Here is a 230686-nt window from a genome sequence, read left to right on the forward strand (position 1 = left end):
TGAGCAGGATCCCCAGCCGGCGATAGCCGAACCGGCGACGTTCGTTCGCGATCTCGCGCATCCGCTCGCGGACAGCATCGTCCTTCCCGCGAAGCAACTCATATTGCCATGCCGACCGGTTGACCCCGACCAGCCTGCAAGCGCGACGCCCGCAGAAGCCGTGGTCGGCCATCAGCTTCTCCACCGCAGCGTAGCGATCCACAGACCGGGTCAGTTTTTCCCAGCAGATCCTTCAGCGCCGACACGTCCAGCATCGACTCCGCCAGCAGCTTCTTCAGCCGCCGGTTCTCATCCACCAGCGTCCGCAACCGCGCCGCTTCCGACACGGTCATCCCGCCGTATTTCGACTTCCAGTTGTAGAATGTCGTATCGCTGATGCCGTACTTACGGCACAGCTCGGCGGTCTTCACGCCAGCCTCGTGCTCACGCAGCACGCCTATGATCTGATCCTCGGTAAACGGCCTCGCCGCATCGCTCCTCTCCATCTGACGAGCTAACTTACCAATGGCATGATTTCCGGGGAGCACGTCACGACCAGGTCCCAATTACCCTGCTTGGTGTAGAACTTGACCGCGAAGCCGTGAACGTCGCGCGGGGTGTCGACCGAACCCGATCCACCGGCGACGGTTGAGAAGCGAGTGAAAACCGGGGTGCGGACGCCGACCTTCTGGAACAGATCGGCCAAGGTCACGTCCGCCAGCGATTCGGTTTAACTCGAAATAGCCGTGCGCGGCCGAGCCGCGCGCGTGGACGATCCGCTCCGGGATGCGCTCGTGATCGAAGTGATTAATCTTCCCGCGGTAGACCTCGTCTTCGAGCAGAGCTGGGCCGCGCGCGCCTACCTTGAGCTGATTTTGATTGTCGCTGATTGGTATGCCGTGGTTGGTCGTCAGTACCGGGTGATCAGCGCCCGCTACCTGGTGGAGCTCGCCGCCGTCGCCGGTGCGACACTGCTCGGGTTCGTAATCAGCCTGTCGGATCCTCAAACGTTGCGTGACTGCAACGCTTGCGCTCTCAACGTCCGGCAGGAGGTGATGGCCCATCGAGATCGTAGGAAAAGCAAGAATGGGTCGATCCTAGCGATTGGCGGCTCCGCTATGCCTCACGCTTCCCGTCAGGGGCTCTCGATTTCTCATCCAGGTTGAAGGTGAGTTGCCGGCGTTCGTTAGACCGTGATCTCGATGGCGGCCGAAGAATATTCGACTGACGTCAACCAGCCGAGCGATGTGTGAGGACGGCTCTCGTTGTCGCTCACGATCATCGTCAGCCCGCTATACGCGGCGATCCGATCGGTGAGGTCGCGAACGACCCGCCGACCCGAGATCGACGTATGACCATCGCCCGGAGGCATCGGCGCCCGTACCCTCGCGGTCGCGGGCGCTGCGATCAATCGTGGTCGATGTCGCGCATGGCTCCTCGGCTGCATGGCAACACTCGATCGGCCCCCTTTGCGGTCTAGCGTCCGGCAGTCTTGGCGAAATCCATCTCCGCCATTAACGTTGTCACAGTAGACCGCGTCGCTTCGTCTCGTTGCCACGGCGCCGCTATTTCTGTCGGTCGAGCCAGCCATGGGCGCGCAGCCAGCCAAGCAATGCGGCGTTCCAGCCCGTGCTGGTCGTTCCCGGCTTGCCGTCGAAGCCGAAGCCGTGGCCGCCATGTTCGTAAACGTGGAGCTCGACCGGCCGACCATGGCGGCGCCAGCTGTCGGGAAGGCCATAGCCTTGCTTGCCGAACAGCTCGTCGTCGCTCGCCACGGCGACGAACAACGGCGGGGCGGCGGCTGGCACCGTCGCGGGTGCCATCGACGGATAGATGGCGGCGAGCAGGTCGGGCAGGGTGCCGGGCGCAGCGGTCTTCACCAGATCGATGCCCATGATCGCGCCGGCCGAAAAGCCCATATAGGCGATCCGGTGCGGGTCGATGCCCCATTGTGCCGCACGGTCGCGCACCAGTCGCATCGCCGTTTGTGCATCCGCCAGCGCCGGTGCGGGCGCGGCAATGTCGGCGCCGCCCTTCGCCTCGGCCGCGGCGGCAGCGGCGAAGCGGGCGAGTGCCGCCTGCTTGAACGCGTCCATCGGCGCCGGGGTGGCATCCAGCCGGTACTTGAGCACGAAGGCGGCGATGCCGTGATCGGCAAGCCAGCGCGCCGGCTTCATTGCCTCCGCTTCCATCGATTCCATCACGAAGCCGCCGCCCGGCGCGATGACCACCGCCGCGCCCGTCGCCTTTGCCTTGTCGGGCAGAACGGGAAGCAGCGTCGCAGTCGACACGTTACGCACGGTCGGGCGTCCGGCGAGGGTAAACCAGCTTTCCGCCGGCATGCCGGGAACGCCGCCAGTACCGAGTGGGATCGCCCCAACCTGAGGCGGCGTCGCCATCGGTGCGACCGGGATCGACTGGGCGGCGGCGATGCATGGCGTTGCCAGCGACAAGGCGATGCAGGCGATACGGATGGCGATCATGTCTGTGCCCTTTCCAACGTCGGTATCAGCGCCACTGGCGCGCCGGCAGGGTGATCGTGACGACCGGCCCCAGGTCGGTGGCGGATCGACCCAAGGCGAAGCCGTATCGGCCGGCGGCCATCGACCATTTGCCGCCGCGGCTTTCCGCCAAAAGCTTGGGATCGATCGGGATCATCACGGTCGTGGTCGCGCCGGCCGCAATCGCCACCTTGGCGAAGCCGGCGAGCCGACGCGTCGGGCCGGCCGGCGTCGACACGAGATAGAGCTGTGCCACCTCGCTGCCGCCACGTTGGCCGACATTGCGGATCGCGGCGCTCGCCCGTGGGCTGGCACCGCCGACGACCTTCAGGGGCCCATGGTCGAACCGCGTGTAGCTCAGTCCAAACCCGAACGGGAACAGCGGCGCCAGCCCCTTGCGCGCGAACCAGCGGTAGCCGACGTCAGCTCCCTCGATGTCATAGTCGATCGGATAGCTCTTGCCCGCCGCCAGCCCGGCGGCGAAGTCACGGTCGACCATGCCGGCATAGGGCAGCGCGGGGCGCGGCAGCTGATCGAGCGAGGCGGGGAACGTCACCGGCAGGCGCCCCGACGGATTGACGTCGCCGAACAAGGTCGCCGCGATCGCATCGCCACCGCGCGCTCCGCCGTACCATGCTTCGAGCACCGCGCCGCTTCGGTCCAGCCACGGCATCAGGACGGGGCCGCCCGTCTCCAGCACGACGACCGTCTTCGGATTGGCGGCGGCGACGGCGGCGATCAGCGCGTCCTGCCCGCCGGGAAGCGACAGGTCGGGCACGTCCATGCCCTCCGCCATCCATTGCGTCGCGAAGACGATCGCCACGTCCGCCGCCCTTGCCGCCGCGGCAGCTTCTGCGGGATAGCGGCCGTCGACGAATTTGACGCTCGCCTTGGACGCCAGCGCGCGGATCGCGGCGAGCGGTGCGGTGCCGTGATAGGTCTGGTTGTTGTACTTGGCGAGCGGTCCCTCGCCGCCCATCGGCAGCGACACGGCGGGCCCACCCTCCGGCTGGACTTGCGTCGATCCGCCACCCGACAGCACGCCGGCATCGGCATAGCCGCCGATCACCGCGATCGATCGCACCGCCTTGGACAGCGGCAACAGTGCGTTCCGGTTGCGCAGCAGCACGATGCCTTCGTCCTCGACCGCCCGCGCGAGGGCGGCGTTGCCGGCGACATCGATCGGGCCCTTGGCCGGCGGGTTCGCATCCAGACCAACCGCGTAGATCGATCGGAGGATCCGCCGGTTCATGTCCTGCAATCGCGTGGCGTAGGCCGGATCGCGTGCCGCCGCCTCGGCCAAGGGCTTGGCGAAGAACATCTGCTTGTCGATCTGCGCACCCGATTGCTGGTCGAGCCCTGCGATCGCGAAGTCGAGCGCGCCCACCGCGCCCCAATCGGACATGACGAAGCCCGGATAGCGCCAATCCTGCTTGAGCACGCGGTTGAGTAGGTAGTCGCTGCCGCATGCCGGCGCGCCGTTGACGCGATTGTACGCGCACATCACCGAACCCGGTCGCCCCTGCTCGATGGCGAGTTCGAACGCGAGCAGGTCGCTCATCCGGAAGGCATCGTCGGCGATCCGTCCATCGACGGCGTGCCGCCCCGTCTCCTGCGCGTTCAGCGCGAAATGCTTCACCGTCGACATGACGTGCTGCGACTGGGTGCCGTCGATCGCCGCGCCGCCGAGCACGCCCGAGTGCAGCGGATCCTCACCGAAATACTCAAAGGTGCGCCCGTTGCGCGGATCGCGCATCAGGTTGATGCCGCCGCCCAGCAGCACGTTGAAGCCCTTGGCCTTCGCCTCCCGCGCGATCATCGCGCCACCGCGGCGGATCAGATCGGGGTTCCATGTCGCCCCCATCGCGGTTGCCGACGGCAGTGCGGTCGCGCCGTCCTTGCGCAGATTTGCGATGTAGGAGACGCCGAGGCTGGCATCGGTTTCGAGCAGCGCCGGGACGCCGAGGCGAGGGAGCCCGGTGATATAGCCGGCCCCCAGCACCGCCTCCGCAGGAATCTTGACGTTGGGGATCAGCGGGATCGCCCACAGGCCGTGGGTGAGCGTCGTTCGCTCGTCGGGTCGCATCCGGCGTTCGGTGTCGGCGGCACGAGCCTCCGCCTGTCGATCCCCCGACACGGGCGTGGCCGATGTCGGTTGCCGCTGCGCCGACGCCATCGCCGCACATCCGGCGATCACGCCGGCCAAGATGATCGTTCGACCCGCCATTCCATCTACCCTCCCGCGCACCTTGTCACATACGTGCTTGACAGTATGTTTCTGACGCACGATGCTTGTTGTCAAGCGGCATCGACCGCATCACGGGTGAGGGGAACATGCCATGCGCACCGTCGCGATTCTTTTAAGTGCAAGCACGCTGGCGCTGTCGAACGCCGCCGCGGCTCAGACCACGCCGACTACGACCTCGAGCGGGACCGAAACGCAGGCGACCGACCCGGCGACCACGCCCGACGGCGACATCGTCGTCACCGCGCAGCGCCGCGCCGAAAACCTGCGCGACGTGCCGATCGCCATCACCGTCGTGAACGGCCAGTCGATCCGCGAAACCGGCGCCACTCAGCTCGCCGACATCACCCAGCGCGCACCGAGTCTCAACTTCACCGCCACGCCCGGCGTGCCCAATTTCGCGATCCGCGGCGTCGGCACGAACTCCTTCGACTATGGCATCGAGTCGGCGGTCGGCATCGCGGTCGACGACGTCAACATCACGCTCCCGCGCTATGTACCGCTCAACTCGCTCGCCGATGTCGAGCGGATCGAAGTGCTGCGCGGCCCCCAGGGCCTGTTGTTCGGCAAGAACACCACCGCCGGGCTGATCTTGATCGCCACCACCAAGCCGAAACTCGGCGTGTTCGGCAGCAGCGGGCGGGTCCAGGCCGGCAGCCGCGACCAGGTGCAGGCGCAGGCGGTCGTCAACCTGCCGATCGGCGACACCATCGCGTTGCGCGTCAGCGGCGGCTATCAGTATCAGAAGCCTTCGACCCAGCTCGTCGGCCCCGGACGCCTCAATCCCGTGCGTCGCTACTTCGGCACTGCCAAGCTGCTGTGGGAGCCGACCGATCGACTGTCGCTCTATGCGATCGCCGATTATCAGAACAACACGGGAGTCGAGGCCTATTCGACGATCCGCAAGTTCGGCGGCAACGATCCGACGCCGATCCCCGCAGCGTTCCGTCCGTTCGCGCCGGCCAATTTCGTGTTCCAGCAAAACACCGCGCTGGGCGTCGTCGCATCACCGACCAACAACAAGACCGCGATCGGCAGCACCAACGTGGTGCGTGACGAGCGCAGCTTCGGTGCCCAGCTGTCGGCGAGCTACGATGCCGGGCCGCTCACCGTCACCTCGGTCACCGCCTATCGCGACCTGAACGCGCGCGCCAACAACGACGTCGATCAGACGCCGGTGGCCTTCTTCGACACCAATATCGCCAACTCCCAATCCCACCAGCTGTCGGAGGAACTGCGCGTCACCAACAACGGTCGCGGCTTCGTCGACTATACCGCCGGGCTCTATTATTTCGAGCAGCACATCGATGCCCAGATCCTGCAGGCGGGGACGTTCGGGGTGTTCCCGGCAAGCTCGGCGATCCGGCTGTCGCCGGTCAACGGCCGTCGAACTTCGACTATCGCACCAAGAGCTATGCCGGCTTCGCGCAGCTGACGTTCAACCTCACCCAATCGCTGCGCCTGATCGCCGGCGGCCGCTACACCCGCGACGAGATCAACTCGACGACGACCGTCACCGCGGTGCCGGGCGTCTGCAACCTCGTCACCTTCCTGCTGAGCGGCGGGCAACGCTGCGTCGGTACGCTGGCGGCGCCGCTGGTCGCCGATCGCAACGCCGACGGCTTCTCGGCACGCGCCGGCATCGAATATGCGATCGCGCCCACCGCCAACCTCTATGCAACCTACACGCGCGGCTACAAGGGACCGGCGGTCAGCTCGGCAGCAGGCGTCGCGTTCGGCGTCGATCCCGAAAAGGTCGACGCCTATGAGATCGGCGCCAAGCTCGACCTCGCCGATCGCCGCGTCAGCCTGAACGTCGCCGGCTTCATCAACGACTTCCGCGATTTCCAGGCGCAGGTGTTCGATCCGACGCTCAACGGCGGCCTCGGCACCTTCCGCACCGGCAACGCGAGCACGCTCAAGACCCGCGGCGTCGAGGCGGAGGCGGTGGTGCGCCCGTTCGCCGGGGTCAGCCTGTCGGGCGGCGTCACCTATCTCGACACGCGCTACGGCAACTACAACGTCAGCTGCTACACCGGGCAGACCGCGGCGCAGGGCTGCACCTTGCCTGGCCCCAGCTTCAATGCCGCGGGATCGCCACTGATCGGGGCATCGAAGTGGACGACGAGCCTGGCCGCCAATGTCGACCAGCCGATCGGCAACGACCTGAAGGTGTTCGTCAACGCCGACTGGCGCTATCGCAGCCGCTTCTATTACGCGATCAACGATCCCAATACGATCCAGGCCGGCTATTCGCTCGTCAACGCCACGATCGGCATCGGCGATATCGGCGACCACGCGCGGTTCAGCGTCTTCGTCCGCAACCTGTTCGACAAGCGCTATGCCGCGGCGATCTTCCCCGGCAATTTCTCGGCGGGCCAGTACGTCCAGACGCTGCCCGACGCCGCCTTCCGCCGCATCGGCGGCGCCTTCGAGTGGCGCTTTTGACGGTACACCCTGGCCCCGACTTGTTCGGGGGCAGGCAATCCGTCATCAAGACGCCGGGAGCGAAAATGGGCGAGACGAAAACGCGGCGACGCACGCAGGAACAGCGCACCGCAGAGACGCGCACCGCCTTGTTCGAGGCGGCCGTCCGCGCGATCAGCCGCCTCGGCTACAGCCGCGCCAGCAACGCCGAGATCGCCGACGAGGCGGGCGTCAGCCGCGGCGCGATTACCCACCACTTCGCCACCCGCGCCGCCTTCATCGCGGAGGTGGTCCGCTGGGTGTTCGAGCAGGAAGTTCTCGCTTATCAGGAACTCCAGCGCGAGTGGAATACTGGCTCGCGCGTGTCGGACTGGCCGCGCATTTCGTGGGAGGTGCTGTCGCGCCCATCCGGCATCGCGGTGCTCGAGATCTTCGTCGCCTCGCGCAGCGACCCCGAGCTCGCCGCGCTGATCAAGCCGGTTCAGGCGGCGATTGAACAGCTGGCGGCCACCGCCTTCCTTGAACGGCTAGGAGCCAAGACGCGCGACACCGCTGCGATCCGGCTCGTCGTCTGGGCGATGCGCGGGCTGTCGCTCGGGCGCGAATTCGTCGACGACCCCGACCAGATCACCGACGCCGTCGACCTGCTTGCCAGGCTGCTCGAACGTGCCGCGCCGAACGGGACCGTCCAGGAATTGATCGAGCTCCGGTCGCCCAGTCGCTGAACGGGCCAGGGCAATGCCCGCTGCCCGAACCGGCTCACTTCGCCACGACATCACGGTGCATCGGCGCGAGCTTCGCGAGCAGGCGGTTTTGCGCCGGGAAGGGGACGCGGGCGTGGCGCATGGCGGCCTGAAGGTTCTCCACGAGCGCGGCCGTGTCGGCCTGCTGGATGCCCATGTCCTTGTGTGCGGTCGCCATCGTCTGGCCCGAGTAATCGCAGCCACCGTTGAGCAGATAGCAGAATTGCTCGTACAGAGTGCGGCGCAGTCGGACCAAATCGCGGCTCTTGAAGATGTCGGCGATCCGGGGATCGGCGACGTTCCGTGCGACGAGATCGTCGACGATCGCGCGGACGCCGGGCTCGCCGCCAAAGGCACGCCACATTGCTTGGCCCTCGAACGGCGTCGCACCGGCGTTGGCATTGGCGTGGGCATAGGGGGCGACCGGCTCCTCTCCGGCGGGAACGGGCTGGGCCGATTGGAGCGCTAGGGCCAAAGCGAACGGGAACATCTCAGAAAGACCCCTGGAGCGAGAGGAAGGCGCCGCGCTGACGGCGTATGGTGGCGATGTCGCCGAGATCGACGAACGCCGCCGTGATCGAGGCATGGCGGCCGATCGCCCAGGCCGCGAACACGTCCGCGGCCTTTTGTTCGCGGGCGAAGCGCAGGTTGTCGGGCTTGGTCCTCAGCTCGGCTCCGACCAGCAGCGATGGCGACAGAAGGATGCCCGCCGACCCCTCGACCTGCGCCGAATAGCCGCGCCGGCGGTCGCCGCCGAAGCCCAATAGCCCGAACTGGTTGGCCTTGGTTGCGCGGAGCGTCGTCGCGAGGACCACGCTGCGCGCCAGCACCACCTTGGTGGCGGAAAGGTAGAAATCCGTGCCGCGGGACGATCGACCGCCGACAGCGCTGATGACGGCGCCCTGGTCGGCGATCTTGTGCTGAACGCCGATCGAGAACTGGGGCAGCCAGCGATCCTGATCCCACACCGCGTCGCCGGCGATGCGCAGCTTGGCGCCGACGATATGCTGCGCGAAGGTGAAGCCGCGACCAAGCCCCAGCGCCGCTCCCGCGGCGCGCGTGTCGAAGCGCTGATAGGCGTAGGACAGCTCGACCCGGTCGTTGATGCCGATCGCGACGCCCGCGCTCTCAAGGTCGAAGTCGGGAAGCGCCACCAACGTCGCGTGCGCGCTGCCGCCGATGCCGTCTCGCGTCTCGTTGCCGGCAATCAGCGCCCAGCTGGCGAGGCCACCGCCGGCCGCGCCTTCGACGCTGCTGACGCCGTTGGTGAGCAACAATTTGCCCCCGGCTCGTCGATCGCCCGCCACGGCGGGAGTGGCGAGGGAGAGGCAGAGGCAACCGAGGGCAAGATGGTGACGCTTCATCGCCGCCGCTTTGCCATTCCATGGTCAATTTCGAGTTAAATCATCCGTTTACGTCGCGGCAACTTGCGTCGGGTAAGGGAGGGGCATGTTCATCGCCCGTACGGCCCTCGCAAGTCTTGCCCTTTTCTCCGCAGCTCCGGCCTGGGCAGGGCCGGTCGGCATCCAGGTGCTCAGCGCCGACGGCCAGCCACTGCCAGGCGCGGTGGTGACGCTGACGCTGCCGGGTACGCCGATGCCCGCCGCGCACGGGCCCTATCGCGTCGCCCAGCGCAATATCGCCTTCGATCCCCGAGTACTGATCGTGCCCGTCGGGGCCGCGGTCAGCTTTCCCAATCTCGATCGCGTCCGGCACCACGTCTATTCCTTTTCATCGGCGCGCAGGTTCGATCTGAAGCTGTACGGCCGCGATGAAAGCCGCAGTGTGACGTTCGACAAGCCGGGCGCAGTGGCGCTCGGCTGCAACATCCACGACAGCATGAGCGGCGTCATCTACGTCACCGCGACGCCCTATGCGGCGGTGACCGATGGCCAGGGACGGGTGTCGTTCGCGGGCGTCGGCGCGGGGCGCGGGACGCTGCTGGTGTGGCATCCGTCGATCCGGGCAAAGGGCAATGCGGTGTCGCAACCTGCGGCGCTCACCGGAGGCGGCCTTTCCACCGTCGTTCGGCTGCGCCCGTGATGGGGCGTTCCCGCTTCCGCAGCCTTCGCGCGCGGCTGACCGTCCTTTATGCTGGCCTGTTTACCGCCGGTCTCGTTGCGCTGACGATCTTCGCGCAGGTGATGATCGAGCGGAGCGCCCGGCGGACTGCTGCCGACGAGTTGGCAGCGAGCGGCAGCGTCTACGACCGCCTCTGGCAGGAACGGGCGCGGTCGCTGGCCGGGGCGGCGGACGTGGTCGCGCGCGATTTCGGTTTTCGCTCGGCGGTGGCGAGTGGCGACGAGGCGACGATCGTGTCGGCGCTGGCCAGTCTGAGCGCGCGGGCGGACGTACCGCAGGCGGTGCTGATCGATCAGGGCGGCCAGGTGATCGGCGATGCCGGTGCCGCGCAGGGCAGGCTGGCGGCGCTGTCCGCGGCGATGAGCGACGCCCGCCGTGATGCCGTCATCGCGATTGGCGGCAAGGCCAGCCGAATCGTCACCGCGCCGGTGATGGCGCCGATCGAGATCGGGCGGATCGCCCTGATCGTGCCGCTCGACGCGCAGGAGATGCGCGGATTGGAGCGGCTGTCATCGATTCCGCTGCGGGCGAGCGTGCTGACGCGCGACGCGGACGGGTGGGGAGGCGGGGATGGGCATGTCGCGGCGACGCTGCCCGTCGACACCGTCGTGACCCTGCCCGGCGCGTCGGGCCAGAGCTTCGCGATGCTGAAGCTGCTGCCCGGCGTCGCCAGCCGGCCGGACGCCGCGCTGCTGCTGGCCTATCCGATGGATCGGGCGATGGCGCCCTATCGCTCGATCCAGTTTGGGCTGGTGCTGGCGGGGCTGGCGTGGCTGGTACTGATCGGCATCGGATCGGGGCGGCTCGCGCGCGGCATCGCGCGGCCAATCGCGGCGCTCGACCATGCGGCCCGCCGGTTGGCGGCGGGCGAGCGGACCGAAGTGGCGGTGGAGACCGACGACGAGGTCGGGCGGCTGTCGGCGACGTTCAACGCGATGTCGCAGGGGATCGTCGAGCGCGAGGAGCGAATCACGCACCTCGCCTTCCACGATATCCTGACCGACCTGCCCAACCGGGCGTTCTTTCGCCAGTCGCTCGACCAGGAGATGGCACGCGCCGCGCGAAGCGGCGAGCGGCTGGCGCTGCTCTATCTCGATCTCGACGGGTTCAAGGCGGTCAACGACTCGCTCGGCCACCCCGCAGGCGACGCGCTGCTGCGCAGGGTCGGCGAGCAGTTGCTCGAGCTGTCGGGTCATGCGGTGGTCGCGCGGCTGGGCGGCGACGAATTCGCGATCGTGGTGCAGGAGAGCGTCGACCGTAGCCGTGCCCGGCGGCTGGCGCACGATATCCTCGACAGCTTCGCACGCCCGATCGACGTCGAAGGCCAGACGATCCCAAGCGGCACCAGCATCGGCATCTCGCTGTTCCCCGACGATGCCGCGACCGGCGAGGCGCTGGTAAAAAACGCCGATCTTGCGCTGTACCGGGCGAAGCAGGACGGGCGCGGGGTCTATCGCTTCTTCGAACAATCGCTCGACGAAGCGGCGCGTAGGCGGCGCCAGATCGAGGCGGACCTGCGCGCCGCGATCCGTACCGGCGGGCTCGAGCTCCGCTTCCAGCCGATCGTCGGGACGGGCGACGCCGTCATCCGCGGGTTCGAGGCGCTGCTGCGCTGGCCGCATCCGATCGAGGGCTATATCCCTCCGACCGAATTCATTCCGATCGCCGAGGAAACCGGGCTGATCGTCGCGCTGGGCGAATGGGTGCTGCACGAGGCGTGCCGGGTCGCGGCGGACTGGCCACCGCATATCCGGGTCGCGGTCAACGTCTCGCCGCTGCAATTCCGTGCGCCCGGCTTCCAGGCGGTGGTGCTCCAGGCACTGGCGCGCAGCGGCATCGCGCCGACCCGGCTGGAAATCGAGATCACCGAGTCGGTGTTCCTCGACGGCGTCGATGCGGTCACGGACATCCTGCACAAGCTGCGCGCGATGGGGGTCCGCATCGCGCTCGACGACTTCGGCACCGGCTATTCGTCGCTGAGCTATCTGCGCTCCTTCCCGTTCGACAAGCTGAAGATCGATCGATCCTTCATCACCAACATAGCCAGCGACGAGAGCGCTGGCGCGATCGTCAAGGCGATCCTCGACCTGGCCGGCGCGCTCAGGATGGAGACGACCGCGGAGGGGGTCGAAAACATCGAGCAGCAGAGCGAACTGGTATCGCGCGGGTGCGACACGCTGCAGGGCTATCTGTTCAGCCGACCGATCGACGCAGACGCGGCGATGGCGCTGCTCGCGCTGAAGGATGTCGCTCTGGAGCGCAGGGTCGCCTGAGCCTAGCGAAGCATAGGCCTGGTATCGACCAGACGGACGTCGTGCATCTGGTTGAGATAGGCCTCGTAATAGCCCTTGTGCGAGGCACCGACGATCGCAAGCATCCGCATGCCGGGGTAGCGGCCGAGCACCTCGCGGATATTGGCCACCATCCTCAGGTTGCGCGTTTCCCAATAGCCGACGTAGTTGCGACCGAACTGCTGCGGCGACGGCTCCACCAGTGCGGCGCCGAAATCGCCGCGATAGGCGAGGTCGGCCTCGCGTGGTGCGTTGACGGCTCGATAGAGGGCGAGGACGCCGCCCGGCTGCCCCAGTCCCTTGGTCAGCCGATCGCTTTCCGTGTGGCGGGCGGCGCTCCAGGGGTTTCGCCACGCCGCCATGATCGCCTGGCCCGCTGCCTTGTTGACGGCAGGATCGGGATCGTCGGGGGTGTCGGCGCTATGATCGTCGACGCTCCACAGTCGCTCGAGCCCGAGCCGTGCAGCGAGCGCCGCGGCGATCTGCGCGGTTTCGTTGCGGCGGGCGGCATATTGGCCGAGATGGGCGACGAGCGCCTCGTCGAGTCCGTCGCCGGCACGGCGCTCGGTGGCGGGTAGGCGAAGCCACTGGACATAGGCGGACCCGCGTTCCCCCGCGGCCAGGAAGACGGCGGCGAGGCGGCGGCGTTGCGCCGCGCTGGGCGATGCCGGCCAAGTGGCGAGCACCCGCTCCGCCTCCGTCGTGGCGGCGGGCACGTCTAGGCCGGTGGCGCGGGCGGCCGGGGCAGGGTCCCAGCAATAACTCTTGACCGTGTCGGCATAGCGCGCGGGGTAACGGCGCAGGGTGTCGCACTGGATTTCCGACAGATCCTCGGTCGCGATGCCGGTCGGCTTCCACGCGGCCAGCCGGTCGAGCAGCGGCGCCAGCAGCGCCAGGTCGACATCCTTGGGCAGCCCGGAGAGGTGCGGCGTGCCGAGCACCATCACCTCGTTGGGCTTGCCGGGGGGCGGACCCTTCAGCGCGTCGGGATGGAAACTTGGCCGATACGACTGGGCATAGCCCGCACTGGCGGCAAGGGCGGCGACGGCCGCGATCATCCTGGTGTATTGCATCCGCACGACACTATGATCCGGCTCGAAACGACGCAAGCCGAGACTGGCGATTAACCGATGAGCGCCTATGTCGGTCGTCCCGATACCCAGCGAGTCACCGATCCGATGAATGTTGCCGAGCTTCTGCTGCCGACCCAGCTGCCGCCGTTCGAGGCGTTGACGCCCGAGGCGATCCTGCCCGCGCTAGACCGGGCGCTGGCCGATCAGGATGCGGTGGTCGAGGCGCTGGTGGCGGCGAAGCCGACGACGTTCGAGGAGGCGTGGATGCCGCTGGAGCGCGCCGGCAACGCGATCGACGCCTTGTGGTCGGCGGTATCGCATCTGCATGGTGTCGCCGACACGCCGGAGCTGCGTGCCGCCTATGCCAGCGGTCTGGAGCGGCTGGTCGAGGCCGGTACGCGGCTGCGTCAGAACCGCGATGTCTACGACATGCTGGTCGCTCTGTCGGTCACGCCTGCCTTCGCCGACCTGCCGCGCAGCGACCGCGTCGCCGTGGAGCAGGCGCTGCGCGACTTCCGCCTGTCGGGCGTCGCGCTCGATGAGGAAGAGCGGGGGCGTTACATGGCGATCTCGCTCGAACTGTCGCAGCTTCAGACCGATTTCGGCAGCGCGGTGCTCGACGCGACCGATGCGTGGTCGGAGCATGTGACCGATGCCGCGATGCTGGCGGGCGTGTCCGACACCGACCGTGCCATGTTCGCGGCGGCGGCCGAGGCGAAGGGGCTCGATGGCTGGCTGGTCACGCTGCACCAGCCGAGCGTCAGTGCGATCCTGACCTTTGCGGATGACCGCGAGCTGCGGGCCCGGGTCTACCGCGCCAACGCCACGCGTGCGTCCGACCAGGGGCCGCAGGCGGGGCAGTTCGACAACGGCCCGCGGATCGCGCGGATCATGGCGCTTCGCCACGAGCTGGCGCATCTGCTGGGCTTCACCGATCCGGTGGCCTATTCGCTGGCGACGAAGATGGCGCCCGATGCCGCCGAGGTGCTGGCATTCCTGCGCGACCTGGCGAAGCGTGCCAAGCCGCTGGCCGAGCGCGACGTCGAGGCGCTGCGCGCCTTTGCCGCGGCCGAGCTGGGCATCGACGATCTGCAGCCGTGGGACGTCGGCTATGTCGCCGAGAAGCTGCGCGCCGAGCGCTTTGCGGTCGACGAGCAGGCGGTGCGCGCGCACTTCCCGGTCGAGCGGGTGATCGAAGGGTGGCAGGCGCTGCTGGGGCGGCTGTTCGGCATCCGGCTGGCCAAGCGCCACGACGTCCAGCTGTGGCACGAGGACGCGGCCTATTACGACGTCGCCGACGAGGATGGCGCGATCTTCGCGGGGCTGTACCTCGATCTCCATGCCCGGCCGGGCAAGCGGCCGGGGGCGTGGATGTCGGACGCGCGGCCGCGGCTGCGCGACGGCAACACCGTCGGGCTGCCGGTCGCGTATCTGACGTGCAACTTCACGCCCAAGGGCGACGAGACGCCGTCGCTGTTGAGCCACAACGACGTCGTCACGCTGCTGCACGAGACGGGGCATTGCCTCCACCACCTGTTCACCCGCGTCGACCGGCCGAGCATCGCCGGCACCAACGGCGTCGAATGGGACGCGATCGAGCTGCCGAGCCAGCTGATGGAGGATTTCGCCTGGGATCGCGAGGTGCTGACCAGCATGTCGCGTCACCATGCGACCGGCGCGCCGCTGCCGCCCGAATTGTTCGAGAAGCTGGTCGCCGCGCGCCAGTTCCTGTCAGGGATGATGGTGGTGCGGCAGATCGAATTTTCGCTGTTCGACCTGCTGCTTCACCTCGGCACGATGGGCTCCGACCCGATGGAGGTGATCGAGGCGGTGCGCGACGAGGTGGCGACGATCCGTCCGCCCGAGTGGCACCGCTTCCCACATGCGTTCAGCCATATCTTCGCCGGCTCCTATGCGGCGGGCTATTACAGCTATCTGTGGGCGGAGGTGCTGTCGGCGGACGGCTTCGGTCGCTTCGCCGAGGCGGGGCTGGTCGATCGCGCGACAGGCGACGCGTTCCGCGACGAGGTGCTGGCGAAGGGCGCGAGCCGGCCGGCGGCGGAGAGCTTCCGCGCCTTTCGCGGGCGGGATGCCGATCCGCAGGCGCTGTTGGTGAGACGGGGGCTGGCGTGACGGCAATCCTCACCCTGGCGGAGGAGGATTGGACTGGGGCATAGCAGTTCGATGACCGACACCCCCTTCGACCCCGCCGGCGACGGCGCCGAGATGTCGTTTCGCGGGCGTATGTCCTATGGCGACTATCTGTCGCTCGACGCGATCCTCGATGCGCAGCACCCGTTGTCCTCGGCGCACGACGAGCTGCTGTTCATCGTCCAGCACCAGACCAGCGAGCTATGGCTGAAGCTGGCGCTGCACGAGATGGAGGCGGCGACCGCAGCGCTCGCGGGCGACCGGCTCGACATCGCGTTCAAGATGCTGAGCCGGGTCGCGCGTATCCTGGAGCAGCTGAACGGCGCGTGGGACGTGCTGCGGACGATGACGCCGAGCGAATATTCGCAGTTCCGCGACTCGCTTGGGCAATCGTCGGGATTCCAGTCGTACCAGTATCGCGCGATCGAGTTCCTGGCGGGCAACCGCAACCCGGCAATGCTGAAGCCGCATGCCCATCGCCCGGCGCTGGACGAGCGACTGCGCGCGATCCTGGCGCGGCCCAGCCTGTACGACGAGGCGATCCGGCTGCTCGCGCGGCGTGGCTATGACGTGGGCGAGGAGCGGGCCGACCTGTCGCAGCAGCGCGACGAGAACGAGGCGTTGATCGGCGCTTGGGCGCGGGTCTATGCCGATCCCGCCGGGCAGTGGGACCTCTACGAGCTGGCCGAGAAGCTGGTCGATTTCGAGGACTATTTCCGCCGCTGGCGCTTCAATCACGTCACCACGGTCGAGCGCATCATCGGTCTGAAGCGGGGGACCGGAGGGACGTCCGGCGTCGCCTATCTGCGCAAGATGCTCGACGTCGTGCTCTTTCCCGAACTCTGGCGGGTGCGGACGATATTGTGAGGGAGAAGACATTGGCGCGACGGGCGTGGCTGGACGAGGCGGTGCGGCGGATCGAGGCGGACTATAACCGGTCGGCGGACACCCATCTGATCCACCTGCCGCTGCCGCATCATCCGGGCATCGACCTGTACCTGAAGGACGAGAGCAGTCATCCGACCGGCAGCCTGAAGCATCGGCTGGCACGGTCGCTGTTCCTGTATGCGCTGTGCAACGAGTGGATCGGCCCCGACACCTGCGTGATCGAATCCTCGTCGGGATCGACCGCGGTCAGCGAAGCCTATTTCGCGCGCATGCTGGGCCTCCGCTTCATCGCGGTCGTGCCGGCGTCGACCGCGGCGCCCAAGCTCGACGCGATCCGCTTCCACGGCGGCGAGATCCACATGGTCGACGATCCGCGCACGGTCTATGCAGTGTCGCATCGGCTCGCGGCGGAAACCGGCGGCCATTATCTCGACCAGTTCACTTATGCCGAACGGGCGACCGACTGGCGCGGCAACAACAATATCGCCGAGAGCATCTTCGCGCAGATGGCCGAAGAGCGGTTCGCGGTGCCGTCGTGGATCGTCTGCGGCGCGGGCACGGGGGGCACGTCGGCGACGATCGGGCGCTTCCTGCGCTATCGCCGCTATCCGACGCGGTTGTGCGTCGCCGATCCCGAACATTCGGTCTTCCACCGCCATTTCGCCGATCGTGGCCAGACGATGCTGCCCGAAGGTTGTGCCAGCCTGATCGAGGGCATCGGCCGGCCGCGCGTCGAGCCGAGCTTCGTGCCGTCGATCATCGACCGGATGGAGGCGGTGACCGATGCGGACAGCATTGGTGCGATGCGGGCGCTGTCGACGCGGTTGGGCCGGCATGTCGGCGGGTCGACCGGGACCAACCTGCACGCCTGCCTGACGATCGCCGACGAGATGGCGGCGGCGGGGGAGGAGGGTAGCATCGTGACGCTGCTGTGCGACGGCGGCGATCGCTATGCCTGTACCTATTATCGGGACGACTGGCTTGCGGAGCGGGGCGTCGACTGGCAGCGATCGGCCGACCGAATTGCGGCGGTCCTGGACTGATCCGATCCGGTATCAATTGGTACGATGGCGTGCCGCGAGAACATGCTAGCACTCTTGTGGATCGCCCGTTGATGCGGCAATCCACATGAAATGATACGGAGAAGGCGTGGAGCCTGAGCTTCCCCATACGTTGGTCGATTACCTAGAGAAGTCGCGGGTCGCGCTGGCGATCGCGTCGGCGGTCGGCGACCTGCCGCTGCTGATGGTGAACGACTCCTTTTCGACGCTGACCGGCTATGCACCGCAGGACGTGGTCGGGCAAAATTGTCGCCTGCTCCAGCGCGAGGCGCCGAATATCGAACCGCGCGCCCGGCTGCGCGAGTTCCTGACCAACGACCGCCAGCCGAACGTGCGCACGCCCATCGTCAACTTCCGCAAGGACGGCACGCCGTTCGTCAACCTGCTCTACATGTCGCGGCTACGCTCGGGCGATGGCCGGACCAACCTGTTCTTCGCATCGCAGTTCGACGTCAGCCGCTCGCAGCCCGAGATGTTGGCCGGCTATGAAGGCGAATTGTCGGCGACGCTCGGCCGGCTCGCCCCGATCGCGAGCGAGGCGGGGATCGTCGTCGAGGGCACGCTGCTGACGATCGCCAACAGCGCGTCGCTCGTGGCGCAGGCCAAGATGATCCTCGCCGAGCTCGAAGCGACCACCGATGCATAACGTCGCGGATGCCGTGGCATCGCCGCACGCCATCGATCCCGGCACGACGGTGCCCGTCGTCGGCATCGGCGCCTCGGCCGGCGGGCTGGAGGCGCTTCGCGAAATGCTGGCGCCCGCCCGGCTGCCGACCGGGCTCGCCTTCGTCGTCGTCCAGCATCTCGATCCCAATCACGAAAGCATGCTGGCGCAGCTGCTCGACCGCAACACGGTGCTCGAGGTGCTGCAATGCGCGGGCGGCGAGCGGCTGGAGCCCGACAAGGTCTATATCATCCCGCCGGGACGTGGCCTGGCGATCCGCGACGGCGTTCTCGAGCTGACCGATTTCCAGCAGCCGCGCGGCATGCGGCGGCCGATCGACGATTTCTTCATCTCGCTGGCGGGCGACCAGCAGGCGAACGCGGCCTGCGTCATCCTGTCGGGGACCGGGGCCGACGGCACCACCGGGCTTCGTGCCATCAAGGAGAACGGCGGCGTCTGCGTCGTCCAGCAGCCCGAGAGTGCGCGCTACGACGGGATGCCGCTGTCGGCGGTCGGCACCGGGCTGATCGACTACATCAAGCCGGCCGGCGAGATCCTGGAATGCATTCGTGCCTTCTTCCAGCGGCGTTCGGGCGATGGCGCGAACGAGGCGGAAGCGGACGTCGTCGCCGATCACGTCGACGACATGTGCCGGGTGCTGCGCGCGACGATCGGGCATGATTTTTCGGGCTACAAGCGCTCGACGCTGGTGCGTCGCGTCGAGCGGCGGATGCATGTGCTGGGGATCGACACGGGCCACGCCTATCTGGCGCGGATCCGCAGCGATGCCGACGAGTGCGAGGCGCTGTTCCGCGACCTGCTGATCAACGTCACCCGCTTCTTCCGCGACGCCGACGCCTTCGCGACGCTGCGTGCACAGGCGATCGAGCCGCTCTTGCGCGATCACGAGCCGGGCGAGGATATCCGCGTCTGGGTTCCCGGCTGCTCGAGCGGCGAAGAGGCCTATACGATCGCGATGCTGTTCGCCGATGCCGCGGCGCAACTGGGCCAGCCGGTGGCGGTGCAGATCTTCGCGACCGACATCGACGAGCAGGTGCTGGCGATCGCGCGCGAGGGCCAGTACCCCGCCTCGGCGCTGGCCGACCTGCCGTCGTCGTTCCGCGAACGCTACACGGTGCCGCATGCGGAGCGGTTCACGATCGCGGCGTCGATCCGCGACATGATCCGCTTTTCCAGCCACAGCCTGGTAAAGGATCCGCCGTTCTCGCGCATCGATCTGGTGTCGTGCCGCAACCTGCTCATCTATTTCGACGATCGCCTCCAGCAATCGGTGATGCCGCTGCTCCATTATGCGGTGAAGCCGGGCGGATATCTGTTCCTGGGGCCGTCGGAGAGCGTCGGGCGGTTCGAGCATCTGTTCCAGCCGATCGACCAGCAGGCACGGTTGTTCGAGCGCACTCCGGGCGCGCCGCAATATCCGATCGAGTTGCCGGGCAGCCGGCGCCTGGCGCCGCCGCGGCGTGACCGTGACCTGCGCGACGGATCGCCGTCGCTGGTCAGCGAGACGGTCGCGATCCGGCGGCTCGTCGAACGCTATGCGCCGCCGACGCTGATCGTCGATCAGGACGGCGCGATCGTCTCCGCCTATGGCCGGTTGAGCCGCTATTTCGAATTTCCGGTGACGCGCACTGGCGGCAGCAGTGCGGTAAACCTGGCGCGGCCGGGCCTGCGTACCGTCATCGGCCCGCTGTTACGCCAAGCTCGCGACGAGCGCCGCCGCGTGATCGCGCGCAACGTGTTGGTCGAAACCGATTTCGGCACCCAGCCGGTCGAGGTGATCTGCGATCCCCTCGGCGACGGCACGCTGTTGTTCGTCTTCCGCGACACCGGGCCATTCCAGGCTGCGGACCAGAATGAGCTGCGCGACCTCGAGTCGAGCGGCGATCATCTTGAGGTGCTGGAGGACGAGCTGCGGCTGACGCGGCATCGGCTGCGCTCGGCGATCGAGGAACTGGAGACGGCGAACGAGGAGCTGAAAAGCTCCAACGAAGAAATGATGTCGATGAACGAGGAGCTCCAGTCGACCAACGAGGAGCTGTCCACGGTCAACGACGAGCTGAAGAGCAAGGTCGATCAGCTGACGATCGCCATCTCCGACCTGCGCAACTTCCATGAATCGACGAACCTGGCGGTCGTGGTGCTCGACGCGCAGCTTCACGTCAGGAGCTATACCGAGGCGGCGACGGCGATCTTCCCGCTGAAGCCCGCCGATCGCGGCCGCCCGCTGACCGAGGTCGCGAGCCGGCTGAAGGGCACGGGGCACCTCGACGACGCGATCGCGGTGGCGGGCGGCGCGCCGGCGGTGCAGCGCCGGGTGACGACCGTCGATGGCGATCACGTCTATTCGTTGCGGGTGCTGCCGTATCGCACGCAGAACGGGAACGTCGACGGCACCAGCCTGGTCCTGACCGATATCACCGAGGCGTTGGCGCTGGAGCGCCAGCTCGCGTCGGAGCGCGAGCGGCTCGATCTGGCGATCAAGGCCGCGGGGATCGGCGTGTGGGAATATTGCCCGGAAACCGGCGAAACCGTCCTCGACGGGGTCGAGCAGCGATTGTTCGACGTCGCGACCGACGACGCCGGCCATGTCGAGCCGCTTTTCGATCGGATCGATCCGGGCGATATCGACGCGGTGAAGGCGGCGCTGACCCGGGCGGTCACCGACAATCAGGATTACGAGGCGACGTTCCGGGTCCGCCGCGACGACGGGCAGATGCGCTGGGTAAAGGGCTTCGGCCGGATCGTCGCCGGCAGCAATCCCAAGCGGCTGGTGGGCGTGTCGATCGACGTGACGCCCGAATATTCGCTGGCGGAAACGCGCGAGCTGATGCTGCGCGAGATGAACCACCGCGTGAAGAATTTGTTCGCGGTGATCGCCGGCATGGTGACGATCGCCGCGCGCAGCGAGAAGGACGTCCGCGCCTTTGCCGAGGATATCCGCCAGCGCATCGCATCGCTCGGCCGCGCCCATTCGCTGGCGTCGCCGGCGGGACGGCCGCAGGCGATCGGGCTCGGCGAGCTCGTCGACCTGACGCTGGCGCCTTATCGCGATCAGGCACGGATCCAGATCGATGGCCCGGATGTTGCGCTAGACAGGAGTAGCCTGTCGCCGATCGCGCTCATGCTTCACGAGTGGGCAACCAATTCCGTGAAATATGGTGCTCTCGGCAGCTCGGGCGAGCGGCGATTGTCGATCAGCTGGCGTGTAGAGAAGGACGGCGTACACATGTTGTGGGACGAGGAGCGCGGCGGCGATGCGCCGATGCCGGCCAATGAGGCAGGCTTCGGCTCGATCCTCGTCGACACGAGCATCCGTCAGCTGCGCGGCGAGGTGACGCGAAGCGTCGACAGCGGCAACTACCGCCTCGCCGTGACGCTGCCCCGCACGGTCTTCGCTCATGAGTGAAACGGTATTGCTGGTCGAGGACGAGCTGTTCATCGCGCTCGACCTGCAGGAAACGATTGAAGATGCGGGCTTCTGCGTCGTCGGGCCCTGCACCACGCTGGTCGAGGCGCAGGGAGCGATCGATCGGGTAGGGGCCAAGGCGCTCGCCGCGGCGCTGCTCGACGTGCGGCTGGCGGACGGCGCGGTGTTTCCGGCGGCCGACCGGCTTTATGCCGATGGCGTGCCGCTGATCTTCCATTCGGGCCATGCCGACGACATGGAACTGCGCCAGCGCTATCCGCGCGCGACGATCTGTCCCAAGCCCAGCGCGCCGGCGGAGCTGACCGCGGCGCTGCACGGGGCGGCGCACGGGGGGTGATGCGGCGCCCGGCGGTGGCCGGCGCGCCCGTCGATCAGATTTCGTATTCCAGTTGCCACGCGGGCTGCGCGAAAGCGGGCGTCTGGCTCGCGAAGGCGGGCTGGCGCGACATCAGGCGGGCATAGAGCCGCTTGATGACATTGCTGCCGGTACGGGTATGCCAGGCGGGCACGACCGCGTGGACGAGGCAGGCGAGACCGCCGCCGATCATCGCGAAGCCGATGCCCGACGCCACGCGGGCGTGCTCGGTGTAGCTTTCGCCGACACTGCGCGGGTGGGCGAGCAGCAGGTGGTCGATCATGGCGGCGCGCTCCTTCGTTGATGCCGCGGCGACTGTAACGCAGGTTCGACCGGCGGCCAACGGACAAGCGCGGGTTGGTCGCGCGACACGAACGCTTGCTCGCACTGGATGGCTGGCGCGCTATCTGGGTGGGCATGATACGCGCGGTACGTTTGCCCTTCTCGGCCCAGGTGTTCGTCGGCATGGCGATCGGTCTGCTGCTCGGCTTTCTCGCCCGGTCACTCGATCCGGCCAGCGGTGGCGAGGCCATTGCGCGGGGACTGCGGATCGTCGGCGACGCGTTCGTCGGGCTGTTGAAGACGCTGGTCGTCCCGCTGGTCTTCACCGCGATCGTGGCCTCGATCGCGGCACTGCGCGATGTCGCCAATGCGGCGCGGCTGGTGGTGAGCACGCTCGTCTGGTTCGCGATCACGGCGGCGATCGCGGTGGCGATCGGACTGCTGCTCGGCACGGTCCTGGCGCCAGGGGCGCATGCCGGCGTCGATATCGCGACCGCGGTGCGCCCGGCGACGACGGGATCGTGGCTCGATTTCCTGCGCGGGCTGATCCCCGCCAACATCCTGGGGCTCGGCGCATCGACCAAGCTGGCCGAGGGCGGGGCGACGACGACGCTGTCGTTCAACGTCCTCCAGATCATCGTCGTCGCCGTCGCGATCGGCGCCGCCGCGGTGAGGGTGGGGGAGGCGGGTGCGCCGTTCCTGGCCTTCAACGCGTCGGCGCTCGCCATCTTTCGCCGCATCCTGCGCTGGATCATCGCGCTGACCCCGATCGGTAGCGCGGCGCTGATAGGGCGCGCGGTGGCGGACTACGGCTGGACGTCGCTGTCGGCGCTGGGGGCCTTCGCGGCGGCGGTCTATATCGGCCTGGGGCTGGTGATCGGCGTCGTCTATCCGGCGCTGCTGGCGATCAACGGCCTGTCGGTACGGCGCTTCTTCGCGACAGCCTGGCCGGCGATCCAGCTCGGCTTCGTGTCGCGCTCGTCGATCGCGACGCTGCCCGTCACCGAAGCGGCGGCGGAGAAGCTGGGTATCGATCGCAGCTATGCCGCCTTCGCGGTGCCGTTCGCGGCAACGACAAAGATGGATGGCTGTGCGGCGATCTATCCCGCGATATCGGCGCTGTTCGTCGCGCAATATTTCGGGCTGGCCCTGCATCCGACCGACTATTTGCTAATCGCCGCGGTGTCTGTGCTCGGATCGGCGGCGACTGCGGGGCTGACCGGCGCGGTCGTGATGCTGACGCTCACGCTGACGACGTTGGGCCTGCCGCTGGAAGGGGCGGGGCTGTTGCTGGCGATCGACCCGATCCTGGACATGGGGCGGACCGCGGTGAACGTCGCTGGGCAGCTTCTGGTCCCCACCGTGGTGGCGAAGCGGCAAGGCCTATTTGCGCCGCCCGTGGCGGACGATCCGCAGGTCGTTCCCGCGTGACTTAATCGCCCGCGAGCTTGTGCAACTCGCGCGCGACGATGGTCCGCAGCGCCTGGTTGGCGGCACAATCCGAGGGCGTGGGGCGCGCGACCGTGCGGTGGCAGGTGCCGACGATCAGCGTCAGCACGATCTCGGCAGCGATCTCGCGGGCGTGGCGGCGGTCAACGCCGGGAGCAAGCACTTCCAGAGCCTCCAGCAGTTCGCCCTTGCAGCGCGTGTCGAGGTCGCGGATCGTCGCCGCGACGGCGGGGTTCCGCGAAGCTTCGGCGATGATTTCGGGCATCAGGCGCTTGCCGTCGACGCGCGTAAACATCTGATCGATCGCGGCGATGACGCCCGCCTTGTTCCGCGACGCGATCGCGGTGCGAAAGCCCGAAGCGTCGGAAAACGCGGCAAAATCCGCCTCGACGATCGCAGCGACGATCTCTTCCTTGCTGGCGAAGTCGCGGTAGATCTGGCCGACCTTGACGCCCGACAGGGTGGCGATCTCGGCGATCCCCGTCGAGTGGAAGCCCTTGTCTTCGAACAGTTTTCGCGCCGCCGCGATGACGCGGTCACGCCGCAGCGCAGCACGATCGGGTGGGCAGACGAGGGACAACGCACTGGCCAACGCGTAATTCTCCTTGACCGCACCGCAGCATGAGGTCTAGCGGCGCGGTTATGTGAGCGGTCGTTCACATCAATCGTGAACGGCCCTAGCCTTTAATTGATCCGGGATGAAGCCGCGATGAAGCCAAACTACGGCCAGACTGCCGTCCTGCTCGCCAGCGCGCTGTTCGTCGCAGGCTGCGGCAACAAGCAGGAGCAGCAAGCCGCGCCGCCGCCCCCGGCGGTCGGCTTCGTCGCCGTGCAGCAGCAGTCGGTGACGCTGACCACCGATCTGCCCGGTCGCACCAACGCCTATGAGACGTCCGAGGTCCGTCCCCAGGTGAACGGGATCGTCACGGCGCGTCTGTTCCAGGAAGGCGACCAGGTGACGAAGGGCCAGGCGCTCTATCGCATCGATCCGGCGCCCTATCAGGCGGCGGTAGCGAACGCGCGCGCGGCGCTGGCCCGGTCGCGTGCCGCCATCGCGTCGACCCGGGCGCTGGCCCGGCGATATGGCGAGCTGGTCAAGATCAATGCGATCGCGCGCCAGGATTACGAGAATGCGATCACCAGCGCCCAGCAGGCGGAGGCGGATGTCGCCGCCCAGCAGGCAGCGCTGCGGACCGCGCAGATCGATTTGGCGCGGACCACGATCCGCGCGCCGATCAGCGGCCGTATCGGTGCGTCGGTGGTGACCACCGGCGCGCTGGTGACGGCGGGGCAGACCAATGCGCTGGCGACGATCCAGCGCCTCGACCCGATCTATGTCGACATCAACCAGTCGAGCGCCGACCTGCTGCGCCTGCGCCAGCAGATCCTGGCGGGGCAGCTGGCGCGCGGCGACGGGTCGGCGCAGGTCAAGCTGCTGCTCGAGGACGGCTCGACCTATCCCATCCAGGGCACGCTGAAGTTCGCCGACGTCACCGTCGATCCCAGCACCGGATCGCAGATGATCCGCGCATCCTTCGCCAACCCCAACCGCCTGCTGCTGCCCGGCATGTTCGTGCGCGCGCAGCTGGTCGAGGGCGTCCAGGCCAATGCGCTGCTCGTGCCGCAGCGCGCCGTGACGCGCGACGAGCGCGGCCGACCGACTGTGCTGGTGGTGACCCCCGATAACAAGGCGGCACAGCGCGTGCTGACCGCGCCGCGGACGATCGGCGACAACTGGCTGGTCATCGCCGGGCTGAAGCCGGGCGAGAAGGTGATCGTCGAGGGCGCGCAGATGCTCCGCCCTGGTGCGCCGGTCACGCCCAGCCCGTGGTCGCCCAACGCCAAGCCCGCCGCCCCGCAGGGCGGCCAGGGCCAGCAGAAGTAACGGTCGAGGACCACAGCCATGTCGCGCTTTTTCATCGACCGGCCGATCTTTGCCTGGGTGATCGCGATCATCCTGATGCTGGCGGGCGTGCTCGCGCTGCGCAGCCTGCCGATCGCGCAGTTCCCCACGATCGCGCCGCCCGCGGTCGCGATCAACGTCACCTATCCCGGCGCCGACGCCGAGACGCTGGAGCGGACCACCACCCAGATCATCGAGCAGCAGCTGAAGGGCATCGACAACCTTCGCTATTTCTCGTCCTCGTCGACGTCGGCGGGCGCGGCGACGATCACGCTCACCTTCGAGCAGGGCACCGACCCCGACATCGCGCAGGTGCAGGTGCAGAATAAGGTGGCGGCGGCGACCCCGCTGCTGCCGCAGGAGGTGCAGCGCCAGGGCGTCCAGGTGCTGAAATCGTCGAACAACTTCCTGATGTTCGTCGGAATCTACTCCGAGAATGGCTCGCACGACGGCAACGACCTGGCCGACATCCTGGTGTCGAAGCTGCAGGATCCGATCAGCCGCGTGAACGGCGTCGGCGAGACGCAGGTGTTCGGGTCGCAATATGCGATGCGCATCTGGGTCGATCCGGTGAAGCTGTCGAGCTTCCAGCTGACGATGTCCGACGTCACCACCGCCGTCCAGGCGCAGAACGCGCAGGTATCGGCGGGCCAGATCGGCGCGTTGCCGGCGCCCAAAGAGCAGATGCTGAACGCCACGGTGTCGGTGCAGTCGCGACTGCAGACGCCCGAGGAATTCGGCATGATCCGGCTGAAGACCAGCCCGTCGGGCGCGGTGGTGCGGCTGCGCGACGTCGCGCGGGTCGAACTGGGCGCGGAGGTCTATGGCTTCAACCTGGCGTACAACGGCCATCCGGCGTCGGGCTTCGGCGTGAAGCTGGCGCCTGGTGCCAACGCGCTGAACACGGTCGACGCGGTCAAGCAACGCACCGCCGAGATCGCCAAGACCTTCCCGCCCGACGTGAAGGTCGTCTATCCATATGACACCACGCCGTTCGTGCGGCTGTCGATCAAGCAGGTCGTCGAGACGCTGCTTGAGGCGGTGGTGCTCGTCTTCCTCGTCATGTTCCTGTTCCTGCAGAACTTCCGTGCGACGCTGATCCCGACGATCGCGGTGCCGGTGGTGCTGCTGGGCACCTTCGCGGTGCTGGCGATCGCCGGCTATTCGATCAACACGCTGACCTTGTTCGGCATGGTGCTGGCGATCGGCCTGTTGGTCGACGACGCGATCGTCGTCGTCGAGAACGTCGAACGCCTGATCCAGGAAGAGCATCTGTCGCCCAAGGAGGCGGCGCGGCGATCGATGGACGAGATCACCAGCGCCTTGGTCGGCATCGCGCTGGTGCTGTCGGCGGTGTTCCTGCCGATGGCATTCTTCGGCGGTTCGACGGGCGTGATCTATCGCCAATTCTCGATCACCATCGTCACCGCGATGATCCTGTCGGTCGGCGTCGCGCTGATCCTGACGCCGGCCCTGTGCGCGACGATCCTGAAACCGCACGATCCCAAGCGGCTGGAAAAGGGCACCGGCCCGGTCTCGCGCTTCTTCCAGTGGTTCAACGAGACGTTCGACAAGGGCCGCCACAAATATGAAAACGGCGTCCGCAGCACGGCCACGCATTGGAAGCGATCGCTGCTGCTGTATGCGCTGATCGTCGCGATCATGAGCTTCATGTTCGTGCGGATGCCGACCGGCTTCCTGCCGGAAGAAGACCAGGGCTATCTGATCGCGCTGGTCCAGGGGCCGCCGGGCGCGACGATGGCGCGGACCGACAAGGGCCTCGACCTAGTCCGCGACCATTTCCTCAAGCAGGAAGGCGCGAGCGTCGCCGGCGTGTTCACGATCAGCGGCTTCTCGTTCGCCGGACAGGGCCAGAACGCCGGCATGGCGTTCATCAACCTGAAGCCGTGGGAGGAGCGCTCGGGCGCCGAGAACCGCGCCGGCGCGCTGGCGGGTCGGGCGATGGGTGCCTTCTCGCAGTTCCACGACGCGATGATCTTCGCGGTGGTGCCGCCTGCGGTATCCGAGCTGGGCAATGCGACGGGCTTCGACCTGTGGCTGACCGACACCGTCGGCATGGGGCACGAGAAGCTGACCGGTCTTCGCAACATGATGCTCGGCATGTCGATGCAGGACAAGCAGGTCGCGCAGATGCGGCCGATGAGCCTGGACGATGCGCCGCAGCTGAAGGTCAACGTCGACCAGGACAAGGCCCGCGCGCTCGGCCTCGATCTGGGTGAGGTCAATTCGACGATCGCGGCGGCCTGGGGCGGCAGCTACGTCAACGACTTCATCGATCGCGGCCGCGTCAAGCGCGTCTATATCCAGGCGGATGCGCCCTATCGCATGAGCCCCGAATCGATCGGCGACTTCTTCGTGCGCAGCAGCACCGGGGCGATGGCGCCGTTCGACGCCTTTTCGACCCAGAGTTGGGCCAACGCGCCGGTGCAGCTGACGCGCTACAACGGCCAGCCGGCGCTCGAACTGCAGGGCGGGGCGGCGCCGGGCGTCAGCTCGGGCGCGGCGATGGAGGCGATGGAGGCGATCCACGCCAAGCTGCCGCCGGGCACCGACCTCGACTGGACCGGGCTCAGCTATGAAGAGCGGCTGTCGGGCAGCCAGGCGCCCGCGCTCTATGCGCTGTCGCTGCTGATCGTGTTCCTGTGCCTGGCCGCGCTCTACGAAAGCTGGTCGGTGCCGATCTCGGTCATGCTGGTCGTGCCGCTCGGCGTGATCGGCGCGCTGCTGGCGGCGACGCTGACGGGCCTCAGCAACGACATCTACCTTCAGGTCGGCCTTATCACGACGATCGGCGTTTCGGCGAAGAACGCGATTTTGATCGTCGAGTTCGCCGAAGAGAAGATGCGCGAGGGCATGAATGCGTTCGATGCGGCGGTGGAGGCGGCGAAGCTTCGTCTGCGGCCGATCCTGATGACGAGCTTCGCCTTCATCTTCGGCGTGTTCCCGCTCGCGATCACTACCGGCGCCGGTGCTGGCGGCCAGAACGCGATCGGCCGCGCGGTGGTGGGCGGCATGCTGTCGGCGACCATCCTCGCGATCTTCTTCGTGCCGATGTTCTTCGTCGTCGTGCTTCGCCTGTTCAACCAGCACGACGGCAAGAAGACCGACCAGGATCGCCACACCGACGTGCCGCCCGCGATGCCGGCGGCGGAAGGGGCCTGAGGCCATGACCAAGACCTATACCCGTGCCGCCGCCGTGCTGGCCGCGGCGACCATGCTGGCGGGCTGCAATCTGGCGCCCAAATACGTCCGCCCGGCGGGCGCGGTGCCCGCGACGCTGCCGCAGGGCGGCATCTATCCGGCGGCGAGCACCGATGCCCCCGACGTGACCAAGATCGGCTGGCGTGACTTCTTCACCGACGACCGCCTCCGCCGCGTCATCGCGCTGGGCCTGGAGAACAACCGCGACCTCCAGATCGCGGCGGGTAACGTGTTGCAGGCGCGTGCCCAGTATCGAGTTCAGCGGGCGGACCTGGTGCCGTCGACGACGATCAGCGGCTCGGCGACTTACACGAACAACATCTTTGGCGCGGCGGGGGCCGCATCCGGCGGCAGCGCCACCGGCGGGTCGACCGGCGGCACCGGGTCGGGCGCGGTCGGCGGGACCGGCGGCGGCACCGGGGTCGGCGCCGGGGCGGGTGTCGGCACGACGTCGTCGAACATCGAATTCTATTCGGTCAACGCGGGCTTCTCGGCATTCGAGCTCGATCTGTTCGGCCGCGTACGCAACCTGACGAAGGCGGCGCTCGAGCAGTATTTCGCGACCACCGAGGCGCAGCGCACCACGCGCATCGCGATGATCGCGGAGATCGCGACGGCTTGGCTGACGCTGGCGTCGGACCAGGACCAGCTGCGGTTGTCGCAACAGACGCTGAAGGCGTTCGAGGAGACGTGGCGGCTGACGAGCGCGCAGTTCCGCATCGGCGTCGCCAGCGAGCTCGAGGCGCGACAGGCCGAAACCAACTACCAGGCGGCGCGCAACGACATCGCCAGCCTGCGCACGCGAATCGCGCAGGACCAGAATGCGCTGAACCTGCTGGTCGGCACGACCGTGCCCGCCGAGCTGCTCCCGACGGAGCTGGGCGATGGCCGCGCGACGATCGCCAGCCTGCCCGACGACGTCTCGTCAGAGGTGCTGTTGCGGCGCCCCGACGTGTTGCAGGCGGAGCATCAGCTGATCGCGCAGAATGCCAACATCGGCGCGGCGCGGGCGGCGTTCTTTCCGCGCATCTCGCTGACGGCGACGCTGGGCACGATCTCGACCGCGCTGTCGGGGCTCTTCGGCGGCGGCAGCTTCACCTACACCGGCGCGCCCTCGATCGGGCTGCCGCTGTTCGACGGCGGCCGCAACGCCGGCAACCTCGACTATGCCCGCGCGTCGCAGAAGGTGGCGGTCGCGACCTATGAAAAGACGGTGCAGACCGCGTTCCGCGAAGTCGCCGACGCGCTGGCGCAGCGCGGGACGATCGACGAACAGGTGTCGGCGCAGAGCCAGCGCGCCGAGGCGGCGAGCGTTGCCGCGCGGCTGGCCGATGCGCGCTATCGGGCGGGCGTCGATTCGTTCCTGACCTCGCTTGATGCGCAGCGGACCAGCTATGCCGCGCAGCAGCAGCTGGTGACGACGCGGCTGGCGCGGGGCGCCAACCTGATCGAGCTCTACCGGTCGCTGGGCGGCGGGCTGGAGTAAGCTCTGCCCATACCGTTCGTGGTGAGGAGGCGCTGAGCGAAGTCGAAGCGCCGTCTCGAACCACATGCCCTTCGAGACGAGGCTTCGACTTCTCTCAGCCTCTCCTCAGGGCGAACGGGAAGGGAGGGCGGAGTGCTCTGGCTCAGCCCGGCTTGCCAACGGCGCGCATCAGGCGCAGCATCGCTCCAACGACAAGAAGGAGAGGTGCCATGGAGCTGCGCGAGCATGTGCGCGACGAGGGCGACGAAACCAGTCTCGTCATCCTCCAGAGCCTGATCTGCCTGCTGCGCGAGAAGAACCTGCTGAGCCGCGCCGATATCGAGGAACTGCACGACAACGTGCGCGAGCGGGCGGCCGGGGCAAGCGATCCCTTCGCCTGTTGCGCCGAGCGCCGCGCCGCCGCCGCGCGCGAGATGGCGGGGATCGATCAGTATTTGGGTGCGCGATACGGTGGCAAGCATCGGCGGATGTCGTAGGCTTTCGTCGCCCTCACCCTTTACACTGCCTGCGGCAGCGGGCTCCTTCCCCCTACCAGCGGGAGAGGGAGGGAGGCGCGTAGCGCCGGAGGGGTGAGGATGTATCGTCCAAGGACGGATGGCCGGCAAATACCCCGCCAGAGTCTTCAAAGCGTCATAGAACAGGTTAATGGCGAAGCATCCTCGATAAGGACTGCTGATGGCCACGCGCACGCTCGACGTCGCTGAACCCTGGCTCGAACCGGCATCGCCGCCGGCTCGCCATCTTCTCGATCACCGTGTCCACCCCGCCGCTACGATCGGCTTCTTCGTCGTGCTGTTCGGCGGGCTGGCCTATGCCGGCATCAGCGTGTTCCTCGACACGCAACAGGTCGGCGAGCCGCTGGCGATGGGGGCATTCCTGTTCCTCGGCCTGGCGCTGCTGATCGCGCTCGGCTTCGAATTCGTGAACGGCTTTCACGACACCGCCAATGCGGTGGCGACGGTCATCTACACCCATTCGCTCAAGCCCATCGCCGCGGTCGTGTGGTCGGGCGTCTGGAATTTCATCGGCGTCGTCGTGTCGACGGGGGCGGTGGCTTATTCGATCATCACGCTGCTGCCGGTCGACCTGATCCTGGGGGTCGGCAGCGCGGCGGGCTATGCGATGATCTTCGCGCTGCTGCTGGCGGCGGTGATCTGGAACCTGGGCACGTGGTTCCTGGGGCTGCCCAATTCGTCGAGCCACGCGCTGATCGGATCGATCCTGGGCGTCGGCCTCGCCAACCAAATGATGAGCAGCGGCGGCACCGCTGGCGTCGACTGGGGCCAGGCGGAAAAGGTGCTGCTGGCGCTGCTGGTCAGCCCGGTGATCGGCTTCGTCGCGGCGCTGCTGCTGATCCGCGTGATGAAGCGTGCGCTGCCTGATCCACAGCTGTATCGCGAGCCCCAGGCGGGAAAGCCCCCGCCGCTTCACATCCGCATCCTCCTGATCTTCACCTGCACCGCCGTTTCCTATGCCCATGGCAGCAACGATGGGCAGAAGGGCATGGGGCTCATCATGCTGATCCTGATCGGGGTGGCGCCGACCGCCTATGCGCTCAACCGCACGATGCCCGACAGCTCGACCCCCGCGTTCGTCGCGGCGGGGCAGGCGGCGCGGAGCGTCTTCGACGAGCGCGCGGGCGGGATATTAATGACCCCCGACACGGCGCACGAGACGTTGCGCCAGGCGCTGAAGACCGAGAGCGTCGATCGCGCGCCCGTCTACGCGGCACTGTCGGCGGTGTCGCGCGACATCGACCGCGACCTGCAAAGCTATGGTTCGCTGCGCAAGGTGCCGGCGGCGCAGACGCCCAACCTGCGCAACGAGATGTATCTGGTCGCCGACACGCTCCACCAACTGACCAAGGACGAGGATGCACGGCGCGTCGACGCTGGCGAGAAGCAGCGGCTCGATGGCTATGCCGAGCTGCTGAGCAAGGGCACGCGCTTCATCCCGACCTGGGTGAAGATCGCTGTGGCACTGGCGCTGGGCCTCGGCACGATGATCGGCTGGCGCCGGATCGTGATGACGGTGGGCGAGCGGATCGGGAAGAGCCACCTGACCTATGGCATGGGCGCGGCGGCGGAGCTGGTCGCGGCCAGCACGATCCTGCTGGCGCAGGTAAAGGGCATGCCGGTGTCGACCACCCACATCCTGTCAAGCGGCGTCGCGGGCACGATGGTGGGCAGCGGCGAGGGGGTGCAGCGGCGGACGGTGCGCAATATCGCGCTCGCCTGGGTGCTGACGCTTCCCGCGGCGATGGCGCTGGCGGGCATGCTGTACGTGCTGTTGTTGGGTGTCGTCCGGCTGATGGGCTGAGCGGTGGGCGCCAGCCCGACGGCGGGCGCGGCTTCGTTCAGCCCTTGAAGCCGTCCTTGCCGCGACGCAGCTCGCCCAGCTTCTCGGCGGAGGGCGCGCGCAGGAAGGGATTGGTGGCGCGCTCTTCGCTGATGGTGGTGGGAATCGTGGCTTCGCCGCGGGTACGCAGGTCGTCGACGACGCGCATCCGCTCGACGATCGCCTGATTGTCAGGCTCGGCGGTGAGGGCGAAGCGGCCGTTCGATTGAGTGTACTCGTGGCCGCAGTAGACGAGCGTGGAATCGGGCATCGCGGCATAGCGGAGCATGTTGGCGTACATGTCGTCGGGCGTGCCTTCGAACAATCGGCCGCAGCCCATCGCGAACAGCGTGTCGCCGGTGAAGACGATCCCGTCGTCGGCGAGGTGGAAGGCGATGTGTCCCTGGGTGTGGCCGGGAACGGCCATGACCCGAGCGACGTGATCGCCGATGCGGACGGTGTCACCCTCGCCGACCTCGACGTCGAGCGTCGGGATCTTGGCGCGCTCGGCGCCAGGGCCGGTGATGCGAGCGCCCGCTTCTCGCATCGCCTCGTTGCCGCCGGTGTGGTCGGGATGCCAGTGGGTCGTCCAGACCTGGCCGATCGACCAGCCGCGCGCCGCCGCCGCATCGAGCAGCGGCTGCGCCTCGCCCGGATCGACCGCGACGGTCTCGTTCGAGGCGGGGTCGTGGATCAGCCAGGCATAGTTGTCCGACAGGACCGGGATCCGCACAACCTCCAGCGGTGACATCACCAGCTGCCGGTGTTCGGCATCGAGGCCCACGGCTCCTGCGGCGGCAGCGTGCCGTCCTGCAGCAGTTCGATCGAGATGCCGTCGGGCGTCTTGACGAAGGCCATGTGGCCGTCGCGCGGAGGGCGATGGACGATGTGGCCGGCGTCCATGATCCGCTGGCAGGTCGCGTAGATGTCGTCGACGCGATAGGCGAGATGGCCGAAGTTGCGGCCGCCGGTATAGACCTCCGGCTCCTTGCCGTCCGCGGGCCAGTTGTAGGTCAGCTCGACCTCGGCATTGGCGCGCTCGCCGGGTGCGTTCATGTCGTCGGGTGTGGCGAGAAAGATGAGCGTGAAACGCCCGGCCTCGTTCTCCATCCGACGGACTTCCTCCAGCCCAAGCAGGCGGAAGAAGGCGATGGTCGCGTCGGGATCGGCGACGCGGATCATGGTGTGAAGATACTTCATGGTGCGACAACCGGTGCCCGTCGATGGGGTTCCGTGCAAGCCAGTCCCGCCCTGCAAGGGGAGGGGGACCATTCAGAGGCTGGTGGAGGGGTAAGCCACGGGATGCGTCGCATGAGGAGAATACCCCTCCACCACGGCTTCGCTGCGATCCCCCTCCCCCCCCCCCTCCGGGGCAGGATTTATTTGCTCGGTGTATCGAACTGGCGAAGGGCGGCCTTTGCGCTGAGGCCGGCGGGGGTGTCGGGGGCGATGCGGGCCGCCTGGCCCCAATGGTCGCGGGCACCCGGCTCGTCGCCCGACAGCGCGGCGATGTTGCCCGCTTCGAGCTGGACCGATGCGTCGTCGGGCGAGCGGCGAAGCGCCTCGGCGATGTCCTTCCTGGCGCGGGGTGCGTCGTTCATGCGGCGGGCGAGCGTTGCCGACAACAGCCAGGCGAGCGGATCGTCGGCGGCGTTGAGCAGCGCTTGGTCTAGGTCGCTGCGTGCGCCCTCCATCTCGCCGGCGGCGACGTTCGCGCGGGCATGGTCGAGCCAGGCCTCGCCCAGCGGCAGGCCGGCGAGCGTGCCAGCGACCAGCGCCGTATCGAGTGCGGTGCGCGCCTTCGTCGGCTGACCCGCGGCCAGCCAGGCGTTGCCGGCCTGCGACCAGTAGATCGCGGCCTGGCCGTCGCGCGCAGTTTCGGACGTCCGCGCCGCCGCCTCGAACTCGGCTGCGGCGGCGGGCCATTTGGCGTCCTTGGCCAGCGCGAGCCCGGCGCATTGGCGCTGCGCGGCGCGGGCGTCGGCGCTGGTCGGGACGGTGCAGCGGGCGGCGGCAGGCGCCGGCGCGGCGGCCTGGAGGAGGAAGGCGAGCAGGATCATAGCGCGGCGAGTACATCCTCCACCGCCCGCACGATCAACGCCACATCGGCGTCGCGCGACAGTCGGTGGTCACCGTCCTTGACCAGCCACGTCTGCACATCGGCTGAACGCAGCAGCTCGGCCAAGCGAGCGGCGCGGATCCACGGCACGTCGGGATCGCACTGGCCCTGCACCAGCCTCACCGGCCCGTCATAGCCGATCTCGCCGAACATCAACCGGTTGGCCTCGCCCGATTGGAAGAAGCGCGCGGTGTAGACCGTCGGTTCGGCGCCGTAGGGATTGGCGCGCAGCAGCTTCCCCTCGTTGAGCATCTTCATCTTCTCGTCGAGCGTGAAGCCCCAGTCGGTGAAGTCGGGTGCGGGGGCGATGCCGACGAGGCCCCTGACCCGATCGGGCCGGGCGAGCGCGGCGAGGAGCATCAGCCACCCGCCCATCGACGAGCCGACGAGGACGACGGGTCCCGCCGCGACCTGGTCGATCATCGCCAGCACGTCGTCGCGCCAGCCCGCCAGCGTCTGGTCGGCGAAGTCGCCCTGGCTCTCGCCGCAGCCGGCATAGTCGAACCGCAAGAAGGCGTGACCACGGCGCTGCGCCCAGGCTTCGAGCGCAAGCGCCTTGGTGCCGTTCATGTCGGACGCATAGCCCGGCAGGAACATGATGGTGGGGCCGGTGCCGGCGGTGTGGCGATAGGCGAGGGGAGGTCGTTCCGTCATCGCATCGCCTTATCGCGTCGCGTCGCGATAAGACAGGCGGGCGATCGCCATCCAAACGCATGATCCCGGATGTTGGGAAAGTTTTCCACCTAGTTGCATGATCTTAGTTGGCGTTTAGGAATGTGCGCGTGACCCATTTCCGCGAACCGTCGACCCGTATCCGCAACATCACCGAACTGGCCCGCATCGCCGGCGTGTCGCCGGGCACGGTGTCGCGCGCGCTCGCTGGCAAGGCGCTGGTCAGCCGCGAGACTCGCGAGCGGATCCAGCGGATCGCCGACGAGCATGGTTTTCGCCCCAACCAGATGGCAAGCCGCCTGCGGTCGCAGAAGACCGGCGTCATCGGCGTCGTCGTGCCACTGGGGCATGAGCGGCGGCAGCATCTGTCCGATCCGTTCTTCACCGCGATGCTGGGCCAGTTGGCCGAGCAGGTGACGGAGCGCGATTACGACCTGATGCTGTCGCGGGTCATCCCGGACGCCGACGACTGGCTGGAACGGATCGTCGATTCGGGGATGCTCGATGGCGTGCTGCTGATCGGCCAGTCGACGGAATATGATGCGATCGAGCGGGTCGCAGGCTGGTATCGACCGCTGGTGGCGTGGGGCAGCACGATGCCGGGGCAGGTGCATTGCGCGGTCGGCGTCGACAACCGGCTGGGCGGGCAACTGGCCGGCGAGCGGCTGATCGCGCGGGGGTGCCGGCGGCTGGCGTTTCTGGGCGAGGTGCGCACGACGGAACTGGCGGAGCGTTTCCGCGGGTTGAGCGACGCGGCGGCGGCGGCCGGGCTGGAGGCGCCGGTGCAGTTCGACACGCATCTTGCCAGCGACATCATGGCGGGCGAGATCGCCGCGCATCTTGATGCGGCGGTAGAACGGATCGACGGCATCGCCGCGGCGTCGGACATGATCGCGATGAACGCCATGCGCGCGCTCGCCGACCGTGGCCTTCGCGTGCCGGACGACATGCCGGTCACCGGCTTCGACGACCTGCCGCTCGCCGAGCAGATCGTGCCGCGGCTGACGACGGTCCGCCAGGACATCGCCGCTGGGGCGGCGGCGATGGTCGATGCGCTGCTGAAGCGGATCGGGGGGCAGGAGGCAGCAGGCGTCGTGATGATCCCGGAGCTGGTGGTCAGGGACACGGCGTAATCCTTATCCGCCCCCGCCAGGGGGAGGTCGCAGCGCGCAGCGCTGACGGAGGGGGAGGTGGGCGAGCCGCTCACGATCGCGCGGTGCTTCCGCCCCCTCCGTCACGCCTTCGGCGCGCCACCGCCCCCTGGCGGGGGAGGATTGTTGGTCAGGCAGCCTCTTCGACGCGCTCCATCGCGGCGATGAAGCGGTCGCACCACCAGTGGACGTCCTCGCGCCGGACGTTGTCGATCAGCGCCTCCCACCGGCGGATGCGTTCCTCGCGCGGCATGGTCAGGGCGGTGACGATCGCATCCGACAATTCCTCGGCACTATAGGGATTGACCAGCACCGCGTCCTTCAGCTGGCGCGCGGCGCCGGCGAAGGTGGAGAGGATCAGCACGCCGGGATCGGTCGGGTTCTGCGCCGCGACATATTCCTTGGCGACGAGGTTCATGCCGTCGCGTAGCGGTGTGACCAGGCCGATCCGCGCCGCGCGGAAGATGCCGGCGAGCTCGGCGCGGGGATAGCCCTTGTTGACGTAGCGGATCGGCACCCAGTCGATGTCGGCATATTCGCCGTTGATCCGCCCCGAATGCGCGTCGAGGGTGGCGCGGATTTCCTGATAGGTATCGACCTTTTCGCGGCTCGGCGGCGCGATCTGGAGGATGTAGACCAGGCCGCGTCGATCGGGGTGCTGCGACAGGAAGCGTTCATAGCCGAGGAAGCGTTCTTCGAGCCCCTTGGAATAGTCGAGCCGGTCGACCCCGACGATCAGGCTGCGCCCGGTCGCCGACATATACATGCGGTCGCGGGCGAAGGCGGCCTCGCGGCTGACGGCTGCCGCCTCGAACTCGGCGGTGTCGATGCCGATCGGCGCGACCATCGCACAGATGCTGCGCTCGCCGACGGTCAGCTTGCCGTTCTCGCCTTCGATGCCGCCGAGCCGGGTGACGACATAGTCGCGGAAGCTGTCGAGCCAGTCGTCGCTCTGGAAGCCGACGACGTCGTAGGCGAACAGCGATTCCACCAGCCGCCGATGGCTGGGGAGCGACGTCAGCAGCTCCGATGGCGGCCAGGGGATGTGGAGGAAGAAGCCCATGCGGTTGGCGACGCCGCGATGGCGCAGCTCCTCGCCGAGCGGGATCAGGTGATAATCGTGGACCCAGACGAGATCGTCGTGATCGATCAATGGCTTGACCGTATCGGCGAAGCGGCGGTTCACGCGCGCGTAGCCGCCGGCGAAATCGCGCTCGAATTCGGTCAGGTCGATGCGGAAGTGGAACAGCGGCCACAGCGTGCGGTTGGCGAAGCCGTTGTAATACTCGTCGATATCCTGCGGCTCGAGGTCGATCGTCGCCGTGCTGACGTTGCCCTCGCTCTCGTCGCGGATCTCGCCAGTGAATTGGGGCGTGGTGTTGCCCGACCAGCCGAACCACACGCCGCCCCGCTCGCGCAACGCCGCGAGCAGCGCGACGGCGAGGCCGCCCTGGTTGCCGCCCGGGCCCTGGTTGAGCTGCTGGACGCGGTTGGAGATGACGACGAGGCGGCTCATCGCACGCTGTTCCACGGGCGCGAGAGGAGGACGGCGCAGTTGATGAGGCCGACGAGCGAATAGGTCTGCGGATAATTGCCCCACAGCTCGCCGCTGGCGGGGTCGATATCCTCCGACAGCAACCCGGCGGGCGTGCGCCGCGCCACCATCTCCTCGAACAGGACGCGCGCATCGGCACTGCGGCCGGTGACGTGGAGCGCCTCGATCAGCCAGAAGGTGCAGACGTTGAACGCGGTGTGGGGCAGGCCGAAATCATCCTCGGTGGCGTAGCGGAGCATGTGGCTGCCGCGGCGGAGGCCTTCCTCGACGGCGCGCAGCGTGCCCTGGAAGCGCGGGTCATCGGGGGTAAAGAAGCGCAGGTCCAGCAACTGGATCAAGCTGGCATCGAGATCGTCGCCGCCAAAGGTCGCGGAAATGCGCTGGGTGTCGGGACGCCAGGCGGCGTCTTCGATCCGGGTGCGCATCGTCGCGGCGCGCTCAGCCCAGAAGTCGCGGCGATCGTCGAGGCCGAGTGCCTCGGCTGCGTTGGCGAGACGGTCGCACGCCGCCCAGCACATCGCGGCGGAATAGGTGTGGACATGCGCCTTGGTGCGCAGCTCCCACAGGCCCGCGTCGGGCTTGTCGTACACCGCCCAGGCATGTTCGCCGACGCGTTCGAGCGCGCGGAAGTCCTCGAGCCCCGCCATGCGGAAGAGACGCTGATCGAAGAACGCCTGGACGTTGGACAGGACGATCTGGCCATAGGCGTCGTGCTGGACCTGTTCATAGGCCTGGTTGCCGACGCGGACCGGGCCCATGCCGCGATAGCCGGGCAGCCCTTCGGCGACGCGTTCGGTCAGCAACGTCTCGCCGGCGACGCCGTAGAGCGGCTGGATGATACCGCCGCGGGCGTCGTCGACGATGTTGCGGAGATATTCCAGATATCCCTCCAGCACGTCGAGCGCGCCGAGGCGATTGAGCGCCTGGACGGTGTAATAGGCGTCGCGGACCCAGCAGTAGCGATAGTCCCAGTTGCGTTCGCTGTCGGCGTGTTCGGGCAGCGAGGTGGTGAGCGCGGCGACGATCGCGCCGGTCTCTTCGTGCTGGCACAGCTTCAGCGTGATCGCGGCGCGGATGACGACATCCTGCCATTCGAGCGGGGTCGCTAGACCGCGGACCCAATGACGCCACTCCTCGGTCGTGCGGGCAAGCATCTCGGCCAGCGTGTTGCCGAGCATGCCCGTGAAGCTTTCGTCGGGACCGAGGAAGAAGTGGAGCGGCTGTTCGAGGCGGAAGAAGTTTTCGGCCCGCAGGCGATCGATCGACGCGTCGGTGGTGAGCCGCAGCGTCTGGTCGCTCATCATGTAGCGGATGTGGTTCGACCCCTGGGTGATGCTGGTCGGACGGCCACAGTCGGTGGCGACGCGCAGCACAACGCGGATGCGCGGCGAGCCCGCGACCGGGCGCACCATGCGGACGAAGGCGGTGGGGCGATAGAGGCGTCCGCTGTTCGAGAAGCGTGGGCAGAAATCGGTGATCTCGACGGCGTTGCCCGCCGCGTCCTCGTGACGGGTGACGAGGATCGGCGTGCCGCGTAGATAGTGCTGCGTCGTGGTGACCCGGCCCTCCAGGTCGATCCGCCAATAGCCGGTGTCGGGCTCGTCGCCCGCCAGCAGGGCGCAGAAGGCGGGGTCGCCGTCGACGCGGGGCACGCAGCCCCAGACGAAGCTGCCTTCGTGATCGACCAGGGCGGAAACCTGGCAATTGCCGATCGGCCAGAGATTCATGTCGGCAGTCACGATAATTCCTCGATGGCCCGGTCGATCCAGCCGCGGACGGCGGCGACGTCGGGCAGGCGGTAGTGAGCGGCGGTGGCACGCGGCGGTCCGACGAGGACGCCGTCGCCGCCGGCATCGGTGCAGGCGACGAAGCCGTCCTCATCGGTGACGTCGTCGCCGAAGAAGAGCGGGCTGGTGCCGGCCATGGCGGGCGTCTCCAGCAGTGCGGCGATGGCGCGGCCTTTGTCGCCGGGCGCCCGCAGCTCGACGAGCATCTTGCCGTGTTGGAGCGTGAGGCCGTGCGCCGCGGCGAGGCGGGCGCCCTCCACCTCCGCCTCGTCGGCCATTGCCGGCACCTGGCGATAATGGAGCGCGGTGCCCATCGTCTTGCGTTCGACGAGGAGGCCGCGAGGCTGCGCAAAGGCGTCGAGCGCGCGGCTGGCGACGTCGAGCGCGGCGGGTCGGTCGCCAGCGGGATGGTCGGCGCCGGGGATGCGTAGCTCGGCGCCGTGGCTGCCCGCCAGGGTCAATCGGCCGGTCGTGCCGACACCGAGCAGCTGGTCCAGCTGTGCCAGCGACCGGCCGCTGACGAGCGCGACGCGGCCCGGCAGGCGATCGGCCAGCTTGCCCAGCGCGGCGAGCAGCGCCGGCTCGACGACGACGCCGTCGGGCGTCTCGGCGATCTCGATCAGCGTGCCGTCGAGGTCGAAGAACAGGCTGAACCCCGCCACGCCCGGAGGGGGCGGGGGCAGGGCAGTGCTGGGGTTGGTGCGAAGCGGTACGGTCGCCATCATCGGTGTGAACCGCTTTCGTCCTCGGTCGTTCCCCTCCAGCAACAATCTGGAGCGACGAACGCGGCATGGCGCAGGATGGCGCGTTGAAGATCGGCACCGCGGTTGCGCTGGCGATGCTGGCGGGGTGCGGGCGTCAGGAGGAGCCCGCGCCCAAGCGGGTGACGACGCCGCCCGACATCCCACACACTGCCTCCACCATCGTCGTGCCGATCGAGGCGAAGCTGACCGACGTCGCGCGCGGGCTGAACCAGGCGGTGCCGGTGCGGCTGTGGTCGATCGACGAGCATCGCGACAAATGCGTTCCCGCGCAGAAGGTCCGGCTGTTCGGGCGCGAGCGCAAGGTGACGCCAGCGCTGGGGTGCCGGCTGGTCGGCGAGGTGACGCGCGGGCCGATGACGCTGCGCGGATCGGGCGACCGGCTGGTCGTGACGCTGCCGGTGCGGGCGCGGTTGAGCGCGCGCGACGTCGGCGGGGTGGCGAGCGAGACGGCGACGGGAACGGCGATCGTGCGCGCGGTGGTGCGGCTCGACATGCAGCGCGACTGGACGCCCAAGGCGCGGCTGCAGATCAGCTACGACTGGCGCGAGCCGCCCGGCGTCGACCTGTTGGGGCAGCGCGTCACCTTCACCGACCAGGCCGATCGCAAGCTGGCGGGGGTGGTCGCCAAGCTGGAGCGGACGCTGCCGGGCGAGCTGAAGCGGCTGGAGGTGCGGCGGCAGGTGGAGAACGCGTGGGCCAGGGCCTTCACGTCGATCCAGCTCAACGGCGACGACCCGCCGGTGTGGATGCGGGTAACGCCGCAGCAGGTGGGCTATGACGGCTATCGCGTGTCGGGCGGCAAGCTTCGCCTGGTGGCGACGGCGCAGGTGCTGACCGAGACGTTCGTCGGCCAGCGCCCGGCGGATCCCGCACCGACGCCGCTACCGCCCCTGGCGCGCCAGCCGGCGGCGCCGGGATTCAGCTTCGCGACGCCCGTGCTGGCCGACTATGCGCAGATCGAGCCGGTGCTGCTGAAAGCGCTGGTCAAGCTGAACGCGCGCGGGATCGTAGCGCCAAAGATCGGGCGGATCGACGCGCAGTTCGGCAAGGTCACGATGTTCGCGACAGAGGGCGGAAGGATCGCGGTCGGCGTCGATGTCGATGCAAAGGCGCCCGATTCGCCGATCGAAAGCGCCAAGGGGCGCGTCTGGCTGACCGCGGTGCCGTACAACGAGCCCAATTCGGAAGTCGTCGAATTCCGCGAGCTGAGCGCGGTGACCCACACCGACAAGCCGCAGGTGGACCTGCTCGCGGGACTGTTTGCAACGCCCGCCGTGCTGGCGACGATCAGCGGGTCGTTGACCCAGAATTTCGCCAAGGATTACGCGCGCGTACTGACGTCGGCGAAGCAAGCCATTGCGGCGAAGCGGCTGGGCGACATCATCCTTGCCGCCAGGATCGATCGCGTGACGCATGGCCGGATCGTGCCGACGGGCGCTGGCCTCTACCTGCCGGTCGAGGCCAGCGGAACGGCGACGATCAGCTACCGCCCTCGCTGACGATCCGTACCGGCACCCCCTTCGACGCGGGGGTCTTCGACGCCTTGTCGTGATACCATAGCGGGACCAGCGGGTTGGTTTCGGGATAATAGCCGCCGACGCAGCCGTCGGGCAGGTCGAAGGGGGTGACTTTCAGCCCACGGACCTCGCGATGGGTGTCGTCGCCGGCGTCGCCGACCAGACTCACCATCTCGCCGGCCCTAAGGTTACGGCGCGCCATTTCGCGCGGGTTGATGAGCAGAATCATGCGGCTGCCCTCGAGCCCGCGCAGGCGGTCGTCGTGGCCGTAGATGGTGGTGTTGAACTGGTCGTTCGAGCGCATGGTGATAAGCGTGATCCTCCCCTCCGCCTCGCCGACGCCGAGCGCGGAGAGGGTGGTGGGCGTCTTGAATTCCGCCTTGCCGCTTTCGGTCAGCCAGATCCGCTCGCGCGCCTTGTTGCCGCGATAAAAGCCGCCCGGCTCCCACATCCGCTCGTTGAAGTCGTGGAACTGCTCGGCATAGGTTTCCGCGATGGCATCGCGGATCAGCGCATAGTTGCCGGTCCAATCGCGCCAGCGCAGCTTGGGATTGGGCGGCAGCAGCGCCTCGGCGATGCCCGCGACGATCGCGGTTTCGGACAGGAGCTTGTCGCTGGCGGGGGTGCGCTTTCCCCAGCTGCCGTGGATGTGGCTGAAGCTGTCCTCGATCGACACCGACTGCGGCCCCGACGCCTGGATGTCTTCCTCGGGCCGGGCGAGGCAGGGGAGCAGATACGACGCCTTGCCGTGGACGAGGTGGCTGCGGTTGAGCTTCGTCGCGATGTAGACGGTCAGCGCCTGCTGCTGCCACAGCGGTTCGATGATGCCGTGATCGGGAATGGCGCGCACGAAGTTGCCGCCCAAATTGATGAAGGCGCGGACGGAGCCGTCCTTGAGGCCCTCGCAGGCGGTGACGGTGGTGTGGCCTTCGTCGCGCGGCGGCTCGAAGCCGAACTGCTCGGCGATCTTGTCGAGCGGCACCAGTTCGGGCTTTTCGCTGATGCCGACGGTGCGCTGGCCCTGGACGTTGGAATGGCCACGCACCGGGCTCATACCCGCACCCTGGCGACCGATGTTGCCGCGCATCAGCATCAGGTTGACGAGCGTCTGGATATTCTGCGAGCCGTGGACGTGTTGGGTCAGTCCCATGCCGTAGACCGCGATGGTCTTCTCGGCGGCGACATAGACGTCGGCGGCGGCCTCTAGGTCAGCGCGCTTGAGGCCGCTGTGATGCTCGATCTCGTCCCAGCCGGTCGCCTCGACCCTGGCCTTGAAGTCATCGAAGCCGGTGGTGTGCTGATCGATGAAGCCGTGGTCGAGCACGCTCGGCTCGCCCGCCGCAGCCCGCTTGGCATCGACGGCGAGGACGTGCTTGGCGAGGCCCATGATCGCGGCGATGTCGCCGCCGGGACGCACCTGCAGATACATATGGGCAAGGTCGGTCGGCTTCTGCGTCGCCATCTGCAGCGGGTTCTGCGGATCGACGAAGCGCAGCAGGCCGGTTTCGCGGACAGGATTGAAGACGATGATCTTGCATCCGCGCTTCACCGCATCCTGGAGCGGATGGAGGAAGCGCGGGCTGTTGGTGCCGGGATTCTGGCCGAAATAGAGCATCGCGTCGCAATGCTCGAAATCGTCGAGCTTGCAGGTGCCGACGGGCGAGCCGATCGATTCCTTCAGCGCCACCGACGTCGTCTCGTGGCACATGTTCGAGCTGTCGGGCAGGTTGTTGTTGCCATAGGCGCGGGCGAGCAGCGCGTAGAGGTAGCTGGTTTCCAGTGACGCCTTGCCCGACGCGTAGAAGATCACCGATTTCGGATCGAGCTGCTTCAGTTCCGCGGCGATGCCCTGGAACGCGTCGGCCCAGGAGCATTCGACGTAGCGATCGGTCGCGGCGTCGTAGCGCATCGGCGCGGTGAGGCGGCCCTGCATCTCGAGATCGTAATCTTCCCAGCCGCGCAGCTCGGTGACACTGTGCTGCTTGAAGAAATCGGGCGAGCAGCGATCACGGGTCAGGTCCCAGATCGTCGCCTTCGCACCGTTCTCGCAGAATTCGAAGGTGTGCGGCTCGGCCGGTTTGCCCCAGGCGCACGAGTTGCACATATAGCCGCCGGCCTTGTTCTGACGGGCCAGCGTATCGAGCGTCCCGGGCGAAGAGCGCTCGCGCAGCAGCACCTTCGTCATGCCTTTCACCGAACCCCAACCGCCTGCAGAGCCGTCGTAGCGGACCGTGTCGTCGTCACTCTGTGCCATTCATGCCTCCTCGCCGCTCGTCCCAAACGCTTGTGGCTGCGCATGGAGCCAAGCAAAAGCGCATTCGCGCGAGGAACTTGGATCAATGCTGCGGATTAGGGGCGGGCACACCAGCAATATTTTGATACAATCGAGCGGAGCAGACGGACGATGGCGACGATTCCGGCAGACGCTGCGGCTCCCCCGTCGCGCCCCGACGATCGCAAGCGGGCGACGCGCTCGCTCCAGGCGCTCAATTTCTTCATGGCCGACATGCAGGCGGGCATCGGGCCATTCCTGGGCGTCTTCCTGCAACAGCGCGGCTGGCAGACGGGGCCGATCGGCACGGTGATGACCGCGGGCGGCGTCGCCGGCATGCTGATGACGGCGCCCGCCGGGGCCCTCATCGACCATACCGACAAGAAGCGCTGGGTCGTCGTCGTCACCGGCATCTGCACGGTGCTCGCCTCGTTCCTGATCCTGTGGTCGCAATCATGGGCGGTGGTGACGGTCAGCCAGGTCGCGACCGCGATCGCCGGCGCCGCGATCGGGCCGGCGGTGGCGGGAATGACGCTGGGCGTGGTTCGCCAGAAGGGATTCAACGCGCAGAACGGGCGCAACCAGGCGTGGAACCACGCCGGCAACATGGTCGGCGCCGGGCTGTCGGGCTGGCTGGGCTGGAAGTTCGGCATGCCGGCGATCTTCTTCCTGGCGGCGGCGTTCGGGGTGCTCGCGATCATTTCGGTGTTGTCGATCCCCGAGCGGGCGATCAACCATCGCGCCGCGCGTGGGCTGGAAGGCGACGGCAAGGATGGCGAAGAGGAAGAAGGCGGCAAGGCGGAGGGGTTTCGCACCCTGCTGTCGAACAAGCCGATGCTGATCCTGGCCGCGGCGCTGGCCTGTTTCCACCTGGGCAACGGCGCGATGCTGCCGCTGTACGGGCTCGCCGTGGTGGGCGCGGGCAAGGGCAATGCGGCGATGTTCACCGCGACGACGGTGATGGTGGCGCAGGCGGTGATGATCGTCGCCAGCCTGATCGCGATGAAGGTGGCGGCGGGGCGCGGCTATTGGCTGGTGCTGCTGATCTCGTTCGCGGCACTGCCGCTGCGCGGGGCGCTGGCGGGCAGCTTTATCGAGCATTGGGGCGTGTGGCCTGTGCAGGCGCTCGACGGCATCGGAGCGGGCTTGCAGAGCGTGGCGGTGCCGGGGTTGGTCGCCTGCCTGCTGCGCGGCACGGGGCGCGTCAACGTGGGGCAGGGCGCGGTGATGACGGTGCAGGGCGTGGGTGCAAGCCTGTCGCCGGCGATCGGCGGCTGGCTGGCGCAGGCGATCGGCTATCAGGCGGCGTTCTACATCCTCGGCAGCTTCGCGGTCGTCAGCCTGCTGCTGTGGATCGGTTTTGCGGGCACGCTGCGTCCCGCCTGTGCGGGGACGCCGGAGGCGGCAGCGTGAGCGCAGCGCTGTGCTGGGTCCATGTCGGCGACCTGCATCTGGAGGCGGCCGACGGGTGGCAGTCACTCGACCGGCTGCGCGCCATCGTGGCGGAGGTAAACGCGCATGTCGGCGCGTCGGCAGACTTCGTGTTCCTCCCCGGCGATAATGCGAACCATGGCGAGCCCGAGCAATATGCGCGGATGATCGACACGCTACGGCCGCTGACGCGGCCGTGGCGGATCATTCCGGGCGACCACGACTTCGAGCCGGGTGATCTCGACGCCTATGAGGCGGCGGTGCCCGAGGCCAATCGGCCCGAGACCGAGGTGATCGGTGGCTATCGTTGCCTGTATCTCGACGTCGTGTCGGCGGGCGCAGGCGGGCCCGATTTTCGCCTGACGCAGCATGATCGCCGGCGGATCGCGGAGGAGCTGGCGCGGGCCGAGGCGGCGGGGCAGGTGCCGGCGGTGTTCATGCACGCCTATCCCGGCGATCTGACGGCCGACGTCGACGAGATCGCGAGCGGCTTCGCGCAGGGCGGCGTCGCCTTCGTCGATACCGGGCATACCCATTACAACGAGCTGCTGAACGACGGCCGCGTGCTGTATGGCGCGACCCGATCGACCGGGCAGATCGAGGAGGACGGCGGACGGCCGGGCTATGCGATCGTCTGCCTCCACGGGCGCGTGGCGAGCTGGCGCTTCCGGCGGATCGGCGAGGCCTGGCCGCATGTCCAGATCGTCGCGCCGAGCGATATCCGGCTGGTGACGCGACCGGCGGATGCCGCGCAGGTCCCGCGGCCCGATGCGGTGACGATCCTCGCCACGGTGATGGGATCGGACGATGTGCCGATGCTGGCGGTGGACGGCCGCGGAATCGGGCCGATGGTGCGCGACGCCGAAGGCTTATGGCGGCGCGCCGTGTCGGCTATCGAGGCGGGCGTGCATCGGGTCGAGGTGACGTGCGCCGGCCAGCGCGACGCGATCGACGTGCTGGTGCGCGGCGCCGATGCGATCCCCAAGCGCTGGCCGCCAGTCGCGCCGGGACGCGAATGCCATGCGATCGGGGCGTGGCTGGAAGCGGGGATCGAGGGGACGCAATTGGGACCGAACAAGAATGGCTGCGGCTGGTGAGCGCGGCGACGCTGGCGACCTGGGGGATCGCGGGACTTGCCACTGCGGGCGTGATCGGACGGCCGATGCGCTGGCCCGAATGGATCTGGGCGGTCGCGGGCGCGGTGCTGCTCGTCGTGCTGGGGCTGGTGCCGCTCGGCGCCGCCGGCCATGCGGTGGGCGAGGGGCTCGACGTCTATCTGTTCCTGATCGGCATGATGCTGCTAAGCGAGGTGGCGCGGCTCCATGGCGTGTTTGACTGGATCGCGGCGGTGGCGGTGGGCCATGCGAGGGGATCGGCACCGTGGCTGTTCGCGCTGGTCTATGCCGCGGGCGTGCTGGTGACGACGTTCATGTCGAACGATGCCACCGCGGTGGTGCTGACCCCGGCGGTGTTCGCGGTCGCGCGGCGGGCGAAGGTCGATCCTCTGCCGCTGCTGTTCGCGTGCGCGCTGGTCGCCAATGCGGCTAGCTTCGTCCTGCCGATCTCGAACCCGGCGAACCTGGTGCTGTACGGCGGACACACGCCGCCGCTGGGCCAGTGGCTGGCCTCGTTCGCGCTGCCGTCGGTGGCGTCGATCGTGGTGACCTTCCTGGCACTGCGCTGGGTCGAGCGGTCGCGCATCGTCGGCGAGTGCGCGGCGGTGGAGGAGCGGGTCGCGCTGACGCGTACCGGCAAGCTGGCGGTGGCGGCGGTAGCGGCGACGGTGGTGGTGCTGCTGGTTGCGTCCGCCCTCGACGTATCGCTCGGCTTGCCGACCGCGGTGCTGGGGATCGCGAGTGCGCTGCTGATTTCGGCGGTGGCGCGGCAATCGCCGGTCGAGCTGGCGAAGGCGGTGTCGTGGGGCGTGCTGCTGCTGGTCGCCGGGCTGTTCGTGCTGGTCGAGGCGCTGGTGCGGACCGGCGTGGTGGCGATGATCGCCGGCCAGCTGCGCGACGCGGCGGGAAGCGACCCCAAGGCGGCGGCGGCATGGGCTGGCGGCCTGCTGGCGGTGGGGTCGAACCTGGTCAACAACCTGCCCGCCGGGCTGGTCGCGAGCAGCGCGGTCGCGCAGGCGCAGCCGCCGCGGGAAGTGGTCGATGCGCTGCTGATCGGTGTCGACCTGGGGCCGAACCTGTCGGTGACGGGGTCGCTGGCGACGATCCTGTGGTTGCAGGTGATCCGGCGCGAGGGCGAGGACGTCGGCTTCTGGCGCTTCCTGAAGGTGGGCGCGGTGGCGATGCCGGTGGCGCTGGTCGCGGCGCTGGGTGTGCGGTTGCTGGTGTGACGAAGGATTTGGATGGGACAGATAGGCTGCAACCGCTTACGCTTCCCCGATGATCGGGCGGCTTCGGCGATGGCTGGCGGAAGAGGAATGGGCGTTCGCCGAGCATGAACGTCCGGCGTTGCCCGGTTCGCCCGGTGCGCCCGACCACCCGCATGCGCGACGGATCGCCTATGCGGTGATCGGCATCATCGTCGGGCTGACCGGCGGGTTCGGCAACGCGCTGATCGCCGCCAATACCGTGACGCTACAGGGTGCGCTGGGGCTCGATCCCGTCCAGATCGCCTGGTTGCCGACCGTCTATGTGATGACGAACGTGTCGATCAACCTGCTGATGATCAAGTTCCGCCAGCAATATGGGTTGCGGCCGTTCGCGCTGATTTTTCTGGGTATCTATGTCGCGCTGACCGCGGCGCATCTGTTCGTTCACGGCTTCGCCTCGGCGATTCTGGTGCGCGCGGCGAGCGGGATGGCGGGGGCGCCGCTGTCGAGCCTGTGCCTCTATTACATGATGCAGTCGCTGCCGGCGAAATGGCGGTTGAAGGGCGTCGTACTGGGCATCGGCGTGCCGCAATGCGCAACGCCGCTGGCGCGGCTGTTCTCGCCCGAGCTGCTGGCAATGTCGCAGTGGCGGACGCTGTATCTGTTCGAGCTGGGCATGGTGCTGGTCAGCTTCGCCGGCGTCGCCTGGCTGCGGCTGCCGCCGACGGTGCGGCAGAAGGCGTTCGAGCCGCTCGACTTCCTCACGTTCGCGTTGTTCGCGAGCAGCACCGCGCTGTTCGCGGCGGTGCTGGGGGTCGGGCGCTACGTGTGGTGGACCAATGCGGCGTGGATCGGCTGGGCGCTGGCGGCGGCGATCCCGCTGTTCCTAGCGGCGCTGGCGGTCGAGCATAACCGCGCCAACCCGCTGCTCAACGTCAAGTGGCTGGCCAGCGCGGATATCTTGCGCTTCACCATCGTCACGATCATGGCGCGTATCGTGCTGTCCGAACAGACCTATGCCGCCGTCGGGCTGTTGACGCTGCTGGGCGAGAACAACGATCAGCTGGTGCCGTTCTTCACGATCATCTTCGTCGCCTCCGCGATCGGCGTCGCGGTCAGCGCGATCACGCTCGACGTCACGCGGCTGACGCACCCGGTGATGATGGCGATCGCGCTGGTGGCGATCGCGGCCTACGTCGACAGCCACGCGACCAGCCTGACGCGCGCCCCGCAGCTGTACGTCACGCAGGGCACGATCGCCTTCGCCGCGACGCTGTTCCTGGGGCCGGCGCTGCTATTCGGCATGACCCGCGCGCTGCAACAGGGGGCGGGGCATATCATCAGCTTCATCGCGCTGTTCGGCATCGTCAATTCGATCGGCAGCCTGGCGGGCACGGCGATGCTGGGCAGCTATCAGCAGATCCGCGAAAAGGCGAACAGTGCCGCGCTGGTCCAGAACCTCGATCCCACCGATCCGATCGTGACTCAGCGGATCGCTAGCGGCGGCGCAGCAGTGGGGCGCGTCGTCGGCGATCCGGCGCTGGCGCGGGCGGAGGGATCGGCGCTGCTGGCGCAGGCGACGACACGGGAGGCGAATGTCTTGGCATATGGCGATGTGTTCCGGCTGATCGCGATGCTGGCGGGGATTACGTCGGGCTATCTGTGGTTCCTGCTGATGCGGCGGAGCTGGCGCGAGCGGCGCGCGGCGAGGCAGGGAGCGGCGGCATGAGCGATGCGCGTTCCCCCGTCGCAGTAGAGCCGGTTACCGAAGAGCGGGCCGCCGAGGCGCAGGCCGCACCGGCGGCACCGGTCGGATCGGGCTGGCGCCCGCCGAGCAACAGTCCGCTGGTGCTGGCAATCCTAGCGCTGGTTGCGGTCGCGGGAGTCCTGGCCGTGCTGGCGGCGTGGCGGCTGCCGCCGTTTTCGAGCGCCTATCAGTCGACCGATAACGCCTATGTCCGCGGCCGGGTGACGATCATCAGCCCGCAGGTGTCGGGCTATGTCACGCAGGTGTTCGTCCGCGACTTCGCCGATGTCGCCGCAGGTCAGCCGCTGGTGCGGATTGACGACCGCATCTATCGCCAGCGGGTCGATCAGGCGCAGGCGCAGGTCGAGGCACAGCAGGCGACGCTCGCCAACGCCCAGCAGGCGGCGCGCAGCCGGCAGGCGAGTTTCACCGCGCAGGATGCGGCGGTCGCCAATGCCCAGGCGCAGCTGATGCGCGCCAAGGCGGACATGGCGCGCGTCGACGACCTGGTCACCGATGGTTCGGTGTCGCAGCGCGAGCGCGACCAGACGCTGGCGGCGCTTCGCCAGGCGCAGGCACAGGTGCAGCAGGCGACCGCCGCGCGCGAGATCGCCCGCCAGGACATCCGCACCGTCGAGGTGGGGCGCGGCGGCCAGGCGGCGGGCGTATCGGGGGCGGAGGCGGCGCTGCGGCTGGCGCAGATCGACCTTGCCAACACGATCATTCGCGCGCCCGAGAAGGGCCGGTTGAGCGAGGTCGGCGTGCGGGTCGGCCAGTATGTGACCGCGGGATCGCAGCTGATGTTCCTGGTGCCGCCCGAGGTGTGGGTGATCGCCAACTACAAGGAGGCGCAGACCGCGCGGATCATGGTGGGGCAGCCGGCGTCGTTCAGCGTCGACGGGCTCGCCGATGCCCGGCTGACCGGGCGGGTCGAGCAAATCTCGCCCGCGGCGGGATCCGAGTTCGCGGTGCTCAAGTCGGATAATGCGACGGGCAATTTCACCAAGGTGCCGCAGCGGATCGCGGTGCGTATCCGCATCGATCCGGGCCAGCCGCTCTATGCGCGATTGCGGCCGGGCATGTCGGTTCAGGTGCGCGTCGACACCGCCGGGGCGCCGACGATCCGGTGAGGCGGGTCGTAGCTCTTGCCGCTGTGCTGGCGCTGGCCGGATGTGTCGGGCCGCGGCCGGTGCCGCCGGCGACGACGGCCGTCGTGCCGCCGCCGGCGTGGCGGACGCAGCTGGGCAGCGGCGCGCCGGTCACGACGGGGTGGTGGCAGGCGTTCGGCGATCCGGTACTACCCGGGCTGATCGAGCGGGCGCTGGCGGGCAACCCCGACCTCGGCGCCGCCATCGCGCGGGTCGAGGAGGCGCGCGCCGCTGAGCGGCTGGCGCGGGCCAACCGAGCGCCGCTGATCAGCGTCGGGGTGCCGACAACGGAGGGGCAGACGGTCAGCCCGTTCGGTACGCCGAGCACGGCGCTGGGCGTCCAGCCGCTGTTCCAGGCGAGCTACGACCTCGACCTGTTCGGGCGGCTGCGGGCGCTGAACCGGGCGACGCGGGCGCAGGCGCTGGCGAGCGAGGGTGCGCGCGACACGGTTCGGCTCGCCATCGCCGCGCAGGTGGCGACGGGTTATATCAGCCTGCGCGCGCTCGACCAGCGGCTGGCGATCGCGCGGGAAACGCTGGCGGCGCGGGCCGAGGCGCTGCGCATCGCGCGGCGGCGGGCCGAGACGGGTTATACCTCGAACCTGGAACTGCGCCAGGCGGAGGGCGAGTATCGCGCGACCGAGCAGCTGGTGCCGGCCGCCGAGCTGGCGGTGGCACGGCAGGAGAACGCGCTGAGCCTGTTGATGGGCGACAATCCCGGCCCGATCCCGCGCGGATTGCCGCTCGACCGCTTCGTGGTGCCCGTGGTGCCAAATGGTCTGCCCGCCGATCTGCTGCGCAGGCGGCCCGACCTGTACCAGGCCGAGCAGACTTTGGTCGCCGCCGATCGCAGCCTCGACAGCGCGCGCGCGGCGCTGCTGCCGGGATTGTCGCTGACCGGATCGGCGGGCGTGGTGCTGTCGACCGCGCTGGCAAATCCGATCGGGGTGTTCTCGATCGGCGGCAGCATCCTGTCGCCGCTGTTCGACGGCGGGCGGCTGCGGGCACAGGCGAGCGCGGCGACGGCACGACGCGACCAGGCGGCGTTCGCCTATCGCCGTGCGGCGCTGACCGCGTTTCGCGAGGTCGACGATAACCTGGCGGGGGTGCTGCGGTCGGGCCAGCAGGCCGCCGCGCTGGAGGCGCAGCGGCAGGCGCTCGCCGGGGCGCTGCGTAACGCCAGCAATCGCTATCGCGCCGGCTATTCGTCGTACATCGACCAGCTCGATGCGCAACGCGGTCTGCTGACCGCCGAGCTGACGTTGGTCCAGGCACGGGCGGATCGGCTGAACGCCTTCGTCCAGCTGTACCAGGCGCTGGGCGGCGGCTGGTCGCCCGCCGACGTGGCCGCGGTCACGCGCTAGCGGACGAGAACCCGTTCCTGCAGATCCTTGAGCGCGTTCCGGATCAGCGTGGTCATCGCCACCGTGGCCGCGGCGCTGTCGCCATCGGCGATGGCGTCGTACACCGAGCGGTGATCGGGGATCGAATCGCGCGGCATCGTCAACTCGCGCTGGCGCAATCGCGTCGTCAGCCTGATCGACGCCGAGATGCTCGGCGCGAGCGCGATGAGCGCATCGTTCTGCGAGGCATGGAGGATCGACACGTGGAATTCGCGGTCGGCCTGCTGGCCCGCCTCGGTCCCGATGGTCAGGCGGGTCATCGTGGCCAGCGCCTCGCGCATCGTGCGCAGTTCCGGCTTCGTGCGGCGCTCCGCCGCCAGCCTGGCGGCGACCGGCTCGATCGCTTCGCGTAACTCGAACAGGCTGCGGACGAGGCGTTGATCGGGGATGGCGGCAAAGGCCCAGTCGAGCACGTCGGGATCGAGCAGGTTCCAGCGGTGCCTGGGCTGGACGCGGGTTCCCGCCTTTGGTTTGCTCTCGACCAGTCCCTTGGCGATCAGCGTCTGGATCGCCTCGCGATAGGCGCCGCGCGACACCGCCAGCGCCTCGGCATGCGCGACCTCTCCGGGCATGATGTCGCCCGGCTGGAAGATGCCGGTGACGATGGCCCGACCCAGATGCTGGGCCACGGCGCCGCGCAGTCGCCGCCCCGATTTGCGGGCATCGGCATCGACGCGATGGTCCGATACCTCTTCATAGGGATTCAGCATCGGATCGACTTAAAGCCCTGAAACGCGGGGGGAAAGCGCCTTCCACATCGAACCGCCACCTTGGGGCTTTGTGACTCCTTCGCATTACTCCTACATGACTGTCTTGCAAGCTAGGGGCAATATGACCTGATCACGGTATCGTACGCTTTGCCTATAGGCACACTTGGGAGCAAAAAAGGTAATATTGAGTCCATAACTCCAACATTTTATCCGATCAAACTATTCACATACGGTATAAAATGTCCTACGGACGGTCGCAGGTCGTGCCGCTGGCGATTGGACGCCGTTATCGGGAGAGCGAGCCACCATGGGTCGAGCGATCGAATTAGATGAAATGTCGGCAGCCGCACTGTTGGCCGACCGAAGTGGAGCAGGCGAGAAGGGCACTGTGCCGGCGCGACGGCTGTCGAGGGTCAAGGATGCCATCCAGACCGGAACGGTCTATCCGCTTTGCGATATGAACGGTCGGCAGGCGGCTGCTGTATTGTATGTCGCACGCGACCTGCGCCTGGCGGTCGTCGTCAGCCTCCATCTGGGCGACGAGATGCGCTGCGAACCGCTGATGGTGGCGCCGTGCGGGCTTGATCCGATGCTGCGCTATTCCGTGCGGTGCGAAGGGGGCGGCCCGTTGCCGCCTGGCCTGCCCGCGAGCGCGCCGGGTTCCTATTTCATGGCCCGACGGATTTCGCTGCCGATGGTCGGCGATGTCCGCGGCGTGACGTTGCTGCTCGACGCCGGCACCAGCCTCGGCCATCGCAGCCCTCGACCCGACGGCTGACCCGCGAGGCGTCGACGCCGATCAGAACACTGCCCCTGGCGATCCCGCGTCGTCCGTTTTTTCACGTCGCAAGATCTCTGAAAAGGAACCACAACTCAGGTTAACCTGATCTTCAATAGTGGAACATAGGTTTCAGTGGTTCGCAGTCCTTCGGGTTCGGCCACGTTGCCGCCCCCCGGAGCCTGGAGAGGCATAGACCAAAGAGGGTTTGGCAATGTTCCGCTGGTTCGAAAAAGACGCCCCGATCAAGTTGAAGTTCAAGGTCCTGCTGATCGTGCAGGCGCTGATGTCGGCCGGCGGCATGGCGTGTACCTTCGCCGCCGGCCTCGCCGAGCCCGCTCAGGGCATCTATTTCGTCGCCGCGGCCGCGGTCGTGTCGACCATCGCCATCGCGATCCTCGGGCTCGCCGGCAAAGTGATCAGCGATCCCTATGTCGCAACAGTCGTTCGCATGGAGGGACTGGCCGCAGGCGACCTGACCACGCCGATCCATAATACCGAATTCAAGGACTGCATCGGCCGCATCTCGCGGGCGATGGAGGTCTTTCGGACCAACGCGGAGCAGATCCGGCAGGCACGCGTCTCCCAGAATCAGGTGGTGGGCGCACTGGCCGAAGGGCTGGGCAAGCTGGTCGCGGGCGACCTGTCGTTCCGCGCCGAAACGCCGTTCCCGGGCGAGTATGAGCGGCTGCGCATCGACTTCAACCGGGCCATGGATGAAGTCGCCAGCGTGATCGGCGCGGTGACGGAAGCCGCGAGCGGGATCAACAGCGGCGCGGGCGACATTCGCCAGGCGTCGGATGATCTGTCGCAGCGCACCGAGCAGCAGGCGGCCAGCCTGGAGCAGACCGCGGCGGCGATGGACCAGATCACCTCCACCGTCCGCGAGACGGCTGTCGGGGCGAGCCGTGCCAACAGCGTCGTCGCCGAGGCGCGCGTCGAGGCCGAGCAGTCGGGTGACGTCGTCCGTCGCGCGGTCGATGCGATGAGCGGGATCGAGCGGGGATCGAGCGAGATTTCCGAGATCATCACGGTGATCGACGGCATCGCCTTTCAGACCAACCTGCTGGCGCTCAACGCCGGTGTCGAGGCGGCACGCGCCGGCGACGCGGGCAAGGGCTTTGCGGTCGTCGCCTCCGAGGTGCGAGCGCTCGCGCAGCGATCGGCGGAAGCGGCGAAGGACGTGAAGACGCGCATCCTCGCCAGCTCCGAGCAGGTTGACGCCGGCGTCGAACTGGTCAGCGAGACGGGCAAGGCCCTGCAGCGGATCATTGGCCGGATCGCCGAGATCAGCGAGCTGGTGTCGACGATCGCGTCGTCGGCCGAGCAGCAGGCGATGGGCCTCCAGCAGATCAACACCGCGGTGTCCGAGATGGACGGCGTGACCCAGCAGAACGCCGCGATGGTCGAGCAGGCGACCGCGGCGGCGCGCAGCCTGTCGGCCGAGGCGGACGAGCTGGCGCGCCAGGTCGCGCGCTTCAAGGTCGGCAAGCAGGACAGCGTGTCGGCACCGTCCAACGCCGTCCACCAGTTGCAGGACCGGGCAGCCGCAGCGGCGCGCCGGGCCGCGCGCAACGTCGGCGGCGGACGCCGCTCGGGTAGCGCCGCCGTGGCGGTCGCGGCGGCCGAGGACGACTGGTCGGCCTTCTGACGGCCGACCGCCATCCACGCCTCCAATCGGAAGACCGCTGCCATGACCGCCCTTCAGCTCGGCGCCTCGCTCGACACCGCCGCCGCCACCAAGCTGCGCCATGATCTGCTCGCCCGCCTCGACACGCGCCAGCCGCTGACGATCGATGGCGCCGAAGTGGTCCGCGTCGGCCAGGCCTGCCTTCAGCTGCTCGCCAGCGCGAGGGCGGCGGCCGAGGCCCAGCAGCTGACGTTCGCGATCGTCGATCCCAGCCAGCCGCTCGTCGACATGGCGACGCTGGCGGGGCTTGGCGCGATCCTCGAGCCGGTCGGCTGAGGGAGGGATCGATGAACCTCGACGAAATCCAGCAGATCTTCTTCCAGGAGTGCGAGGAAGGCCTCGCGACGCTGGAAGGTTGCTTCGCCGCGATCCGTGGCGGTGCCGACGATCCCGAGACGATCAACACGGTGTTCCGCGCGGTCCACTCGATCAAGGGCGGCGCCGGCGCGTTCGGCCACGAGCGGCTCCAGGCCTATACCCATAGCTACGAGACGCTGCTCGACCTGGTGCGCAACGGCACGCTGGCCTTGTCGGACGACCTGGTCGGCACGATCATCGCGGCGTTCGACGTGCTGTCGGATCACATCGCCGCGGCGCGCGACCATGAGGAGCCGCCCGCCGACGCCGCGATGCTGGAGCGGCTGAGCGCCGCCGCCACCGGTGGTCCTGCGCCCGTCGCGGAGGTCGCGGCACCAGAGCCCGAGCCAGACCCCGCGCCGGTCGCGGCAGCGGGAGACGGCTTCGACGATCTGTTCGCGATGTTCGACGACGAGTCGACGGCGGCCGACGAACCGCCTGCCTGGCAGGTCGTCGTCCGCCCGTCGGCCAGCGCGCTCGACCACGGCGGCGAGCCGCTGCTGCTGATCCGCGAGCTGGTGGCGATGGGCGCGACGGTGATGTCGGTCGATACCAGCGCGCTGCCGATGCCGGCCGAAGTAGAGCCCGAGCGTTCGTACTTCGGCTGGACGCTGAGCGTGCCGGGGACGAACGACGAGGCGGCGATCCGCGGCGTGTTCGACTTCCTCGACGGCGATGTCGAGGTGACGCGGCTGGTGGACGAGGCCGCGGCGCAGGCAGCCGCGGCGGCCGCCGAAGCCGCCGCGATCGACGCGTTGCTCGACGGTATCGTCTCGGCGCCGGTCGCCGAGGTCGTCGCGGCACCGCCCCCGGCCCCCGCGCCGACGCCGGTGGTCGAGGCGCCCGTCGCAGCGCCTGCTCCCGCTTCCGCGCCCAATCCGGCACCGGTCGCTGCCGCCAAGCCGGCCGCCGCGCCGATTCCGCCGACGCAGCAGACGATCCGCGTCGAACTCGACCGGCTCGATCGCCTGGTCAACCTCGTCGGCGAGCTGGTCATCACCCAGGCGATGCTGGCGCAGCGGCTGTCCGAGAACGGCTGCCCGCCGATCGACGAGCTGACCGACCTCGACCACCTGACGCGCGAGTTGCAGGAATCGACGATGGCGATCCGCGCCCAGCCGATGAAGACGGTATTCAGCCGCGTGCCCCGGATCATCCGCGAACTGGAGCAGGAGACGGGCAAGCGCGTCCGCCTCGACGTCGAGGGCGAGATGACCGAGGTCGACAAGACCGTCGTCGAGCGCATCGGCGAGCCGCTGACCCACCTGATCCGCAACGCCGTCGACCACGGCCTGGAATCGACCGACGACCGGCTGGCGGCTGGCAAGGGCGCCGAGGGCGTCGTGCGCCTGTCGGCCGCGCATCAGTCGGGCCGGATCGTCATCACCGTCGCCGACGACGGCCGCGGTATCGACCGCGTCCGGGTGCGCGCCAAGGCGGTCGAGCGCGGCATCGTGTCGGCCGACGCGCAGCTGAGCGACGAGGATATCGACAATCTGATCTTCGCCCCCGGCTTCTCGACCGCCGCGACGGTGTCGAACATCTCGGGCCGCGGCGTCGGCATGGACGTGGTGCGCAAGAACATCCAGGCGCTGGGCGGCCGCATCGGCATCCAGTCGCGGCTGGGCCATGGCTCCAGCTTCTCGATGAGCCTGCCGCTGACGCTGGCGGTGCTCGACGGCATGATCGTGACGGTCGGCGAGCAGACGTTCGTCGTACCGCTGAGCCACATCGTCGAAAGCGTGCGGCCCGGCCAGGGCTGCGTGAAGCGGATGAGCAACAACGCCGCGGTGTTCGACGTGCGCGGGACCTATCTGCCGGTCCACCGCGTCGCCGACCAGCTGGGAATCGTCGGCGCCGCCACCGAGCCTGCCGAAGCCGTACTGCTCGTCGTCGAATCGGACGGCGGCCAGGGCGTGCTGATGGTCGATACCATCCAGGACCAGCGACAGGTCGTGGTGAAGAGCCTGGAGGCCAATTACCAGGCGATCCACGGTCTCGCCGGGGCGACGATTCTGGGCGACGGGCGCGTGGCGCTGATCCTCGACGTCGATGCGCTGATCTCGCGCTGGCGGCGCGACAATGTCCGGCGGGATCTGGCGGCGTGAACCTGGCCTATTCCCATCGCGAATTCTCGTTCGAGCCGGAGGATCATACGGCGATCGCGCGCCTCGCCTACGAGGAAGCGGGCATCGTCCTGCAACCGACGAAGGCGCAGCTGGTCTATGGCCGGCTGGCGCGGCGCATCCGTGCCTGCGGGCTGACCGGCTTCGCCGACTATATCGCGCTGATCCAAGAGGATAGTGAGGAGCGGACGCACGCGATCGATGCGCTGACGACGAACCATACCAGCTTCTTCCGCGAGAACCATCATTTCGAGCATTTCATGGAGACCTGCTGGCCGCCGCTGAAGAAGCGGCTCGCCACCGGGGGTCGCGTTCGGCTGTGGTCGGCGGCCTGTTCCAGCGGGGAAGAACCCTATTCGCTGCTGATGGTATTGCTGGGGACGGATCGACAGAGCGCGGGAGCGCTTGCCAAGCAGGACTTCAGGCTGCTCGGCACCGACCTGTCGACCGAGATACTGAGTTCGGCCCGCAACGCGCGCTATCACGCCGATACGGTCAAGACGATCCCGCCGGCCCTGCGCGAGGTGTGGGTCGGCAAGGGCGAGGCCGGCGGCGCGCAGCTTCACCCGCTGCTGCGCCAGCTGGCGACGTTCCGCTACCTCAACCTGCTCGGCAGCTGGCCGATGCGCAACAGGTTCGACGCGATCTTCTGTCGTAACGTCATGATCTATTTCGACGACGAGACGAAGGCGCGGCTGCAGTCGCGGCTTGCCGACCAGCTCGTCGTCGGCGGCTTCCTCTACATCGGTCATTCCGAACGGCTCGCCCCGGAAGTGGCGGGACGCTTCTCATGGATCGGCCGAACCACTTTCCAGAAGGTGTCCTGATGACCGTTCGGACTGTCGTCGTCGACGATTCCGCCTCGATGCGGGCCATGGTGTCGCACCTGCTCAACGCCGATCCGATGATCGAGGTGGTGGGCGAGGCCGACTGCCCCGCGACCGCGCGGACGATGATCAAGGAGCTGAATCCCGACGTCATCACCCTCGATGTCGAGATGCCCGGAATGAACGGGCTGGAATTCCTCGACAAGATCATGCGGCTGCGGCCGATGCCCGTGGTCATGCTGTCGACGCTGACCCAGGCGGGCGCCGACGCGACGCTGAAGGCGCTGGAGCTGGGAGCGTTCGACTGCTTCGGCAAACCGAGCCACAGCGCCTTCAGCCTGAAGGACTATGGCGACGAGCTGACCAGCGTCGTCAAGGCGGCGGCGCGGTCGCGTCGTGGGGCGCGGCCGATGGAAGCGGCGCCGGTGACGCCCAGCAACTATCGCCCGCGGCCCGACGCGCTGATCGCGATCGGATCGTCGACGGGCGGCGTCGAGACGCTGATCCGGCTGCTCTCCAGCTTCCCGGAGAATTGCCCGCCGACGGTGATCGTCCAGCACATGCCCGCCAACTATACGAGCACGTTCGCGGCGCGGCTCGACCGACTGTCGAAGCCGCGCGTCGTCGAGGCGGCGGGCGGGATGGTGCTGGAGCCGGGGCTGGTCTGCGTCGCGCCGGGCGGCGTGAATCATCTGACGATCTCTGGCCGAGAGGTACGCCGATGCCGCCTGATCGAGGGCGAACGCTATAACGGCCACCGTCCCTCGGTCGACAAGCTGTTCCTGTCGGTGGCGCAGACCGCGGGCGCCTCGGCGGTCGGGGCGATCCTGACCGGCATGGGCTCCGATGGCGCCGCGGGCCTGCTCGCGATGCGCGACGAGGGCTCGGTGACGGTCGGGCAGGACGAGGCGACATCGGTGGTCTACGGCATGCCCGCCGCGGCGAAGGCGATGGGCGCGGTTCAGATCCAGCTGCCGCTCGACCGCATCGCGCACCGCCTGCTCCAGGAGTGCCGCGCATGATGGCATCCGCGGCCCGCGCCGACGGATTGCGCCGGCTCAACATCTACCAGGGCGAAACCCGCATCTCCGACGAGGCCGACGTGGTGCTGACCACCGTGCTGGGAAGCTGCATCGCGGCATGCCTCTACGATCCGGTGGTGAAGGTTGGCGGGATCAACCATTTCCTGCTCGCCGAGCCGGGTCGCGATACCGACGCGGCGTCGATGCAGCGCTACGGCGTCTATGCGATGGAGGTGTTGATCAACGCGATGCTGTCGCGCGGCGCCACCCGCAACGCGTTGAAGGCGCGCATCTATGGCGGCGCCTCGATGCGCGACGGCTATCGCGACATCGGCGGTGCCAATGCAGCGTTCGCGCGCCGTTTCCTGGCCGACGAGCGGATCGCGCTGGTCGGTGAGGACGTCGGCGGGGTGGGGGCGCGGCGGGTGGAATTCCGCCCGGCGCTCGGCTTGGCGCGATGCCGAACCATCTCCGCGGCGGCGCCGCCGATCGTGGCGCCCAAACCGGTCCCCGTCGCGTCGTCCACCGGCGACGTCGAGTTCTTCTGATGACCAGCCAATCAATGCACAAGGAAACGCGCGTGGCGATCACGATCCTTACCGTCGACGACAGTCCCAGCATGCGGATGCTGCTGAAGGCGGCGCTCGTCGATCTCGGCTACGACGTCGTCCAAGCTGAGGACGGCGTCGATGCGCTGGAGACGATCGACGGGGCCGCCCCCGACCTCGTCATCACCGACATCAACATGCCGCGGCTCGACGGCTTCGGCCTGATCGAGCAGCTGCGCGTCCAGGACCATTACCGGACGATGCCGATCCTGGTCCTGACCACCGAAAGCTCCGACGAAAAGAAGCAGCGCGCCCGCGCCGCCGGCGCCACGGGCTGGATCGTCAAGCCGTTCGACCCCGAAAAGCTGGCGGCCGCGATCCGCCGCGTCCTCCACTGATCGCCCGCCCAGGAGAGTAGTCCGTCATGACCCGCCAGTTCATCACCTTCCAGCTCGGCGACCAGATCTTGGGCGTCGACATCATGGCGATCCGCGAGATCCGCGCCTGGTCGCCCGCCACGCCGCTGCCCAACGTGCCCGCGCATGTCCGCGGCGTCGTCAACCTGCGCGGCGTCGTGCTGCCCGTGCTCGACCTGCGCCATCGGCTGGGCTGGGGGCTGACCGATCCCAGCGCGCGCCATGTCATCATCGTCGTGCGCATCGGCGAGCAGCTGCAGGGGCTGATCGTCGACGCGGTCAACGACATCGTCGAGGTGCCGATGGAGACGATGCAGCCGGTGCCCGACATGGGCGACGTGCCCGCGGCGAGCTTCCTCGACGGGCTCGCCAACATCGACGATCGCCTGATCCTGATCCTGGCGCTCGACCGGCTCGCCGATGCCGGCCCGTCGCTCGCCGAAGCCGCCTGACACCCCTCCGCCTCCCACGAAGAAAGATACATTCCCCATGGCCGCCACCAAGGTTCTGGTCGTCGATGACTCGCTCACGATGCGCGCGCTGATCTCCGGTGCGCTCGAGCGTATTCCCAATGTCGAGGTCGTCGGTCTCGCCGACGGCGCGGACGAAGCGCGGGCGATGACCGAGCAGTTCCGCCCCGACGTGATCACGCTCGACGTCGAGATGCCGGGGATGAGCGGGCTCGAATATCTGGCCGAGGTGATGGAAAAGCGCCCGATGCCGGTCATCATGTTCTCGACCCGGACCGAGGCGGGGGCGGAGGCGTCGGTCGAGGCGCTGCGGCTGGGCGCGATCGACTGCTTCCCCAAGCCCAAGGTCGCGACCCCGGCGGAACTCGACAAGATCATCGGCAAGCTGGGCAAGCGGATCAAGGCGGCGAAATCGGCCGACGTGCGCGCAGCGGTGGCGGCGAAGGCGGCCCCGGCGGCGGCGCTGGAGTGGAACGGCCGCCCGCTGGCGATCGGGGCGGATGCGGGCAACACCAAGAACCTGTTCGAGCTGTTCGGCACCTTCCCGGCGAACTGCCCGCCGACGCTGGTCGTCCAGCACATCGGCGCGGGCCTTGCCGAAACCATGGTCGCCAAGCTGAACGACGAGATCGCCCCCAAGGTCGTGCTGGCGACCGACGGCATGGCGGTGGAGCAGGGCACCATCTATCTGGCACCCCCGGGCGAGACGCATCTCGTCATCGACAGCTGGCCTAACGGGAAGCTGCGCCTGCTGCCGCGCGATCCCGTCGCGGGCGAGCGGCCGTCGATCTCGGTGCTGTTCGCATCGGTCGCCAAGGCGGCGGGGGCGGATGCCGTCGCGCTGCTGATGAGCGAACCCAGCGAAGACGGCGCTGCCGGCATGAATGCGCTGAGCGCGGTCGGCGGCTATGGCATCCAGCAGGCGCCGGAGGGAACCAACGGCTTCACCCTGGCGCGCAAGATGGCGCAGCAGCCGGTCGCGCTCGACCAGCTTCCCGCGACTCTGGTCAAGCTGTGCAGCAAATGAAGATGGGCCATGATGTCACGCCAGATCCGTCGGTGATCGACGGCGTGCTGGCGGCGGTCCTCGCCGAGGAACTGGTCGCGTTGACCGGGCAATTGTCCGATCTCGCCTACGACCTCGGCTCTAACCCCGAGACGTTGCGCGCGCACATGAGCAGTATTCAGCTGGTCGACGTCATCACTCAGGCGCAGATCGCGATCGCCGACATCCTGCGGTCGGATGCACCGATCGAGGATCGCATCGCCTCGATCACGCTGGAGGCGTTGGGCCAGCGGATCGGCGACGGCTATCGCAAGCGGCTGGACGTGCGGAACTGACGGATCATGGGCTGGCGGGGCGGCGATAGCCGTCGTCGTCGTTCTTGGCGGCGAGGTAGATACCACCGCCAACGGCGACGGCGGCCAGCGCGATGATGACGACGCCCGCACCGGACCCGCCACCAAGACGCGATGTCTTGCCGCGCGTCGTCCCGGCGCGCGCGGCGGAGGCCAGCGACAGCGACGAAGCGCTCGGCGTCGACGATGCGGATCGCGGTGCCGCCTGGGCGGCCGGCACGGACGCCAGCGCAAGCGCGACGACACTAGTGGATATGGCTCGGATCATGACGGGCTCCCTTATCAGCCGATAAGCCAACCGGCGTCGCGGCCAAGGGTTCCGGTCGTCACCACCCGCCATCTCGCCCGCGGGGCCGCCCGGGGCGGAACCGCGGTAAAGCGGGTGGGAAAGCCTCTCAGCCCTGGGTCTTGCGCGTCTTGGCCGCGCCGATGCTGTCCGCCATCGCTTCATACTGAGCAGTGGTGAAGCCGGCTGCGATGAAGCGGCGCACCTCGGCCGGGGGGATCGCGTAGCCGTGATGCCAGGTCAGGACGGCGACGCGGCGCAGCGCCTCGAGCCGCTCGTCGGCAAGCATCGGGTTGGGCTGGACGAAGACGGCGCGCAGCGCGGTCGACAAGCGGCCGGGGCGACGCAGCGACGACATCCGGTCGCGGCGGGCGACCGCGACGACCGACCATTCGAGCGGTGACAACCGACCCCGGTCGGTCTGCACCTCAACCTCGGCGATGGGCCGGACGGCTGGCTGGGCGATGTGGCGGACGGCGGCGGCGCTACCAATCTCGTTGAAGGCGATGAAGGCCATGGGCGTTCTCCCTGCGGCTGTTGTTCTATACTGATCGGTATAGAAGAGCCGGCGGGGACCGTCAACGACTTTTTGTACCGCCCGGTAAATTACCTGCTGGGGAACACCGCCAAGCTGGTATCGACGACGCGTTCCAGTTCCTCGCGCGTCGCACCGGCACCCGCCTGGACGGCGAGGCCCTGAAGGATGGTGTAGAGGAATTGCGCCAGCGCCTCGGGCTCGACGTGAGGCTGGAGGTCGCCGTCGTCGCGCGCCTGGCGAAACCGATCGATGATCGCGGCGGATGAGGATTCGCGGCGCTTGATGACCTCGGCACGGATCGACTCCGCCTCCGCACCGCACGCGGTGGCGCCGATCACGCCGAGGCAGCCCTTCGGCCCGCAGTCGCTGGTCTGCGCCTTCACCGCGCCGCGCATCAGATGCTCGGCGACACCGCGTGCGGTCGGCTGAGCGAGCGCCTCACGAACATAGGCGAGCTTTTCGGTCTCATAGAGGTCGAGCGCCTTGTGGAACAGCTGTTCCTTGTTGCCGAAGGCGGCGTAGAGACTGGGCTTGGTGATCCCCATCGCCTCGGTCAGGTCGGCCATCGACGCGCCCTCATAGCCTTTCGACCAGAAGACGCCGAGCGCCGCCGCCAGTGCCGCCTCGGTACAGAAGCCGCGGGGGCGGCCTCGGGTCGGAGCGGTGAGAAGGTCTTCCATAACGGACGGTATATAATGGCTCGGCGGCGACAGTCGAGGGGCTATCGGTTGAGTGCCGTCATCGTCTGTGCGGGATAGCGCGTGCCGGTGGCGGCGCCCGGCGGCAGGATCCGGTCGATCCGGGCAAGGTCGTCGTCGCTCAGGATGACGTCGAGCGCGCCGAGATTGTCCTCGAGATAGTAGCGGCGCTTGGTGCCGGGGATGGGAACGAGGTCGTCGCCCTGCGCCAGCACCCAGGCGAGCGCGAGCTGCGCCGGGGTGAAGCCCTTGTCGGCGGCCATCGCCTTGATCGCGGCGACGAGATCGAGATTGGCCTGGAACGCTTCGCCCTGAAAGCGCGGGTGGTTGCGACGCGCGTCGTCGGGGGCGAACTGGTCGGGAGAGGTAATCTCGCCGGTCAGGAAGCCGCGGCCAAGCGGGCTGTAGGGGACGAAGCCGATGCCAAGCTCGCGCAGCGTCGGCAGGATCTCGGTTTCGGGATCGCGGGTCCACAGCGAATATTCGGTCTGGAGCGCGGTGAGCGGGTGGACCGCATGGGCGCGCCGGATGGTATCGGGCGCGGCCTCCGACAGGCCGAGATACTTGACCTTGCCGGCGGTCACGAGCTCGGCCATCGCGCCGACGGTTTCCTCGATCGGCACCTGCGGATCGACGCGATGCTGGTAGTAGAGATCGATATAGTCGAGCCCGGTGCGCTTCAGGCTGGCGTCGCAGGCGGCACGGACATAGTCGGGGCGGCCGTTGACGCCGAGCTGAGCGCCGTCGGGCCCGCGCATGATGCCGAACTTGGTGGCGACGACGATCCATTCGCGACGCTGGCGGACGGCGCGGCCGACCAGCTCTTCGTTGGCGCCGACGCCGTACATGTCGGCGGTGTCGAGGAAGGTGATGCCGCGATCGATGGCAAGGTCGATGGTGGCGATGGATTCGACCTCGTTGCGGCTGCCGTAGAAGTCGCTCATCCCCATGCAGCCGAGGCCGAGCGCGGATACCTCAAGGCCTTGCGAGCCGAGTTTGCGGGTTTGCATGGGGATACGTCCTAACTTTGGGTGAGGCGGGGTAAATGGTTGGGGTACTAACAGGTTTCATCATCCGTTCGCCCTGAGGAGAGGCTGAGCGCAGTCGAAGCCTCGTCTCGAAGGGCAGGTGGTTCGAGACGGCGCTTCGACTTCGCTCAGCGCCTCCTCACCACGAACGGGCGGGGGGATGGTCTGCGGGGCGGATCATGCGCTCGCCACGTACCGGTCGACGATGCCTGGTAGCAGCGTCAACGGGACATTGCCGCCGAGCACGATGGCATCGTCGAAGCGCTTGAGATCGAAGCGGTCGCCAAGCGCCGCCCTGGCGCGGTCGCGTTGGCGGTTGATCTCGTTGTGACCCATCTTGTACCCGCACGCCTGTCCCGGCCACGCGCAATAGCGGTTGAGTTCTGAGCGGAGCTGTTCGCGCGGCTGGCCGGTGCCGTTGGCGAACCAGTCGAGCGCCTGGTCGAAGCTCCAGCGCTTATAGTGGACGCCGGTGTCGACGACCAGGCGGCAGGCGCGGAAGCTGATCGACTGAAGATAGCCGATCCGGCCCAGCGGATCGTCGGCGTAGATGCCGAGCTCGTCGGCGAGCTGTTCGGCATAGAGTGCCCAGCCTTCCGAATAGGCGTTGAACGCCAGCAGCGAACGGATCAGCGGCAGCTTGTAGCTGTATTCGCCCTGCCAGACGTGGCCGGGAATGCCCTCGTGGAAGCTCAGCGTCGGCAGCGAATAGCGCGGCCAGATCGAAGTATCCTTGAGGTTGATGTAATAGGTGCCGGGGATCGAACCGTCCATCGAGCCGGGGCCGGCATAGCCGTTGGGCATGCCGTCCTGGATCGCGGGCGGCACGCGCTTGATCTGGAGGTTGCCCTTGACGAGCGTACCGAACGCCTGGGGCAGGCGCGTGCGCACCGCGGCGATGCGGCCGTTGACATAGGCGAGCAGCTTCGCCCGCCCGGCGTCATCGTTGGCGAAGACGAGGTCGGGGCGCTTCGACAGCGCAGTCAGTCGCTCGCCGACGCTGCCCTGCGTGAGGCCCTGTGCCTTCAGGAGCCGATCAATCTCGGCGTTGAGCTGCGCATTTTGTTCGATGCCGAGGCGGTGGAGATCGTCGGGCGTGTAGTTGGTCGTGGTCGCCGCCTTAACCAGCCAAGCGTAATAGGCATCACCATCGGGGCGGGCCCAGACGCCGGGCACGTCGCTGGCCTTCGCGCGCAGCGCGGCCAGCGCCGCGGCCTGGCGGCGGAGCGCGGGGGCGACCTTGCCCGAGGCCAGCGCGGCGGCGCGGGTGGCGTAGCTGGCGGGGAGGCCGGCCTTCGCGCATTTGGCGGCGAAGCTGTCGACGATGCTCCACTGGCCGGCGGGGCGATCGGCCATGCCGGTGATCTGCTTGACGGCGATGTCGTTGAGGAAGCCGGGGAGGATCGCGCCCTTTGCCCCATCAGCCGCGACACGGGCGCTTTCGGCGTCGATCTGCTGCGCGAACCCCTCGATGCGGGCAAGATAGGCGTCGGCGTCCGCCGCGGTCGCGACCGCGTGGCGTTCCTCCAGCGTCGAGGGCAGGGTGACGTAGCTGCCGCTGTTCTGCGCGACAACATAGGGGCTGCTGGCGTAATTGTGATCGGCGTTGAGGATGGCGACCTCGCCCACCGGCATCGTGCGCCAGCCATCGGCGGCGAGCCGGAAGGCGCTGTGCGCGACATCGCAGTCGAGCGCCACGGCGGGGGACAGCGAGCGGCGGTCGAGCTTCGCATAATCGCCGAGGAAGCGGGCGGTGTCGGCGGCACGGCGCTGCTCGGCGGTGGCGGAGCGGTCGGACAGTCGTGGGCGCAGCGCGGCGCGGGCGTCCTTGTCGATCCCGAGCGACATGGCGACCTCGGGGTATTCGCCGAGCAACCAGTCGCAGGTGCGGTCGAGCAATGCCTTGGCGCCGGCGTCACCGGGCGCGGCTATACCCTGGGCGGGCAGGTAGGCGGACAGCCCGGTGGCGCCCACGCCGGCCAGCATCATGCGACGGTTCAGTTCCACGGCCATTCCCTCTCGATCGTTCGGGAGGGGATAGGCGGCCTGGCGCTCCTCTGTCGAGGCGATCAGGCCGGTAGCACGCGCATCGCCGCAATCAGCGGCGGCAGACAGGTGACGTCGGCGATGGGAATGGCGTCGGACATCAGCCAAGCTTCCGCTGCGGCCAGCGTCGAGAAGTACATCGCCGGACGCCCGGCGGCGGCACGCTGGATCTGCGCGCGGGCGAGGCCAGGTTCGACGATGAAGGCGATCCGGCGGGAGACCAGCGCGGGATCGTTGAGGACGTTCTGGAATCCCTCGACGCTGCCCTGCGGTTGAATCTTCATGTCGCGGATGTCGACGAGCGTGACGTGCTGGTTCTTCCTGCATCGCAACTTGGTGTGCTCGATGCGCAGCATCGACACGAAGCGCTTGATATCGGGTAGCTCAAAAAATCCCGACATCGTGATGCGGAGCATCGACGCGGGAACATCGGCGTTGATCGAAAACCGTGCGAACATGCGGCGAATGTCTTCGGGGTCGCCTAATAAAATCCTATCAAACCGAAGTGAGTTATTGAGCGGTAACAACGTGCTGCGGCCTGCTCGTGATGCAACGCGAACAGCGTGGTCTACCCGCAAGATAAGTCATATAAAACCACAACGGGCCGATCGGCCACGTCGATCGCGATGGCGAATCGGCGATTACAGGCGCGCCATTGCGCGACGGCGGATCGCCGCGCTAACCCGCCATCGCGGTAACGGTGAGCGATCATGAACCCTCTGTCCCTGTTGATCGTCGAGGATGACGCCGTGCTGCGCGGGCAGCTGTCGACGCAGCTGACCGGGTTCGGCCATGCGGTGACCGCGGTCGGCGATGCCAGCCGTGCGATGGCGGCGATCGGTACCGACAGCTTCGACGCGGTGGTGCTCGACCGGATGCTGCCGGGGGTCGATGGCGTGACGCTCGTCGAGCGGCTGCGCGAGGGCGCGATCCGGGTGCCGGTGCTGATGCTGACCGCGCTCGGTCAGTCGCGCGAGAAGGTGGAGGGGCTGTCGGCCGGTGCCGATGACTATGTCGTCAAGCCGGTCGATCCCGAGGAGCTGAACGCGCGTCTGATCGCGTTGACCCGCGCGCGCCGCTGGGCACCCGAGGCGAACGATACGATCAGCGTCGGTGCGTTCACGATCAGCCCGACGCGGCACCGGCTGTGGCGCGACGGCGTGTCGATCGAGCTGCCGCGTACCGAATTCAGGCTGCTTACCGAACTGGCGCGTCACGCCGGCACGGTGATGACGCGGGCGATGCTGATCGAGCGGGTGTGGGATTACGATATCGAGCCGACGACCAACATCGTCGACGCCTATATCCGGCGGCTGCGCGTCCACCTGACCGCCGATGGCGCCGAGGATCCGATCGTGACGGTGCGCGGGGTCGGATACATGATGCGCGGCGATGATTGAGCTGCGCTCGCTGCGAGCGCTGACCGGGGCGTTCGTCGGGGTCCTGCTGATCGTCACGACCGGTGCGGCGATCGCAATCCACCAGAGTTCGCGGGCGACGATCCGCCAGCTGGTCGATGCGCGGCTGGCGGCGGAGAGCAGGGCGCTGGCGCCCGACGGCGTGGCGGTGCCGCTGCCGGCGCTGAGCGCACGGATCGACGCGCTGGCGCGGGCTCGCGAGACGGGCGATCTGGGCTTCGAGCTGATCGATGGCGAGGGGCGGCGGCGCGCGGGCAATATTCGGCTGCGCCGCTCGCTGCCCGAGGGGTTTTCGACATTGGCGCGAGACGACGCCATCGCCGGGCTGACGCACGGCCGCGCGCTGGTGCGGCGGCTGGCGGGTGGGGCGAGGCTGGTGACGGTCGGCGAAACGGAGCCGATCGATCATTACGATCGGGCGCGGGTGCGCATCTATCTGATCGGGTTCGGCGCGATCGTGGTGCTGGTCGTCGGTGCGGCGGTGGTGCTGATGCGCGCGATCCGGCGACGCATGCGCGACATCGACGATGCGGCGCGCGCGATCATGGCCGGCGACCTGGCGCGGCGGGTGCCGGTCGACGGATCGGGCAGCGAGTTCGAGCGGACGGCGGTGACGGTCAACGCGATGCTCGATCGGATCGAGGCGTTGATGGCGGCCACCGCGCAGACGTCGAGCGCGATCGCGCACGAGCTGCGCACGCCGCTGACCCGACTGCGCAATCGGCTGGCGGTGCTGCCGCCCGATCCGACGGGCGAGGCGGCGACGGCGCTGGCCGACGTCGACGAGGCGCTGGCGACCTTCAGCGCGTTGCTGCGAATTGCGGAGATCGAGAACGGCGCACAGCGAGCGGGGTTCACGCAGGTCTGGCTGGCCCGGATCGCGCGCGAGGCGGTGGAGCTGATGATGCCGCTCGCCGAGGAAGCCGGGCGGACCATCGCGGTGCTAGGCGACCCGCTGGTGTCGGCGACGGGCGACGCCAGACTGCTGATGCAGGTGATGCTGAACCTGATCGACAATGCGCTGAAGCATGGCGCGGGCGCGGTGACGCTGACGGTGCTGCACGACGGCAGCGAGGCGGTGTTGGTGGTCGAGGATCAGGGCCCCGGCATCGCCGCTGAGGCACGGGCGACGGCACTGCGCCGGTTCGGGCGGCTCGACCGGACCAAGCCGGGACATGGCATGGGGCTGGCGCTGGTCGATGCGGTGGTGCGGCTGCACTATGGCCGGGTGACGTTGGATGACGCGGAACCGGGGCTCCGCGTCATCCTGGTCATTCCCGCCTTACCAGCCGGCGGGAAAGTCTAGAAGCGGAACAGACCCTCGAGGCCGAAGGTGCGCGGCGCGTTGAAGTTGCCGTAGTCGCCGAGCACATTGTTGATGCTGCCGGTCGTCACGCTGCTGGTCGGCGCGCCGGGCAGGCTGTTCGACGGATCGCGGCGATAGACATAGGCCGCGTCGAACAGGTTGCGCGCCCAGACGGCAACCTCGAGCTTCTGGCCGCCCGCACCCATCGGGATACCGGCAAGCGCGAGGCGGCCGTTGACCAGGAACGAGGCGTCGGCCTTGGTCGCGAACTGGTCGAACGCCTGCGTCGCCTGGGCATAGTTGGCGTCGAGGTGGAGGCGAACGGTGGTGTCGCCGCCGGCGACCGGCCGCTGATAATCGAGCGCCGCACTCGCCGCGTTGCGGGGCGTGAAGACGATGTAGAAGTTCTGTAGCACGCTGCTCGTGACGCCGCCCGCGGTGTAGTTGATCAGCACCGGCGGGATGCGGGTGTAGGTATAGGCGTAGGAGCCGGTGAGCTGGAGCCCGTCGAGAGGGTTCACCGTCACGTCCGCCTCGATGCCGCGGATGCGGGTCTTGCCGGGAGCGTTGATGGTGACGAGGTTGTTGAAGCTCGACCCGTTGAACGGCTGGATCGAGCTGATATCGACCTGGCTGTTCTTGCGGTCCATGATGTAGCCCGCCAGGTTGAAGCGGACGCGGCGGTCGAACAGGTCGGACTTGAGGCCGATCTCGTACGACTTGATATCCTCCGGCCCGAACGCCTGGTAGTTCGCGGTGCGTGAGCTGGCGCCGCCGGCGCGGTAGCCCGTCGCGTACTTCGCATAGGTGTGGACGCCGTCGCTGACGTCGTAGGCGAGCGTCACGGTGGGATTGAAGCGGTTCCAGGTCCGGTCGAGCGGCTGGTAGCCCGCCGCGGTCGCCGCCGCGGTGTTCACGTCGTAATTCACGTTGCGCGAATAGTGCAGCACGCCGCGCTTCTTGTCGTGGGTGTAGCGGCCGCCGGCGGTCAGGTGAAGCGCGTCGGTCATGTTCCAGGTCAGCTGGCCATAGGCGGCGTAGCTCTTCGACCAGACCTCAGATGCGCGATCGATCGAGCGGCAGCCCGGCTGCGAGCCGAAGCCCGCCGAGCCCTTGCACGGATCGAGGATGACGTAGTTGTAGCCGATGACCTGGCCGAGGCCATTGGTCGTGGCGACGAGGCCGTTCGAGTTGGGCGTCGCGGCGTCGTCGGACACATGCTCGTTGAAGTAATAGAGGCCGGCGACATAATCGAAGCGATCGGCCGAACCCACGGCCTGGAATTCCTGGCTGAACTGGTTCTGGCGCAGGTCGGCGAGGCTGTAGCGGCTGAACGCGCAGGGCGCGGCGGCCGAGCACGCGGTCGAGACGGTGCCGAGCGCGGTGTAGGTGACGACCGGCACGCGGTGGGCCCCGCCCGAATTGTCCCACTGCGTCGCGGTAACGCCGCGCCAGGCGGTGATCGAGCGCAGCTCGACGTCGGCCGATGCCTTGTACTTCAAAATGTTGGTGATGCCGTGCGTCTTGTCGACGCTGGGCTGCTGCGGAACGCCGATATCGGCGACCTTCATCCGGCTGTCGCCGTTGACGACCACGTTCGGCAGTAGCGGCTTCACGGTGCCGGTCAGCGTGGTGTAGTTGGTGCCCGGCAGACGGCAGTTGGGCGCGGCCGCCTGGGTGCCGGCGACGCAGCCGTTGGGATTGTAGTTGAGCAGCTGGCTGTAGAACGGCGAGTTCTTGTCGAGCCCGGCGTCGTAGGACAGGTCGTCGGTTAACCCGTCGACCGGGCGCCAGCGCGCGGCGATGCGGCCGCCGCGCCGGTCGTAGTAATTCCAGCCGGTCTGGCCGGCGAGCGGGTTCTTTGTGGTCGGGCCCTGGTACTGGACGATGCCGTCCACCTTGACCGAGACGTCGTGATATTCGGGCAGGTCGAGGTGAAGCTCGCCGTTGTATCCGCCATAGTTGGCGATGCCGGCGCGCACGCTGCCGCCGAACTCGCCCGACGGGCCCTTGGTGACGATATTGAGTGCGCCGCCCTCGGTATTGCGGCCGAACAGCGTGCCCTGCGGACCCTTCAGCACCTCGATGCGCTCGACGTCGAACAGCGCGGCGTTGAGACCGTGCTGGCGACCGAGATAGACGCCGTCGACATAGATGCCGACACCCTGCTCGCGCGCGGGCTGGTTGGCGTCGAGCGGGACGATGCCGCGGATGCCGACGGTGAGAGCGCTCTGCCGTGCCTCGAACGTCGCGACACGCAGCGAAGGAACGCCGCCGTCGGCGAGGTCGTAAAGGCTCTGGATGTGGCGGTCGCGGATCGCCTGGTCGTTGACGACCGAGATCGCGATCGGCGTCTTCTGCAGGTTGGTTTCCTTGCGCAGCGCGGTGACGACGATGTCGGCGATGCCGGTCTGGTCGTCCTGGGTCGCGGCGGGCGGCGTGGTGGGATCGGTCGCGGCGGGAGCGGCAGCGACCTTGTCGGCGGCAGGCTTCAGCGCGTCGGCGTGGGCGATGCCCGGCGCGACGGCGACGAGCATGGCGGAACCGGCCATGAACCCCCGGCGGAGGCTGGCGAACTTGGTCATGGATAACCCCTAGTGAACTTCCCTGGTGAGCCGGGCGCCTAAGGGCAATTCATGTCATGCCGGTGACGATGAACGACATGCAAATGATGTCGTCCGTTCATCTTCCTTTCATGATACAACACGTCAAAAGTATTCGTGAAGATAGCTTAATATTTACCAACACATATACCGGTCTAATTTTCGGATATTAATCGAATAACATGGAGATAACGCGGGCCATGGGCGCCGCGTACATAGGTTCCCTCGATATCGGTGGTGCCGGATACGCCGGTGATCCAGTAATAGCCGCGCGGCATCGGCTCGGTCGGCAGCGCGTCCTCCAGATAGGCGACCAGCCGCGGCACCACGACGACGTGGTGCAGCGCGAGGAAGTTGGGGAGCATCGGCGCGGTCGGCGCGGTGCGCATCACCAGCGATCCGGTTTCGGCGACGCCGCACTCCGCGACCGCCAACGCGAGCGGCTCGTCGGGAGCCGGATCGAGGTGGCGATCGATGCCCGACCAGTCGGCGGCGTCGAGGCGCGGGTCCGGCGGGGCGCAGAGATGCCGGGGCAGGCCGTGCTCGGCGCAATAGGCGGCGATGGCGGCGGGGACGTCGGCAAAGCCTGCTACCGCGGCGTAGCTGGCCGCCACGCTGGGAAGAAGCAGCCGTGCGGCGAAGGTTTCCTCCAGCTGCGTCGGATCGACGGGCGGGCGCTCCGGATCGATCAGCAGCGCGGCGGCGGCGCGGTCGAGGTCGTCGCCCGAAGCGGGACCGAGCGCGGCGAGGATGGCGTCGCGCGCGCTCACCGGCGGCGGCCCTGGCGATACTGGTCCATGAAGCTTTTGGGCGCGGGGGCGGGCATGTCGCGGTGGCGGGTCCAGCCGCCGGCGAGCGGCAGGCGCGACAGCCAGCCGCCGCCCATCAGGCGCGCACTCTTGAGCGCGGTGGCCGTCGCAGCGCGATAGAGCCGGGGGCGGCGCGCGAACCAGGCCCAGAGCGCAAGGCCCGATCGGACGCTGGCAGGCTCCAGCCCCTCGCGCCAGCTCTTCTCGCGCCAGCCGCGCAAAAGGGTGGGGAGGGGGATACGGACGGGGCAGACCTCCTGGCACTTGCCGTTGAGGGTGCAGGCGTTGGGCAGGTCTCGGCTGGCGGCGAGGCCGTCGATCGCCGGGGTCAGGACGGCGCCCATCGGGCCGGGATAGGTGCCGCCATAGGCATGGCCGCCGATCTGGCGGAAGACGACACAGTGGTTCATGCACGCGCCGCAGCGGATGCAGCGCAGCATCTCGGCCAGTCCCTCGCGGCGCATCCGGGTGCGGCCGTTGTCGACGAGGACGATGTGCATCTCCGCCGGCCCGTCGCGATCGCCGGGGCGGCGGGGGCCGGTGTAGAAGGTGGTGTACTGGCTGAGCGGCGCGCCGGTGGCCGAACGCGACAGCATCCGCAGCAGATGGACGGCGTGCGGCATCGAGGGGACGATCTTCTCGATCCCCGCCGTCACGATGTGCATGCGCGGCGGGACCAGCGACAGTTCGGCATTGCCCTCGTTGGTGACGGTGCAGACCGCACCGGTGTCGGCGACGAGGAAGTTGGCGCCCGAGATGCCGACGTCGGCGCCGAGCATCGCATCGCGCAGGTGGCGGCGCGCGCTTTCCGCCATCGCGGCGATCGTCTCCTCCTCGTGCGGGGCGTGGTGGCTCGCCTTGAACAGCGCCGATACCTGCTCGCGCGTCTTGTGCATCGCGGGCCAGATGATGTGCGAGGGGCGCTCGCCGGCGAGCTGGATGATGTGTTCGGCGAGGTCGGTCTCGATCCGCTCGATCCCCGCCTCGGCGAGGGCATGGGGCAGGCCGATCTCCTCGCCGAGCATCGACTTGGAGCGGGCGACGCTCTTCGCCTTCGCCTGGCGGCAGAGGGCGAGGACGATGTCGCAGGCTTCCTGCGCGGTGCTCGCCCAGTGGACGGTGGCGCCTGCGGCGGTGGCATTGGCTTCGAAGCGTTCGAGATAGGCGCCGAGATTGGCGACGACATGATCCTTGATCGCGGCGGCTCGGGTGCGGGCAGCCTCGAAATCGGGGAAGGCGTCGACGGCGAGCGTGCGCTTCGCCTCGGCAGTGCCGGCGGTGCGCTCGACGGCGATCTTCAGCACCGGGTCGGCGAGCGCGGCGTCGACGCGGGCGGCGAAGGCGGCGGTCATGCGGTCTCTCCGATCGCCGGGCCATCGCCCATGCCGGCAAGTATCTCCACGGCGTGGAAGGCGCGAACGGGTGAGCCGTCGCGGTGAAGCTTGCCCGCCATGTTCATCAGGCAGCCGAGGTCGCCCGCCAGCAGCAGCTGCGCGCCGGTGGCATCGATCGCGGCTGCCTTTTCGCCGACGATGGCGTTGGAGATGGCGGGATATTTGACGCAGAAGGTCCCGCCGAAGCCGCAGCAGGTTTCCGCGCCCGCCAACGGCGTCAGACCGAGGCCGCCCACAGCGGCGAGAAGCCGGCGCGGCTGGTGCTTGATGCCGAGTTCGCGCAGGCCCGAGCAGCTGTCGTGGTAGGTGGCGGTCGCGGGCAGATCGACGTTCGTCGGGCGCCAGCCGCGGACCTCGTCGAGATAGGCCATGACTTCCCATGTCTTCGCCGCCAATGCCTGCGCGCGCGGGAACCAGGCCGGATCGTCCTCGAGGATTTCAGGATAATGGACGCGGATCGTCGCGGCGCACGATCCTGACGGTACGACCACTGCGTCATGCCCCTCAAGCGCGGCAATGGTGCGGCGGGCGATGTCGGCGGCGGTGCTGCGGTCGCCCGAATTGAGCGCGGGCTGGCCGCAACAGGTCTGCGCCTCGGGCACGATCACCTCGCACCCCGCGTCCTCCAGCGCCGCGATCGAGGCGAAGCCGATCGACGGGCGCATCAGGTCGACGAGGCAGGTCACGAACAGCGCGACGCGGGGGCGATCGGGGGCGGGCATCGGTGATGATCCTCTCTCCTGCGCCGCCGTTTGTCGATTGGCGTTTGACGCGGGATATTCCATCAAGTAACGCTGTATTCCATAAAGTGAAACAGGCAATGTGCCGTTTCGCATCTTCGGCACAGGGCCGTAGAGAGGGGAGCTGCCGCGTGGCGATCGTGTCGTTGCCGAAAATCAAGCATGTCCGCGCCTTTACTGTCCGTGGCGGCGGCGCCGATTATCACGACCAGGGCGCCGGCCACTGGATCGACGATCACATCGCGACGCCGATGAGCCGCTATCCCGAATATCGCCAGTCGCGGCAGAGCTTCGGCATCAACGTGCTCGGTACGCTGGTGGTGGAGATCGAGGCCGAGGACGGCACGATCGGCTTCGCGGTGACGACCGGCGGCGAGCCCGCCTGCTATATCGTCGAGAAGCATCTTGCACGCTTTCTCGAAGGGCGGTCTCCGACCGACTATGAGAAGATCTGGGACCAGATGTACTTCTCGACCCAGTATTACGGGCGCAAGGGACTGGTCATCAACGCGATCTCGGGCGTCGACCTGGCGTTGTGGGACCTGCTTGGCAAGCTGCGGCAGGAGCCGGTGTACCATATGCTCGGCGGTGCGGTGCGCGACGAGCTGCAATTCTATGCCACCGGCGCGCGGCCCGATGTGGCCAAGGAGCTTGGCTTCATCGGCGGCAAGATGCCGCTGCACCATGGCCCCGCCGAGGGGATCGAGGGACTCAAGAAGAACATCGTTGAGTTGGCGGACATGCGGGCGAAAGTCGGGCCCGATTTCTGGCTGATGTGGGATTGCTGGATGGCGCTTGACGTCGACTATGCGACCCGTCTCGCGATCGCCGCGCACGAGCATGGCCTGAAGTGGATCGAGGAGGCGATCAGCCCCGACGACTATTGGGGCTATCAACAGCTGAAGCGCAACGTGCCCACCGGGATGCTGGTGACCACCGGCGAGCATGAAGCGACCCGCTGGGGCTTTCGCATGCTGATGGAAATGGACTGCTGCGACATCATCCAGCCCGACGTGGGCTGGTGCGGCGGCGTGACCGAGCTGTTGAAGATCAGCGCGCTCGCCGATGCGGCGGGCAAGATGGTCGTGCCGCACGGATCGAGCGTCTACAGCTATCACTTCGTGGTGACGCGCCATAACTCGCCGTTCGCCGAGTTTCTGATGATGCACCCCGGCCCGACCGAGGTGGTGCCGATGTTCGCGCCACAGCTGTTGGGCGAGCCGGTTCCTGAGAACGGCAAGATCCGTGCGTCGGCGCTGGACGCACCAGGCTTCGGCGTCGAGCTCAATCGCGAGATCGCGATGCATCGCCCCTACACTCACTGATAGCAGCAGAAAGATCCGATCCCATGAAGCTTTGCCGTTTCGGCGCGCCGGGTAGCGAGAAGCCCGGTCTGATCGACGCCCAGGATCGCATCCGCGACCTGTCGGCGCACCTCGCCGACATCACCCCTGCCGATCTGTCGGCCGAGGGCCTGGCGCGGATCGCCGCAGTCGACGTGACGTCGCTGCCGGTGGTGGACGGCGAGCCGCGTTACGGTGTCCCGTTCAGCGGAACGCGCCAGTTCGTCGCGATCGGGCTGAACTATGCCGATCACGCCGCGGAATCGAACCTGCCGATCCCAAGCGAGCCGGTGGTGTTCAACAAGTGGATCAGCTGCCTTCAGGGGCCGAACGATCCGGTGACGATCCCCAAGGATTCGCTGAAGACCGACTGGGAAGTCGAGCTGGGCATCGTGATCGGCACCGCGGCGAACAACGTGTCGGAGGCCGACGCGCTTGGCCATGTCGCCGGCTATGTCGTGGTCAACGACGTGTCCGAGCGCCACTGGCAGACCGAGCGCGGGCCGACGTGGGACAAGGGCAAGGGCTTCCCGACCTTCGGGCCGGTCGGCCCCTGGCTGGTCACCGCCGACGAGGTGGGTGACCCGCAGGCGCTGTCGATGTGGCTCGACGTCAACGGCAAGCGGATGCAGGACGGATCGACCAAGACGATGATCTTCACCGTCGCCGAGATCGTCGCCTATTGCTCGAAGCTGATGACGCTGCTGCCGGGCGACATCATCACCACCGGTACGCCGCCGGGCGTCGGCCTGGGCCAGAAGCCCGAGCCCTGGTATCTGAAGGCGGGCGACATCGTCGAACTCGGCATCGAGAAGCTGGGCCGCCAGCGCCAGGAATTCGTCGCCTGGACCGGAGCCACGGCGTGACCTTCGCGGGTCGCTTCGCTGGCCGTGCGGCGGTCGTCACCGGTGGTGCGTCGGGGTTGGGCAAGGACGTCGCCACGCGCATCGTCGCCGAGGGTGGCACGGTCGTGCTGTGGGACATGAACGCCGACGCGCTGGCGGCGGCGCAGGCCGAGGTCGGCGCAGCGGGCGTGACCGCGGTCGACGTGTCCGACGCCGATGCCGTCGCCAAGGCCGCCGAGGCGGCGCTGGCGACGCTGGGCAAGATCGACGTGCTGGTCTGCTCGGCCGGGATCACCGGAGCGACGGTGCCGGTGCATGAATTTCCGATCGACAGCTGGCTGCAGGTGGTCGGCGTCAACCTCAATGGCCTGTTCTATTGCAACCGCGCGATCGTGCCGCACCTGCTGGCGAACGGCTATGGCCGGATCGTCAATGTCGCGTCGGTGGCAGGCAAGGAGGGCAATCCCAACGCATCCGCCTATTCGGCGACGAAGGCGGGGGTGATCGGCTTCACCAAGAGCCTGGGCAAGGAACTGGCGGGCAAGGGCGTGATCGCCAATGCGCTGACCCCGGCGACGTTCGAAAGCCCGATCCTGGCGCAGCTGCCGCAGAGCCAGGTCGACTACATGCGCTCCAAGATCCCGATGGGACGGCTGGGCGAAGTGCATGAATCGACCGCGATGGTGTGCTTCATGGCGAGCGAGGAATGCAGCTTCACGACGGCGTCGACCTTCGACACCTCCGGGGGGCGGACGACGTATTGAAGCATCTCTCCCCTCCCGTTCGTGGTGAGGAAGCGCTGAGCTTGTCGAAGCGCCGTCTCGAACCACAGCTTATGTGGCTTGCCCCCTTCGACTGCCAGCAAGGCAGGCGCTCAGGACAGGCTTCGAGACGGGGCTTCGGCTGCGCTGAGCCTCTTCTCAGGTCGAACGGTGGGGGGTAGTCAGGTATTCCTATGACCCGGCCATTCGTCGACGCGCACATCCATCTCTGGGACTTGTCCCGGCTGCGCTATCCGTGGCTGTCGCCGCCGTTCGCCGATGACGGCCCCAACGGCAGCGTCGAGCCGATCGCGCGGGATTTCGGCGTGGCGGACTATCGCGCGGCGCTCGCCCGCTGGAACGTGGCCGGCGCGGTGCATGTCGATGCCGGCGTGCATCCCGACGATGCGCTGGCCGAGACCGAATGGCTCGAGGCGCAGGGTGACCTGCCCACCGGTATCGTCGCCTTTGCTGCACTGAATGCTGCGGACATCGAGGCGCAACTGGCCGCGCAGGCGGCGCATCCGCGGGTGCGCGGCATCCGGCATATCGTCAACTGGCATCCCGACCCACGGCGCAGCTACACGCCCCGCGACCTGACGGTCGATCCCCAGTGGCAGGAGGGTTTTGCTGCGCTGGCGCGGCATGGGCTGTCGTTCGACCTGCAATGCTATCCGGGGCAGATGCCGGGCCTGGTGCCGACGCTGGCGATCAACCCGGGGGTGCCGGTGATCATCAACCACCTGGGGATGCCGGTGTTGAGCGATGCCGATGGCGTCGCCGATTGGCGTCGCGGCATGCGCACGCTGGCGGCGCTGCCGCAGGTCGCGGTCAAGATCAGCGGATTGGGTTTTATCAAGCGCGATTGGCAGCGGGACGACGTCGCGCCGTTCGTGCATGAGGCGATCGAGATGTTCGGGCCCAGGCGCTGTCTGATGGCGAGCGACGTACCGACCGACCTGCTGTTCGCCCCGATCGACCGGTATATGGAGACGCTGCACGCGCTGGCCGGGCGGTATGACGAGGCGGAGCAGGACGCGATGTTCGCCGGGAATGCGAACCGGGTCTATCGGTTGGGGCTTTAGACCCCTTCCCGTTCGTGCTGAGCGAAGTCGAAGCACCTGCGGCGGGCCGTTTCGCCTGTGACACGTCCTTCGACTTCGCTCAGGACGAACGGGGGGAGGGGCGGGCAACGGGCCCTGTGCTTCTACCGTGCCACCGGGTTGCGGCCCCAGAGCTGGTCGTAGCGCCAGCCCGATAGATCCTCGACAACCTCCGCATGGGCGCGATCCGATGGCGTACGCTCGCCGGCGCGGAAGCGTTCGATCTCGTCGAGCAGGATCGCGTGGGTCGCGGGGGTCAGGCGGAAGCGGGTCGAGACGAGGACACCGAAGACCAGCATCGCGAGCGTGCCGGCGCCCAGTACGATGACGATCGCGGCGATGGCGGTCGGGCTCTGCACGGTCGCCTTGGACACGAAGCCCGACGCCTGCATGACCTGGCCGACGAGGATGATGGCGAGCGCCTGACTCATCTTGCGCACGAAGGTCATGACGCCGGCGAATGCGCCCTCGCGGCGACGGCCGGTGACGATCTCGTCGACGTCGGCCATGTAATTGTAGGTCGCCCAGGGAATGTAATTGAGCGCGCCGCGGCCAAGGCCGGCGAATACCACCGGCAGCCAGAACAGCGCCGAGGTCGCGGTATAGCCCGCGGCGTACATGGCGAGGAAGACGATGACGCCGATCCCGAAGCTCAAGGCGGCGAAGCGATAGGCGGCGGCGGGCGAGAGGCGCAGCGCGAAATTGATCGCCAGCACCACCGCGATCAGCTGGACGATGTACGTCACGCCGACCAGGTTCGCGACGATCCCGGTGGTGCCGGCGAGCGCGAAGATCACAAAATAGGTGAAGGCGGCGTTGTAGATATCCTGGCTGATATAGCCGCCCAAATACATGCCGAGATGCAGGCGGAAGGCGCGGATGCCCAGCGTCGAGAACAGGTTGCGATAGAGCGCCTTGAACGCCGCGCCGAGCGTCGGACGGTCGCGCGCTGCCTCCTCGTCGTCGAGGCCGGGGGGACGCTGGCGTTCCCAGCTGAAGGCGTAGAGCAGGCCGGCGGCGCCCATGAACATCACCGAGAAGATGATGCCCATGTAGAGGTAGGTGTCGGGCGAATCCGGGCCGAGGCGCGCGATCAGCCAGCCCGGCAGGAAGGCGGCGGCGATGGCGGAAAGCTGGCCGCACAGGATGCGCGCGCCGGCGAACTTCGCCTTGGTGCGGTAATCGGTCGCCATCTCGCTGGCGAGCGTCTCATAGGGGATGATCTCCATCGCGTAGACCATCTCGAACAGGACGTAGGTGACGAGATAATACCAGAAGCTCTGCCCCGCGACCCACATGATCGCGAAGCTTGGCAGCAGCGGGATCGCCGCCAGGATGAAGACGCGGCGGCGGCCGAAGCGCCGACCGATCGCGCTGCGCCCGATACTGTCGGAGAGGTGGCCGATGATCGGGCTGGTAAAGGCGTCGAGGACGCGCGCGACGCCGAAGATGATCGTCGCCTGCGCGGCGGAGAGGCCGCAGAAGCTGGTGTAGAAGATCAGGATCCAGGTCGAGATGACCGCCATCGATCCGGCGCCCAGGACGTCGTTCGAGCCATAGGCGATGAGGTTGTACCAGCGCACCGGGCGGGTGGGGTGGACGGGCATGGCCGGGTTGGCGGCGATGGGGTCGGTGGCCATTTCAGTCTCTCTCCTAGCCCCTCCCCTTCAGGGGAGGGGTTGGGGTGGGGGAGGGCGGGCGATGTGCTCTGCGAGGCTCCGCCCCCACCCCCACCCCCTCCCCTGAAGGGGAGGGGCTTATGTGTGGTCAGATATAGGTGCGCAGGAACTCGGCGAGGGCGACCATCGCCAGGCTCTGGCCATAGGGCATCGAGGTGAGAGCGATGTCCTTGTAGAATTGCTGGGTGTCGCCCATCGCGGTGCCGAAGCTGACCTGCTGAAGCTCGCCATGCTCGTCGATGTTGGCCAGGACGCCCTTCACCGCCTTGATCCCGACCGCCTCGTACTGGCGCGGCAGATAGCCCTTTCGCACCGCCTTCAGGATGCCATAGGCGAAGCCCGCGGTGGCCGACGCCTCAAGATAGCTCGACGGGTCCATGACCAGCGTATGCCACAGGCCGGTCTCGGCATCCTGCGTCTCGCTAAGCGTCTTCACCTGCGCCGCGAGCGTATCGATCAGGAACATCCTGAGCGCATCACCCTGCGGCAGGTCGAGGATCTCGATGATCTCGGGGATGGCGATCGTCACCCAGCAGTTGCCGCGCGCCCACAGCGCCTCGGCGAAATTGTGCCGGCCGTTGAAGTCCCAGCCGTGGAACCACAGCCCGGTCTTCTTGTCGAACAGATACTTGATGTGGACGAGGAACTGGCGCTTCGCCTCCTCGATGTAATGCGGGCGGTTCAGCAGCAGGCCGATCTTGGCGAGCGGCAGCACGCTCATCATCAACGTGTCGTCCCACATCTCGCCGGGGTTCTCGTCGTTGTAGACGATGTGCTGGAAGCCACCCTCCTCGGTCTTGGGTAGGCCGTCGGGCGCCATCAGCCATTCGGCCCAGGCGTCGAGATAGGGAATGTAGCGCGGATCGGGCTCGTGCTCATAAAGGTAGGCGAGCGTGATGAAGGGCGCGACGGTGTTGATGTTCTTGGTCGGCGTGCCCTCGGCGAAGCGGTCCTCGAACCACTGCTTGATGATGGCGAGCGCAGTCTTGTCGCCGGTCTGCTCGTAATAGCGCCACATGCCGAACAGGCCGACGCCGTGGGTCCATTCCCACCCGGCCCAGCCCTTGGTGTCGATGATACGGCCATCCTCGAGGTGGAGCAGGAACTCGCCGGTCTCGTCCTTGATGTTGACGAGATTGTCCATCAGCTTGGCGATGGCCTGGGTGACCTCCTGCCGGGGGACGTCGTGAGTGAGGGCGGCCACGTTATTTCTCCTGGATGAGTTGGTCGGGGCGAGTCGGTGCCGCGACCGGGGATACGGGGATGCCGCCGCGCATGTTGCGCAGCGTGACGAGCTTGACGGCCTCCAGCGCATCGCCGGGCGCGCCGTCGCTGGTGACGGCGAGCGCGATGCTGTTGGGGCCGCGGTGGTTCAGGATGCCTTCGGGAATCGGAAAGACGCGCTGCGGGCCGATGTGGGCTATGAACTGGCCCATGTTCCAGCCGTTGACGAACAGCAGCGCGCGATACTTGGCGACCGAACGTGGCGTGGTGGTGTCGCCGAACGCGACCGCGATCGTTGCGTCCTGGCCCTTGGGTACGGCCAGGGTAAAGCTGGTGCGATACCAGCTGGTGCCGGGCTTTGCGCTGGTCGCGGGCAGCGTCGTGGTGGCCCAGCGGCGGTCATCGAAGCCGGGGAGATGCCAGCCCATCCGCTCGCCATATTGGCCGCCGCTGTTGGCGGGGCCGCGGGCGGGGTCGGCCAGCGCTTCGCCGCCGGTGCGACCCTGGATCTTCCACGCGATCGGCACCGCGAAGCTGCGGCCGCCGGGCGCCTCGATCGAGGCGGAGATCAGGCCGCGCGCTTCCTTGTGGAAGTCGTCGACGTCGAGATCCCAATTATGGCCGTTGTTGCGCAGCATGACCGTGACGACATGCTCGCCGGGGGCTTGCGCCGCGGCGGGCAGGTCGAAGCGGGCCAGGCCGGTGGTGATCGGGCGGGGCAGGCCGCTGGGTAGTTCATGCTGGCCGACGAAGGCGCCGTCGACCCAGACCTGCAGCATCCCAGAGCCACCCGCGCCATAGTAGAGCGCGATCTGTTTCGCGTCGGGGCTGCCGCTGAAGCGGCCGCGGTAGAGAATATCGCCGTCGTGGAAGCCATAGGCGTCGGCGAGCAGGTTGGGCTGGCCGTCGGGTCGGGCGGTGATGCTGGCATAGGGCGCGCCGGCGGCGACCTGCCAGCGGCTGTCGTCGAAGCGCGGGTCGGCCTCGGGCGTGCCGTCTGCGGTTCGCCAGACGGTGAGCGCGGGCAGAGTGATCGGCGCGGGGCCGGGCAGGGTGGCGGTGCGGCTGCCGATCGCAGTCGGGCTGGTGGCGAGCGGCTTGCCGTTCCAGCTGGCTTTGCCGGCGGGCGCCCAGATTTCGATCGGGGTCTGATCGCTGGTGTCGCCGGTGAGGGCGAGGGTGCCGCGGGTCAGGGCGGCGTGGCGGACGAGCGCGGGGCCGCGGACCAGGGCGGGGCCCTGGCGCCAGTAGCGAACCGCTTCGGCCTCGTCGGCCAAGATCAGCGTCAGCGGCGGGCGACCGCCGCCCTCGATGCGAACGACGGTGCGGCCCTGGTGGGTGTAGTCGAGGATCAGGTCGCCGCGAGCTGCGTCGAAGCGGCTCGTGGCCTGGCCTTCGAGGATATGAACGCTGGGGGCGGAGGCATAGCGCAGTGCGGTTTCGCCGGGCTCGCCGGCGCGGCCGTAGAGCAGCATCAGCGACGAACCGGCGAGGGGCAGCGTCGCTTGCAGCTCGCTGGTCGAATAGACGAGGCGCTGGCCGAGCAGGGTGACGCCGGCAACCAGCCATTTGGCGTCGAAGCCGGTGAGCCGCATCGGCTGCGCCTGCGGGAAGGTGTAGCGGCCGTCGGGCAGGTCGGCGGTGATGGTGAAGGCGTCGTCGGTCGCGCCGTTCGACGGCTTGTGCGTCACCATCAGGAAACGCGCGTCGGTTTCGAGGCTGCGGTTGTGATAGGCCTGGACGTTGGCCGACGAGACCGTCGCGGGCGCTGCGGCGATCATGCCCGCGAGGTCGGGGACGCTCGCGATCAGGCCGCCGAGCTGCTTCATCTCGAGCGCCTTGTCGCGAAGACCGCGGCCCTCGGAAATGGCCGAGCCATAGTCGTAGCTGGTGAACACCACCGGCGCGGGCAGCCAGCCCCAGCTGGTGCCGCCATAGCCCATGTAGACCGAGTGGATGTCGATGCCGTTGGCGAGGTTGGTACCGTAGAACACGCGCTGGAAGCGCTTGCCGCGCTGGATCGCGTTGCAGGCGTAGCCGCCGTTCGAGCCCCAGTAATCGAACCAGCCACCGCCGAATTCGGCGAGGAAGGCGGGGGTGTCGGGCGAGGCGCTGGCCCCGCCCTTCGCGCCGCCAGGGCCGTAGAAACCCCAGTCGGGCGCCGCCGAACCGCGGGTCGGCTTGCCGGCAACGGTGCAGGTGCCGCCGGGATAGCCGTCGAAGGCGTAGAGGTCGTTGGGGCCCTTCACCACCTGGGCGACGGTCGAGCTCTCCGGCACCCAATCGCCGTTGCGGCCCTGGTCGTTGTGGAAGATCGGCACGGTGATGCCGTCGGCGCGCGCCTTGGCATAGAGGTGATCCATGTAGCGGCGCTGCGCCGGCGTGGTCAGTGCCAGCTCGTTCTCGATCTGGTGGAGGATGACGCTGCCACCGCTGTTGATCTGGTGGCGGGCGATGATCGCGTCGATGCGGGTCAGCCACTCGTCGGCGGCGGCCATGTACGCCGGATCGTCGGTGCGCGCCTTCCCGCGCTGGTTGACCAGCCAGCCGGGGAAGCCGCCGCGCGACAATTCCGCGTTCACGTACGGGCCGGCGCGGGTGATGACGTAGAGCCCTTCCTCCTTCGCCATCGTCAGTACGCGCTCGACATCGCGGATGCCGGTGAAGTCGTACACGCCCTGCTTCGGGCTGTGGTAGCCCCAGTCGAAATAGATGGCGACGGTGTTGAAACCGCTCGCCTTCATCTTCTGCAGGATGTCGCGCCACAGGTCGGGGCTGGGCAGGCGGAAGGGATGGAACTCGCTCGACCAGATCACCTGGCGCTTGCCGTCGATCATCAAGGAGCGTGCGTCGTAGCTGACGCGGCCGAAGGTCTTGACCGGCGCGGCGAGGTTTTCGGTGGGGCTGGCAGTCTGGGCGAGCGCGGGGGTCGCCGCGGCCACCATGAGCGTGGCGAGGAGCGCACTACGCATGGTGGAAGATCATCGGTAGCGGCGTTTCGACGGGGCGGTTGTCGGCCTGCACCTCCATCAGCGGCGCCATGTAATCCCACCAGCGCTTCATCACCGGATGGTCGGGCAGCGCGTCGCGGGCATTGACGTCGGCGAGCTTGAGCACTGCGAACAGCGTCAGCGTCTCTTCGTCGAGGAAAATCGAATAATCATGGATGCCGCTGTCGGTCAGCAGTGCCGTCAGCTCGGGCCAGATCTCGTCATGGCGGCGCCGGTATTCGTCGATCACGCCGGGCTTCAGCTGCATCCGGAAGGCATGGATCGACGGCATCAAAATCCCCTAACGGCCCATTATGTGGTATTGGCCTATAGAATTTGGTAATGCCGAATGTGGCCTAGGTCAATGGCGGGGTGACGGTGAAACGCGGCGCATCGTCAGTGACGACGGGCGGCCGAGCGTCGATCGCGACGGTCGCCAGGCGCAGGTTCTTGGCGATCACATCAGCGGCGTGGCGGAGCCACAGGCCCCAGGCCGGGGTGACGCCGAACATGCTCGGTTCGGGATAGGCATCGGCGAGGTCGCCGGGGCGGCGCGCGGCGTCGGCGGCGGTGCCGCCGCCGGCATAGGTGAGGTCGATATCGGCGAGGCGGACGCGCTCGATGCGGTGACCGGGGAGGCCGGCGATAGTGGCGGCGAAGCGATGGTCGATGCCGGTCGCGGTGACCCGCTCGATCGCCACGTCGCGGATCGCGCCGATGCCGGTGCCGGCAGGACCGCGGCGGCGGTCGCCGAGGCGCAGGAAGAGCGGCGCGGTCGTGACGCCGGTCATGGTCAGGCGGCGGGCGACGACGCGCTCCATGACGCCGCCGTCGACCGTCTCCAGCGCAAGCCCGCGGCAGTGGGTAAAGCGGCAATCCTCGATCGTGATGTCGTGATAGCCGCCGTTGCTTTCGGTGCCGAGCTTGATCCGGCCGGTGGGGCGATCGCGATCGGGGGCGAGCGCTTGCGTGGTTTGGCGAGTGCCGTCGAGCATCGTGCCGAGATCGAAGCCCGACACGTCGCAGTCGCGGATCGTCACGCGTTCGGCGGGAACGAGGCGGCCGAGCGCGAGGCTGCTCTTCACGACGATGGCATCGTCGTTCGGCGTGTTGACGCGGCAGCGCTCGACCACCGTGTCGGAGACGCAGTCGAGGTCGATGCCGTCGCGGTCCGTGTCGATCGTCAGGCGGTCGATGCGCAGGTCGCGGGTGCCGGTGGCGAGGATGGCGAAGTGGCCGCACTTCAGCATCGAAAAGCTCGACAGGCGGATGTTGCGGCCGCCCCGCAACGCGATCGCCTTGTTGCCGAGGCCGCGCATCCTGGCGGCGGTGGGTTCGAGCCGGGCGATCTCGGCCGCAGTCATCCCGCGCATCGAGAGCGGACGCTCGCCGGCCTGACTGCGCCAGCGGGCGCCGGGACCGTCGCGGGTGAGGCCGAGGCCGTGAATCAGGCCGGGGCCGGTGATCGCGACGTCCTCGACGTCGTCGCCCCAGATCAGACTGTTGTGCCAGTGGCTGTGGCCGAAGTCCTGATAGAGCTGATCGCCGCGATCCTCGGGCAGGTCGTAGGCGCCGGCATGGCGGGCGGGGTCGGCGGCTCCGATTACCGCGCCCTTCGCCAGGGCAATGGTGACGCGGCTGCGCAGGCGGATCGAGAAGCAGAGATAGCGGCCGGCGGGCACGACGACGGTGCCGCCGGTGCGCGAGGCGGCGAGGATGGCGGCGTTGAACGCAGGCGTATCGAGCGTCCGACCGTCGCCGCGCGCGCCGACATGGCGGACGTCGATCAGCGTGCGCGCATGCGCGGCGAAGGGAAGGGCGAGCCCGCCAAGCGCGACGTCGCGGCGGGTCATCATCGTGACTCTCGCGGCGCTTACTGGAGGTTCACGTAAGCGCCGCCATCGACCAGCAGCGAGGCGCCGGTGACATAGGCGGACAGGTCCGACGCGAGGAAGACGGTAGGACCGACGAGATCGTCGGGCTGGCCGAGCCGGCCGAGCGGCACGCGGCTTTCCATGTACCTGCGCTTCTCGACGTCGGCGAGATCGTCCTTGTTGATGTCGGTCAGGATCGTGCCGGGGAACAGCGAGTTGCAGCGGATATTGTGCTTGCCTAGCGCGATCGCGACCGACTGCATCAGCGAATGCAGCCCAGCCTTGGTGGGCGTGTAATGCGTCTGGTATTCGCCGCCGACCAGCGCCGAGATCGACGACATGGCGATGATCGAGCCGCCGTCGCCCTGCTTCACCATCTGGTTGGCCGCCGCCTGGACCATGAAATAGGCGCCGTGCAGGTTGACGCGCATCGTCCGCTCGAACGTCTCGACGGGCATGTCGAGGAAGGCGTGGAAGGGGCAGATGCCGGCATTGTTGACGAAGACGTCGATGCAGCCCAGCGCTGCGGTCGCCTGGGCGACGAAGGCCTTGGCGGTCTCCGGATCTGCGACGTCGCCCTGGATGGCGATGCCCTTGCGGCCCAGCGCCTCGATCTCCGCAACGGCGGCGTCGGCACCCGCCTGGTCGCGGCTGAAGTTCAGCGCGACGTCGGCACCATGGCGGGCACAGCCGACGGCGACGGCACGGCCGATCCCGGCGGACGCGCCGGTGACGAGCACGGTCTTGCCTGCGAGCAACATATCGGTCTCCTGGTGAAGGAAGGGGTCAGGCCGCAAGCGGCTCGAAGCCGAGTTCGCGGCTGATCGAGCCGGCGACGCCGCGCACGTCGTCGGTCAATTCGGTCATGCGCTCGTCGCTCATATATTGCGCCGCGCTCGACACGCTGATCGCGCCGACGATGACGCCGCGGGCATCGCGGATCGGCGCGGCAACGCAGCGGATCTGGTCTTCGTTCTCCTCAAGGTCGAACGCGCGACCGGCAGCGGCATAGCCGGCCATCCGCTCTTCCCAGACGGCCTGATCGGCCTTGGGCGCGCCCTCCGCCTGGTCGGCAACGAAGCGCTCGCGCCAATAGGCGGGGCTGTGATCGACCATCAGCGCCTTGCCGAGGCCGGTCGAGGTCAGCGGCTGGCGATCGCCGACGCGGCTGGAAATGTTGATGCGGCGGCGGCCGGGCACCTTGTCGAGATAGAGCGCATGGTCGCCGTCGAGAACGCCGAGGTGGACGGTGTCCTCGGTCGCGGCGGCGAGCTCCTCCAGCCAGGGCCGTGCGACCTGGACGAGATCGGCCTGCGCCTGCGCCAGCGTGCCGAGCAGCAGCAGCTTGGGGCCGAGCCGATAACCGGCGCGCGGCGTGAAGGCGAGGTAACCGCGATCGACCAGCGCGCTGAGCAGGCGGTGGGTGGTGCTCTTGGTCAGGTCGAGCCGCTTGGCGAGTTCGCTGAGCGTCAGCATCTCGTGGCTGACCGCCTCGATCAGGTCGAGGCCGCGCATCAGCGTCTGGCTGCCCGCGCCGACAGGGCCGCCGCCCGCTTCCGCCTTCTCCAGGCTCGCCACCGAGGTTTTCATGTCCATCGTTTAGGACGCTTTCTCGCAATCTGGCAATTGCCGTGGATGACCCCGCTTAAAAAGCCGCCGGCCACCCGTGGGAGCGACCGGCGAGGGGAAGGAACGGTGATCGCCCGGAGGGTCAGAACTTCAGCTGGAAGCCGGCGAAGAAGCGCTGGCCGGGGTAGTAGGTTTCGAAGCTGCCAATGTTCTTGATGTAACTCTGCGAGTATTCCTTGTTGATGTTCTGCATTTCCATAAATAGGCTGTAGTGCCATTGCGGGAAGCGGAAGGTGATCTTACCGTCCAGGTAGCCTTCGCCCTTGCGATAGATCGGGTTGTTGCTGTTGACGCTGTTCACCGCCTCGACCAGCCAATCGGACCGATAATTGTAGCTCAGGCGAGCGTTGAGCCAACCCTTGTCGTAGAAGACGCTGGCGTTGTAGGTCCACTTCGACAAGCCGGGATATTCGTCGAGCGGCAGGCCCGTGGCGCTGTTCGTAAGGTTGGTACGGATCGCGCGAGCGAAGGTCACGTTGCCGCTCGCGCCGAAGCCGTCGAACGGCTGCGGCAGGAAGGTGAAGGCCGTCTGGGCACTCGCCTCGATGCCATCGAGCAGTGCGCCGAAACCGTTGATTGGCTGACGCACCGTGTAGGTCACTCCGTCACCAAACAGGTCGACACCGCTGCGCGTCACATTGGGGACGACGAAGCTCTTCTCGTACTTCTTGTAATAGCCAAGGCTGACCAGCGTATCGCGGTTCGGATACCAGGCGAGGTTCGCTTCCCACTGATCGGCGCGATAGGGCTTGAGCGCCGGATTACCCGCGGTGCAGATGTCGTCGGCCGCCGAAATGGTAGCGTCGTCGAGGCAGTTGATGTTCGGCACAAGGTCGGTCGGCCGGGGACGTGCGAGATTCTTCGCCCAGTTGGCGCGCAGGACGAGGTTGGGCGTGATTTCCAGCGCCGCATTGAAGGCTGGCAGAACATCGAAATAATCGTTGGTCAGTGACAGCTGCTGCGCGCGCAGGAAGACGGTTTCGGTGCCCCCGGTCGCCGTGAAGCGGGTGACGCGAGCGATGTTGGTGCCCGTGCCCTGGTCGCGCGTGTAGGTATAGCGGACACCGGCATTGCCGCTGAGGCGCAGCCCGAACACCCGCGTGTCGACGTTCGCCTGGACATAGCCGGAGGCAATCTTTTCACTGATCTTCGCCGACGGGATCTGCGGCAGCCCGTTGGATTCAAAGACGAGGTCCTGGTCGAAGCCGGACAGGTCGTAGAATTGACCGATCGCCTTGGGATCGAAATTGGCGAACGCGATCCGGCTGGGGATGTTGCCGGGAGCGCCCTGCAGCCCGCTGAACAACGGTGCCCCGCCGCTGGTGGTGCCGAGCGACGTCAACAGCGCGGCATATTCAGCCTGCGTCAGCTGGACGTTGTAGCCGCCTGCGCCGATCGTGCCGGTCGGGGTGATGCGCTGGGTGACCGTCGGCACGATGGTGGTCGTGTACGATACGTTGGCGGAGGTTTGATAAACCGGAGCGCTCGTGCCGCCGCCTGACAGGATCCGCGAGCCACCGCCGGTGTACACGACATAGTCCTGGCTGCGGAATTGACCGCCGTACTGGATGTTCTTGAGCGGCCCGGCTTCGATTAGCCAATCGACATCGAGCTTCAACTGATCCTCGGTGTTCTTGTTGTAGCCGGGCCGGTACTGAACCGTCGGGCCAAGAACCGTCGATGTCGTACCAAGGCCGTTCCCGGGGCGCGTAAAGTTGGTGTAGATGCTGGGATCGGCAGGGTTGATCGCACTGGGATAGGTGAAGACCGGAATCCCAAGATCGTTGCGCGTGTCGATGTTAACGCTTGCGATGCCCGTGGACAGCGAGATCAGGTTCGTTTCACTGGTGGTGTTGGCCGTGGCATGCGACGCCATCGCCTTGATCTTGATACGATCGAAATTCCAGTCGAAGCCACCAAGATAATAGCGGGACTGCTGATTATACTGGAAGTCGCGGCGTTGGACGCCAAGGATGTTACTCGATCCGCTGTATGTTGGGGCCGTCGCGGTGCCAATATTTACCGGGTTCGCCGCCGTCGTGAAGCTGGTGACAACGTGATTTGCGTTGACCGTGGCGCTGCTCTGCTGGACCTGTGGGCGCGACGTGCCGCCGTTGAGGCCGGCGGGCAGCTGCGCATCCAGCGGGAAGCGCTGGAAGCGGCTGAGATCGAGCGCATAGTTGGTGTCGAAGAGGCGCTGGTCGCGATTGTTGAGAACGGCCTCGCCATAGACGCGGAAATTGGGCGCCACCTCATACTGGACGGTCAGGTCGGCGGACAGGCGCTTGTCGCGGCGGACGAGGTTGCGATAGCGCGGGCCGTTGGGTGCCCAGTCGAAGAACTGGGTTTCGCACGCCAGGCGGCGGGCAGTGGCGTTGGACGCGTTCTGGCCGCCGACGCCGGCGCAGCTCGCATAGGTATTGAAGTTGGAATAGAGCGGGTCGGCGACCGTCTTCTGATCGGAGTGGTCGAAGTCGGCGAGGCGGGTCCAGCCGGTGTTGGCGGCATAGTCCTGGCGGGTCGACTTGTCGTCGTAGGTGGCATTGAGTAGGACGCCGAGGCCGTCGATCAGGAACCTGGGCGTGCCGACGATCACCGTCGCGCGGGGGCGCCAGTCCTGAGTCAGGTCGAGGTGCTGTTCGGAGAAGACGACCGTCGCCAGCCCCTTCTTCAACTCGAGCGGCTTGCGCGTCTCGATCGACACCGTGCCGCCGAGGCCACCTTCGGTCAGGCTCGCCTGATAGCCCTTGTAGACGTCGATCGACTTGACGAGCTCGGTCGCGAGTTCGCGGAAGTCACCGGCACGGGTGCCGAGCGCCGACACCTGGCTGACGCCGTTGACCTCGACACGGTTCAGATCGGGCTCGACACCGCGGATCGACACCTGGACGCCCTCGCCGAAATCGCGGCTGAGCTGGACGCCGGTGACGCGCGACAGCGAGTCGCCGACGTTCTTGTCGGGGAAGCTGGCGATGTCGTCGGCGACGATCGAGTCGACGACGGTGCCGGCGTTGCGCTTGCGCGCGATCGCCGACTGGAGCGAGGCGCGGGTGCCGACCACGACGACGTCGCCGGGGGCAGGCGCGGCCTGCGGATCGTTGCCGTCGTCCTGGCTGATGTCCTGACCGGCAGCGGGAGCGGGATTGCCGGCGGGCGTTTCCGCGGGCGTCTTGGGCTCGACCGCCGCCGACGACGGCGCGACGTTGCGATCACCGGGGACGGGGGTGGTCTGCGCGATGGCAGGAGTGGCGAAGGCACCGATCGTCAGCGCCAGCGCGGACGTGGTGGCGAGCACGCGCGCGGCAGGTGCAGTGCGACGGATGACGGACGAATCGAGCTGCGGCAACGTACCAACCCTCCCCAGAAACGGCGCGGCTTTTGCCGTCGCGGTGATGTGGATCATCCACATGATGAACCTTTGTTCCGCTTTCTATGTTGCCAAAATCTGAAATGCAATCATGATTATTGGAACTTTCGGCGTGAGCGCGAAAGCGATGGAGGGATTCAGGATGCACGGCAATGGCTTGGCGCTGGCGTTCGCAGCGACGTCGATGATCGCTGCCGCACAGGCGGCAACGACGCCGCGCGTGGTCGAGCGGCTCGATCGCGGCGTGGTCGCGACACCGGCGAAGGATGGCGGCTGGCTGATCTCGTGGCGACTGCTGGCCAGCGACGCCGCGGGGCTGGGGTTCGACGTGTATCGCGACGGGCGCAAGATCAACGCCGCGCCGATCACGACCGCGACCGCTTTCGTCGACCCGCGTGGCGACGGGATAGGACGCTACACGGTGCGGGTGGCGGGCAAGGGCGGCGACAGCGCTCCGGCGCTGATGGCGCCCAAGGGCTATCTGTCGATCCCGCTCGATCCGCCGGCGCCTGGCGTCACCCCGTCGGGCGAGGCGTATAGCTATAATGCCAATGATGCGAGCGTCGGCGATCTCGACGGTGACGGGCGGTACGAGCTGATCCTGAAATGGGATCCGACGAACAGCCACGACAACAGCCAGGCCGGCTATACGGGCAATGTCTACATCGATGCCTATACGCTCGACGGCAAGCGGCGGTGGCGGATCGACCTGGGGCGCAACATCCGCGCCGGCGCGCACTATACCCAGTTCCAGGTCGCCGACTATGACGGCGACGGGCGTGCCGAGGTGGCGATGAAGACCGCTGACGGCACCGTCGACGGCGTCGGGACGGTGATCGGCAATGCCAGGGCCGACTGGCGCGGGCATGACGGCGAGGTGCCGCAGCCCGATCGCACGGGCGCCAAGACGCTGGCCGACGGCACCAGGGTCGCGCCGCTGCAGGGACGCATCCTGAAGGGGCCGGAATATCTGACGGTGTTCGATGGACGCACCGGCCGGGCGCTGGCGACGGCGCCCTATGATCCGCCGCGCTATCCGGGCGGCAACCCGACCTTCGAGCAGCTGCGTGACACGTGGGGCGACGGCTATGCCAATCGATCGGACCGGTTCCTTGCGGGCACGGCCTATTTCGACGGCAAGCAGCCGAGCATGGTGTTCGGGCGCGGCTATTATGCGCGCACCGTCGTCGCCGCCTGGGACTATCGCGGCGGAAAGCTGACCAGGCGCTGGACCTTCGATAGCGCCGCGCCGGGGAATGGCGACTATGCGGGGCGCGGCAATCATCAGCTGAGCATCGCCGACGTCGACGGCGATGGCCGCGACGAGGTGATCTATGGATCGATGGCGATCGACAACGACGGCAAGGGGCTGTGGACCGACCCGCTCTATCACGGTGATGCGATGCACGTCGCCGACCTCGATCCGCTGCGGCCCGGACTGGAGAAATGGGGCGTCCACGAGGAGGTGAAGCGCAACGGCGGCATCGGATCGGCGCTGCTCGATGCGCGCACCGGCGCGATATTGTGGACCAAGCCGGCGGCAACCGACACCGGGCGCGGGCTCGCCGCCGATATCGACCCGCGATACGTCGGCGCCGAGATGTGGGGATCGAACAGCCGCGAGCTGTTCGACGTCCATGGCCGGGCGATCGGGCCGGCGCCGCGCGCCACCAACTTCGCGCTCTATTGGGACGGCGACCTGTTGCAGGAGCTGCTCGACGGGACGACGATCAGCAAGTGGAACTGGACGGCGGGCACGGCGGCGGCGCTGCTGCATCCCGCCGACGTCGCGTCAAACAACGGGACGAAGGCGAACCCGGCGTTGCAGGCGGATATCCTCGGTGACTGGCGCGAGGAGGTGGTGTGGCGTTCGGCGGACAACCGCGAGCTGCGCCTCTATGTCACGCCCTATCCGACGACGCACCGGTTGGTGACGCTGATGCAGGACCCAATCTATCGCGCCGGCGTGGCGTGGCAGAACACGGCGTATAACCAGCCCCCGCACCTGGGGTATTTTCCGGGGAGCACGGTGGCGAGCGACACGGCGGAGTGAGCCGTCAGGAAGCGCGCGTCACCTCGACCGCGTAGATCGCCGGGTCTCCCTGAATGTTGGCGCGGAAGATCAGCCACTTGCCGTCCGGTGTGAAGCGGGCATTGGGTTCGAGGCGATAGTCCTGGCGGCCCATGTCGACGAGCTTTTCCGCCTCGAGAACGCCCGGCTGGATCAGGCTGGCGGCATCGGTGGCGTGGATGCCGGCGACGTCGGGGATGGCGCGGGGGCGGAAGAGGTAGAGCCATTTGCCGTCGGGGGCATGGGCGACCATCTCGCTGTCGCCGCCGTCGCCCGAGAAGAGGCGGCCGTCCTGCGATACGTTGTAATGCACCGACCATTGGTTGCGATCGAGGTGATACCAGCGCCGCTTGCCGTCGGCGACTGTGTAGCCGGCGAGCCAGAAATCCTCGCCGCGCGGGGTTTGCAGGTCGTACCAGATGGTGCGGCCGTCGGGCGACCAGAATTCGTGGCCGGCGATTTCCATGTTCATGGTGCGCGCATGGATCTTGGTGTTCTGGGTGCCATCGGTGCGGACCGTCCAGATGCGATCGACCTTATGCCAGGGGCCTTCGTGGCAATACATCAGCAAGCCGGAGTCGGTCGGCGAAAATTGCAAGTGGTTGAGCCAGTCGGTCGAGCGGATCACCGATCGGCGCGCGCCGGTGCGGGTATCGATGGTGAAGATCTCCATCGGGATGCGTGCCTCGAGACGGTCGTTGAGGCGCACCTCCTTGGCTTCGGCATAGGGCAATGGCCTGCCGTCGGGGCCGAGCGCAGCATAGGCGGCCTGGTCGGTCTTCGCATCGCGGCCGCGCGTGCCGGGTTGCAGCTCCATGGCTCGTTCGGCGACTTGGCCGGCCAGCAGCGTTTCGTTGGCGTTGATCGTGTCGATCTGGCTGCCCTTTGGCACCTCGCCGATGCGGCGGACGGCGCCAGTGGGGATCGCGGCGGCGTAGATGGTGGTGACGTCGCCTTTGGTTTCAGCGAAATAGGCGGTACGGGTCTTGTGGCCGGCGAAGAGCAGGCGGATGCCGGGCCGCTTCAGGATGGATCGCGTCTGCCAGCTCTTCAGGTCGAGCACCGAGATGCCGTCGGCGGTCTGGAAGATCATCAGATCGCCCTGCGGCGTATAGGCGTTGTAGTTGAAATACAGCGCATAATTGCCCGGCGCGTCCGAGATGCGATGGATGCGGTGGCCGGTCTTGGCATCCGTCCAGTCGGCGGGACCGGTGACCGCTGCGCCGGCGGGCGCCGCGAGGAGGAATAGCGGAAGCAGCAGGCGGCGCATGGCGGAAGCTTTCGTCACGAGGGGAGGCGCAGCGGCCAACCGTGGTCGCCGGCAAAGGCGACGAATTGGTCGACCCAGGGCACCGGCGTGCCGTCACGATGCGCGGCGGGCGGACCGTGGCCGCCCTTTTCATAGATGGTGAGCGCGGCGGTCACCTTGGCGGCGTGCAGCGCCTCGTACATCAGCAGGCTGTTCTTGGCGGGCACGACGGGATCGTCGCCGTTGCAGGCGACCCAGGTGGGCGGCATGTCGGCGGGCAGGTTCTGCTCGATCGAATAGCGGCGCTGCCAAGCGGGATCGGCGGCGCGGGTACCCAGCAACTCGCGGCGCGACTGGGCGTGGACGCCCGCGTCGCTCATGGTGATGACGGGGAAGAACAGGCCGGCGACATCGGGGCGCGCCGGCAAGCGATCGGCGGCGTCGATCGGCGAGTAGAGGGGCAGGCTCGATCGGATCGCGAGGCTGGCGGCGACGTGGCCACCGGCGGAGAAGCCGGTGACGGCGACGCGGGACGGGTCGATGCCCCAGCGGGTCGTGCCGGCGCGGATCAGGCGCATCGCGCGCTGAGCGTCCTGGAGCGCCACGTCGGAGCCGGCGGCCCAATTGTCGTGGGGCAGTCGATAGAGCAGCTCGAACGCGGTGATGCCGCGGCTCGCGAAGTCGCGGGCGATGCCGCCGCCGAGCCGCCCGACCGCGACACGGGCATAGCCGCCGCCGGGGCAAATCAGCACCGCGGCACCGTTGGGCGTGGCGGGGCGGACGACGGTGAGCATGGGTACACCGACGTGCGGCCAGGCGATATCGTCGGCGCCGCCAGTCGGCGAGCGCTTCACCCACTGGTCGGCGACGCTGCCAGCGGGGGCCCCGGGCGGGGTGCCGGGCCAGAGCGGGAAGCGTTCCACCGTGGGCTCGGCGGCGAAGGCGGGCAGCGGGAGCATCGTCGCGAGGCTGCCGGCGAGGAGGGTGCGGCGGGTGGTCATCAATTGCCGTCCGGTGTGGTGGCGTCGCGCGCGCTGCTGGCGGCGAGGCGGAAGCTTTCGGGGGCGGGGGGATGCGCGGGATCGAACTGCCGGTCCTGGGCGCGGACATGGGCGCCGATCGGTAGCTTCGCCAAGCCGGCGGCGATGACGCGGGCTAGCACCCAGGCGCCATAATTGTCGTGGTGGGTCGCGTCCTTGCCGCCGTCGTTGAAGGCGAGCGGCGCGCGGGCGGGGCCGAGCGCTTCGTAGAACCGAACCGAGGCGGCGTTGAGGTCGATCACGGGCGCCTGCTCGGCCGCAGCGACCGCGCGGACGGCGGCGGCATAGTCGGCGAGCGTCGGCCTGATCCGGTCGCCGTTCCACATCCGCCGTTCGGGCGAGGTGACGAGGATCGGCGTCACGCCGCGGCGTCGCAGCTCGGCGATGTAGGTGCGCAGGTAATCGCGATAGGTGGTGTCGGCGGCGGCATAGGTCTGCGGCCAGTTCGCCTTCTGGTCGTTGTGGCCGAATTGGATCAGCGCGACGTCGCCGGGACGGACGCTTTCGAGCACCTTGTCGAACCGCAGCTCGGTGAGGAAGGACTTCAGCGTCTCGCCCGATTCCGCATGGTTGGCGACGGCGATGTCGGGGGTGAGGAAGGCGGGGAGCATCTGCCCCCAGCTGGCGGCGGGTTCGGCGGGCTGGTCGGTGACGGTAGAGTCGCCGAGGAGGAAGATCGTCGGCACGTTGGCGGGCTCGACCGTCACGCTGTCGGGCAGGTCGCCCAGGAATTCGAGGGTCAGCTTGTCGTCCCAGCTGAAGCTGCCCTGCTCACGCGGCTTCAGGCGCACGGCGCTGCCGCCGGGCGCGTTGGCGGGTGGGGCGGCGAGGGTGGCGACACGGGTGTTGACGATGAAGGTCGCGGTTTGGGTGCGGCCCCTGGGGACGGTGAGGGCGTCGAGCATGAGGCGGCGGGATTCGGCCTTCACCGTCGTCGTCGTCGCTCGATCGCGGCGGCCGAGGGTCAGGGTGATGCGGTAGTTGCCGGGTTCGACGGCGATCGAGAACAGCTTGCCGGGGCCAGGTTCGAAGCCCGATCTGCCGTCATAGGGGTGGGGGTGGGAGAGGTCGTATTCCATCGCGCCTCCCCGGCGTAGGCCGGGGCCCAGTTGCAGGCTGCTCGACGCATCACGACTGCCCCGCACCTCGGCCCCGGCCTTCGCCGGGGTGGGGAGGAGGGCTAGCGCCAGCGCACCGATCAACGGCGCCGGCGTCATCCGCACGTCGGGCCGCCCGCCGGTGTTGCGCGGGTCAGGGCAGGGGTACGGACGCGCACGTACTTCGCCACCGGCAGCCGCGTGTCCTTCAGCCCGATCGCGACGAGATCGGCGATGCGGCGCGCGCCCAGTTCGCTGAAATGGGTGTCGTCGGCGACGCCCTTGGGAAAGCCGGGGGCGTTCGCCGATGCGTCGAGGTGAAGATAATAGGCCTTGGCGCTGTCCGGCCCCGCGGCCTGGACCAGCGCCTGCGAGCTGGCGCCGAGGTCGATCAGCGGGGTGTGCGTCGCGCGCGCGACGCGGCGGGCCGCGTCGGCATAGGTGGGGAAGCTGGGCTGTTCGACGCCGTCCCTGAAATCGCGGCGGGCGACGGGGGTGATGATGACGGGCTTGGCGCCGGCCTTCTTCGCAACGTCGAGGAAGCGGCGCAGGTTCGCCTCATATTGCGGGATCGTCGTGTAGCGTTCGGGCTTGTCGATGCTGGCGTCGTTGTGGCCGAACTGGATCAGGAGCGTGTCGCCCTTCTTCAGGTCGGCGGCGATCTTGTCGAGCCGGCCTTCGCGGATGAAGCTGTTGGTGCTGCGCCCGCCGATCGCGCGATTGTCGATGGTGACGTTGTCCGCGACCGCACACCGCAGCATCGTGCCCCAGCCCGATTGGGGATAGCGATCGGCCTTATAGTCCTGCGCAGTGGAATCGCCGGCGACGACGATGCGCATCGGTGGCGGGGTCGATGCGGCCTGGACGGTGGACGTCAGCGCGAGCGCTACGGCGAGGCTGTACCTCATACGCTTCTCCTCTCCCCGGATGACCATCAACTCCCAACTATTGGGATCAATGTCAATATATCGGGATCGGCTTGGCAAGAGGTGCGGCAGCGCCTATGCCCTTTGCCAGCCCCGCCAAGAGGGCGGGAGGGCGTTGGATGGCCTGGATCGGGTTCACGACGATGGTGCTGGCGGCGGCGACGCCGGGGCTGGCGCATTGGCGGATCGAGGCGGAGTCGCCCGATACGCGGGTGACCGAGACTCGCGGCACGATCGACATCGACAGCCCCAAGGGCGTGACGCTGTGGTGGCGCAAGCCGCTGCCCGCCAGGGTGACGATCAGCTTCGAAGCGATGGCGGTCGCGGATGGCGGCGTGAACGACAAGGTCAGCGATCTCAACGCCTTCTGGATGGCACGCAATGCCGACGGATCGTCGGTGTTGGCGAGTCCCCGATCTGGGGCGTTCGCGGCCTATGACGATCTGAAGACCTATTATGTCGGGATCGGCGGCAATCGGAACACCACGACCCGCTTTCGTCGCTACGTCGGTACGCCGGGCGTGCGGCCATTGCTGCCCGAGCATGACCTGTCGGCGCAGGGCGCGATGCTGGTGCCGAACCGCTGGACGACGATACGCCTGATCGCCGACGGGCCGCTGGTCACGGTCGAGCGTGACGGGGCGCGGCTGTTCACGCTCAACGATGCGGCACCTTATGTCGGCGGGCATTTCGGACTGCGCACGACGTGGAGCCACCTGCGTATCCGCCACCTTTCCATCACCCCGCGCTGAAGGACCAGCCGATGCATGTGAATCGACGCGACGCGATCCGCCATGGACTGATGGGAGGCGCGGCGACGCTGATGCCGATGGCGGCGCGGGCGGCACCGACGCGCGTGACCGCGGCGCCGGTGCGATGGATCGACGGTGCGGCGCCCACGATGCACGGCGGTCAGACGTTCGGCGTCGCCTGGCCGCGGGGGACGGTGAGGAAAGGAACGCGGCTGACGGTGCGTACGGCCGACGGCGGTGCGGTGCCCTCGCAAGGATGGGTGACCGCGACCTGGCCCGACGGGTCGGTGAAATGGACGGCGCATGCTTTACCGGCCGATGTCGCGCCCGAGCGGCTGGTGGTGGACGAGGGGCGCGAGACGTCGCCGAGCGCGCCGGTGAGGGTGAGCGAGACGGCGGATGCGGTGACGATCCGCTCGGGCGCACTGGTCTGGACGATCGGCAGGAGCGGCGCGGCGCTGGTGCGCGGGGCAAGCCAAGACGGGCGCCAGGTGCTGGGCGCAGTGACGCTGGTCGGCGCGGTGAAGGGTGATCCCGAAGCGGGTACGGCGGTGCCGTTCGAGGGGGTGATCGAACGGGTCACGATCGAGCAGCGCGGCCCGGTGCGTGCGGTGGTGAAGATCGAGGGGCGGCATGCGGCGGGCGAGCGGCGGTGGCTGCCGTTCGTGGTGCGGCTCTATGCCTATGCCGGGTCCGCGGCGCTGCGCCTCGTTCATAGCTTCGTCCATGACGGGGACGTGGCGAAGGACTTCGTGTCCGCCCTGGGCGTCTGCGCGTCGGTGCCGATGACGGGTGCGCTGCACGACCGGCACGTGCGGATCGCGACCGACGGGGCGATGTTCGTCGAAGGCGTGCGGCCGCTGACGGGGCTTCGGCGCGATCCGGGCGCGGCGTTCCGTGCGGCGCAGGTGGCGGGCAAGGCGACGCCGCCGATCGCGGATATGGCCAAATCGGTGGCGGCGGTGCTGGAGCGGATACCGGCGTGGGACTCGTTCCGGCTGGAGCAGCCCAACGCCAACGGCTTCGCGATTACCAAGCGCACGGCGGCCGGGCAGGGCTGGGTCGACGCGCGCGAGGGCAAGCGGGCGCCGGGGCTCGCCTATGTCGGCGGGCCGCAGGGCGGGGCGGCGCTGGCGTCGCGTTATTTCTGGCAGCGGCATCCCACTGCGCTGCATATCGATGGCGCTACGGGCGATGCGGCGACGCTGACCGCTTGGCTATGGTCGCCGGAGGCGCCGGCGATGGACCTTCGCCCCTATCACGGCACGATGGGGATGGAGGGCTATGACGCTCAGAACGAAGGGCTGTCGGTCACCTACGAGGATTACGAGCCGGGCTGGGACGATGCCAAGGGCATCGCGCGGACGAGCGAGCTGATGCTGTGGGCGCTGCCCGCGACGCCCGAGACCAGCGTGCTGGCGCGGATGGCGGCGATGCAGGCCGAGCCGCCGCAGCTGATGGCGGCGCCGGCGCACCTCCATGCCGCGGGGGTGTTCGCCGACTACGGCCTGCCCGATCGCTCGACGCCGAACCGAACGGCGATCGAGAACCAGCTGGTCAACCTGATCGACTTCTACATCGGCGAGGTCGATCGGCGATCGTGGTACGGGTTCTGGAACCACGGCGACATCATGCACACCTACGACAGCGACCGGCATGTCTGGCGCTACGACATCGGTGGTTTCGCGTGGGACAACAGCGAGCTCTCGCCCGACCTGTGGCTCTGGTACCAGGCGCTGCGGACGGGCGATGCGCGGACATGGCGTTTTGCCGAGGCGATGACGCGGCACACCGGCGAGGTCGACGTCTATCGCCTGGGCCGGTTCAAGGGGATGGGGACGCGCCACGGCGTCCAGCATTTCAGCGACAGTTCGAAACAGCCGCGGGTGAGCAACGCGAGCTATCGGCGGATCTTCTATTACCTGACCGCCGACGAACGCGTCGGCGACCTGCTGCGCAACCTGACCACGTCGGACCAGACGCTGACGAGCGTCGAGATCGGGCGCAAGGTGCCGGGCAACAAGCGGCCGGTGCTGCCCGCCGGCACGATCGAGATGACGTTCGGCACGACCTGGTGCCCGCTCGCTGCCGCCTGGCTGACCGAGTGGGAGCGGACGGGGGATACGCGCTGGCGCGACCGGATCGTCGCCGGGCTCGACAGCATCGGGCGGCTGCCGCACGGCTGGATGACGGGGAGCGCGCCGTTCGATCTGGCCAGCGGCCGGTTCATCGACCAGAACCGGCCGATCAGCTTCTCGCACCTCAATGCAGTATTTGGTGCGGTCGAGGTGAGCGCGGAGCTGATCCGGCTGCTCGACGTGCCGCGATACCGGGCGGCATGGCTCGAATACTGCCGGTGGTACAATGCGCCGCAGGCCGAGTATCTGGCGAAGTTCGGGCCGCCGTTCGGGCCGCGCAACCTGCGCGAGGGGCATTCGCGGCTGACCGCCTATGCGGCTTTCCAGGAAAAGGATTCCGCGCTGGCGTCCCGCGCGGCGGCCGAGTTCCTGTCGGGCGATGCCGGACTGGGGACCTGGCCGAGCGATCCGCGGCATGCGGTGGACGGCGTCGTCGAATGGCCGTTCGTATCGACCAACGCCTCGGCGCAATGGGGCTTGGCGGCGATCCAGAATCTGGCTCTTATCCCCGAAGCGCTCGACCGCGGCACGATCGTGGCGCCGCGCCCGCGCAAGGGAGGGGACGCATGATCGATCGCCGCAGCCTGATCGCAGGCGCGCTGGCCGCCTGGCCCGCGAGCCGCCTCGCCGCGCTGGCGCCCGATCGCTTCGCGGCGGTCGATCCCGAGATGGTCGAGGAATTGCGGCGCCGGCCCGAGATGGTGGTGACGGCGGAGAACCTCGAACGCTTTCGCCATCGGCCGGGGGTCGGCCCGCTGCGCCCGCCGCCGTCGTCGCCGCTGAAGGAGCGGCCGCCGGTCGAGCGAATCGTGCCTGGGCTGGGCGGTGAGCCGGCGGTGCGGACGCTGGTGTTCGACGGCGCGCCGGGCCGGCAGGGTCGGGGTGCGATCGTGTGGATCCATGGCGGCGGCTATGTGTCGGGCGGCGCGGGGGTGCCGGGGGCGCTGGCCACGGCGGCGGTCGAGCATGGCTGGCTGGTGGTGTCGGTTGACTATCGCCTGGCGCCCGAGGCGCGGATCGCGCAGTCGCTGGCGGACAATTATGCGGCGCTGCGCTGGGTCCACGACCAGGCCGACGCGCTCGGCGTCGACCGGCGGCGAATCGCGATCGGCGGCGGCAGCGCGGGCGGTGGCCATGCGGCGATGCTGGCATTCCATGCCCGCGACGAGGGCAAGGTGCCGGTCGCCTATCAGCTGCTGATCTATCCCATGCTCGACGACCGTACCGGCAGCAGCCGCGCGGCGCGGCCGGGCACGGGCGAGTTCGTCTGGACGCCCGGGGCGAATCGCTTCGGCTGGTCGTCGCTGCTCGGCGTGCCGGCGGGGTCGAGCCGGGTGCCCGCCACGATCGTGCCGGCGCGACGGACGGACGTGAAGGGATTGCCGCCCGCCTTCATCGGTGTCGGTACGCTCGATCTGTTCCTGGACGAGGACATCGACTTCGCCGGTCGATTGGCGGCGGCGGGGGTGCCGGTCGATTTGGCGGTGGTGCCGGGCGCCTATCACGCGTTCGACGGCGTCGCGCCCTGGGCACGGGCGTCGCAGGCGTTCACGCGGCGGTGGAGTGACGACCTCGCCGCAGCGCTTTCCGATTAATGTCGGGCGATCTGATCGGCTTGACTCAGGAACATCGCCCTTCCCCGGCGGTTGGCGAAGGCATGGACCAGGATCGCATCGTCGCCGTCGGCTTGCTCACGAGGCATGACCTGGAGGTCCTGGGCCAGGGATTCCGCCGCAGCTATCGCGTGCGCGACGTCGAGGGGTTCGAGGATCTGCTCGCCAAGCTGGAGCATGTCGAAGCGGTGCCCGGCAAACGTACGGACGACGGCGGGTCGCACTGACGCGCGGCTTGCGCCGGGACGCAGGCTGGTGAGAATGTCGCCCGGGCGCGGGGTGCGCCGAGGGGACGTCAATGCGATATATCCGACAGGTGGCGGCGATGCTGCTGGTGGCCACGGCGATGCCGGCGATCGGCCAGCAGGCGGCGCCGCTGCGGATCGACCAGATCGTCGGCAAGGATGCGATCCGGTCGGAAGACGTCGCCGGTGGCGAGTGGAGCCGCGACGGCAGCGGCTTCCTGGCGATCGAGCCATCGACCGCGGTGCCCGGCGGCACCGACCTCGTTCGCTACGACGTGGCGGGTAACGGACGCAGCGTTGTAGTGCCGGCGACGATGCTGGTGGCGGAGAAGGGCGCGAAGCCGATCGCGATCGAACGCTATGCGTTTTCGCCCGACCAGCGCAAATTGCTGATCCTGACCGAGGGGCAGCCGTTCCGGCGAACCCGCGCGCTGGGCGATTACTGGCTGCTCGACCTCGATACCAAGGCGCTGCGGCGGATCGGTGGCGACGCGCCGGCGCATAGCCTGATGTATGCCGAGTTTGCGCCCGACGGCGGCAGCATCGCCTATGTCCGCGCCAACAACCTGTACGTCGAGCCTGTCGCGGGCGGCGCACCACGCCAGCTGACCCGCGATGGCGACGCGCTGATCGTCAACGGGCTGGGCGACTGGGTGTACGAGGAGGAGTTCTTCCTGACCAAGGCCTGGTCGTGGAGCCCCGATTCGAAGCGCATCGCCTTCTGGCGGTTCGACACGTCGGGGGTCGGCACGTTCAACCTGATCACCAACACGCAAGGGCAATATTCGAAGGTCATCCCGCTGCAATATCCCAAGGCAGGGACGGTCAATTCCGCGGTCAGGGTCGGCAGCGTCGACGTTGCGACGGGCGCGACGAGCTGGGTCAAGCTGGAGGGCGATCCGCGGCAATTTTACGTGCCGCAGATGAGCTGGACGCCGGACAGCGCGGCGCTGTTCCTGCAGCAGGCGAACCGGTTGCAGAACAGCTATGCGGTGATGCTGGCCGATCCGGCAACCGGATCGACGCGCACGCTGTTCACCGAGCGTGACAAGGCGTGGGTCGAGGCGAACCGCGATCCGACCTGGTTGAAGGAGGGCGCGGCGTTCACTTGGATGAGCGAGCGTGACGGCTGGCGGCACCTCTATGCCGCATCGCGCGACGGCAAGCGGCTGGACCTGCGCACGCCGGGCGACTTCGACGTGATCGATGTGTTGCAGGTCGATCCCGCCAACAACCGGGTGTGGTTCACCGCGGCGCCGGGCGATCCGACGCGGCGCTATCTGTACCGCGCGACGTTGACCGGCCGAAAGCTGGTCGAGCGGGTGACGCCGGCGGGACAGGCCGGCACGCACAGCTACGACATCGCGCCGGGCGGGCGCTATGCGCGGCACAGCTTCTCGACGTTCGACACCGCGCCGACGACCGAGATGATCGACCTGGGCACCAACCGGGCGATCCGCGTGTTGGCGCGCAATGCGCCGATCAACGCGATGCTGGCGCAGGAAGGGTTGGGCAAGACCGAGTTCCTGCGGCTCACTATCGGCGGTGGGACGGTGCTCGACGCGTGGCTCATCAAGCCCAAGGGGTTCGACCCCGCCAAGCGCTATCCGATCCTGTTCCAGGTCTATGGCGAACCCTGGGGCCAGACGGTCGCCGACAGTTTCGGCGGTCGCACCGCATTGTGGCACCGGATGCTGGCGGAGCGCGGCTATCTGGTCGCAAGCATCGATCCGCGCGGCACCAATTCACCGCGCGGGCGGGCATGGCGCAAGAGTATCTATCGCCAGGTCGGCATCCTAGCCTCCGCCGATCTTGCGGCGGGAGTGCGCAAGATGCTGAGCGAGCGGCGCTATATCGATCCCGACCGGGTCGGCATCTGGGGCTGGAGCGGCGGCGGATCGATGACGCTGAACGCGATGTTTCGCTATCCCGAGCTGTACAAGACCGGCATCGCGGTGGCGGCAGTCGCGGACATGAGGCTGTACGACACCATCTATCAGGAGCGGTACATGGGCGTGCCCTCGGGCAACCCCGACGGTTATCGCGACGGATCGCCGATCACCTTCGCCGACCGGCTGACGGGCAATCTGCTGATGATCCACGGCACCGGCGACGACAATGTCCATTACCAGAACCTGGAGGTGCTGACCGACAAGCTGGTCGCGGCGAACAAGCCGTTTCAGATGATGGCCTACCCGGATCGCACCCACGGCATCTACGAAAAGCCCGGTACGAGCGTTCACCTCTATTCGCTGATGACGCGGTATTTGGAGGAGAAACTGCCGCCGGGACCGCGGTGAAGCGTCAGCGCACCAGCACGTCGGCGATGGCGGCGTAGATGGTGTCGAGGTCGGTGTCGTCGATGCAATAGGGGGGCATGACGTAGAGCGTGTTGCCGAGCGGGCGGAGCAGGATGTCGCGGTCGCGGAAATGGGCGAGCAGCCGGGGTGCCCGGGTCGACAGATAGCCCTCCGTACTGCCGATCTCGAACGCGGTGATCGTGCCGAGCTGGCGGGGGTTGGTGGCGCCCGCGAGGGCGGCGAGGCGCTTGGCATGGCGGTGCGCCAGGTCGGCGATGCGGGCGAGGACCGGTTCGTCGCGCCAGATCGCGAGGTTGGCATTGGCGGCGGCACAGGCGATCGGGTTGGCGGTGTAGCTCGACGAGTGGAAGAACATCCGCTCGCGCTCCGGCCCGTAGTGCGCAGCGTAGACGGGTTCGCTGGCCATGGTGACGGCAAGCGGAACGGCGCCGCCGGTCAGCCCCTTCGACAGGCAGAGCAGGTCGGGCACGACGCCGGCCTGCTCGCACGCCAGCAGCGTGCCGGTACGGCCCCATCCGGTCATCACCTCGTCGGCGATGAAGAGCGTGCCGTGGCGGCGGCAGATGCGCGCCATCTCGGCCAGCGTCGCGGGCGAATAGATCAGCATGCCGCCCGCGCCGAGCAGCAATGGTTCGACGATGAAGGCGGCGGCACCGGCGCGGCATTCCGCCTCCAGCGCGTCGAGCGTCGCCTGTTCGTGGGGCGCGGCGGGGAAGGGCAGCGTCGCGACGTCGAACAGCAATGGCGCATAGGCACGATTGAAGACGCCGCGCGCGCCGACCGACATCGCGCCGATGGTGTCGCCGTGATAGCTGTGCTCAAGCACGACGATGCGGTGGCGCGGCTCGCCGCGGTGGAGCCAATAGCCGAGCGCCATCTTCAGCGCGACCTCGACGCTGGTCGATCCGCTGTCGGAGAAGAAAACGCGGGTCAGCTCCGCTGGCATCATCGCGGTAAGGCCGGCGGCGAGCGTTTCGGCCGGCTCGTGTGTCCAGCCGGCGAAGATGATCTGGTCGAGCTGCTGCGCCTGGTCGGCGATCGCGGCGGCGATGCGCGGATGGGCGTGGCCGTGCGTCGTCACCCACCAGGACGAGATGGCGTCGATGATCCGCCGGCCGTCCTGCGTGTACAGCGCGGCGCCCTGCGCATGAGTGACGAGCGGGATCGGCTCGCGGAGGCCGTGCTGGGTGAAGGGGTGCCAGATCGGCGAGGCGGTCATGCGAAATCCTGTAGGCGGAAATGCGCGGCAAACGCCTGCGCCAGCGAGGCCGGGTCGAGCGGATCGAGGCGCGGCAGGCGGCCGAGGCGGCGGACGTTGCCGAGCGCCGCAATGGTCGCCTCGCTGTCCTCGTTGGCGTCGCCGTTGAAGGCGATTCCGAGGATCGGAACGCCGCGGTGGCGGAGTGCCTCGATCGTCAGCAGGCTGTGGTTGATCGTGCCAAGCGCGGTGCGCGCGACGATCACCACGGGATGCCCCCAGCGCGCGAACAGATCGGCGTAGAGCAGGCTGCGGGTGACGGGGACCAGCGCACCGCCGGCGCCCTCGACGACCAGCGGGCCGTCGACCATGGGCGGGACCAGGCGGTCGGGATCGATCGCGATGCCGTCGATCTCGGCGGCGAGGTGGGGGGAGCAGGGAATGAGGAGGCGATAGGCCTCGGGCAGGACGCGGGCGGCGGGCACGCCGAGCGCGGCGACGGTGCCGGCGTCGCTGCCGGGATCGAGCCCGGCCTGCACCGGCTTCCAGTATTGCGCGCCGAGCGCCTGCGCGAGAGCGGCGGCGAAGACGGTCTTGCCGACGTCGGTGTCGGTGCCGGTGACGACGATCGTCGGGCTCACAGATGGGGCGCCAGGACGGCGGCGAGATCGGACACGGCGGCCTCGTCGATGTTGAGGGTCAGGGTGATCCGCAGCCGGGCGGTGCCGGCGGGGACGGTGGGCGGACGGATGCCACGGACGTCGAAACCTTGCGCCTGGAGCGCGGCGGCGATGGCCATGGTGCGCGCATCCTCGCCGATGACGATCGGCTGGATCGCCGAGCCGGACAGCGACACGCCCAGCGGGCCGAGGACGGCGCCGGCATGGGCGACGAGCACGTCGAGCCGGGTGCGGCGCTGCGGCTCGTCGGCGAGGGCGCGGATCGCCTCGCGCACGACGGCGGCGATCAGCGGCGAGGGTGCGGTCGAGAAGATGAAGCCGCGGCCGCGGTTGACCAGGACGTCGCGGACGATTCCCGGGCCGAGGATCAGCGCGCCCTCGGCGCCCATCGCCTTGCCGCAGGTGTGCAGGGTCACGACGTTCTCGCGCCCCTGCCATGCCGCCGCCAGCCCGCGGCCGTCGGCGCCGTAGAGGCCGGTCGCATGCGCCTCGTCAATCAGCAGCATCGCCTGGGTCCGCTCGGCAAGCGCGGCGAAATCGGCGAGCGGGGCGCGGTCGCCGTCCATGCTGTAGAGGCTTTCGACCGCGATCCAGGGCGTGCCGGTGCCGCCGCCGCGGCGCCAGGCGGCGATCGCGTCGGCGGCGGCATTGACGTCGTTGTGGTCGAAGGCGGCGGTGTCGGCGCGGCCCAGGCGCATGCCCTCATGCGCGCTGGCATGGACGAGCGCGTCGTGGACCACCAGGTCGCCGCGCTGGGGCAGCGTTGCGAAGAGCATCGCGTTGGCGGCATAGCCGCTCGCCATGAACAGCGCGGCGGCGGCATTGAAGAAGGCGGCGGCCTCCGCCTCCAGCGCCTCATGCTCGTCGGTATTGCCGCGTAGTAGCCGTGAGCCGCCCGACCCGATCGCGACCCCGCGCCCGATCGCGGTCAGCGCCGCGTCGCGCAGCCGCGCGGAGGCGGCAAGCGCGAGATAGTCGTTCGAGGTGAAATCGATGCCTCGCCTGGGGGCGAGAGAGCGCCGCCGGCCGATCGCCCCCAGCCCGTCCAGATCACGGCGCATCGCCGACAATGCCTGCATCCGCGCGCTGCTAGCGGCGGAGCGGGGGTTAGTCGATCGGTTCGCGCGGCCGCTTTCGAGATTGCCTAGCCAAACGGCCCCAACTAGCGTTCGCTGGTGTCGGACGCCGTGCCCATAAGAGTTTTTGTTATACATCGGGTTGGCTGCCGTCGCCTTCGCTCCTGGCAAATATCTGATTGATCACCTGAGAATATCTCAGTCGCGGAAGGACCTCTTCCGTCCCGCCCAAACGGATAGCCGTTTTTCACGGTTACTCTTGGTGCAGAGCATCACGGCACTAGTCTGTATCGCGGTCCTGGCCGTCTTCATTGCGACTCCCAACGCTGAGCGGTTCGCCGGTTCTCCAGAATTTTGGCCGCTCGTGATGGCAGCGATCGTAGGCGGGCAGACCGCTGCACCGGCTGGTTCGCGTCGATGGCGACGGCTCATCCCGATTGCGCTAGGCGACTCCATCTGTAGGATGCCCCAAACCCACTGACGTTGACGTCAGGGGAAAGGAGAGGCGCCATGATCGAGTCTGCCGGACGCAGCGTGTTCGACGACGAGCTTCAGATGTTCCGCGAGCAGGTGCGCAAGTTTTTCGCCGCCAAGCTGGAGCCGAACATCGAGCGATGGGAACGCGAGGGTGTGGTCGATCGGCAGTTCTGGCGCGAGTGCGGCGAGGCAGGGCTGCTGTGCCCGACGATGCCCGAGGAATATGGCGGCCTCGGCCTCGACTTCCGCTATAACGCGGTGATCGACGAGGAGCTGTCCTATGCGGGCTGCTCGGCAGGGATCACGCTGCAATCGGATATCACCGCCGATTACATCCTGGCTTATGGCTCAGAGGAGCAGAAGCGCGAGTGGATCCCCAAGATGGTGTCGGGCGAGGCGATCACCGCGATCGCGATGACCGAGCCGGGGACGGGCAGCGACCTTCAGGCGATCCGCACCACTGCACTGCGCGACGGTAACCATTATGTCGTCAACGGCAGCAAGACGTACATCACCAACGGCCAGAACGCCGATCTGGTGATCGTCGTCGCCAAGACCGATCCCAAGGAGCGCGCGCGGGGCGTGTCGCTGATCCTGGTCGAGGCGGATCGCGACGGATTCAAGCGCGGGCGCAATCTCGACAAGATCGGCCAGCATTCGGCGGATACGTCGGAGCTGTTCTTCGAGGACGTGCGCGTGCCCGTCACCAACTGCCTGGGTGAGGAGGGGCGCGGCTTCGCGTACCTGATGAACCAGCTGCCGCAGGAGCGGCTGTCGATCGCGATCTGCGGCCAGGGCACGGCGCAGCGCGCCTATGACGAGGCGGTCAAGTTTACCAAGGAGCGCGAGGCGTTCGGCGGCAAGGTGTTCGATTTCCAGAACACCCGCTTCACGCTGGCGACGATCGCGACCGAGCTTCAGGTCGGCTGGGCGCACATCGACTGGGCGCTGGCGCGGCATGTCCGCGGCGAGCTGACCACGGCGGAGGCGTCGGCGGCGAAGCTGTGGCATACCGAATTGCAGAACCGGGTGTGCGACGAGGCGCTGCAGCTGCACGGCGGCGCCGGCTATATGAACGAATACACGATCGCGCGGCTGTGGCGCGACAGCCGGGTGACGCGCATCTTCGGCGGCACCAACGAGATCATGAAGGAAGTGATCGGGCGGTCGATCTGACCGCAGCCGATGGAGAGCGGCCGATGGGCGACGCGTATATCATCGATGCGGTGCGGACGCCGCGCGGCATCGGCAAGGCGGGGAAGGGCGCGCTGGCGCATCTTCATCCGCAGGAGCTGGCGGCGACGGTGCTGCGCGCCATCGCCGAACGTAACCGGCTCGACACCGCCGACGTCGACGACATCATCTGGTCGACGTCGATGCAGCGCGGCAAGCAGGGCGGCGACCTGGGGCGGATGGCTGCGCTGTCGGCGGGGTACGACACCAGCGCCTCGGGGGTGACGCTCGACCGTTTCTGCGGCGGCGGGATCACCGCGGTCAGCCTGGCGGCGGCGCAGGTGATGAGCGGGATGGAGGACCTCGTCATCGCCGGCGGCACCGGGATGATGAGCTATACGGCTGAGCAGATGGCGCAGGACCAGCAACTGGGTCTGCCGCCGATGCTCATGGGATCGCATAACGAGGTGCTCGATGCCGCGCATCCGCAATCGCACCAGGGCGTCTGCGCCGACGCGATCGCGGCGATCGAGGGCATCGGCCGCGAGGATCTCGACGCGTTCGGCCATGAGAGCCAGCGGCGCGCCAGGCGAGCGATCGACGAGGGGCGGTTCGATCGGTCGGTGGTACCTGTGACCAACGCCGACGGCTCGGTGGCGCTGGCGCGCGACGAATATCCGCGGCCCGAGACGACGCGCGAGAGCCTGGCGGGGCTGAAGCCCGCCTTCACCGCGCTGGCGGACTGGCCGATCGACGAGAAGGGGACGACGTTCCGCGGCCTGATTGCGCGACGGTATCCCGATGTCGACATCGTGCCGCTCCATCATGCCGGATCGAGCAGCGGCGTGGTCGACGGCGCGGCGGCGGTGCTGATCGCGAGCGAGGGCTATGCGGCGGCGCACGGCATGACGCCGCGCGCGCGGATCGTCGCGACCGCCAATGTCGGCGACGACCCGACGCTGATGCTCAACGCGCCGGTCCCGGCAGCGAAGAAGGCGCTGGCGAAGGCGAGGCTGACCAAGGACGACATCGACCTGTGGGAGATCAACGAGGCGTTCGCGGTGGTGGCCGAGAAGTTCGTCCGCGACCTCGACCTCGATCGCGCCAAGGTGAACGTCAACGGCGGATCGATCGCGCTCGGCCATCCGATCGGCGCCACGGGATCGATCCTGATCGGTACGGTGCTGGACGAGCTGGAGCGGACCGGCGGGCGCTACGGCCTGGTCACCATGTGCGCGGCCGGCGGGATGGCGCCGGCGATCATCATCGAACGGATGTGACGGAAGGATAATGCGATGAAGCTCGACAATATGGTAGCCGCGGTGGTGACCGGCGGCGCCTCCGGCCTGGGCGAGGCGACGGTACGCGCGCTGGCGGCGAAGGGCGTGAAGGTCGCGATCTTCGACCTGAACGCGGAAAAGGGCGAGGCGGTCGCGGCTGAGGTCGGCGGCATCTTCGCCAAGGTCGACGTGACCAGCGACGAGAGCGTCGACGCGGGCTTCGCGAAGGCGCGCGAGGCCCATGGCCAGGAGCGTATCCTGGTGAATTGCGCCGGTATCGGCAACGCGATCAAGACCGCGTCGCGCAGCAAGGAGGACGGGTCGATCAAGCATTTCCCGATCGACGCCTTCAATCAGGTCATCCAGATCAACCTGGTCGGCACCTTTCGCTGCATCGCCAAGTCGGCGGCTGGGATGCTGACGCTGGAGCCGCAGACCGATGGCGAGCGTGGGGCGATCGTCAACACCGCGAGCGTCGCGGCCGAGGACGGGCAGATGGGGCAGGCGGCCTATTCCGCGTCGAAGGGCGGCGTCGTCAGCCTGACGCTGCCGATCGCGCGCGACCTGATGAGCGAGGGAATTCGCGTCAACACGATCCTGCCCGGCATCTTCCGAACGCCGCTGCTGATGGGGCTGCCCGAAAAGGCGGTCGAGGCGCTCAACGCATCGGTGCCCTTCCCCAAGCGGATGGGCGACCCCGCGGAATATGCGCAGCTGGCGCTGACGATGATCGAATGCGGCTATTTCAACGGCGAGGACGTGCGCCTGGACGGCGCGATCCGCATGGCGCCGCGCTGATGGAGGCTGCCGCCGGGCCGCTCGCCGGGATCCGCATTGTCGAGATCGCGGGGATCGGCCCGGGGCCGTTCGCGTGCATGATGCTGGCCGATCATGGCGCTGAGGTGATCCGCGTCGAGCGGCCGGGCGGGGCCGGCGGCGACCTGCCGCTCGACCCGCGCAAGGATATCCTGGCGCGCAACCGGCGGCGGGTGGCGATCGACCTCAAATCGGCGGAAGGCGCCGCGGTGGTGCGCGACCTGGTCGCGACTGCCGACGGGCTGGTCGAGGGGTTCAGGCCCGGCGTCATGGAGCGGCTGGGGCTGGGGCCGGACGAGCTGATCGGCGCCAATCCGCGGCTGGTCTATGGGCGGATGACCGGGTGGGGCCAGACGGGCCCCTATGCGGCGGTGGCGGGGCATGACATCAACTATATCGCGCTGTCGGGCGCGCTCCACGCCTGCGGTCGCGCCGACGACAAGCCGGTGCCGCCGCTCAATTTGATCGGCGATTTCGGCGGCGGCGCGATGATGCTGGCATTCGGGATGCTGGCAGCGATCCTGTCCGCGAAGGCGACCGGAACTGGTCAGGTGGTCGACTGCGCGATGACCGACGGCTCGGCGTTGTTGATGGGCATGATCTATTCGTTCCGCGCGCAGGGTTTTTGGGCGGACCGGCGCGGCGTCAACCTGCTCGATGGCGGTGCGCCGTTCTACGACACCTATCAGACCGCGGACGGCGGCTATGTCGCGATCGGGGCGATCGAGCCGCATTTCTATGCGCTGCTGAAGGAGAAGGCGGGGCTCGGCTCCGAGTTCGCCGTGCAGATGGACGCGCGGCGCTGGCCCGAGCAGCGTGCGGTGCTGGCGGGGGTGTTCGCCGGCAAGACGCGCGACGAATGGTGCGCGATCATGGAGGGAAGCGACGTGTGCTTCGCGCCCGTGCTGTCGCTCGACGAGGCGCCGGAGCATCCGCACAATGTCGCGCGCGATACCTTCGTCGAGGCGGGCGGGGTGGTGCAGCCCGCACCGGCGCCGCGCTATTCCGCGACCCCGACGCGGCAACCGGCGATGCCGACCGCCGACAGCGATACCGCGGCGGTGCTGGCCGAGCTGGGCTATTCGACGGCGCGGATCGACGCGTTGCGCGATGCGGAGGTGGTTGGCGTTGGAAGAACTATCGGACTAATAGGAGAGGATAGCCGCTAATGAGGGGCACTACCTACGCTCCGACGTAGGACCGGACATAAACAACCGTTTTCGATTATGTTTTCCACTCTTCATCAGACGTCGTGTTGCGCTCGACCACGTCTTGGCCCCAAGACGTAGTGGGGGAGCATGCATGATAAGTCGTATATCGATCAGAAACTTTCGCTCGATCGCCAGCGCGGATGTCGACGCCAATTGGATCACCACGCTCGTTGGCGCGAACGATGCGGGAAAGTCGAACGTGCTACGAGCGCTCAACCTGTTTTTCAACGGGCGCACGACAGCTGACGAACCGTTCGAGTTCGCACGCGACTATAATCAGTTCGCGGCTGTCCGACAGCGCAAGGCGCCCCAGATCGAAGTAACGATCATCTTCGATCTGCCCGAGGGCTATCATCGCGACGATTTGCCGACGCAGGTCGAGTGGCGGAAAGTCTGGCGGCGTGGCGGCGAAGTTCGCGACTTGGAGCAGAGGCGCTTCGTGGGCGGGGCTGAATTCCCTCCGCGCAGCAGAATTCCAGCTTTGCTCGATCGCGTTCAGTTCACCTATATCCCGGCTATCAAGGACAAGGCGTTCTTCGCCGATCTACAGGGGCGGCTCTATGACGTGCTGTCTTCGGTGGCGGAGCAGCCGCTGAAGGATTCTGCCGGCGCTTTCCAGGCGCAGCTTGGCGAGCAATTGCAGGAGTTGCTGGACACGCTGCAGGGTACGTTTGGGGCGGAGGCGACGATGCGGCTGCCCGAAAACCTGCGCGAGATATTCGAGAATCTCGAAATTAACTCTGGAGAGGTGCCGCTGCCGCGTCGCGGCGACGGCATCAAGATTCGACACATTCCAATGATGCTGCGATTCATCGCCGAGAAGCGTGATACGTTGATGTCTCAGGGCGGCGTCCGCTACACGCATCTGTGGGGTTTCGAGGAGCCTGAAAACAACGTCGAGATGTCGGCAGCGTTCAAGATGGGGAACGGCTTCGTCGATCTCATTGCCGATAGCGACCGGTTCCAGCTGTTCGTGACGACGCATTCGCCTATCTTCTATCGGCTCGACCGCCAACGGCCCGAGGCGGCGGGATGGATCACCTCGCATTTCGTTTCCAAGGACGGGCACGAAACCGTCATTCAGACACGCGCACACGACGACGTGGACGAAAGCATGGGGCTGATGCCGATCGTGGCGCCCTATGTCGCGGAGGCGAAGAAACGCTTTGACGACATGGAGGCGCAGCTCGCCGCCGTTCGCGACATTGCCGCCCAACGGCGACCGACGATCTTTATCGAAGGCGAGAGCGACCGGGTGGTCTTGACGCGCGCATGGGAGGTGTTTGCGGACGTGCAGCTCGAACGCGTGAATATCTGCGCAGGCGATGGTGCGTATGGCGGAGCGTCGGCGCTGGGCAGTCGGGCGCTGGCCTGGATGCTGACACTGCGTCATCGCCCGACGGCGGACCGGGTGAGAGCGGCGGCGCTGTTCGACGCCGATGCCAGCGGCATCGCCGCGCGTCGATCGCTGGGGGATGAGATGACCCGGCTGGACCTTGGACACCTTGGCTTGCGCGTGTTCCAACTCGACATGCCGGTGAGGTTGCGTCATCTGGCCCGGATGGGGTTCAATATCCCGGTCGATCTGGAGGCAATGTATACCGACGTGGTGTGGGATCGCGCCGGGCAGCGTGAATGGCTCGAGGATCGTGGCAACCTCGGCCAGCCTCTCACGCAGCGCCTGATCGAAAGGATGGCGGCCGGCGCGCCTAATCCTTTCGCTGCGCTGATCCCGGAAGATGCCCGTAGGCTGCAGCGAACATTCAACGACCGCGGTAAGCGTGCGGCATCGCGAATGATTGCCAACCTGCGTGATGAGGCAGCGGAGGCAGAGCTGGAGGCGTTCCGCCCGACCATCACGAGTTTGGTGAGCCACCTGTTCCCACCTGCCGCCCGCGCCCAGCAAGCCTCGACGGAGCCAGCTGCAGAAGCAGAAGGTTCCAACTGAGCTTACGCGCGTCGTGGCGAGCCGGTGTGATCACGGCAAGCGCGCTCGCCCCTCACCGGTCGATCGCGCCCATTCGCGCAGGAACTGCTCGCGGGTCAGGCGGTCTTGCAGAACGAGCAGGGCTGGGCCGACGCGGATGGCGCGTTGGGAGGTGGCGGGGATCGTCAAGGCATCGACGGGCGGCATGTCGGGGCGGACCGAGGGCATGCCGCGGGCGGCGAGGTGCGCCTGGCCTTCGCGCGACAGGAGGAAATCGAGGAACAGCCGCGCGGCATCGGGATGCGGCGCGGTGCGGGGGATGACCGCGATGCGCGAGGCGAGCAGCGTGTAGTCGGCGGGCAGGACGACGGCCACGTCCGGGTTGCGGCGACGCTCGGCGACCGCATAGGAGCCGAGGACGTTGTAGCCGATCACCGAGCGGCCGGCGGAGACGTCGGCGATCACCTGCTCGCTGGTCGGAAACTTGCGGACGCCGTTGACGCCCAGCGCACGGACGATCGGCCAGGCGAGGCGGCTCGCGGCGACGTCCTGCGACAGATAGAGATAGCCGACCGCCGAATTGGCGATGTCGTAGGTCGCGACCCGATCGCGAAGCAGCGGCAGCCGCGCTTCCAGCACGCGCAGCAGCTCAGCATGGCTGCCGAAGCGCGCGTCGGCGGGCAGCAGCCGGCGATTGTAGACCATGACGATCGGCTCGGCGGTGACGCCCCACGCCTCGCTCTTCCAGTTCGCCCAGCTCGGCAGGGCACTGCCCTGCGGCGAGGCGTAGCGGAGCGCGTGGCCGTCGTTCACCAGCTTGATCTGAAGGTCCATCGCCGAGGTCCAGACGATGTCGGGCATCGTCCCGCCCGACCGGGCGCGATCCTGGACGAGGCGGTGGATCGGCAGCGCCGGCATTTCGACGTAGCGGAGGCGAATGGCGGGATGGCGGGCGCGGAAGTCGGCGAGCAACTCGCCGACGACGGGCCGGTCGGTCGACGACCAGATGACGAGCTGTCCTTCGCGCTCCGCCCGCGCCGCGACGCCCGCCGGTCCATCGCCGCCAACCGCACCGCAGGCCGCCAGCAGGAACGGCATGACGAGGGCGAACAGGCGGCGCATGGTGCAATGATCCGTTGGCGTTACCTTAAGTCAATGCCAAGGTGCGCCGATGGCTCGCATCCTGCTCGTCGAGGACGACGCCGCGCTCGCTCGCGGCATGGCCGCCATGCTGCGCGGCAAAGGTCATGCGCTCGACGTCGTGACGGACGGCGAGGGGGCGCTCGCGGCGGCGGCTGACGAGCCCTATGCGCTCATCCTGCTTGACCTGGGGCTGCCCGACCTCGACGGGATCGAGGTGCTGCGCCGCATCCGCCGTGCGGGCAATCGCACGCCGGTGCTGGTGCTGACCGCGCGCGATGCCGTCGGCGATCGGATAGCGGGGCTCGACAACGGCGCCGACGATTATGTGCTGAAGCCGTTCGATCCCGACGAACTGGAGGCGCGGGTGCGCGCGTTGCTGCGCCGGTCGACCGGCGAGGCGACGGCGACGACGACGATCGGCGCGCTGGTCCTCGATCCGGCACGCGGGGTGGCCACGCTGGCGGGGCGCGACCTGGCGCTCAGGCGGCGCGAATGGGCGGTGCTGGAGCGGCTGGCGGCGCGGCCGGGCAAGATCGTGTCCAAGGAGCGGCTGGCGTCGGAGATCTTCGGCTATGACGAGCCGGTCGCGCCCAATGCGGTCGAGGTCTATGTCGCCCGCCTGCGCCGCAAGCTGGAGCCCGACGGCCCCGCGATACGGACGATGCGCGGGATGGGCTATCTCCTCGACGCGAGCTGATGCCGGCGCGCGCGATCCTCGACACGCTCACCGCGCGGGTGCTGGCGGGCGTCGCGCTGCCGATGATCGCGGTCGCGCTGGCGCTGGGCGTCGGCGGCACGCTGGCCATTCGCGCGACGGTCGATGCGGTCAATGATCGCATCCTCGATGCGGCGGCACGCGGCATCGCCGACTCGCTGACGGTGGAGGATGGCGCCGTCGCCCTGGATCTGCCGCCGACGATCTTCGGGATGCTCGAGAATACGGCGCGCGACAACGTCTACTACGGCGTCCGCCAGGACGGCCGGGTGTTGACCGGCTATCCCGACCTGCCGCCGCTTGCGCCCGCCGCCGACGCAGACGCGCCGCGCTTCGCCGATGGCCGCTATCTGGGGCGCGACGTCCGCCTGGTCGTGCGCACGCGGCGGTTGCCGGGGATCGCGCGGCCGCTGGTGGTGCAGGTCGCCGAGACGCTCGACGCGCGCGCCGCCGACGTGCGCCGGCTGCTGTTGGCGCTGGTCGCGCTGGAGGCGGCGCTGATCGTGCTGGCGGTACTATTGCTGCCGCTGTCGGTGCGCTGGGGGCTGCGGCCGGTCGTGCGGCTGCGCAGCGAGCTCGACCGGCGTGCGGCATCGGACCTGACACCGTTGCCCTTGGCCCGGGTGCCCGGCGAGCTGCGCGATCTGGTCACCGCGTTCAACGCGCTGCTCGCGAGGCTGGGCGAGGCGATCGGCGCGATGCGGCGCTTCACCGGCGATGCGTCGCACCAGATGCGCACGCCGCTGACGATCCTGCGCACGCATGTCGCCGCGCTGCGGACGCTGCCGCCGGGCAGTGCGGAGGCGCGCCAGTCGATCGAGGATATCGACGCGGGGTCGGTCCGGCTGGCGCGGCTGATCGCGCAGCTGCTGGCGCTCGCCCGTGCCGACAATGCGATAGCGGGCGAGACCGCGATCGAGCGCGTCGACCTTGCCGCGATCGTTGCCGCGGTGGTCGGCGAGCAGGAGGACGCCGCGGCGGCCGCCGGCGTGACGCTGACGGTGGGCGGGGCCCCGCGCGAGGCACTGACCGCCCCGGCGCTCGCGATCGAGCTGTTGTCCAACCTGGTCGACAACGCGATCCGCCACGGCGGGCCGGGCACGGTGCGCGTGCTGCTGGAGGAAGGGCCGGCGGTGGCCGTCGAGGACGAAGGGCCGGGCATCGCGGCGGGCGACCGCGGCCGCGCGGTGGAGCGCTTCACGCCGATCCGCACGCGCGGCGGCGCGGGCAGCGGCCTTGGCCTGTCGATCGCGCATGCGCTGGCCGGCGCGATCGGCGCGACGCTGACGCTGGAGGACGGATCGAGCGGTCGTGGCCTGCGCGCGGTAGTCCGTTTCACCACGCCGCCCGCGAAAGCTTGGTGACAGCTTCGCGCGTTAGCGTCCCGGAATGGCGGCATCGTCCCATGTGGCGATGGACGACCAGGGGGAGGAAGATCGCGGACGGCGGATCAGGGCCGGCGCGGTCGTGCTGAAGGATCACGTCGCCGCATGCTGTCGCTCCTCGCCTTTCTGATGGTGACGACCTTCATGGTCCTCATCATGACCGAGCGATTGTCGGCGCTGCTCGCGCTGATCATCGTGCCGACGATCTTCGCGTTGATCGCCGCGGCGCTGCTGGGGCCGGCGGAGCAGGGGCTTGGCGCGATGATGCTCGCCGGGGTCGCCGCGCTGGCGCCGACCGGGGTGATGCTGGTCTTCGCGATCCTGTTCTTCGGCATCATGATCGACGTCGGCGTCTTCGATCCGCTGATCAAGGCGATCGTCCGCGCCGTCCATGGCGATCCGGTGCGCATCCTGGTCGGCTCGGCGCTGCTCGCGCTGATCGTGTCGCTCGATGGCGACGGCGCCACCACCTACATGATCACCACCGCGGCGATGCTGCCACTGTATCGGCACATGAAGATGGACGTGCGGATGCTCGCCTGCGTCGTCATCATGGCGGGGGGCGTGATGAACATCCTGCCCTGGGGCGGGCCGACCGCGCGTGTCATCAGCGTGTTGAAGCTCGATGCGGGAACGATCTTCGTGCCGCTGATCCCGGCGATGCTGGCGACCGCGGGCTGGGTAATCTTCGTCGCCTATCGCTTCGGCCTGAAGGAGCGTGCGCGGCTCGCCGCGCTGCCTGCCGATGCGATCGACGAGGATGCGGCTGCCGGCGAAGTGATCGCGCAGGATCCCGACAGCCATGTCGAGGCACGCCGCCCGCGGTTGTTCTGGTTCAACGCCGCGCTGACCGCCGCGCTGCTCGTGGCGCTCGTCGCCGGGCTGATGCCGCTGCCGGTCCTGTTCATGCTCGCCTTCGCGATCGCAATGGGTGTGAACTATCCTTCCTTGGCCGAACAGCGCGAACGGTTGGCTGCGCATGCCGGCAATGCGCTGGCAGTCGGGGGGCTGGTGTTCGCGGCGGGTATCTTCACCGGTATCCTGTCGGGCACCAAGATGGTCGACGCGATGGCGGCGACGGTGACCGGCGCGATCCCGCCGGCGATGGGGATCTACCTCGCGCCGATCACCGCGGCGTTGAGCGCGCCCTTCACCTTCTTCATCAGCAACGACGCCTTCTATTATGGCATGCTGCCGATCCTGGCCGAGACGGGCCGCGCCTATGGTCTGACGCCGGCGGAGATCGGCCGCGCCGCGCTGGTCGGACAGCAAGTGCATCTGCTCAGCCCACTGGTCGCGTCGACCTATCTGCTGGTCGGCTTCGTCGGTATCGAACTGGGCGAGCATCAGCGGTTCACGCTGAAATGGGCGCTTGGATCGTGCGTCGTGTTCGCGATCGTTGCTGTGCTGACCGGTGCCTTTCCGCTCGTGGCGCGGCTTGTCTAAGGTCATCGGCTGGGCGCTGCTGATCGCGGTCACCGCGCTCGTCACGACCGTGCTGCAGGCGCTGGCGGTGCCGGCGGCGCTGCTGCTGGGGCCATTGCTGGCGGCGATCGGCGTGGCCGCGATCCGGCCGGGGCTGGCGATGCCGCACTGGACGGTGACGGTGGGGCAGGCGGCGGTCGGCTGCGTCATCGCCGGGGCGATGGCGGACGGCATCGGACCGGGCGTCGCCGCGCGCTGGCCCTTGTTCGCGGGCATTGCGGCATCGACGATCCTGCTGAGCGGCGGCATCGGCTACACGCTTGCCCGGATGCGCGTCGTGCCGGGGACGGTGGCGGTGTGGGGATCGATGCCGGGCGGTGCCGCGGCGATGGTATTGATGGCGGAGGCCGATGGCGCCGACGCGCGGCTGGTCGCGGTGATGGTCTATACCCGCGTGCTGGTGGTGACGATGTCGGCGACGGCGCTGGCGGCGCTGCTCCGCGCCGATCCGACGTCGGCGGCACGCGTCGTGCCGGCGGCGATAGTGCTGCCGACGCTGGCGGTGGCCGTCGCGGGCGCAGCACTGGCAATGGTGATTCGCTGGCCGGCCGGCACCCTGATCGTGACGATGGGACTCGGTCTTGCGGTGGAGGCGATGGGGCTGGGCAGGCTTGCAGTGCCCATGCCCGCGACGGTAGCGGCCTTCGCGCTGATCGGCTGGCGGATCGGCCTCAGCTTCACGCGTGACGCGCGTGGCGCAGCGTTGCGGATGCTGCCGCGAGTCGCGCTGGCGTCGATCGCGCTGGTCGCGCTGTGCGGCGGTATCGCCTTGATCCTGCACGCGGTATTCGGGATCGACCCGCTCACCGCCTGGCTCGCGACCAGCCCCGGCGGGCTGGAGAGCGTCGCGATCATCGCGACGTCGCTGCCGGTCGATGCGCCGTTCATCATGGCGGCGCAGACTGCGCGCTTTGCCGCGGTGATGCTGATCGGCCCGGCCATCGCGACCTTCCTGGCGCGGCGCGCACGACAGCGTACGGCGGCGGCGACGCGGTGACAGGTTGGTGACAGCAAAGCCGTGGTTTGTGCGTGCAGTCGGGGCAAGCCGGTATCGGCACCACCGTCATAACAAGGGCGCAGCAAGATGCGTCGACAAGGGAGAGGGGTTCGATGCGCCACCAGCGCCTGCGCCACACGCGTGCCTATTTCGCCACCACCAGCCTGATCGCGCTCGCCGCGCTGGCGCTGCCGACCGCCGCTTCGGCGCAGGCCGTGCCGCCCGCGCCGACCACGCCGGTCCAGGGCACCGCCCCTTCGGCGGTGGAGGCCGCGCCGTCGTCGATCGACGCCACCGAGCCGCAGCAGGGCGAGACGCTGGCGCCCGAACCAACCGGCCAGCCGGGTGAGGTCGGCGGCGACATCATCGTCACCGGATCGCGCATCGCGCGGCGCGACTATCAGTCCAATTCGCCCATCGTGACGATCGGCGCCGGTGCGCTGGAAGGCGCGGGTCAGCCGACGCTCGACCGCGCGATCGGCCAGCTGCCCCAGTTCAGCGCCGCCCAGGGCCTGGCGCAGGTCGGCGACGTTCAGGCGCGCACCGGCTTTGCGGGCGGTCAGGCGTACAGCGATCTGCGCGGCCTCGGCTCGAACCGCTCGCTCGTGCTGGTCGACGGGCGCCGCCCGATCGCGTCGAACCCCAACGGCTCGATCGACCTCAACACCATCCCGATGGTGATGATCGAGAATGTCGAGATCATCTCGGGCGGCGCCTCGGCCACCTATGGTTCGGACGCGATCGCGGGCGTCGTCAACTTCAAGCTGCGCCGCAAGTTCAACGGCATCGAACTCGGCGGCCGCCTCGGCGGCACGACGCAGGGCGACGCCGCCAACTATCAGATCACCGCGCTCGCCGGTGGCAGCTTCGCCGAGGATCGCGGCAACGCCATCTTCGCGTTCGAATATTCCGATCGCGCGCGCGTCAGCGGATCGGAGCGGCCGTTCTTCCGCAACATCCGCCTGCTCGCCCGCCCGCCCGAAGGGCTGATCGAGAACGGCCTGTTCGGTGGCCAGCCGACGGTCGCGGCGGTCAATGCGTTGCTCGCGACCTATCCCGGCACGACGCCGCTCGCCGCGACGAGCAACGGGCTGTACAATGGCGCGATCGGCTTCAACACCGACGGCACGATCTTCACCCAGAGCGCCGGCAACAACTGCGTGCAGAATTACCGCGGCCTCAATTCGGGGCTGCTCGGGCTGCGCCAGACCGCCGACTGCCGCCAGATCGCGGTGGCGCTGGGCAATTACTTCTCGATCCAGGTGCCGCTCGAGAAGTTCAACGCCGCCGCCAAGCTCGATTACGACTTCGGCGACGTGACCGCCTATGGCTCGTTCAACTTCATGCATTCGAAGGCCGCGGACAGCAGCGCGCCGGGATCGACCGGGCCGGGCAAGTATCTGACCGTTCCGATCAACAGCCCGTTCGTGCAGAATAATGCGGCGCTGCGCACGCTGCTCGCCAGCCGTGCCAATCCGAACGCGGCGACCAACCTGTCGGTGACGAAGCTGCTCACCGCCTCCGGCCCGCGCTCGCAGACCTTCGCTTATGACGTCTACCAGGGTGTCGCTGGCCTGCGCGGCAAGATCCCCGGCACGAAGCTCGACTTCGACGTCTATGGCTCGCTGGGGCGGACGCAGTTCACCAACGTCCAGTTCAACGACACCAGCCGCGCCAACATCGCGCAGGTGCTGAGCGGCACCGCCAATTACTCGGGACCCGCGGGCACCTGCATCGGCTATGCCTGGAATCCGTTCGGCAACAACGCCTTCAGCGCCGGCTGCCGCGAGTTCATCGTCCGCAACAACACCAACATCAACGAGACCCGCCAGGCCGTGATCGAGGGTACGGTGACCGGCGCGCTGTTCAAGCTGCCCGGCGGCGACGTCGGTTTCGCGGTGGGCGCGGCCTATCGCAACAACAGCTTCGCCTATCGTCCCGACAGCGCGCTGATCCGCGGCGACACGCCGTCGTTCGACAATATCGTCGCGACCAGCGGCCGCCAGCGGGTGAAGGAGGTGTTCGGCGAGCTGGAGCTGCCGATCCTCGCCGACATTCCGTTGATCCAGAGCCTGAGCACCAACCTGGGCTATCGCCGTGCCAACTATTCGGGGTTCGGCAGCGTCGATGCGTATAAGGCGGACCTCAGCTATCGGCCGTTCCGCCAACTGCTGATCCGCGGCGGCTATCAGCGCTCGATCCGCGCGCCCAGCCTGGGCGAGCTGTTCGCGCCGACGACGATCGGTTCGGTCAACATCGGCGCGGTGCCGGGGGCCGGCGATCCGTGCGACAGCCGCAGCGCGATCCGCGCGAGCGGCAATGCCGCACAGGTGCAGCAGCTGTGCCTGGCGCAGGGCGTGCCGGCGGCGATCTATCCCACCTTCACCTACGTCAACGATACCGCATTCGGCAGCACCGGCGGCAACCCCAACCTGACGCCGGAGAAGTCGGACAGCTACACCGTCGGTGCGGTGTGGAGCCCGCAGTTCGCGACCCCGATCTTCCGTTCGTTCAACGTGTCGGTCGATTACTACAAGATCAGCATCAAGGATGCGATCGGCACGGTGGCGCTGACCAGCATCCTGCCGCGCTGCTTCAACTTCGACGGGCTGAGCAACCCGACCTATTCACTCAACAACGTGTTCTGCCAGCAGGTCACGCGCGATCCCAATTCCGGCGCGATCTCGTTCGGTCGCGAAGGCGCGCTCAATCTCGCCACCTATCGCACCGACGGCATCGACGCGCAGTTCGACTGGGGGATCGGGCTGGAGGGCTTCGGCCTCAAGGGCGAGCCGGGCGCGCTTCGCATCAACTCGGTCGTCACCTATATCCGCAGCTTCGAGGTGTCGTCGCTGCCCGGGTCGCCGGTGCTCGATTACGCCGGCAGCATCGGCAACGCGTCGGTCAGCCCGCAGATCTCGCATCCCAAGTGGAAGGCGGTGACCTCGCTCGGCTACAGCAACGGCGCGTTCGGGATCACCGGCCGCTGGCGCTACATCGACAAGATGATCCATCAGGATCGCGTCGTCAGCCCGACCGCGACGACGCCGGGCGTCCCGGCCTATAGCTACTTCGATCTCGACATTTCCTTCTCGGTCGCCGAGCGGTTCCAGTTCACCGCGGGCGTCACCAATATCGGCGACAAGGGGCCACCGTTCGTCAGCGGCCAGCCGCTGACGACGGACTCGGCGACGTACGACATCATCGGCCGGTCGTTCTTCGTCGGTGCGAAGGTGAAGTTCTGATGCGGCGCTTCTCCCCGCGGATCGTCCCGCCGCGGGGGGACGTGGCGTGAAGCTGCTGGTGCTGCCCGGCGACGGCATCGGTCCCGAAATCGCTGCGGCGACAGTCGCGGTGCTGAACGCGGCCAATGAGCGGTTCGGATTGGGACTGACGCTGTCGTCGCACGAGATCGGGCTCGCCGCGCTCAGGACACAGGGCACGACGTTACCCGACACCGTCGTCGCGGCCGCGGCCGCGGTCGACGGTGTCGTCCTGGGTCCGGTATCCCATTACGACTATCCACCCGCGGCGCAGGGCGGGATCAACCCGTCCGCCTTCTTCCGCACCCGCTTCGCGCTGGGTGCCAACATCCGCCCCGCACGGGGGCGGCCAGGCCTGTCGCTGCTTGGCGATCGGCTGGACCTCGTGATTGTGCGCGAGGGGACCGAGGGCTTCTACGCCGATCGCAACATGTATGCCGGTGCGGGCGAGTTCATGCCCGATCCCGATACCGCGCTGGCGGTGCGCAAAATCACCGCTGCGGCGTGTCGCCGGGTCGCGGTGGCGGCGTTCGAATTGGCGCGCAACCGGCGGCGCCGCGTGACCGCGGTCCACAAGGCGAATGTGCTCAAGCTGTCCGACGGCCTGTTCCTGCGCGTCGTCCGCGAGGTCGCAGCCCGCTATCCGGACGTGACGCTCAACGAGGTGATCGTCGATGCGGCGGCGGCGCTGCTGATCCGCAGCCCGGAGCGTTTCGACGTCATCGTCACCACCAACATGTTCGGCGACATCCTGTCCGACGAGGCATCCGAACTGTCGGGCGGGCTGGGGCTAGGCGGCTCGATCAACGTCGGCGACGCGATGTGCGTGGCGCAGGCACAGCACGGCTCCGCCCCCGATATTGCCGGGCAGGGCATCGCCAACCCGGTGTCGCTGATCCTGTCGGCGGCGATGCTGCTAGAATGGCATGGCCGCGCAACAAACGACGGGCGCTTTGTCGACGCGGGCCGCGCGATCGAGCGGGCGGTCGACGCTACGCTCGCCGACCCCGTCGGCCGTACCCTCGATCTCGGTGGCGCGATCGGCACGGCGGCGTGCGGCCAGCTGATCGCTCGGATCATCAAGGAGACGATATGACCACGCCGGCACGCACCGCCTCGACCGGATTGCGGCCCGTCGAGCCCTCGATCGCAGACCGCATGCGCCGCGACCTTCGCGGCGAGACCGACGAGACGCTGACCGAGCAGTTCGGCATCAGCTACAACACCTGGCGCAAGATCCGTAGCGGCCAGGCAATCCGTGAGTCGCTGGCGGCGCGGATCGAGGATCGACTGAGGTAGGCGCTATCGAACCTTGCGCCGTGCTCGCGTGTTGGAGCGCCATGAACCGCGATCTGCAACGGGGCCGGCTGTCGCCAGCATGGGACGGCCAACCTTCTACATCCCGGATGAACCGTCGCCGCTCCCGCTGGCGCTTGGGTGTCGCGGCGCTGGTGCTGCCCGTAGCCGGTTGCGTGCCGACGCCGCGACATGCCGACCTGGCCGCACTCGGCCCGACCTTCGCCCCGGAGGTTTTCTTCGCGGGCAAGACGGTTGGCGAAGGCATGCTGCGGGTCGTCTTCTCGCATGCCAAGCCGGTCCATGTCGAAGGGCAGGGCCGGACGGGGCCCGACGGCACGCTGACGCTCGTCCAGCGGGTGGAAGAGCAAGATAAGCCGGCGCGCATGCGGAGCTGGCGGCTCCGCCAGCGCCCGGACGGCGGCTATGATGCCACGCTAAGCGATGCGGTCGGGCCGGTCGATGTCGAGGTGCAGGCGAACCTGTTGCACATCCGCTTCACGATGAAGGGGCGGCTCGGCGTGGAGCAATGGATCTATCTCCAGCCCGATGGGCGCAGTGCGCTCAACCGCATGGTGGTGCGCAAGTTCGGTATTCCGGTCGCGGCGCTGCACGAGACGATCCGGAAGATCGGATGAGCGTGCCGGCATCGTTGACGGGAAGGGGTCGTCGTGCCGTGCTGGCGATGGCGGCGCTGCTGGCATCGGCCGGCTGCACGCCGTTGTCGCTGTTCGACACGGTCGTACCGAAGGATCGCGGCGGCGTGCTCCGCGCGCAGGGGGTGGCCTATGGCGCCGACCCCCGGCAGCGGCTCGACGTCTACGGGCCGCGGCAGTCGGGCGAAACACCGCGGCCGGTGGTCGTCTTCTTCTATGGCGGCAGCTGGAACAGTGGCGATCGCGCGGGCTATGCCTTCGTCGGGCGGGCGTTGGCAGCGCGCGGCTTCGTCGTCGTCATCCCCGATTACCGGCTCGTCCCCAAGGTGCGCTATCCTGCCTTCGTCGAGGACGGGGCGGCTGCCGTCCGCTGGGCCGGGGCGCATGCCGCGGACTATGGCGGAGCAGGCAACCGGCTGATCCTGATGGGGCATTCGGCGGGTGCCTATATCGCCGCGATGCTCGCCGTCGACGAGCGCTGGCTTGGACCCGCTCGGGCGAACGTGAAGGGGCTGGTCGGGCTGGCCGGCCCCTATGACTTCGTGCCCTTCGACGTCGACGCCAGCCGTGCCGCGTTCGGCGACTGGCCACGCCCCGCGGAGACGCAGCCGATCACTCATGCGGGGGTCGGCGATCCGCCGGCCCTGCTGGCCTTCGGTGCCGACGACGAGACGGTGCGGCCACGCAACAGCGAGGCGCTGGCTGCGCGGCTTCGCGCCGGCGGCGTCCGCGTCGAGTTGCGTGGCTATGCCAAGGTCGGCCATGTCGGCCTGCTGCTGGCGATGGCGCGTCCGTTTCGTGGCCGGGCACCCGTCCTCGACGACGTGACGCGCTTCGTTTCTGCAACCCGATAGCAGGCCGGCGACCCGATCAGGCCGATGCACCGCCGTCGATGTTGAGCGTCGTGCCGGTGATGTAGCTAGCATCCGGCCCGGCGAAGAATGCGACCGCGCCGGCGATCTCCTCGACCCTGCCGTAGCGGCCGAGCGGGATGGCGCCGATCATCTGCTGCGCGAACTCGCTGTCGGCGGGGTTCATGTCAGTATCGATCGGTCCCGGCTGCACCGTGTTTACCAGGATGCCGCGCGGCGCGAGATCCTTGGCCCAACCGCGAGCGAGCGCCGCCACCGCCGCCTTGGTCGCGCTGTAGACCGAGGTTGCCGGGAAGGCCTTCTCGCCGGAAATGCTGCCGATCAGGATGATCCGCGCGCCACCGGCGAGGTGTGGCAGCGCGGCGCGCGTGCCGACGTGCAGGCCCTTCACGTTGACGCCGAACTGACGGTCGAAGGTTTCGTCGCTGTCCTCGGTCACCACCGAAAATTCGGCGACGCCGGCGTTATGGACGAGGATGTCGATGCCCCCCAATGCCGCCGCGGCCTGTGCGACGCCCGAACGTTGCGACGACGGATCGGCGGCTTCCGCCTGAAAGGCATAGGCGGTGCCGCCGGCGCTCTCGATCGCTGCGACGGTAGCGTCGGCTGCGGCCTTGTTGCCCGCGTAGGTAATCGCGACGGTTGCGCCATCGGCCGCCAGCCGCTTGGCGATAGCCGCGCCGATGCCGCGCGACCCGCCGGTGACGAGCGCTTTCCTGCCCTGAATCGACATGTGAATTCTCCAAATTGACGCCCGCGATCACGAGGTGGTGCGCTGTCGGCAGCGGCAAGATGGATGTTCATTTCGACAGTTCAAGAACATCGAACTATTAAACCGTATCGATCGTCCCTATATCCCGTCCATGCCCCGTTTCACTCATCCCAGGCTGGAGGACGTGCCGCTCGACCTAGCGCTGCACGCGTTGGCGGATCCCAATCGGCTGGACATGGTCGCGCGGCTGGCCGCGACCGAGCGGCTGAGTTGCACCGACGCCGCGCCGTGCGACACGATCCCGAAGAGCACGCTGTCGAACCACCTGAAGTTGTTGCGCGCGGCGGGGCTGATCGAGACGACGCAGGCGGGGCGCGAGATGATCAACACGCTGCGGCGATCGGACTTCGACCGCCGATTTCCGGGACTGCTCGACGCCGTGCTCGCCTCCCGGCCGGGCTGAGCCGGCGCCTGATGTTCAGCGGCGCTGGCCGTCGCTCTTCGCTCGCTCGGTGCCGAACGGTTCAGCGGCATTCCACGTCGGCCAGTTGGTCCCTTCGGCGATCTCGCGGCCGAGGGCGTAGGCGACGCTGCCCTCCTGCGCCGCGCCGGTCATGTCCCAGCCGGGGTTAAACTCGTCGCAGGTCTGGTGATAGCATTGCGCGTTGAAGCGCGCCCGCTCGCGCTCGCCGGCTGCCAGCCCGCCGTTGACCAGATCGCGACCGGCGCGAAAATAGACGCCCGGCACGCCCTTCAACGCCAGCGCATAATGGTCGGACCGATAGTACCAGCCTGCCTCGGTATTCTCCTCGGGCACGATCCGCAGACCCTGCGCCGCGGCGACGCGCGCCAGGTCGGCCTCCATCGGGGTACGCCCGACGCCGATCAGCTCGAGGTCGTGGGTGCGGCCCAGCACGACATGCGGATCGAGGTTGAACTGCGCGGCGGTGGTGTCGAGCGGCAGGACGGGATGATCGGCGTACCAGCTGGCGCCGAGCAGCCCCTTTTCCTCCGCCGTCCAGAGCGCGAAGACGACCGAGCGGCGTGGCCGCTTGGCGGCGCTGTAGGCGCGCGCGATCTCGAGCAGCGTCGCCGTGCCGGTGCCGTTGTCGACCGCGCCGTTGCGGATGCGATCGGCGGGCGGATCGAAGTCGTTCTCGCCATAGGCATCCCAATGCGCGCCGTAGAGGATGCTGCCGGCGGCGGCATCGGTGCCGGGCAGGATGCCGACGATATTGTGACTGACGACCCGCGCCAGGCTGGTGCGCGTCGTGCCCGAGAAGCTGACGCCCTTCAGCTCGACGCCGGTGAACGCGGCCGACTGCGCGGCCCGCTTGGCAGCGGCATAGTCGAGCCCGCCCTCGCGCAGCATCGCGACGCCGATGTCGTTGCGCAGCGTCCCGCGGATGCCGAAGGCGGGCGGCACCGTGCCGGTGTCGAGCGCATAGCCCGGCACCGCGTCGCCCTTGGCCAGCTGCAGCCAGGGATAGCTCGACGGGAAGGTATCGTGGATCTGGAAGAAGGCGACCGCGCCGCGCTTCTGCGCTTCGGTCAGCTTGGTGCGCGCCGCCGGGCTCGACGCGCGCCCGCCGAAGCCCAGGTCGCGCCCCGCCTCGACGTCGGGATCGCCCGCGAGCGCGACCACCACCTTGCCGCGCACGTCGAGGCCCCGATAGGGATCATAGCCGAGCTTGGGTTCGACGATGCCATAGCCGACGAACACGACCGGCGCGTTCGTGACGGTCGACGCGCCGACGATACGTGACGAGGCCGCGATCTCGACGCCGGGCGTCAGCGTCCGGGCCTTGCCGCCCAGCGCAATCAGGAACTCGGCCTTCTCGCGCGTCCAGCGGAGCAGCGGCACCCGCTGGCGATAGCCGTCGTCGCCGCCCGGCTTCAGCCCGAGCGATGCGAAACGCTTTTCGAGGAACGCGAGCGTCACCGTCTCGCCGACCTGCGTCGGTCCGCGACCGTGGAAATCGTCGCCGCTGAGCGTGCGGACGTCCGCCTTGATACGGTCGGGCGACAGGATGGGCGCAGCCGGATCGGTGGCGGCGGTGAGAGCGAGGAGCAGGGGAAGCGATAGCCAACGGTTCATCGCGTGATGGTGACCGCTGGCGGCGTCGAGTGCAACCCGCGTCGAGACGATGTGGCGGCGCGGCCGATGTCCCGCCGGTTCGTTTTTCGCCGAGCTCAAGCCACGGAAATGGCGAGGGATTATGCTAGGTTCGGCACCATTGACCTCACCCTGTCGCGCCTATGCCTCGGTCGCATGAGCAGCGCGTGCAGCTTCGCCGGGCGACACACGCCGGCAACGCCAGAGGCGGAATGAGGGCATCGACGAATGGCTGGATTGCCACGCTGGTGACCCCTACGGGAGGAGCAATGTGGAGGGATAAAGACTGAGAAACAACGACTTAGCTCAACCTCAAGTCGGTCGTTTGTACCACCTGTGTACCTTGATGAGAGTTTAAAGATAGCGTGCCCCGCTGGATGGTCAATCAGTTCCACTATGCCGCTTTTTGGTGGTAAGCGGAACGTCTGCTTACGGCGGCGGCTGCTCGCATGTTGCCATTCCTTAACCAGTAAGGACTGCGGTTGAACGCCTACCGGTGAGGCACCTTCGTGCAGCGGTTGTCAGGATGGGGATCAAGCAACAGCTGTCGAGAGGTGCCAGCAAGCGCGTTTACGCCGGAACGCGAAATAGAGCCGCGCGCACGCCGGCCCCGCAGCCCATCCGCGGAGACGAGCACGCAAATTATTTCCTGAACAGATTGATCCGAATGTCGTCGTCCAACAGCCCGCCCCGCTTCCACGAGGAGATGAAGCCGCGCGCCTTCAGCCAGGTGGCGAACCGGATGTTGGTCTCGCTGCCCTCCAGCCTGGGGGTCGCCCACCCCGGTCCGATCTCCGGCAGCGGCGGCGGCAGCTGGCTCAGCAATCCGCGCACCTGGCCGTCATCCAGAAGGTGATGCAGCATGTTGAGCAGGCCGATCTGCGCTTGGAGAGGCCGGACGTGCTTGATCGCCGCCCGGGCGCCGTCGAGGTCGAGGTTGTCGACCGTCACCCCTGTGCGCAGGAGGATCCCGCCCACTGCGGCTGCTCGCGCCGGCTCCCCGTCGAGCGCGCCCAGGTCCATCGAGCGGATCACCTCGAGGCGGTTTTCGTCGGAAATGTCGGTCGCGAGCAGCTTCTCCCGGAAGTCGTCGTCCAGGTCGCAGTCGTCCTGAACGGCGAGGAACTCGTCGATGTTGTTCCTGGCGAAGGCGACTTCGGCCGTTCGGTCTTCGTTCAGGCGTGTAAGGGCGCTGCCGGAGAACTCGACGCGGTTCCGGCCGGCCAACAGCCTGATCTTCTCCGGATTGATACCGTCCGGGAAGGCGGTGAGCTTTCGGGGGAGCGCTTCGGCGTAGGCGGCATAGGCGGCGTCGCTCAACGCGTCGTTCTTGATGAGGAACTCGCGCAGCGGTAGGGCCGCCTCGCCGTCGGGAACTACTTGCCGAGAAAGCGTCGCCACTGCTTCCGCCGAGTTGAGGAAGTCGGTGAGGACGCTCTCGTTGAAGGTGCCTTGGATAATGAATGCCAAGCAGTTCTCCCAAGTCGCTTCGATCTTCCTAATCTCGAAGAGCACCGGTGTGAAAGCCGCGGGAACGTCGTCCAGAGTGGGGAGGCTGGCTGTCTGGCGCTCCAGAAATCTGACGATCAATCGCTCGTCGACGTCGGTTCGCGTCACGATGCGGCGCATGGCGGCGACGTTCTCCAGCCGGTTATCGGGCAGGCGGAGAAGCACGGCTTCGAGATATTCGTCGAAGCGATCCTCGATCCGGGCCAGCAGCGGGGCGCTCCCGGTCTCAAGGGCGAGCGTGTAGTTCTGCTCGTGCGGTCTAGCATCTTCTGCGATCGCCAGGACGGCCCGGAATACGAAGTCGAGGTTCCTGATCGAGAGTTCGTACAGGCCTCCGTCGAACAGCACGCGCACGAAGCCGGGATGGGTCTCGAGAGCCGAGACGTCCACGATCTGCAGGGGCAGCGAGTGCAGGCGTTCCGGAGGGAAGCCGATCCCGAGGGCGAGGACGTCGGGCAGCCTTTCTGAGAGAAAGGCCGGTAGTGCCGGGTGCTCGTCGGCGAGCCGGCTTAGCAGCTCCTCCGGCAGATGGCTCATCATCTGTGCGACGTGCGCGAGGCTGGCCGGATCTGTGCGACGTGCGCGAGGCTGGCCGGACTGCCCAGGACCGCGTCGATGAAGCCCGGCCAACCACTCCCCAGTTTCGCGAGCAGCGTGGGGACCGCCGCGCCGCGCGCGTAGTAGGTCTCCAGGAACTCCTCGCACGCGGGGAAGTCGGATGCGACGTAATCCAGGAACCTGGCCGTGTGCCCCGGATATGTCGTCGTGTTGCCAAGGAGGCAGTCCACGATCCGGGCGTTCAGGACGTAGTTCCGGCCGAAGTCGTCATCGCGCATGGCGGCGATGACCTCCCTGGGATTGTCGATCTGAAAATCCGGCTTCGGGTTGCCGTAGCCCCGGATGCGGATCAGGAACCTGTTGTCGCTCGGCGAGAGCCGGCCTGAGTGGAACAGCGAGGTGTACTGATAGTGGGTGTCGTCCAGATACCCTTCGAAGACTAGAAAGCGGGCGAGGTCTGCACCCTCGCCGAATGGCTCGAATAGGTCGTTGAGGTCTGCCGCGCCTTCGCGGATGGTCTCGTTGAACCTTGCCAGGCGGACCCCGCCCAGTTTGACGCGGAGGTCGGCGATGTTCCTTGCGGTCGCGTCCCGGGAGGCGGTCGACTTCCGCTCGACCTCCTCCGTGCGCTGCTGGAGGGTCCTGCCCGAGCCCACCTCCTGCTCCAGCCCGGTGAACTGCACCCGCTGCTGGCCGCCATTCACGCTCCTTACGTAAGCGTGACTCGAGGCCAGGATCTCGTCCAGGCGGTCGCTCCGGGACAGGGCGGTGAGCCAAATCATGTTGCCCTGGTTAGTCCCGATCTGCGTGTAGCCGTCGGGGACCCGCTCGATCACAGCCATCGCGTAGCTCCTGCGCAACTCCGCAAGGTCGGTGGGCAGTTGCCGGTCGGTCTCGTCCAGGAGCGCTTCGAGGCGGGAGATCTCGCCCGCGTACCGGGCCTCGACTGCCGTGACGTATTCGTCGCGACGGCGCAGGACCCCTGCGAGATTGCCTCGACCGCGATGGAGATGCTCGAAGTCGCTGGGGAAGACGTTTTTGTAGATCAGGATCGCGAGCAGCTTGTTCGGATCCAGATCGCCCTCGCTCCCGGTCTCCAGGTTGGCGGCGTAGATGGCGTACTCGTTGAAGATGTTCCGGATCAGTCTGAGATCGTCCAGGTACCTGGAAACTTCCCGCAGGAACTGCTGGTTCAGCCTGTCGCCTATCGAGAGGCGCTTCACCTGCTCCAGCACCTTGTCGATGGAATTGGAGCTGTTGATGATTGGAATGACCGGGATGATGAACTCGAAGAATTTTGTGCGGTCCGTATTCGCGAACATGTCGTCGCGGAGTGCGTAGAGGAACCGGACCGGTCGCCTGACACCCGAGTTGGCGTTAATCAGGCTGTTGATCTCGCGCAGTGTGACGAAGATGTCTGGGTTTTCGAATCTATCGAGGTCCTCGATGACGACGAGGTCGTATCGCGTGGACTGGAAGAAGTAGATAATTTCGTCTAGGTGGCGGTTCAGGATGGACTCCTCGGTCGTCGCCGTGGGCGTGATCTCGATGTCCTTCAGCGAGATGCTCTTTAGGGAAATGCCGAAGCTGGCGACGTAGATGCGATGGCAGACCAGCCAGATAAATGCGCCCGCGATCACGATCCCGAGCAGATTAAACCAGTACGTCGGGCCGAGCGGCTTGAAGTAGGCGCCCGAGAGGACGGTCGCGCGGCTCTGCATGAGGTGCCAGCAGGCGATCAGGCCGAGAGCCGTGAACAGGGAGACGAAGGCCGACCACCGCCCGGGCGACTGGATCCGCTTGAACCTCGAGAGCGGGAGGCGGTTCGCGTCCGCCCCGTAAAGCATCTGCTGGAGGATACTCCGCTCGATCTCCTGTCGGCTCGCCTTTGGTGCGCCGGAGACCGTTTCGGGAAGGAAGGCGGCTAGTGATATCTGCAGGACCGGGTGTTCGTATCTTAGCAGGAACGACTTGATGATGCTGCTCTTGCCCGACCCGTAAGGTCCGGTGAGGGCGATGTTCATCACGCGGGGGTTCTCAGTCGCATCGGTCAGGGCGGCCCCGTATACGCCGGCCGCATCGGCCTCGTCGGTCGGGGCGAGGTCGACGAACCGGGAATTGTGCCCCGTTTCCGCCGCCGGCCGACCGACCCGGGCCGCGGCCCCGATGAGCCAACCGGCCAACTTCCTGCGAAACTCCACCAAGCCGACGATACTCCAAGAACGGTTGCGGGCCACGCTCACCTTAGAGCGCGCAATTGCCGGTACCAAATTCTAGGTTGATGGGCTCGCATTGTCGCAAGCTGGAGGTAAGCGGCTTGAACAAACAGGGATCAACGCCATATTGGCGCGGCCTGTGGCGTAAGCGAAATCGGTGGGGGTGCCGAACCTGCAGGGGTAACGCAGGGAGGCGATCATCAGCAGGGCCGACGACTTCAAGACGCTGTTCTCGAACATCGCGATCGACAATGAGGCGACGATCTCACTTCGCTATGGCGAGGTCACGCGCGCGTTGAACCTGGAGTTCCGCGCCACTGAGTCCCGAACAGCCAACAGCCTCCAGGTGGGGTCATATGGTAGGTGGACCGGCATCCGGGGCATCTCCGACCTGGATATGCTTTACATCATGCCGGCGGGCTGCTGGTCCGACTACAAGGACGGTGGGCAGTACAAGTTGCTCCGCAAGGCGGCCGACGCGATCCTCGCCCGCTACCCCAACACCGAGGTCTATCCAGACACGTTGGTGGTCGTCGTCAAGTACGCCAACTTCAAGATCGAGGTTCAGCCCGTCTTCGAGGACGAGAGCGGCTTCTGGTATCCATACACCAAGAACGGCGGCAGCTGGCGGCTCACCAAGCCGAGGGCCGAGCTGACCGCCACGAGGCAGATTGACGACGACAAGAATGGCAACCTGCGTCGGCTGTGCAAGATGGCGCGAGCTTGGAAGAACAAGCACGGCGTGGCCATGGGCGGCCTGCTGATCGACACCCTGGTACACAACTTCCTGCTGTCCACGTCCGACTTCGACAAGACCACCCACTACTCGTGTGGTCAGATGATGCGTGACTTCCTGGAGTATTTGGCCGACCAGCCTAAGCAGGACCGCTACGCGGCGCTGGGCAGTGGTCAGCACGTCAAGGTACACAAGCGGTTCGAGGCCAAGGCCAAGAAGGGGTTGGAGCTGGCCGACAAGGCGCTGGAGGCGGGCGAGGAGGCTAAGGCCAACAATCGCTGGCGCAAGCTGTTCGGCAGGGCCTACCCGCTGTCTGACACCACCGAGGTCAAGAAGGCCTACATCGCGGAGGCTGGCTACACCGCAGAGAACACCGAGGAGTTCATCGAGGATCGCTTTCCCGTGGACATCAGGTACACGCTCCGCCTTGAGTGCGAGGTGTCACAGCACGGGTTTAGGACCATCCTGCTGAGGGCGGGCAGGGGGCTGGGCCTGGGCCGCCTCAAGGTGTTCAAGTCCAAATCACTGCAGTTCTGGATAGTGGACCAGGACATCAAGGGCATCTACCACGTCTATTGGAAGGTGCTGAACCGGGGGCCGGAGGCGATCAGGCTGGATAAGATACGCGGCCAGATTGAGGCCGACAGTGGGTCGAAGATGAAGAAGGAGCGCTCCGACTTCCGTGGCGAGCACATCGTCGACTGCTACGCCGTCCAGGACGGTGTTGTGGTCGCCAAGGACCGCATTCACGTCCCCATCGTAGATCAGTCGGAGCAATGATGGACAAGGACCTGCTGCTGAGAACCATAGCCGAGAAGGGCTATGACGTGGGCTTCGGCGCGAAGAAGACGTTCGCTACCTACGACATCATAGGCAAGGGGCCGGGCTGGGTGGGCCTGATCTCGGGCGCGGTGGGGATCTTCGCCCTTATCTTCGAGCCATTGTCCGCCAAGGTGCCATCGGCGATCCTGCTCATCGCGGGCTTCGCCAGCGTATATCTCTCGTTCTACCGAGCCGAGGATTATGAGAAGGCCGCCAACAAGCTGCTATCTCAGTATAACAGATTGAAGGCTCTCTACCGCAGCGTTCAGTCTGGTCAGGACACGGTCGCTGCAAAGGCTGAACTCGATGTCATTGATGCGGAATATTACGCTACCACGATTGGTCGGCAGGTATTTTTAAGCGGCTGGTATGCACACTACAAGCTGTTCGCCGAATCGCAGATTGGCTGGATGGACGAACAGCTCCACTTTACGTGGAAGGACAAGTGGCCCGTCTCCGCACGGATTACGATCCTAATTGGCCTGCTGGGAGTCGGTGCCGGAGTTATTTGGCTAATAGCGAAGAGGTCATTCTGCTAGGCTGGGTTCTTACGTGTAGCAGACATGCGTCGCCTGAACAAAAGACTACCCACGGTCTGCGTCCTCAACAGAGATGAACAAGCGTCCGCTTTTGAAAAGGGGCAAAACACTGTTGAATGACCAGGGTTGGGTCTGCCCGGTACGGGAGCTGCCGGTCGGCTCACGACCAAGACGTTTCAATGGCCGATACACAGGTTCGAAGGAGAGCTGCAAATTCAGGCTGCCTCGCTGTCAGGATTGCGATCGATCGCGGGCCAAGCCGGCAAATGATCGAGGTCAGCGAATTCGGCACCCAGCAGCCGGTCGTTGATTTTGGGAAACAGCCGTGCAGCCGTGTCCCAGATCAGAAAGCCAGCGACGATCTGCAGCGTTTCAGCGCGGATTTTACCGAGCGCAGTCTGGAGTGAGGGCCGGGTCAGCACATGCCGTGCGGCTGTCCCAGCAAGCATGGTCTCGATCAGATCAGCGTAGCGCTTAATTAACTCGCCGGAGAGACACGCGTTGAGCATCTCCAGCCGGGGATGGTCGCTCTTAAGCGAGTCAGATAGACCTGCTCGCGACCCATCACGGCGCTGCGCTGGATCTAAAACAATATCGCCATCAGGTCTAAGAAGTGCGGGCCACCGCGCCGCGGATGCTGGCGATACCGAAGCATGCCCTCACCACGAGCGCGGACAACCCCTCTGCTAGCCCAACCCCCAACGAGCACCCGACCGTTCTTCGCCCGCCCAACCATCTCTCGCGCCAAGCATATGATCGCGCTCGTAGTCGTTGATCTCACCGAGGTTCGCAAGATGCCGGCGCAGCGCTATCCGGCTCACCCCCAGCTTGTCCGCCAAAATCGAGACGCCGCGGCTCAGACTTGCAAGCGTCGTTGCGGTCGGTCGCTTCGCACGAGTTGTCGGCATGAGCAGCATGGCAGCGAACGCGTTGGCGCGTTGCTCGACCGAGGGCGCGGCCCAGGGCGTACTGCTGTGCGCGAGCGGCCGGGCGCGTTGTCGGTCGAACAGGATATGGCAAAGTTCGTGCGCCTCGGTGAACCGGCGGCCTAGGCCACGGTTCATCGGATGGTCGAGATTGACGAGGATGGTTGGACGCAGCCCCGCCCCCGCCAACGCGACTCCGCGCGGACCCTGCTCTCCGAGCTCGACGTTGCGCACGCAGATCGACAGGCCGTGCAGCAGCTCCTCAAGTTTCGTCCGGGGGGCGTCCGGGTCGGGATCGGCCTCATCGAGCACATCAAGTGCGAGCGCGTAGCCGGCCTCGAACGGCGAGGTGCTGGTCCAGGCAGGATCGTCGTAAACCAGCTCCGACAGGTTCTCCGGCTCCCGGTCCTGGGTTTTGGCATTATAGAATTCGGTCAGCAAGGTCACCGCCGCTTCCTGCGAAATCTGGGGTGTGAGGTCCCCAAACATCGCAATCTCCGGCGCAAGTATTCCAAGCCATGCTCCGTCGATCACAGGACGTGCTTTGCCGAGTGCATCGAGCCCGGCAAAGAGCTTGTTCGACAGCGGTCCGGCCTCGCGCCGTGAGTCGAGATACCAGTGAAGGGGCTCGAGGCCCGATTGCCCATCGGCAATACAGCGCCAGGTCTCTCTAACCTCGTCCGACCAAGGCGCACGCGCGACCGAAGGCTGCTCCAGGAACCAGTCGATTGCTGCGGAGAGAGCCTCCCCGACATCGTCGACCGGCACGCGTGCGCGCCCGTCTTCCAGAAGGAAGGTCGCGCTCTCGCCGCCTGGCTGCAGTCGGTCGCCCCAGCTCAGTTCGAGTTCGTCGCCGACCCGCTGAAAGAAGATGTCGGGCACCAGTCCGCCTTCGGCGGCCGAACGCAACGCGTGGCGGCTGGCCCAATCCTGCCATTTCCGGAAGCGCTCGCTATCGCCCGATAGCTCCATCATCGCCAGATAGGCGAGGCGCGCCCAGCGTGGACGACGGTCTCCCCAGCCGGTTTCGGGTGGCAGGTGCGTTTCATGGAAGAGTGGCGTCCACGAGCCCACCAGCCAACGGATTAGCGGTGCCAGGAACCATCTTACCTCTTGCACCTCGACGGGCCCGTCGGCGGTGTCGAGCTGAAGACGGCAAAAGTTGACGTCACCGACCCACAGTCGCCAACCACCCCAGGAACCGACACTGTCTTCGGGCACGCTGCGGTCGGGCTGCTCGGACGCCAGGCACAATTCGAGCGCGAAGCTCGACTTGTCGCCGAAGAGCCTGAACTGATTCTCAACCGCCAACGAGTCGTCCTCCAAAAGCGTCACGCACCTGTCTTCTGGTCTTATAGCTCCTAAGATCGCGCTTGCTTATCGCTTTTTCTGCGAGCCATTTCTGCTTGAGATCGAAGTCCATCCGGTCCCAAGCCTCCGGATAACCGTGCCACAGCATGCCCTCCTCGATCGCGCGCGTCCGCCGTCCGACGAATCCAACACCGTCCCGCGTCGCCTGCAGCGCACTGCCGACCACTTCCGCCTCATCGAGGAGGTCCTGTGCGATCGCTACGCTCCATGCCGGACATTTAACCCCGGGATTGTCGGCGGTGATTGGCTCGCAATGCCGCGGGCTTGGCTCGTAGATGCGCGTGTCGTCAGGCATGGCGCAGACCTAGGTGATTTCGAGCCGGTAGCAAGCCAAGCTGCCGTTTGACCTATCCCGCGCCGCCAGCAGAACCATTGCCAAAATGCAGTTCCCAGCGGCCCCGGGCCACCTTCAACCAAAGCAACTTGCCTGAACGATCGTCCGCTTCCGGCTAGCTGCCGAGACGGCGTGGACGACCGGAAGTGGGTCGTTTGCTCCGTCTAACGGAAAGCGATTGCGAGCTAACGCCGGACCGATGCGACTTCTCGACCGTTTAGCCGGCGCCTCGCTTCCGCTAGATGGACATACCAGACATGCCTGACCACTCGTCGTCCCCCGTATTGCAGCCCGTGAAGATCGGCGACCTTTCGCTGCGTAACCGCATCGTCATGGCACCGCTCACCCGCAGCCGATCCGACGACGACGGCGTTCCTCCCGCCTTCGCCGCCGACTATTACGGGCAGCGCGCCGGGGCGGGTCTTATCATCAGCGAGGCGACGAACATCTCGCCGCAGGCGGTCGGCTATGCGCTAACGCCTGGTATCTGGAACGATCGACAGGTCGAGGCATGGCGGCCGATCGTGCAGGCTGTGCACGACCGCGGTGGCCTGATCTTCCTCCAGCTTTGGCACACCGGTCGCATTTCGCATCCCGATCTGCAGGGCGGCGAGCCGCCCGTAGCACCCTCGGCTATCAAGCCTGTTGGGCAGGCGTTCACCAAGGACGGGATGAAGGACCACGTCACCCCGCGCGCGCTTGAGACGGACGAGATTCCCGGGATCGTCGAAGATTATCGCCGCGCTGCCGCCAACGCGAAGGCGGCGGGCTTCGACGGCGTCGAGGTTCATTCGGCCAACAATTATCTGCTCGAACAGTTCGTCCGTGACAGCACCAACCAGCGCACCGATCGCTACGGCGGATCGATCGAGAACCGCTTGCGCTTCCCGCTCGAGGTGGTCGACGCGGTCGTTGACGTCTGGGGTGCGGGGCGCGTCGGCATCCGCCTTTCGCCGGCCACGACGATGCCCGGCGAGACCCCGCTCGACAGCCAGGTCATGGACACCTTCGGCATCTATATCGACGCGCTGTCGCAGCGCGGCCTGCTGTATGTTCACGATATCGAGGGCGTGACGCAGGAGACGCGCGATGCGGACGGCGTCGACTTTTCGGCACTCCGCCAGCGGTTCGATGGTGCCTATATCGCCAACAACCAGTACACGCTCGACCTCGCGGAAACGGTGCTGGAGAAGGGTGACGCCGACCTTTTCAGCATGGGGCGACCGTTCATCGCCAATCCCGACCTCGTCGAGCGCCTGCGCACCGGCGCGCCGCTGGCCGAGGCACCCAAGGCATATTGGTATGGCGGCGGGTCGGTTGGTTATTCTGACTGGCCGGCGATGCCCGGCGATCGCGACTGAGCCGAAGGAGAACGGGCCGATGGTACGGATCGATCGCCGGCAGGGATTGTGGATGCTGGCCAGTGGGCTCGTCGCGGCGACGGCGCTCGGCGCGCGGGCGGCGGCAAGGGCCGCGCCATCGGCTCGGATTGGCGGAACGCTGGCGCTGGTCGAGAAGGGGAGGGGGCGGGTCGCCTTCTACGCGTTGCCCAGTGGCACACGCATCGGCATCGTGGCGCTCGGCACCCAGCCGCACGAGATCGTCGCAGATCGCCGCGGACGTTACGCCTTTGTCGGCCATTATGGCGTTGAGAGCTGGAAGGCGCCGGGTGCGGGCGGGAGCGAGCTGTGGATCATCGATCTTGCACAGCGTACGCTCGCCCGGACGATCGATCTGGCGCCGTTCGGGCGGCTGCACGCTGTCCGCGTCGACGATGCCGGCCGGCTGTACGTCCTGTCGGAGAAGGACAGCATGCTGATCCGATTTGACGATCCGGTGCAGGACAAGGCGCCCTCGCGGCTGATACCGGTCGGGGGGGCGCGTAGTCATTACTTCGTCGTCCGCCGCGACGGTGCGCGCGCCTATGTCGCCGACACGCTGAGCGGCGCGGTCATCATGGTCGATCCCGAGGACATGGGCGTCGCTCCGCTGCGCCGGCGGATCGGCACCGCGCCCGAGGGCATGACCCTCAGCCACGACGAGCGGACGCTCTACGTCATCGATCGGCCGAGCGGTACGATCCACGCGCTCGACGCCACGACGCTTGAGGAACGCGCACGACGGACGATGCGTGGCGAGGCGGTGCGCGTGATCGCGCAGGCGGACGGCCGGTTGATCGTGTCGAACCTCGCGGACAAGAGCCTGTCGCGGCTCGATCCGGTCACGCTCGCCGAGGAGGCGCGGCTGCCGCTCGGCGCCGGCGCGCCGGGGCTTAACCTCGCGGGCGACATGCTCTACGCCTCGCTCGAAAACGACCACGTAGCGATCATCGACCTTCGCACCTGGGCGATTGCTAGCCGGTTCGCCACCGGTGCAGCCCCGGATGCCGGAGTGGTCTTGTGACTGTCTGCGACATGGGAGAGCTTGTCGCTCCACTGACCGACTAGCGGATGACATTGAAGGCGCGACCGGACCATTATGTAGCCGTGCAGAGCGCCAGGAAAGTCCCACCCTTCGTCGTTGGAAGCGATGGGCTGCGCCCGACTGGGCAATTGACCAAGCAGATGAACGAACGACCGTAGTTGGGCGGTGCCTAAAAGCAGCTGAGTGTCGGTTAATGGGTCTGCTCAGACCTTGGTCCGCACCGCTAGCTCGCGGGCAGTCGCCTCACGCATCAACCAAGAACCTTGTCGAGCGCGGCGGCTATAGCGTCCATGCCGGCCTGGTTCGGGTGATATGGGACGGGCGTGGGCCATCCGGGATTGGCTGCGGGGTGGAAGCCGGCGACGAAAGGCTGCGGTGCGCATGCGTCATGTCTTTCGCCGACCAGCGTTGAGCGCACGACGTCAACGCCATTGCGCTTGGCGGCGCCGCCGATCGCCTGGGCAAGCCGAATCGCTACGCCACGCATCCGCGCCGCGTCGGCCGGCGTGAGCGGAACCGCCGCGCAGTTGCCGGGGCCGCTCGCCGGGATGGCGGGTAGATAGCCGACGAGGACGATCCGGGTTGCAGGGGCGCGTTGCCGTACGGCAGCGACCACGCGGTCGAGCGAGGCGGGAAGCGCGGCGAGCCGGGCCTCGACGTCGCCGGCGTCGCGGACATGGCAATCTACGCCGCCAGTATCGCGGCAGGTCAGCCACCCGAGAGTGCCGATATAGTCTATGTCGTTGCCGCCGATCAGGATCGTCACCAATCGTGTGTCGGAGGTCACCGCCGCGATCTGTGCGGGGAAGCCGTGCTGGCCATGGTCAAGGATATTGGCAGTCGTTGCACCAGAACAGGCGGCGTCGACCAGTCGTAGTCGGCGACGTGCCGCCACTTGCCGGGCATAGTTGGACATCGACCGCGCACAGGCGCCGCTTGTCGGATCGGGTACGCCCACGCCGGGCCCGGCGGCATAGGAACTGCCGAGCGAGACGTAGCGGCTGCCGACGGGTAGGTCGGCGGATGCAGCGGCAGCGAGCGCGGCGATCAGGGGCAGGATCAAGCGGTCCTCCTGCGGGTTCAGCGGCACTACGGCTGGCCCCGCTTCCCCGTTGGGCCGTACCGCGATCGTATCACTATCGGCGTCGAACAGCACGTCATAGGCGTAGAAGGGGAGCGTGCCCGCATGGATGGTGACCCGGTCGCTGCCGCCGGGCTTGAACGTGGCTTGCGCACCATGCGCCCTGTCGCCGGTCACGAAGCCGAGCGCCGGCGGCGGACCGCCGCGCTTCGGGGCGAAGTCGATCCGTGCCCGGCTTCCCTCCTGCCACCGCGGCGGCGCCGACGCATCGAGCACGGTCAGCCCCGGCGCACCGGTATCGAGCAGGGTCGGACCGCATAGTCGCTCCGCCCCGGGGATGGCGAGCGAGACGCAGCCTGCAACGGTGCCGCGCGGATTGGCCGCGCCCGGCTGCAGCGGCACGAAGCCGGCAAGGTCACGCGCGTCGGGATTGAGGACCAGCGCACCCGCGCCACCGCCGCGCTGAGGCAAATGGACGATCCAGCGACGGACGCCCAGCGCCCGGAACGGGTTGTCCACGCGTCCCGACATCAACCGGATGCCGATGATCGCGGGAAATCCTTGCCCCGGCTGTCCGGACCCCATCAGGCCATAGGCATTCGGGGACACGCGTGCGGCGGGACAGTCGGGCTGGTGGGCCACGCACGTCACGTGATCGATCGCCTGGATTGCCACGCGCCCGCGCGCGCCACCGATCGCGACATCGGCCTCGACGCGCCGGCCGTCGAGTTCGACGCCGCTGCCGTAGGAATAGGTTTCCGCCTCGCCACCCGGCGCGACCCGTGCCCGGGCCGCGGCACGGGGCAGCAGCCGCAACCCGGTCGAGCCGGTATCGAGCCCCGCCATCATCGGCGCGCCATTGACGACGACCTCGATGACGTAGCGCGGCGTACCCACCGGGCGGATGTCGACCTCGTGGATCGGGACGATGCTGCGCGGCGTCTCTTGCGCCTGCACGCCCGTCGCCGTCACAAGGGCGGCGGCGGCAGCCATCAGCACCCACTTCATGGCATTATCGCCTGCATCTTGGCGAGAGCCGCCTTCGATCCCGCGAGCGCCTGCCCGACCAACCGACCCTTTTGAGAGGTTGGATGGAGAACATAGGCTTGGGACCAACCGGCGATCGACGCGTTCGAAAACCCCAGCGCCGCTAGCCGGTTGCCGACTGCATCGGCCGATCGGAAACGCCGCGCCCCTTCCGCGCCCATCACCGCCGGATCGGGAACGAGGCTGTAGTCGCCATTGCCGATCGAAGCACCGGGCCGGCAATTGACCAGCGCCGCCGTCTGCTGCCCGCCGGCCATCCGCGGGACGCATGACCCGCCATGGGCGCAGAACGACAGCCCATTTGCATCGCGGCGCATGATCGTCACGGGTAGCACCTTTCCGGCAGGCCAGTGATTGCCCATGTCGTCGGCGACGGGGCGCAACATCCGGATCCTGCATTCGGGAACGCCTTCCGCGTGCGCAGTGCCGGCGATGGTGAGCACGAGCGCCAGAGCAGCTGACTTCATCGATTGCCTCCTGATTGATGCACGCCCGCTCGCACGGGCGCGTCACCGGGTGATCACGGCACAACGGTCCGGCGTAACATTTTGTAACGCGGCTTGCTTCGCTCCTCAGCCGGGCGCTTGATGCGACCATGCCTGACCGGCCGCTGATCGCCGTCTGCGAGGATGATGCGGATATCCGCGAACTGCTCGCCGCCTTTCTCGCGGCGAATGGCTTCGCGGTCGCGACCGCGCGTGACGGGGCGGCACTCGATGCCGTGCTGGCCCAACGCATGGTCGCGCTCGTCGTGCTCGACTGGATGCTCCCTGGTGAAGACGGCCTGTCGCTCTGTCGCCGGATCCGAGCGGGCGGCGGCCCGCCGGTCGTGATGCTGACCGCGCGCGCCGAGGACGGCGACCGGATCGCGGGGCTCGACGGCGGCGCCGACGACTATGTGTCGAAGCCGTTCAACCCGCAGGTCCTGCTCGCCCGCATCCGTGCGGTGCTGCGCCGTGGAGCACCGGTCGAGGGCGAGCGGCTGATCCTCGCCGATCTCGCGATCGACCCCGCCGCGCGGCGCGTCCACATCGGCGACGCCGAGCTGTCGCTGACCGCCGCCGAGTTCGACCTCTTGCTCAGCTTTGCGCAGGCGCCGCAACGCGTCCTGTCGCGCGAGCGGCTGCTCGACCTGACCCGGGGCCGCGCCGCCGATGCGTTCGACCGTTCAATCGACATGCAGGTCAGTCGCCTGCGCCGGCGGCTTGAGGAGGCGGGCAGCGAGGCTGCAGGCCTGATCCGCACGGTGCGCAACGCCGGCTATATCCTCGCGGCTGCGGTGCGCCGCGGATGATCCGCCGGCTCGATCTGTTCGGACGGCTGATCCTCATCCTTCTCGGCGCGCTCGTCCTGCTCGGCACGCTCGGCGTCACGCTATTCTACGTGCGCGAGCAGCATCGCCCGCCGTTCAGACAGGCCCCGTTCCCGCGTCTCCAGCTCGCCGCCGGCATCATCGATCTTGCCGCGAGTGAAACTCCGAACCGGCTGCCGCTGGTGTTGCGCGGCGCGAACGGGCTCGATGTCGTGACGAGGATCCTGTCCGCCGAACCGTCGACCCCCGACCTGCGCTACGCGCCGCGGCTCACGGCGCGTCTGCGCAGCTTCATCCGCAGCGGCACCTCGGTTCGGGCCTATGTCAGCACGGTCTTCATACCGCGCGCCCGTTCGTCGGGGGTCGAGGGTTTTCTCGCCCGCGCATCCGCCCGGCTGCCCGATGGCCGGGTGATCGTGATCGACACGAATTCGACCGGCGACAAGGACGCGCCGCGCTTGCTCGGCTGGCCGGCGAGCCAATGGATGGGGGCCGCGGCGACGTTGGTCGTGCTGCTCGCGCTCTGGGGTACCGCGCGCGAGACACGACCGCTACGGCGCGTCGTCCAGGCGATGCTCGCCTTCGACGGCACGCGGGTGACGATCGCCGGCGCCCCGTCAGCCGCCGCGGACATTCGCCGGACCAGCGAAGCCGCCGCGGCGATGCAGGAGCGTGTCGTGACATTGCTCGGCGAGCGCGCGCTGATGATCGGCGCGATCTCGCACGACCTGCGCACCGTGCTCACGCGAATGCGACTGCGGGTCGCGGCACTGGGTGACACGGCCGCGCGGACGCCGCTCGAACGCGATCTCGAGCGGATGGACGCGATGCTGTCCGACGCGCTGGCCTTCGCGCGCGGGACGGCGACCGGCCCCGAACGCCTGCCGGTCGACCTTGCCGACATCGCCGCTAGCGAGGCGGCGGAGCGCGACGCCCGTGGCCAGTGGGGCACCATCGACCTCGCGCTCGACGACGCCCCCTGTCTCGGCGACGCGCTCGCGCTCCGCCGGGTCGTCGCCAACCTCATCGACAACGCCATCAAATACGGTGGCGGACGCGTCGTAGTGACGACGGGCTCGGCCGCCGATCGCGCCTGGCTGGCGGTCGAGGACGATGGGCCGGGTATCTCGCCCGATCAGCGCGCCGAGATGCTCCAGCCCTATCGCCGCGGCGAGCAGGCGAGGCGGGCAGGACTTGCCGGATCCGGCCTGGGTCTCGCCATCGTCCAGCAGATCATCGGGGGGCATCACGGCATGATAGCGATCGGCGCTTCGACCTATGGCGGTGCACAGGTGACGATCAGCCTCCCGCTGGATGCATGCGCGCCGTAGCACCTCAATCGATCTCGAGCGCGCGCAGCGTGCCCGCTACCGCGATCGACAGCGGCGTCTGCGGCTCTTCGCCGAGGAACGCGACGAGCTTGCGGTTGTCGAGGCGCAGGGGGACGCGCCAGAGATGACGCATCCCATACAGTCCACGCAGCGTCTCATTGAAGAGGCCGAGGACGGCGAACAGCGGCCATGGCAGCGGCTTCACGCTCGTCTCTGGCCGGCCGACCGCCCTGGCGATCGCGTCGACCATAGCCGTGCCGTCGGCGTCCCACACCCCCTCGGCATGGAAGCGCGCGAACGGCTCCAGATCGTCCTCGCGATCGAGCAGTCGCGCGATCGTCTCCGCGGCGTCTGGCAGATAGGTCCAGCTATGGCCGACGCCCCTGCGGCCCGGATAGGTGATCGAGGCGAGCCGCCGACCGGGCGTCACCAGCCCCTGGCTGAACCAGTTGTTGCCCGAACGCGGTCCGAAGAAATCGCCGAAGCGAACGATCAGCACCCGGCCCCCGCGATCGACGGCGCGGGCGAGACGCTGCTCCAGCTCGACGCGGAGCCGTCCCTTTTCGGTCGCCGGATGCTGTGGCGTGTCCTCGGCGACGTCGACCGGCACGTCGGCCCCGTAATTGTAGACGGTGCCGGGCAGCACGATGCGGGCGCCGATCGCTTCGGCGGCCGCGATGGTGCTGTCGATCATCGGCAGGACCAGCTCGCCCCAGCCGCGATAGGCGGGCGGGTTCACCGCGTGGACGATTACATCCACCCCTTGCGCTGCACGCAGGACGTCGGCCGCGACCATTGCGTCGCCATGCGCCCACGCAATGCCGCGCAGGCGCTCTCCCGATGCTGCGGCCGCCCGCTTCGGATCGCGCGTCATCGCCACGACCTTCCAGCCGTGCCGCAGCAGCGCCGCCGCCGTCTCCCCGCCGATGCCGCCTGTCGCGCCCAGAACCAGCGCGGTTTTGATCTGCTTCATGACCATTCTCCTTCGGGAGGGATTTGGCCTGCTCGGCGATCGAAGATAATTGACGAACTGCGTTTAGCTGCTGGAGAATTTTCGATGAAGAGGATCGACTGGGAGGATCAGCGCGCCTTTCTCGCCGTGCTCGAGGAAGGCAGCCTGTCCGCCGCCGCGCGCCGGCTTGGCGTGACGCAGCCGACGATGCGAGCCCGGCTTGAGGCACTGGAGCAGGCGCTTGGAACGGTGCTGTTCACCCGATCGGTCCGCGGGCTGGTCCCGACTGAGCAGGCCCGATCGCTCGGCGCCGCGGCACGGGCGATGGCGCGCGCGTCGGAGGCATTCGTTCGCGCGGCCTCCGCTCCGCCGGATCGCGTCGCGGGGCGGGTCAGGATCAGCGTTCCCCACTTCATCGGGCAGGAGGTGCTGCCGCCGATGGTGGCGGAGCTGCGTCGGCGACATCCCGATCTCATCCTCGAGATCGAACTGAGCGATGTCGTCGCCAATATTCTCGAACAGGAGGCGGACGTCGCTGTCCGTATGCAACAGCCGTTGCAAGGGGCGCTCATCGCCCGCAAGGTGCCGCCGATCGAGCTCGGCTTCTTCGCGCATGTCGATTACCTCGCCAAACGCGGCCGACCCGACACCGTCGGGGACCTTGACGACCATGATCTCATCGGCCCCGATCGCCACCGGTACGACCTCGCCATGCTGGAGGCGCACCGTAGCGACATCCCACTCGAGCGGTTCGTCGCCCGCGTCGACAGCCACCCGGCCCAGCTGGCGCTCATCCGCGCCGGCGTCGGCATCGGCGTGACGCAATGCGGCGTGGGCAGGCGCGACCCGTCACTCCGCCAGGTCTTGCCGGGGGTAGACCTGCCTCCACTGGAGACCTGGATCGTCACGCATGAGGACTTGCGACCTCTCCCGAGGATTGCCGCCGTGTTCGATTATTTGGTCGGCACATTCGACAAGCTAGCGACTACGTGATGTGATCCCGCTCGGCAGCCGGTGGCATTAACAACGCTCTAGACGACCGGCGTCAGGACGGCTCAGAGTGTCAGAAGTCAGCGCCAAATTGGCTGCGATGCCAGACGGCTGAACCCTCCTGTTCATTCCACCATCTGCGATCCGTTCAAACTTGCCGATATGAACAAGCGTCCGCTTTCGGCAAGTCGAAAGACGCCGTCGGATGACCGCTTCTGGGTCAAGCTGGTCGATCGCAGCCTCTACGATCCGTGTCGGCTGCCATACGGCGCATAGCAGCGATCACGTCACCATGATGGATGGGTTTGGAATAGAACTCCGCGCGGACCGGCAGGTCGAGGTCGGCCTTGGCAAAGGTGGCGGCGGTCAGGATGATCTCGATCGGCGGCCATCGATTGCGAATCGCAGCGGCGATCTCGATCCCCTTCACGCCCCTTGGCATGTCGAGATCGATATAGACGATCCGGATGTCTGTGCGGGTCTCAAGGATGCTGATCGCCTCATCGACGCTGGTTGCCTCGACGGGAATGAAACCCGCCCGTTCGACCATATCGGCGACCTCGATGCGGAGCACCGGCTGATCCTCGATGATGAGAACAGGCAAAGGCCCGATCGGTTGTGACTGACCCATGACGTGGCTGATCGACTTAACCCTGGATGATCTGGTGAAGCGGCGCGCTCATATCTGCTGTCAGCCCCTCGGTATCATAGTGAAGCTTAACGCCTCCCGACCCGGTAAGACCCATGCGGATGATGCGTGATCCGAAACCACGGTGGGATGGTTCAACCGCCGTTGGACCACCGCGTTCCGCCCAACGCATGTCGAGGATCTCGACGTCGTCGCGGCGAGATATCATCCAGCTCAGCGTGACGCGGCCATCGGGCACGCTCAACGCACCGTGCTTGGCGGCGTTAGTCGACAGCTCATGCAGCAGCAGCGACAGCGACATGGCGGTGCGCGAGCCGATCCTGACCTCCGGTCCCGAGATGGTGATGCGGGCAGTGTCGAAGGAGGCCAGTGCCGCCTCGGCGATCTGTCGGAACCCTGCCGCGGACCAGGATCGTGCCAGCAGCACGTCGTGCGCCGATGCCAGCGCCTTTATCCGGTTGCCGAACTCGGTGGCCGCGGCATCGCTGGCGGTGCGCGCCAGCGTCGCATTGGCGATCGCCTGCACCACGCTGAGCGTATTCTTGACCCGGTGCGCCAACTCGCCATTGAGCAACGCCTCCTGCGCCCGTGCCCGCCGCTGTTCGATGGCGACATGGACGCGGTAGGCGACATCCCGGACGAACTGCACCTCGTCACTGGTCCAGTCACGGGCTGCGACGGTGCTGACGTAGAGCATCGCCACGCAGACGCCCTGCTGCATCATGGGGATATTGACGAAGGCGCGTGCGCCGCGCGCCTCCAGCGCAGCGGCTTGGTCGCGCGTACGGGCATCGGAGCGACAGTCGCGAACGACAACCGTTTCTCCGGCTTTCAGATCATCGATGAGCGAACTATAGTCGCGAAGGCGTAGCGTTCCGCTGAGGCTGAGGGCAGGTTCCGCTGTCCAATCGCGTTCGACCGTGATCGTTTCGGCCACGGGGTCGATGTCGCCATAACCGACGAGCTCGACGCCTAGCGTCTCCCCAAGCACGGCACTCGCCAACGGGCCCAGATCCCCGGTTGGTTCCTCGTCCAGTAACCGGTCACTGAGGCGGATCAGGGCCGCCTGTCGCCGTTCGCGCAGCACACGATCGGTGACCTCGGTGAAGATGATCGTGAAATGATCGTCTCCGGCGTGCTGCATCACCCCGTCATACCAGCGGCCGAGCGTCCCGACCTGGCGCGTGAAGCGGACCGGCTCGCCCGTTTCCACCGCGGTCACGGGTTCGAAAACCCACGCGTCTTCGATGCCAGGAAAAATTTCCCGGATCGTCCGTCCGACCGCGCAACCGCGCTCGATACCGACAAGGTCGTACCAGGCGTTGTTGACCTCATCATACCGCCAGTCGACGATCCGGCCTGCCTCGTCGCGGACAAGCTCGCCGAGGACGAAGCCCTCGCGCAGCGTCTCGAAGATGGTGCGCCACTTCGCCTCGTTGCGGGCGACGGCATCCTCGGTTCGGCGACGCTCGGTCGTGTCGGCGATGAGCATCGCTACACGGCCATCGGCGACCGGAAACAGGTGCGCGTCGTACCAGCGCCCGAGCGGCTTCGCCTCGCCTTCGAACCGCACCGGCTTGCCGGTTTTGGCGACGTGTCCATAGGCATCATGCCAATGCTGTTCGATGCCGGGTGCGACCTCGTTGGCCCAGCGTCCCACGGCATCGGTCAGTCCCGTGTGACGCTCGAACGCTGGATTGGCTTCGACGACCCGGTGATCTACCGGTGCGCCGTTCGCATCGAACTTGACCTCGCTGATGCAGAAGCCAGCATCGATATTCTCGAAGATGGCCCTGTACCGCGCTTCGCTGGCCCGCAGATCGGCTATGGCGGCGTCACGCTGTCGTTCGACCAGCACCCGGCCGGTTGTCTCAAGCGTAACGTTCAGCAGGCCTGCGACACGCCCCTGTTCATCGTGGATCGGCGAATAGGAGAACGACCACCACGTGTCCTCCGCATAGCCGTTGCGGGTCATCAGGAGCGGAAGGTCTTCGAACGTGCATGTTTCGCCCGCGAAGGTACGCTCGACCAGCGATCCGATCTCGCCCCAGACGTCCGGCCAGACTTCTGCCATAGGCATTCCAAGCGCCTGCGGGTGGCGGCTCCCCAGGATTGGCGCGTAGGCATCGTTGTAGAGCAGGGTGCGGTCCTTGCCCCATGCAATGCACATCGCATGGCCGGACCCCAGCATCATGTCGACCGCAGTGCGCAGGCTCTGCGGCCAATTGTCGACGGGCCCAAGCGGTGTCGAAGCCCATTCGGCGGCTCGGGTGAGATCCATCATGAGAGGAAGCGTATCGACCAGGTACGGGCTTCTAGTGTCTGATACGTGGGTCGTCACGCTGGCCGTTATCCATGCTCGGCATGGCCCCGTGCCATCCTGAACTGCAGATTACCGACCATTTGGATCAAAACCAAGGTTTTGGCGTGGCCGATGTAACAGCGTCATTGGACGACGCTGGCCGACACGCGCCTCGTTACCGCCGGGTCTGCCAAGTGATCGACTTGCGGAACACGCGGGACAGCTGCTCGATTGAGTAGGGCTTATGCAGCAGCTCGAAGCCATGGCGGCCGTTCTGCGCCAGCACATGACTGTAGCCGCTGGTCAGGATCACCGGCAGCCGCGGATGGCGACGGCGGACCTCCTGCGCCAGTTCTAGGCCCGACATGCCGGGCATCACCACGTCCGAGAAGACGATGTGGAAACGGCCGCAATCCTTCTCCAGCTCGGCCAGCGCCTCATCGCCGTTGAGCGCCAGGATCGTGTCGTACCCCAGCTCGCGCAGCGCCTGGGTCGCGAACTCGCCGACGCTGCTGTTGTCCTCGACTACCAGCACGCATACGCCGTCGCCCGTGACGGCGACGGGTTCGTCCTCTTCCGCCGCCGCGCGACTGCCATCGATCGCGACACGCGGCAGATAGAGGGTGAAGGTGGTGCCGCCGTGCTCGCCGCTTTCGACCCGGATGTCTCCGTCCGACTGCTTGGAAAAACCGATCACCTGGGAGAGGCCCAGGCCCGTGCCCTTGCCGACGCCCTTGGTGGTGAAGAACGGCTCGAAGATGCGCGCCACGTTCTCGGGCGAAATGCCGCTGCCAGTGTCACTGATCGTCACCGCGACATAGTCGCCGGCAATCGGCGGATGCAGCCGGATCTCCGGGATACCCGACACGGGACCGACGACGATGGTGAGATCTCCCTCGCCGTCCATCGCATCGCGCGCGTTAATGCTCATGTTGACGATGGCGGTGTCGAACTGCCCCTTGTCGGCCAGGACGTAGCAGGGTTCTTCGGGCACGACCGTGTTGATGACGATGCGCGAGCCGGTGAGCGTCCGGACCATCGATACCAGGTCAGCGACACTCTGACCGCAATCGAACGTCTCGGGCTTGAGCGCCTGCCTTCGCGCGAAGGCGAGCAGCTGTCCCGTCAGTTTGGCCGCGCGGTCCGCGGTGTCGCCGATCGCGTCGATGTATTTTGCACGGCGATCGTCGCTGAGGTCGGGGCGGCGAAGGAGATCGACCGAACCACGGATGACGGTCAGCAGATTGTTGAAGTCGTGCGCGACCCCGCCGGTGAGCTGGCCGACCGCTTCCATTTTTTGAGCCTGGCGTAAGGAATCTTCCGCCAGCGCCAGTCTGTCCGTCTGGGCGCGCTCACCGGTGATATCGCGGGCGCTGGAGTACAGCTTTCCCTCGAACGGCACGGCGACCCACGACAGCCAGCGAATTTCACCGTCTTTCGTCCGGTAGCGATTGTCGAACCGCATCACCGGATTGCCGTCGCGCACCTCTTCGAAGGCCGCGGCACTGGCAAGCTCGTCGTCCGGCATCAGAAAGTCGGAGAACGGCGATCCTTCCAGCTCCTGTGCGGTCCAACCGAGGACTATCGTCCAGGCTGGATTGACGCGGTCGAAGCAGCCCGTGCGCAGATCGATCACCGACAGCAGTTCCGACGTGACTGTCCACGTCGTCGCCCGCTCGCGTGCGCGCGCGACGATCTGTGCTTCGAGGTCGCTGTTGAGCGCCCTCAGCTCGGCCTCGCGCGCCGCCAGTTCGCGCTCGTGCACGATCTTGGCGGTGGTCTCGGTCGCGATGTTAAGAAAGCCGGCGATTGCGCCGTGATCGTCGCGGAGCGGACTGTAGGCGAAGGTCCACCACGTTTCTTCCGGATGGCCGTGCCGTGTCATGGTGAGAGGCAGGTCTTCATGCCCGACCGGCGTTCCGGCCATTGCCGACGCGGCGAGAGATTCGATGTCAGGCCAGACTTCCGCCCAGACCTCGCTCAAGGGCTTCCCCAGGGCGGAGGGGTGCCGTGAACCGAGGAACGGCACATAGGCGTCGTTGTAGAAGAGCGTCAGCTCCGGCCCCCAGCCGACGCACATGGCGAATTGCGAAGATAGCATCATGTCGAGGATGGTTTCGAGCGAACGCGGCCAATTCGCGCGGGCGCCCAGAGACGTCGCCGACCAGTCACAAGCGTCCGTCAGGCTACGGAGATCGGAACCTCTGCCGTCATTGCCCTGATCGTTCCTGCTCATTCCCGGCCTCACCTGGTTTCAGGACCAGAGCGGCCGATTACCAAGAAGGTGATTTGTAGCCCTTTTGCATGTTCGGTAAACCGGTGGTCTGGAAGTATGACCCACCGGCCGGCGATAACGCTGAACGAACGACCGGTTGCGGGCGCTGCCTTGAAGCTCCTGAACGACGGAATTTGGGCCTATGCTGCCTTCATCGCGCAATCGGGCCGTCCAGCGGGTGGAGCATCACCTCGTCGCGTCGAGAATCACGGCGACTGTCTCCTCCGGCGTGTCCCACATTGGGAAGTGCCCGCTACCATCAAACCAGTGGAGCTCGGCGCCGGGAAAGGCTGCCTGCGCGCGCGCAGCCTGTTTGGGGAGGCAGAGCCGGTCGTGCCTGCCCCACCCGATGACGACCCGGCCGGTGCCGGCAGCGGCGGGACCGGACTGCTCAGGTCCCGTGGCAAGGCTACGAACCAACGCATCGAACGTAGGCGTTTTACTGAGACCTTCCAGCTCGGTCGCGACGGTCTCCCCGTCAAGCGCCCAAGGACGCGCGGAAAGCTGAGCGAGTAGCGTCGTGCGCGACGCTGCGTTCCGGCTCAACGCCGGCAGGCCCGGCCGGATGGCCCGCAGCAAGCGACCGGAGGCGCCGATGGTGGTTCTGAAGAAGGTGCGCTCCCAGCCTCGCCAGAAGCCACCAGGATCAAGCGCGACCACGTTGCCGACGAGTCCGCGCCGCGCGAGTTCAAGCACAATCCGCGCGCCCATCGAACTGCCGACGACATCGACGCCAGACAAGCCAGCCTCCGCGATGTAACGCTCGACGCTGCCGACCAAACCATCAAACGTCCCGCTGTCGGATTCGGCAAGGGTAGCCCCATGGCCGGGAAGGTCGACCGCGATGACCTTCCGCGAGGTGCTGAGTGGGTCCAAGACGGTGCTCCACGATCGCCAACTCCCGCCCAGGCCGTGGATCAGAAGCAGCGTGCGACCAGTGCCGCGCTCAATCGTGTTCATGTCGTCATCGCCTCGTCGTTGCGAGAAGCTCAACGCGAACGGTCGCATCGCGGGCCCCGCCTTTATCGGCTGACGGGCGGTGCAAATCGGCTCCTATTCCCACGCCGAAAGGCGGTGGGGCCGGGTAAGGCTACCTGTTCAACAAAAGGGTCTTTGGCATGAACAAGCGACCGCTTTCGGGCAGTGTCTGCCTCACTGCGAATGTCGGCTTCTGGGTCAATGTGGTGCCAATCCCAACTCGACGCCGGTCTTGTCGTGCAACGCGAAGCGGTCGACGAGATCGGCGCTGGCCTGGTTGTAACCGATCACCTCGACGTCACGTCCGTCGCGGCGCAGGCGGGCGACGATCTTGTCCAGCGCGGCGACGCCGGAAATATCCCAGAAGTGCGCGTGGGTCACATCGATCACCACGCGTCGCGTCGGCCCCTCCGCCCGGAACGCGCGGGTAAACCGGTCGACCGAGGCGAAGAAGATCTCACCGGCGACGCGATAGGTCGCCTCGGCGCCGTCGGCGGTTTCCTGGCGCTCGACGGAGAACATCCGCCGCACCTTGCCCGCGAAGAAGATGCCGGACAGCAGAACACCGGCGAGGACGCCGAGGGACAGATCGCGCGTCGCGACGACGACCACGACCGTCGTCAGCATGACGACCGACGACGTCGGCGGATGACGACGCAGGTTGGCGATCGAATTCCAGCTGAAGGTGCCGATCGACACCATTATCATGACGGCGACGAGCGCCGGCATCGGCACGCGCCCAACATAGGGGCCAAGCACCGCCAGCAGGAACAGCAGGAAGCCGCCGGCGACGAAGGTCGACAGGCGGCCGCGGCCGCCAGACGTGACGTTGATGACCGACTGGCCGATCATCGCGCAGCCGCCCATGCCGCCGAAGAGGGCGGCGACCATGTTCGCTCCGCCCTGGCCGGCGCACTCGAGCCGCTTGTCGCTGTCGGTATCCGTCATGTCGTCGACGATCTGCGCGGTGAGCAGCGATTCGAGCAGGCCGACCGCCGCCATCGTCAGCGAGTAGGGCAGGATGATCCGCAGCGTGTCGAGCGTCAGCGGCACGTTCGGGAGGGCGATGCTGGGCAGCCCTTCGGGCAGCTTGCCCATGTCGCCGACCGTATGGACGCCCAGGCCCATGCCGATGCTGATTGCGCTCAGGACGAGGATGGCCACCAGCGGTGACGGCAAAGCCGTGGTGACGCGCGGCAGACCGTAGATGATGACGAGGCCGGCAGCCACCATCGCATAGCTATCCCATCCCACGTTGGTCAGCTGCGGCAGCTGCGGCATGAAGATCAGGATGGCGAGCGCGTTGACGAAGCCGGTGATGACCGAGCGAGAGACGAACTGCATGACGAGGTCGAGCCTCAGCATACCGGCCCCGATCTGGATGAGCCCCATCAGGATGGTGGCGGCGAAGAGGTATTCGACGCCGTGCTCGCGGACGAGCGGGATCACCACGACGGCGACCGCCGCAGTCGCCGCGGAAATCATGCCGGGCCGGCCGCCGACCAGCGAGATCGTCAGCGCGATGGCCACCGACGCGTAGAGGCCCACGCGCGGGTCAACGCCGGCGATGATCGAGAAGCCGATCGCCTCGGGGATGAGGGCGAGCGCGACGACGATGCCTGCGAGCACGTCGCGGCGGGCGGCGGTGCCGTCAGTGAACCACTGGCGGCGGTAGGAAGCGAGATCGAATGTCATCAGAAATCCACATCAGGGCACATGGCGCGGCGGGGCAGCGCGGTCGGATTGCATGTGTGATGTTGTCCGGCGGATCGGCGGCCGGAATAGCCACCCGGGATTTCACCGGGTCCTTGCGATTAGTCGCGTCTAGTACAGAAGGTCCCGGTTCAGGTGCAACCGCCTTTTCTCGGCTTCGAGGCCGCGGCCGTTTGCCGACAAGCCGGCTTGGGAATGCATGCCCGGCGTCCGAACGCCGGCATTCGCGTTCGAGAGACTAGGATTCCGTCTTGTCGGCCGGGGAAGCGATATCCTTCTGAGACTTCTGCCGGTTCCGGACGTTGGTGGCGAAACAGGCAACCGGACGTTGGTGGCGAAACAGGCAAAAGGAATGGCGATGGCGCGGCTCTACAGGCTGGTGCTCGCATGGTGCGTGGCCATTCTCGGCGGCTTTTTCGCTGTCGCCGGCGGCGTTCTCGCCTCGCTTGGCGGATCGCCTTATTATCTGATCGCAGGCATCGCGCTGATCGTCAGCGGCGCATTGCTTGGCCGTGTGCCCCGGCTGGGGCGGTGGTTGTTTGTCGCGATCTGGTTCGGCACGCTGGTTTGGGCTGTGTGGGAAGTGGGGCTGGACGGACTGCAACTCGTCCCGCGGCTGCTCGCGCCGACGGTGCTGCTGGCGCTGGTGCTGCTGACCGGATGGCGGTCCCGGTCGTGGCGGTCGCATGCCCGGGCGATACCCGTCGCGGCGGCGGTGCTGCTGGCGGTCGGGACCGGCGGCGTGCTTCTCCATGGCGAGGGCGTGGAGGCGCAGGGTGCAGCCGGCACCGCGCCATTGCCCGCCGCTCCGACCGGGGAAGCGGATGGCGACTGGCGCGATTATGGCGGCACGTTGTCGGGCCGGCGCTATTCGGCGCTCGCCGATATCACCCCGCAGAATGTCGGACGGCTGCAACTCGCCTGGACCCAGCGCACGGGCGACCTGCCGATGGCGGCCGAGACGCAGGAGCACAAACGGGAATATCATTCCGAGGCGACGCCGATCCATATCGGCGACACACTCTTCACCTGTACGCCGCACTCCTTCGTCCAGGCGATCGACGCGACCACGGGCAGGACCAAGTGGAGCTGGCACGAGGATGCGCCGATCGCCGGCAACAATTATCTGGTCTGCCGCGGCGTCACCTATTTCGAGGCGCCGGCGGGGACGCCGTGCCCGCACCGCATCTTCGCGCCGACGTTCAACGCGCGGCTGGTGGCGCTCGACGCCGAGACGGGTCGGCCATGCCCGAGCTTCGCGAACGGCGGGGCGATCGATCTGCGCACCAACATGGGGACGTCGAAGCCGTCGGATCAGATCGGCACCACGCCGCCGGTCGTCGTCAACAACCGGCTGATCATCGGCGAGCGGATCATCGACAACGTCAATCGCGATATCCCCTCCGGCGTCGTGCGCGCCTATGATCCGGTTTCGGGTGCACCGGTATGGGCCTGGGACGTCGGCCGCTCGCAGGACGCGATCGCGCCGTTGCCGGAGGGACAGACCTATACGCGCGGCACGCCCAATGTCTGGGGCGCGATCACCGCCGACGCCGCCAACGGCCTCGTCTATCTCGGCACGGGCAACGCCTCGCCCGATTATTGGATCGGGTATCGCCGGCCGTTCGACGACCGCTTCGGCTCGTCGATCGTCGCGCTCGACATCGCGACCGGCAAGCTGCGCTGGACGCGGCAGCTGGTCCACCGCGACATGTGGGACATGGACCTGCCGATCGGTCCGTCGCTGTTCGACTATCGCGCCCCCGACGGTCAGGTGATCCCGGCGCTGATCCAGACCACGAAGATGGGGCAGGTCTTCTTCCTCAACCGCCTGACGGGCGCGCCGCTCGCCGCGATCACCGAACGGCCGGTGCGCACCGACGGTGCCACCCCGGGCGTCCGGGTCTCACCGACCCAGCCCTTCTCGACCGGCATGCCCAGCTTCACCCCGCCTGCACCGACCGAAGTCGCCACCTGGGGCGCGACGCCGATCGACCAGCTCTTCTGCCGGATCGACATCCGTCGCGCGCAGGGTGCCGGCATCTACCAGCCGATGGGGCTGAAGCCGATCATCGGCCATCCGGCCTTCGACGGCGTCACCGACTGGGGTGGCGCGGCGGTCGACCCGGTGCGCGGCGTGATGACCGTCAACACGATGGAAATGCCGTTCAAGCTGTGGTTGATGCGTCGCGACGACCCGCGCGTGGCGCCGCTGATGAAGCGGAAGCAGGGCGGCGAGAACGCCATGCAGGCGCAACTTCAGACCCAGTACAACACGCCCTATGTCGCGGTGGTGAAGGCCTGGGTCGGCATCTTCGGCGCGCCCTGCGTCGCGCCGCCCTGGGGTCATCTGACCGCCGTCGACCTCGGCACGCGCAAGGTGCTGTGGCGCAAGGTGCTGGGGACGGCGCGCGACACCGGCCTGTTCGGGTCGCATCTCGGCGTGCCGGTGAAGACGGGCGTGCCCAATCTCGGCGGCTCGATCGTCACCGCGGGCGGCCTGGCCTTCATCGGCGCCACGACCGATCAGTATCTGCGCGCCTTCGACCTCAATACGGGCGAAGTGGTGTGGAAGGCGCGGCTGCCCGCCGGCGCACAGGCGACACCGATGACCTATCGCGGGCGCGACGGACGGCAATATGTCGTCATCACCGCAGGCGGCCACGGCGCGTTGGGGACGCGTTACGGCGACTACACGCTGGCGTATGCCCTGCCGAAGAGCTGACGCTATTGCCCGCGTCAGTCTGCGAAGGCATCGCGATGCGTCCGCTCGACCAGCTCCCGGTCTGCGTCGCTGGTCAGCGCGGCGCGTGCCCGATCGACCGCATCGGAGGCTTCGTCCGCGATGACCTGTCGCGCTGCCGGCGCGTGTCGCGCTAGCGCTCCAAGCGACTTTTGCAGGCGGACGCTGACTTCGACGATCGCGGCGCCGTCGCGCGCGATGGGCCTGCACCAGTCGTCGAGCAATGCGGCCAGCGGTATCGGTGGAACATGAACCCTGGCGGGTAGGGGAGTGATATGCTGCGGCCGATAATCGAGCAGCCGCAGCATCACCCGGCTGCCGGCTTCGATCACTGCAATGGCGGTGCCGGGGTCGTTGACCGCAGGTGACAGCGCCCGCGACGCGATCTCCGACAGTACCACCAAGCCGAAGCGCGGATCGTGATCGAAGGCGCGCTGGTGCGCCAGCGTGAAGGCATGCTGCACCTCTTCCACCGCCGCCTCATCGACGGTGCCGTCGATCAGCGCCATCGGCCGGCCGGGTTCGACCAGTCTGCCGGGGAGGGCAAGCACATAGATGTCGGTGTCCATCGCCTCGGCGATCCGCCCTAGCAGCGCGATGTCCATGTGGGTGACCCGCGCCATCGTCGGCGCCGGCACGGTCGTCCTGCCGCTCTGCTCGACCGCGGGCGGTTCGCCATCCAGCGCCAGCGGTACGGCGATCGTCTCCACCGCTGCCAGCGCTGCGCGCTCGACCCGGTCGATCGTGTCGGACACGCGACCGAACCGGGCAATATGCTCGATCCAGCGCAGCAGCGTTACGACGATGAACAGGATGACGAGGATCGTGCCGAAGAACAGGATGACACGGCCGGTGTCGCCATAGAGGCCGGTCGACAGCGCGACGATGCCTACGATCGCGAACAAGAAACTGCCGAGGAAGGTGGCGAGCGCATTCTGCGCGGTGCTGTCGTCGATCAGCAGCTGGACCGCGCGCGGTGTGATCGTGCTGGTCGCCCCCGAATAGGCCGATACCATCGCGGTCAGCGAGAAGGTCGTGACCGCCAGCATGCTCGAGGCGAGCATGGTGAGGATGCTGTCGACCGACTTGGATCCAACCGTCGCGGCAAAATGATAGGAAATAGTGTGACCCACCAATGCACCGGCAAGGGCCAGCGCCCCGCCGAATCCGCACATCAGCGCGGCCCTGAACCACATCCTGCGCGTGAGCAGGCGGATCAGCCACTGCCATCGCGTCATCGCCGCTCCCCTTTCGGCCTTTCCAAGCCCTGGCGACGGCGCGGAGTTCCGCAGCAGCGGCGCGTTAGTGTTCCGCCTCGTCCGATCCGGTCAATTGCCAGCGTCGGAGCAGGCGCGGCATCGTGAGCCCCTGTGCAAAAATCGAGAAGGCGACGACGCCGAAGGTGATGACGACGATCTGCCCGCGCTCCGCGATGCTGGCGGGTACCGCCAGGGCGAGCGCCAATCCTACCGCGCCCCTGAGGCCGCCCCAGACCAGCACGTGCTGATAAGTCGCGGGTAGTCGCAGCCCCGATCGCGCGAACGGCAGCACCAACGGGTAGACGGCGGCCGCGCGGCCGATCAGCGTCAGGACGATCGCGACGACCAGCGGCAGCGATACCAACGCGATCGGCTGGTGCGCCTCATGGCTGCCGATCAGCAGGAACAGGCAGGAGTTGGCGAGAAAGGCGGCATAGGTCCAAAAATCCTGCACATGCTGGCGCCCGGCGACCGAAATCGAGCCGCGTGGCCCGACGTTGCCGACGATGAGGCCTGCCGCGAGCGCCGCGAACACGCCCGACGCATGTACATGTTCGGCGAGCAGGAATGATCCCCAAGCGACCACGGTGGTCAGCGTCACCTCGACCAGATGATCCGTCGTCCGCCCGGCGACGGTCAGCACGACGAACCCGATTGCGGCTCCGATCACCACACCGCCCGCAACCGTCCACAGCAGCGCGAGCGACGCGCCGGACCAAGTCAGCGCCTCGCCGTTGGTGATGCCGACGAGGATCGCGAACCCGACCGCGGCGACGCCATCGTTGAGCAGGCTTTCGGATTCGACCACCATGCTGAGCCGGGGCTCAGCCTTCATCTCCTTGAAGGCTGCGATGACCGACACAGGATCGGTCGCCGCGATCAACACCCCGAAGAAGGCCGCGCCGAGCAGGCTCCAGCCGAGCAGCAGGTGCATGCCGCCGGCGACCACGGCCGCGCTGATCGCCACGCCGAGGAAGGCGAGCACGACCGTGAGGGGCAGTTCCTCGCGGAAGCGCGACCAGCGCAGCTGCATTGCTGCCTCGAAGATCAGCGGCGGCAGGAAGACGTTGAAGATCAGCTCTCGCGACAGTGGCAGCTCGGCACCGACCGGCAGATAGGCGAGTCCGATGCCTGCAAGCACCAGCCCGGCCGTATAAGGCAGCCCGATCCGCCGCGAGACCATCGCCACCAGCGAGGCGACGACCAGTAGCGTACCGAGTTCGGTCAGGCCGATGTCGCCGCTCATCGGCCGCTCCCCGTCACCGGCGTCAGCGCGAATTGGCGGCCCGCGGCGGGGGCGGGCTGTGGCGCGATGCCCTGCTGCCGCAACAGCGCAGCGATGGCCAGGGCGCGTCGCTGACTGAGATTGGGCTCGGCAGGCGGTGCGCCGGCGGGCAGACCCGGCACAGTGAGCGCCGAGACGTTCCAGCGATGCGCCGCCCAGGCCGACGTGGTGACGGCATCGCTCGCCGCCGCGTCGAGCGTGTCGGCGCCGTCGGCGAAGGCAACCGGCGGCAACGGCCCCTGCGGCGGGACGATCGCGACATCCCAGTCATCGCTTTGGTCGGCAGCGCGCCGTTCGAGCGCGCGATAGGTCGCAACGCTCGCGCCCGGCAACGCCGCGGCGGCCGCCACCGCACGATGATGGTCGCGGTCGATCGTCACCGCATCGGGCGTGATGCCGGTGATCAGGGCGATGCCGTTCGCCAGATCGGTCACCCGCTGCGCGGCGGTATTGGTGGCTTCGCCGGCTTGGCGCAGTTCCTCGCGCTGTGCGGCGAGCGCATCGGCACCGGCGCCGAGCAGGATCTGGTCGAGATTGAGCCGCACCGGCCGATCGAGCGCCTGCGCCAGCGCCGCCTGGATCGCGCTGGTCTTCTGCATCGAGCGGCGCGGGGTGATGACGACCGCGCGCACGATGATCGGCTGTGCGGTAAAGTCGATGTCGAGCTGGGTCACGCGCGCGTCGGCGCCGAATCGGTCCGACAGCAAAGAGCGGGTCTGCGACGTCGCCAGCGCCTCGCGGCCGATCCGGTTGAGCGAGATGCCGAGCGGGATCGCCATGCCGACGAAGACCAGCACCAGCACCACGGTCTGCATCCAACCCTGGCGACGGGAAAGATGATGACCGAAGCCGTAGAAGCGCGCCATCACCGTCGCCGACAGCGCGATGGTGATGAAGTTGGTCACGAACAATGCGAAAGCGCCCATGCCGACCGGGGCGTTGCGCGTGGCGATGCCATATCCGACCACGGCGAGCGGCGGCATCAGCGCGGTCGCGATCGCGACGCCGACAATCGTGTCGCCTCGCCCACGGATGATCGCGAAGGTCCCGGCGAGCGCGGCGAACAGCGCGACGGCAAGATCGAACAGATTTGGACGCGTGCGCGCGACGATCTCGGCGGTCGGCGCCTGCAGCGGCGAGGCGAGGACTAGCAGCGCGGTAAAGGCGATCGCCAGGGCAGAGCCGATCGCCAGCGCCTTGAGTGACCGCCGCAGCTCGCGAAAATCGAACAGCGCGAGGCTGAAGCCGAAGCCGAGGATCGGGTTCATCAGCGGCGAGATTAGCATCGCGCCGATGACGACCGCCGGCGACGACAGCAGCAGCCCCAGTTCGGCGATGCCGGCCGACATCATCGTCATGAAGGCGAAGCGCGGGCTCCAGCCGCTCTCCTCAACGACGCGCGCCAGCACCGCTTCGTGATCGACCCGGCCCACCACCGACCTGCGCCACCAGCGGTAGAGCGCGAGGCGGCCGAGCTGTCCGGCGGCCGCGTGCCGGTCGACGGGGAGGGTGGGTGAGGTCATCGGCGACTATATTTCCTGCATGCGCGTCGGGAGGGAGGTCAGCTTTCGGCCGGCGCGCCGACCGCGGCGGCGGTTAGGCAGATCAGGCCGATGACGATGAAGCCGCAGCGGTGACGCCAGTCGCCGACGCCGTTGCGCCGCGCCACCGCGAACGCCAGCGCGCATTGCAGCGCGTAGAACAGAGCGAAGGCGCGCGACGACAGCGCCACCACCTGGAACGGATCGGTCAGCCAGACGACGGCGATCGCCAGCAAGCCGGCGAGTGCGAATGCCAGCGGCACGGGCACCCGGCGTCGCGACACCTCGTTGATCAGCCCGCCCGCGCCGATCGAATCGGCGACGGCTGCGCTAAGCTGGCTCGATACCGCGCCGGCGAGCACGAACACACCCAGCGCTGGGGCGATCAACTCCATGATGTCGAGAATGCCCGCGACGCCCTCCGTCTGCGCGGCGCGCGACAAGAAGGGTGTCAGCAATGCGATGAAGGCCAGATAGATGGCAGAGGCGATCCATTGCGCATGGCGCATCGTCCTGATCCGCAGCTCGGCGGGATAGTCGTGGCCAAGATAGCGCGACGTCTCGAACCCCTGCACCGTGATGATCAGTCCGAGCAGTACCGGCAGGCTGGCCCAGCCCACCCGCGCCGGCGGCAGCGGCTGGACTGCGCCGCTCGTCGCCCAGGCGATGCCAAGGGCCACCAGCAGACCGGCGATGATGCCGATCTTGATCGACACCGTACCATGCGCGACATGCTCGACCTTGCGCAGATCGCCGCCGAGCGCGAGCAGGGTCATTGCCGCGATCAGCACAGTGACGACGATATTGGCGATGAGCGGTTGCCAGGCCGGATCGACCGCGATCGGCTTCAGCGAAAACTCCGCCAGCAGCTTCAGATAATAAGCGACCGACACGGCATAGGCGAGGGCGAGCACGCCCTGGGTTATGCGCGCCGCCCAGGCGATCGGATCGGCGAATGGAGCGGTCGCCAGATGATCCTCGACATGGCGGATGTTGAAGCGGATCACCCATCCGGCGGCATAGGCAATCACGAGCAGCGCCGCCATGGCAAGCAGGGCCGCGCCGCCGAATTCGCGTGCTAGCAACGGCCCGCAAATCAGAAAGCCCGAGCCGATGATCGACGCCAAAGGGGTCACCGTCGCGCGCCAGGCGTCCGATCGCGCAAACGGACTGAAAGTCAGCAATGCCGCCACGATGATCGAGACGCCAAACGCGATGATGACGATCATGGAGAACTCCGGCGACTGGATCAAAGCGGCAGCTCTGAAGCCACGGCAGGCGGGCGTGCTATCCTCGGGATCACGCCAGTGCCTGTCAACCGCCGCGCCATATCTCAGCTGTCAGCGGCCTTTCGATCTCTGTCAGGCACGACGCATAACGCGCAATTGCCGCTACATCGCCTCCTTGACGCCTGTCCTCACGAGCAGCCAGTTCATCGGGTAGCTTGTACAGAAGCCGGCCAGCATTGCGATCTGCATGGCGAACCAGAATTCTGGCTGGTCGGCTGTGGCCAGGCCGCCGAACAGCCGCTGGAACCACAGGAACTGGATCAGCGCCATTCCGCCGTACATGCCCACTTGCCAGGCACTGATCGACAATATGTCAGCTTTGACGGCCGCCTTCAGGCCGTCGCTCGGCGAGAGATGCCGCATCGGAACGATACTCCAATATTGGAATCCAATACCGAACAGGAAGGCCAGCAGGAAGTCCGGTATCCACAGGGCGAACATCCGCGTACTGAACAGCGTGCCGTAGCCGAACCATAACGCTATCGAAGGCAGGGCAAGGGCGATCCCCTCCACCACGATGTCGCCGAGCGTGCAGCCAGCGCCGCAGTGGCTGGCCCCTTTCAAGATGGAAACGGCAAACGGATCGTCATTGTCCTGCCGGGTAGAGCGCCCCCAGCGGTAGTAGATTGCGAGCCACAACACGCTCCCGAAGAGCGCGGTCAGTGGCCACACCACCGCCATAACGGCCATATTCGGTGGATGGCGCCACACATCCAGCGCGATGGTGACGACGCAGATTACCGCCAGCGACAGTGACAGGATCGCCGCGAGGTGGATGGGGGCAGGAAAGTGCGGCATCGTGGCATAACGTTCCGTCAACCTTCTAGATGCGGCGCGTGATGCGTGCGACTACAGATGGAGCGTCGATACGATCGTTCGGCCTGTCGTTGCACTCCGCCCGACTTCCGCTTCATTAAAAGCGGAGCCGTGCTCTTTAGCTGGACGACATCAGCGCCCACTTTTAGCTGACCCCAGCGCAACCTCTTCGGTTGTGCTCCCCGAAGCGCAGTCGAAGCCTCTTCAACCGCGGCATCGAAGATGATCAAATGGCAGAAGATGGGGAGTAGGCGGATGGGGACGAATGACCGCTTCTGGGTCGTTCTCGCAGGACGCACGGCCTTGGTGTCGGACACGGTCACGAGAATTCTTGTCCTCTATGAGGTGCCGAGCCCAGAGCTGCCGGCTAGATCAGGCTGCCGAGCGAAGACTTTCCATCGGCACGGCCTCGGCCAAGGTCGCGCCGGCTGGGATAAATCGTGATCCCGATAGGTGTATGCCATGCACCTGTCCGGCAAGTTCCCGCCAGCGGCGATGAGCCCGCTCGATGCCACGCTTGATCCGGCTGCGTGGCGGCAGCGGGGACGCGGTCAGGACCGAGCGGGGTCCGACCGACCAGCGCTGCGTCCCGGTCAGCAACTCGATGCGGCTGCCATCGCTGGCGAGCCATGGCTGCACATCGTCATGCCAGTCGACGTGAGCGATCGCGCGAGTGAACAGCGAGATGTCGACCGGCCCGTCGACTATGGGCAGATCGAATCCCACCAGCACCATGTCTTGGCCACTTTGCTTGACGATCGCGGCGACTTCGAGCGCGCCGGCGAGATCCTTGCGCCCGCTTGAGGCGAAAGCCGTTGGATCCCCGATGGGAGTGACTTGTGGGTAGCCCATGCCGAGGCGCAAGGCGTGAGTCCACGCCTGCATGGTGTCCATCGATTCGTTGATGCTCATGTCGTTATACTTCTTAGGGTCTTGGCCCCGATTTCTTTTCCGCCCCGTCGTAGAGGCCATCACCGCCGCTCAGCCGCAGGACGCGGGTGCGAGCGCTGCGAGCTTTTGGGTTTCGGCTGCGAGAGCGGCAGCGACGATGTCGTCGCCATATTTCTGCCAGTCTGCGGCATAGGGGCGGTGGCCGCAGTGTTCGGCAACGAAGGCCGCGAGCCGTCTCGCAGCCTCCAGCGTCGAGACGGTACCGCCCAGCAGGTGCCGCCATCGCATCAGCAGCATGCACGTGGTCAGCACGTCGCCCTCCGCGACGGCCTTCACCGACGACCATTTGCCTTGATCCATTAAGCCGCTGACCAGATCGGGCCGGCAGGTCAGCTTGGCGGGAACGCCGATCTTGGCTGCGACTTCGGCGAGATGCGGCGGCCTCGCGCCAGCACACATCTCGGTCATGAGGTCACAGTGCCCGCTGGCCTCGCGGCGCCACGGTGAGTGCAGGCCGGCCAGCGATGTCGGCAGTCGCAATCCCGCGGCTGCCGCAGCGAGAAGAATTTGCGGCACGTCGGCGTGGAATCCGCCCCAGGTCGTCAGTTGAACGTGTTGCAGCCGGTCCATGTCGGCAAGAAAGGCTCCGACGATCCCGGCCTCGTCGGTTTCCGGGCAACCCCTGGTCTCCATGCGGACGGGGCGGAGGCCATCATCGCCGTCGGTGAGTACAAGCCAACTCAACGCCACGATCTGCCGACACGGCCAGCGTGGCGTCGCGCGAGGGTCATGCCGGCGGTCGCGTGGATGAAGATCGGCAAGGTCGGCGGGCGTGCAGCGCTCGGCAGCGAGGTAGCGCCCGTGGACGGCATGGTCGTATCGAGTTTCGGCATCCAGGACGACGACATAGCTGGGCTTGTCGGTCTTCCAGATGCGGGCAGGATCGAGGTACATGGTTTGTCTCCTGTCGGACGTAATGTCCGTCTTGGTTGGGGCGGCGTGAGATCAGCGGGCCGGGCGTTGATCGGCTCGCCACCGGTCGAGGGCACGAAGCGCTGCCTGCGCGGGGTGGTCGGCGTCGTCGAAGTCACCAAAAGTCCGCGCCCATGCCTGCCAGCCGGCGATCGCCTCTCCGACCAGCTCGATCGCAGTGGCCTCAGGACATGGCAGCAGGACCGCGGGTCTTGCCGCCTCGCATTCATCGACGGGTGTGCCCAGCGGACATAGGCACGGCAGGTGACGCGCCCGCGCTTGGCGAACGCTCCAGGTGTGGCCCCGTGGTAGATCGCGCCATCGTCCTGCGGTATCGGCCGCCGCCGCCCGGATACGCGGGTGCCGCTCCAGATCAGCTAGTGCGAGAAAGCGGCGGGGTACCGAGCCCCAATTGTCCCAGCTGATGATTGCACCGCGTGCCGGGATCTGCGGCTCCAGCCAGTCGAGGAGATCGGCGACCTCAGCGTCTTCGCCAAGGTAGCGGGCGCCGGTGGAGAAGCGGTGGCCATTATTCACCGGCGTGACGGTCAGCGTGCCGACACCGACGAGGAGGCGGGCATCCGGGCGGTGTCCTGCGGCGGGACAGGCGCCGATGGTACGGACAGCGAGCGCAATCGAGGTGGGCGCAAAACCACGCGCGTCGATCGTCAGATCGATGGAATACATGTTCGTTTCCTTGATGATGGCCGCAGTGCGGCCGTGGTGATCAGCCGGCGGAGGACAGAACGTCGTCGACGTGAGCCTTTGCGGCAGGATCATCGCGCTGGTCGAGCCAGACGCGGAGGTGATTACGCAAGGCGTCAGCGATGCTGCGCCCGACCTGATTGATCGAGGCGAGCCGCCGGAGCAGCAGCCGGAACGTCGCAATCGCGTCCGCCTGTGCATGCTCTTCGATGCTGGCGACGTCACAGCGCACCCAGGCGCCAAAGATTTGCTCGGGCTCGGCGGGCGAGCAGGCCACTCCCGTTTGCTCGCATGCCTCTCGGAACGACACTGGCCTTCCGGCGCTGGTCGCCGATAGGTCGAGCAGATATTGGCGATGGCAGGCCGTCATTGCGCGGAGCGCGGGCGCGTCGTCTCCACCCGGTAGACTGGCGAGCGACGTGATCGCGGCCTTCAGCCGGTAGCCGGTGATCGTCGCACCTTCACGGATCACGTGTTGGCCAAGCCACGCGAACAGTGTCTCCGCCATGTCCGTTGGCCGCAGGATGCAGCTGTCGATGGTGAAATCGACCGCCGTTCCGCGCAGTTCGGCTGTCAGAATGGCGGCACCAATGGGTATGCGCTGATCGATGCCGAGGTGACGGCCTATGTCGAGTTCGACAACATTCAGAATTGTCATGATGGGTGATGGAAGCATGGGACTTGGGTTCCGGGTGCGCGCGGCCGACCCCAGCCGCACAAGGCGGTGGGGTGACGACACGGATGCTGAAGATGACCGGTCTGAACCGGTCGACGACGAAGATCCTGGCGAGGGCTAGCCGGCAGATGCCGACCTTCTTTTCCCTTCCATTAGAACCTTCGCCGTTGCCGCCGCTGAGGAACGACGGATCTCGCGCCGCCTTTTCCATGCTGCGGACATGGTCGGACGACCATGTCCGCGATGGCTAGTGCCAGGCCATCAGCGCTTCATGGGGTCACCCGCCTGACCGAGTTGCCAAGCCGCGGCGCGACGGTGCAGCTTCGCCGCAGCTGTGGTTTCAACAGCTGGTGACGTTGAAGCAGCCACTTCCTGCTCCATCACCGACGTGAGTGGGGGTGACTTGGCCGCGTCGGCGAGACGACGCTCGTCGGCCAGCCGCCGGTGGTGGGCGTCGGCTTCGCGGATGGCCCGCGCCCGCAGATCCGCGTCTAGAATTGCGAGATCGTCTTGCTCGAGGAGACGTGCGGCAAGCGCCTGACTGTCCCGCTGAGCAGCGTCGGTCCTGGCGTCGTACGTTGCGGCTAGCCACTTCGCGATGAGCGACACGCTGGGCTTTACGACTGGCCGAGGCGTGACGATGCGGTCCGCAGGAACCGCCACGGGGGCTTCCCTCGGTGTGGGCGGCGCAAGGTCCTGATTGTCGAGCGTTGCCGGAGCCGACGCTGCCGTCGTCGGGATCGAAGGAAGTGTCCGGGGCGGCGCGGTGGACACGACATTGGCTTCGTGTCGCGGTGCCGTTTCTTCGGAAACGGGAGCGCGTAGATCGGCACTACGACCCGGCGCTCCCGCTGGTGAGCGCGGGGCCTTCATCATCGCCATGGCTGCAAGAACCTCAGCGTGCGGCACATTCGGTTGGGACCCAGCCGTTGGTGTGGGCTTGGAAGGCCGTGCGGCCGCCGATGCCACGGGCAGCGAAGAATCCGCGCGGCGCTCGCCAGCGGAAGTCGCAGCTTCTTGGGCGTGAGGGCTGATTGTCGGCGAGCCGGCGGCAATCCGAGTCGGTGCCGAGACCGTTGTCGGCGATGGCGGTCGTGACGACGCGGGTGCAGGCGCATGTGTCGTAGTCGCCGTCGATGCCGGGGTGGAGGTATGCATCGGCCGTGGGTTTGGCCTTTCTTCCGGTCGGCTAAAGGTCGACGTGGGTGGAGCGTCGTCTCGTCGCTCGCGATGTTGCTCGTCGTCCACTTGCCAGCCTCGCCGGATGGCCTTGTCCTGAGCGGGGGTCAGCCAGCGCGTCGGCACCGGCATTTTCCAGAAGCGCTGCAGCCAGGACGCTGGGTTTTCGCCGCGCTGAGGTGCGAATCCGTCGGCATGGCGGATCACGACCGCAAGCACAGCTTCATCCTGGACCTGCGTTAGATGCGTCGCCTTGGCCTGCTCCAGCACGGCATGCGCCGACGGGGACGCCGGCAAGCTCATCATCGTTGCGTCGTCGACCTTGATCGCGTCACGCTCGACCCGGACCCGCTGGTTCTGTCGGTCAGCCTCGAGAATCAGTTCGACCCCGATCTTGCTCAGCCGCTTGGCGAGCGCAGCGACAGCGGTGTGCTGTCGGAGTATCGACGCCTCGGCCATGAGGTTCGCGGCAGCGACTTTCAGTCGTTCCTGCTCAGCGACCATCGCCGCTAGTTCGGTCGGTGAGTATGACCGAGCCGTCGACGCGGCTGGGGGTGACGGCGCGGTGGACACTGACATTGCGGGAGCCGGCTGAGCTGACCGAACGACAGCGCCGCGCCCTCGAAGTTGGAGCAGCTTCCGGGCAGCGACAGGATCGGCGTCGGCCTGCGTCTCCAGCCAATCGACGAAATCCAGACGGCGTATGTCGCGCGCATTGATCGCGTCTCGCTGCCGCGCGGCTTCCTTGTCGATCCGTTCGCATTCGAGCCGGTAGGTCGTCATCGCTGCGGCGCGGTGGACACGCGTGCTCCGCGATCGCGTCACCGGCATGGCTGCTTTCCTGCGCGCCAGCGCCTTGGCCCGCTCGCGCTTCTGCCATGCCGCCACCGTGATCCGCTCCTCACTTAGCCGCTGTCGCCGGGCGACGAGGTCGCGGACATATTCCTCATAGCGCACCCGGAGCGTCTCGGCGGGGTCAACGGCTCGTGCGGCCGCTACCTCGGGTGTTGTCGGTTGGCTGCGATACCAGTGCACGAACGTGACCGATGATCGCGCATCCATGGCCTTCAGACTGTATCGATCGCCAAGCGCGGATGCCGGGCAGTGCCGGGTGGGATCCGATATTCGGTGCAGACGAAGACCGATCAGATCGCCGTTCTTGCGGATGAATGGTCGCAGTTCGAGGTCGAGGGCGGCCAAGGCGATGCGCCGTGCATCATAGTCGCGCTCATCCAACGCGGCCTGCGTCGCGCTCAGATCGAGCAGGTCGGCGAGCGGCGCGATGCCCGTCCGTCGTTCGCGGTCTCGCTCGCCCTGGCTGACCCTGCCGACGGTGCGGCACGGCTCTGCCAGGACGTTTCGGTCTCTTGCCAGCGGCCGCAGGCCGAACTCGTCTTCGAGGTGCCGGGCGACCGTCATCAGGCGCCGGCCCAGATGGCTGTCCCAGGCGCGGCTGACCACGTCACCCTTGGGGAGAGTTTTTGCTTCCTCGGGACTGACCTCGCGGTCGAGCGACTTCGATCGCAGGATGCGGGGTGGCGCGGTGCCGTGCCGGTTAGCGGCGACGGCAGCGATGTGCATGTGGTCGCCGGGATCATCGTTGTCGTTGTCGTGGCGGAAGGCAGCCCAGGCCTGGCGGGCAAGTCCGGCCTCCTCCAGTGCCGCGTTTATCGCGGTGCGCCACTCATCATCGCTGAGCCCACGTTCGGCACGGATGATGATGTGGACGATAGGGGCAGCACGGCCGCTACGCATCGCCGCCCGGTTGAGGACAGCGGCGGCGCTGTCGACGTCGCGAATGCCATTCATGGCGAAGAGGCGGGCGCCGGTCTGTTCCTCCGGCGTTCCGTCAAGCCGACGCTGGTAGATCAGCAGCGCCTCGGCGGAATCGCCGCGTTTGACCTTGATGATCATGAGGCGACGCTCCGGCAGTGCAGTTCGCTGATGACCCTGTCGGCCTTGACGAGTAGCTGGGCGATGATCGCCGGGAAGGTCACGCGGAGACGATCGGCATCGTCAAAGCGCAGGACGCCCGTCTGCATGCGCTCGAGCAAGGGCGTGAGTCCTGCGATCTCGTCTGCCAGTCCATCGATGGCGGCGACGGCGTCGACCCACGGGTGGACTGTCAGTGGTGGCGGTGGCGGCACCGGGCGGATGACGACGCCAGGAAGATGGCTGCGAAGCCAGTCGCCGCGAGCATGAGCGCCGTGGTAGCCGGCGTTACGCACGAGGTGATCGAACTGGGCGACCTCGTCCTCATCCCGTAACCGGATACGAACGTCGTGGCGCCGCTGGCGCCGTTCGGATCCTGATGAGCGGCTCATCGGCCCGCCCCCCAAGCCTGAGTCTGACGCTGATCCGATGTGCCGCGCATCGGAGTACCGAGCGCGTGACGACCTTGCAGGATGTGACGTCGACGGGGCGTCGTCGGGATTGCGGACGCGGGTGCGGACGTTACGTCGCGGGAGGGTGTGGGAGGGGCACCGCCTCCCGCCAAGGCATGTCGTTCCACCGAGGACCGGACAGAGCGCAGCGACAGACGGTCCGGTCGCCAGCGGCGCGGTGGACACGACACGACTTGCTGCTCTTTTCCATGCCGGGCGCACGGTCCCCGGCACGATGTCGCTGGATCTCGGCTAGGGGCCAGCGCGGCTCGGGCTAAGTCGTTGTAATAACCGCGACATGACTTTTTATTCCCCTTTTTGAGGAAACCCGGAGGTTCCACAGAAATGGGTTTACAAATGTCGGGCCCATCCAAGGCGTCGGCGACGCCAAATACCGTCGTTGAGTTTTTATCGCCCATTTTTGGGGAAGGCCAAATCTTGGCCTCGGCCGAGCTCAAAATCGCCGGGCTTGGGGCGGTAACCCGCTCACGGGCGGATTGCGGGAAATCGATCACGAAGCATCTCCATCAGCGGCAGCGCGAAGGCTGCGGTTGAGGAGAAGGTCCGGCCCCTTTCCGATTGTCTCCAGCAGCAAGGCCGCGGCCTTGCTGTGAAGCTACCGACCCACTCGCCTGGGGACCGGTCGATGGGCGACGTCCGACACGCCATGGCCACAAGATCCGCCTGCCCCGGGCGGTATCGAGGCGCCATCACGCCTCGGCCATGACGCCGATGTAGTGACTATCGCTCGGTGTGGGAAGGCGGGGGAGCGAGACAGCCGCTTTCCTTGATGGCGAGAGCGTGGTTGACCATCCATTGTATGATCAGGCTAAAGAAGCAGCGCCGATGACCTACTCACCTCATCCGCTCCCTCAAGCGATCTACGCGTGCCCGGGCGCAGTGGACGACAGCATCCCAATGCACGCTGCGGAATTCGAGCCGATCCATGTCGGCCTTTAAAATGTCGAGGGGTACGCCCTGTCCATAGGCTTCCCCGGTGTTCCTCGTTGCGTGTCCCGCAGCCTGAGCCAAGTTCATCTCGGGGATCCGGCGACGACGGCCTTCGCGCTTCATGCTATGCCGGGTGGAGTAGAACGCCTTGTCCGTTTGGGTTATGCCGAGTCGGCGAAGCTCGCGATTGATGGCCTGCGACAGATAGGTGTACCGATCGCCGTATTTCGCGGGCTTGAGGTCGTCGAAAAGCCAGGGTGAGCGCCGGGCCTGCTGGACTGCGACGAAGTCGAGAAAGCCACCCTCCAGAACGATCCAGTGGAGCGGCACGTCTCGCTGCGACTGCAGCGTCTTAAGATGCCGGACGGGCATGGTACCGCCGTCGACACCCCGCTGCGGCCGGCGATCGGCGCGGAAGCGCATGATCCAGTCGCCATCGTCCTGCACGATCTCGCTCGGCTTGAGCTGGCAATGCTCGCCGGGTCGCGAGCCATGGAAGGGCGCGAGGAACAGGATCCAGAACATGGTGTCGGAACAGGCGTCCGGATCGGTCATCAGCCGGGAATTGTAGATCAGCGCCATCTCTTCGTCGTTGAAGTGGTCGCGCTCGGTGCCGGTATGCCGCGCACCATCGACCTTGATGCCTTGCGCGACGTTGACGGGCACCCATTCGTATTCCTTGGCGACGGCGAGGAGCGCCTTGATCGCCGCGACCTGCTTGCCGACCGACGGCGCCGACAGGGTCGGCAACTTCTTCGCGGCAGCGAGGGCGATCTGTTCCCTGGCAGGGAGCTTCTTGATGCTCTTTTCCACGCGTGCTGGAAGGTTGAAGCACTGATCGCGGAACGTGCGGATGTCCCCGCTGGTGATCGCCGTCACCGGCTTCGGGCCGATCAGCTCCTCAAAACGCCGGACGGCAAGCAGCCACTCGTCAGCAGATTTCCGCGCTTCGCCGTCCCCGAGACGACGCGCGTCCCGCCACAGCTTGTATAGCGCCCCCAGCGAGCGATCGGGCGCGTCTGGAACGGCCGGTTGCGGGGCAGGCGCGTCCTGCTCGACAAGGTGGGCGGCCATAGCCGCCGTCATGGGGTTGAGGACGAGCTCGGCATCTTCCGGCCAATGGGTAAAGCGGTGTTCCGCCAGACGCCGCAGAACGCGTTCGGCAACCGCGTCGAACAGGACACCGTGCGACGGCAGCGCTTCGCCCGCCGCGTTGGCGACGAGCTGCGTCTCGAATGCGGCAGCTTTCCAGTCGCGCGCAGCGAGAAGCCCGCGGGCGATCTCGCGGAACGCAGCGCCCTGATAGCTGGGCTGTTCTTCGAATGCCTCGATCTGCGCGGAGGCGAGCTTGCGATGATCGAGCGCGGGGAAGGCCGATCCCAGCCGAGGCGGCAGATCGGTCACGAACTCGAGACGATCATCCTCTAGATCGGTGTCTCGCATGATCCGACACTGGCGCTCTGCCGCGGGCGCGTGCTTACCGCCCCAACTCTGCCGGACCCGAAGGCTAAGGAACTTCAGCATCCCGTAGGACACATTATCGATACCGCGGGCCATGTCGAAGTGGAGGTCGAACGACGCCTGATGCGCGATGTTCGCGCGTGCGAGCGCCACCATGCCCTTCGCGACGACCTGATCCGCCTGTTCGCCGATGGATGCGGCTGCGAAGGCATCGAGGCCCGCCATGTAGCGCCGGATTTCCGCCAGCTTCTCGGCATGCCGAAGACGCGCTTCGTTCTCGTCGGTGGTTCCGAGGGAGTATTTCCACTCGCGCCTGCCGGCGGCAAGCCGATGGCGTTCCGGCACAACCATGCGGAACCACCACATTTTCGACTTGGGATGACGATACAGCCCCGCCACACGAACCCTCATTTGTACCACCCCTTTGTACCACCGGGTGGGCTGAGCGTCGATAGATTGAGCCTAAATCCGCCAATTTCCGCCAGAAAAGGCCGAAAGTGGTGACCCCTACGGGACTCGAACCCGTGTTTTCGCCGTGAGAGGGCGACGTCCTAGACCGCTAGACGAAGGGGCCGTTTAGCAGCGAGAGGCGGGCGTCTACGGGGTGGGGGGTGGGGCGTCAAGCGGTTACTTCGTCAGGATGTGATGACGATCCGGCTCGGCCTGGTGCTGGCCGGCAGGGTCAGCGTCACGGTGTGCCGGGCGGTGTCGACGGTGCCGCGGCTGGCGCTGGTGGCGGGCCAGCCGTGGATCGTCACGCGCATCTCGCGCCACCAGGGGCGATAGGCGCCCTGCGCCGCGGCGAACGCCAGGGTTACCCGGTTGCCGCCCATGGCGCCGGTGCATGAGACGTGCTGGCGGCGATAGGCGCGGCGGGTCGCGGGATCGGCCTTGCCATCATCGTCGTAGAGCGTCGTCGCGCAGTCCGGGCCTGGCCAGACGTGCAGGTCGAGCGGGCCGACCGGGGTGTCGGACAGGCTTTGCACCAGCGGCTGCTTGGGCAGGATCGTGCCCTCGCGCACGAAGACGGGAAGGGTGTCGGCGCGCGGCGTCAGGCGGACGACGTCCTGCTTGCCGAACGGGCCGTTGTCTCTGACTGTGGTGGTCGCTTCGGCATCGGTCCAGTAATCGAACCATCGGCCCTTGGGCAGGCAGGCGTCATAGGGCGCCGGGGATTCGCCGAATGCGTTGCCGGCGATCACCAGCGCGCGGCCGAGCGCGAAGCTGGCGCCGGTGTCGCAGGGGGCGTTCACCATCTCGGGATGATCGTAGAACAGCGGCCGCATCATCGGCGCGCCGGTGCGGTGCGTCTCCTCCGCCAGCGCATAGAAATAGGGGAAGAGGCGATAGCGTTCCTCGACATAGGCGCGGCGGATCGCCGCCTGCTCGGTGCCGTGGACCCAGGGTTCCTGCGGCGGCGACCCCTTGGTCGCATGGTCGCGGAAGATCGGCATGAAGGTCGCGACCTGGAACCAGCGGGTGAGGAGATCGGCGCTGGGGCCGCCGCCGAAACCGCCGACGTCGTTCGCGGTCCAGGCGAAGCCCGACAGCCCGAGGCTGAGCGTCATCGAGATGGCGAGGCGCAGCTGGCTCCAGCTCGAATAATTGTCGCCCGTCCAGGTCGCCGCCCAACGCTGGCCGCCGGCGTAGGTGGCGCGGGTCATGACGAAGGGACGCTCGGTGGGGCGAAGCCTTTCCAGCCCCTCATAGGTGCCGCGGAAGTTCTGCATGCCGAAGACGTTGTGGACCTCGGCATGGGTCGCGGTGCGCGGGGCGAAGCCCGATCCGTCGATGCGGTGGACGGTGTCCAGCGGCATGGTCGAGGATGGCACGTTGAACAGCGCCGGCTCGTTCATGTCGTTCCAGAAGCCGGCAACGCCGTCACGGACGAAATCCTTGTAAAGCGTGCCCCACCAGCGCCGCGACGCCTCTTGCGTAAAGTCGGGGAACACCGACGTCCCCGGCCACACCCAGCCTTCGAAGACGCTGCCGTCGGCGGCGTGGACGAAGCGGTCCTGGTGAAGCCCCTCGTCATAGGGCGCATAGCCCCGGTTGGGGGCCTTGGCGATGTGAAGGTCGGTGATCGCGACGATCTTCACGCCCTTGCCGCCGACGTCGCGGACCAGCCGGCCCATGTCGGGGAAGGTCTTGGGATCGGTGGTGAAGGGCCGGGCGAAATATTGATAGTCGATGTCGAGCCACATCACGTCGAGCGGGAAGCGATCGGCGCGGAAGCGGTCGACCAGCGAACGTACCTCGTCGGCGCTCATGTAGCTGAAGCGCGATTGCTGATAGCCGAACGCCCATTTGGGCATCAGCGGGGGATGGCCGGTGAGGTCGGCATAGCGCTCGACGACCCTGGCCGGGGTGCCGCCGGCGATGACGTAATAATCGATGGGGCCGCCGTCGGCACCGAAGCTGGTGACGCCCGCCGCGCGATGGCCGAAGTCGAACCAGCTGCGCCATGTGTTGTCGAGCAGCACGCCATAGGCGCCGCTCTCGCCGCCTACCGAGAGATAGAAGGGGATCGATTTGTAGGTCGGATCGCGCGTCTCGGTGATGCCGGCGTCGGTGTTCCACAGCGTGAAGCTGCGGCCGCGGCGGTCGAGCGGGCCGGTCTTGTCGCCCAGGCCGAAGATATGCTCCCCGTCGCCGAGCCGCTTGTTGAGAGTGAAGCGCTGGCCGTCGTAGCTTGGCGGGGCGGCATCGATCAGGATCGGCTTGCCGGCGGCGTCGGCGATGCTGATCGCGCTGGTGGCGGGATCGACGCGGACCCGCATCGCGGCGGTCGAGAAGCCGTCGGCGGCTTGGGTGACGGCGACGCGGGCGGTGCGCATCGCGGGAAGGACGGCCCAGCTCGCATCCTCGGGCAGGGCGCCGGTGCGGCTGACGCGTATGCGGACGATGTCGGGGGCGATCGCGTCGATGCGCGTCAGCGTACCGCCGATGCTGCGCTCATAGGCGGGTGCGGCTTGCGCAATGGCGGCGGTCGGCAGCGCGGCAGCGGTGAGCGGTGCGGCAAGCGCGATCAGCGAGGTGGCGATGATAGAGCGCATGTCGATCCTCCCGGGCGGCGCGGTCGGCGCCATTGTCGAGCGACGCTAGAGGCGGTGTGCGGTGAGGGCCAGTGGGTGCCGCCACCGTGCATACGTATGAGGCGGAGAGGGGGTAGGCAGCGTGTCGCGGGCTATCGCGCCCATCGGTGTTCGACCCAACCGTTCACGCGCGCCTGAAGGCGGCGCGGTACGTGAAATAGGAACGCCAATCCCCAGGCGTTCGCGATCCGCTGGAAGGCCAGGCAGATCATCGTCACCACGACAGCCGCCGTCAGCGCCGCCAGGGGGCTGAATGCATCGGGGGCGCTGAGGTCGATCAGTGTGAGCCCCATGATCACCGGAATATGGCAGACATAGACGGGCAAGGTATTCCGTCCCAGGCGCGCGATCGGCGTGCGGACCAGATAGTCGGCCGGGATGGCAGACACCAACGCGACGGCGCCCAGGGCGAAGCACAGCGCCTCGGGGATCGACAGCAGCGCATAGGTCAGGCTGCCGCCCCCGCCGGCTTTAGCGAGGTGGAGGGCGAGCCCGATCAGGGGCAGGGCGACGCCATAGGCGGCCGATCGCCTGTGCAGCGCCTTCATGGCGCGATCATCGAGGAACAGGCAGCCCACGACGAAATACATCCCGTATCGACCTATCTGCTCGGCGGCGAAGAAGGACGGTCGAAGATAGTCGGACCATAGCGCCGTCGACAGGGCGAAGAAGACGGCAAGCAGCACATATCTCGACACGCCCGCCCGGACGACGATGGGAATGAAGGCGAGAACGACGAGAGCCCAGAGGAACCATAGCTCGGTGTTCGGTCTCGCCATTTCTCTCAAGATGTCGGGCAACCCGATAGTCTCACCCGTCGACTTCGACAGCAGAACGACCGGTGTCCAGAGCAGGACGAGCCACGCCAGATTGGCGCACCGCCAAAATATCCGCCCGCGCGAGGCTTTCATGATCCCCTGGGCAAGAAAACCCGACAGCAGCAGAAGCGTCGGCATCCGGGCGAAGCCGAGCGCCCAATTCACCGTTGCGAGCCATGCCGGAACCTGAAACCAGTTGCCCCCCAGGAAGACCAGCACGTGGTGAAACACAACGAGGAATACGGCACCGCCGCGCAAGGCATCCAACCCGACGACTCGCGTTCTGGGTTGAGGCATCTCGGCAGATGTCTCTGGCAATTCTTGCGTCATGCGTATCGTGATGTCCCAGAAAGCGATCGATCTTTATGTGTTCGGGGGGGCGCCATCATCGGCCGGTGACCGCACTGCGTGTCACCGATCGCATCCGCTAAGATGATGCCCGGCTTCGATGCCGCCCGTCAGAACGCACCCGAAACCCGATCACTGTGAAAGCGACCTCTCCGGCTCGCAATATCGCCTCTCAAGGGCGACAGGCATGGGGGCATATCATCGCCCCGAGCATTCACGATTGGGATCACGTGCTGCTTCAAGTTTCTGCCGACAAGGCAAATATCATCACTTAATCGAAAACACCAGAACGCGGCGAGAACATTGATCTAATCGGCGTTAACGATATTTGCTGTAGTTTCAGACCGTCTGTCGGTCGACAGTATGGCGTCGATCGGCCCAGGCCGACGGACTGATGGAGTTAATGCAGGATCACCCACGATGCTTGGGGCCGTTGCGGACTTGTTGAGCCGGACGCCGGCGATCAATCAATCACGACGCCGTCGAGCCGCATCGTCAAGTTCTGCGGCACGACGACGAGATCCACCGTCGCTGTATCGGCGATCTGACTTCAAGGCATTGAACGCAAGAGAGAAGATCCGCCAATCGCTTGACTTGCCGTGTGCCGCGGGCCACCTTCTTGTCATGGTCGCCATCGCGACATTCGCGCGTTTCCGCGCTCACGCCGGGCAACTCGCCGCACGCGTGTAGCCCGAACCTCGGGCGGCGTGCCGCTGGGGTTCGGGGTCTTGTTCGATCACTTCTGCGGGCGGCCGGCTCGCGCACTCGAATAAGTGGAAATGCCACCATGGCATGTCGTGATTCGGATGCCGGCGAGCGCCGGTCGGGGTCCATCGTCCTGCAGGATCGTGACGGAGCGGTGCGCGGCTACCTGCGCAGCGAGCTGGCGAGCTTCTTCTCGCGCCGGTTCGATCTCTGCGTCGGCTATGAGCCCAAGGCGGATGGTGCCGCGCCGAAGCCGCGGGGACTGCGCCGATTCGTCGACGTCGAGATGTGCCTGATGATCGGCGCGATCGGCGTGCCGGTGCTCGGCTACCTGGCCTGGCAGGGGTGATTTCGGCGCGGCGCCCCTCCCCTGATGGGGGGGGCATCGTTGTCAGGCAGCGGCCTTTTTGCGCTCGGCCATCTCGGCGTTGAGCATTTCGGCGAGCAGGAACGCCATCTCCAGGCTCTGGCCCGCGTTGAGGCGTGGGTCGCAGTGGGTGTGGTAACGATCCGCGAGCGATTGCTCGGTCACGTCGATCGCGCCGCCGGTGCATTCGGTGACGTTCTGGCCGGTCATCTCGGCATGGATGCCGCCGGCATGAGTGCCTTCGGCACGGTGCACCGAGAAGAAGCCGCGCACTTCGGCAAGGATCCGCTCGAACGGTCGGGTCTTGTAGCCGGTCGCCGCCTTCACGGTATTGCCGTGCATCGGATCGCAGCTCCACACCACCGGATGCCCCTCGCGCGTCACGGCGCGGACGAGGCGAGGCAGCGCGGCTTCGATCTTGTCATAGCCATAGCGGGTGATCAGCGTCATGCGCCCCGGCACGCGGCCGGGGTTGAGCGTATCAAGCATCTTGAGCAGCGCATCGGGCTCCAGGCTCGGCCCGCACTTGATGCCGATCGGATTCTCGATCCCGCGCAGGAACTCGACATGGGCCGAGCCCTCGAACCGGGTACGGTCGCCGATCCAGACGAAATGCGCGGAAGTGTCGTACCAGTCGCCGGTCAGCGAATCCTGGCGAGTCATCGCCTGCTCATAGGGGAGCAGCAGCGCCTCGTGGCTGGTGTAGAAGCTGGTCTGCGACAGCTGGGGCACGGTTTCAGGATCGATGCCGCAGGCGGCCATGAACTCGAGCGCCTCGCCGATGCGGTCTGCGGTCTCGGCGTATTTCTTCGCCCAGGGACTGCGACCCATGAAGTCGTGAGTCCAGCGATGGACTTGGTGCAGGTTCGCATAGCCGCCCTGCGCAAAGGCGCGGAGGAGGTTGAGCGTCGCCGCCGATTGCAGATAGCCCTGGATCATCCGCTGCGGGTCGGGAACCCGGCTGGCGGCAGTGAAGGCGATGTCGTTGACGTTGTCGCCGCGATAGCTGGGCAGCTCGACGCCGTCGATCGACTCCATCGGTGCGGAGCGCGGCTTGGCGAACTGGCCCGCCATGCGGCCGAGCTTCACCACCGGCAGCTTCGATGCGAAGGTCATGACGACCGCCATCTGCAGGATGACGCGGAAGGTGTCGCGGATGTTGTTCGGGTGGAACTCGGCAAACGATTCGGCGCAGTCGCCGCCCTGGAGCAGGAAGGCGTCGCCGCTGGCGACCTGTGCCAGCTCGTCGGTCAGCTTGCGCGCCTCGCCCGCGAAGACCAGCGGCGGATAGGTCCGCAGCGTGTCGGTCGCCGCGTCGAGCGCAGCGGCATCGGGATAGTCGGGCAGCTGGCGCGCCTCGTGCTTCGTCCAGCTGTCGGGGGCCCAGTTCGCGGCCATGATTACCTTCCTTCGTTCCGGCCCGGCCTCATGCGCCCAATCGCCCGGCGGTGCAACCGATGGTCATTGCGCCAGAGAGACAGTCGAGAAGGTCGCGCGCCCGCGCGGATAGGCGATGCGGGTGACGCCATCCGCCACGATGCGGAAGGCAGCGACGTCGCCGGCGGCTGCGGGACGAGTGCCGGGAAGCAACGTGCCCTCAGCCGCGTCGAGGTCGGCGAGCAAGGCGGATCGGGACATCGGCGACAGAACGGTGCCGACTTGCGCCATGCCCGAGATGAAGCGGTAATGGGCGCTGCGTCCGTCGGCGAAGCGAAGCTCGATGAACACGATCGGCTCGCGCACGGCGAGGCTGCCGAGACGAGCGACGAGCGTGCGGTCGAGGTCGATCGCGGCCAGCACCATCTGGTCGGAACGATGCGGCGGCAGGTTCACCCACGTGTTGGTAGCGAAGTCGGCGGAGCCCGCGGCAGCGGTGACGGCGCCGCGTGGCGTGGTCCGGCGTCGCAGGACTAAGCCGAGAGGGTGGCGTCCGACGATGTCGTAGCCTGCGGCGATGACGGGCAGCGACGGGCCGGTGGCGAGCGTTGGCAGGCGGTGGTCGATGTCGGTGCCGATGGCGAGCAGCAACGTCTGCGGGGCGCGGGTAGGCGTGGCAAAGAAAAGCGCGTCGTTGCGCTGGAGCGGCGCGGTATAGGAGGAATAGCTCTGCAACACCGGCCGCGGGCGATAGTCGAGGCCCGAGGCAATGACGGGGGCGATGTCATAGGGGATGACATCGACGCTGCCGGTCACGGCGGCGGGGAAGCGGCGGGCGAGCGAGCGCAGCGCTGCGGCGCGCTGGTCGGCGAACGACTGCCAGCCGTTGGGAGTAAACAGTACCAGGCTGCGGCTAGGGGCGGCCGTCCAGACCGACACTCGCTTGGTCAGTGCGACCTTAGGCGGATCGATCGCGTCGAATTTGATCGCGAACAGCATGGTGCCGAGCGCTGTGAGGACGCAGAGCCCAATCAGCCGGGCGGCTTCCGGCCGGCCGAGGCGGCGACGGCTATCGAGGTCGGCGGCGAGCGCCGGAAGCAGAAGCGCGACGGCGCTCCAGGTAATGACGGTATGGGCGTCGGCGCGGACATAGCCCATCTTGAAGGCGATGAACGATGTCCAGGCTAGCGCGCCGAGGCCGAATAGGCCACGCGCGTCCAGTCGCCGCTTGGCGAGCGTCCAGCCGGTCATCGCGAAGACCAGCAAGAGGGTGACGAGAATCGCAGCCATCGCACCGTAGCTTGCGATACCAGGCTCGATCGACATCGCCGCCGAATAGCCGCCGATCACCTGGCCTACCGCCGCAGCGCCCGAAAGCCAGCCGCTTGCCGCCTGGCCGGTGAGGAGGAGCGAGATTGCGAGCATGGCGAGGAACGACAGCAGCGCGACCGGCAACCGATGGAGGACCGCGAAGTAATAGAGGTCGACGAGGATCAGCAGCGGCAACGCGGCGAGGGCAAACGAATATTTGGCGAGCGCGAGGGGGGCGAAGAAGGCGGCAACCGCGGCGATCCAATAGCCGGGCCTAGCGAGCGCGACGACTACCGCGGCGAACAGCGCGCCGGTCAGCCGTGCGTCGGGTCCATAAGGTGCCAGCAGCAGCGCAACGCCATAGGCCGCGATGACGACGGGGCGGCGCGACAGGATTAATGGCGCCAGCCATAACCCCATCAGAAGCAGGTCAGCGGCCATCACCCAGCCATAGGTCGCAGAGTCGAACAGATGGGTGGAGAGCACCGCGAGCGGACCATAGGTGAAGACAAAGTCGTGGCCGAATTGCGCGCCATGCCGCGCCGCATATTCGGCGGCGAGTATCCAGCCGTTGTCGAGCCCCATGCCGGGCATGATCGGCTGCGGCATCGTTAACAGGAAGGTGGCCAGGACCACGAGGCCTGCGATGATCGTATCGCGACGATGGGAAGCGGAAGGCGGCATGACGGTCCTTGAGGCGGATCAGGGGCGGGGCGGATACACGAGGCGCAAGCTGGCGGCGGCCGCCCAGAGTGCGGCGACCGCGGCGAATAGCGCAGCTGCGGCATAGAGGGCGAGCCGCGCGGTCGTCGCCGGTGACAGGCCGAGGCCGCCGTGCAGCGCTAACCGTTGACGGGTCGCGCTGCGAACGGCGGGCGAGACGCCGAACTGGTCGGGCAGCAGGCCTGCGATCTCCGGGCGGCGAACGATCGCGGCGAGGCGTTCGGGGAAGGGGGTCGGCGCCCAGAACATCGGCCTGACGAACGCCCGCACGTCGTCGGTGCGGATGAACAGGCTCAGTGCCTCGGTTCGTGACTGTGCCGCGGCGCGGTCCAGTAGGTAGAAGCGTGGCAATGTCACGGCGGCGGACAGCGCGAGTAGTGCGGCGACGATTGCCGTCCAGCCGGCGGTGGCGGCCACCTGCGCCCGCCCGGCGGCGGCATCGGCGGATAGCCGCACCAGCGCGGCGGCGTTGACGATCACGCCTAGCGCCAGCAGATCGAGATAGCGCGACATCACCGCCGCCGCGGCGCGACCATAGGCGAGCGATGCGCATTGCAGCGCGAGCCACGCCGCGATGGCGATCAGGCGCCAGGCGGCGTCGCGGGGCTCGACCTTGTCGCGGACAAGCCGCCACAGCAGCAGCAGGACCGGCGCATTGAGTACGATCGGCGCGACGATAATTCCGCGCAGCGGCCATCCGGCGGCGCGGCTGAACGCCGACAACCACTGCCCGATGTCCTGCGCGCGCGAATGGCCGGTGTCGGGCGGCAGGGTGGTGACGGCGATGGCAAGGATCGTTGTGCCGATCAGCATCGCGACCCCGGCGACCTCACGCGGCGTCCGCCGCCGCGCACCGATCAGCATCTGAACGATCGGCACCGCGGCCGCGCCGATCGGCGTCAGCGCCCCCGATGCCATGGCGAAATAGGCTGCCATCGCGAGCGCGAGCCCCACCATCCACCGAGCCGAAAGGGCGGCGGCACTGGCCAGCAGCGCCAATGCCGGCACCGACAGCAACAGGACGAAATAGAATTGCGACTGGAATCCCCACAGCGTGTTTTCGATCCCGAACGGCACCGCGAAGAGCAGGATGAGGAACAGCGCCATCAGCCAGGGTGCCTGCGCCATGAGCGATCGCAGCAGCCAGGCGAGCAGCACGAGAACGCCGAGGTGGAGCAGTGCATTGGCAATCATTTCCGCCAGCACGTTCCAGTTGCCGGCCAGCTCCAGCACCAGCAGCGCCCACAGCCGGGTAAAGAAGATCCGGTGCTCGTTATGCGGCGAAATCAGGTCGGCGAGTGTCAGCCGGCCATCGACATAGGGGATGAAAAGGTCGATCGCCTCGCCGCCCCATTGGTCCCAAAACGGCGTCGGATTGCCCGCTATGGCGATCAGATAAAGCTTGGCGGCAAGGACCAGCAGGAGCGCACCTCCGATTGGCACCAGAGGCGAGCCCAGCAGATCGATCGCGCGGTTCAACAGGCGCTGATAGGAAGTCGGGCTCGGCGGCATGGCGCGGCGGCTTAGAGGCTTTTGCGCCAATCGGCTAGCCAAGTGCCCTGCGGTCTTCGGGCGGCCATGCGCTGCGCGAATGCGCGTCTGGCGCCGGCCGATGCCCACGCAAGCCGATCCACACCAATGCGGCAAAGAGCACAAACGCTTTGGCATCGATCGTGCCCTGCCATCGTCCTTCCGATCCAGCTCGCGAGGAAGCCGATCGCTAGCGGTGCTGTCAACGGCGCCACCACCGTGAGCGCGAGCAGCGCAGCGACTACTCGCGCGGCAGAGCGGCAGGGCAACATCACCAGCGGCAGAGCGTAGGTTGCAAGCACCACCGGGCGCCGCGATACGAGGAGGGGGCAGGCTACAGGCCCGTCATCAGCAGGTCGGCGGTAATGACCCAGCCATAGGTCGTGGGGTCGAAGCGGTAAAAGCGGAATGCCGGCGGCGGCCCGTAGGTGAAGACCAAATGCCGCCCGAAAACGACACCCTGACGTGCTGTATGCTCCACGCGAGCATTCGGCTCTCCTCGAGGCGGGGAACGCTCGGTCGGCCAGTCGCGCAACCGATCGGTCACGCACAATACGAAGGGCGACTAAATTGACGCATCGGCAGGGAGTTGGTAGGCTTATTCGCGATACGCCTAGAGGGCGGGAAGCTTGCACGCTTACCCATCCGATGATAGCGGCCCGCGCGATGTTTTTCCCCACCCTCGTCATGGGCTATCGGCCATGAGCCGCAGCATCGTCATCACCGGTGGCGCGGGTCTCGTCGGGCAGAACCTGGTCGCCCGGCTGAAAGCCAAGGGCTATGATCGGATCGTCTCGATCGACAAGGCCGCGGCCAATTCGGCGGTGCTGAAGGAACAGCATCCCGACGTCGAGGTGATCGTCGCCGATCTGGCGAGCGACGACGGCTGGCAGGAGAAGCTCAACGGCATCGACGCGCTGGTCAGCGCGCATGCGCAGATCGGCGGGCTGGTGCCGGACGAGTTCGTCCGCAACAACATCACCGCGTCGGAGCGGCTGGTGGCGGCGGCAAGAGCGGCGGGCGTGCCGTATCTCGTCAACATCTCGTCGTCGGTGGTCAACTCGATGGCGGTCGACGATTATACCGAAACCAAGAAGGCGCAGGAAAAGCTGGTCGCCGCGAGCGGCATCCCGCAGGTCATCCTGCGCCCGACGCTGATGTTCGGCTGGTTCGACCGCAAGCATGTCGGCTGGCTGGCGCGGTTCATGGAGAAGGCGCCGGTCTTTCCCATTCCCGGATCGGGCAAGTATCTGCGCCAGCCGCTGTACGTCGGCGATTTCTGCGACGTGATCGTCGCCGCGGTCGAGCGCCGGATCGAGGGCGCGTACAACATCACCGGGCAGGAACGGATCGACTATATCGACCTGATCCGCGCAATGAAGAAGGCGACGGGGGCGAAGACGCCGATCGTCACCATTCCCTATGGCCTCTTCAAGGCGATGCTAAAGACCTATGGCCTGTTCAGCAGGAACCCGCCGTTCACCGAAAAACAGCTGAAGGCGTTGACGACGCCCGACGTGTTCGAGGTGATCGACTGGCCGGGGATCTTCGGCGTCCGCGCCACGCCGCTCGACGAGGCATTGGCGGAAACATTCCGGCATCCCGTGTATTCGAAGATCGCTCTTCAATTCTGAATTTGACGCCCATTCGTGTCCCGTCCCCACCCCACCGTTCGTGCTGAGGAGGTGCTGAGCGAAGTCGAAGCACCGTCTCGAAGCAGAGGTGGCTTGACCCACCCTTCGAGACGCCGCTTCGACTTCGCTCAGCGGCTGCTCAGGGCGAACGGGGGTGGGTGTTTGCGCGCAATTCCCGTAAAGGCTCATCCCATGTCGATCCCTCACCCAGCGTCCGGAGCCTCCACCTGATGTCGCGCGTCGTCGTCATCGGCGCGGGCGCCATGGGCCTTGCCGCCGCCTATCACGCCGCGAAGGCCGGCCACAGCGTTGAGGTGCTGGAATCGGGCAGCGAACCCGGCGGGATGGCCGCGCATTTCGACCTCGACGGGGTGTCGATCGAGCGCTTCTATCACTTCATCTGCAAGGCGGATGCGCCGACCTTCGCGCTGCTCGATGAGCTGGGGCTGGCCGACAAGATGCGCTGGCGCGAGACGTCGATGGGGTATTTCTCGGGCGGCAAGCTGCACAAATGGGGCGATCCCTTTGCGCTGCTGACCTATCCGGAGGTCAGCCTGATCGCGCGGTTGCGCTATGGCCTGCTGGCGTTCGTGTCGACCAAGAAGGCCAGCTGGGACGAGCTGGAGACGACCAGCGCGCGCGACTGGATCGTGGGCTGGGCGGGGCAAGAAGCTTATGACAAGCTGTGGAAGCCTTTGTTCGATCTAAAGTTTTACCAATATGCCGATAATGTCTCGGCGGCGTGGATCTGGACCCGCGTGAAGCGGATCGGCAATTCGCGTAAATCGATGTTCCAGGAGGAGCTGGGCTATCTCGACGGCGGCAGCGAGGTGCTGGTCGATCGGCTGGTCGAGCGGATCGAGGCGATGGGCGGCCGCGTGTCGCTCTCGACCCTCGCGCTGCGCGTCGTCAGCGAGAACGGCCGCGTAACCGGCGTCGAGGCGAAGGACGGGTTCCACCCCGCCGATGCGGTGATCTCGACGATGCCGACGCCGCTGGTGTCGGACATGATCCCCGACCTGCCGGCGGATTGGAAGGCGAAGTACGACGCGATCGTCAACATCGGCGTCGCCTGCCTGATCTTCAAACTGAAGCGCTCGGTGACGCCGCATTTCTGGGTCAACGTGTCGGAACCCGATATCGCGATCCCCGGCATCATCGAATTTTCGAATCTGCGGCCGATGCCGAATGGCGAGACGATCGTCTTCGTCCCCTATTACATGCCCGTCACCAACGAGAAGTTCGGCTGGCCCGACCAGAAGCTGCTGGACGAGGCGTTCTCGTACATCAAGCGGATCAATCCGGCGCTGACCGAGGATGATATCCTCGCCAGCCGCGTCGCCCGGCTGAAATATGCGCAGCCGGTGTGCGAGCCGGGCTTCGCCGCGAAGATCCCGCCGGTGCAGACGCCGATCGAGGGGCTTCAGGTCGCCGACACCTGTTTCTATTATCCCGAGGACCGCGGCATCGCCGAAAGCGTGCGGCTGGGCCAGGAGATGGCGGCGCGGGTGCCGGCGTGACAAGCATGGCCGATGGCGCGGGTCGGCGCGAAGAGGGGAAGAGGTTCGCGAGCTTCGTCGTGACCGGCGGGATTGCGGCGTTTGCCAACCTGGGTTCGCGCTGGCTGCTGAGCCATGTGATGGATTATCCGTGGGCGGTGACGCTGGCCTATCTGGTCGGCATGACGACGGCCTACCTGCTGGCGCGCGCCTTCGTGTTCAAGCCGGCGGGCGGGCGGTGGCAGGGCGAGTTCGCGCGGTTCGCGATGGTCAATGCGATCAGTTTCCTGGTCGTTCTGGGCGTCAGCGTCGGGCTGGCCGACTGGTTGCTGCCGGCGATCGGCTGGCACTGGCACGCCGAGGACGTCGCGCATCTGGTCGGCGTGATGAGCCCGATCGTGTTGAGCTATTATGCGCACAAGCACTTCTCGTTCGGAAGCCGCGCGGCGTGAGCGCGGGCGTGCCCCTGGTCGTCGACGTCGACGGCACGCTGCTGAAAGGCGACCTGCTCCACGAAGCGGCGCTGCAGATGGTGGCGCGCCACCCGTTCGAGGCGTGGAAGCTGGCGACGTGGCTTGGCGGCGGCAAGGCGGCGCTGAAGATGCGGCTGGCGAACCGCGTCGATCCCGTGGTCGAGAGCATTCCGCTGCGCCCCGAGGTAGTCGAGGTGATCCGCACCGCGCAGGACGACGGGCGCGAGGTGTGGCTGGCGTCGGCGTCGCCGCGGGTCTGGGTGGAGCGGGTTGCGGAGCGGGTCGGCGGGATCGCCGGGGTGCTGGCGACCGACGAGCGGGTCAATCTGGCTGGTGCGAACAAGGCGCGGGCGCTGGTGGCAAAGTTCGGCGCCGGTGGCTTCGACTATATCGGCGACAATGCGGTCGACCTGCGCGTGTGGCAGGATGCGCGCCAGGCGCTGGCGGTGGCGCACAACGCGGGCTTCGCGCGCACCGTCACGCGGCGTTTCCCCGATGCGGCGATCGTCGCCGAAGAGAAGCGGACGCTTCGTCCCTATATGCGCTCGCTGCGCATGTATCAGTGGGCGAAGAACCTGCTGGTCTTCCTGCCGGTGGTGGCGGGGCACAGTCTGCTCGACCCCTGGTCGCTGCTGGCGGCGTTCATGGCCTTCCTCGCCTTCTCGTTCGCGGCGTCGAGCGCCTACATCGTCAACGACCTGCTCGACCTGCCGGGCGACCGCGATCATCCGCGCAAATGCAAACGGCCCTTCGCCGCCGCCGAGGTGCCCGTCGTCCACGGACTGGTGCTGTCCACGCTGCTGATGGTCGCGGCGTTCGCGCTGGCGGTGGCGTTGCCGTGGCGGTTCGGGGCGGTGCTGGCGACCTATGTCGTGCTGACGCTCGGCTATTCGCTGCTGCTTAAGCGACGGATGCTGATCGACGTGATCGTGCTCGGCGGGCTCTATACCATCCGCGTGCTCGGTGGGGTGATGGCGACGGGTGAACGGACATCCCCGTGGCTGCTGATGTTCAGCCTGTTCCTGTTCCTGAGTTTAGCGGCGGTGAAGCGCTGTTCGGAATTGGTCGCGCGGCGCGAGGCGGGTAAGCCCGCACCGCTTGGCCGCGGTTACATGATGACGGATCTGGCGGTGCTGTTCCCGCTCGCCGCCGCCGCCGGATACGGCGCGGTGCTGGTCGTCACGCTGTACCTGTCGAGCCCGGAGGTGACCGAGCTTTACACCCATCCGATGCGGATGTGGCTCATCTGCCCGCTGCTGCTGTACTGGATCAGCCGGGTGCTCATCATTTCCAACCGAAACGAGCTCCACGACGATCCGGTGATCTTTGCCCTGACCGACCGGATCAGCTGGCTGGTAGGCGCGCTGGTCGCGGTCGTCATCGCGCTGTCGATATGACCGCGATCACCGGCTGGGGGCGCTATCCGCGTATCGAGGCCGAGGTGACGCGGCCCGCCAGCATCGAGGCGGCGGCGCGTGGCGAAGGCCTGCCGCGCGGCAATGGGCGGTCCTATGGCGACGCCAGCCTGGCGCCGCGCGCGGTCGACATGATGGGGCTCGATCGGCTGGTGTCGTTCGACGACCAGACCGGGCTGATCGTGTGCGAGGCGGGGCTGATGCTGTCCGACCTCATCGATCTGATGCTGCCGCGCGGATGGTTCGTGCCGGTGACGCCGGGGACGAAGCTGGTGACGATCGGCGGGATGGTCGCGAGCGACGTCCACGGCAAGAATCACCATGGCGCCGGCACGTTCGGCGAGCATGTCGCGTGGCTAGACCTAGCGCTGGGCGACGGGCGGGTGCTGCGCTGCTCGCGCGACGAGAACGCCGACCTTTTCGCGGCGACGATCGGGGGCATGGGGCTGACCGGGATCATCCTGACGGTCGCCTTCGCGATGATCCCGGTCGAGACCGCGATGGTGCGGCAGCGGCGGCTGCGGGCGCCGACGCTGGTGCATGCGTTCGCCGCGTTCGAGGAGTCGCTCGACTGGACCTATTCGGTGGCGTGGATCGATTGCTTGGCGAGCGGCAAGGATCTGGGGCGGTCGGCGATCCTGCTCGGCGAACATGCGCTTGCCCAGGAGCTTCCCGCAGGCGCCGAGCCGTTCGCGCGACCCGCCAAGGGCAAGAAGCGCGTGCCGATCGACATGCCGGGGTTCGTCCTCGGCCGGCTGTCGGTGACGGCGTTCAACAAGCTGTATTATGCAGCGCAGCGGCCCGGCGACATGCTGGTGCCGATCGACCCCTATTTCTGGCCGCTCGATGCGATCCTGGAATGGAACCGCATCTATGGGCGCGGCGGCTTCGTGCAATATCAGTGCGTGCTGCCGATCGAGGCCAGTGCGGCAGGCTATCAGCAGATACTGGCGGCGATCGCGGCGGAGGGGGATGCCTCGTTCTTGGCGGTGCTCAAGCGGATGGGGCCGCAGGGCCTGGGCATGCTGAGCTTTCCGATGGAGGGCTATACGCTGGCACTCGATTTCCCCGCCAATGCGCGCAATCTCGCGCTGCTCGACCGGCTCGACGCGATCACGGTCGATCATGGCGGACGAATCTACCTCGCCAAGGATGCGCGTGCCTCGGTGGCAACGATCGCGGCGGGCTATCCGCGGCTCGACGAATTTCGTGACGTGCGCCGTCGCTACGGGCTAGACGCACGTTTTTCCTCGCTTCTCTCCGAACGGCTCCACCTATGATCGCATCTCCCGTCGTCATCCTGGGCGCCCGCTCCGACATCGGCCGCGCGCTCGCCCGCGGCTACGCGGCGAAGGGCGCGCACGTGATCCTGGCCGCGCGCGGCGATATCGAGGCGGATCGCCGCGATCTGGAGGTCCGTAGTGGCGGCCAACCTAAGGCGGTGGCGTTCGACGTCACCGACGGCGCGCCCGATGCCTTCTTCGCCGGACTGGGTGAGACGCCGGGCACGGTGGTGATGGTCGCGGGGCTGCTCGGCGACCAGGACCGCTCGGCGAGCGACGATGCCGAGGCGGCGCGGGTCATGGCGACGAATTACGAAGGCCCGGCGCGCTATCTGCTTGCCGCGGCGCGCGCCATGAACGGCGTCGAGGGCGGTTGCATCATCGGCATCAGTTCGGTCGCGGGCGAGCGGGGGCGCGGGTCGAACTATATTTATGGCTCCGCGAAGGCGGGGCTGACGGCGTTCCTGTCGGGCCTGCGTAATGCGCAGGCGAAGGCGGGGCTGCACGTGATGACGGTGAAGCCGGGCTTCGTCGCGACGCAGATGACCGCGGGGATGAAGCTGCCGCCGCCGTTGACCGCACAGCCCGACGAGGTGGCGAAGGCGATCATCGACGCGCACGAGAAGCGCCGCGACGTCATCTACGTCAAGGCACGCTGGCGGCCGGTGATGGCGATCATCCGCGCGATCCCCGAGGGCGTGTTCAAGAAGCTGTCGCTGTAACCGCGATGGCCGGGCCGATCGAGGCGCTGGGCGACTTCATCGTCGCGCATCGGCAATGGGCGGCGCCGACGTTCGGGCTGCTGGCGCTGGGTGAATCGATCGCTGGGCTGGGGATCATCATCCCGGCGACGCCGATCCTGTTCCTGATGGGTACGCTGCTGGGTAGCGGGAAACTGGACGTGGCGCCGGTGCTCGCGTGGGCGATCCCGGGCGCGGTCGCCGGCTATTGGCTGTCATGGTTCGTGGGGCTTCGGCTGGGGCACCGCATCTATCACGGGCGGGCGCTCAAGCGGCACCGGCGCGGGGTGGCGCGGGCGCGGCTGTTCTTTCGCCGCTGGGGCGGGCCGGCGCTGATCCTGGGCCGCTATGCGCTGGGGCCGTTCCAGTCGATGCTGCCGCTGGTCGCGGGCGTGGCCAGGATGGATGCGCGGCGGTTCAACGCCTGGAATCTGGCGAGCGGCGTGACGTGGGTGATCGTGTGCCTGACGCCGGGGTATCTGACCGCCAAGGGACTGTGGGCCGCGGGCGTCGATCCGCGGGTGGAGCGGTGGATGACCGCGGGGCTGGCGGTGCTCAGCGTCGGACTGGTGGTGGCGGCGTTTGCGGGGCTGGGGTGGCGGGCATGGCGAGAGCGGAACGCTTAGCAACGGGCGTTGCCGTCCTCACCCTTCGCTGCCTTCGGCAGCATTTTCCCTCTCCCGTTGGGAGAGGGAAAGGCGCATCACCTTCTTCCGTCATGCTGAACTTGATTCAGCATCTCTCGCCGGTAACGCATGCGGCACGAGATGCTGAACCAAGTTCAGCATGACGGTGTAACTGACGGACGGCTCAGCGCCCCTCGACCGCCGCCAGGATCGCGCGGCCATACGCCGTCTTCTTCAGCGCCTCGCCGCGCTCGCGGGCTTGATCGGCGGTGATGAAGCCCTGTTCGAAGGCGATCTCCTCCAGGCAGGCGACCTGGATGCCCTGGCGATGCTGGATGGTGCGGACGAATTCCGACGCCTCGAGCAGCGAATCATGCGTGCCGGTGTCCAGCCATGCATAGCCGCGGCCCATCTGCTCGACGTAGAGGTCGCCCGCTTCCATATAGAGGCGGTTGAGGTCGGTGATCTCCAGCTCGCCGCGTGGGCTCGGCTTCAGATCGCGCGCCATCTGAACGACGCGATTGTCGTAGAAATACAGGCCGGTGACGGCGCAGTTCGACTTGGGCGTCTCGGGCTTTTCCTCCAGGCTGATCGCGCGACCGTCCGCCGCCAGTTCGACGACGCCGTAGCGCTCGGGGTCCTCGACGCGATAGCTGAACACCGTCGCGCCGTGGGTGCGCGCGACCGCGCTCGCCAGCAGGTCGGTCAGATGGGCACCGAAGAAGATGTTGTCGCCGAGCACCAGCGAGACATTGTCGTCGCCGATGAAGTCCGCGCCGATCGTGAACGCCTGCGCCAGCCCCTCGGGCCGCGGCTGTTCGGCATAGCTGATCGACAGGCCCCAGTTGCCGCCGTCGCCGAACATGCGGCGGTAATTGTCGATATAGTCGGGGCTCGAGATGATCAGGATGTCGCGGATGCCGGCGAGCATCAGCACCGACAGCGGATAATAGATCATCGGCTTGTCGTAGATCGGTAGCAGCTGCTTGTTGATCGCGAGCGTTGCCGGATGGAGCCGGGTGCCCGAGCCGCCGGCGAGGATAATGCCCTTCATGCGCGTGGTCCCGTCATGATTTTGTCGAGGATGTCGGAAAGTGCGGCCTGCCACGGTCGCGGCCGGATGCCGAAGTCGCGCGTCAGCGTCGCGGTGTCGAGCAGCGAGTTCGCGGGGCGCCGGGCCGGGGTGGGATAGGCGCTGGTCGGGATCGGCTCGACGCTGGGGCTCGGGCCGCCGCGGCTTGCCCCTTGGGCGAAGATTTCCTGCGCGAAGCCGTGCCACGTCGTCGGGCCGGCGTTGCTGAAATGATAGGTGCCGGTCGGCGCGTCGGTGTCGTCGGCGAGGCGCATTGCGATCGTCGCCAGCGCGGCGGCGAGATCGGCGGCGCTGGTCGGGCTGCCGTGCTGGTCGGCGACGACGGCAAGCGTGTCGCGTTGCGCACCGACACGGAGCATCGTCTTGACGAAGTTGTTGCCGTGCGCGGAGACGACCCAGGCGGTGCGGACGATGGCATGGCGCGCGCCCGAGGTGCGGACCGCCAGTTCGCCGCCGAGCTTCGACGCGCCATAGACGCCGAGCGGCGCGACGGGATCGTCGGTCTGCCACGCGCCGTCGCGATCCCCGGCAAAGACATAGTCGGTCGAGACCTGGACGATCGGAATGCCCGCACCCTTGCACGCCGCAGCGAAGGCGGCGGGGGCGAGGGCGTTGACAGCCCAAGCCGCCAGCTGGTCGCTCTCCGCCTTGTCGACCGCGGTATAGGCGGCAGCATTGATGACCGCGGCCCATGGGCGCTCGCCGACCTTGGCGGTGATCGCGGACGGATCGGTCAGGTCGAGGTCGGCGCGGGTGAGGACGACCACCTCCCAGCCTTGCGGCCAGGAAAGCCGCGCGAGTTCGGTGCCGACCTGGCCAGAGCCGCCGGTGGCGAGGATGGTCTTCACTGCGCTGCCCCGCCGGCGGCGACCGGGATCAAGCCGCGATCCCGCGGCGCTCGGAGGCCTTGGCCTCGACCAGCGGGCGCCACCAGGCCTCGTTGGCCAGATACCAGGCGACGGTCTTCTCGATGCCCGTCTCGAACGTCTCGGCCGGGGTCCATCCGAGTTCGTCGCGGATGCGGCTGGCGTCGATCGCGTAGCGCTTGTCGTGGCCAGGGCGGTCGGTGACGTAACCGATCTGCTCGGCATAGCTCTTGCCGTCGGCACGCGGGCGCAGGCGGTCGAGGATCGCGCAGACGGTCTGGACGACCTCCAGGTTCTGCTTCTCGTTGTTGCCGCCGACATTGTAGGTGCGGCCGACCTGGCCACGCTCGAACACCGCCTGCAGCGCGCGGACGTGATCCTCGACGTAGAGCCAGTCGCGGACCTGGTCGCCCTTGCCGTAGACCGGCAGCGTCTCGCCTGCGAGCGCCTTGACGATCATCAGCGGGATCAGCTTTTCGGGGAAGTGATACGGCCCGTAGTTGTTCGAGCAATTGGTGATGAGGACCGGCAGACCATAGGTATGGCCCCAGGCCTGAACGAGATGGTCGCTGCCCGCCTTCGACGCCGAATAGGGCGAGCGCGGGTCATAGGGCGTGTCTTCGGTGAAGAAGCCGGTGTCGCCGAGCGAGCCATAGACCTCGTCGGTCGAGATGTGGTGGAAGCGGAAGGCCGCCTTGCGCTCGTCGTCGAGCGACTGCCAGAAGGCGCGAGCCTCCGACAGCACGGTGAAGGTGCCGACGATGTTGGTTTGGATGAAGGCGCCCGGCCCGTCGATCGAGCGGTCGACATGGCTTTCGGCGGCGAGGTGCGTGATGACGTCGGGGCGGAAGTCGGCGATCGCGCGGCGCACCGCCTCGGCATCGCAAATGTCGCCCTGGACAAAGCGGTAGCGGTTCGACTCCGCGACGCCGTCAACGGTGGTCAGCGTGCCGGCATAGGTCAGCTTGTCGAAATTCAGGACTTCATGCGTGGTGTTCTCGATCAGGTGACGGACCAGTGCCGAGCCGATGAAGCCGGCGCCGCCGGTGACGAAGATACGCATCGTGGAGATTCCTTAAGCCAGCGGCGTCAGCGGGCGGCCATCGTAGGGGAAGGGACTGTCGAACTCGTTAAGCGATGGCAGGACGGCGTCCTTGGCGCTGAGTTCGGGCGTCGTGCCGGCGGGCATCGGCCAGTCGATGCCGACCGAGTCCCAGCGGATGCCGCCATCGCATTGCGGCGCATAGACGTCGGACACCTTGTAGGTGACCTCGCAATCGGGCTCAAGCGTAAGGAAGGCGTGGGCAAAGCCGACGGGGACGAATAGCTGATGGCCGTTCTCGGCGGTCAGCTCGGCGCCGACCCAATGGCCGTAGGTCGGCGAACCGGCGCGCACGTCGACCGCGACGTCGTAGATGCGGCCGCGGATGCAGCGGACCAGCTTGTCCTGGCCGTGGGGCGGCACCTGGAAATGGAGGCCGCGCAGCGTGAATTGCGGGACCGATAGCGAGTGATTGTCCTGAACGAAGCGGCAGTCGATGCCGTGCTTGGCGAAGGCGGCTTCGCTGTACACCTCGGTGAACCAGCCACGGGCGTCGCCGAAACGCCGGGGCTCGATCAGCTTGACAGGATTATCGTTCATGGCGCGGTCGATAGCCGCAGCGGCGGGCCGCCACAACCTGCGCTCAATATCCCAGTTCGAGATCGACGACGTTGGCCATCGGCTTGCCCGCGAGAAAGGCGGCGAGGTTCTTCAGGAACAGCGCGCCGGCCCGCTGGAACATCTTGGTCTGGCTTCGCCCGGAAAAGTGCATCGTAACCATGCAATTGGGGGCGCTCCACAGCGGATGGTCGGCGGGCAGCGGTTCGGGATCGGTGGGGTCGAGGAAGGCGCCGGCGATCGTCCCGGCATGAAGCGCGGCGACCAGCGCATCCTGGTCGATCATGTCGCCGCGCGCGATGTTGATGAGCCAGGCGCCATCCTTCATCGCCGCCAGCTCGTCGGCGCCGATCATCGTGCGCGTGTCATCCGTCGAGGGAGCGGCGAGGATCACCCAGTCATAGTCGCCGAGCCGCGCGCGCCAGGCATCGGGGGTCAGCGTGCCCTCGCGGCCCGAGCGGGTGACGCCGGTCACCTCGACCCCGAACGCCGCCAGCCGATCGCCGATCAGCCGGCCGATCGTGCCGTAGCCGATGACGAGCGCCCTGGTGTCGGTCAGTTCGAGCTTGCCCGGCGCGTCCATCGGCCATTCGCGGCGATCGGCGATCCTCACCACCTCGTCGAACCGCTTGGCGGCGGCAAGCACGCCGAGGACGGCATATTCGGCGACCGCGACGGCGTTGATGCCCGCGCCGTTGGTCAGGACGACATGACGCTCGCGCAGAAAATCGAGCGGGAAGGCGTCGAGCCCGGCGTAGATCGTCGACACCCATTTCAAATTGGGGCCGGCATGGCGAATCGCCTCGCTGGTCAGCCGGGTCGGCTGCATGTCGACCCAGGCGATGTCGGCGTCGGCGATCATCGCGTTCGCCTCTGCCGGGCTGGTGAACCACGCCGCCTCGACGCCGTCGGGCAGGTGCGGTTCGAGGAGCGGGCGGGCGAGCGCGGGGAGCAGGGCCTTCATGCCGCCCGGTGTAGCGCGGCGGCGGGGGCGGTGGTAGCGGCCTCGCCATGCTGAGCTTTTTCCTAGCGGCCGCGCTCGTCGCGAGCGGCGAACGCTCCTCGCTCGCGACCGAGGCGGATGCGCGGCTGGCGGCGATCGGCTGGCGGCTGGCGACGCGCAACGTCGCCCTGTGCGACCGTACCGCGCCGATGCCGGGCTGGGCGATCCATGCGCTCGATCAATATACCGCGCTGCCGCTGCCCGCTGGGCAAAGCGCGCCGCAGTTTCCGACGTCGGTCGCGGTAATGCTGGTGGTGCCGGGGGCGCCCGCCGCGCGTGCCGGGGTAAAGCCGGACGACGAACTGGTGGCAATCGCGGGCAAGCCGGTGCCGACGCCGCCGACGCCCGCGGCAAAGAGTTCAGCGACGCGTGATGCGGTCGAGGTGGCGGTGGCGGCGCAGCCGGCGGATCGGCCGCTGGCGGTGACGCTGGTCGACCGCAATGCGCGGCGCGACGTCGCGATCTCGGCAAGCCCCGGCTGCCGCGTGACATTCGAGGTGATCGGCGATGGCGGGCTGGGCGCCGAGAGCGACGGGCAGATGGTGCGGCTCGGCGCGGCGCTGTTCGCGCGCTACACCGACGACGAGCTGGCGGTGGTCGCGGCGCACGAGCTGGCGCACAACGTCCTGCGCCATCGCGCGCGATTGCAGGCGGCGGGCGTGAAGTTCGGGTTGCTATCCGAGTTCGGGCGCAATGCGCGGCTGTTCCAGCGAACCGAGACCGAGGCGGACCTGCTCGGCATGTATCTGTTGCGCAATGCGGGCTACGATCCGCGGATCGCCGTGACCTTCTGGCGCGCGCACGGCGGCGAGGTGGGCGGGGGCTTCTTTCGCAGCCGGACGCACCCTTCCGCGGCGAAGCGCGCCGCGGCGATCGAGGCGGAGATCGAGCGGATCCCCGCAGGGGCGGGGTTGCCGTATGTGCCGCCGCTGGTCGCGACGCGGGGGGAGGGGTTGCGGTAGTTTGAGCGTAAGCCCCTCCCCTTCAGGGGAGGGGTTGGGGTGGGGGACGCACGTTATATTCTCTGCGAGGCACCACCCCACCCCCAACCCCTCCCCTGAAGGGGAGGGGCTTAAATGACCTTCCAGTCCCAGCCGAGGGGGTCGCCGTCCATCACCTCGACGCCCTGTGCCGCCAGTTCGTCGCGGATCGCGTCGCTTCTGGCGTAATCCTTGTTGGCACGGGCCTCGCGGCGTAGCGCCAGGCGCTCGGCGATACCCGCCTCGTCAATCGTTGCATCCTTTGGCCGGACGCGCAGCGCCTCGCGGGTCAGCGTCAGCAGATCGAGCCCCAAGACCGCGTCGAAATCGCCGAGCGCGGCGAGGCGATCCTGCGGCGACACCTTCTTGTCCGCCAGCAGCTCGTCGAGCACCGGCAGCGCGCGGGGGGTGTTGAGGTCGTCGGACAGCGCAGCATCGAGCCGCTCTCGATACGGATCGGCGCTGGCCGCCCCCTTCCCCTCGCCGCGGTCGCGCAAGGCGGCGACGGTCTGAACCAGCCGCTTCAACCGGGTCGCCGCCGCGGCGAGGTTATCCCAGGAGAAGTCCAGCTCCGACCGGTAGTGCGCTTGAAGGCACAGCATCCGGTACGCCAGCGGGTGGAAGCCGCGGTCGATCAGCGCCTGGAGCGTCAGGAATTCGCCCTGCGACTTCGACATCTTGCCCGAGCGCTGGACGAGGAAATTATTGTGCATCCAGAAGGTCGCGCCGGTATCTGGCGTGCCGCTGAGCGCCTGGTTCTGCGCGATCTCGTTAGGGTGGTGGATTTCGCGGTGATCGATGCCGCCGGTATGGATGTCGAAGCGCGGCCCGAGATATTGGCGGCTCATCACCGAGCATTCGAGGTGCCAGCCCGGCGCGCCGCGGCCCCAGGGGCTGTCCCATTCCATCTGGCGATTCTCGCCCGGCGCGCTGGTGCGCCAGATCGCGAAATCGGCGGCGTTGCGCTTGCCCTCGGTCGGCTCGATCCGGCTTTCGCCCTCATCGGTCGCCGCACGCGCCAGGCTGCCGTAATCGGGGACGGTCGATGTGTCGAAATAGAGGCCGTCGGGCAGGCGGTAGCAATGCTTCGCCTCGATCGCGGTGCCCCAGTCGATCATGCCGTCGATATGATCGGTCGCGAGCGGGAAGCGCGATGGTTGGCGGATGTTGAGGTCTTCGAGGTTGCGCTTGAACGCGTCGGTGTAATGGGCGGCGATCGACCAGATGTCCTGGCCGGTTTCACGCGCGCGCGCCTCCATCTTGTCATCGCCGGTGTCGGCATCCGACGTCAGATGACCGACGTCGGTGATGTTGATGACGTGGGTGAGCGGGAAGCCTTTCCACGTCAGGACGCGACTCAGCGTATCGGTGAAGACATAGGCGCGCAGGTTGCCGATGTGTGCGTAGTGATAGACCGTCGGCCCGCAGGAATAGACGCGCACGTTGGCGGGATCGAGCGGCCTGAACTCTTCGAGCGAGCGCGAGAGGCTGTTGTAGAGGACGAGCGGCGTGGTCATGCGGCGTGCCTTGCCGCCGAACGGGGGCCGGACGCAAGGGTGCCCCGGACCGGGAGAGAACGGTCCGGGGCAGGCGAGGGACCGGGAAAAAACCCCCGCCATCTGGTGGCGCGCTGACGGTCTGGTCAGCGCGCGATGCCGATCAGTGCCGTCGCGGTGTAGCCGGCGGCGACGCTGCCGCTGAAGCTGGGCGTCTGCTGGGCGATCTGGGCCGTGGTGTTGTCGGCGAAGACATTGTCGTTCGTCAGCGAGACGCGGGCGAGGTTCGCGGTGCTCGACGGATAGGTCGTCGTGTCGGCGTAGACGGTTGAGGCGACCGCCGCCGGCATCGCCAGCTGCGAGGTCAGGATCGCATAGCGGCCGCTCAGCGCGTTCGACTGGCTAGAGAAAACCTCGAAATGCATGTGCGGCCAGCGGCCGTCGTAGCAGCCGGGAAAGATCGTGGTGAAGGTGACCTGGCCGTTGGCGTCGGTCACCTGGACGCCGCGCAGATAGCTTTCGGCGGCGGCGGTGTAGAGCGAGTAATTTCCCTGGCGGTCGCAGTGCCACAGATAGACGGCATAGCCGGCGAGCGGCGCGCAGGTGGCGTTGACGTTGACCAGCGTCAGCGTGAGCGTGAGAAGCGTGCCGGTCGCGACGGTCGAGGTGGAGATGAAGCTCGACCGGATGTCGCTGCGCACGATGCCGTTGACGGTGAGGACGTTGGAGGTCGACCCCGATGCCGAATTGGTGCCGTCGCCTGGATAGGGGCCGGCGGTTTCGGTCGGATCGGCGATGCAGGCGGTGCTGCTGCTGGTCGCGGTGGCCGTCGGCGTCGGCGTGGCGGTGGCGGTTGCGGTCGGCGTCGGAGTAGCGGCGGCGGTGCCGCTGCTGACGACCGACACGCTCGACGACGAACCGTCGCTGCCGCCGCATCCCGCGACGAAGGCGGCGGTGCCGGCGCCGGCGAACCACTTCAGCGCGCGGCGACGCGCCATCATCGTCTCGATGACCTTCAGGTCGTCGGCGAGGCTGTGGGCGTGATCGTGATGGCCTGACATGGCGGATGGTGCTCCCTGCGGTGTGAGGGGGCTTGTCGAGGACCGGCATTGCCGCCGAATGTCGGATCGTCGCGACGATGTTACGGCATGTGTCAGCGGGCGAGCGGCAGCACCACGCGCGCGATCGCTCCCTTGGCCCCGTTTTCCAGCGTCGTCGCACCGCCGTGGCGGGTGGCGATCGACCGCGCGATGGCGAGGCCGAGGCCGGTGCCGCCGGTCGCGCGGTTGCGCGAGGGGTCGCCGCGGACGAAGGGCTGGAAGAGCCGCTCGGCTTGCGCCGGGTCGATGCCGGGGCCGTCGTCGGCGACCCAGGCGTTGACGGTGCCGCCATCGACGTGCCAACCGATCCGGGCGCGGTCGCCGTAGCGGACCGCGTTTTCGATCAGGTTGGCGAACAGGCGCCGCAACGCGGCCGAATCGCCGCGGACCACGGCGCGCGGGCCCGGCTCGATCGCCACCGGCTGGCCGGCTTCGGCCATATCCTGGACCAGGCTGTCGAGCAGGCTGCCGAGATCGAGGCGGTTCGCCTCCGCCGCCATCGCTTCGTCGCGGGTGAAGGCGAGGGTGGCGGCGATCATCGCACGCATCTCCTCGATGTCGGCGGCGGCGCGGGCGCGTGCCTCCTCGGGCAGCTGCTCGACGCGGAAGGCGAGGCGCGACAGCGGCGTGCCGAGATCGTGGGCGATGCCGGCGAGCATCGCGGTACGCGCCTCGGCATGATGGGCGAGGCGGGCGTGCATCGTCGTCACCGCGCGGGCGAGGTCGCGCACCTCGCGACTGCCGCCGGGGAGCGGCGGGAGTGCCGCGCCGGTCCCGGCCTGGTCGGCGGCCCGGGCAAGGAGGCGCAGCGGCCGGGTCAGCGCGCGGACGATGGCCCAGGCGGGCAGCGACAGCAGCAGGATCGCGGCGAGCATCGCCAGCAGCGTGCGGACGTGCCAGCGCGTCAGATAGGGCTGGACGCGGCTCTGGACGACCCACCAGCCGCTGCCTTCGCGCCAGGCGAAGGTGTAGCTGCCGACGAAGGCGTCGCGCTCCGCCTCGCTGGCGGTTTCGGTGAAGGCTAGGACATTGGCGCGGTCTGCCTCCAGCTCGGCGGCGAGGCGCAGGCGGGCGGCGGGGTCGGCACGCTCGCCGCTGCGTGGGGCGGGAGCGGACAGTTCGTGACGGCGCCGCAGCGGGCCGGGGCCAGGACGGCCGAACGGGGGCTTCGCCTGGTCGGGCGGCGGGCCGCCGCGGTCATAGGGCGGGGGCAGTTCGCCGGTCAGCGTCATCGCGATCGAGCGCAGGCTGTGCGGGCGATCGAACGGCGGCGGGCCCGAGAAGGTGACGACGAACGAGATCGCCGTCGCCACCAGTACCGAGGCGATGACGAGGAGGAAGATCGGTCGTGCGATCGACGCGGCGCGCCTGGTCGACGCGGCGCCCGCCCGCCCTCCTTCAGCGACGCTCGACATCGGCCGTGAACATATAGCCCTCGTTGCGCACGGTGCGGACGAGATCGTCGCCGCCGCGCCCGTCGCTGCGCTGGAGCTTGCGGCGCAGGCGGCTGATCTGGACGTCGATCGCGCGGTCGAAATGTTCGCTATTGGCCCCTCGCGAATGATCGAGGAGGAAGTCGCGGGTGAGCACGCGGCGGGGATGCTCGGCCAGCGTGATGAGCAGGCGGAACTCGCCGTCGGACAGGTTGATGACGACCTCGTCGGGGTCGAAGAGCTGGCGAGCGAGGGGGTCGAGCCGCCAGCCGGCGAAGCGCAGATAGGAGCGGGCGGTGGCGGCCGGTTCGGCCGGTGCGGGGCGACCCTGCTGCCGGCGCAGCACCGAGCGGATGCGGGCGAGCAGCTCGCGCGGGTTGGCGGGCTTGGCGATATAGTCGTCGGCGCCCATCTCCAGCCCGACGATGCGGTCGACTTCCTCGCCGATCACCGACAGGATGATGACGGGCGGAGCGGTGGCGCGGTCGAGGCTGCGCAGGACCGACAGGCCGTCCTCGCCTGGCATCATCACGTCGAGGACGACCAGCGCATAGTGATGCCGGGTCAGCGCCACGCGCATCGCGACGGCATCCTGGGCGACGTCGACCATATAGCCGTGCGCGGCGAGGAAGCCGGCGGTCAGCTCGCGGATGCCGGGATCGTCGTCGACGATGAGGAGGCGGGTTTCGAGGTCCATCGTCTCGATCGGATCAAGGAGGGCGGCGGTCTGCATGGCATCATGGATGCCGTCACCGCGTATCGCTCGCATTGCAGCGCTGCAACATTGGGCGATTGGGGCACAGGTGTGGCGCCGACGACACAGTGGTCGCGGCATCCTGGTCGATCGACTTGGCGGCATTTCCGGCGGGTAGTGACCGACTCGGTTGAAATGTGCAGACCTTGCTGTTAGGGGCGGCCCATGTGCGGCACGGACGGTTCGTTCGCGGCCGCTTTTCGTTTTCGGAGACTTTGGGGTTTTATGCAGATCATCGTTCGCGACAACAACGTCGACCAGGCCCTTCGCGCGCTCAAGAAGAAGCTGCAGCGCGAGGGCGTGTATCGCGAGATGAAGCTGCGCCGTCACTACGAGAAGCCGTCGGAGAAGCGCGCCCGCGAGCGTGCCGCGGCGGTGCGTCGTGCGCGCAAGCTGGAGCGCAAGCGCGCCGAGCGCGACGGCGCCCGGTAAGAGGCGTTTTCGGGGTCGCCCGTTGCCGGCGGCCCTGCGTTCCTTGCGTATGACGGCCGCGGCGTTGCGGTCGAGCCTAGTCGAGAGACCCCGATGTCGACCGTGACCGCCGTGCCGCTGCGCCCGATCAAGCGCAGCTACCTCGTCTATCTGTGGGTCGGCATCATCCTGGCCTGCATCGGTGCGTTCGCGCTGGCGCGGCAGGGCGACGACTTCATGACACGCAACGCGCGCGCCAAGGGCGTCGTGACGACGCCGTCGGGGCTTCAGTATAAGGTGCTGGAGCCGGGCGCACCGGGCGCGGCCAAGCCGACCGATACCGACGTCGTGCTGGTGACCTATGAGGGCAAGCTGCTCGACGGCAAGACCTTCGACAAGTCCGAGCAGCCGACGCCCTTTCCGGTGACGGCGGTGGTGCCGGGCTTCTCCGAAGGCCTGAAGCTGATGCCGAAGGGCTCGACCTATCGCTTCTGGATCAAGCCGACGCTCGGCTATGGCGCCGAGGCGAAGGGGCCGATCCCGGCGAATTCGACGCTGGTCTTCGACGTCAAGCTGATCGACTTCCTGCCCGAAAGCGTGCTGCGCCAGATGCAGCAGCAGCAGATGATGATGCAGGGCGGGATGCCGGGCGCGGGCGGCATGCCGCCGGGCGGCATGCCGCCGGGCGCGATGCCGCCGGGCGCGGGAGCGCCGCCGTCGGGCCGCTGATCGGTTCGGACTTTGTGAGATGAGCAAGCGCCCTGGCTCGATAAGCCGGGGCGTTTTGCGTCGGATGGTGTTTGGCCAGGCATTTGTCGTTGCCCGATGCGGCCGACCGCCATGGCCACCCCGGCGACGGTCGGGGCCCAGCGGCGGGGCGGTCGTGGGACGTTAGTCGTTCACCAACGCCGTTCACCGCAACTGGGCCCCGGCCTTCCCCGGAGTGGGCAACGCGCAGAGTGCCCTCTGCTTCTAGAATTCCGCCTCGAGCGGGGTGCGCAGGCGCCGTAGCGCTTCGGTCAGTTTCGCCGGATGGGCGAGCCGGCGAGTGACGAGGTCGATCTGCCGCTCGGCGATTGCCCAGTCTTCGGCCGAGCCCGCCAGCGGCCTCAACGAATCGCGCAACAGTTGGCGGAGTGCCTTGTCCTCCAGCGCCAGCTGGGGGGTTCCGTACCAGCTATGGCGGCACGCAGCGGCAAGCTCGGCGAAGAGGCGGCGCCGGTCATGAGACACCATCGCCGATGTGCCGAGGAAATCGAGCATCAGCCACAGCCGCAACTGCATCGGCGCGCGGAGCAGGAAGGCGTAGCGGTTGCGCAGCGCGGCCAGCCGGCGCCGGGAATCGGGGCCGTCGCGATTCATCTGGTTGGCGCCATGCAGCCGATGCTCGACCACCGCCGCGTCGACATAGGCGATGCCGCCGCCGTGAAGCGCGGCAGTGCCGGCGAGCCAGTCGAACGGCATCGGGTGGCCGAAGATCGCGGGGTCGATCCAGTCGCGGCGCACGATCATCGCATGCGCCGACACCATCGGCTTGAACAGCGAGCGCAGCGCCATCGCCGGATCGGGCGTGAGCCCGAGCCGGTCGAGCAATGTCCCGCCGAGCGGCGCGCCATCGGCGTCGATCAGGCTCGATGGACCGAATGCCAGCGGCCGATCGCCGATCGCGGCGAGCAGCAGGCGATTGCGATCATGATGCCAAATGTCGTCCTGGTCGGCGATCGCGACGAAATGTCCGCTCGCGTGCGCCAGCAATTCGCGCAGCCGCGTGCGCTGGCCGAGATTGCCGTGCGCCGGGATCAGGCGAACGCGAGAATCATGCCGCGCTGCGTCGAATAGTTGCGCGGCACTGTCGTCGGTCGACCCGTCGTCAATCGCGAGCAGTTCGAAATCCCCGTCATCCTGCGCGAGGATCGAGGAGAGCTGCGCCGCCAGATAAGGTCCGGCATTATAAACCGGCAGTAGTATGGACAGGCGGACAGGCATGGCGTCGCCATGCCATGCCGGTCGCCGGGTCGAAAGTGGTGGTAATGCACTGTGGCGTATTTGCCACGGCATCAACCTATTGTTTACCACCCCCATGCGAACCGCGCCCTTGACGGAACCATTGTTTTGTCGCTTGCTTCTGGCGCGGGGAGGAAAGGTGTTGTCATACCCGGGCAGCATCTTTCCGCTTTGCGGTGCGAGCGCGCGCTGAGAGGTTGCCGCCGTCATTGTGCTGTGCAATAGGGCGGGGGCATACCCCGGAGTTTGAAGAAGGGAGTTCAGGGATGAATGTCATGAAGAAGATTCTGGCTGGTGCCGCGGCGATGTCGCTGGTTGCCATGCCGGTTGCCGCCTCGGCGACCGACGCGAGCAAGCTGTCGCTGACGTCGTCGGCTCGCGCCGGCACCTCGGCGAAGGCCAAGAACGAGCTGGCCGGCGGTGGCGTGATCGTCGCCATCATCGCCGCAGCTGCGGTGATCGCTGGCATCATCATCGTTGCCAACGAAGACGACAGCCCGAACAGCAACTGATCGGGTCCGTCCATCGGACAGGAGAAGGGCGTCCCGCGAGGGGCGCCCTTCTTCGTTTTGGGGGTTGGTTGGACGCAGGGATGTTTGGCGTAGGGGCTAGCTTGCGTACGAGCGAAATGGCTCCTGCCTGTCGAGGATTGCGGTCGGACTGAGCGGGATTGAGCCTGACCGCGGCCTCCCCCAGCCCGTCATCCCGGCCCCTTCGGCGTCGCTCAGGACAGGCTCGAGCCGGGATCTAATTCGCGACGAGCGGGTCGGCTCATTGTTGATAAGTCGCCCGCTGAACCATGGATCCCGGCTCACGGCCGGGATGACGGGGGTGGGGAAGGGTGGCCCTTCGTCACTCGCGTGGGCTTTTGCAGTTCGGCCCATGACCCACTCCCGTTGCGGAAATCGTGCGCGCCGCTTAGGGGCTGCGGGGATGGCTATTCCTTCGATGTCCAGCGGCCGGACCGCGGCGACGGAGCCGCGGGGGCCGCGCAGCAGCCGCGCGCCCTATTGGCTTTTCCTCGGCTTCATGGCGCTGGTGGCGCTGACCGGCGGAACGTCGCGCTATGATTCCGTGACCCAGGTGCTGGTGCGATCGGCGGCACTCGCCGCGATGGCAGGGTGGGTGTTGCTGCCCGGATTCGGTCGGGCGGAGGCGATGCGCTGGCCGTTCGTCTTCCTGGCGCTGATCGCCACGACGATCGCGATCCAGCTGATCCCGCTGCCGCCCGGCATCTGGACGTCGCTGGCGGGGCACGAGTTCTACGCCAGCGTCTCCACCGCGGCCGGGCTGCCGGTGCCGTGGCGACCGATCAACCTGTCGCCGGAGCGCGGCTGGAGCGCCTTCTTCTCGCTGGTCGTGCCGCTGGCGACGCTGGTCGGTCTGTCGCGAATGAGCGAGCGGCGGCGGCTGATGCTGGTCCTGCCGCTGATCGCGCTGGTGCTGGTCAGCGCGGTGCTGGGACTTGGCCAGCTGTCCGGCGGTGCGTCGAGCGCGCTGCGCTGGTACGAATATAGCGACCCGTTCGCCGGCGGCTTCTTCGCCAACCGCAATCACCAGGCGGCGCTGCTGGCGATGGTGCTGCCGCTCGTCGCGGTATGGGCGATGGAGCGCCGCGAGGACGACGATCGCCAGCGGTATCGCGGCGCGATGGCGGCGGGGATCGGCGCCTTCGTGCTGCTGATGATCCCGACGACGGGGTCGCGCGCCGGCTTCGTCCTGTCGTTCGTGTCGCTGATCGGCGCGCTGGTGCTCGCCGCGCCAGCGATTCGCCGCTGGTATCGCCGCCTGCCGCGTCGTCGCCGGCGCACCGCGCTCGGCTTCGTCGCGGGTGCGGTGGTGGTGTTCGTGGTCGTCGCGGTCGTGTTCGGCCGCAACGATTCGCTGTCACGCCTGCAGGGGCTCGATGCGACGCAGGACCTGCGCGCGCGGACGCTGCCGACGGTGATCCAGCTGACCGGCAATTTCTTTCCGATCGGGTCCGGGATCGGCTCGTTCGACGCGGTCTATCGCCGGTTCGAGCCGTTCAACCTGCTGTCGACCAACTATCTGAACCTGGCGCACAATGATTTCGTGCAGGTGGTGATGGAGGCCGGCATCGCCGGCGCGGCGCTGATCGTGCTGTTCATCGGCTGGTGGTTGCTGCGCACGGTCCAGGTGTGGCGGGCGCCGACCAGCGCGATCGTCCGCACGGGGCGCGCCGGATCGATCATCATCCTGCTCGCGCTGGCGGCGAGCGCGGTCGACTATCCGCTGCGCACGGCGCTGATGATGATGGTCTTCACGATTGCCGCGGTGTGGCTGGAGCAGGCGGGGCGGACACCCAAGACGGCGCTGCTCACCGGCTGACGCGTCCGGTCGGGCGGCTTTACGGGTCGGACCCCGGCCTGTATGCGCCGTTACGCTTAATCAATTCAGTAAAAATCAGGACGTGGAATGTTCCGACGACTGTTGCCGGTGATCCTGAGCGCGTGTGTGCTGGCAGGTTGTGGGGGACGCCACCCCCCGCTTGAATCGACGCCCGACCTGACCGTGACCAAGGACGTGGGCCTGCCCGCGCCCGACCGGCGCGACCTGGTGGCGCCCGATCGCGTGAGCCTGATCGGCCCGCTCGATACGCTCGGCATCGACGTCTTCAACGCGCAGGACTTCTCGCGCGAGGTCGTCGTCGACGCCAGCGGCCGCATCGCGATGCCGCTGATCGGCACGATCGACGCCAACGGCAAGACCGCCACCGAACTCGCCAGCGAGATCACGGGCCTGCTGAAGGGGCGCTACATCCGCGATCCCGACGTCACCGTGAACATCAAGGAGTCGGTCAGCCAGGTCGTCACCGTCGACGGGTCGGTCAACAAGCCCGGCCTGTATCCCGTCACCAACCAGTCGACGCTGCTGCGTGCGGTCGCGGCGAGCGGTGGCTTGGGTGATTATGCCAAGATCAACGACGTCGTCATCCTGCGCACCGTCAACGGCAAGCGGATGGCGGGGCTCTACAACATCGGCGCGATCCGGCGCGGCATCTATGTCGATCCGCCGGTCTACGCCAACGACGTGATCGTGGTCGGCGATTCGCCGGCGCGCCGCATGTTCCGCGATGCCCTGGCCGTGGCGCCGCTGCTCGTCGCGCCGCTCGTGGCGATCCTCAACTAAGGCTGCGCGGACCCATGAACACCATCAACCCCGTCCGCCGCCTGGCGACCGCGTCGCCGACGATGGCGCCCGGCGACTTTCCCGCCGAGAACGCCGACCAGACGCCGTTCGTCCGCTATGTGATGCGGCTGGCCTTCCGCTGGCGCAAGGTGATCGGCACGATCATCGCCGCGTGCCTGTTGCTGGGCCTGGTCATCACGCTGCTGATGACGCCGCAGTATACCGCGACGACGACGATCGAGATCGCGCGCGAAAGCGACCGGATCGTCAACATCCAGGGCGTTCAGTCGGACGCGAGCGACGCCGACCAGGAATTCTACCAGACGCAATACGGCCTGTTGAAGTCCAAGGCACTGGCCGAGCGGGTGGCGACACAGCTACGGCTGGTCGACGATCCCAGCTTCTTCCAGATGTTCGACATCAAGTCCGATTCGCCGATCTTCGCGACCGACGCGCGTGGCGCGCTGCCGCCGGGTAGCCGCGAAAAGCGGACCCAGATCGCTGGCTCGCTGCTGCTGGCGAACCTGAAGATCGAGCCGGTTCGCGCGTCGCAGCTCGTCGAGCTGAGCTTCACCAGCCCCGATCCGAACCTGTCGGCGCGCGTCGCCAACGCCTGGTCGGTCAACTTCATCCAGCAGACGCTCCAACGCCGCTACGAAGCGACGTCCTACGCCCGCAACTTCCTCGAGAGCCGGTTGGGGCAGCTGCGCCAGCGCGTCGAGGAATCGGAGCGCAAGCTGGTCGGCTATGCCCGCGCCCAGCGCCTGGTGACGATTCCGAACAGCGGCACCAACGGTACGCAGGGCGAGCGCTCGCTGGCGGCCGACGACCTGACGCTGCTCAACAATAATCTCGCCGAAGCTACCGCGGCGCGGATCCAGGCAGAGACTCGGCTGCGCCAGAATGGCGGCGACCCCAGTCAGTCGGCGGAGGCGCTGGGCAACAGCGCGATCGGAACGCTGCGCGCGCGTCGCGCCGATCTGGCCGGCGAGTACCAGAAGCTGATGCCGCAGTTCACCCCCGATTATCCGGCGGCGAAGGCGTTGCAGGCGCAGATCGCACAGATCGACCGCAGCATCGCGCGCGAGGAAAGCCGGATCGGCGGGTCGATCGACCTCAACTATCGCCAGGCCAAGGCGCGGGAGGATGCGCTGCAAAGCCAGGTCAACAAGTTGAAGGACGAGCTGCTCGATTTCCGTCGCCGCAACATCCAGTACGCGATCTATCAGCGTGACGCCGACACCAATCGCCAGCTCTACGACGCGCTGTTGCAGCGCTACAAGGAGATCGGCGTGGCGGGCGGCGTCGGCGTGAACAACGTCGCGGTGGTCGACGATGCCGACGTGCCGGAGCGGCCATCGAGCCCGCGCCTGGTGCTCAACATGCTGCTGGCGCTGATCAGCGGCTGTGCGCTCGGTGCGCTGGCGGCCTTCCTGCTCGAGCAGAGCGACGAGGCGATCGCCGATCCGACCGAGGTCGAGCGGATGGTCGGCCTGCCGCTGCTCGGCAGCGTGCCCAAGCTGTCGGATCGTACCCCGGTTGAGGCGCTGGGCGACCGCAAGTCGGACATGGTCGATGCCTATCTGGCGGTGCAGACCAACCTGTCCTTCTCGACCGAGCGCGGCGTGCCCGCGTCGCTGGCGATCACCAGCACCCGGCCGGCGGAGGGCAAGTCGACGACCTCGCTCGCGCTCGCCGTGTCGCTGGCGCGTGCGCAGCGCCGGGTAATCCTGGTCGACGGCGACATGCGGTCGCCGTCGGTCCATCACCTGATCGGCACCGACCATAATCGCGGCCTCAGCAACTTCCTGGCCGGCGACGATGCGATCGAGCCGCTGCTCCACCGCGTCGACATGTTCGGCATCGCGGCGATGACCGCGGGTCCGATCCCGCCGAACGCCGCCGAGCTGCTGACCAGCGACCGGTTGAAGGTGCTGGTCGAGAAGCTGCTGGAAAGCTTCGACCATGTCGTGATCGATTCGCCGCCGGTGATGGGCTTGGCCGACGCGCCGCTGATCGCCAGCCGCGTCGAGGGCGTCGTCTATGCGGTCGAATCGCATGGCATCCGGTCCAGCCTGGTGCGCACCGCGCTCGGCCGTCTGGCCAGCGCCAACGCCCGTGTGCTGGGCGTCGTGCTGACCAAGTTCGAGGCGCGCCGCTCGGCGGGCTATGGCTATGACTACGGCTATAACTACGGCCGTGACGGCGTGCCGAAGAACCGCTGATCCGATGGCACCGGCGATGACCGCAGAGGATGAAGGCAAGGCCGGCGGCGGGCTCGGCATCAAGGCCGGGCTGGTCGTCCTCATCCTCGTCACCTTCGTGCTGATGGCGCGGGCGGGGATCAGCCTGTCGCTCGCCAACCGGTCCCCGGAATCGGCGTTGCGTGCCAATCCGTCGAGCGACGCGGCGGGTGCACGCGATGCGCTGCTGCGGGTCCAGCAGGATACGTCGAAGCGCGGGCGGGCGGCGATCCGCGCAACCAGCGCGGGAATCGTCCAGCGCGATCCGACCAACGTCGTCGCGCTGACCGCGCTCGGCCTCGCCACCGACGACGTGAAGCGCGCGCGCGCGATCATGGTGAAGTCGGACGAGCTGTCGCGGCGCCAATTGCTCGGCCAGCTGTGGCTGATCCAGGACGCGGTCGATCGCAACGACGTCCGCGGGGCGCTGGTCCATTACGACATCGCGCTGCGCACCTCGCCGCGCGCCGCCGCGATCCTGTTCCCGGTGCTGGTCAACGCCACCACCGATCCCGATCTGCTGCCCGACATGGCGCGGATGCTGGCGCGCCAGCCGGCGTGGGGCGCGCAGTTCCTGCAGCAGCTGGCGCAGTCGAGCACCGACCTGCCCAATGCCGCGCGGCTGTTCCAGGCGCTGATTGCGCGCGGCGTATCGCCTGGCGGGCAGGCGCTGGTGACGCTGACGCAGCGGCTGGTCGATGCCCAGCGCTACGAGGTGGCGTGGAACCTCTATCGCAGTTTCCGCAAGGACCAGCCGCGCGATGGCGTGCGCAACGGCGACTTTGGCGACGATCCCTATTTCCCCGTGGCGTTCGACTGGCAGGTCAGCGAGAACCAGGCGGATCTGGCCGCCTCGATCGACCGGATGGGCAGCAACGGCCGGCTGAGCTTCTCGGCCAGTTCGGGCACCGGCGGCGGCGCGGCGCGCCAGCTGTTGCTGCTCGATCCGGGGCAGCACAGCCTGTCGGCGATCGCCTATGACATCGCATCGGCGGCGGCGCAGCGGCCGTATATCAACGTGATCTGTGCGGTGACCGGCGCCGAGCTGGGCCGGCTGGTGCTGCCGCTCGCGGGGCAGGGCGGCAAGCGGGCGATCGGCAAGATTACGGTGCCCGTCGGATGCCCGGCGCAGTGGCTGTACGTGACGGTGCCGGCAGCGGACTCGTTCGAGCCGAATACTGGGGCGGTGAGCCAGATCCAGGTGGATTGAGGGCGGGGGCTGTTTCGTTCGGTTATGCGGGGACCGGCCCGGCATGACGGAGAGGTGGCGTGTCGTCCTCTGCTTGCCCGTCATCCCGGCCTCGAGCCGGGATCCAGCTCACCTCCAGCAACTGACTGAATGATCAGTCTGAGTCGCTTGCCGCCCGATGGATCCCGGCTCAAGGCCGGGATGACGGGCAGGGGGAGCCTTGGCGTCCTTCATCGGGTGAGGATCGCGACAAGCTCAGGGCATTCGGTCGACAATCATCCGCCCGGCGCCCCTCACTGGCTGCGTGCTGCCGCCCGCGTGCGGGCGTAGAGCCAGGCGACCACGGCGGCGAACACCAGCGTCCCGCCGATCAGCGCCACCGGCGCGAAACCTGGCCCGACGATCGCCAGCGGCGCATCGCTGCCGGTGGCGGCGACGATACCGGCGAAGACCACCTGCCAAAGGCTCTCGCCGACGATCATGCCGGTCGCCAGCAGCACACCGAGGCGCTTGGCCAGTTCGGCGGCACGCTGGCGATCGGCCCAGCGCTCGTAGATATGGCCGAGCACCGATCCGATCACCACGGGCAGGATCGCCGACATCGGCAGGTAGATGCCGATACCTACTGCGAGGGGCGGGAGGCGGAGACGGCCCGTTTTGCCCAGTATTTCGTCGAGCACGATGAAGATCACGCCGGCCAATGCGCCCCAGCCGAGCATCGCGGCGTTGAGGCCGCCGCCGAGCACGCCCTTCGCCAGCGCCGAGATCAGTCCGGCCTGGGGCGCCGCCAGCGCTTCCGGCCCGGCGCCCGGCGCGCCGGCGAAGCCGAAGGCGGTGTTGAGCAGGTCGAGCACCGGCGGTATGACGATGCTGCCGAAGACGACGCCGATGATGAGCGCGACCTGCTGCTTCCACGGCGTCGCGCCGACCAGCTGGCCGGTCTTCAGATCCTGGAGATTGTCGTTCGCGATCGTGGCGATGCCGAAGACGAGCCCCGTGACGATCAGCGCGAAGGCGACGAGCGCCTGCGTCGTGTCGGCGGGCACGTCGCGCCCGACCAGCCCGATCAGCAGCAGCGAGGAACCGAGGACGGACAGGATACCGATTCCCGACACGGGTGAATTGGACGCGCCGATCAGGCCGGCCATGTAGCCCGTCACCGCCGCGATCATCAGCCCGACGACCGCGACGAACACCAGCGCGCCGGCGACGAGCATCGCCGCGGCACCGGCGAGCGGTCCGCCCGCCAGCGTGCTCCAGAGCAGCCAGCCGATCGGCAACAGCAGCGCGAGCGCGCCGCCGGCGACGACGCCGATCGGCAGGTCCTGCTCTTCGAGCGCCAGCACTTCGCCGTTGCCGCGCGCCTTCGATGCGGCGAGCGCGCTGCGGATGCCGCCGAGCACCGGCCCGGCGATCTTGAGCAGCGTCCAGATCGCGGCGACGCCGATCACGCCGGCGCCGAAGAAACGCACGTCCTGGCGGAAGATCGTGCTCGCCCATTCCTCCGCGCCGCCGGGCAGCGGCTGGATCGCGGTGAGGTGGGGCAGGAGGATGAACCAGCCGGTGACGAGACCGACGAGCTGGGCCATGCCGACCGACAGGCCGACGAGATGGCCGATGCCGAACAAGGCGAACGACAGCCCGGCGGCGATGCCGGTTGCGCCGGCGCCGACGCGGAACCAGGTCGCCGCCTCCGCCACCGCCAGCTTCAACTGGGTGAGGATGGCGAACAGCGCCGACGCGATGCTGCCGGCGACCAGCGCGTTGAGGCCGAGGCGGCTTTCCACCGCGCCCTGGCTGTCGTTGGAACCGGCGATCAGCACCTCGGCGGCAGCGCGGCCTTCGGGATAGGGCAGGTCGCCGTTCACGACGAGCGCGCGGCGCAACGGCACCGAGAACATGACGCCCAGGATGCCGCCCAGCATCGTGATCCCCGCCGTCGTGACGAACGGGAAGCCGTTCCACCAGCCGACCATCACCAGCCCCGGCAGCACGAACACGATCGCCGCCAGGGTGCCGGCGGCCGACGCGATGGTCTGGACGATGTTGTTTTCGAGGATCGTCGAGCCGGGCAGCAGCCGCAGAATGGCCATCGAGATCACCGCGGCGGGGATCGAGGTGGCGAAGGTCAGCCCCACCTTCAGCCCGAGATAGGCGTTCGCCGCGGTGAAGATCAGCGTGATCGCGCCGCCGAGCAGGATGCCGCGCAGGGTCAGTTCGGCTGGAGAGGTTCTGGTCATGCGCGGCAGGGTGGCAGAAGACGTGGGGAGGGGACAAGGCTTCTCGTCGTGGTGCCCCCTTGACCAGGCCCCCGCCTTCTCCCCATCAGGCGCGCGACTAGAAGGGGCGAGACATGGCCGAAACGTTGCGGGTGGCACTGGCGGGCTTGGGTACGGTCGGCGGCGGTGTCGTCCGGTTGCTCGATGCGAACCGCGACCTCATCACCCGGCGGGCCGGGCGTCCGATCGAGATCGTCGCGATATCGGCGCGCGATCGCGCGAAGGACCGCGGCGTTGACCTGTCGCGCTTCGCCTGGGTCGACGACACCTCGACGCTGGCGACGCGGGACGATGCCGACGTCGTCGTCGAACTGATCGGCGGCTCCGATGGCCCGGCGTTGACGCTGGCACGCAACACGCTGGCGGCGGGCAAGGGCTTCGTGACCGCGAACAAGGCGATGCTGGCGCATCATGGCCTGGAGCTGGCGCAGGCGGCGGAGGCGGCGCGCGTGCCGTTGAAGTTCGAAGCGGCGGTGGCCGGTGGCATCCCCGTCATCAAGGGGCTGCGCGAGGGCGCCGCGGCGAACGAGATCGCCCGCGTCTATGGCATCCTCAACGGCACCTGCAATTTCATCCTGTCGAAGATGGAAGCGGAGGGCCGGGATTTCGCCGAGGTGCTCGCCGAGGCGCAGGCGCTGGGCTATGCTGAGGCCGACCCCAGCTTTGACATCGACGGCGTCGATGCGGCGCACAAGCTGTCGATCCTGGCCAGCATCGCGTTCGGCACGCAGCCGGCGTTCGAGGCGGTGGCGGCCGACGGCATCCGCCGGGTGATCGCCGCCGACATCGCCGAGGCGGCGGCGCTGGGCTATCGCGTCCGCCTGGTCGGCGTCGCCGAGGCTGGGGCCAATGGCCTGTTCCAGCGTGTCCATCCGCATCTGGTGCCGCTCGACCATCCGCTCGCCAGCGTCACGGGGTCGCTCAACGCGGTGGTGGCCGAGGGTAATTTCGTCGGCCGCCTGCTGTTCCAGGGGCGCGGCGCCGGCGACGGACCGACTGCGAGCGCGGTGGTCGCCGACCTGATCGACATCGCGCGCGGCGAATATGGGCCGCCCTATGCCATGCCCGCGGCGTCGCTGGTGGCGATGGCCGCCGCCGATCCCGGCGAGCGCCGCGGCCGCGCCTATCTGCGCTTCACCGTCGAGGATCGCGTCGGCGTGCTCGCTGAGATCGCCGCGGCGATGCGCGATGCAGGAGTGTCGATCGAAAGCCTGATCCAGCGCGGCACCCATGGTGACGGCAGCGTGATCGTCGCGATCGTCACCCACGAGGGGCCGGAACGCAGCGTGGCGCAGGCGCTGGAGAAGCTGCGCGGCTCGCAGAGCCTTGCCGGGGCGCCGTTGTGGATGCACATTCTCGAGTGATCGCCATGGCCCCGTGGGCGGCTATCTGCGTTGGAACGACGGACGAAGGATGATGACGATGCGTCACGTGCCGCTTCTTGCCCTGCTGGCCTTGCCGATCGCGGCGCATGCCCAGCCATTGAAACTGCCCAAGCTGACCGACGAGGCGTGCGCCCGCCATACCGATCGTGTGCGCAAGCCGGCGCCGTCCAAGGCGACGCCGCGCAAGCTTGGCGAGATGCCGCCGGCGAAGGGCTATTACACCGTCTATCGCGAGGCGGGCGGTTGCCCCGTCCCGGCCGCGGTGAAGGACGAAGCGGCCAGGCGCTGATCGAGCCGGCCGACCGCGATCCCCCCGAATAGCAAAACCCCCGCGCCGGTATCCCGGCACGAGGGTTTTTTTCCGTCGTCGGTAGGGCGGGGAGCCGCTTACTTCGACTTGTCCGCGGTCTTGGCGACGGTGTCGCCCGCCGACTTGACGTCCTTGCCGACGCCCTCGACGGTGTTGCAAGCGCTGACCATCAGCGCGCCAGCGACGATCGCCATTCCAACCAGCTTACGCATCGAAACCTCCTTCAAACGGGCGTGAATGCCACGGGTGCAATGCGCCACGTCCGAAGATCGTTCCGTCTGCGCATTGATCGATGTGGGGATACCCAGAACGTTAAAGGCCCGAAAGCATCACCGGGGGGGGAGGGTGGATGCTTCCGGGCCTATTGCGTGGATCGCGAGAGCGGGGGGGCATAAGATCGCGATCCGAAGGTAGGAACGGCGAAACTTGCCCCAGGTTCCAGCGCCCGCGAAAATTTTTTAGTCGCGGCCCAGTACCGTCAGCATGATCTCGTACGCGCCCGTCAGGGGATCGTGATGGAGCGGTGCGCGCAGCTGGCGCGAGAGACCTTCCATGACCCGGCCGTAGCGGGTCGAGGCGAGTTCGCGCAGCCGATCGCTTTCGACGAAGGCGCGGGAGACGAGGCGAAGCACGGCACGCTTTTCGCCATCGGCCGGCTTGATCGCGACCCGGACCTGCGCCGCGGGATCGACGTTCATCGCCAGCTCGATGCCCTCGGTCACCAGGAAGGCGACGGCGACGCCGACATCCTGGTTGACGAGGAAGGGATCGATGTCGAGCGCGATGCCGATGCTGGACCCGGCCGGCGCGGTGGCGCGAATGTTGCTCGCCAATTCGCCGATCACGGGGCGCAGGTTGAGGCCGCGATTCTCCTCCATCTCGGCGAAGTGGTTGCGGTGGACGACCGCCAGCGCATCAACCCGGCGCTGGATCGAGGCATAGGCGTTGGTCGCATCGCCGCTGGGCGCGCCGCGCGCGTGGAAGTTGATCAGGCTGGAAATGACCTGGAGGTTGTTCTTCACGCGATGATGGACTTCGCGCGTCAGCTTGGTCTGGCGGACGAGGCCTTCGGCAAGCCCGGCCTCGTGCAGCGCGACGGTGCGGCTGATCGCGCGGAAGGTGTCGCCGAGTTCGCGGATCTCCTGCGCCGGCATCGCGCGTGCGGCGCCAACGTCAATCTCGTCACCGGGCGTGAACCGCGCGACGCTCGTGCGCAGCCGCTGGAGCGGCCGGATGAGCATGCGATCGACGACGAACCAGCCGATCCCGGCCGCCAGCGCCCACATCACGAGCGGCAGCATCAGCGCGATCACGAGCGAGGAGGTGATCGGCGCCGAGCGAGTCGAGGTGCGCAGTTTCAGCCCGCCGACGCCGAGGTCGGCCTCGATCGATTCGACGCGATCGAGCGGACCGAGCCCGTCGATCGCGGATAGCTGAAGCTGGTCGGTGCCGTCGACGAGCGCGCTGCTGATCGGCACCGCCTTGCTCTCCGGTGATCCGAGCTGTGCCAGGAAAGCGCGCGGGAAGAAGACGCGCGCGCTGGGGCTGCCGCGGCCGCCCGGCACCTCGAGGATCAGGCCGCGGTTCGCGATGATCGTCGACCCGATCGGCTCGCCGCGGTTGATCGTGGCGGCGGCGACCCCCGGATCGCCGCACAGCGAGCGGCCCTGGCGATCGAGGATCGAGAAACGCGTGCCGATGCTGGCCTGCTGCGCGAAGACACCCTGTACACGGGCGCAGCTGGGCGCGTCGGCGGGATCCTGGGCCAGCGCGTTCACCGCCGCTCGCAGCGCGGTCATGTCGCCGATCAGTTCGATCGAGATCGACCGTGCGCTTTCGTTCGCGGCGACGCGCAGCCGTGCCCGCGCCTCGGCATCGGCGAGGCGGCTCGTCTGGAGGGTGGCGATGACCGCGATCAACGCCAGCGGCAGCAGCGCGGCGCTGAGGATCAGGAACAGCTTCGCACCCGTCGTCAGCCGCGCGAACGACAGGGCGGGTGCGGTCTGCGAGGCCGGGGTGGGGGAGGAGGGTGCGGTCGCCATCGACCGCGGACTAGGAGAGCTTGCTCAACAGGTCGAGCATCTCGTCCGGAATCTGCTCGTCGACGGTCTTCTGATAGGCCGAACGCAGCGCGGACCCGGCATCGCGATCCCGGTTCGGCGTCTTCGACTCAGAAGAGGTACGCGGCGGCGTGTTCTTGTCCTTATCTTCGGCCAAAACGCATCAATCCCCCTGAGCGCCCCTGGATGACAGTCGTCGACGCAGCTTTCGCAGCGCGCCGGCCGTTTCAGTCGTGCGCAATGCATGATCTCGGCAATGAAACCAAATCTCGCTTCGATGGTTCCCCGCAGTGCGCGAAAATTCCCGAACGCTAGCGGGGAGCGGGTTTTCGTCGTCGGCAGGGGCAGCCGATCATTGCCATCATTCGCACCGCCATACAGGCGGTTGTCTGGAATTAATTGGGGAGTCGTCGTCTCTTATGTCGCTTGGCCAGCAACTCGCACCGCATTTGCCCTTTCTGCGCCGCTATGGCCGCGCGCTGACCGGCAGTCAGGCGCAGGGTGACAAGTATGTCCGCGCCACGCTGGAGGCGATCGTGGCGGCGCCGGAGGAATTTCCGCGCGACGTCGATCCCCGCCTGGGCCTCTATCGCATGTTCCAGGGCATCTGGACGTCGGCGAACGTCGACGGCGAGCAGGCGACCAGCGCCGCCGATACCGACGGCGAGGGGCATGAGGCGGTGGCGCGCGCCCGACTGGCGCGGATGACCCCGCTGTCGCGCCAGGCGCTGCTGCTGACCGCGATGGAAGGCTTTACGCCCGAAGACGCGGCCTATCTGATCGAGGTCGATACCAGCGAGGTCGAGAGCCTGGTCGCCGAGGCGCTGGCCGAGATCGAGAAGCAGACGCGCGCCCGCGTGCTCATCATCGAAGACGAGCCGATCATCGCGATGGATATCGAGACGATCGTGCGCGACCTGGGCCATGACGTGACCGGCGTCGCCGTGACCCGCGACGAGGCGGTGGCGCTGGCGATGGAGGATCGGCCCGGCCTGGTGCTCGCGGACATCCAGCTCGCCGACGACAGCTCGGGCATCGACGCGGTCAAGGATATCCTGGCCGAATTCGAGGTGCCGGTGATCTTCATTACCGCCTTCCCGGAGCGACTGCTCACCGGCGAGCGGCCGGAGCCGACGTTCCTGATCACCAAGCCGTTCCAGCGGTCGACGGTGAAGGCGGCGATCAGCCAGGCGCTGTTCTTCGACCAGGCGACGGTTCCCGCCTGACCGGCGGGTTCCCACAGTTACGGACCCAAAACGTCTTTCGGGGGTTGATGCGACATGGCTGACCGTAACGACAAGATCGAGCTCGACACCGACGAGGCGCGCGCCGGCACGACGCCGGGGATGACGCGCTATATCCTGGGCTTTTCCCTGGTGTTGGTCGTCGTGGTATTCTTCATCCTGTTCAATTATTTGTAAGCGATACGGGATGGAGACGGCCGCACTGGCAACGAGCGCGACAACGCCCTATCTTTCCTCCACGCGCTCCGCGTCCGATCGGAATTTGATGACCCAGCCTGTCTCGCGTGTCGACCACGACCAGGATGACGACGACATCGACACGTCGCCGCCGGTCGAGCACGTCGCGCTCAGCGATCCCGAGTTCAAGACCCAGCTCGCACAGGTGATTCCGCACCTGCGTGCGTTCGGTCGCTCGTTGTCGGGCAGCCGAGACCTCGCGGACGATCTGGTGCAGGAAACGCTGCTCAAGGCATGGGCCGCGCGGCAGCGTTTCCAGGCCGGCACCAACATGCGTGCCTGGACCTTCATCATCCTGCGTAATCTGTACCTTAGCCAGATGCGCCGCGCCCGGTTCAAGGGCGAGTGGGACGATTTGGTCGCCGATCGCATCCTGGCGGCACCGGCGAGCCAGGACCGTCACGTCGAGCTCGGCGACATGCAGCGGGCGTTGATGCATTTGCCGCAGCCGCAGCGCGAGGCGCTGATTTTGGTCGGTGCGGGCGGCTTTGCCTATGAAGAGGCGGCCGAGATCTGCCAGGTCGCGGTGGGTACGATAAAGAGTCGCGTCGCGCGTGGCCGCGTCGCGCTCGAGGCAATCCTGAGCGAAGGCTCGCTGCCGTCGCGCCGCAGTCATGAGACCGATACGAGCAAGACCGCGCTCGACACGATCATGGGTGAGGTCGACGAGCTCAGCCGGGGGCGGTGAGGGTTTCGCAGGTCGATTCAGCTTAGTGCGTCATCCCGGACTCGATCCGGGATTCATTTGGCCGCTTGGCGGCTCTCTACATAATCAGTCGTTTAGGGCGACATGGATCCCGGCTCAAGGCCGGGACGACGCGGTATTTTGGTGAGGCGAGCTCGCTCTATCGGCTGCGTCGGCGATTAATGCTTTGCGTCCAGCCTTTGCAGCATCAGCATCATATCGGCGGATAGCGCCGGCGCACCGAAGGCGTTGCGCAGCGTCTTGCCGATGCCGTCGGTCGCGCGCGGGGCGCGGACGATATAGTCGTGCTGCTTGGGGGCAGTAGACATGGTGGCGACGTTGCTCATGCGGTATAGAACGGCCGGGGGGCGCCGATGTTTCGCTTGACATTTTGTTTTTGTCGCTGCGCGTGACCAATCCGGGACAGAAGATCACCGATGCGCTGCGCAGGGCCGAAGCGCATTCGCCCTTTCTCGCGATGCAGCTGGGGCGCGACCCGGGGTTGCGCGAACGTTTGCAGGGGGGCGACATCGCTCTCGATGTCGAGACGCTGGCGCTGGACGAACCGGTTTCGCGGCGGTTGCGGTGGCAGCGGCGGACGCTGGCGACCGCGGTGGCGATCGGGGATCTGGCGGGGGTGCTCGACCTGACCGAGGTCACGGCGGCGCTGACGCGCTTCGCAGACCATGCGCTCGATCTCGCGATCCGCACCGCGATCCAGGAGCGGACCCCCGAAGCCGAATCGCGCGGCTTCGCGGCGATTGCGCTCGGCAAGCAGGGCTCCGCGGAGCTGAACTACTCGTCGGATATCGACCCGATCCTGATCTTCGATCCGGCGACGCTGCCGCATCGTCCGCGCGAGGATCCGCAGGAGGCGGCGGTGCGGATCGGCAAGCGGGTCGTCGAGCTGCTGCAGGCGCGCGATGCCGACGGCTATGTGCTGCGCGTCGACCTGCGGCTGCGGCCCTCGCCCGAGATGACACCGATCGCGCTGCCGGTCGATGCGGCGATCGGCTATTATGAATCGCAGGCGCTGCCGTGGGAGCGCGCCGCCTTCATCCGCGCGCGTGCGGCGGCGGGGGACATGGCGCTGGGGCGGCGGTTCCTGGATGCGATCCGCCCCTTCGTGTGGCGGCGCGGGCTCGACTATGGCGCGATCGCCGAGATCCGCGAAGTGTCGCGGCGCATCCGCAATCACTATGCATCGGGGCAGGCGCTGGCGGCAGGCTTCGACCTGAAGCGCGGGCGCGGCGGGATCCGCGAGGTCGAGTTCTTCGCGCAGGTCCATCAGCTGATCCATGGCGGGCGCGATCCAACGCTGCGCGCGCCGGCGACGCGTGACGCGCTGGCACGGCTGGCCGAGGCGGGGATGATCGACGCCGGCGAGGCCCGCGACCTGGCGGACGCCTATACGCTGTTGCGGACGATCGAGCATCGGGTCCAGATGGTCGACGATCGCCAGACCCATACGCTGCCGACCGGCGCCGCGCTCGACAATGTCGCGCGGCTCCATGGGCTAGACGATGGTGCCGCGCTGCTGGCGTTGCTCGACGAGCCGGTGCGGCGGGTCGGTGCGATCTACGATCGGCTCGACGACGGCGCCACCGACGGCCTACCGCGCGACGAGGCGGCGCTGGTCGAGGCGCTGGCTGCGGCGGGGATCGACGAGGCCGCGCAAACCGCCACGCGGATCGCCGAGTGGCGGACGGGTCGCTATCCCGCGCTGCGTAGCAGTGCCGCGCGCGACGCGCTGGAGGCGGTGTTGCCGACGCTCGTCACCGCGCTGGCGGCGGCACCCGACCAGGCGGCGGCGACGATGCGGCTGGACCGATTGCTGGAGAAATTGCCGAGCGCGATCAATGCGCTGCGCCTGCTGCAGGCGCGCGAGGGACTGGCCGAGCAGCTCGTCGCGATCCTGGCGCATGCGCCGCCGCTGGCGGACGAGCTGGCGCGGCGGCCGGCGCTGCTCGACGGACTGGTCGACGCCAGCGCCTTCGCACCCGTAGGCAGCGTTGCCGAGCTGGTCGCGGCGATGCAGGGCGGCGATGCGGGCGATTACCAGGCGCGGCTCGACCATGTCCGCCGCGTCGTGGGAGAAAAGCGGTTCGCGCTGGGGACGCAGATCGTCGTGGGTGCCGCCGATCCGCTCGACGTATCGGCGGGCTATGCGCGCGTCGCCGAAGCGGCGATCGAGACGCTGGCGGCGGCGACGATCGAGGAGTTCGCGCGCAGCCACGGCGCGGTGCCGGGCAGCGAGTTCATCGTCCTGGCGCTGGGCCGGATGGGCGGTGCGGCGTTGACGCATGCGTCGGACCTCGACCTGATCTATCTGTTCACCGGCGATTTTTCTGCCGAGTCCGACGGCGCCAAGCCGCTCGGCGCGACGCTGTATTACAATCGGCTGGCGCAGCGGCTGACGGCGGCGCTGTCGGTGCCGACCGCGGCGGGGCCGCTCTATCCCATCGACACGCGGCTGCGGCCGTCGGGGACGCAGGGGCCGCTGGTCGTCAGCGTCGACTCCTTCGCCCGCTATCAGCGCGAGGAGGCGTGGACGTGGGAGCATATGGCGCTGACCCGGGCGCGGCCGGTGTTCGGATCGGCAGCGGCGCGAACTGCGACGCAAGCGGTGATCGACGCGGTGCTCGGCGGCGAGCGGCCGGCGCGCGACGTGGCGGCGGAGGCGGTGGCGATGCGTGCCGAGATGGCGCGGCACAAGCCGCCGGCGGGGCCGCTCGACGCCAAGCTGGCGCCCGGCGGGCTGGTCGACCTGGAATTCGCCGTCCATGTCGTCCAGCTGACGAACCGGGCCGGCTTCGACCCCCATCTGGATAAGGCGATCGCCGCGCTGGCGGAGCAGGGGCTGATGTCGCCGGCGATGCCGGCGGCGCTCGACTTTCTCACCCGGCTGCTCGTCGCCAGTCGCCTGCTGGCACCCGATGCCGCCGAGCCCGACGCTGCGACCTGCGCGCTGATCGCACGCGCCGTGGGGGCGGAAGGCTGGCCGGCGGTGGTTGAAAGCCTGGCGACGACGCGTCAGGAGGTGGCGCGGGCCTGGGCCCTGGCGACGGGAGCGAGCGATGGATGAAGGTACGGCGATGCCGGCGGTGACGGTGACGGGCGTCGAGGGCACGCCGCTGCGGCTGACCGATCTGCCGCTGCCGGCGGCGATCTATTTCTATCCCAAGGACGATACCTCGGGCTGCACCCGCGAGGCGCAGGACTTTACCGCGCTGGGCGATGCCTTCGCGGCGCTGGGGTGCAGCGTGCTCGGCATCTCGAAGGATTCGCCCGCTAGCCACGCCAAGTTCGCGGCCAAGCACGCGCTCGGCGTGACGCTGGCGAGCGACGGGAGCGGCGCGGCGTGCGACGCCTTTGGCGTGTGGGGCGAAAAGTCGATGTACGGCCGAACATATATGGGGATCGAGCGCGCGACCTTCCTGTTCGACGCCGAGGGCAAGCTGGCCAGGGCCTGGCGCAAGGTGCGCGTGCCTGGCCACGCGGAGGCGGTGCTGGAAGCGGCAAAGGGGTTGTGAGGGAGTGTCGCTATTCCTCCCCCGGAGGGGGAGGGGGACCGCGGCGCAGCCGGGGTGGAGGGGTATTCTCCTCGATCGACACTGCTGGTGGCGAGTACCCCTCCACCAGCCTGCGGCTGGTCCCCCTCTCCCTCCGGGGGAGGATTTGATGACGTCCATCGCTGCCGCGTGCCGTGACATCCTGCTGACCAGCGATCCGGCGGCCAAGGTGACGCTGGCCCGCGCCACCGCGCGCGCGTGGCGGCGCGGCGAGCTGGCCCATCGTTTCGACGTCGCGATGCCCGACGAGCCGGCGCGTCCGGCAGAGCCCGAACTACTTGCGCCCAGCCGGATGCCGAAGCGCGGGCGGGGCGGGTCGGCGAAGGGGCGGCTGGCGCTGCTCCATGCGCTGGCGCACATCGAATTTTCGGCGATCGACCTCGCCTTCGATGCGGCGGGGCGGTTCGGGGCGCAATTCCCCAGGGCGTTCAGCGACGACTGGATCTCGGTCGGCGCGGACGAGGCGATGCACTTCGCGGTGCTCGACCGGCGGCTGCGCGGACTCGGCAGCCGCTATGGCGCGCTGCCCGCGCATGCCGGATTGTGGGAGGCGGCAGCGGCAACGTCGCACGATGCCGCGGCGCGGCTGGCGGTAGTGCCGATGGTGCTGGAAGCGCGCGGGCTCGACGTGACGCCCGACACGGTGGCGCGGATCGAGGCAGCGGGCGATCATGCCTCGGCGGGCATCCTCCGGCGCATCTACACCGACGAGATTCGCCACGTCGGGTTCGGCTCCGCCTGGTTCGGCTATCTGTGCGCAAACGGCGGATTCGCGCCGGCCGCGCATTGGCAAATGCTGGTCACGCAGCATTTTCGGGGGCTCATTAAGCCACCGTTCAACGACTCGGCGCGGGCGAAAGCCGGTTTGACGCGCGAATTCTACGCACCTCTTGCGGTGAACTGACAACGTCGGCCACACAATCGGCGTCAGGGTTGCGGTGGGGCTGCTGCCAAGACGACATGTGGAACGCCGCGGGATCCAGCCATGGATTCCAGCGGAAATGACAATTGGGGTCCGATGCCGCTTTTCGTCCAGTCCGTCGCCGCTGCCCTAGTGCGCGTACGTAATGTCCTTGCCGCCGCCAGCATCGCCGCGATGGCGTTGACCGCGGTTCCGGCCACTGCCGAGGGCGCAGCCGCCGCCGGCGCATCGGGAGGCCCGCTGGTCCCCGCCGCCAGCGTCGCCGCCGCCGCCGACCTGAAGGCCGACGCCCAGTTCCGCACGCTCTTCCAGACGTGGAAGAAGCTCGACATGCGACCGACCGGCGCGATCGCGATCCCCTCGGTGCAGCCGGTCGAGCATCTCCAGTTCACCAGCAACTTCGGCATCCGCTCGGACCCGTTTCGCGGCACCGCCGCGATGCATGCGGGCGTCGACATCCCCGGCCCGACCGGCACCCCGATCTACGCGACCGCCGACGGCATGGTCAGCCACGCCGACCGCCAGGGCGGTTATGGCAACATGGTCGAGATCAACCACGGCAAGGGCATCGCGACCCGTTACGGCCACCTGTCAAAGATCCTGGTCGCCGATGGCCAGCAGGTGAAGCGCGGCCAGCTGATTGCGCTGATGGGTTCGACCGGTCGCTCGACCGGCCCGCACCTCCATTATGAGGTCCGCATGGACGGTCATGCGGTGAACCCGGTGCCGTTCCTGACCTCGGCGGACTATCTGCTGGCGGCGCAGGATCGGGCGGTCACCGCGATCCCGGTTGCGACCGACGGGCCGTCCGCGCTGGATTGATCCGGGGCGGCGTCGTTTCCGCGACGGCGGAAACTTATCATCGCTGACATGGCGCCTTTCATCGAGAGGTCAGCCAGCATGGATCCCCGCCTGCGCGGGGATGACGGGTTGTGGAACGGGGTGTCCCGACCAATTAGCCGTCCTGCTGAACTTGGTTCAGCATCTTACGCGGCTCTTTCCGCCAGAGAGACCCCGAAACGGGTTCAGGATGACGAAGCCCTGCTGTTGTTGCCCTTCCCGTCCAGCACTCCTATCTCGCCACCATGACCGATATCGCTCTCAGCCCCTCCGCCGCCCAGCGTGTCGCGTCGATCGCGGCGAAGCAGAACCGGCCGGCGATCCTGCGGCTGTCGGTTGATGGCGGTGGCTGTTCGGGGTTCCAATACAAGTTCGGTTTCGCCGACGAGCCGCTGAGCGACGATGCGATCGCCGAGACCGACGGCGTGCAGCTGGTGGTCGACAGCGTCAGCCTCGATCTCGTCCGCGGCTGCATGGTCGACTATGTCGAATCGCTCGGCGGTGCGGCGTTCCGGGTCGAGAACCCCAACGCAGCCTCGGGCTGCGGATGCGGGACCAGCTTCGCGATTTGAATTGCGGCGCCCGGCGCGTGAGCGCACAAGCGCGGGCGTGAAGATCGTCACCTACAACGTCAACGGCATCAAGGCTCGGCTGCCCCGGCTGATCGAGTATCTGTCGGAAGATGCGCCCGATATCGTCTGCCTCCAGGAATTGAAGGCGAGCGACGAGACGTTCCCGATCGCGGACGTCGAGGCCGCCGGCTACGGCGCGGTGTGGCATGGCCAGAAGAGCTGGAACGGTGTCGCGGTGCTCGCCAAGGGCAGGCAGCCGGTCGAGCGCCAGCGTGGGCTGGCGGGGGAGCCGGATGACGAGCACAGCCGCTATCTGGAGTGCGATGTCGACGGGTTGGTGGTCGCGTCGATCTATCTGCCCAACGGCAATCCGCGGCCCGGCCCCAAGTTCGATTACAAGCTGCGCTGGATCGATCGGCTGGCGGCGCGCGCGCGCGACTTGCTCGCGGAAGAAGTGCCGGCGGTGTTGGCGGGCGATTACAACGTCATCCCCAACGATGACGACACCTATTCCGTCCGGGCGATGGCCGAGGACGCGCTGATGCAGCCGGAGAGCCGTGGTGGCTATCGCGCGCTGGTGGCGCAGGGCTGGGCCGATTCGCTGCGCTGGCGCTTTCCCACGGGCGGGGTGTGGACCTTCTGGGATTATCAGGCCGGAGCGTGGCAGCGCGATCACGGCTTTCGCATCGATCATCTGCTGTTGAGCCCGCAGGCCGCCGACCGGCTGACCGATGCCGGCGTCGACAAGGCCTATCGCGGGCGCGAGAAGGCGAGCGACCACGCGCCGACCTGGGTGACATTGCGATGATCCGCTGGGCGGCGCTGGCGCTGGTCGCGCTGCCGGCTGCTGCGGCGGCGCAGGAGGACGGCCCACGCTTTTGCCCGACGCGGCCGAGCCTGGGTGGGTCGAGCTGCACGACCGAGCCGGGCCGCGTCCACGTCGAGATGTCGCTGATCGACTGGCAGCGCGAGGATCATGGCGATGGCCGCGACGACCGGATCCTGACCGCCGACCTGCTGACCCGCTTCGGCGTCGGCAGCAAGACCGAGGTGCAGGTCGGCTTCGACGCATTCGGCCATGATCGGGAGCGCAATGCGTCGGGTTCGATCGACCGGCTCGACGATGTCGGCGACGTGACGATCGCGGTCCGCCAGCATTTGGCGGGCGAGGAGGGCAAGGCGTTTTCCGCCGGCATCCAGCCGTTCGTAACGATCGCGGTCGGCAAGGCGCCGGTGGGAGCGGGCGACTGGGGCGCGGGGATGATCGTGCCGGTCCAGTACGACCTCACCAAGAAGCTGGCGGTGCAGTTCACCGCGGAGGGCGACGCCGCGGTGAACGAGGCGGGACAGGGCCGCCACCTGGCCTACAGCGGTATCGGCGGACTGCGCTACAAGCTGACCGACATGGTCAACCTCGTCGCCGAGCTGGAGCTGGAGCGCGACGACGATCCGATGGGGCATGAAACCCATGCGCTGGCGGCATGGTCGGTGGCGTGGCGGCCGACCAAGCGGTTCCAGCTCGATGCGCAGGCGATCGCGGGGCTTAACCGACAGTCGCCCAATTTCCGGCTGGTGGCGGGCGGCGCGGCGCTGTTCTAATCGGCATAACCGCCCAAGATGCCGAAACAAGTTCAGCATGACGGCATGAGAGTGGCGAGCGTCCCAATAGCCCGTCATGCCGAACTCGTTTCGGCATCTCAGGCTCAACGCAGAGTTACAGATCCCGCCCGTACACCTGATACACCTTGTTCACGCGGCTCTCGATCGCGGTGGCGATCGAATTCATCCCCTGGTTGTCGTCGAGGATCCAGCCGATCTCGCCGCGGCTGGCGCCGTAGCGGCTGACCGAGGCGCGGCGGATGTATTCGATCATCATGAAGGCGAGCTGGCTGGCCATCCGCGACGATTGCAGTTCCTTGCGCACGCCCATCAGCGGTACGCGCATCGTCCGCACCTTGGGCGCGCGCAGCCACAGCAGCAGCTTCGCCCAGCCGAAGGGAAGCAGGTTGCCGTTCAGCGGCTTGATCGCTTCGTTGAGGTCGGGGAGGGTGATCATGAAGGCGACCGGCTTGTCGTCGAGCTCGGCGATGCGGATCAGGTCGTTGAAAACGATCGGCTTCAGCTTCACGCCGACGTCCTTGATCTCGGGCGGGGTGAGGGGGACGAAGCCCCAATTGTCGCTCCACGCATCGTTGAGGATGTCGAGGATGATCGCGGCCTCCTCCTCGAACTTGTTCTTGTTCACCTCGCGTACGCGGATGCGGGGGTTGTTCTCGCCCGACTTGATGATCCGCTTGACGATCGGCGGGAATTCCTGGGTGATGTCGAGGTCGTAGGTGACGAGCTTCTTGACCGGCTGGTAGCCCGCCGCCTCGATCCAGCCGCGATATTCGGGCTTGGCATGGCCCATCATCACCGTCGGGGCATGGTCGTAGCCCTGGATCAGCAGGCCGGGCTCTTCCCAGATCGATTGCGAGATCGGACCCAGCGCGCGGGTCATTCCCTGGCCGCGCAGCCATTCCTCGGCATGCGCGAGCAGCGCCTGGAAGATATCCTGACGCTCCGCCTCCATCAGCCCCCATTGGCCGGTGCCGGGGCCGAAGCCCTGCTCGGCGGGCATCTCGAGCGCCAGCGTGTCGATATGCGCGGAGATGCGTCCGACGACGCGGCCGTCCTCTTCGGCCAGGAACAGCTGCGCCTTGGCATGGCTGTACCAGCCGTTCTTTTCCGGCGTCAGCAGGCCCAGCGCCTCGCCCTTCAGCGGCGGAACCCAGTGGGGATCGTCGGCGTAGAGACGAAAGGGCAGGTCGACGAAGGTCTTGCGATCGCGCTTGCTGTCGATCGGCCAAATGGTGAGGCTTGCCATGGTGCGGCTATCTAGCGTGCGCCCCGATGGCTGGCGAGTGACATTGCTGTCATCGCCTTAAGGCCGTTCATCGCCTGGGTCGTTCACCGTCAGCGGGATTGTCGCAACCGCCAGCCTCGAAAAGACACGCTCCTGCCACTATCTTGAAGCAATGGACCACGCCATGGACAACAGCATCACCTTGCCGCGCGCCGGCGCGACGGCCCAGCCGCGGGATGCCGCGCCGCGTCAGCGGATCGCCGACGACAAGGCGATGCTGCGATCTGCCGCCGAGATGACGCGCGACCTGCACGCGCCCGACCCGAAAGTGTATTGGGCGGACCTGATCGCGTCGGTCGTCGTCGGCTATGGCGCGTTGGCGGTGGCGATGACCGCGTCGTCGACCGCGGTGATGATCGTCGCCGGCGTCGTCGCGATGCTGGGCATGTATCGCGCGCTGAGCTTCATCCATGAAGTCAGCCATATGAAGCATGCCAGCTTGCCGCATTTCCGCACCGGCTGGAACGCGCTGGTCGGGGTGCCGATGCTGACCCCGTCGTTCATGTACGAGGGCGTCCACAACCTGCACCATGCCAAGACGCGCTATGGCACGAGCGAGGATCCCGAATATCTGCCGCTCGCGCTGATGAAGCCATGGACGCTGCCCGTATTCGTGATCGTGTCGGCGTTGGCGCCGGTGGCGCTGCTGTTCCGCTATGCCGTCTTGTCGCCGCTGTCGGTCATCGTGCCGGGGCTGCGCCGGATCGTCGTCGAGCGTTATTCGGCGCTGGCGATCAACCCGCACTTCCGTCGCCGCGCGCCGGAAGGCGAGGCGAAGGCGCAGTGGAACCGGATCGAGGCGGCGGCGAGCGTCTGGGCGATCGCCGTCGTGGCGTTGGTCGCCACCGGGACGTTGCCGTTGCATGGCTTCCTGGTCGCGCTGGCCGTCGTGGCGGGCGTGGCGGTGGTTAATCAGGTGCGGACCTTGGTCGCGCATCTGTGGGAGAACGACGGTGAGCCGATGACGGTCACCGCCCAGTATCTCGACTCGGTCAACGTGCCGCCGCCGTCGATGCTGCCGATGCTGTGGGCGCCGGTGGGCTTGCGCTATCACGCGCTGCATCACCTGCTGCCGGGTGTGCCCTATCATCACCTGGGCGAGGCGCACCGCCGGATCAGCGCCGCGGTCGGCGAGGATTCGCCGTATCACAAGGCGAGCTATGCGGGCCTGCCGTATCTGGCCGCCAAGATCATGCGAAGCACGCTGGGCCGTCGCTGAGGCGATCCACGCTTAAGGCGGCGCCGTTCCGGTCGTTCTAACCCTCATCAAGATTTGGGTGGAACGATGCTGAACAGGTTGCGCCGTAGCCACCGTGGGCTTGAGGCGGCAGGCGCCGAGATTGCGGCGCTGCTGAACGCCAAGGCGCCGGATCCGGTGGCACTGCCGGCTGCGCGCTGGAACCTGGCGACGCTGATGACACAGCATATGGCGATGGAGGATCGCCACCTCTTTGCCTATCTGGTCAAAGACCCGCGACCCGAGGTGGCGCGGATCGGACGCAGGTATCGCGAGGAGTTCGCTGGCCATTTCGGCAGCTATGCCGATTATGCCAAGCGCTGGACCGCCGAGCGGGTCGCCGAGGATTGGCCGGGATATCAGATTGCGGCGCGAGACCAACTGCGATTGCTGAGCGAGCGGATCGCCCAGGTGGAGCGCGACCTGTTTCCGCTGGTCGAGGGCTGCTCGATCAACGGACGGGGGGCGATTAGCACCAATTGGGCGCGCGACGTCTTCGCGGTGA

At 67.5% G+C, this 230686-nt stretch carries 193 protein-coding genes, 1 tRNA gene, 2 pseudogenes and 1 other annotated feature (1 of these 197 cut by a window edge); of the genes and pseudogenes, 101 read left to right on the plus strand and 95 right to left on the minus strand.

Features of this window, described 5'->3' with window-relative positions:
- Positions 1-98: 98 nt before the first annotated feature.
- The 5 genes and pseudogenes from GGQ80_RS10945 to GGQ80_RS10960 all read right to left on the minus strand — a co-directional run bounded on the left by GGQ80_RS10945 (position 99) and on the right by GGQ80_RS10960 (position 4707).
- Positions 99-485 (minus strand): transposase, encoded by a 387-nt coding sequence (locus tag GGQ80_RS10945; RefSeq protein WP_183984730.1) that lies wholly within the window; start codon positions 483-485, stop codon positions 99-101.
- Positions 486-532: 47 nt separating this feature from the next.
- A pseudogene (locus GGQ80_RS10950) lies at positions 533-1043 on the minus strand (catalase); the annotation flags it as partial.
- A gap of 122 nt (positions 1044-1165) precedes the next feature.
- Positions 1166-1351: a hypothetical protein gene (locus tag GGQ80_RS18310; protein ID WP_221364340.1), complete on the minus strand. Its 186-nt coding sequence runs from the start codon at positions 1349-1351 to the stop codon at positions 1166-1168.
- 193 nt (positions 1352-1544) lie between these two features.
- The gene (locus GGQ80_RS10955; RefSeq protein ID WP_183984732.1) at positions 1545-2462 is read right to left on the minus strand and encodes an alpha/beta hydrolase; all 918 of its coding nucleotides are present in this window, start codon (positions 2460-2462) and stop codon (positions 1545-1547) included.
- 25 nt (positions 2463-2487) lie between these two features.
- Positions 2488-4707 (minus strand): beta-glucosidase family protein, encoded by a 2220-nt coding sequence (locus GGQ80_RS10960; protein ID WP_246347022.1) that lies wholly within the window; start codon positions 4705-4707, stop codon positions 2488-2490.
- A gap of 112 nt (positions 4708-4819) precedes the next feature.
- Between GGQ80_RS10960 and GGQ80_RS18745 the strand changes: the two are divergent.
- The 3 genes and pseudogenes from GGQ80_RS18745 to GGQ80_RS10975 form a co-directional block, all read left to right on the plus strand.
- Positions 4820-5299: pseudogene (locus GGQ80_RS18745) on the plus strand (TonB-dependent receptor plug domain-containing protein); the annotation flags it as partial.
- 638 nt (positions 5300-5937) lie between these two features.
- Positions 5938-7173 carry a TonB-dependent receptor gene (locus GGQ80_RS10970; RefSeq protein ID WP_343051038.1) on the plus strand — a complete coding sequence of 412 codons (1236 nt, stop codon included), beginning with the start codon at positions 5938-5940 and terminating at the stop codon, positions 7171-7173.
- Between the two features lie 65 nt (positions 7174-7238).
- A complete protein-coding gene (locus GGQ80_RS10975) occupies positions 7239-7877 on the plus strand; it encodes a TetR/AcrR family transcriptional regulator (protein WP_183984738.1) in 639 nt (212 codons plus the stop codon).
- Positions 7878-7911: 34 nt separating this feature from the next.
- On the opposite strand, the gene GGQ80_RS10980 is transcribed toward GGQ80_RS10975, so the two are convergent.
- Both GGQ80_RS10980 and GGQ80_RS10985 read right to left on the minus strand, forming a co-directional pair.
- On the minus strand, positions 7912-8370 hold the full coding sequence (locus GGQ80_RS10980; protein ID WP_343051029.1) for a group I truncated hemoglobin: 459 nt from the start codon (positions 8368-8370) through the stop codon (positions 7912-7914).
- A 16-nt stretch (positions 8371-8386) separates the two neighbouring features.
- Positions 8387-9172 carry a DUF3034 family protein gene (locus tag GGQ80_RS10985; RefSeq protein WP_246347024.1) on the minus strand — a complete coding sequence of 262 codons (786 nt, stop codon included), beginning with the start codon at positions 9170-9172 and terminating at the stop codon, positions 8387-8389.
- Between the two features lie 172 nt (positions 9173-9344).
- Between GGQ80_RS10985 and GGQ80_RS10990 the strand changes: the two genes are divergently transcribed.
- Both GGQ80_RS10990 and GGQ80_RS10995 read left to right on the plus strand, forming a co-directional pair.
- Positions 9345-9938: a cupredoxin domain-containing protein gene (locus GGQ80_RS10990; protein WP_183984744.1), complete on the plus strand. Its 594-nt coding sequence runs from the start codon at positions 9345-9347 to the stop codon at positions 9936-9938.
- Positions 9938-12250 (plus strand): putative bifunctional diguanylate cyclase/phosphodiesterase, encoded by a 2313-nt coding sequence (locus GGQ80_RS10995; protein WP_183985122.1) that lies wholly within the window; start codon positions 9938-9940, stop codon positions 12248-12250. Before GGQ80_RS10990 ends, GGQ80_RS10995 begins: the two co-directional genes overlap by 1 nt.
- A 2-nt stretch (positions 12251-12252) precedes the next feature.
- On the opposite strand, the gene GGQ80_RS11000 is transcribed toward GGQ80_RS10995, so the two are convergent.
- Complete coding sequence (locus GGQ80_RS11000; protein ID WP_183984746.1) at positions 12253-13341, minus strand: DUF5694 domain-containing protein; 1089 nt, start codon at positions 13339-13341, stop codon at positions 12253-12255.
- Positions 13342-13446: 105 nt separating this feature from the next.
- Between GGQ80_RS11000 and GGQ80_RS11005 the strand changes: the two genes are divergently transcribed.
- The 6 genes from GGQ80_RS11005 to GGQ80_RS11030 all read left to right on the plus strand — a co-directional run bounded on the left by GGQ80_RS11005 (position 13447) and on the right by GGQ80_RS11030 (position 21890).
- Complete coding sequence (locus GGQ80_RS11005) at positions 13447-15474, plus strand: M3 family metallopeptidase (RefSeq protein WP_183985124.1); 2028 nt, start codon at positions 13447-13449, stop codon at positions 15472-15474.
- Between the two features lie 51 nt (positions 15475-15525).
- Entirely contained in the window at positions 15526-16359 is an 834-nt protein-coding gene (gene kynA, locus GGQ80_RS11010) for a tryptophan 2,3-dioxygenase (protein ID WP_183984748.1), read from the plus strand.
- 11 nt (positions 16360-16370) lie between these two features.
- Positions 16371-17423 (plus strand): PLP-dependent cysteine synthase family protein, encoded by a 1053-nt coding sequence (locus tag GGQ80_RS11015; protein WP_221364341.1) that lies wholly within the window; start codon positions 16371-16373, stop codon positions 17421-17423.
- A gap of 106 nt (positions 17424-17529) precedes the next feature.
- Positions 17530-18087: a PAS domain-containing protein gene (locus tag GGQ80_RS11020; protein WP_183984753.1), complete on the plus strand. Its 558-nt coding sequence runs from the start codon at positions 17530-17532 to the stop codon at positions 18085-18087.
- Entirely contained in the window at positions 18080-21532 is a 3453-nt protein-coding gene (locus tag GGQ80_RS11025) for a CheR family methyltransferase (protein ID WP_183984755.1), read from the plus strand. The genes GGQ80_RS11020 and GGQ80_RS11025 overlap by 8 nt, the downstream gene beginning before the upstream one ends.
- Positions 21525-21890, plus strand: a complete 366-nt coding sequence (locus GGQ80_RS11030) for a response regulator (protein WP_183984757.1) — start codon at positions 21525-21527, stop codon at positions 21888-21890. Before GGQ80_RS11025 ends, GGQ80_RS11030 begins: the two co-directional genes overlap by 8 nt.
- Before the next feature lie 34 nt (positions 21891-21924).
- On the opposite strand, the gene GGQ80_RS11035 is transcribed toward GGQ80_RS11030, so the two are convergent.
- The gene (locus GGQ80_RS11035) at positions 21925-22191 is read right to left on the minus strand and encodes a DUF6356 family protein (protein WP_183984759.1); all 267 of its coding nucleotides are present in this window, start codon (positions 22189-22191) and stop codon (positions 21925-21927) included.
- Positions 22192-22325: 134 nt separating this feature from the next.
- On the opposite strand from GGQ80_RS11035, the gene GGQ80_RS11040 reads away from it, so the two are divergent.
- Positions 22326-23621 carry a dicarboxylate/amino acid:cation symporter gene (locus GGQ80_RS11040; RefSeq protein WP_183984761.1) on the plus strand — a complete coding sequence of 432 codons (1296 nt, stop codon included), beginning with the start codon at positions 22326-22328 and terminating at the stop codon, positions 23619-23621.
- A gap of 1 nt (position 23622) precedes the next feature.
- Here the strand turns inward: GGQ80_RS11040 and GGQ80_RS11045 are convergent, their stop codons facing one another.
- Entirely contained in the window at positions 23623-24231 is a 609-nt protein-coding gene (locus tag GGQ80_RS11045; protein ID WP_183984763.1) for a TetR/AcrR family transcriptional regulator, read from the minus strand.
- Between the two features lie 117 nt (positions 24232-24348).
- Here GGQ80_RS11045 and GGQ80_RS11050 point away from each other — a divergent pair, with 117 nt between their 5' ends.
- From GGQ80_RS11050 to GGQ80_RS11070, 5 genes are all read left to right on the plus strand, one after another.
- Entirely contained in the window at positions 24349-25524 is a 1176-nt protein-coding gene (locus GGQ80_RS11050; RefSeq protein ID WP_183984765.1) for an efflux RND transporter periplasmic adaptor subunit, read from the plus strand.
- 18 nt (positions 25525-25542) lie between these two features.
- On the plus strand, positions 25543-28725 hold the full coding sequence (locus tag GGQ80_RS11055) for an efflux RND transporter permease subunit (RefSeq protein ID WP_183984767.1): 3183 nt from the start codon (positions 25543-25545) through the stop codon (positions 28723-28725).
- 4 nt (positions 28726-28729) lie between these two features.
- Positions 28730-30250, plus strand: a complete 1521-nt coding sequence (locus GGQ80_RS11060; protein ID WP_183984769.1) for an efflux transporter outer membrane subunit — start codon at positions 28730-28732, stop codon at positions 30248-30250.
- 209 nt (positions 30251-30459) lie between these two features.
- A complete protein-coding gene (locus GGQ80_RS11065; RefSeq protein ID WP_183984771.1) occupies positions 30460-30726 on the plus strand; it encodes a hypothetical protein in 267 nt (88 codons plus the stop codon).
- Positions 30727-30925: 199 nt separating this feature from the next.
- The gene (locus tag GGQ80_RS11070) at positions 30926-32569 is read left to right on the plus strand and encodes an inorganic phosphate transporter (protein ID WP_183984773.1); all 1644 of its coding nucleotides are present in this window, start codon (positions 30926-30928) and stop codon (positions 32567-32569) included.
- Positions 32570-32606: 37 nt separating this feature from the next.
- Here GGQ80_RS11070 and gloB read toward each other — a convergent pair whose 3' ends face one another.
- The 4 genes from gloB to GGQ80_RS11090 all read right to left on the minus strand — a co-directional run bounded on the left by gloB (position 32607) and on the right by GGQ80_RS11090 (position 35360).
- Positions 32607-33338, minus strand: a complete 732-nt coding sequence (gene gloB, locus GGQ80_RS11075) for a hydroxyacylglutathione hydrolase (RefSeq protein ID WP_183985126.1) — start codon at positions 33336-33338, stop codon at positions 32607-32609.
- Entirely contained in the window at positions 33338-33787 is a 450-nt protein-coding gene (locus GGQ80_RS11080; RefSeq protein WP_183984775.1) for a VOC family protein, read from the minus strand. Before GGQ80_RS11080 ends, gloB begins: the two co-directional genes overlap by 1 nt.
- 179 nt (positions 33788-33966) lie before the next feature.
- On the minus strand, positions 33967-34647 hold the full coding sequence (locus tag GGQ80_RS11085) for a tetratricopeptide repeat protein (protein ID WP_183984777.1): 681 nt from the start codon (positions 34645-34647) through the stop codon (positions 33967-33969).
- Positions 34644-35360, minus strand: a complete 717-nt coding sequence (locus tag GGQ80_RS11090; RefSeq protein ID WP_183984779.1) for an alpha/beta hydrolase — start codon at positions 35358-35360, stop codon at positions 34644-34646. Before GGQ80_RS11090 ends, GGQ80_RS11085 begins: the two co-directional genes overlap by 4 nt.
- 128 nt (positions 35361-35488) lie before the next feature.
- Here GGQ80_RS11090 and GGQ80_RS11095 point away from each other — a divergent pair, with 128 nt between their 5' ends.
- Positions 35489-36511 carry a substrate-binding domain-containing protein gene (locus tag GGQ80_RS11095; protein WP_183984781.1) on the plus strand — a complete coding sequence of 341 codons (1023 nt, stop codon included), beginning with the start codon at positions 35489-35491 and terminating at the stop codon, positions 36509-36511.
- A 148-nt stretch (positions 36512-36659) separates the two neighbouring features.
- Here GGQ80_RS11095 and GGQ80_RS11100 read toward each other — a convergent pair whose 3' ends face one another.
- The 3 genes from GGQ80_RS11100 to otsB are packed head-to-tail and all read right to left on the minus strand — an operon-like array spanning position 36660 to position 40593.
- Positions 36660-38045, minus strand: coding sequence for an alpha,alpha-trehalose-phosphate synthase (UDP-forming) (locus tag GGQ80_RS11100; RefSeq protein WP_183984783.1), 1386 nt, complete (start codon positions 38043-38045; stop codon positions 36660-36662).
- Positions 38042-39823, minus strand: a complete 1782-nt coding sequence (locus tag GGQ80_RS11105) for a glycoside hydrolase family 15 protein (protein WP_183984785.1) — start codon at positions 39821-39823, stop codon at positions 38042-38044. Before GGQ80_RS11105 ends, GGQ80_RS11100 begins: the two co-directional genes overlap by 4 nt.
- On the minus strand, positions 39820-40593 hold the full coding sequence (gene otsB, locus GGQ80_RS11110; protein ID WP_183985128.1) for a trehalose-phosphatase: 774 nt from the start codon (positions 40591-40593) through the stop codon (positions 39820-39822). The genes GGQ80_RS11105 and otsB overlap by 4 nt, the downstream gene beginning before the upstream one ends.
- A 68-nt stretch (positions 40594-40661) precedes the next feature.
- On the opposite strand from otsB, the gene GGQ80_RS11115 reads away from it, so the two are divergent.
- Positions 40662-42134 carry a DUF4403 family protein gene (locus tag GGQ80_RS11115; RefSeq protein ID WP_183984787.1) on the plus strand — a complete coding sequence of 491 codons (1473 nt, stop codon included), beginning with the start codon at positions 40662-40664 and terminating at the stop codon, positions 42132-42134.
- On the opposite strand, the gene GGQ80_RS11120 is transcribed toward GGQ80_RS11115, so the two are convergent.
- Positions 42115-44406, minus strand: coding sequence for an FdhF/YdeP family oxidoreductase (locus GGQ80_RS11120; protein ID WP_183984789.1), 2292 nt, complete (start codon positions 44404-44406; stop codon positions 42115-42117). The two genes, GGQ80_RS11115 and GGQ80_RS11120, sit on opposite strands and share 20 nt — an antisense overlap.
- Positions 44407-44556: 150 nt before the next feature.
- Between GGQ80_RS11120 and GGQ80_RS11125 the strand changes: the two genes are divergently transcribed.
- Genes GGQ80_RS11125 through GGQ80_RS11150 form a run of 6 tightly spaced genes read left to right on the plus strand, consistent with a single transcriptional unit; the run spans position 44557 to position 52437 of the window.
- Positions 44557-45837 carry an MFS transporter gene (locus tag GGQ80_RS11125; RefSeq protein ID WP_183984791.1) on the plus strand — a complete coding sequence of 427 codons (1281 nt, stop codon included), beginning with the start codon at positions 44557-44559 and terminating at the stop codon, positions 45835-45837.
- Positions 45834-46952 carry a metallophosphoesterase gene (locus GGQ80_RS11130; protein ID WP_183984793.1) on the plus strand — a complete coding sequence of 373 codons (1119 nt, stop codon included), beginning with the start codon at positions 45834-45836 and terminating at the stop codon, positions 46950-46952. Before GGQ80_RS11125 ends, GGQ80_RS11130 begins: the two co-directional genes overlap by 4 nt.
- The gene (locus GGQ80_RS11135; RefSeq protein ID WP_343051033.1) at positions 46949-48199 is read left to right on the plus strand and encodes an arsenic transporter; all 1251 of its coding nucleotides are present in this window, start codon (positions 46949-46951) and stop codon (positions 48197-48199) included. The genes GGQ80_RS11130 and GGQ80_RS11135 overlap by 4 nt, the downstream gene beginning before the upstream one ends.
- A gap of 49 nt (positions 48200-48248) precedes the next feature.
- The gene (locus GGQ80_RS11140; RefSeq protein WP_183984798.1) at positions 48249-49907 is read left to right on the plus strand and encodes an efflux MFS transporter permease; all 1659 of its coding nucleotides are present in this window, start codon (positions 48249-48251) and stop codon (positions 49905-49907) included.
- On the plus strand, positions 49904-51055 hold the full coding sequence (locus tag GGQ80_RS11145; RefSeq protein ID WP_183984800.1) for an HlyD family secretion protein: 1152 nt from the start codon (positions 49904-49906) through the stop codon (positions 51053-51055). Before GGQ80_RS11140 ends, GGQ80_RS11145 begins: the two co-directional genes overlap by 4 nt.
- Complete coding sequence (locus GGQ80_RS11150; RefSeq protein WP_183984802.1) at positions 51052-52437, plus strand: efflux transporter outer membrane subunit; 1386 nt, start codon at positions 51052-51054, stop codon at positions 52435-52437. Before GGQ80_RS11145 ends, GGQ80_RS11150 begins: the two co-directional genes overlap by 4 nt.
- On the opposite strand, the gene GGQ80_RS11155 is transcribed toward GGQ80_RS11150, so the two are convergent.
- Positions 52434-53186: a FadR/GntR family transcriptional regulator gene (locus GGQ80_RS11155; RefSeq protein ID WP_183984804.1), complete on the minus strand. Its 753-nt coding sequence runs from the start codon at positions 53184-53186 to the stop codon at positions 52434-52436. The genes GGQ80_RS11150 and GGQ80_RS11155 overlap by 4 nt on opposite strands.
- 307 nt (positions 53187-53493) lie before the next feature.
- On the opposite strand from GGQ80_RS11155, the gene GGQ80_RS11160 reads away from it, so the two are divergent.
- The 11 genes from GGQ80_RS11160 to GGQ80_RS11210 all read left to right on the plus strand — a co-directional run bounded on the left by GGQ80_RS11160 (position 53494) and on the right by GGQ80_RS11210 (position 62761).
- Positions 53494-53964 carry a hypothetical protein gene (locus GGQ80_RS11160; RefSeq protein ID WP_183984806.1) on the plus strand — a complete coding sequence of 157 codons (471 nt, stop codon included), beginning with the start codon at positions 53494-53496 and terminating at the stop codon, positions 53962-53964.
- A gap of 214 nt (positions 53965-54178) precedes the next feature.
- Positions 54179-55615, plus strand: coding sequence for a methyl-accepting chemotaxis protein (locus tag GGQ80_RS11165; RefSeq protein ID WP_183984808.1), 1437 nt, complete (start codon positions 54179-54181; stop codon positions 55613-55615).
- A gap of 42 nt (positions 55616-55657) precedes the next feature.
- The gene (locus GGQ80_RS11170) at positions 55658-55930 is read left to right on the plus strand and encodes an STAS domain-containing protein (protein ID WP_183984810.1); all 273 of its coding nucleotides are present in this window, start codon (positions 55658-55660) and stop codon (positions 55928-55930) included.
- Positions 55931-55941: 11 nt separating this feature from the next.
- Complete coding sequence (locus GGQ80_RS11175; RefSeq protein ID WP_183984812.1) at positions 55942-58119, plus strand: chemotaxis protein CheA; 2178 nt, start codon at positions 55942-55944, stop codon at positions 58117-58119.
- Entirely contained in the window at positions 58116-58964 is an 849-nt protein-coding gene (locus tag GGQ80_RS11180) for a CheR family methyltransferase (RefSeq protein ID WP_183984814.1), read from the plus strand. The genes GGQ80_RS11175 and GGQ80_RS11180 overlap by 4 nt, the downstream gene beginning before the upstream one ends.
- Positions 58964-59986 (plus strand): protein-glutamate methylesterase/protein-glutamine glutaminase, encoded by a 1023-nt coding sequence (locus tag GGQ80_RS11185; RefSeq protein WP_183984816.1) that lies wholly within the window; start codon positions 58964-58966, stop codon positions 59984-59986. Before GGQ80_RS11180 ends, GGQ80_RS11185 begins: the two co-directional genes overlap by 1 nt.
- Positions 59986-60534: a chemotaxis protein CheD gene (locus GGQ80_RS11190; protein ID WP_183985130.1), complete on the plus strand. Its 549-nt coding sequence runs from the start codon at positions 59986-59988 to the stop codon at positions 60532-60534. Before GGQ80_RS11185 ends, GGQ80_RS11190 begins: the two co-directional genes overlap by 1 nt.
- Positions 60535-60566: 32 nt before the next feature.
- The gene (locus tag GGQ80_RS11195; protein ID WP_183985132.1) at positions 60567-60932 is read left to right on the plus strand and encodes a response regulator; all 366 of its coding nucleotides are present in this window, start codon (positions 60567-60569) and stop codon (positions 60930-60932) included.
- A 26-nt stretch (positions 60933-60958) separates the two neighbouring features.
- Positions 60959-61402 (plus strand): chemotaxis protein CheW, encoded by a 444-nt coding sequence (locus GGQ80_RS11200; RefSeq protein ID WP_183984817.1) that lies wholly within the window; start codon positions 60959-60961, stop codon positions 61400-61402.
- Positions 61403-61439: 37 nt separating this feature from the next.
- Entirely contained in the window at positions 61440-62447 is a 1008-nt protein-coding gene (locus GGQ80_RS11205) for a chemotaxis protein CheB (protein ID WP_183984819.1), read from the plus strand.
- A 2-nt stretch (positions 62448-62449) separates the two neighbouring features.
- On the plus strand, positions 62450-62761 hold the full coding sequence (locus tag GGQ80_RS11210) for a hypothetical protein (protein ID WP_183985134.1): 312 nt from the start codon (positions 62450-62452) through the stop codon (positions 62759-62761).
- Between the two features lie 4 nt (positions 62762-62765).
- Here GGQ80_RS11210 and GGQ80_RS11215 read toward each other — a convergent pair whose 3' ends face one another.
- From GGQ80_RS11215 to GGQ80_RS11240, 6 genes are all read right to left on the minus strand, one after another.
- Positions 62766-63047, minus strand: a complete 282-nt coding sequence (locus tag GGQ80_RS11215) for a hypothetical protein (RefSeq protein WP_183984821.1) — start codon at positions 63045-63047, stop codon at positions 62766-62768.
- A gap of 127 nt (positions 63048-63174) precedes the next feature.
- Positions 63175-63582, minus strand: a complete 408-nt coding sequence (locus GGQ80_RS11220; protein WP_183984823.1) for a hypothetical protein — start codon at positions 63580-63582, stop codon at positions 63175-63177.
- A gap of 89 nt (positions 63583-63671) precedes the next feature.
- Entirely contained in the window at positions 63672-64283 is a 612-nt protein-coding gene (locus GGQ80_RS11225) for a TetR/AcrR family transcriptional regulator (RefSeq protein ID WP_183984825.1), read from the minus strand.
- 41 nt (positions 64284-64324) lie between these two features.
- Entirely contained in the window at positions 64325-65311 is a 987-nt protein-coding gene (locus GGQ80_RS11230; RefSeq protein ID WP_183984827.1) for an aldo/keto reductase, read from the minus strand.
- 195 nt (positions 65312-65506) lie between these two features.
- On the minus strand, positions 65507-67342 hold the full coding sequence (locus GGQ80_RS11235) for a DUF885 domain-containing protein (RefSeq protein ID WP_221364343.1): 1836 nt from the start codon (positions 67340-67342) through the stop codon (positions 65507-65509).
- Between the two features lie 56 nt (positions 67343-67398).
- Complete coding sequence (locus tag GGQ80_RS11240) at positions 67399-67902, minus strand: hypothetical protein (protein WP_183984829.1); 504 nt, start codon at positions 67900-67902, stop codon at positions 67399-67401.
- A gap of 183 nt (positions 67903-68085) precedes the next feature.
- Here GGQ80_RS11240 and GGQ80_RS11245 point away from each other — a divergent pair, with 183 nt between their 5' ends.
- Both GGQ80_RS11245 and GGQ80_RS11250 read left to right on the plus strand, forming a co-directional pair.
- The gene (locus tag GGQ80_RS11245) at positions 68086-68775 is read left to right on the plus strand and encodes a response regulator transcription factor (RefSeq protein ID WP_183984831.1); all 690 of its coding nucleotides are present in this window, start codon (positions 68086-68088) and stop codon (positions 68773-68775) included.
- Positions 68768-70099, plus strand: a complete 1332-nt coding sequence (locus tag GGQ80_RS11250) for a sensor histidine kinase (RefSeq protein ID WP_183984833.1) — start codon at positions 68768-68770, stop codon at positions 70097-70099. Before GGQ80_RS11245 ends, GGQ80_RS11250 begins: the two co-directional genes overlap by 8 nt.
- On the opposite strand, the gene GGQ80_RS11255 is transcribed toward GGQ80_RS11250, so the two are convergent.
- From GGQ80_RS11255 to GGQ80_RS11270, 4 genes are all read right to left on the minus strand, one after another.
- A complete protein-coding gene (locus GGQ80_RS11255; RefSeq protein WP_183984835.1) occupies positions 70096-72684 on the minus strand; it encodes a TonB-dependent receptor in 2589 nt (862 codons plus the stop codon). The genes GGQ80_RS11250 and GGQ80_RS11255 overlap by 4 nt on opposite strands.
- A gap of 173 nt (positions 72685-72857) precedes the next feature.
- Complete coding sequence (locus GGQ80_RS18750; protein WP_183984837.1) at positions 72858-73472, minus strand: LUD domain-containing protein; 615 nt, start codon at positions 73470-73472, stop codon at positions 72858-72860.
- The gene (locus tag GGQ80_RS11265; RefSeq protein ID WP_183984839.1) at positions 73469-74863 is read right to left on the minus strand and encodes a lactate utilization protein B; all 1395 of its coding nucleotides are present in this window, start codon (positions 74861-74863) and stop codon (positions 73469-73471) included. Before GGQ80_RS11265 ends, GGQ80_RS18750 begins: the two co-directional genes overlap by 4 nt.
- Entirely contained in the window at positions 74860-75627 is a 768-nt protein-coding gene (locus tag GGQ80_RS11270; protein ID WP_183984841.1) for a (Fe-S)-binding protein, read from the minus strand. Before GGQ80_RS11270 ends, GGQ80_RS11265 begins: the two co-directional genes overlap by 4 nt.
- A 98-nt stretch (positions 75628-75725) precedes the next feature.
- On the opposite strand from GGQ80_RS11270, the gene rhmD reads away from it, so the two are divergent.
- The 4 genes from rhmD (at position 75726) to GGQ80_RS11290 (ending at position 79679) form a co-directional block, all read left to right on the plus strand.
- Complete coding sequence (gene rhmD, locus GGQ80_RS11275; RefSeq protein ID WP_221364344.1) at positions 75726-76970, plus strand: L-rhamnonate dehydratase; 1245 nt, start codon at positions 75726-75728, stop codon at positions 76968-76970.
- Between the two features lie 23 nt (positions 76971-76993).
- Positions 76994-77854, plus strand: a complete 861-nt coding sequence (locus GGQ80_RS11280; RefSeq protein WP_183984842.1) for a fumarylacetoacetate hydrolase family protein — start codon at positions 76994-76996, stop codon at positions 77852-77854.
- Entirely contained in the window at positions 77851-78597 is a 747-nt protein-coding gene (locus GGQ80_RS11285) for an SDR family NAD(P)-dependent oxidoreductase (protein WP_183984844.1), read from the plus strand. The genes GGQ80_RS11280 and GGQ80_RS11285 overlap by 4 nt, the downstream gene beginning before the upstream one ends.
- Before the next feature lie 191 nt (positions 78598-78788).
- Entirely contained in the window at positions 78789-79679 is an 891-nt protein-coding gene (locus GGQ80_RS11290; RefSeq protein ID WP_183984846.1) for an amidohydrolase family protein, read from the plus strand.
- Between the two features lie 122 nt (positions 79680-79801).
- Here the strand turns inward: GGQ80_RS11290 and GGQ80_RS11295 are convergent, their stop codons facing one another.
- The 8 genes from GGQ80_RS11295 to GGQ80_RS11330 all read right to left on the minus strand — a co-directional run bounded on the left by GGQ80_RS11295 (position 79802) and on the right by GGQ80_RS11330 (position 92496).
- On the minus strand, positions 79802-81337 hold the full coding sequence (locus tag GGQ80_RS11295; protein WP_246347026.1) for an MFS transporter: 1536 nt from the start codon (positions 81335-81337) through the stop codon (positions 79802-79804).
- Between the two features lie 127 nt (positions 81338-81464).
- Positions 81465-82580 (minus strand): beta-galactosidase BglB, encoded by a 1116-nt coding sequence (gene bglB, locus GGQ80_RS11300; protein WP_183984848.1) that lies wholly within the window; start codon positions 82578-82580, stop codon positions 81465-81467.
- 1 nt (position 82581) lies between these two features.
- Positions 82582-85572 (minus strand): glycoside hydrolase family 35 protein, encoded by a 2991-nt coding sequence (locus tag GGQ80_RS11305; RefSeq protein WP_183984850.1) that lies wholly within the window; start codon positions 85570-85572, stop codon positions 82582-82584.
- Positions 85565-85882 (minus strand): L-rhamnose mutarotase, encoded by a 318-nt coding sequence (gene rhaM / locus GGQ80_RS11310; RefSeq protein WP_246347027.1) that lies wholly within the window; start codon positions 85880-85882, stop codon positions 85565-85567. Before rhaM ends, GGQ80_RS11305 begins: the two co-directional genes overlap by 8 nt.
- Before the next feature lie 64 nt (positions 85883-85946).
- Positions 85947-87443, minus strand: a complete 1497-nt coding sequence (locus GGQ80_RS11315; protein WP_183985143.1) for a rhamnogalacturonidase — start codon at positions 87441-87443, stop codon at positions 85947-85949.
- 20 nt (positions 87444-87463) lie between these two features.
- Entirely contained in the window at positions 87464-88225 is a 762-nt protein-coding gene (gene lra1, locus GGQ80_RS11320) for an L-rhamnose 1-dehydrogenase Lra1 (RefSeq protein ID WP_183984852.1), read from the minus strand.
- Between the two features lie 25 nt (positions 88226-88250).
- Positions 88251-89054: an IclR family transcriptional regulator gene (locus tag GGQ80_RS11325; protein ID WP_183985145.1), complete on the minus strand. Its 804-nt coding sequence runs from the start codon at positions 89052-89054 to the stop codon at positions 88251-88253.
- A 121-nt stretch (positions 89055-89175) separates the two neighbouring features.
- Positions 89176-92496 carry a TonB-dependent receptor gene (locus GGQ80_RS11330; RefSeq protein ID WP_183985147.1) on the minus strand — a complete coding sequence of 1107 codons (3321 nt, stop codon included), beginning with the start codon at positions 92494-92496 and terminating at the stop codon, positions 89176-89178.
- 106 nt (positions 92497-92602) lie between these two features.
- Here GGQ80_RS11330 and GGQ80_RS11335 point away from each other — a divergent pair, with 106 nt between their 5' ends.
- Positions 92603-94513: a rhamnogalacturonan lyase gene (locus GGQ80_RS11335; protein ID WP_183985149.1), complete on the plus strand. Its 1911-nt coding sequence runs from the start codon at positions 92603-92605 to the stop codon at positions 94511-94513.
- A gap of 4 nt (positions 94514-94517) precedes the next feature.
- Here the strand turns inward: GGQ80_RS11335 and GGQ80_RS11340 are convergent, their stop codons facing one another.
- The 4 genes from GGQ80_RS11340 to GGQ80_RS11355 all read right to left on the minus strand — a co-directional run bounded on the left by GGQ80_RS11340 (position 94518) and on the right by GGQ80_RS11355 (position 98825).
- Positions 94518-95801 carry an oligogalacturonate lyase family protein gene (locus GGQ80_RS11340; RefSeq protein WP_183984854.1) on the minus strand — a complete coding sequence of 428 codons (1284 nt, stop codon included), beginning with the start codon at positions 95799-95801 and terminating at the stop codon, positions 94518-94520.
- 14 nt (positions 95802-95815) lie between these two features.
- Positions 95816-96781: an alpha/beta hydrolase gene (locus GGQ80_RS11345; RefSeq protein WP_183984856.1), complete on the minus strand. Its 966-nt coding sequence runs from the start codon at positions 96779-96781 to the stop codon at positions 95816-95818.
- Positions 96781-97899: a rhamnogalacturonan acetylesterase gene (locus tag GGQ80_RS11350; RefSeq protein ID WP_183984858.1), complete on the minus strand. Its 1119-nt coding sequence runs from the start codon at positions 97897-97899 to the stop codon at positions 96781-96783. Before GGQ80_RS11350 ends, GGQ80_RS11345 begins: the two co-directional genes overlap by 1 nt.
- A gap of 134 nt (positions 97900-98033) precedes the next feature.
- Positions 98034-98825 carry a rhamnogalacturonan acetylesterase gene (locus tag GGQ80_RS11355; protein ID WP_183984860.1) on the minus strand — a complete coding sequence of 264 codons (792 nt, stop codon included), beginning with the start codon at positions 98823-98825 and terminating at the stop codon, positions 98034-98036.
- A gap of 137 nt (positions 98826-98962) precedes the next feature.
- Between GGQ80_RS11355 and GGQ80_RS11360 the strand changes: the two genes are divergently transcribed.
- From GGQ80_RS11360 to GGQ80_RS11380, 5 genes are all read left to right on the plus strand, one after another.
- Positions 98963-99595, plus strand: coding sequence for a DUF6250 domain-containing protein (locus GGQ80_RS11360; protein WP_183984862.1), 633 nt, complete (start codon positions 98963-98965; stop codon positions 99593-99595).
- An 11-nt stretch (positions 99596-99606) separates the two neighbouring features.
- Positions 99607-102303 (plus strand): exo-rhamnogalacturonan lyase family protein, encoded by a 2697-nt coding sequence (locus GGQ80_RS11365; RefSeq protein ID WP_183984864.1) that lies wholly within the window; start codon positions 99607-99609, stop codon positions 102301-102303.
- A complete protein-coding gene (locus tag GGQ80_RS11370) occupies positions 102300-103328 on the plus strand; it encodes an alpha/beta hydrolase fold domain-containing protein (protein ID WP_183984866.1) in 1029 nt (342 codons plus the stop codon). Before GGQ80_RS11365 ends, GGQ80_RS11370 begins: the two co-directional genes overlap by 4 nt.
- Positions 103328-103573, plus strand: a complete 246-nt coding sequence (locus GGQ80_RS11375; protein ID WP_246347028.1) for a hypothetical protein — start codon at positions 103328-103330, stop codon at positions 103571-103573. The genes GGQ80_RS11370 and GGQ80_RS11375 overlap by 1 nt, the downstream gene beginning before the upstream one ends.
- A 71-nt stretch (positions 103574-103644) precedes the next feature.
- Complete coding sequence (locus tag GGQ80_RS11380; protein ID WP_183984868.1) at positions 103645-105891, plus strand: S9 family peptidase; 2247 nt, start codon at positions 103645-103647, stop codon at positions 105889-105891.
- Positions 105892-105895: 4 nt separating this feature from the next.
- On the opposite strand, the gene GGQ80_RS11385 is transcribed toward GGQ80_RS11380, so the two are convergent.
- The 3 genes from GGQ80_RS11385 to GGQ80_RS11395 are packed head-to-tail and all read right to left on the minus strand — an operon-like array spanning position 105896 to position 108869.
- Complete coding sequence (locus tag GGQ80_RS11385; RefSeq protein ID WP_183984870.1) at positions 105896-107131, minus strand: adenosylmethionine--8-amino-7-oxononanoate transaminase; 1236 nt, start codon at positions 107129-107131, stop codon at positions 105896-105898.
- Complete coding sequence (gene bioD / locus GGQ80_RS11390; protein ID WP_183984872.1) at positions 107128-107751, minus strand: dethiobiotin synthase; 624 nt, start codon at positions 107749-107751, stop codon at positions 107128-107130. The genes GGQ80_RS11385 and bioD overlap by 4 nt, the downstream gene beginning before the upstream one ends.
- Entirely contained in the window at positions 107748-108869 is a 1122-nt protein-coding gene (locus GGQ80_RS11395) for an 8-amino-7-oxononanoate synthase (RefSeq protein WP_183984874.1), read from the minus strand. Before GGQ80_RS11395 ends, bioD begins: the two co-directional genes overlap by 4 nt.
- 507 nt (positions 108870-109376) lie before the next feature.
- Here GGQ80_RS11395 and GGQ80_RS11400 point away from each other — a divergent pair.
- The 5 genes from GGQ80_RS11400 to GGQ80_RS11420 all read left to right on the plus strand — a co-directional run bounded on the left by GGQ80_RS11400 (position 109377) and on the right by GGQ80_RS11420 (position 115771).
- Positions 109377-110519, plus strand: coding sequence for an acyl-CoA dehydrogenase family protein (locus GGQ80_RS11400; protein WP_183984876.1), 1143 nt, complete (start codon positions 109377-109379; stop codon positions 110517-110519).
- 23 nt (positions 110520-110542) lie between these two features.
- Positions 110543-111796 (plus strand): acetyl-CoA C-acetyltransferase, encoded by a 1254-nt coding sequence (locus GGQ80_RS11405; protein WP_183984878.1) that lies wholly within the window; start codon positions 110543-110545, stop codon positions 111794-111796.
- A gap of 15 nt (positions 111797-111811) precedes the next feature.
- Positions 111812-112594: an SDR family NAD(P)-dependent oxidoreductase gene (locus GGQ80_RS11410; protein ID WP_183984880.1), complete on the plus strand. Its 783-nt coding sequence runs from the start codon at positions 111812-111814 to the stop codon at positions 112592-112594.
- A complete protein-coding gene (locus tag GGQ80_RS11415) occupies positions 112594-113781 on the plus strand; it encodes a CaiB/BaiF CoA transferase family protein (protein WP_183984882.1) in 1188 nt (395 codons plus the stop codon). The genes GGQ80_RS11410 and GGQ80_RS11415 overlap by 1 nt, the downstream gene beginning before the upstream one ends.
- Before the next feature lie 133 nt (positions 113782-113914).
- On the plus strand, positions 113915-115771 hold the full coding sequence (locus GGQ80_RS11420) for an ATP-dependent nuclease (protein ID WP_183984884.1): 1857 nt from the start codon (positions 113915-113917) through the stop codon (positions 115769-115771).
- A 30-nt stretch (positions 115772-115801) separates the two neighbouring features.
- Here the strand turns inward: GGQ80_RS11420 and GGQ80_RS11425 are convergent, their stop codons facing one another.
- On the minus strand, positions 115802-116872 hold the full coding sequence (locus tag GGQ80_RS11425) for an ABC transporter substrate-binding protein (RefSeq protein ID WP_183984886.1): 1071 nt from the start codon (positions 116870-116872) through the stop codon (positions 115802-115804).
- Positions 116873-116921: 49 nt separating this feature from the next.
- Here GGQ80_RS11425 and GGQ80_RS11430 point away from each other — a divergent pair, with 49 nt between their 5' ends.
- The 9 genes from GGQ80_RS11430 to GGQ80_RS11470 all read left to right on the plus strand — a co-directional run bounded on the left by GGQ80_RS11430 (position 116922) and on the right by GGQ80_RS11470 (position 127544).
- Entirely contained in the window at positions 116922-117590 is a 669-nt protein-coding gene (locus GGQ80_RS11430; RefSeq protein WP_183984888.1) for a response regulator transcription factor, read from the plus strand.
- Positions 117590-118972: a sensor histidine kinase gene (locus GGQ80_RS11435; RefSeq protein WP_183984890.1), complete on the plus strand. Its 1383-nt coding sequence runs from the start codon at positions 117590-117592 to the stop codon at positions 118970-118972. Before GGQ80_RS11430 ends, GGQ80_RS11435 begins: the two co-directional genes overlap by 1 nt.
- 126 nt (positions 118973-119098) lie before the next feature.
- Positions 119099-120439, plus strand: a complete 1341-nt coding sequence (locus GGQ80_RS11440; protein ID WP_183984892.1) for a CitMHS family transporter — start codon at positions 119099-119101, stop codon at positions 120437-120439.
- Positions 120432-121475, plus strand: a complete 1044-nt coding sequence (locus tag GGQ80_RS11445) for an AbrB family transcriptional regulator (protein ID WP_183984894.1) — start codon at positions 120432-120434, stop codon at positions 121473-121475. Before GGQ80_RS11440 ends, GGQ80_RS11445 begins: the two co-directional genes overlap by 8 nt.
- 113 nt (positions 121476-121588) lie before the next feature.
- Positions 121589-124720, plus strand: a complete 3132-nt coding sequence (locus tag GGQ80_RS11450) for a TonB-dependent receptor domain-containing protein (protein ID WP_183984896.1) — start codon at positions 121589-121591, stop codon at positions 124718-124720.
- A gap of 46 nt (positions 124721-124766) precedes the next feature.
- Positions 124767-125834, plus strand: a complete 1068-nt coding sequence (locus tag GGQ80_RS11455; RefSeq protein WP_183984898.1) for an isocitrate/isopropylmalate family dehydrogenase — start codon at positions 124767-124769, stop codon at positions 125832-125834.
- Positions 125831-126037, plus strand: a complete 207-nt coding sequence (locus tag GGQ80_RS11460) for a hypothetical protein (RefSeq protein WP_183985172.1) — start codon at positions 125831-125833, stop codon at positions 126035-126037. Before GGQ80_RS11455 ends, GGQ80_RS11460 begins: the two co-directional genes overlap by 4 nt.
- A gap of 107 nt (positions 126038-126144) precedes the next feature.
- Complete coding sequence (locus tag GGQ80_RS11465) at positions 126145-126672, plus strand: DUF3833 family protein (protein WP_221364345.1); 528 nt, start codon at positions 126145-126147, stop codon at positions 126670-126672.
- On the plus strand, positions 126669-127544 hold the full coding sequence (locus tag GGQ80_RS11470) for an alpha/beta hydrolase (RefSeq protein ID WP_183984902.1): 876 nt from the start codon (positions 126669-126671) through the stop codon (positions 127542-127544). Before GGQ80_RS11465 ends, GGQ80_RS11470 begins: the two co-directional genes overlap by 4 nt.
- A 16-nt stretch (positions 127545-127560) precedes the next feature.
- On the opposite strand, the gene GGQ80_RS11475 is transcribed toward GGQ80_RS11470, so the two are convergent.
- Positions 127561-128295 (minus strand): SDR family oxidoreductase, encoded by a 735-nt coding sequence (locus GGQ80_RS11475; RefSeq protein WP_183984904.1) that lies wholly within the window; start codon positions 128293-128295, stop codon positions 127561-127563.
- 130 nt (positions 128296-128425) lie between these two features.
- Between GGQ80_RS11475 and GGQ80_RS11480 the strand changes: the two genes are divergently transcribed.
- Positions 128426-128737 carry an ArsR/SmtB family transcription factor gene (locus tag GGQ80_RS11480; protein WP_183984906.1) on the plus strand — a complete coding sequence of 104 codons (312 nt, stop codon included), beginning with the start codon at positions 128426-128428 and terminating at the stop codon, positions 128735-128737.
- A 15-nt stretch (positions 128738-128752) separates the two neighbouring features.
- On the opposite strand, the gene GGQ80_RS11485 is transcribed toward GGQ80_RS11480, so the two are convergent.
- From GGQ80_RS11485 to GGQ80_RS11495, 3 genes are all read right to left on the minus strand, one after another.
- Entirely contained in the window at positions 128753-130372 is a 1620-nt protein-coding gene (locus tag GGQ80_RS11485) for a M28 family peptidase (protein ID WP_183984908.1), read from the minus strand.
- Between the two features lie 660 nt (positions 130373-131032).
- Positions 131033-132436, minus strand: a complete 1404-nt coding sequence (locus GGQ80_RS11490) for a hypothetical protein (protein ID WP_183984910.1) — start codon at positions 132434-132436, stop codon at positions 131033-131035.
- The gene (locus GGQ80_RS11495; RefSeq protein ID WP_221364346.1) at positions 132436-134694 is read right to left on the minus strand and encodes a YobI family P-loop NTPase; all 2259 of its coding nucleotides are present in this window, start codon (positions 134692-134694) and stop codon (positions 132436-132438) included. Before GGQ80_RS11495 ends, GGQ80_RS11490 begins: the two co-directional genes overlap by 1 nt.
- Before the next feature lie 178 nt (positions 134695-134872).
- On the opposite strand from GGQ80_RS11495, the gene GGQ80_RS18755 reads away from it, so the two are divergent.
- Entirely contained in the window at positions 134873-136189 is a 1317-nt protein-coding gene (locus GGQ80_RS18755) for a nucleotide-binding domain-containing protein (protein ID WP_183985153.1), read from the plus strand.
- Positions 136189-136770: an SLATT domain-containing protein gene (locus GGQ80_RS11505; protein WP_183984914.1), complete on the plus strand. Its 582-nt coding sequence runs from the start codon at positions 136189-136191 to the stop codon at positions 136768-136770. The genes GGQ80_RS18755 and GGQ80_RS11505 overlap by 1 nt, the downstream gene beginning before the upstream one ends.
- A 215-nt stretch (positions 136771-136985) precedes the next feature.
- On the opposite strand, the gene GGQ80_RS11510 is transcribed toward GGQ80_RS11505, so the two are convergent.
- The 3 genes from GGQ80_RS11510 to GGQ80_RS11520 all read right to left on the minus strand — a co-directional run bounded on the left by GGQ80_RS11510 (position 136986) and on the right by GGQ80_RS11520 (position 139362).
- Entirely contained in the window at positions 136986-137279 is a 294-nt protein-coding gene (locus GGQ80_RS11510; RefSeq protein ID WP_183984916.1) for a hypothetical protein, read from the minus strand.
- A 177-nt stretch (positions 137280-137456) separates the two neighbouring features.
- Positions 137457-139031 carry an ImmA/IrrE family metallo-endopeptidase gene (locus GGQ80_RS11515; RefSeq protein ID WP_183984918.1) on the minus strand — a complete coding sequence of 525 codons (1575 nt, stop codon included), beginning with the start codon at positions 139029-139031 and terminating at the stop codon, positions 137457-137459.
- Positions 138997-139362, minus strand: coding sequence for a hypothetical protein (locus tag GGQ80_RS11520; RefSeq protein ID WP_183984920.1), 366 nt, complete (start codon positions 139360-139362; stop codon positions 138997-138999). Before GGQ80_RS11520 ends, GGQ80_RS11515 begins: the two co-directional genes overlap by 35 nt.
- Positions 139363-139658: 296 nt before the next feature.
- On the opposite strand from GGQ80_RS11520, the gene GGQ80_RS11525 reads away from it, so the two are divergent.
- Both GGQ80_RS11525 and GGQ80_RS11530 read left to right on the plus strand, forming a co-directional pair.
- The gene (locus tag GGQ80_RS11525; protein WP_183984922.1) at positions 139659-140762 is read left to right on the plus strand and encodes an alkene reductase; all 1104 of its coding nucleotides are present in this window, start codon (positions 139659-139661) and stop codon (positions 140760-140762) included.
- A gap of 19 nt (positions 140763-140781) precedes the next feature.
- Positions 140782-141804, plus strand: coding sequence for a YncE family protein (locus GGQ80_RS11530; RefSeq protein WP_183984924.1), 1023 nt, complete (start codon positions 140782-140784; stop codon positions 141802-141804).
- A 271-nt stretch (positions 141805-142075) separates the two neighbouring features.
- On the opposite strand, the gene GGQ80_RS11535 is transcribed toward GGQ80_RS11530, so the two are convergent.
- Together GGQ80_RS11535 and GGQ80_RS11540 are read right to left on the minus strand one after the other, a co-directional pair.
- Positions 142076-143914 (minus strand): SGNH/GDSL hydrolase family protein, encoded by a 1839-nt coding sequence (locus GGQ80_RS11535; protein WP_183984926.1) that lies wholly within the window; start codon positions 143912-143914, stop codon positions 142076-142078.
- Positions 143911-144420 carry a hypothetical protein gene (locus GGQ80_RS11540; protein WP_183984928.1) on the minus strand — a complete coding sequence of 170 codons (510 nt, stop codon included), beginning with the start codon at positions 144418-144420 and terminating at the stop codon, positions 143911-143913. Before GGQ80_RS11540 ends, GGQ80_RS11535 begins: the two co-directional genes overlap by 4 nt.
- 128 nt (positions 144421-144548) lie before the next feature.
- Between GGQ80_RS11540 and GGQ80_RS11545 the strand changes: the two genes are divergently transcribed.
- Together GGQ80_RS11545 and GGQ80_RS11550 are read left to right on the plus strand one after the other, a co-directional pair.
- Positions 144549-145247, plus strand: coding sequence for a response regulator (locus GGQ80_RS11545; protein ID WP_183984930.1), 699 nt, complete (start codon positions 144549-144551; stop codon positions 145245-145247).
- On the plus strand, positions 145244-146596 hold the full coding sequence (locus GGQ80_RS11550) for an ATP-binding protein (protein ID WP_183984932.1): 1353 nt from the start codon (positions 145244-145246) through the stop codon (positions 146594-146596). The genes GGQ80_RS11545 and GGQ80_RS11550 overlap by 4 nt, the downstream gene beginning before the upstream one ends.
- 4 nt (positions 146597-146600) lie before the next feature.
- On the opposite strand, the gene GGQ80_RS11555 is transcribed toward GGQ80_RS11550, so the two are convergent.
- A complete protein-coding gene (locus GGQ80_RS11555; RefSeq protein WP_183984934.1) occupies positions 146601-147569 on the minus strand; it encodes an SDR family NAD(P)-dependent oxidoreductase in 969 nt (322 codons plus the stop codon).
- 84 nt (positions 147570-147653) lie between these two features.
- On the opposite strand from GGQ80_RS11555, the gene GGQ80_RS11560 reads away from it, so the two are divergent.
- A complete protein-coding gene (locus GGQ80_RS11560) occupies positions 147654-148541 on the plus strand; it encodes a LysR family transcriptional regulator (protein ID WP_183984936.1) in 888 nt (295 codons plus the stop codon).
- A 217-nt stretch (positions 148542-148758) separates the two neighbouring features.
- On the opposite strand, the gene GGQ80_RS11565 is transcribed toward GGQ80_RS11560, so the two are convergent.
- From GGQ80_RS11565 to GGQ80_RS11585, 5 genes are all read right to left on the minus strand, one after another.
- Positions 148759-149142 carry a response regulator gene (locus tag GGQ80_RS11565; protein WP_246347029.1) on the minus strand — a complete coding sequence of 128 codons (384 nt, stop codon included), beginning with the start codon at positions 149140-149142 and terminating at the stop codon, positions 148759-148761.
- A 43-nt stretch (positions 149143-149185) separates the two neighbouring features.
- The gene (locus tag GGQ80_RS11570) at positions 149186-151471 is read right to left on the minus strand and encodes a PAS domain-containing protein (protein ID WP_183984940.1); all 2286 of its coding nucleotides are present in this window, start codon (positions 151469-151471) and stop codon (positions 149186-149188) included.
- Between the two features lie 193 nt (positions 151472-151664).
- A complete protein-coding gene (locus GGQ80_RS11575; protein WP_221364348.1) occupies positions 151665-153725 on the minus strand; it encodes a hybrid sensor histidine kinase/response regulator in 2061 nt (686 codons plus the stop codon).
- 225 nt (positions 153726-153950) lie between these two features.
- Positions 153951-154772 (minus strand): alpha/beta fold hydrolase, encoded by an 822-nt coding sequence (locus GGQ80_RS11580; RefSeq protein WP_246347030.1) that lies wholly within the window; start codon positions 154770-154772, stop codon positions 153951-153953.
- A 168-nt stretch (positions 154773-154940) separates the two neighbouring features.
- Positions 154941-156437 carry a SulP family inorganic anion transporter gene (locus GGQ80_RS11585; RefSeq protein WP_183984942.1) on the minus strand — a complete coding sequence of 499 codons (1497 nt, stop codon included), beginning with the start codon at positions 156435-156437 and terminating at the stop codon, positions 154941-154943.
- Between the two features lie 60 nt (positions 156438-156497).
- Positions 156498-156553, minus strand: a sequence feature (sul1 is cis-regulatory element that is thought to sense ions involved in sulfur or methionine metabolism; They are found in Alphaproteobacteria).
- Between the two features lie 260 nt (positions 156554-156813).
- Between GGQ80_RS11585 and GGQ80_RS11590 the strand changes: the two genes are divergently transcribed.
- Positions 156814-159180: a membrane-bound PQQ-dependent dehydrogenase, glucose/quinate/shikimate family gene (locus tag GGQ80_RS11590; protein WP_183984944.1), complete on the plus strand. Its 2367-nt coding sequence runs from the start codon at positions 156814-156816 to the stop codon at positions 159178-159180.
- Between the two features lie 14 nt (positions 159181-159194).
- Here GGQ80_RS11590 and GGQ80_RS11595 read toward each other — a convergent pair whose 3' ends face one another.
- From GGQ80_RS11595 to GGQ80_RS11665, 15 genes are all read right to left on the minus strand, one after another.
- Positions 159195-160436, minus strand: a complete 1242-nt coding sequence (locus GGQ80_RS11595; RefSeq protein ID WP_246347031.1) for a DUF2254 domain-containing protein — start codon at positions 160434-160436, stop codon at positions 159195-159197.
- A gap of 64 nt (positions 160437-160500) precedes the next feature.
- Positions 160501-161703, minus strand: a complete 1203-nt coding sequence (locus GGQ80_RS11600; RefSeq protein ID WP_183984946.1) for a cation:proton antiporter — start codon at positions 161701-161703, stop codon at positions 160501-160503.
- Entirely contained in the window at positions 161700-163265 is a 1566-nt protein-coding gene (locus tag GGQ80_RS11605) for a DUF389 domain-containing protein (RefSeq protein WP_183984948.1), read from the minus strand. The genes GGQ80_RS11600 and GGQ80_RS11605 overlap by 4 nt, the downstream gene beginning before the upstream one ends.
- Positions 163266-163303: 38 nt before the next feature.
- A complete protein-coding gene (locus tag GGQ80_RS11610; RefSeq protein ID WP_183984950.1) occupies positions 163304-164512 on the minus strand; it encodes a hypothetical protein in 1209 nt (402 codons plus the stop codon).
- A gap of 162 nt (positions 164513-164674) precedes the next feature.
- Positions 164675-165370: a DUF4396 domain-containing protein gene (locus tag GGQ80_RS11615; RefSeq protein WP_183985161.1), complete on the minus strand. Its 696-nt coding sequence runs from the start codon at positions 165368-165370 to the stop codon at positions 164675-164677.
- A 390-nt stretch (positions 165371-165760) separates the two neighbouring features.
- The gene (locus tag GGQ80_RS11620; RefSeq protein ID WP_183984952.1) at positions 165761-166300 is read right to left on the minus strand and encodes a hypothetical protein; all 540 of its coding nucleotides are present in this window, start codon (positions 166298-166300) and stop codon (positions 165761-165763) included.
- 69 nt (positions 166301-166369) lie between these two features.
- Positions 166370-167233 carry a 3'-5' exonuclease family protein gene (locus GGQ80_RS11625; protein ID WP_183984954.1) on the minus strand — a complete coding sequence of 288 codons (864 nt, stop codon included), beginning with the start codon at positions 167231-167233 and terminating at the stop codon, positions 166370-166372.
- A gap of 51 nt (positions 167234-167284) precedes the next feature.
- Positions 167285-168031, minus strand: a complete 747-nt coding sequence (locus GGQ80_RS11630; protein WP_246347032.1) for a hypothetical protein — start codon at positions 168029-168031, stop codon at positions 167285-167287.
- Positions 167979-168614 (minus strand): hypothetical protein, encoded by a 636-nt coding sequence (locus GGQ80_RS11635; protein WP_183984956.1) that lies wholly within the window; start codon positions 168612-168614, stop codon positions 167979-167981. Before GGQ80_RS11635 ends, GGQ80_RS11630 begins: the two co-directional genes overlap by 53 nt.
- A gap of 279 nt (positions 168615-168893) precedes the next feature.
- The gene (locus GGQ80_RS11640) at positions 168894-171725 is read right to left on the minus strand and encodes a hypothetical protein (protein ID WP_183984958.1); all 2832 of its coding nucleotides are present in this window, start codon (positions 171723-171725) and stop codon (positions 168894-168896) included.
- A complete protein-coding gene (locus tag GGQ80_RS11645) occupies positions 171722-172135 on the minus strand; it encodes a hypothetical protein (protein ID WP_183984960.1) in 414 nt (137 codons plus the stop codon). The genes GGQ80_RS11640 and GGQ80_RS11645 overlap by 4 nt, the downstream gene beginning before the upstream one ends.
- 915 nt (positions 172136-173050) lie before the next feature.
- Positions 173051-175006, minus strand: coding sequence for a DUF6538 domain-containing protein (locus GGQ80_RS11650; protein ID WP_183984962.1), 1956 nt, complete (start codon positions 175004-175006; stop codon positions 173051-173053).
- A gap of 99 nt (positions 175007-175105) precedes the next feature.
- Positions 175106-175181 (minus strand) — tRNA-Glu (locus GGQ80_RS11655).
- A gap of 61 nt (positions 175182-175242) precedes the next feature.
- Entirely contained in the window at positions 175243-177663 is a 2421-nt protein-coding gene (locus GGQ80_RS11660; RefSeq protein ID WP_183984964.1) for a glycoside hydrolase family 31 protein, read from the minus strand.
- A 131-nt stretch (positions 177664-177794) separates the two neighbouring features.
- Positions 177795-178850 (minus strand): acyltransferase family protein, encoded by a 1056-nt coding sequence (locus tag GGQ80_RS11665; RefSeq protein ID WP_183984966.1) that lies wholly within the window; start codon positions 178848-178850, stop codon positions 177795-177797.
- An 805-nt stretch (positions 178851-179655) separates the two neighbouring features.
- On the opposite strand from GGQ80_RS11665, the gene GGQ80_RS11670 reads away from it, so the two are divergent.
- The gene (locus GGQ80_RS11670) at positions 179656-179922 is read left to right on the plus strand and encodes a hypothetical protein (RefSeq protein ID WP_183984968.1); all 267 of its coding nucleotides are present in this window, start codon (positions 179656-179658) and stop codon (positions 179920-179922) included.
- 42 nt (positions 179923-179964) lie between these two features.
- Here GGQ80_RS11670 and GGQ80_RS11675 read toward each other — a convergent pair whose 3' ends face one another.
- The 4 genes from GGQ80_RS11675 to GGQ80_RS11690 form a co-directional block, all read right to left on the minus strand.
- Complete coding sequence (locus GGQ80_RS11675; protein WP_183984970.1) at positions 179965-181338, minus strand: class II 3-deoxy-7-phosphoheptulonate synthase; 1374 nt, start codon at positions 181336-181338, stop codon at positions 179965-179967.
- Between the two features lie 63 nt (positions 181339-181401).
- A complete protein-coding gene (locus GGQ80_RS11680; RefSeq protein ID WP_183984972.1) occupies positions 181402-183264 on the minus strand; it encodes a hypothetical protein in 1863 nt (620 codons plus the stop codon).
- 66 nt (positions 183265-183330) lie between these two features.
- Positions 183331-184794 (minus strand): hypothetical protein, encoded by a 1464-nt coding sequence (locus GGQ80_RS11685; RefSeq protein ID WP_221364349.1) that lies wholly within the window; start codon positions 184792-184794, stop codon positions 183331-183333.
- A gap of 421 nt (positions 184795-185215) precedes the next feature.
- Positions 185216-185362: a hypothetical protein gene (locus GGQ80_RS11690; RefSeq protein ID WP_183984976.1), complete on the minus strand. Its 147-nt coding sequence runs from the start codon at positions 185360-185362 to the stop codon at positions 185216-185218.
- A gap of 220 nt (positions 185363-185582) precedes the next feature.
- Here GGQ80_RS11690 and GGQ80_RS11695 point away from each other — a divergent pair, with 220 nt between their 5' ends.
- The 7 genes from GGQ80_RS11695 (at position 185583) to GGQ80_RS11725 (ending at position 192551) form a co-directional block, all read left to right on the plus strand.
- Positions 185583-186515, plus strand: a complete 933-nt coding sequence (locus GGQ80_RS11695) for an NAD-dependent epimerase/dehydratase family protein (protein ID WP_183984978.1) — start codon at positions 185583-185585, stop codon at positions 186513-186515.
- 230 nt (positions 186516-186745) lie between these two features.
- Positions 186746-188035, plus strand: coding sequence for an NAD(P)/FAD-dependent oxidoreductase (locus GGQ80_RS11700; RefSeq protein ID WP_183984980.1), 1290 nt, complete (start codon positions 186746-186748; stop codon positions 188033-188035).
- A gap of 5 nt (positions 188036-188040) precedes the next feature.
- The gene (locus GGQ80_RS11705; RefSeq protein WP_183984982.1) at positions 188041-188466 is read left to right on the plus strand and encodes a GtrA family protein; all 426 of its coding nucleotides are present in this window, start codon (positions 188041-188043) and stop codon (positions 188464-188466) included.
- Between the two features lie 8 nt (positions 188467-188474).
- The gene (locus GGQ80_RS11710) at positions 188475-189884 is read left to right on the plus strand and encodes a UbiA family prenyltransferase (protein ID WP_183984984.1); all 1410 of its coding nucleotides are present in this window, start codon (positions 188475-188477) and stop codon (positions 189882-189884) included.
- Positions 189881-191182, plus strand: a complete 1302-nt coding sequence (locus GGQ80_RS11715; protein WP_183984987.1) for an FAD-binding oxidoreductase — start codon at positions 189881-189883, stop codon at positions 191180-191182. The genes GGQ80_RS11710 and GGQ80_RS11715 overlap by 4 nt, the downstream gene beginning before the upstream one ends.
- Positions 191179-191907, plus strand: coding sequence for an SDR family oxidoreductase (locus GGQ80_RS11720; RefSeq protein ID WP_183984989.1), 729 nt, complete (start codon positions 191179-191181; stop codon positions 191905-191907). The genes GGQ80_RS11715 and GGQ80_RS11720 overlap by 4 nt, the downstream gene beginning before the upstream one ends.
- A gap of 5 nt (positions 191908-191912) precedes the next feature.
- Positions 191913-192551, plus strand: coding sequence for a DedA family protein (locus GGQ80_RS11725; RefSeq protein WP_183984991.1), 639 nt, complete (start codon positions 191913-191915; stop codon positions 192549-192551).
- Positions 192552-192735: 184 nt separating this feature from the next.
- On the opposite strand, the gene rfbA is transcribed toward GGQ80_RS11725, so the two are convergent.
- The 5 genes from rfbA to GGQ80_RS11750 are packed head-to-tail and all read right to left on the minus strand — an operon-like array spanning position 192736 to position 197134.
- Positions 192736-193605 (minus strand): glucose-1-phosphate thymidylyltransferase RfbA, encoded by an 870-nt coding sequence (gene rfbA, locus GGQ80_RS11730; RefSeq protein WP_183984993.1) that lies wholly within the window; start codon positions 193603-193605, stop codon positions 192736-192738.
- Positions 193602-194492, minus strand: coding sequence for a dTDP-4-dehydrorhamnose reductase (gene rfbD, locus GGQ80_RS11735; RefSeq protein WP_183984995.1), 891 nt, complete (start codon positions 194490-194492; stop codon positions 193602-193604). Before rfbD ends, rfbA begins: the two co-directional genes overlap by 4 nt.
- Before the next feature lie 28 nt (positions 194493-194520).
- Entirely contained in the window at positions 194521-195573 is a 1053-nt protein-coding gene (gene rfbB / locus GGQ80_RS11740) for a dTDP-glucose 4,6-dehydratase (protein WP_183984997.1), read from the minus strand.
- A gap of 12 nt (positions 195574-195585) precedes the next feature.
- Positions 195586-196152 (minus strand): dTDP-4-dehydrorhamnose 3,5-epimerase, encoded by a 567-nt coding sequence (gene rfbC, locus GGQ80_RS11745; protein ID WP_183984998.1) that lies wholly within the window; start codon positions 196150-196152, stop codon positions 195586-195588.
- 43 nt (positions 196153-196195) lie between these two features.
- On the minus strand, positions 196196-197134 hold the full coding sequence (locus GGQ80_RS11750) for a D-2-hydroxyacid dehydrogenase (protein ID WP_183985001.1): 939 nt from the start codon (positions 197132-197134) through the stop codon (positions 196196-196198).
- Between the two features lie 47 nt (positions 197135-197181).
- On the opposite strand from GGQ80_RS11750, the gene GGQ80_RS11755 reads away from it, so the two are divergent.
- Entirely contained in the window at positions 197182-198135 is a 954-nt protein-coding gene (locus tag GGQ80_RS11755) for a M48 family metallopeptidase (protein ID WP_183985003.1), read from the plus strand.
- Between the two features lie 110 nt (positions 198136-198245).
- On the opposite strand, the gene cysS is transcribed toward GGQ80_RS11755, so the two are convergent.
- The 4 genes from cysS to GGQ80_RS11775 all read right to left on the minus strand — a co-directional run bounded on the left by cysS (position 198246) and on the right by GGQ80_RS11775 (position 202915).
- On the minus strand, positions 198246-199670 hold the full coding sequence (cysS, locus tag GGQ80_RS11760; RefSeq protein WP_183985005.1) for a cysteine--tRNA ligase: 1425 nt from the start codon (positions 199668-199670) through the stop codon (positions 198246-198248).
- A 125-nt stretch (positions 199671-199795) separates the two neighbouring features.
- Positions 199796-200710 (minus strand): dioxygenase family protein, encoded by a 915-nt coding sequence (locus GGQ80_RS11765; protein WP_183985007.1) that lies wholly within the window; start codon positions 200708-200710, stop codon positions 199796-199798.
- Positions 200711-200802: 92 nt separating this feature from the next.
- Positions 200803-202164: an ATP-binding protein gene (locus GGQ80_RS11770; protein WP_183985009.1), complete on the minus strand. Its 1362-nt coding sequence runs from the start codon at positions 202162-202164 to the stop codon at positions 200803-200805.
- Positions 202148-202915 (minus strand): response regulator, encoded by a 768-nt coding sequence (locus GGQ80_RS11775; protein ID WP_246347033.1) that lies wholly within the window; start codon positions 202913-202915, stop codon positions 202148-202150. The genes GGQ80_RS11770 and GGQ80_RS11775 overlap by 17 nt, the downstream gene beginning before the upstream one ends.
- 246 nt (positions 202916-203161) lie before the next feature.
- Here GGQ80_RS11775 and rpsU point away from each other — a divergent pair, with 246 nt between their 5' ends.
- Entirely contained in the window at positions 203162-203368 is a 207-nt protein-coding gene (rpsU, locus tag GGQ80_RS11780) for a 30S ribosomal protein S21 (protein WP_007404630.1), read from the plus strand.
- A 93-nt stretch (positions 203369-203461) separates the two neighbouring features.
- Positions 203462-204076: an FKBP-type peptidyl-prolyl cis-trans isomerase gene (locus tag GGQ80_RS11785; RefSeq protein ID WP_183985011.1), complete on the plus strand. Its 615-nt coding sequence runs from the start codon at positions 203462-203464 to the stop codon at positions 204074-204076.
- A gap of 243 nt (positions 204077-204319) precedes the next feature.
- Here the strand turns inward: GGQ80_RS11785 and GGQ80_RS11790 are convergent, their stop codons facing one another.
- Positions 204320-205333, minus strand: a complete 1014-nt coding sequence (locus GGQ80_RS11790; protein ID WP_183985013.1) for a glycosyltransferase — start codon at positions 205331-205333, stop codon at positions 204320-204322.
- 293 nt (positions 205334-205626) lie between these two features.
- Here GGQ80_RS11790 and GGQ80_RS11795 point away from each other — a divergent pair, with 293 nt between their 5' ends.
- The 5 genes from GGQ80_RS11795 (at position 205627) to GGQ80_RS11815 (ending at position 211954) form a co-directional block, all read left to right on the plus strand.
- The gene (locus tag GGQ80_RS11795) at positions 205627-205863 is read left to right on the plus strand and encodes a hypothetical protein (RefSeq protein ID WP_183985015.1); all 237 of its coding nucleotides are present in this window, start codon (positions 205627-205629) and stop codon (positions 205861-205863) included.
- 421 nt (positions 205864-206284) lie between these two features.
- Positions 206285-207700 carry an O-antigen ligase family protein gene (locus GGQ80_RS11800; protein WP_221364350.1) on the plus strand — a complete coding sequence of 472 codons (1416 nt, stop codon included), beginning with the start codon at positions 206285-206287 and terminating at the stop codon, positions 207698-207700.
- Between the two features lie 183 nt (positions 207701-207883).
- Positions 207884-208501, plus strand: a complete 618-nt coding sequence (locus tag GGQ80_RS11805) for a polysaccharide biosynthesis/export family protein (protein WP_343051034.1) — start codon at positions 207884-207886, stop codon at positions 208499-208501.
- Positions 208502-208515: 14 nt separating this feature from the next.
- Complete coding sequence (locus tag GGQ80_RS11810; protein ID WP_221364351.1) at positions 208516-210726, plus strand: GumC family protein; 2211 nt, start codon at positions 208516-208518, stop codon at positions 210724-210726.
- A 16-nt stretch (positions 210727-210742) separates the two neighbouring features.
- Positions 210743-211954 (plus strand): hypothetical protein, encoded by a 1212-nt coding sequence (locus GGQ80_RS11815; RefSeq protein WP_183985021.1) that lies wholly within the window; start codon positions 210743-210745, stop codon positions 211952-211954.
- A gap of 272 nt (positions 211955-212226) precedes the next feature.
- On the opposite strand, the gene GGQ80_RS11820 is transcribed toward GGQ80_RS11815, so the two are convergent.
- On the minus strand, positions 212227-214173 hold the full coding sequence (locus GGQ80_RS11820; RefSeq protein WP_183985023.1) for an OPT family oligopeptide transporter: 1947 nt from the start codon (positions 214171-214173) through the stop codon (positions 212227-212229).
- Positions 214174-214286: 113 nt separating this feature from the next.
- On the opposite strand from GGQ80_RS11820, the gene GGQ80_RS11825 reads away from it, so the two are divergent.
- Together GGQ80_RS11825 and GGQ80_RS11830 are read left to right on the plus strand one after the other, a co-directional pair.
- Positions 214287-215576 (plus strand): homoserine dehydrogenase, encoded by a 1290-nt coding sequence (locus tag GGQ80_RS11825; protein WP_183985025.1) that lies wholly within the window; start codon positions 214287-214289, stop codon positions 215574-215576.
- A gap of 58 nt (positions 215577-215634) precedes the next feature.
- Positions 215635-215886: a hypothetical protein gene (locus GGQ80_RS11830; RefSeq protein WP_183985027.1), complete on the plus strand. Its 252-nt coding sequence runs from the start codon at positions 215635-215637 to the stop codon at positions 215884-215886.
- A gap of 98 nt (positions 215887-215984) precedes the next feature.
- On the opposite strand, the gene GGQ80_RS11835 is transcribed toward GGQ80_RS11830, so the two are convergent.
- The 3 genes from GGQ80_RS11835 to GGQ80_RS11845 form a co-directional block, all read right to left on the minus strand.
- Positions 215985-216119, minus strand: a complete 135-nt coding sequence (locus tag GGQ80_RS11835) for an entericidin A/B family lipoprotein (protein ID WP_183985029.1) — start codon at positions 216117-216119, stop codon at positions 215985-215987.
- A 246-nt stretch (positions 216120-216365) separates the two neighbouring features.
- Positions 216366-217949: a sensor histidine kinase gene (locus GGQ80_RS11840; protein WP_183985031.1), complete on the minus strand. Its 1584-nt coding sequence runs from the start codon at positions 217947-217949 to the stop codon at positions 216366-216368.
- 10 nt (positions 217950-217959) lie between these two features.
- Positions 217960-218124 carry a NepR family anti-sigma factor gene (locus GGQ80_RS11845; protein WP_183985033.1) on the minus strand — a complete coding sequence of 55 codons (165 nt, stop codon included), beginning with the start codon at positions 218122-218124 and terminating at the stop codon, positions 217960-217962.
- A 262-nt stretch (positions 218125-218386) separates the two neighbouring features.
- On the opposite strand from GGQ80_RS11845, the gene GGQ80_RS11850 reads away from it, so the two are divergent.
- The 3 genes from GGQ80_RS11850 (at position 218387) to GGQ80_RS11860 (ending at position 220136) form a co-directional block, all read left to right on the plus strand.
- Positions 218387-219193 (plus strand): response regulator, encoded by an 807-nt coding sequence (locus tag GGQ80_RS11850; protein WP_183985035.1) that lies wholly within the window; start codon positions 218387-218389, stop codon positions 219191-219193.
- 54 nt (positions 219194-219247) lie between these two features.
- Positions 219248-219388, plus strand: coding sequence for a hypothetical protein (locus GGQ80_RS11855; RefSeq protein WP_183985037.1), 141 nt, complete (start codon positions 219248-219250; stop codon positions 219386-219388).
- A gap of 88 nt (positions 219389-219476) precedes the next feature.
- Positions 219477-220136 carry a sigma-70 family RNA polymerase sigma factor gene (locus GGQ80_RS11860; protein ID WP_183985039.1) on the plus strand — a complete coding sequence of 220 codons (660 nt, stop codon included), beginning with the start codon at positions 219477-219479 and terminating at the stop codon, positions 220134-220136.
- 176 nt (positions 220137-220312) lie between these two features.
- On the opposite strand, the gene GGQ80_RS11865 is transcribed toward GGQ80_RS11860, so the two are convergent.
- On the minus strand, positions 220313-220480 hold the full coding sequence (locus GGQ80_RS11865; RefSeq protein ID WP_183985041.1) for a hypothetical protein: 168 nt from the start codon (positions 220478-220480) through the stop codon (positions 220313-220315).
- Between the two features lie 131 nt (positions 220481-220611).
- Here GGQ80_RS11865 and GGQ80_RS11870 point away from each other — a divergent pair, with 131 nt between their 5' ends.
- From GGQ80_RS11870 to GGQ80_RS11900, 7 genes are all read left to right on the plus strand, one after another.
- On the plus strand, positions 220612-223218 hold the full coding sequence (locus GGQ80_RS11870; protein WP_183985167.1) for a bifunctional [glutamine synthetase] adenylyltransferase/[glutamine synthetase]-adenylyl-L-tyrosine phosphorylase: 2607 nt from the start codon (positions 220612-220614) through the stop codon (positions 223216-223218).
- A complete protein-coding gene (locus GGQ80_RS11875) occupies positions 223211-223666 on the plus strand; it encodes a peroxiredoxin (protein ID WP_183985042.1) in 456 nt (151 codons plus the stop codon). Before GGQ80_RS11870 ends, GGQ80_RS11875 begins: the two co-directional genes overlap by 8 nt.
- Before the next feature lie 148 nt (positions 223667-223814).
- The gene (locus GGQ80_RS11880) at positions 223815-224609 is read left to right on the plus strand and encodes a ferritin-like domain-containing protein (RefSeq protein ID WP_183985044.1); all 795 of its coding nucleotides are present in this window, start codon (positions 223815-223817) and stop codon (positions 224607-224609) included.
- A 150-nt stretch (positions 224610-224759) separates the two neighbouring features.
- Positions 224760-225449, plus strand: coding sequence for a M23 family metallopeptidase (locus tag GGQ80_RS11885; protein WP_343051035.1), 690 nt, complete (start codon positions 224760-224762; stop codon positions 225447-225449).
- Between the two features lie 263 nt (positions 225450-225712).
- Positions 225713-226039 carry an iron-sulfur cluster insertion protein ErpA gene (gene erpA, locus GGQ80_RS11890; RefSeq protein WP_183985046.1) on the plus strand — a complete coding sequence of 109 codons (327 nt, stop codon included), beginning with the start codon at positions 225713-225715 and terminating at the stop codon, positions 226037-226039.
- A 37-nt stretch (positions 226040-226076) separates the two neighbouring features.
- Positions 226077-226847, plus strand: coding sequence for an exodeoxyribonuclease III (gene xth, locus GGQ80_RS11895; RefSeq protein WP_183985048.1), 771 nt, complete (start codon positions 226077-226079; stop codon positions 226845-226847).
- Positions 226844-227638, plus strand: coding sequence for a transporter (locus tag GGQ80_RS11900; RefSeq protein WP_183985050.1), 795 nt, complete (start codon positions 226844-226846; stop codon positions 227636-227638). The genes xth and GGQ80_RS11900 overlap by 4 nt, the downstream gene beginning before the upstream one ends.
- 115 nt (positions 227639-227753) lie before the next feature.
- Here the strand turns inward: GGQ80_RS11900 and GGQ80_RS11905 are convergent, their stop codons facing one another.
- Positions 227754-228905, minus strand: coding sequence for a GNAT family N-acetyltransferase (locus tag GGQ80_RS11905; protein ID WP_183985052.1), 1152 nt, complete (start codon positions 228903-228905; stop codon positions 227754-227756).
- Between the two features lie 163 nt (positions 228906-229068).
- On the opposite strand from GGQ80_RS11905, the gene GGQ80_RS11910 reads away from it, so the two are divergent.
- Together GGQ80_RS11910 and GGQ80_RS11915 are read left to right on the plus strand one after the other, a co-directional pair.
- Positions 229069-230163 (plus strand): fatty acid desaturase family protein, encoded by a 1095-nt coding sequence (locus GGQ80_RS11910; protein ID WP_183985054.1) that lies wholly within the window; start codon positions 229069-229071, stop codon positions 230161-230163.
- A 66-nt stretch (positions 230164-230229) separates the two neighbouring features.
- Positions 230230-230686, plus strand: the 5' portion of a protein-coding gene (locus tag GGQ80_RS11915) for a hemerythrin domain-containing protein (protein ID WP_183985056.1). It continues 26 nt past the right edge of the window; the window shows 457 of its 483 coding nt (coding positions 1-457); it begins with the start codon at positions 230230-230232; its stop codon lies beyond the right edge, outside the window.

This window comes from Sphingomonas jinjuensis (assembly GCF_014197105.1).
Taxonomy (GTDB): domain Bacteria; phylum Pseudomonadota; class Alphaproteobacteria; order Sphingomonadales; family Sphingomonadaceae; genus Sphingomonas; species Sphingomonas jinjuensis.

Excerpts from the sequence above, each read along its gene's own strand:
- GGQ80_RS11060 (WP_183984769.1), top strand. The coding sequence starts at position 28,730 with ATGACCAAGACCTATACCCGTGCCGCCGCCGTGCTGGCCGCGGCGACC.
- GGQ80_RS11725 (WP_183984991.1), top strand. The coding sequence starts at position 191,913 with ATGGCCGGGCCGATCGAGGCGCTGGGCGACTTCATCGTCGCGCATCGG.
- GGQ80_RS11270 (WP_183984841.1), bottom strand. The coding sequence starts at position 75,627 with ATGCCCGCCCCCGATCGCCCCCGCGTCGCGCTGTTCGTGACCTGCCTC.
- rhaM (WP_246347027.1), bottom strand. The coding sequence starts at position 85,882 with ATGCCGTCGATCCATGCCTTCCGGATGCAGCTGAAGCCCGGCGTGATC.
- GGQ80_RS11790 (WP_183985013.1), bottom strand. The coding sequence starts at position 205,333 with ATGCCTGTCCGCCTGTCCATACTACTGCCGGTTTATAATGCCGGACCT.
- lra1 (WP_183984852.1), bottom strand. The coding sequence starts at position 88,225 with ATGTTGCTCGCAGGCAAGACCGTGCTCGTCACCGGCGCGTCCGCCGGG.
- GGQ80_RS11190 (WP_183985130.1), top strand. The coding sequence starts at position 59,986 with ATGGCATCCGCGGCCCGCGCCGACGGATTGCGCCGGCTCAACATCTAC.
- GGQ80_RS11330 (WP_183985147.1), bottom strand. The coding sequence starts at position 92,496 with ATGATCCACATCACCGCGACGGCAAAAGCCGCGCCGTTTCTGGGGAGG.
- GGQ80_RS11480 (WP_183984906.1), top strand. The coding sequence starts at position 128,426 with ATGCCCCGTTTCACTCATCCCAGGCTGGAGGACGTGCCGCTCGACCTA.
- GGQ80_RS11245 (WP_183984831.1), top strand. The coding sequence starts at position 68,086 with ATGAACCCTCTGTCCCTGTTGATCGTCGAGGATGACGCCGTGCTGCGC.
- GGQ80_RS11030 (WP_183984757.1), top strand. The coding sequence starts at position 21,525 with ATGAGTGAAACGGTATTGCTGGTCGAGGACGAGCTGTTCATCGCGCTC.
- GGQ80_RS11155 (WP_183984804.1), bottom strand. The coding sequence starts at position 53,186 with ATGCTGAATCCCTATGAAGAGGTATCGGACCATCGCGTCGATGCCGAT.
- GGQ80_RS10955 (WP_183984732.1), bottom strand. The coding sequence starts at position 2,462 with ATGATCGCCATCCGTATCGCCTGCATCGCCTTGTCGCTGGCAACGCCA.
- GGQ80_RS11545 (WP_183984930.1), top strand. The coding sequence starts at position 144,549 with ATGCCTGACCGGCCGCTGATCGCCGTCTGCGAGGATGATGCGGATATC.
- GGQ80_RS11425 (WP_183984886.1), bottom strand. The coding sequence starts at position 116,872 with ATGCGCCGCCTGTTCGCCCTCGTCATGCCGTTCCTGCTGGCGGCCTGC.
- erpA (WP_183985046.1), top strand. The coding sequence starts at position 225,713 with ATGACCGATATCGCTCTCAGCCCCTCCGCCGCCCAGCGTGTCGCGTCG.
- GGQ80_RS10945 (WP_183984730.1), bottom strand. The coding sequence starts at position 485 with ATGGAGAGGAGCGATGCGGCGAGGCCGTTTACCGAGGATCAGATCATA.
- GGQ80_RS11670 (WP_183984968.1), top strand. The coding sequence starts at position 179,656 with ATGGCATGTCGTGATTCGGATGCCGGCGAGCGCCGGTCGGGGTCCATC.
- GGQ80_RS10995 (WP_183985122.1), top strand. The coding sequence starts at position 9,938 with ATGGGGCGTTCCCGCTTCCGCAGCCTTCGCGCGCGGCTGACCGTCCTT.
- GGQ80_RS11115 (WP_183984787.1), top strand. The coding sequence starts at position 40,662 with ATGGCGCAGGATGGCGCGTTGAAGATCGGCACCGCGGTTGCGCTGGCG.
- GGQ80_RS11365 (WP_183984864.1), top strand. The coding sequence starts at position 99,607 with ATGCATGTGAATCGACGCGACGCGATCCGCCATGGACTGATGGGAGGC.
- GGQ80_RS11420 (WP_183984884.1), top strand. The coding sequence starts at position 113,915 with ATGATAAGTCGTATATCGATCAGAAACTTTCGCTCGATCGCCAGCGCG.
- GGQ80_RS11385 (WP_183984870.1), bottom strand. The coding sequence starts at position 107,131 with ATGACCGCCTCGCCGATCTGGCACCCCTTCACCCAGCACGGCCTCCGC.
- GGQ80_RS11225 (WP_183984825.1), bottom strand. The coding sequence starts at position 64,283 with ATGGAAGACCTTCTCACCGCTCCGACCCGAGGCCGCCCCCGCGGCTTC.
- GGQ80_RS11620 (WP_183984952.1), bottom strand. The coding sequence starts at position 166,300 with ATGAGCATCAACGAATCGATGGACACCATGCAGGCGTGGACTCACGCC.
- GGQ80_RS11435 (WP_183984890.1), top strand. The coding sequence starts at position 117,590 with ATGCCGGCGCGCGCGATCCTCGACACGCTCACCGCGCGGGTGCTGGCG.
- GGQ80_RS11755 (WP_183985003.1), top strand. The coding sequence starts at position 197,182 with ATGCTGAGCTTTTTCCTAGCGGCCGCGCTCGTCGCGAGCGGCGAACGC.
- GGQ80_RS11870 (WP_183985167.1), top strand. The coding sequence starts at position 220,612 with ATGCAGCTGGGGCGCGACCCGGGGTTGCGCGAACGTTTGCAGGGGGGC.
- GGQ80_RS11600 (WP_183984946.1), bottom strand. The coding sequence starts at position 161,703 with ATGAGCGGCGACATCGGCCTGACCGAACTCGGTACGCTACTGGTCGTC.
- GGQ80_RS11835 (WP_183985029.1), bottom strand. The coding sequence starts at position 216,119 with ATGCGTAAGCTGGTTGGAATGGCGATCGTCGCTGGCGCGCTGATGGTC.
- GGQ80_RS11785 (WP_183985011.1), top strand. The coding sequence starts at position 203,462 with ATGTCGACCGTGACCGCCGTGCCGCTGCGCCCGATCAAGCGCAGCTAC.
- GGQ80_RS11700 (WP_183984980.1), top strand. The coding sequence starts at position 186,746 with ATGTCGCGCGTCGTCGTCATCGGCGCGGGCGCCATGGGCCTTGCCGCC.
- GGQ80_RS11185 (WP_183984816.1), top strand. The coding sequence starts at position 58,964 with ATGACCGTTCGGACTGTCGTCGTCGACGATTCCGCCTCGATGCGGGCC.
- GGQ80_RS11315 (WP_183985143.1), bottom strand. The coding sequence starts at position 87,443 with ATGACCCGCCGCGACGTCGCGCTTGGCGGGCTCGCCCTTCCCTTCGCC.
- GGQ80_RS11415 (WP_183984882.1), top strand. The coding sequence starts at position 112,594 with ATGGAGGCTGCCGCCGGGCCGCTCGCCGGGATCCGCATTGTCGAGATC.
- GGQ80_RS11140 (WP_183984798.1), top strand. The coding sequence starts at position 48,249 with ATGATCGGGCGGCTTCGGCGATGGCTGGCGGAAGAGGAATGGGCGTTC.
- rfbC (WP_183984998.1), bottom strand. The coding sequence starts at position 196,152 with ATGAACGATAATCCTGTCAAGCTGATCGAGCCCCGGCGTTTCGGCGAC.
- GGQ80_RS11405 (WP_183984878.1), top strand. The coding sequence starts at position 110,543 with ATGGGCGACGCGTATATCATCGATGCGGTGCGGACGCCGCGCGGCATC.
- GGQ80_RS11800 (WP_221364350.1), top strand. The coding sequence starts at position 206,285 with ATGGCTATTCCTTCGATGTCCAGCGGCCGGACCGCGGCGACGGAGCCG.
- GGQ80_RS11040 (WP_183984761.1), top strand. The coding sequence starts at position 22,326 with ATGATACGCGCGGTACGTTTGCCCTTCTCGGCCCAGGTGTTCGTCGGC.
- GGQ80_RS11865 (WP_183985041.1), bottom strand. The coding sequence starts at position 220,480 with ATGAGCAACGTCGCCACCATGTCTACTGCCCCCAAGCAGCACGACTAT.
- GGQ80_RS11360 (WP_183984862.1), top strand. The coding sequence starts at position 98,963 with ATGGCCTGGATCGGGTTCACGACGATGGTGCTGGCGGCGGCGACGCCG.
- GGQ80_RS11375 (WP_246347028.1), top strand. The coding sequence starts at position 103,328 with ATGTCGGGCGATCTGATCGGCTTGACTCAGGAACATCGCCCTTCCCCG.
- GGQ80_RS11765 (WP_183985007.1), bottom strand. The coding sequence starts at position 200,710 with ATGTCAGGCCATCACGATCACGCCCACAGCCTCGCCGACGACCTGAAG.
- GGQ80_RS11340 (WP_183984854.1), bottom strand. The coding sequence starts at position 95,801 with ATGCGCCGCCTGCTGCTTCCGCTATTCCTCCTCGCGGCGCCCGCCGGC.
- otsB (WP_183985128.1), bottom strand. The coding sequence starts at position 40,593 with ATGGCGACCGTACCGCTTCGCACCAACCCCAGCACTGCCCTGCCCCCG.
- GGQ80_RS11555 (WP_183984934.1), bottom strand. The coding sequence starts at position 147,569 with ATGAAGCAGATCAAAACCGCGCTGGTTCTGGGCGCGACAGGCGGCATC.
- GGQ80_RS11525 (WP_183984922.1), top strand. The coding sequence starts at position 139,659 with ATGCCTGACCACTCGTCGTCCCCCGTATTGCAGCCCGTGAAGATCGGC.
- GGQ80_RS11380 (WP_183984868.1), top strand. The coding sequence starts at position 103,645 with ATGCGATATATCCGACAGGTGGCGGCGATGCTGCTGGTGGCCACGGCG.
- GGQ80_RS11250 (WP_183984833.1), top strand. The coding sequence starts at position 68,768 with ATGATTGAGCTGCGCTCGCTGCGAGCGCTGACCGGGGCGTTCGTCGGG.
- GGQ80_RS11605 (WP_183984948.1), bottom strand. The coding sequence starts at position 163,265 with ATGACCTCACCCACCCTCCCCGTCGACCGGCACGCGGCCGCCGGACAG.
- GGQ80_RS11750 (WP_183985001.1), bottom strand. The coding sequence starts at position 197,134 with ATGAAGGCCCTGCTCCCCGCGCTCGCCCGCCCGCTCCTCGAACCGCAC.
- GGQ80_RS11265 (WP_183984839.1), bottom strand. The coding sequence starts at position 74,863 with ATGACCGCCGCCTTCGCCGCCCGCGTCGACGCCGCGCTCGCCGACCCG.
- GGQ80_RS11720 (WP_183984989.1), top strand. The coding sequence starts at position 191,179 with ATGATCGCATCTCCCGTCGTCATCCTGGGCGCCCGCTCCGACATCGGC.
- rhmD (WP_221364344.1), top strand. The coding sequence starts at position 75,726 with ATGTGCCGTTTCGCATCTTCGGCACAGGGCCGTAGAGAGGGGAGCTGC.
- GGQ80_RS10990 (WP_183984744.1), top strand. The coding sequence starts at position 9,345 with ATGTTCATCGCCCGTACGGCCCTCGCAAGTCTTGCCCTTTTCTCCGCA.
- GGQ80_RS11830 (WP_183985027.1), top strand. The coding sequence starts at position 215,635 with ATGCGTCACGTGCCGCTTCTTGCCCTGCTGGCCTTGCCGATCGCGGCG.
- GGQ80_RS11120 (WP_183984789.1), bottom strand. The coding sequence starts at position 44,406 with ATGGCACAGAGTGACGACGACACGGTCCGCTACGACGGCTCTGCAGGC.
- GGQ80_RS11665 (WP_183984966.1), bottom strand. The coding sequence starts at position 178,850 with ATGACGCAAGAATTGCCAGAGACATCTGCCGAGATGCCTCAACCCAGA.
- GGQ80_RS11880 (WP_183985044.1), top strand. The coding sequence starts at position 223,815 with ATGACGTCCATCGCTGCCGCGTGCCGTGACATCCTGCTGACCAGCGAT.
- GGQ80_RS11470 (WP_183984902.1), top strand. The coding sequence starts at position 126,669 with ATGAGCGTGCCGGCATCGTTGACGGGAAGGGGTCGTCGTGCCGTGCTG.
- GGQ80_RS11460 (WP_183985172.1), top strand. The coding sequence starts at position 125,831 with ATGACCACGCCGGCACGCACCGCCTCGACCGGATTGCGGCCCGTCGAG.
- rpsU (WP_007404630.1), top strand. The coding sequence starts at position 203,162 with ATGCAGATCATCGTTCGCGACAACAACGTCGACCAGGCCCTTCGCGCG.
- GGQ80_RS11350 (WP_183984858.1), bottom strand. The coding sequence starts at position 97,899 with ATGGAATACGACCTCTCCCACCCCCACCCCTATGACGGCAGATCGGGC.
- GGQ80_RS11335 (WP_183985149.1), top strand. The coding sequence starts at position 92,603 with ATGCACGGCAATGGCTTGGCGCTGGCGTTCGCAGCGACGTCGATGATC.
- GGQ80_RS11715 (WP_183984987.1), top strand. The coding sequence starts at position 189,881 with ATGACCGCGATCACCGGCTGGGGGCGCTATCCGCGTATCGAGGCCGAG.
- GGQ80_RS11510 (WP_183984916.1), bottom strand. The coding sequence starts at position 137,279 with ATGCTCAACGCGTGTCTCTCCGGCGAGTTAATTAAGCGCTACGCTGAT.
- GGQ80_RS11630 (WP_246347032.1), bottom strand. The coding sequence starts at position 168,031 with ATGATCCTGCCGCAAAGGCTCACGTCGACGACGTTCTGTCCTCCGCCG.
- GGQ80_RS11170 (WP_183984810.1), top strand. The coding sequence starts at position 55,658 with ATGACCGCCCTTCAGCTCGGCGCCTCGCTCGACACCGCCGCCGCCACC.
- GGQ80_RS11235 (WP_221364343.1), bottom strand. The coding sequence starts at position 67,342 with ATGGCCGTGGAACTGAACCGTCGCATGATGCTGGCCGGCGTGGGCGCC.
- GGQ80_RS11625 (WP_183984954.1), bottom strand. The coding sequence starts at position 167,233 with ATGTACCTCGATCCTGCCCGCATCTGGAAGACCGACAAGCCCAGCTAT.
- GGQ80_RS11210 (WP_183985134.1), top strand. The coding sequence starts at position 62,450 with ATGGGCCATGATGTCACGCCAGATCCGTCGGTGATCGACGGCGTGCTG.
- GGQ80_RS11645 (WP_183984960.1), bottom strand. The coding sequence starts at position 172,135 with ATGAGCCGCTCATCAGGATCCGAACGGCGCCAGCGGCGCCACGACGTT.
- GGQ80_RS11570 (WP_183984940.1), bottom strand. The coding sequence starts at position 151,471 with ATGATGGATCTCACCCGAGCCGCCGAATGGGCTTCGACACCGCTTGGG.
- GGQ80_RS11430 (WP_183984888.1), top strand. The coding sequence starts at position 116,922 with ATGGCTCGCATCCTGCTCGTCGAGGACGACGCCGCGCTCGCTCGCGGC.
- GGQ80_RS11610 (WP_183984950.1), bottom strand. The coding sequence starts at position 164,512 with ATGATCGTCATCATCGCGTTTGGCGTCTCGATCATCGTGGCGGCATTG.
- GGQ80_RS11305 (WP_183984850.1), bottom strand. The coding sequence starts at position 85,572 with ATGCGTAGTGCGCTCCTCGCCACGCTCATGGTGGCCGCGGCGACCCCC.
- GGQ80_RS11055 (WP_183984767.1), top strand. The coding sequence starts at position 25,543 with ATGTCGCGCTTTTTCATCGACCGGCCGATCTTTGCCTGGGTGATCGCG.
- GGQ80_RS11035 (WP_183984759.1), bottom strand. The coding sequence starts at position 22,191 with ATGATCGACCACCTGCTGCTCGCCCACCCGCGCAGTGTCGGCGAAAGC.
- GGQ80_RS11475 (WP_183984904.1), bottom strand. The coding sequence starts at position 128,295 with ATGTCGATTCAGGGCAGGAAAGCGCTCGTCACCGGCGGGTCGCGCGGC.
- rfbA (WP_183984993.1), bottom strand. The coding sequence starts at position 193,605 with ATGAAGGGCATTATCCTCGCCGGCGGCTCGGGCACCCGGCTCCATCCG.
- GGQ80_RS11345 (WP_183984856.1), bottom strand. The coding sequence starts at position 96,781 with ATGACCACCCGCCGCACCCTCCTCGCCGGCAGCCTCGCGACGATGCTC.
- GGQ80_RS11090 (WP_183984779.1), bottom strand. The coding sequence starts at position 35,360 with ATGACGGAACGACCTCCCCTCGCCTATCGCCACACCGCCGGCACCGGC.
- GGQ80_RS11410 (WP_183984880.1), top strand. The coding sequence starts at position 111,812 with ATGAAGCTCGACAATATGGTAGCCGCGGTGGTGACCGGCGGCGCCTCC.
- GGQ80_RS11825 (WP_183985025.1), top strand. The coding sequence starts at position 214,287 with ATGGCCGAAACGTTGCGGGTGGCACTGGCGGGCTTGGGTACGGTCGGC.
- GGQ80_RS11770 (WP_183985009.1), bottom strand. The coding sequence starts at position 202,164 with ATGTCGAGCGTCGCTGAAGGAGGGCGGGCGGGCGCCGCGTCGACCAGG.
- GGQ80_RS11855 (WP_183985037.1), top strand. The coding sequence starts at position 219,248 with ATGGCTGACCGTAACGACAAGATCGAGCTCGACACCGACGAGGCGCGC.
- GGQ80_RS11290 (WP_183984846.1), top strand. The coding sequence starts at position 78,789 with ATGACCCGGCCATTCGTCGACGCGCACATCCATCTCTGGGACTTGTCC.
- GGQ80_RS11230 (WP_183984827.1), bottom strand. The coding sequence starts at position 65,311 with ATGCAAACCCGCAAACTCGGCTCGCAAGGCCTTGAGGTATCCGCGCTC.
- GGQ80_RS11205 (WP_183984819.1), top strand. The coding sequence starts at position 61,440 with ATGGCCGCCACCAAGGTTCTGGTCGTCGATGACTCGCTCACGATGCGC.
- GGQ80_RS11595 (WP_246347031.1), bottom strand. The coding sequence starts at position 160,436 with ATGACGCGATGGCAGTGGCTGATCCGCCTGCTCACGCGCAGGATGTGG.
- GGQ80_RS11070 (WP_183984773.1), top strand. The coding sequence starts at position 30,926 with ATGGCCACGCGCACGCTCGACGTCGCTGAACCCTGGCTCGAACCGGCA.
- GGQ80_RS11400 (WP_183984876.1), top strand. The coding sequence starts at position 109,377 with ATGATCGAGTCTGCCGGACGCAGCGTGTTCGACGACGAGCTTCAGATG.
- rfbB (WP_183984997.1), bottom strand. The coding sequence starts at position 195,573 with ATGCGTATCTTCGTCACCGGCGGCGCCGGCTTCATCGGCTCGGCACTG.
- GGQ80_RS11440 (WP_183984892.1), top strand. The coding sequence starts at position 119,099 with ATGCTGTCGCTCCTCGCCTTTCTGATGGTGACGACCTTCATGGTCCTC.
- cysS (WP_183985005.1), bottom strand. The coding sequence starts at position 199,670 with ATGACCACGCCGCTCGTCCTCTACAACAGCCTCTCGCGCTCGCTCGAA.
- GGQ80_RS11005 (WP_183985124.1), top strand. The coding sequence starts at position 13,447 with ATGAATGTTGCCGAGCTTCTGCTGCCGACCCAGCTGCCGCCGTTCGAG.
- GGQ80_RS11220 (WP_183984823.1), bottom strand. The coding sequence starts at position 63,582 with ATGGCCTTCATCGCCTTCAACGAGATTGGTAGCGCCGCCGCCGTCCGC.
- GGQ80_RS11575 (WP_221364348.1), bottom strand. The coding sequence starts at position 153,725 with ATGAGCAGGAACGATCAGGGCAATGACGGCAGAGGTTCCGATCTCCGT.
- GGQ80_RS11580 (WP_246347030.1), bottom strand. The coding sequence starts at position 154,772 with ATGCGACCGTTCGCGTTGAGCTTCTCGCAACGACGAGGCGATGACGAC.
- GGQ80_RS11085 (WP_183984777.1), bottom strand. The coding sequence starts at position 34,647 with ATGATCCTGCTCGCCTTCCTCCTCCAGGCCGCCGCGCCGGCGCCTGCC.
- GGQ80_RS11820 (WP_183985023.1), bottom strand. The coding sequence starts at position 214,173 with ATGACCAGAACCTCTCCAGCCGAACTGACCCTGCGCGGCATCCTGCTC.
- GGQ80_RS11355 (WP_183984860.1), bottom strand. The coding sequence starts at position 98,825 with ATGAGGTACAGCCTCGCCGTAGCGCTCGCGCTGACGTCCACCGTCCAG.
- GGQ80_RS11050 (WP_183984765.1), top strand. The coding sequence starts at position 24,349 with ATGAAGCCAAACTACGGCCAGACTGCCGTCCTGCTCGCCAGCGCGCTG.
- GGQ80_RS11160 (WP_183984806.1), top strand. The coding sequence starts at position 53,494 with ATGGGTCGAGCGATCGAATTAGATGAAATGTCGGCAGCCGCACTGTTG.
- GGQ80_RS11640 (WP_183984958.1), bottom strand. The coding sequence starts at position 171,725 with ATGATCATCAAGGTCAAACGCGGCGATTCCGCCGAGGCGCTGCTGATC.
- GGQ80_RS11860 (WP_183985039.1), top strand. The coding sequence starts at position 219,477 with ATGACCCAGCCTGTCTCGCGTGTCGACCACGACCAGGATGACGACGAC.
- GGQ80_RS11875 (WP_183985042.1), top strand. The coding sequence starts at position 223,211 with ATGGATGAAGGTACGGCGATGCCGGCGGTGACGGTGACGGGCGTCGAG.
- GGQ80_RS11585 (WP_183984942.1), bottom strand. The coding sequence starts at position 156,437 with ATGACATTCGATCTCGCTTCCTACCGCCGCCAGTGGTTCACTGACGGC.
- GGQ80_RS11910 (WP_183985054.1), top strand. The coding sequence starts at position 229,069 with ATGGACAACAGCATCACCTTGCCGCGCGCCGGCGCGACGGCCCAGCCG.
- GGQ80_RS11505 (WP_183984914.1), top strand. The coding sequence starts at position 136,189 with ATGGACAAGGACCTGCTGCTGAGAACCATAGCCGAGAAGGGCTATGAC.
- GGQ80_RS11080 (WP_183984775.1), bottom strand. The coding sequence starts at position 33,787 with ATGAAGTATCTTCACACCATGATCCGCGTCGCCGATCCCGACGCGACC.
- GGQ80_RS11695 (WP_183984978.1), top strand. The coding sequence starts at position 185,583 with ATGAGCCGCAGCATCGTCATCACCGGTGGCGCGGGTCTCGTCGGGCAG.
- GGQ80_RS18310 (WP_221364340.1), bottom strand. The coding sequence starts at position 1,351 with ATGCCTCCGGGCGATGGTCATACGTCGATCTCGGGTCGGCGGGTCGTT.
- GGQ80_RS11065 (WP_183984771.1), top strand. The coding sequence starts at position 30,460 with ATGGAGCTGCGCGAGCATGTGCGCGACGAGGGCGACGAAACCAGTCTC.
- GGQ80_RS11530 (WP_183984924.1), top strand. The coding sequence starts at position 140,782 with ATGGTACGGATCGATCGCCGGCAGGGATTGTGGATGCTGGCCAGTGGG.
- GGQ80_RS11540 (WP_183984928.1), bottom strand. The coding sequence starts at position 144,420 with ATGAAGTCAGCTGCTCTGGCGCTCGTGCTCACCATCGCCGGCACTGCG.
- GGQ80_RS11175 (WP_183984812.1), top strand. The coding sequence starts at position 55,942 with ATGAACCTCGACGAAATCCAGCAGATCTTCTTCCAGGAGTGCGAGGAA.
- GGQ80_RS11215 (WP_183984821.1), bottom strand. The coding sequence starts at position 63,047 with ATGATCCGAGCCATATCCACTAGTGTCGTCGCGCTTGCGCTGGCGTCC.
- GGQ80_RS11280 (WP_183984842.1), top strand. The coding sequence starts at position 76,994 with ATGAAGCTTTGCCGTTTCGGCGCGCCGGGTAGCGAGAAGCCCGGTCTG.
- GGQ80_RS11520 (WP_183984920.1), bottom strand. The coding sequence starts at position 139,362 with ATGCCTGACGACACGCGCATCTACGAGCCAAGCCCGCGGCATTGCGAG.
- GGQ80_RS11490 (WP_183984910.1), bottom strand. The coding sequence starts at position 132,436 with ATGAGCCATCTGCCGGAGGAGCTGCTAAGCCGGCTCGCCGACGAGCAC.
- GGQ80_RS11165 (WP_183984808.1), top strand. The coding sequence starts at position 54,179 with ATGTTCCGCTGGTTCGAAAAAGACGCCCCGATCAAGTTGAAGTTCAAG.
- GGQ80_RS11660 (WP_183984964.1), bottom strand. The coding sequence starts at position 177,663 with ATGCGCTCTATCATCGCCACCTCGCTGATCGCGCTTGCCGCACCGCTC.
- GGQ80_RS11125 (WP_183984791.1), top strand. The coding sequence starts at position 44,557 with ATGGCGACGATTCCGGCAGACGCTGCGGCTCCCCCGTCGCGCCCCGAC.
- GGQ80_RS11295 (WP_246347026.1), bottom strand. The coding sequence starts at position 81,337 with ATGGCCACCGACCCCATCGCCGCCAACCCGGCCATGCCCGTCCACCCC.
- GGQ80_RS11550 (WP_183984932.1), top strand. The coding sequence starts at position 145,244 with ATGATCCGCCGGCTCGATCTGTTCGGACGGCTGATCCTCATCCTTCTC.
- GGQ80_RS11850 (WP_183985035.1), top strand. The coding sequence starts at position 218,387 with ATGTCGCTTGGCCAGCAACTCGCACCGCATTTGCCCTTTCTGCGCCGC.
- GGQ80_RS11395 (WP_183984874.1), bottom strand. The coding sequence starts at position 108,869 with ATGCAGGCATTGTCGGCGATGCGCCGTGATCTGGACGGGCTGGGGGCG.
- GGQ80_RS11615 (WP_183985161.1), bottom strand. The coding sequence starts at position 165,370 with ATGCCGCACTTTCCTGCCCCCATCCACCTCGCGGCGATCCTGTCACTG.
- GGQ80_RS11000 (WP_183984746.1), bottom strand. The coding sequence starts at position 13,341 with ATGCAATACACCAGGATGATCGCGGCCGTCGCCGCCCTTGCCGCCAGT.
- gloB (WP_183985126.1), bottom strand. The coding sequence starts at position 33,338 with ATGTCACCGCTGGAGGTTGTGCGGATCCCGGTCCTGTCGGACAACTAT.
- GGQ80_RS11485 (WP_183984908.1), bottom strand. The coding sequence starts at position 130,372 with ATGAACCGTTGGCTATCGCTTCCCCTGCTCCTCGCTCTCACCGCCGCC.
- GGQ80_RS11900 (WP_183985050.1), top strand. The coding sequence starts at position 226,844 with ATGATCCGCTGGGCGGCGCTGGCGCTGGTCGCGCTGCCGGCTGCTGCG.
- GGQ80_RS11815 (WP_183985021.1), top strand. The coding sequence starts at position 210,743 with ATGACCGCAGAGGATGAAGGCAAGGCCGGCGGCGGGCTCGGCATCAAG.
- GGQ80_RS11200 (WP_183984817.1), top strand. The coding sequence starts at position 60,959 with ATGACCCGCCAGTTCATCACCTTCCAGCTCGGCGACCAGATCTTGGGC.
- GGQ80_RS11325 (WP_183985145.1), bottom strand. The coding sequence starts at position 89,054 with ATGAAAACCTCGGTGGCGAGCCTGGAGAAGGCGGAAGCGGGCGGCGGC.
- GGQ80_RS11145 (WP_183984800.1), top strand. The coding sequence starts at position 49,904 with ATGAGCGATGCGCGTTCCCCCGTCGCAGTAGAGCCGGTTACCGAAGAG.
- GGQ80_RS11025 (WP_183984755.1), top strand. The coding sequence starts at position 18,080 with ATGCATAACGTCGCGGATGCCGTGGCATCGCCGCACGCCATCGATCCC.
- GGQ80_RS11795 (WP_183985015.1), top strand. The coding sequence starts at position 205,627 with ATGAAGAAGATTCTGGCTGGTGCCGCGGCGATGTCGCTGGTTGCCATG.
- GGQ80_RS11590 (WP_183984944.1), top strand. The coding sequence starts at position 156,814 with ATGGCGCGGCTCTACAGGCTGGTGCTCGCATGGTGCGTGGCCATTCTC.
- GGQ80_RS10975 (WP_183984738.1), top strand. The coding sequence starts at position 7,239 with ATGGGCGAGACGAAAACGCGGCGACGCACGCAGGAACAGCGCACCGCA.
- GGQ80_RS11465 (WP_221364345.1), top strand. The coding sequence starts at position 126,145 with ATGAACCGTCGCCGCTCCCGCTGGCGCTTGGGTGTCGCGGCGCTGGTG.
- GGQ80_RS11675 (WP_183984970.1), bottom strand. The coding sequence starts at position 181,338 with ATGGCCGCGAACTGGGCCCCCGACAGCTGGACGAAGCACGAGGCGCGC.
- GGQ80_RS11905 (WP_183985052.1), bottom strand. The coding sequence starts at position 228,905 with ATGGCAAGCCTCACCATTTGGCCGATCGACAGCAAGCGCGATCGCAAG.
- GGQ80_RS11100 (WP_183984783.1), bottom strand. The coding sequence starts at position 38,045 with ATGAGCCGCCTCGTCGTCATCTCCAACCGCGTCCAGCAGCTCAACCAG.
- GGQ80_RS11560 (WP_183984936.1), top strand. The coding sequence starts at position 147,654 with ATGAAGAGGATCGACTGGGAGGATCAGCGCGCCTTTCTCGCCGTGCTC.
- GGQ80_RS11450 (WP_183984896.1), top strand. The coding sequence starts at position 121,589 with ATGCGCCACCAGCGCCTGCGCCACACGCGTGCCTATTTCGCCACCACC.
- GGQ80_RS11635 (WP_183984956.1), bottom strand. The coding sequence starts at position 168,614 with ATGACAATTCTGAATGTTGTCGAACTCGACATAGGCCGTCACCTCGGC.
- kynA (WP_183984748.1), top strand. The coding sequence starts at position 15,526 with ATGACCGACACCCCCTTCGACCCCGCCGGCGACGGCGCCGAGATGTCG.
- GGQ80_RS10960 (WP_246347022.1), bottom strand. The coding sequence starts at position 4,707 with ATGGCGGGTCGAACGATCATCTTGGCCGGCGTGATCGCCGGATGTGCG.
- GGQ80_RS11535 (WP_183984926.1), bottom strand. The coding sequence starts at position 143,914 with ATGAAGTGGGTGCTGATGGCTGCCGCCGCCGCCCTTGTGACGGCGACG.
- GGQ80_RS11840 (WP_183985031.1), bottom strand. The coding sequence starts at position 217,949 with ATGGCGACCGCACCCTCCTCCCCCACCCCGGCCTCGCAGACCGCACCC.
- GGQ80_RS11705 (WP_183984982.1), top strand. The coding sequence starts at position 188,041 with ATGGCCGATGGCGCGGGTCGGCGCGAAGAGGGGAAGAGGTTCGCGAGC.
- GGQ80_RS11370 (WP_183984866.1), top strand. The coding sequence starts at position 102,300 with ATGATCGATCGCCGCAGCCTGATCGCAGGCGCGCTGGCCGCCTGGCCC.
- GGQ80_RS11810 (WP_221364351.1), top strand. The coding sequence starts at position 208,516 with ATGAACACCATCAACCCCGTCCGCCGCCTGGCGACCGCGTCGCCGACG.
- GGQ80_RS11255 (WP_183984835.1), bottom strand. The coding sequence starts at position 72,684 with ATGACCAAGTTCGCCAGCCTCCGCCGGGGGTTCATGGCCGGTTCCGCC.
- GGQ80_RS11775 (WP_246347033.1), bottom strand. The coding sequence starts at position 202,915 with ATGCAGACCGCCGCCCTCCTTGATCCGATCGAGACGATGGACCTCGAA.